This window comes from Hydrogenophaga sp. IBVHS2 (assembly GCF_002127215.1).
Classification (GTDB): Bacteria; Pseudomonadota; Gammaproteobacteria; order Burkholderiales; family Burkholderiaceae_C; genus Hydrogenophaga.
Genome location: NZ_NFUT01000003.1, coordinates 56,069 through 277,235, shown reverse-complemented (window position 1 = coordinate 277,235; position 221,167 = coordinate 56,069). Strand labels below are relative to the sequence as shown.

Sequence of the window (221,167 nt, the reverse complement as noted above, 5' to 3'; positions counted from 1 at the left end):
GCACAGGCCGCTGTCGGCGATGCAGCCGAACTGCACCCCGCCGCCATAGCTCAGGATGGACACACCCAGTCCCACGGTGCCGGTCTGCGGCACCCAGAACATGGTCTGCTCCAGCGTGCTGCCACACACCTGGAGCTTGTGCGCCGGTCCGGGCACGTTGGTCATGACGGCGGTGGTCTTGCGGCCGAACAGGCTGAGCATGGCCTCCTGAGCCGGCTTGACCAGCAGGCCGGCCACCGACAGCAGGCCGAAGGTCAGCAGCGGCTGCAGGCTGCCCTTGAGTTCGGCCATGCGCCGCTTGACCGCAAACAGCCGCTCCAGCGGATGTTCGGTGCCGATGGGCAGCAGCAGCGGCACCAGGCCGAAACGGTTGCCCAGCTTCCAGGCGTCCTCCATGGGCCGCAGGTTCACCGGCACCATGGCACGGATTTCCTGACCGGTCGGGTCATCGCCCAGGTCGCGCAGGTAGTGGCCGATGGCGCCGGCCACGCAGGCCAGCAGCACGTCGTTCACCGAGCAGTGGAAGGCCCGGCCGATGGCCTTGACCTCGTCCAGCGGCACCGGCGCGCACCAGGCCACCCGCTTGGCATGTCCGGGCTGGCCCTTCAGGCGGGTGGGCGAGTCGTCGGGCATGAGGGCCAGGGCCGCCAGGTCGCTGGCCAGCTGGCCGCCCAGGCGGGCCATGTCCATGGCCTGATCGACCGTGTGGCCGAGGCCCTTGTGCGGCTCGGACAGCAGGGCGATCGATTTGGCGGCCCCGCCGCCGGCGGCTTCCAGGGCCCGGGCGGTGATGTCGCCCAGCGGCCGGATCAGGGTGTCGGCCACCCAGTCCTCGGCGCCTTCGCGCAGCGGCTTGCTGTGGCCCCGGGCCGGCTTGTCGCGGCGTTGCGGCGGCAGCGCGCCTCCGTCCACCAGGCTCATCATCACGCTGATGAGGGCGATGCCGTCGGCGATGCAGTGGTGGATGCGCGCGATCAGCGCCGAGCCGCCGTCGTGCTGCTCGATCAGCTCGAAGTGCCACAGCGGGTGGTCCGGGTCCAGCGGCTCCATGGCCAGGGTGGCCACGCGGTCCTGCAGGGCCTGCTGCGCGGTCTGGCCCTTGCGGCGGCGCAGCGGCCGGCTCTGCAGGTGCCGTTCCAGGCGGAAGTCGGGGTCGTCGCTCCAGTGCGCACCGGCGGCGTCTTCCCGCGCCACCTGCATGAAACGCCGGTAGGGCAGCAGCCGCTCCCGCACCCGCTGCTGCAGGGCCGCGGGATCGATGGCCGGGCGCAGGATCCAGACGCCGACGATCATCATCAGGTTGGACGGAGAGTCCATGCGCAGCCAGGCCGTGTCGACCTTGCTCATGCGCTCGCCGCTCAGGCCGAGGGTGCTGGTCAGGGCCTGTCTGACGGCGGCCACGCGTTGCTCCATGGGGGCTCCCGGATCTGGATGGGGTTCTCTAGGTTGGCGCCGATTGTGCAAGCGGGCGGGACCGTAAGATAGCGGGACACACCCTTACCCGCAGGAGACTCCATGTCCGATCTGACCGCCCGCTTCAACGCCGCCGTGGCGAATTCCAAGAACCTGAGCGAGCGCCCCGACAACGCCACGCTGCTCAAGATCTACGCGCTCTACAAGCAGGCCACGGCCGGCGACAACGCCGAGAAGAAGCCCGGTTTCGGCGACATGGTGGGCCGTGCCAAGTGGGACGCCTGGAACGGCCTGAAGGGCACCTCGGCCGATGACGCCATGCAGCAGTACATCGACCTGATCGAGAGCCTGAGCTGACCGGGCCTCAGCCCTTCTTCTTGCGGCCGGCCGGCTTGCTGCCTGCGGCCAGCAGTTCGTCGAGGTTCTTGACGATCTCGCTCTCGATGCGGTCCTTGAAGGCCCCCAGCAGGAAGCCCAGCTTCGCGTCCAGCTCGAAGCGGTTGCCGGTCACCCGCAGGCAGCCGCTCACCCCGGAGCGGGTGAACTGCACCTCGTCCGCCTCGTCGCCTTCTTCGTAGGTGCAGCTCATGTCGAACTCGGCTTCGGCCTGTTCGGCCCATTTCCAGGCCAGCTTGCGCGCGGCCTTCAGGCCCAGTTCGTGGTCTCGTTCGATGCGGATGTCGGCCATGGTCTAGCGTTCGTTGGAGGGCGGGGTCAGGCCGCGCAGGGCGGCGTGGCGGTCGGCCTTGGGCTGGCGGGCCAGCTGGCGCACCGCATCATAAAACCGGCCCCAGTCGCCACCGCTGCGCTCGTGCAGCGCCAGGAAGGCCGGCACCCATTCGTCGTAGGTGCCCTGGCTGGCCAGGCTGGCGTTGTTGGCCTGGGCGATCCAGGCGTCATAGCCGGCCCAGCCGCCCCACTTCGCCCGCAGCGATGCGTGGCGTTCGCGCAGCTGGGTCATGACCTCGGTCTTGCGGGTCTGGCGCTGCGTCTCGTCCAGCGCCGGGTCGGCATAGACCGTCTGCAACTGGCGGCGGATGTCGCGGGTCAGGGCCCGGAACTCCCGACGGCGGGCATCGAAGGTGGCGTACTCGGCACGTGCGGTCTCGCTGGCGCGGGTGGCCATCCAGCGTTCACCGCCAAGGCGCTCCACGGCGGTGGCAAACGATTCGTTGAAGGTGGTGTCGTCGGCAGCGTACACCACCTGGTGGGCCAGCTCGTGGAACAGCAGCCGGGCCACCTCTCCTTCGGGGTAGTGGATGAAGGTGTTGAGCACCGGGTCGCCGCCGATCCAGTTGGTCCAGCCCAGGGTGGAGTAGGCCGGCACCGGCTGCACCTGCACTTCCAGGTCCGCCGGCAGGCTGGCGGCAAACGCCCGGGCAGCGGCCTCGTCGAAGTAGCCCCGGTAAGTCACGCAGCCTGCCACCGGGAAGCACCACTGCTCCAGCTGCAGCGAGTACTTCGGGGCGGCCACCACATTGAACACGGCAGCGCGCCGGCCCAGGTCGGCATAACGGTGGTAACTGGCGTTGTCGGGCAGGCCGAGTTCGGTGACTGCAAACGCGCGCATCTCGCGCACCCGCTCCAGTCTGGGGCGGAGGGCGGCCGGCGTGGCCGGATCGGCCAGCCAGGCGTCGATGGGGCGGGCGGCGGCCATGAGCCGCAGGTGGCCGGTGACCGACTGCCAGTAGTAGCCCGGCCCGGGTGCGTGGCTGGCGCAGCCACCCGCCAGGGCGGCCGCCAGCAGGGCCATGCCCGCAGCGGCCCGCCGGCCCGCCATCAGGCGGCCTCGCCGGCCCGGGCCACCTCGACCAGGCAGTCGTAGAAGGTGGGGCCGCGGCCCAGGTCGGTCAGGCGCTGGCTGGTGACCTCGTTGACGTTGGTGCCGTCCGGACCGAGCTTGCGCCACCAGATGCCCAGGCCGTTGACCACACCGTGGCGGGCCCTTCGGCCCACCTTCACCCGGCAGCGGTACTCGCCCCGGTCGTTGAAGACGCGCACCATGTCGCCGTCGGCAATGCCCCGGTCCTCGGCATCGGCGGGATGCATCTCCAGCACCGGCTCGCCCTCGATGTCGCGCAGGCTCTGCACGTTGACGAAGCTCGAATTGAGGAAGTTGCGCGCCGGCGGCGAGATCATGGCCAGCGGGTAGGCGGCCGACGAGCCCGCGACCTCATGGTTGGGCAGGTGGTCGGGCAGGCCGTCCAGACCCTGGGCCTGAAGTCGCGCGCTGAAGAATTCGCAACGGCCGGACGGGGTGGGGAAGCCACCGTCCGCATAGGGCGCATCCGGGATATTCACCGTGGCAAAGCCCTGTTCGAGCAGTTCCTGGAAGTCCACCACCTCGGGGCGGAAGGCCTGGCGGCACAAGGTTTCGTCGTCGTCGTCGAAGCAGGGCTCGGTGAAGCCCATGCGCCGCGCCAGCGCGCGGAACACCTCGGTGTTGGTGCGGGACTGCCCGACCGGCGCGATGGCAGGCCGGTTGAGCAGCACGTCGGTGTGGCCGTAGCTGGTGTGGATGTCCCAGTGCTCCAGCTGGGTGGTGGCCGGCAGCAGGATGTCGGCGTGGTCGGCGGTGTCGGTGCGGAAGTGCTCCAGCACCACGGTGAACAGGTCGTCCCGCGCAAAGCCGCGCACCACCTTGCCGGATTCGGGGGCCACGGCCACCGGGTTGCTGTTGTAGACCACCACCGCTTCGACCTTCGGGCCGAAGGCGGGCGAGGCCTCGCGCAGCAGGTCGTCACCGATGGTGCTCATGTTGATGGTGCGGGGCTGCCGGCCGGCCAGCAGGTCCGGGCGCTGCAGCGCCGCGCGCTCCACCGGGAACTGCCCGGAGCTCGACAGCAGCACGCCGCCGGCCGGGTCGCGCCAGGCGCCCACCAGCGCCGGCAGGCAGGCCACGGCACGCACCGCGTTGCCGCCACCGCGCACCCGCTGCATGCCGTAGTTCAGGCGGATGGCAGCCGGCCGGGTGGTGCCGTAGGCGCGGGCCAGATCGATGATCTGCTGCACCGGCACATCGCACACCTGGGCAGCCCGCTCGGGGGGCCACTGCAGGGCACGCTCGCGCAGGGCCTCGAAGCCCAGGGTGTGGTCGCGGATGTAGTCGTGGTCGAGCCAGTCGTGGGTGATGAGCTGGTGCATGACCGCCAGCGCCAGGGCGGCGTCGGTGCCGGGCCGCAGGGCGATGTGCTCGTGGCACTTCTCGGCCGTCTCGGTGCGGCGCGGGTCGATGCACACCAGCCGCGCGCCGTCGCGCTTGGCCTGCTGGGCCAGCTTCCAGAAGTGCAGGTTGCTGCCGATGGAGTTGCTGCCCCAGATGACGATGAGCTTCGCCTGGGCGAAGTGCTCCACCTTCATGCCCACCTTGGCACCCAGGGTCTGGACCAGCCCCTCGCCGCCGGCGGCCGCGCAGATGGTGCGGTCCAGCAGCGAGGCACCCAGGCGGTGGAAGAAGCGCGCCGCCATCGATTCGCCCTGCACCAGGCCCATGGTGCCGGCGTAGCTGTACGGCAGGATGGCCTGGGGATCCCGGGCGGCGATGTCGCCCAGGCGCGCCGCGATGGTGTCCAGCGCCTCGTCCCACGAAATGGGTTCAAACCGGCCGCTGCCCTTGGGGCCGGTGCGGCGCATCGGCTGCAGCAGGCGTTCGGCATGGTGGGTGCGCTCGGCATAGCGCGAGACCTTGGTGCACAGCACGCCGTCGGTGTGGCGGTGGGCCGGGTTGCCGTGCACTTTGACCGCCACGCCGTTCTCCACGGTGGTGATCAGGGCACAGGTGTCGGGGCAGTCGTGCGGGCAGGCGCCGCGCACGGTGAGGGTTTCGGCGGTCATGGAAGCGGTGGCGGTGTGGCAGGCGTGCTGCGTTCCGGGTCAGGATATCAGGACAAACCGGGTGGGGTATCACGTTCAGCCTGTACAGTCGTGTCACCGGGCGCAGATCCGGTCACGTGACCCCCGCAGCAGGAACAACGGCTGAAGGGGCCTCAGGGATGTGAGGCCCGGCAGCCTTCCATGGAGACCCTACATGCATTTGCCGTCGCTCTCTTCACTTGTCCTGGCACTGGCGACTGCGCTGTCGGTCGTGGTGCCGTCGGCCATGGCACAGGCGCCCGCTGCGCCGGCGGCCCAGCCCATCCGGCTGGGTCTGATCCTGCCCCTGACCGGCGGCTCGGCCGACATGGGCAACAGCGCCCGCGTGGGTGCCCAGGTGGCGGTGGAGGAAATCAACGCAGTGGGCGGCTATCTGGGCCGCAAGCTGGAGCTGGTGATCCGCGATGACCAGGCCAACCCCGATGCCGGCCTGGCCCATGCCGAAGAGCTGGTGCTCAAGGAAAAGGTGACGGCCACCCTCGGCTTCTGCAACACCGGTGTGGCCATGAAGGCGCTGGACGTGTTCCAGAACAACCAGCACCTGCTGATCGTGACGTGTGCCACCGGCACCGCCATCACCGCCAAGTACCCGGCGGCCGAAAGCTTCATCTTCCGCACCTCGGCCCGCGACCAGCTGCAGTCGAAGTTCCTGGTCGACGACATCGTCAAGCGTGGCCTCAAGAAGGTGGCCCTGCTGGTGGACACCACCGGCTATGGCGATGGCGGTCTGCGCGATCTGGAGGCCGCGCTCAAGGCCGAAGGGCTCACGCCGCACATCGTGGTGCGTTTCAAGGTGGGCGTGAAGTCGCTGACCGAGGAGATGAAGCAGCTCAAGGATTCCGGCGCCGATGTCCTGATCGGCTGGACCGTGGGGCCGGAGCAGGGCGTGATTTCCGCGGCCCGCGCCGCCGCCGGCTGGAACGTGCCGCAGTACGGCCCCTGGGGTCTGGCGCACGGCTCGGCATTCGAGGTGTCCAAGGGCGCGGTCGAAGGGGCCCTGATGGTGCAGACCGTGCTGCCCAACCCGTTCATGGAGCGCAACAGCGCCTTCCTGCGTGGGTATGCCCGCTTTTCCAAGGAACGCCCCATCGGCTCCATGATGTCGGCCGCCCAGACCTACGACTCGGTGCACCTGCTGCTGCGCGCCATGTTCGTCGCGCGCGGCGACCTCAGCGGCAAGGGCCTGAAGAACGGCCTTGAGAACCTGCGCGAGCCCTACCGGGGTGTCGTCACCACCTACGACAAGCCGTTCAGCAACACCGACCACGACGCCATCTCGGCCAACATGCTGTGGCTGGGAACCTGGCGGGGCGGGGAGCGCACCTATGCGTACAAGGAAGACGCGTCCCGCGCCACCGTGATCCGCCGCAAGGAATGACCGCCCGCTCATGAAACTGATCGACTCCATCGTCACCCAGGCCGCCTCCATTGCGGCCGTCCGCCGCGACCTGCACGCCCATCCCGAACTGTGTTTCCAGGAGGTGCGCACCGCCGACGTGGTGGCCCGCTGTCTGACCGACTGGGGCATCGAGATCCACCGGGGCATGGGCACCACCGGCGTGGTGGGCATCGTGCACGGCCGTGACGGCGGGGCCTGTGGCCGGGCCATCGGCCTGCGGGCCGACATGGACGCCCTGCCCATGCAGGAGCACAACACCTTTGCCCATGCCAGCCGCCACCCGGGCCGCATGCACGCCTGCGGCCACGACGGCCACACCGCCATGCTGCTGGCCACGGCCCAGCACCTGGCCCGCCACCGCGACTTCGACGGCACGGTCTACCTGATCTTCCAGCCGGCCGAGGAGGGCGGCGGCGGCGCCCGCGAGATGATCAAGGACGGCCTGTTCGAACGCTTCCCCATGCAGGCGGTGTTCGGCATGCACAACTGGCCGGGCATGAAGGTCGGCAGCTTCGCCGCCAGTCCGGGGCCGGTGATGGCGTCGAGCAACGAGTTCCACATCACCATCCGGGGCAAGGGCTCGCATGCGGCACTGCCCCACAACGGCATCGACCCGGTGCCGGTGGCCTGCCAGATGGTGCAGGCCTTCCAGACCATCATCACCCGCAACAAGAAGCCGGTGGACGCGGGCGTCATCTCGGTCACCATGATCCACACCGGCGAGGCCACCAACGTGGTGCCGGACAGCTGCGTCATCCAGGGCACGGTGCGCACCTTCACCTTCGAGGTGCTCGACCTGATCGAGTCGCGCATGAAGCTGGTCGCCGAACACACGGCAGCGGCCTTCGGTGCGACGGTCGAATTCAGCTTCCGCCGCAATTACCCGCCCACCATCAACCACAAGGCCGAGACCGCCTTCATCCGCAGCGTGATGACCGAGATCGTCGGCGAGGCCGGCGTGCTCGACCAGGAGCCCACCATGGGCGCGGAGGACTTCGCCTACATGCTGCAGCACACGCCCGGGGCCTATGTGTTCATCGGCAACGGCGACGGCCTGCACCGCGAGATGGGCCATGGCGGCGGCCCTTGCACCCTGCACAACCCCAGCTACGACTTCAACGACGACCTGATCCCGCTGGGCGCCACGCTGTGGGTGCGGCTGGTCGAGCGCTGGCTCAACGCTGGTAGGCCTCCATCAGCGTGATCAGGTGCCGGCGTTGCGCCGGCTCCAGGTACGGCGCGAGCAGGTGCAGCACATGCCCGGCCCCGCGCAGGAGCGACTGCTGGGCGTTGTCCGGCTCCAGCGCATGCCGCGGGTCCCGCACATATTCGAAGCTCAGCCAGTAGGTCAGCACCACCACCATGCTGGTGGCGGTGGGCTCCACCTCGCGGGCATCGATCTGCACCGCGCCATGGCGGCTCAGGCTGGCCAGCATCTGGCGGATGGCGCGGGACTTGTCCTGCAGCACGGCCTGAAAGCGGGTCTCCAGCACCCGGTTCTTGGACAGCAGGTCGTTGAGGTCGCGGTACAGGAAGCGGTACTGCCAGATGATCTCGAACAGCGAGTGCAGGAAGAACCAGGCGTCTTCCACATGCCGCACCCCGTCGGCCGCACCCAGCAGCTCGGCCAGCGCACGTTCGTGCTGCTGACACAGTGAATTGATCAGCTCGTCCTTGGCCGGGTAGTGGTAGTACAGGTTGCCCGGGCTGATGCCCAGCTCGGCCGAGATCAGCGTGGTCGAGACATTGGGCTCGCCGAACCGGTTGAACAGGCTCAGCGTGGTTTCGAGGATGCGTTCGGCGGTGCGGCGCCGCGGCTTGCGTTCGGTCATGGGGCCGGTCGGGCCGGCGTTGCCGGCAAGGCGGCCTGCAGACGGTCGAGCACCTGCTGCAGGCGGGCCACCGGATCGGGGGCCGCCGGCCGGCGCGGACCCAGGGGTGGCAGCAGGCGAAGGTCAGGGTCGCTGATGGCATCGCGGTTCAGGGCGATGCCGTGGCGGGCCAGGCGGGGCGTCAGTGCGCCGGCGCGCTGGCGCAGCAGCTGCCGGGTCTGCTGGAACGCGTGTTCGGCCATCTCGCGGCGCTGGCTGTAGCTGAAGGTGTTCGCAAAGAAGAGTTCGGCGTCGCGCTGGTCGGGCTCGATCAGCACGATGTCGGTGTCGGGCCAGGTCCGCTCGTAGTGCTTGAAGCCCAGGGCCAGCCGCGAATGGATCATGGAGCGGAAGGTCTGGCTCATCACCGCCGGCAGACCGCCTTCGACCAGTGCCGGGATGCCGCGCTGGCGCGGGGCGTCGGGCGCGGCCCGGAACGGCACCAGCGGGTTCAGGCAGATCAGCAGGTCGATGCCGTCTTCCAGCGCCACCGAGGCATGCACCGTCTTCTTCAGCGCCCCGTCCACATAGTGCTGGCCGTCGATGCAGACCGGCGGGAACAGGCCGGGCAGGGCGGCGCTGGCCTGGATGGCGCGCGAGATGGGCACATGGTCCCAGCCGGGTCGTCCGAACGGCGCGGCCTCGCCGCTGTCGAGCTGCGTGGCCACCAGGGTCAGCTTCGTGGCGAGCTGCCGGAAGTCGTTGGTGCGGCCGGGCAGGCTGAACAGGCGCTCGATCTGGCGGTGGATGGCCTCGTTGTCGAGCACGCCGGTGGGCAGGGCGGCCCCCAGGCGCTCGAAGGCGCTGGTGAACGACTTGCCCTGCCACAGCCAGGCCTGCAGCGCGCTGACGGTCAGCCCGGGCACCCGCGCGGCACGGCCGGCCAGTTCGCCCCAGGCCGGCATCAGCAGCCAGGACGGATCGAAGCTGTCGGGGCCGGGTCGGTCGTCGATGAAGGCGTCGCGCAGCTCGGCGGGGGTCAGGCCGTTGGCCAGCCCGGCCGCGATGAAACCGCCGGCCGACACCCCGATGTAGTGGTCGAACCGGTTGAAATCCAGGCCATCCAGGCAGGCATCGAGGGCGCACAGGGCGCCGATCTCGTAGATGGCCCCCAGCGGACCACCGCCGGCCAGCGCCAGGGCCAGGCGGGTCGGTGCCTTGCGGGTGGCACTGCGGCGGGGGGTGTTCATGCGGCCGAGTGTAGGCCGGTGGGCGTCAGGGACATGCTGCGCTGCAGCAGCCCCCCGGGGTCACCCCGGCCGCCGCGCCGGTCAGGCTGCCGGGGTGGACTTGGCCGACTTCGCAGCGGCGCGCTTGCGGGCCGGGGCCTTGGCGGCGGGCTTGGCCGCCACCTTGACGGCGGCCTTGGCGGCGGGGCGTGCAGCGGGCTTGGCAGCGGCGCGCTTGCGGGCCGGAGCCTGGCCGGTGAGCTGGGCCACATGGGCGTTGAGTTCGTCGATGCGGGCCATCAGGGCCTCGATGTCGCGGGCGGTCGGCACACCCAGGGTGCCCAGGGCCTTGGCCACGCGCTCCTCGAACAGCGACTCCAGCTTGTCCCATTTGCCGGCGGCCTTGGACGAAATGTCGTTGGCCATGCTGCTCACCCGGCTGGTGGCTTCCGAGATGCGCTCCTCGGCCACGGCCTGGGTCTTGCGCTGGATCGACAGGCCTTCCTTGACCAGGGTCTCGAAGGCCTTGCCGCCTTCGGCCTGGGCCTTGGAGAACGCACCCAGTCCGGCGAGCCAGATCTGCTGGGCCGAATCCTTGATGGCACCCGACAGGGCCGACTGGCCCGATGCCTTGGTGGCGGACGATGCGTTGCTGCTCTTGCTGACCTTCTTGACCATGGTGCTCTCCTGATGCGGGGGAAGGGACGTGGCCGGGCCACGGCGGAAGCCGCATGGTGTCGGCCACCGCAGGGACTGTGTAGGGACGCCTGACTAAAAACGGGCGGCCGGCCCCGCTGCCACGGGTTTGTTCGGAATCGCAAGCCGATGGCGGCACGACAGAATCGGCGGCGTCCCGACACACGAACCCGATACAGGAGATTCCCCATGCATTACTTCGTCACCGGTGCCACCGGCTTCATCGGCAAACGGCTGGTCGCCCGGTTGCTGCAACGCAAGGGTGCGGTGGTGCATTTCCTGATCCGGCGCGAGAGCGAGGGCAAGGTGGCCCAGCTGCGCGAGTTCTGGGGCGTGGGGCCCAGCCGTGCGGTACCGGTGTTCGGCGACCTGACCGAGAAGAAGCTGGGCGTGGCCGCCGACGACGTCCGCGCCCTCAAGGGCCAGATCGACCACTTCTTCCACCTGGCCGCGGTCTACGACCTGGAGGCGGACGAAGAGAGCCAGGTCAAGGTCAACATCGACGGCACCCGCAACACGGTGGAGTTCGCCCGCGCCATCGCGGTCGGCCATTTCCACCATGTGTCGTCCATCGCAGCGGCCGGCCTGTACGAAGGTGTGTTCCGCGAGGACATGTTCGAGGAGGCCGAGAACATCGACCACCCCTACTTCATGACCAAGCACGAGAGCGAGAAGATCGTGCGCAAGGAATGCAGGCTGCCCTGGACGGTGTACCGCCCGGCCGCCGTGGTGGGGGACAGCCGCACCGGCGAGATGGACAAGATCGACGGGCCCTACTACTTCTTCAAGCTGATCCAGCGCATCCGCCAGATCCTGCCGCCCTGGATGCCCAGCGTGGGCCTGGAGGGCGGGCGCATCAACATCGTGCCGGTGGACTTCGTCGTGGCCGCGCTCGACCACATCAGCCACGGCCAGCGCGCCGGCGGTGAATGTTTCCACCTCGTCGACCCGGTGGGCTACCGCGTGGGCGACGTGCTGGACATCCTCAGCCGTGCCGCGCACGCGCCCAAGATGAACCTGTTCGTGAATGCGGCGCTGCTGGGCTTCATTCCCAAGAGCGTCAAGAAGGGCCTGATGGCGCTGGCCCCGGTGCGCCGGGTGTACCGCGCCGTCATGCAGGACCTCGGGCTGCCCGAGGACATGATGACCTTCGTCAACTACCCGACCCGCTTCGACTGCCGCCAGACCCTGGCGGCGCTCAAGGGCAGCGGCATCGAATGCCCCAACCTGCGCGACTACGCCTGGCGCCTGTGGGACTACTGGGAGCGCCACCTCGACCCCGACCTGCACATCGACCGCAGCCTCAAGGGCACGGTGGCCGGCAAGGTGGTGCTGGTGACCGGGGGCAGCTCGGGCATCGGCCTGGCGGCAGCCCACAAGTTCGCCGAGGCCGGTGCGACCACCATCATCTGCGGCCGCGACCAGGACAAGCTCGACGAAGCCTGCGCCGAGGCCAAGGCCCGGGGCTATGCCTTCGTGGCCTACCCGGCCGACATCGCCGACATGGCCGACTGCGACCGCTTCGTGCAGCTGCTCATCCAGAACCACGGCGGCGTGGACTACCTGATCAACAACGCCGGCCGCTCGATCCGCCGCGCCATCGAGAGCAGCTACGACCGCTTCCACGACTTCGAGCGCACCATGCAGCTCAACTACTTCGGCTGCCTGCGGGTGACCATGGGGCTGCTGCCGGGCATGGTGGCCAGGAAGCGCGGCCACGTGGTCAACATCAGCTCCATCGGTGTGCTGACCAACGCCCCGCGCTTCTCGGCCTACGTGGCCAGCAAGGCGGCCCTGGACGCGTGGACCCGCTGCGCCTCCAGCGAATTTGCCGACCAGGGCGTGACCTTCACCACCATCAACATGCCGCTGGTGCGCACGCCCATGATCGCGCCGACCCAGATCTACAAGAACGTGCCCACGCTGGCACCGGAGGAGGCGGCCGACATGATCGCCCAGGCCTGCATCTTCCGGCCGGTGCGCATCGCCACCCGCCTGGGCATCACCGGGCAGGTGATGCATGCGCTGGTGCCGCGGGTGGCCCAGATCGTCATGAACACCAGCTTCCGCATGTTCCCGGACTCGTCGGCCGCCAAGGGTGACAAGGGCGCCAAGCCCCAGCTCTCTCCCGAGGCGATCGCCATGCAGCAGATGATGCGCGGCATCCATTTCTGAGTCCGGTGGTGGACCTGCTGCAGGGCAGGGCGGGGAGGCATCCCTAGAATCGGGGGCTGCTTCAACCCGTCCCCTTTCACCCCCGCCTCGCCCATGTCCGACACGACCCAACCCCTGTCCCCGCTCGACCGCGCGGGCGTTCTCGCCCAGGCCCTGCCGTACATCCGCAAGTACCACGGCCGCACCATGGTCATCAAGTACGGCGGCAACGCCATGACCGACCCGGCCCTGCAGGCCGCCTTTGCCGAGGACGTGGTGCTGCTCAAGCTGGTGGGCATCAACCCGGTGGTGGTGCACGGCGGCGGTCCGCAGATCGAGACCCTGCTGCAGCGCCTGGGCAAGAAGGGCGAATTCATCCAGGGCATGCGCGTGACCGACCCCGAGACCATGGAAGTGGTGGAGTGGGTGCTGGCCGGCGAGGTGCAGCAGGACATCGTGGGCCTGATCAACCAGGCCGGCGGCAAGGCGGTCGGCCTGACCGGCCGAGACGGCGCCATGATCCACGCCCGCAAGCTGCGCCTGACCGACACCAAGGACCCCTCGCGCGAGCACGACGTGGGGCAGGTGGGCGACATCGTCGGCATCGACCCGTCGGTGGTCAAGGCACTGCAGGACGACCAGTTCATCCCGGTGGTCAGCCCCATCGGCTTCGGCGACCAGAACGAGAGCTACAACATCAACGCCGACGTGGTGGCCGCCAAGCTCGCCACCGTGCTGCAGGCCGAGAAGCTGCTGATGCTCACCAACATCCGTGGCGTGCTCGACAAGGACGGCCAGCTGCTGTCCGAGCTCACCCCGCGCCGCATCGACGAGCTGGTGGACGACGGCACCATCTCCGGCGGCATGATCCCCAAGATCGCAGGCGCCGTCGATGCCGCCCGCAGCGGCGTGAATGCGGTCCACATCATCGACGGCCGCGTGCCCCACGCCCTGTTGCTCGAAGTGCTGGGCAACGAGCCCTTCGGCACCATGATCAAGCGATGAGACTGCTGCTGGTCGAGGACGACGTGATGGTCGCCAGCGGCATGAAGCTGGGGCTGTGCGACGCCGGTTATTCGGTCGACTGGGTGGGCAGCGCCGAACGCGCCGAGCAGGCGCTGCAGGCCGAGAGCTTCGATGCCGCCATCGTCGACATCGGCCTGCCCGGCATGGACGGTCTGGAGCTCACCCGACGCCTGCGCAGCAACGGCCAGGCCATGCCGGTGCTCATCCTCACCGCCCGCGATGCGCTGCACGACCGTGTGCACGGGCTGGACATCGGTGCCGACGACTACATGGTCAAGCCCTTCGAGCTGCCCGAACTGCTGGCCCGCCTGCGGGCCCTGCTGCGCCGCTCGCAGGCCGCCACCTCGGCGGTGCTCAGCTTCGGTCCGCTGGAGATGGACACCGCGCATCGGCGCCTGCTGCTGGCCGGCCAGACGCTCGATGTGGGGCCGCGCGAATGGTCGGTGCTCGAGTACCTGCTGCTGCAGGCGCCCAAGCCCGCCGCCAAGGACAAGCTGCTGCTGGCCCTGACCGGCTGGGACAAGGAGATCACGCCCAACGCGATCGAGGTGTATGTCTCCCGCCTGCGGGCCAAGCTGGAGCCGGCCGGCATCGCGCTGCGCGCCATCCGGGGCTTCGGCTACCGGCTCGAGATCAAGGCAGCGGGCGATGGCACTGAAAGCACCCCGGCTGCTTGAGGCGGTGTTCTCCAGCGGCGTGATCGGCGGGCTGCAGCGCCGTCTGCTGGTGCTGCTGCTGGCCACCATCGCCCTGATCGCCGTCATCAGCGTGGTCATCAACTACCAGGCGGCCGGCACGGCGGCCCTGCAGCAGGACCAGCGCCTGCAGCGCCTGGTGCCGATGCTGGCCGACTCGGTGGTGAAGGCCCAGATCGTCGGCCCCAGGGCGTCGGCCGTGCCGCTCCTGGTCCCCAATGCCGAGGACCTGATCCAGCAACCCGGGCTGTCGCTGCTGCTGGCGCCGTCGCTGCTGGAATTCCTGCAGGACAGTCAGGGCGCTGCCACGCTGGGCGTGCTCGACGCGCAGGGCGTGCTGCTGCTGGGCGAACGGTGGCTGCCCACGGTGCTGCCCACCACCGACAACGCCGAATTCCTCAGCGTGGTCGAAGGCGGCGTCACCTACCGGCTGGTGGCCCAGCGGGTGCGGACCGATGCCGGCGAGCTGGTGGTCATGCTGGCCGACGGAACCGATCCGCGCCAGCACTGGCTGCGCGACGTGCTCACCCGCGTGCTGTTGCCCAACCTGCTGCTGTTCCTGGTGGCGGCTGCCGCGGTCATCTGGGGTGTGGCGCGGGCCCTGCAGCCCCTCATCGACCTGAAGCAGGCGGTCGAGAACCGGTCGCCGGGCGACCTGCGGCCCTTCGACGCCGGCGCATCGCCGGCCGAGGTGCGCCCGCTGGTGGACTCGCTCAACCGCCTGCTGGCGCTGGTGGACGCGCAGACCGATGCCCAGCGCCGCTTCGTGGCCGATGCCGCCCACCAGCTGCGCACGCCCCTGGCGGGCCTGCAGGCGCAGGTGGAAGCCTGGGCGCAGGGCGCGCGCAGCCTGGGCAGCGGCGACCTGCTCACCTTGCGGGCCGAGCAGGTGCTGCGGCTGCGGGCCGCCACGCGCCGCACCTCGCAGCTGGCCAACCAGCTGCTGGCCCTGTCGCGGGCCGACACCCTGGCCGGCGAGAGCCATGCCCGCCAGCAGGTCGATCTGGTCGAACTGTGCGAGACCGTGCTGGACGTGCACCTGGACGCTGCCACCGAGCGCGGTCTGGACATCGGGCTGGAGGTGTCTGCGGCCCGCACGATGGGCCATGCCTGGCTGCTGCGCGAACTGCTCATGAATCTGGTGGACAACGCGGTCAAGTACACCCCCTCCGGCGGCCGCGTGACCCTGCGCTGCGGTCAGACGTCCGGCCCGGCACCCTACAGCTGGGTCGAGGTCGAGGACGACGGCCCGGGCATTCCGGCGCAGGAGCACGAGCGGGTGCTGCAGCGCTTCTACCGGGTGCCCGGCACCGTGGGCGAGGGCAATGGTCTGGGCCTGGCGATTGCCGACAGCATCGCCCGCGTGCACCAGACCCGGCTGGAGTTCGGGGCGGGGGCCAACGGCCGCGGGCTGTGCATCCGCATCCCGCTGAATGCGGCCACCCACTAGCCCCGCAGGCCGCAGCCCCGCTGGTGAGCGACGGTAAGCGGATGTATCGGGCTGTGCGAGAATCCGCGCACCGGCCCAGGCCTCCACGGATCTCCTGCCATGACATCCCTGCCGTCCGAGTCTTCTGCTCCCGTCGATGCCGACGCCGATGCCCCGCCGGCCGGTCGCAAGCGGCCCCGCCCCGGTGAGCGCCGGGTGCAGATCCTGCAGGCCCTGGCGACCATGCTGGAACAACCCGGTGCCGAGCGGGTGACCACCGCCGCCCTGGCCGCGCGCCTGGAGGTCAGCGAGGCAGCCCTCTACCGCCATTTCGCCAGCAAGGCCCAGATGTTCGAAGGCCTGATCGAGTTCATCGAGCAGTCGGTCTTCGGCCTCATCGGCCAGCTGGCCGAGCGAGAGCCCGAGCCCACGGCCCGCTGCCGCAAGCTGGTGGCCCTGCTGCTGCAGTTCGGTGAAAAGAACCCCGGCATGACCCGCGTCATGGTGGGCGATGCCCTGGTGTTCGAGAACGAGCGCCTGCAGCAGCGCATGAACCTGTTCTTCGACAAGATCGAATCCGCCCTGCGCCAGGACCTGCGCGAAGCCGCTGCCGCCGGTGGTGCGGCCACCCCCACCGTGGATGCCCAGGGCGACGCCTCGGTCATCACCGCGTTCTGTGTGGGCCGCCTGCAGCGCTTTGCCCGCAGTGGTTTCCGCCGCAGTCCCGGCGAAGGCCTGGAACACGCCCTGGCCCTGCTGTTGCCGGGCGCACGGCCCTGACCGCCCGCACGCCCTGGGCGCCGGCGACGCTGGCCCCGGGATGGCATCTGCTGCTGCATCCCTCGGGGGCCGCCTGGCTGCCCGGAGTGGATGCCCTGCTGGTGGCCGACCTGCATTTCGGCAAGGCCGCCAGCTTCCGGCGTCTGGGCGTGCCGGTGCCCGAGGCGTCCACCGGCGGCACGCTGGACCAGTTGCGCCGCCTGCTGGACGACCTGCCGTCGCTGCCCGCCGCCGCCGCGCCCCGTGGCGCGGTGCAGCTGGTGGTGCTGGGGGATCTGCTGCATGCCGCACGCGGCCGCAGCACGGTCATGCTGGAGGCGGTGCAGTCGGCCCTGCAGCTCATGCAGGCCCATCCGGCGGCACCCGGCCTGCAGCTGCACCTGGTGCGCGGCAACCACGACGCCGCGGCCGGCGACCCGCCGGCGCACTGGGGGGTGCAGCTGCACGACGAACCCTGGCGCCTCGGGCCCTGGGCCCTGTGCCACGAACCGCAGCAGGCGCCCGGCGCCTACGTGCTGGCAGGGCACTGGCATCCCTGCACCGTGCTGCGCGGTCCGGCCCGTCAGCGCCTGCGGCTGCCCTGCTTCTGGTTCGGCGATGCCGCCACCCGCCCGGTCGGCGTGCTGCCGGCCTTCGGCGACTTCACCGGCATGCATCCCATCGACGCCCACCCCGGCGACCGGGTGTGGGCCATCGGCGGCGATGCGGTGCGTGAAGTGCCGGGCGGGGCTGCGGGTTAACCCTTGGTTTAGAGCCGCCCGCCTAAACAATCCCGGGCGAAAGCCTGGGCTGTCGGTGCACGGTCACCGAATTGCGGTAAAAATAGAACGACCGTTCGATTTCTGCGCCGCACCATGCCCACCACCTCCTCGCCCCGCACCCGCCGTCCGCGCGATGCCGCTGCGGAAAGGTCGCGCCCGCTGCAGAAAGGCCTGCAGACCAAGGCCGCCATCGTGGATGCCGCCCTGGGTCTGGCCACCCAGATCGGTCTGGAGGGCCTGTCCATCGGTGCCCTGGCCGAGGTGATGCAGATGAGCAAGTCGGGCGTGTTCGCCCACTTCGGCTCGCGCGAGGAACTGCAGATCTCGGTCATCCGCGAGTACCACACCCGTTTTGAGGACGAGGTGTTCTACCCCGCCATGGCGCAGCCACGCGGCCTGCCGCGTCTGCGCGCGCTGTTCGCCAACTGGATGAAGCGCACCTCGGTCGAGATCGACTCGGGCTGCATCTACATCAGCGGCGCGGTCGAATTCCACGACCGGACCGGCCCGGTGCGCGACGCCCTGGCCGGCTCGGTCAACACCTGGCTGGCCGCCATGCGGCGCGCCATCGACATTGCCGTGGCCGAGGGCCATCTGGCCCCGGGCACCGATGCCGCCCAGGTGGCCTTCGAGGTGCATGCCCTGATCCTGGCCCTGCATTACGAAGCCCGTTTCCTGCACAGCCCGGAGTCCATCGATCGCGCGGTCCGCGCCTTCGAAAGCATCCTGGCCCGACAGCAACCTGCAGCGCCTGTGGCGGCTCCCGCCCGCAAGCGCTGATTCCCTTTTCCGTTTCACAAACCCCAGCAAGGAGTCCCCCATGCCCGTCTACAACCCGCCTCTGCGCGACATGCAGTTTGTGATGCACGAAGTGCTCAAGGTCACCGACACCTTCCGCGAGATGCCGGCCCATGCCGAGATCGATGTGGACACCATCAACGCCGTGCTCGAGGAAGCCGGCAAGTTCGCCAGCCAGGTCATCTTCCCGCTCAACATCAGCGGCGACACCGAAGGCTGCAAGCTCGATCCCAAGACCCACGAAGTCACCACGCCCAAGGGCTTCAAGGAAGCCTACAAGCAGTACATCGAAGGCGGCTGGGCCGCGCTCAGCTCCGACCCCGAGTACGGCGGCCAGGGCCTGCCGCTGGCGGTCAACCAGTGCCTGTACGAGATGATGAACTCGGCCAACCAGGCCTGGACCATGTACCCCGGCCTGACCCACGGCGCCTACGCCTCGCTGCACACCCACGGCACCGACGAGCAGAAGGCCACGTACCTGGCCAAGATGGTCAGCGGCGAGTGGACCGGCACCATGTGCCTGACCGAACCCCACTGCGGTACCGACCTGGGCCTGATGCGCACCAAGGCCGAGCCGCAGCCCGATGGCACCTACAAGCTCACCGGCAACAAGATCTTCATCAGCGCCGGTGAACACGACATGGCCGAGAACATCGTGCACCTGGTGCTGGCCCGCCTGCCCGATGCGCCTCCCGGCATCAAGGGCATCAGCCTCTTCGTCGTGCCCAAGTTCCTCGTCAACCAGGACGGCAGCCTGGGTGCGCGCAACGGCATCTACTGCGGCGGTCTGGAGCACAAGATGGGCATCCACGGCAACGCCACCTGCCAGATGGTGCTCGATGGCGCCGTGGGCACCATGGTCGGCCAGCCCAACAAGGGCATGCAGGGCATGTTCGTGATGATGAACGCAGCCCGTCTGGGCGTGGGCAACCAGTCGCTGGGCCTGACCGAAGTGGCCTACCAGAACGCCCTGGCCTATGCCAAGGACCGCATCCAGATGCGCAGCCTCTCCGGCCCCAAGGCCAAGGACAAGCCGGCCGACCCGATCATCGTGCACCCCGATGTGCGCCGCATGCTGCTCACCGCCAAGGCCTATGCCGAAGGCGGCCGTGCCCTGGCCCTGTTCTGCTCGGTGCTGCTGGAGAAGGTGCACAGCCACCCGGACGAGAAGGTGCGCAAGGACAGCGACGAGATGCTGTCGTTGCTGACCCCCATCTCCAAGGCCTTCCTGACCGACAACGGCTACCTGGCCGCCACCGAGTGCCAGCAGGTGTTCGGCGGCCATGGCTACATCAAGGAATGGGGCATGGAGCAGTTCGTGCGCGATGCCCGCATCAACATGATCTACGAGGGCACCAACACCATCCAGTCGCTGGACCTGCTGGGCCGCAAGGTGCTGGGCAACAACGGCGCCACGCTGCGCAAGTTCGGCAAGCTGGTGGGCCGTCTGGTGGAGGAAGAGGGCGTCAACGAGAAGATGGCCGAGTTCATCAACCCGGTGGCCTACCTGGGCGAGCAGATGACCAAGTTCACCACCGAGATCGGCTTCAAGGCACTGCAAAACCCGGACGAGGCCGGCGCCGCCGCCGTGCCCTACCTGCGCGTGGCCGGCCACCTGGTGTTCGGCTACTTCTGGGCCCTGATGGCCCGCGAGGCGCTGCAGAAGATCGCTGCCGGCAGCACCGACCCGTTCTACACCGCCAAGCTGCAGACCGCACGCTTCTACTTCGCCAAGCTGTTCCCCGAGACCGCCACGCTGATGCGCACCGCGCGTGCCGGCGCAGCGGTCCTGATGAACACCGACGAGGCCCTGGCCTGATCGCCATGAAGACGACGCTGCTGGCTGCCCTGCTGGCCCTGGCCGGTGTGTCTGCGTCCGCGCAGATGACCCCGGTCGGGCTCTGGAAGACCATCGACGACGACTCCGGCAAGGAGAAGTCGCTGGTGCGCATCACCGAGAAGGACGGGGTCTTCGTGGGCCACATCGAGCGCCTGCTGGACCCGTCCACCGACCCCAAGGCGGTGTGCGAGAAGTGCACCGACGACCGCAAGGACCAGCCGGTGCTGGGCATGAACATCCTGCGCGGCGTGCGCCAGAGCGCCAGTGACCCGACCCTGTACGAGGGCGGCACCATCGTCGATCCCAACAACGGCAAGGTCTACCGCAACCGGCTCAAGCCGGTCAACGGCGGGCAGCAGCTGGAGATGCGCGGCTACCTCGGCCCCTTCTACCGCACGCAGGTCTGGCAGCGGGTCCAGTGACCCGCGCCCTCTCCCTTTCTGGAATTCCCATGAACCGATTCAATGTCAGGAAAGTCGCCGTGCTCGGCGCCGGCGTGATGGGCGCGCAGATCGCTGCGCACCTGGTCAACGTCAAGGTCCCGGTCGTTCTCTTTGACCTTCCGGCCAAGGAAGGCCCCAAAAACGGCATCGTCACCCGCGCGGTGGAGAACCTCAAGAAGCTCAAGCCCTCGCCGCTGGGCGTGGCCCGCGATGCCGACCTGATCGGTCAGGCCAATTACGAAGAGCACATGGATCAGCTGCGCGACTGCGACCTGATCATCGAGGCCATTGCCGAGCGCATGGACTGGAAGCTCGACCTCTACCGCAAGATCGCCCCCTTCGTGGCCGGGCACGCCATCGTCGCGTCCAACACCTCGGGTCTGTCGATCACGAAGCTGTCGGAGGCCCTGCCCGAGGCCATCAAGCCGCGCTTCTGCGGCATCCACTTCTTCAACCCGCCGCGCTACATGACGCTGGTGGAGCTGATCGCCACCCCCACCACCCAGCCGCAGATCCTGGACGACCTCGAGACCTTCGTCACCACCGGTCTGGGCAAGGGCGTGGTGCGGGCCAAGGACACGCCCAACTTTGTGGCCAACCGCATCGGCATCGCCGGCATGCTCTCCACCATGAAGGAGGTCGAGAACTTCGGCCTCACCTTCGATGTGGTGGACGACCTCACCGGCAAGCGCCTGGGCCGCGCCAGCTCGGGCACCTTCCGCACCGCCGACGTGGTGGGCCTGGACACCATGGCCCATGTGGTGAAGACGCTGCAGGACAACCTGAGCATCGACACCGATCCGTTCTACGGCAGTTTCGATACACCGCCTGTGCTGAAGAAACTGCTGGAACTCAAGAACCTGGGCCAGAAAAGCGGCGCCGGTTTCTACAAGAAGGTGGGCCGCGACATTTTGCGTTTCGACCTGGAGAGCGGTGACTATGTGCCCGGTGGCGAGAAGGCCGACGAGGTGTACGGCCGCATGCTCAAGCGCCCGGCCGCCGAGCGGCTCAAGTTGCTGCGCAGCGCCGAAGGTCCGCAGGGCCAGTTTTTGTGGGCGATTCTGCGCAACAGCTTTCACTACGCCGCCGTGCACCTGGCCACCATTGCCGAGACCGCGCGCGATGTGGATCAGGCCATGCGCTGGGGCTTCGGCATGAAGCAGGGCCCGTTCGAGCTGTGGCAGGAAGCCGGCTGGCTGGAGGTGGCGAAGATGGTCCAGGAGGACATCGATGCCGGCCGCGCGCTGTGCAAGGCACCGCTGCCGGAATGGGTCTTCAAGGGCCCGGTGGCCGAGGCGGGTGGCGTGCACACGCCGCAGGGTTCCTGGAACCCGGCCAAGGGCGTGTTCGAGCCGTACCGGGTGCTGCCGGTGCATGCCCGCCAGCACTTCCCCGAGCGCCTGCTGGGCGAAGGCGGTCTGGACTACCGCACCGCCGGCACCACGCTGGAAGAGAACGACAGCCTGCGCGTCTGGACGCTGGACAACGAGGTGCTGATCGCCAGCATCAAGACCAAGATGCACGCCATCAGCCCCGAGGTGTGCGAGGGCCTGATGGCCGCGGTGGACCTGGCCGAGCAGCGTTACCAGGGCCTGGTGATCTGGTCGGGCGACGAGCCCTTCAGCGCCGGTGCCGACCTGCAGGCCATGCTGCCCGCCTTCATGGCCGTGGGCGTCTCGGCCATCGAGGAGGCCGAAGGCTTCATGCAGCAGATGATGCTGCGCCTGCGGTACGCCAACGTGCCGGTGGTGTCCGCCATCCGCGGCCTGGCCCTGGGCGGCGGCTGCGAGCTGGCGGTGCACAGCGCCCGCCGCGTGGCCCACATGGAGAGCTACATCGGTCTGGTGGAGGTGGGCGTGGGCCTGGTGCCGGGTGCCGGCGGCCTGACCTACATTGCCCGCCGCGCCGCCGAGAACGCCGAGGCCTCCACCGGCAAAGACCTGCTGCCCTTCCTGACCGAGGGCTTCACCGCCGCCGCCATGGCCAAGGTGGGCACCAGCGCGCTGGAGTCGCGCCAGCTGGGTTACCTGCTGCCGTCGGACGTGGTGGTGCCGCACAAGGACGAGCTGCTGTTCGTGGCCATCAACGAAGCGCGTTCGATGTTCGCCAGTGGCTGGCGGGCCCCGCACAAGCGGCTGTTCCCGGTGGCCGGTCGCGATGGTCGGGCCACCATCATGGGCCAGCTGGTCAACATGCGGGATGGCGGCTTCATCAGCCAGCACGACTTCCACATCGCCAGCCTGATTGCCAAGGTGGTCACCGGTGGCGATGTCGACCCCGGCACCCTGGTCAGTGAGGAATACCTGATGACGCTGGAGCGCCAGGCCTTCTGCGCCCTGATCGTCCACCCGAAAACGCAAGAGCGCATTCTGGGCATGCTCAACACCGGCAAGCCCGTCCGCAACTGAGGAAGCGACATGAGCAAACAGATCCAAGACGCCTACATCGTCGCCGCCACCCGCACCCCCATCGGCCGTTCGCACAAGGGCTCGTTCCGCCACCTGCGCCCCGACGAGCTGCTGGCCCATGTGCTGCGCTCGGCCATGGCCCAGGTGCCCAACCTCGATCCCAAGGCGGTGGAAGACATCATCTGTGGCTGCGCCATCCCCGAAGGGCAGCAGGGCCTGAACGTGGCCCGCGTGGGCGCCGTGCTGGCGGGCCTGCCGCACAGTGTGGGCGGCATCACGGTCAACCGCTTCTGCGCCTCGGGCCTGTCGGCCGTGGCCATGGCGGCCGACCGCATCCGCGTGGGCGAGGCCGACGTGATGATCGCTGCCGGCACCGAGAGCATGAGCATGGTACCCATGATGGGCAACAGCCCCAGCCTGTCGCCCACCATCTTCCGCAGCACCGAAGACATCGAGAGCTACGGCATTGCCTACGGCATGGGCCTGACCGCCGAGAAGGTGGCGCAGCAGTGGAAGGTGAGCCGTGACGCCCAGGATGCCTTCGCCCTGCAGTCGCACCAGCGCGCCGTGATCGCCATGAAAAACGGCGAGTTCGCCAGCGAGATCACGCCGGTGGAAGTGACCGAGCGCAGCGTGAACCTGGACACCGCGGAGGTGTCCACCCGCACCCGCACCGTCAGCCTGGACGAGGGTGCCCGCCCCGACACCACGCTGGAGGGCCTGGGCAAGCTGCGCACCGTGTTCGCGGCGCGCGGTTCGGTCACGGCCGGCAACAGCTCGCAGACCAGCGACGGCGCCGGCGCCCTCATCCTGGTGAGCGAGGCCGCGCTCAAGCGCTACAACCTCACGCCGCTGGCCCGCTTCGTGAGCTACGCCAGCCGGGGCGTGCCGCCGCACATCATGGGCATCGGCCCGGTGGAAGCCATTCCGGCCGCGCTGAAGAACGCCGGCCTGAAGCAGGACGACATCGACTGGTTCGAGCTGAACGAGGCGTTTGCCGCCCAGTCGCTGGCGGTGATGGGCACCCTGGGTCTGGACCCGGCCAAGGTCAACCCCATGGGCGGCGCCATCGCGCTGGGCCATCCGCTGGGCGCCACCGGTGCCATCCGTTCGGCCACCGTGGTGCACGCCCTCCAGCGCCACAACCGCAAGTACGGCATGGTCACCATGTGCGTGGGCATGGGGCAGGGGGCAGCAGGGATCTTCGAGCGGGTATAACCGCCGGCATGAACCATCCCTTCGACGCGGCCCTGGCCCTGGAGGCCACCAGCCCCGGCGCCTGGCGGGGCGCCACTTCGCCGGCTTATGCCAACATGGTCGGGCCCTACGGCGGCATCACCGCCGCCACCCTGGTGCAGGCCGTGCTGCAGCACCCCGACCTGCTGGGCGAGCCGCTGTCGCTCACCGTCAACTTCGCCGCCGCCGTGGCCGATGGCGCCTTCGAGGTGCACGCCCATCCGGTGCGCACCAACCGCTCCACCCAGCACTGGTCGGTGAGCCTGGTGCAGCAGGACGAGGTGGTGGTCACCGCCACCGCCATCACCGCCGCGCGCCGCACCACCTGGAGCGTGGACGATGCGCCGCTGCCCCAAGTGCTGTCGGCCGCTGCGCTGCCCCGCCGCCCCGAGGCCCCGGTGCCCTGGATCGGCCGCTACGACATCCGCTTTGCCAAGGGCTCGCTGCCCCGCCATTGGGACGGCGCCGAGAGCCCTGCCGGCACCACGCTGTGGGTGCGCGACGAACCGCCGAGAGCGCTGGACTTTGCCAGCCTGACCGCCATGTCGGATGTGTTCTTTCCCCGCGTCTGGCTGCGCCGCGCCACCCGTGTGCCGGCGGGCACCGTGTCCATGACGGTGTACTTCCATGCCGGATCGGCCGATCTGGCGGCGGTCGGCGATGGCTGGCTGCTGGCCGAGTGCGGTGCCAGTGCCTTCCGCAACGGCTTCTCGGACCAGCATGCCCACCTGTGGGACGCCGAGGGCCGGCTGCTGGTCACCACCCACCAGGTGGTGTACTACAAGGAATGACCGGTGGCGGGTCGGGCCCGTTCAGGGCCGACCCAGGAACAGGTACAGGCCGGTGAAGCCCCTGGGGGCGCTCACCAGGCTCAGGTAGAGCGGCCCGATGCCGGTGTCCGCCCCGATGAACAGGCTGCCGGCGCCGCGCAGGTTGCGCAGCGAGACATCGCGCCGGTTGGCCCAGGCGTTGCCGGCCTCCAGCGAGCCGCCCACGAACAGCGCGCGCGCCGGACCCGGATCGACCGGCAGGCGCCTGTAGTAGGTCAGCCGCCCGAAGGCCAGGTAGTTGCCGGCCACCTGGCCCACCCGGTAACCCGAGAGTTGCTGGAAGCCTCCCAGCGAATACTCGTCGACCGCGCCCAGCGGCACATCGCTGGCGCGTGCAAACCGGGCGCCGACATTGATCGTGTGCGGTCCCCAGCTCCTGACCGCCGTCAGCGATCCCTCGATGCGGTCGAAGTGGCCCGAGGGCAGGTTGTCGTAGCTGCGACGGCCGACCACCGCCTCGCCCACGGCCCGGTAGCCTTCGGAGGGAAAGTTGGCATAGTCCAGCTGGTCGGCAATCACCGCCGCACGCAGCCCGGCCTCGCGCCAGCGCTGGGTCTGGGCCACGCTGACCGGGATGGCGCGGGACACCAGCTCGGGCGTGGTGCTGCGCTGTGCCCCGATCACGCCCAGCCGCATCTCGCCGATGGTGCCGCGCAGGCCGATCGGCCATCCGATGTCGGCCCCCACCTGGACCCCCTGCCGCTGCACCAGCGCCAGCGCCTCGCCCGACGGCGCGAACAGCTCCACCTTGCGCACCCGGCCGTCCACATAGGCGGCCACGAAACGCTCGCTGGCCGACCCCAGGGGCTGGTAGATCTCGGAGAACACGCCCAGGGTCTCGCCCAGCTGCACCCGGTTGCGCCACTCGGCGCCGCTGTCGTTGAGCCAGTGGCGGTTGTGGCTGATGCGCAGGTTGAAGGCGCCCTGGCCCTGGAAATCGGTGCGCAGGTCGATGCCCAGGCGCAGGTAGTTCGGTCCCCAGTTGTTCTCGCGCAGCAGGATGGACAGGTCTTCCTGGTCGGTGCCCGGGCGGCGCACCAGGCTGTAGTCGATGCGTTCGTAGTCGCCGGCGGCGGCCAGCTTCTGCAGGTCGTCCTCGATGCGGTCCACATCGACCCGCTGGCCCACCGCGGTGTCCAGACCGGCGCCCAGCCGCTCGGCCCGGCGCTCATTGACCCCCTCGAAACGGATGCTGGCAATGCGGCCCACGCGTTCGGTGTTGCCCACCGCCTGTTCCACCCGGTCACTCACCCAGCGGGCGTAACGGTCGGGCGGGGCCGAGAAGCGCTGCAGTGCGGCGGTGACGGTGTCGGCGTACTCGCGGCCGATGCGCACCAGCTCGGGGGCCCGCTCGAAGTCGGCCGAGGTGAGCTTGCCCAGCGGCGGCGTGAGCAGCAGGTCGGCCGGCGTGAGCGTGGCGATGCTGGCCTGGACGTTCTGCTCGGTCAGGATGTTGACCATCTGCGCCGTGATGCCCAGCACCGTGCCCAGGGTCTCGCGGCCGGCCAGGGGCGTGCCGATGTTGACCGCGATGATCACGTCCGCCCCCATGCGGCGCGCCACCCCCACCGGCAGGTTGTCGACCAGACCGCCGTCGCCCAGGATGCGCTCGCCCACCGTCACCGGCGAGAACACGCCGGGCACCGACATGCTGGCCCGCAGCGCGGTGGCCAGGTCGCCGCTGTCCATCACCACCGGCTGGCCGGTCTCCATGTCGGTGGCCACGGCCCGGAACGGCGTGGGCAGCTGATCGAAGCTCTGCAGATGCCGCGTGGGCAGGGTGTAGCGGCGCAGCAGCATCTCCAGCGAGCGGCTGGACACCGCGCCGGTGGGCAGTCGGAATTCGCCATCGCGGAACCCCAGCGCCAGCACCGGGGAGAGCTCGAAGTCTTCCTCCTTGCGGCGCTGCGACAGCTGCTGGCGCGGCTCGCGGCTGTTGAACAGGTCGCCCCACTGCACCGCCAGGATCTCGCGCTCCAGCTCGTCGGCGGTCATGCCGCTGGCATACAGCCCGCCCACGATGGCGCCCATGGAGGTGCCCACGATCATGTCCACCGGCACCCGGGCGGCTTCCAGTGCCTTGAGCACCCCCACATGGGCAAAGCCGCGCGCACCGCCACCGGACAGCACCAGCGCCACCTTGGGACGGGCTGCCGTGTCGGCCGGGGCGCCGGCAGCGGGCGGGGGGGTCTGGGCCAGGGCCTGCAGCACGCACGACGGCAGCGCCAGCAACAGGGTGAGGAGTATTCGCATGGCGAGAGTTTAGGAGGGCGTCCTGGGCGGTCCGCTCCAATCCAGACCGGGCTTTCGTGTTAATTTGTGCGCCCGTGTCCGGGCCCGCCGGACCGCCCCATCACCCATCGAGACAACCCCCCATGAGCGACATCCTCGTCCACACCGAAGCCGGCGTCTGCAGTATCACCTTCAACCGCCTCGACAAGAAGAACTCCATCACCGCTGCCATGTACGGCGCCATGGCCGATGCCCTGCAGGCAGCGCAGGACGACGCGGCCGTGCGGGTGGTGGTGTTCCAGGGCCACGAGACCATCTTCTCGGCCGGCAACGACATCGCCGATTTCCTGAACCAGCCGCCCGCTGGCGAAGGCGCTCCGGTGTTCCGTTTCCTGCGCGGCCTGGCGGCGTTCCCCAAGCCGGTGCTGGCGGCGGTGTGCGGCCCGGCCGTGGGCATCGGCACCACGCTGCTGTTCCATTGCGATCTGGTGTACGCCGGCGACAACGCCGCCTTCTCCATGCCCTTCGTCAACCTGGGCCTGTGCCCGGAAGCGGCCAGCAGCCTGCTGGTGCCGCAGATGATGGGTTACCACCGCGCCGCCGAGGCCCTGTTGCTGGGCGAGCCTTTCATGGCCGAAGCCGCCCTCGAGGTGGGTCTGGTCAACAAGGTGCTGCCGCCCACCGAGGCCCGCAGCTATGCCCACACCGTGGCCGCCAAGCTGGCCGCCAAGCCGCTGAGCAGCCTGATCGAGACCAAGCGCCTCATGAAGAAGGGCCAGGCGGCCCAGGTGCAGGCCGTGATGGCCGAGGAGGGCGCCAGCTTCGGCCGCATGCTGCGCGAGCCGGCTGCCCGCGAGGCCTTCGGTGCCTTCATGGAGCGCCGCAAGCCCGACTTCTCCCAGATCTGACGTCTGCGCGGCCATGACCCTGGACCCGCGCACCGGGCAGGCCCGGGCCCTGTTCGTTTCCGGCAATGCGCATGCCGAGGCCGGCCGGGTGGACCAGGCCGCTGCCGATTACGAAGCCGCCCTGGCCCTGGTGCCGGGACGTCCCTCGGTCATGGGCAACCTGGGGCTGATGCGCTTTCATCAGCAGCGCTGGGCCGAGGCGGTCGATCTGCTGGCCCAGGCGGCCACCCAGGACCCGGGTCTGGCGCTCACCCGCGCCATCGCCCTGCTGCGGCTGAACCGGCTCGACGAAGCCCTGGCTGCGCTCGATCACACGCTTACGCTGGACGACGGCATGGCCGAGGCCTGGTCGCAGCGCGGCCACCTGATGCGCGAGGCCGGCCACCTGGACGAGGCGGCCCGCTGCTACCACCAGGCCCTGGACTGCGGCGCCCACGAGGCGCTGCACCGCTACTACCTGGCCGCCGTGCAGGACGTGTCCGACCCGCCCGCACCGCCCGCGGTCTATGCCCAGGCCCTGTTCGACGACTACGCAGACGACTTCCAGCACCACCTGGTCCACACCCTGCGCTACACCGCCCACGAGACGCTGCTGCAGCCGCTGCTGGCGCAGGGCCGCCGCTTCGCCCGCGTGCTGGACCTGGGTTGCGGCACCGGCCTGTGCGGTCGGCTGATCGCCCCGCTGGCCGATGCGGTCGACGGGGTGGACATTGCACCGGCCATGGTGGCGCAGTCCCGGGCAGCGGGTGTCTACCGGCGTGTCGACCAGGCGCACCTGCTGGAGTGGCTGCGTGCCGACGCCGGGCTGGCCGATCTGATCGTGGCGGCCGATGTGTTCATCTACACCGGGCCGCTGGCGCCAGTGTTCGATGCGGCCGTGCCCCGGCTTGCGCCGGGCGGGGTGCTGGCCTTCTCGGTGGAGCAGGCGGATGCGGGCCGCGCCTTGCAGTTGCGTCCGAGCCTGCGTTATGCCCATGGCCGGGAGAGCCTGCTGTCGCTGGCCGACCGGCATGGTCTGGCGGTGCAGGCCCTGTGGGAGGCGCCCATCCGGCACGACCAGGGTCGACCGGTGATGGGCTGGTACGTGCTGCTGGCGGCTCAGCCGTTGCGGCGGGCCACCCAGTAGGTGGCGCCGGCGGCGCCGTAGCGCTCGCTGTGCGGCACGTCGCGCGCCAGCGCGAAGGTGTCGCCCGGCAGCAGGTGCCGGGTCTGGCCCGCCACGGTGAGCCACATCTCGCCGGCGGCCACCACCGCGTCTGCCGCGAACGGGTGGGTGTGTTCGTCCAGCACGGTGTGGGGTTCCCAGCGCCGCTCCAGCACTTCGTCGAATCCCCGGGCCAGGGCCTGGGCGCGGAAGGTGTCGAAGGTCATGTCCATCGGCGCATTCTGCGCCAGCCCGCCTACCGCAGCCACTGCGACTGCAGCCGCTGCAGGCGCACCGTGCTGGATTCGTCGGTCACCACCACCATCAGGCTGTCCGGGTCGGCCGGCAGCCGGAGCGCGGTGATGCCCAGCGCGATGGGTGCCCCGGCCGGCCGGCCGCCGGCGTCGGCCTTGTCGAGCAGCACCCGGTATTTATCGAGCACCACGCCGCTGTCGTCGTTGAACAGCGAGACCAGGGTCCGGATGTCCGGTGCCACCCGGTCGGTGAGATCGAACAGGTTGGGCAGCCGCCCGGGTGCTTCGCGGCCCAGACCCAGCAAGGCCAGCAGCTGCGCGGCGGTCGGGTTCATCAGGACGATGGTGCCGGCGCGGTCCACCCGCAGCAGCCCCACCGGGGCCAGGTGCAGGAACTGCATCATCAGGTCCAGTTCCCGCGCCAGACCGGGGTCGCTGTCCTCGCTGTCGACCGGCGCCATCACGCTGCGTCCTGCGGTCGCTGCACCAGCACGTAGCTCACGGCAGCGCCGGGCCGCGCCAGCAGGCGCAGCTGCACCGGCGTGGGCCGCATGCGGAAGGTCAGCACGTAAGGCACGGTCTCGTCCAGCGGCCGGCCCTCCAGCCCGGCCGTCTCGAAACGCTGGGCCACCAGGTAGTTGTTCATGCACGGCGCCACCTCGATGAACACATGCTGGCCCAGCACCCGGGTCGGGTCGAGCCGGGCGGCCCGCGATTCGTAGGCGTTGTACTGCACCACATGGGTGGAACGGTCAAAGCCGATGACGCCGAAGTCCAGCGCATCGCGCGCCTCGGGCGGCAGGGTCAGCAGCCGGTCCAGCAGATCGGCATCGGTGAAACGGGGCAGTGAATCGGTGCTCAGAACGTCCATGGCGATACCGTCCGAAGGTGCAAGGTGAAGGTGGTGCCCACGCCGGGCTGGCTGCTCACCGTGATGTGGCCCCCCATGCGTTCCATCAGTTCCCGCACGATGACCAGACCCAGGCCGGTGCCGGGGATGTCGGTGCGGGCCCGGAAGAAGCGGGTGAACAGGCGGCTCTGTTCGTCGGCCGTCATGCCCACGCCCGGGTCGCTTACCGACAGGCACACCCAGCCGTTCTCCCGGCCTGGTCGCACGCTCCACCGGATCTCGCCGCCTTCGGGGGAGTACTTCATGGCGTTGGACAGCAGATTCACCAGCACCTGCTCCAGCCGCTGCGCGTGGGCCTGCACCCACAGGTCTGGCCGGACCGGTTCGATCACGACGCGGTGCAGGCCGTCATCCGGCGGCAGCAGGTCGTGCAGACGGCCCAGCACGGCGGTCAGCTGCACCGGCTGCACGCCGGGTGAGGGCTCGGTGGTGGTCTCCAGTTCGGCCAGCACCAGCATGTCGTCCACCAGGTCGACCACGCGGTCGGCTTGACGGTGCACCGTGGCCAGCAGGTCCTGGTTGGGGTCGTCCCGGGGGCAGCGCATCTGCATCAGTTCCACAAAGCCCCGGATGGTGCCCAGGGGCGAACGCAGTTCGTGGGCTGCGTTGTTCAGGAAGCGTTCCCGCAGCGCCAGTGCTTCCTGTTCGGCGGTCACGTCGGTCTGCAGCGCAAAGTAGTGGGTGAGTTCACCACTGGCGGCATCGTGCACCGGACCGATTTCCACCCGGTTCCAGAACAGGCTGCCGTCCTTGCGGTAATTGCGGACCACGGCGGTGCAGGGCTCGCCACGCGCCACCGCTTCCCGCATCCGGACCACACCCGGTTGCTGGTTGTCGAAGCCTTGCAGAAAGCGGCAGTTGCGGCCGATCACCTCGCCCGCCCGGTAGCCGGTGATGCGCTCGAAACCCGCATTCACGTGCACGATGGGCTGCCCGTCGGCGCGCATGTCGGCAATGACCAGACCGTTGACGGTCTGCTCCAGGGCCTGCGCCACGATGGCGTGCAACTGCGTCTCGATGCCGGTCATGCCGATGCGCACTCCGTTTGGGCCGCAAGGCGGCGTCCACCGAAGTATCGACGCGTTGTGCACCATCTTGAGGCATTGCGTCACGGTTTCCGGGTGGAATAGGCCTCGCGGCGGGCCCGCGCCCGTCTTAGACCGCACCGATGGCTATCAGGCCCTCGCGTGTGGCCGCCGAGGCGCCCGCCAGGGCCTGGGCGTGGCTGGTCTGGTGCTGTGCGACCAGCCGGGTCGACGCCGTGGTGCGCGAGCGGCAGTACCAGTGGCAGGTGTGCTGGAACAGCAGCAGTTCGGCGGTCATGCAGAAGGCCTTGTCGCGCGGGCTCAGGCCCTCCGGGTTGTGGGCCACACGGGTGATGCCGTCGGCGTGGATGCGCAGCGCCTGCGACAGCTCGAAACAGGCCTTGGGCCACCAGGCCGTCACCCCGGGCAGCGCCATCGGCAGGCGCGACACCCGGCCCATGGGACCGGTGAGCGATGCCGAGTCGGACGCCAGTCGCTGCAACTGCGACACCAGCAGCGCCTCATGCCCCTCCATCACCTGCCAGATGCTGCGGCGGCGCTCCTCGTCGGCCTCGCCCAGGGCGCGCAGGTAGCCCTCCAGCAAGGTCTGCATCAGCTGTTCCAGCTGGTACGGTTGCAGCTGGGCCCGCAGCAGCAGCACGCGGCGGGCCTGGTCGTAGCGGTTGTAGAAAAAGGCGCCCACGGCGCCCACCAGAATCCAGAACGAAACATCCATGCCGGTATTGTCCATGCCGGCCCGGGGAGTCAGCCTGATTTTTGCCGAGCACATGCTTGTTGAAAATCCGCCTCGCTGCTATGGTCGCTGCCATGTCAGCCACCGTGCCCGCCATGCCCGCCGAGCGCCGCTCGCGGGGCCGCCCCCGCAAGACCGCCGACGAGCGCGACGACGGCAACCGCCGCCAGCTGCTGCTGCGCGCCGCCGCCGGCCTGTTCCGGCAACAGGGGTTTGCCGGCACCAGCACGCGCGACATCGCCTCGGCCGCCGGCATGCAGCCGGGCTCGCCCTTCTACCACTTCGAGAACAAGCAGGCCCTGCTGGCGGCCGTCATGACCGAGGGCATGGAGCGCGCCACCCGCCACCAGGCGGCCGCCATGCAGGCCGCGGCCGACGCCGCGCAGACGCAGGGACGCGTGCTGGCCGCGCGGGACTGCCTGCGGGTGCTGGTGCGCAGCCATTTCGATGTGCTGCTGGGCCCCGAGAGCGACTTCATCCCGGTCATGCTGTACGAATGGCGCTCCATCAGCGTGGCACAGCGCCAGACCGTCAACCGCCTGCGCCGCAGCTACGAGGCCGCCTGGGTGCCGGTGCTGCAGGCCCTGCATGCACAGGGCGCGCTGCAGGGCGATCCGTCGCTGGCGCGGCTGATGATCTTCGGCGCCCTCAACTGGGCGGTGCAGTGGTTCGACCCGACCCGCCGCGCCACGCTGGAGGACCTCACCCAGGCCGCACTGCAGCTCTTCCTCAAGGAGCCCGCATGAACACCACTGCCGGTTACCGCTCCATCTTCGCGCCGGGGCTGCTGGCCGGCCAGACCATCGTCGTCACCGGCGGCGGATCGGGCATCGGCCGCTGCACCGCGCACGAACTGGCCCACCTGGGCGCCCATGTGGTGCTGGTGGGCCGCAACCCCGACAAGCTGCGGTCCACCGTGGACGAGATCACCGCCGACGGCGGCAGCGCCAGCGCCCAGGCCTGCGACATCCGCCAGGAAGATGCGGTGCGCGCCCTGGTGGCCGAGGTGCTGGCCCGATGCGGCCGGGTGCACGGGCTGGTGAACAACGCGGGCGGGCAGTTCATCTCGCCGCTCTCGCGCATCAGCGCCCGGGGCTGGCAGGCGGTGATCGACACCAACCTCACCGGCGGCTTCCTGGTGGCGCGCGAATGCTTCACCCAGTGCATGGCCGGGCAAGGCGGGGCCATCGTCAACATCGTGGCCGACATGTGGGGCAGCATGCCCGGCATGGGCCACAGCGGCGCGGCGCGCGCCGGCATGGTCAGCTTCACCGAGACCGCTGCGCTGGAATGGGCGCAGGCCGGCGTGCGGGTGAACGCCGTGGCGCCGGGCTACATCGCCTCCAGCGGCATGGACCACTACCCGCCCGAGGCCGCCGACATGCTGCGCCAGATGCGCCAGACCGTGCCGCTGGGCCGCTTCGGCACCGAGGCCGAGACCAGTGCGGCCATCGTGTTCCTGCTGTCGCCGGCGGCCAGCTTCATCAGCGGCACCGTGCTGCGGGTGGACGGCGCCCGGCCCCAGGTGCGCCTGGGCTGGGGCGAGATCAGCGCACCGGCCGCCGTGCAGCAGCGCGACGCGGTGCGGCCCTTTGACGGCTTCCACCGCGCCAGCGTGCCGCGCGTGTTCCAGACCTGAGCCGAGCCTGCCCATGCCGTTCGAATCGAGCTTTCGCCCCGACGACCCCCTGGCCCTGCAGCGGCGCGACGCCATGCTCTCTCGCATCGCGCAGTGGCGCGCGCTGGAAGAGCGGGCCGCTGCCGCCTCGGCCCGCAGCCGGCCCACCTTCGAGCGGCGCGGCCAGCTGCTGCCGCGCGAACGCATCGCGTTGCTGCTGGACCCCGGCGCGCCGTGGCTGCCGCTGTGCTCGCTGGCCGGCTACCTGCAGGACACGCCCGACCCCGAGCGCTCGGTGCCCGGCGGCGGCATGGTGGCCGGCATCGGCCTGATCGCGGGCGTGCGCTGCATGGTGGTGGCCAGCGATTCCGGCATCGAGGCCGGCGCCATCCAGCCGCGCGGGCTGGAGAAGATCCTGCGGGTGCAGGCCATCGCGCTGGAGAACCGCCTGCCCTTCGTCCACCTGGTGGAGAGTGCCGGCGCCAACCTGATGCGCTACGAGGTGGAAGGTTTCGTGCTGGGCGGCGGCCTGTTCCGCAACCTGGCCCGGCATTCGGCCGCCGGCCTGCCGGTGATCACGGTGCAGCACGGCTCGGGCACGGCGGGCGGCGCCTACATGCCCGGCCTGTCGGACGTGGTGATCCTGGTGCGCGGCCGTTCGCGCGCCTTCCTGGCCGGGCCGCCGCTGCTGCTGGCCGCCACCGGCGAGGTGGCCACCGAAGAGGAACTCGGCGGCGCCGAGATGCACGCCACCGTCTCCGGCCTGGGCGAACACCTGGCCGAAGACGACCGCGAGGCCCTGGGCCTGGCCCGGCAAGTGGTGGCCCGCACCGGCTGGCAGGCGCCCACCCGACCGGTCGCGCCGCTGCCCCTGTTCGATGCCGACGAACTGCTGTCCCTCATGCCCGCCCACCACCGAGAACCGGTGGACCTGCGCGAAGTCATGCTGCGCGTGGTGGACGGCTCGGAGCTGCTCGAATTCAAGCCGCTGTACGGCGCGGCCACCGTGTGCGTGCAGGCCCGCATCGGCGGGCATGCGGTGGGCTTGATTGCCAACAACGGCCCCATCGACGTGGCCGGTGCCAACAAGGCTACCCACTTCATCCAGTGGATGTGCCAGCTCGGCCACCCCATCGTGTATCTGCAGAACACCACCGGCTACATGGTGGGCCGCGAGAGCGAGCAGGCGGGCATGATCAAGCACGGCAGCAAGATGATCCAGGCCGTGGCCAATGCCACCGTGCCGCAGATCACCGTGCAGTGCGGCGCCAGCTTCGGCGCCGGCAACTACGGCATGTGCGGCCGGGCCTACGCACCGCGTTTCCTGTTCAGCTGGCCCGGTGCCCGCACGGCGGTCATGGGCGGCGAGCAGGCCGCCCGCACCATGCAGATCGTGGCCGAGGCCGGCCTGGCCCGCAAAGGCGTGGCCACGGATTCGCCCGAGGTGCAGGCCCAGCTGAAGGCGCAGTCGGACGCCATCTTGCAGCGCTTCGACCGGCAGGCCGACGCCTTCTTCACCAGCGGTCTGGTGCTGGACGACGGCGTCATCGATCCGCGCGACACCCGCGCCGTGCTGGCCTTCTGCCTCGACACCGTGACCGAAGCCGCGCAGCGCCAGCCCAGGCCCATGCAGTTCGCGGTCGCTCGCATGTAGCGCGCACTTAAATCCGACACCGCACCAGGAGACAGCCCATGCAGTTCACCCACGAACACCGCGAGATGCAGAAGACGCTCAGGCGCTTCATCGACGACCACATCAACCCCCATGTGGACGAATGGGAAGCGGCCGAGATGTTCCCGGCCCACGAGGTGTTCCGCGAGCTCGGCAAGCTCGGCCTGCTGGGCCTGACCAAGCCCGAGGCCCATGGCGGCGCCGGGCTGGACTACAGCTACAGCCTGGCCATGGCCGAAACGCTGGGGCACATCCACTGCGGCGGCGTGCCCATGGCCATCGGTGTGCAGACCGACATGGCCACGCCCGCGCTGGCCCGCTTTGGCAGCGAGGAGCTCAAGGCGCAGTTCCTGGCCCCGGCCATTGCCGGCGAGGCGGTGGCCTGCATCGGCGTGAGCGAGCCCGGTGCCGGCAGCGACGTGTCGGCCATCCGCACCCATGCCCGCAAGGACGGCGACGACTACGTCATCTCCGGCCAGAAGATGTGGATCACCAACAGCCTGCAGGCCGACTGGATCTGCCTGCTGGTCAACACCAGCGACGGCCCGGCCCACAAGAACAAGAGCCTGGTCATGGTGCCGCTGCGTGAGGGCGGCAAGCCGGTCAAGGGCTTCGAGGTGAGCCAGAAGATCCGCAAGATCGGCATGCACAGCAGCGACACCGGCCTGCTGCACTTTGACGAAGTGCGTGTGCCGCAGCGCTACCGCATCGGCGCCGAAGGCGCGGGCTTTGTCTACCAGATGCAGCAGTTCCAGGAGGAGCGCCTGTGGTGCGCCGCCAGCACGCTGGAGGCGCTGAACAACTGCATCGAATGGACCATTGAATGGGCGCGCGAGCGCCAGCTCTTCGGCGCCCACCTGATCGACCAGCAGTGGGTGCAGTTCAAGCTGGCCGAGCTGCGCACCGAAGTGGAGTCGCTGCGTGCGCTCACGTATCTCGCCTGCGAGCGCTACGTGGCCGGCGAGGACGTGACCGAATGGGCCACCATGGCCAAGCTCAAGGCCGGCCGCCTGAACCGCCTGGTGCCCGACACCTGCCTGCAGTTCTGGGGCGGCATGGGCTTCACGCTGGAGAACCGGGTCTCGCGCATGTACCGCGACGGCCGCCTGGCGTCCATCGGCGGCGGCGCCGACGAGGTGATGCTGGGCATCCTGGCCAAAACCATGGGCATGGCCAAGAAGCCGCGCTGACCATGACCCGGCCTTCCGTGCAACGCCTGCTCATTGCCAACCGGGGAGAGATCGCCCGGCGCATCGTGCGCACCGCTCACCGCCTGGGTCTGTCCACCGTGGCGGTGTACAGCCAGACCGACGCGCAGGCCCTGCCTGTGCGCGAAGCCACCACCGCCTTTGCCCTGGGCGGGCACACCGCTGCCGAGAGCTACCTGCGCATCGACCGCCTGCTGGACGCCGCCCGCGCCACCGGGGCCGACGCGGTGCACCCCGGTTATGGCTTTCTGAGCGAGAACGCCGACTTCGCCCAGGCCGTCATCGATGCCGGCCTCACCTGGGTCGGCCCGCCGCCGGCGGCCATCCGCGCGCTGGGCAGCAAGGCCGCCGCCAAGGCACTGGCGCAGCAGCACGGCGTGCCGGTGCTGCCCGGCTACGCCGGCGTCGATCAGAGCGACGCCACCTTTCTGGCCGAGGCGCAGCGCGTGGGCTACCCGCTCATGGTCAAGGCCGTGGCCGGCGGCGGCGGGCGCGGCATGCGCCTGGTGCACAGCGCGGCCGATCTGCCGGCTGCACTGGCCAGCGCCCGCGCCGAGGCCCTGGCCGGCTTCGGCAACGCCGACCTGCTCATCGAACGCGCCCTGCTGCGCCCGCGCCATGTGGAGGTGCAGGTGCTGGCCGACGCCCACGGCCATTGCATCCACCTGGGCGAGCGCGACTGCTCAGTGCAGCGCCGGCACCAGAAGATTATCGAAGAAGCCCCCAGCCCCGCCGTGGACGAAGCCCTGCGCCAGCGCCTGGGGCAAGCCGCCGTGGCCCTGGCAAAGGCGGCGGGTTATGTGGGCGCGGGCACGGTGGAGTTCCTGCTGGAGGACGGGCAGTTCTTCCTCATGGAGATGAACACCCGGCTGCAGGTGGAGCACCCTGTCACGGAAATGCTCACTGGCCTCGACCTGGTGGAGTGGCAGCTGCGCATCGCCCGGGGCGAACCACTCACCCTGCAGCAGACCGACGTGCACTGGCAGGGCCATGCCATCGAGGTTCGCCTGTGCAGCGAAGACGAACACCTTGCGCCCCACACCGGCACCATCGCCGCCTTTGCCGAGCCGCCTGCGGCGCCCGGCCTGCGCTTCGACCATGCCATCGAACCCGGCCTGGTGGTCGGCCCGCACTTCGATTCCATGCTGGGCAAGCTCATCATCCATGCGCCCACCCGCGAGGCCGCCGCGCAGCAACTGGCCCAGGCGCTGGACGCCACCGTGCTGCTGGGCCTGCCCAGCAACCGGGAGCTGCTGGCCGCCTGCCTGCGCCACCCCAGCTTCGTGGCCGGGCAGGCGCTCATCCCGTTTCTGGCGGAAGAGGGCGAGGCCCTGCGCCAGCAACTGCAGCCGCCACCCGCTGTGCAACTCGCCGCTGTGCTGGCCGCATGGGCCCATGGCCAGCCGCTGGCCGAGCGCCTGTCGTGCCCGTGGGCCCGCCCCTTGCGCTGGCGCTGCGGCGATGTGGCGCTGGCCCTGCAGGTGCAGGAACACGGGCAGGGCACCATCACCGTGTCGCTGGCCGACCAGACCCACACCGCCCGCATCGAGGCCGGTGCGGTGCACATCGTCGGCATGCGCCACACCGTCACCGCTGTGAGGCTGCCTGCGCATAACGGCGTGCCCACCTGGCAGGTGCAGGTGGGGGCATCGGGCGGCAGCCACACACTCATCCTGCAAGACCTCAGCCACCAGCCGCAGCAGCGCGCCGATGGTGCCACCGCCAGCGGCGAGGTGCGCGCTCCCTTCAACGGCCGCGTGGCCGCCCTGCTGGTGCAGCCCGGCCAGCGCGTGGCCCGGGGCGACGCCCTGCTGGCCATCGAGAGCATGAAGATCGAACACCGCATCGGCGCCCCGCGCGACGGCGTGGTCGAGGCGCTGGCCGTGGCCGTGGGCCAGCAGGTCGCCCCCGGCCAGCGCCTGCTCACCCTGGCCGCGTCAACCTGAACCCTTATATGACCCAACACACCCGCACCCCCCCGCCGCCAGCCGAGTTCGAGCCCGCCTTCATTCTGGGCCTGAAAAGCATCTTTGAAGAAAAGATCGTCTTCAACCAGGTGCTGGGCCTCAAGGTCACCGGCCTGCACCCCGACCATGTCACGGCCCGCATCGACATGCGCCGCGAGCTGGTGGGGCACTTCAGCTACAACCGCATTCACGGCGGCGTCATCAGCGCCGGGCTGGACGCCATGGGCGGCCTGGCCGTCATGGCCGCCATCGGTGCCCGCCACATGGACGAGCCGCCCGAGCAGCGCTTGCACCGCTTTGCCAAGCTGGGCACCATCGACCTGCGCATCGACTACCTGCGCCCCGGCATCGGCGACCACTTTGAACTGCGCGCCGAAGTGCTGCGCCTGGGCTCCCGCGTGGCCAGCACCCGCATGGAGTTCAGAGGCGCCGACGGCAAGCTGCTGTCCACCGGTGCCGGCGCCTACATCGTCAGTTGAAGCCGTTTTTCCCCAACCACAATCCACAGGAGACAACGATGTTCAAGATCAGCGTGATGTACCCCAACACCCCCGGCGCCCGCTTCGACCACGCCTACTACCGCGACAAACACATGCCGCTGGTGAAAGCCCGCCTGGGCGCGGCCTGCGAGTCGTACACCGTGGACAAGGGCCTGGCCGGCGGCGCCCCCGGCCAGCCCGCCACCTACGTGGCCATGTGCCACCTGTTCTGCCCCACGCTCGAAGGCTTCCAGGCCGGCATGGCCGCCCACGGCAAGGAGATCATGGGCGACATCCCCAACTACACCGATCTGGCGCCGGTGATCCAGATCAGTGAGGTGGTGGTGGGGTGAGCCTGCAGCCGTGGGTGAGCCGCTGAGCTGAATTCATGGCGTCTTTTCGTGCCAGATCGCCAGCTGCTCCCAGCCGGTCGGGAAATCCATTGCCCCCACTGGAACTGCATGCCGGTCGATCAGGTCCTTCAGGCGGGCACGCCAGTGGTGCTGCGGCGCGATCACGTCCATGCAATGCAACAGGATGACCAGCGCGTTGTAGAGCTTGCGCGAACCGGCTTGGCATTGCGCCGCCAGGCCGGCCGGCTTGCTGTGTGGCAGCTTCGGGGTGACGGTGAAGTCTCGGTTCCACAGCCGGCTGTGGTGAGCGCAGGTGTTGCGCACCAGTGAGAGGTGGTGAAGCCAGGATTCGAGCACGCGCTGGTCCACCCCGTAGGCTGCGGCGATGGCGCTGCGGGTATGCATGGGCTTGAGGTTGCTGTACCAACGCGAAAGCAAGCCCAGCGACATCACCTCGCACACAGCCCAGGCAGGCGGCAGTGCCTCGCTGTAGGTGGCCCTGAGGTGCTTGATGAAAACCTCGTCGGACCGATCGATTTCGTCCGTCAGCTTGTTGAGGTTGGTTTGCCAGTGGTGGCTGTTGAAGGCCAACGCCACATCCAGATGGGCATGCGGCCCGTGCCGGTGCGCCATCTGGTAAGCCCATTGGCTGCGCACCGAGACTTCCACGCGCTCGATGGCATCCAGCACCAGCAGGCGCAGTTCGCGGTCGAACACGTAAAGGTTCAACACATCCGCAAAGCGGGTGCCGGGACGGAAGGTATGGGTGGCGTGGTCGGCCTCGAACGGCAGCCAGTAGGCACCGAGTCGGTAGTAGTTGAGGTGTTGCAGATGGAACTCGGCTGTAGCCGGATCATCGACCACCATACCGCGCTGCTGCAGCAGTGCCACCTGCTGAGCATGGGTGGTGGCGGGCTTGCCGAAGGGGCGCTTCATCGTTGCCACGATGGGCTCCCGGCTAGCCGCTGCGCCCCGAAAACCCGGAGCACAAAAAAGTAACCCGCCGGTTTGAGGATACGCATGCGCGCATAGCCTTGGCGGGTTTTGTTGAGCGGGAGTATACGCGCACGACCAGTCCGGTGTGGAGTACCGAGCTGCGATTTGCAGTTCTGACAGGCCTTGTGGTGTGCGATGGGCACCGGTGCTCTCCTCCGACAGCGGCATCGGATCGCCGCGAAAGGCAGCAGTAGGAATCAAGGCGGCATCTCATACCCCGGGGTGGTTGCTACTTGGCCCGTTGGACACATCAGCAGACTGCAACGTCAACCGGATTGAACTCGTATCTCAGGCCAAAGTTTGGGACTTGAGGAGTTGACGCAGCTTGCGTGCGCGTCACTCTCGAAACAGGCCGGGAATCAAGGCGTACATCCGCGCCTTACACGCTTCCGCGTCCTCCCCAAAGTGCAGCCGGCGATGGCAGTTTGGGCATAACGCAACCGCGTTGGACACTCGATCTGATCCACCATCGGCCAAGGTGCGGAGGTGGTGTACCTCCAAGAACGGCTGACCTTCCACCGTTTGAAACGGGGCGGGCTGATCGCAGCATTCGCAGTGGCCAGCCGCGCGGCGAAGTACCCATACCTTGACGTCTTTGCTGCGTGCGAAGCTCAGGCTGGTGGTGGTACTCCTCGCTGGCTGTACCGAGCCTTCTGGTGGTGGCGGCGTCTTGCCCGCTTTGGCCGGCTTTGCCGCCAGTTCAAAAACTTCGATGCGCTCTGACGCGGTGGGCGGCGCAGGGTTGCCATCGAGTTCATTGATGAGCGCCTCAATACGAGCGCTGACGTTAGCGCCCACATGCTTGGCCGGTTTGAGCCCCTCGATCCATCGGCGCCCCATCACCCTCAGCACCGCAGAGATGTTCTGCATGCGCAGCTCGAACGAACTGGGCGTGCGTTCAAACCGTCGACTCAGCTCGACGTAAACGCTTTTCATAAAGCCGCGCTCGCCTGCGTCGAGTCGTCGCTGCATCTCCCGATAAGCCTCGACCGACGCTCTTAGCTCTTCGTCGGTCCACGGCTTTCGTGATTCGTCGTTCGGCTCTGAAGGAGGCATGGCTGGCAGTCGTTGTGTACCCTATGGGGTACTGTACTGCCGCTGTTGGGCCTGTCTCTGCATAATGCCGCCCACCCGAAAGGGTCGGTGCTTCAAACACCGCATTACAGAGTTGCGATCCACAGGAATGTGGGTCCTATCGCGTCCCAATTCAAAGCCAGCGCATGGTCGCTGGACACGGTTTGGACGGGATGGGGCTACCCGTAAGGGCGCCCGCACGTCTGTATGCGTGTTTGAACATCCCGTCCACCCGGCTGTAGCTCAGCTGGGTGGTTCGTGTCCTTGGATGGAGAACGCCCCCATGAACGCGCACCTGCTGGCCGAGCTTTCGCTCGATCTTCAAGCGGTTCAACGCCTGGCCCTGGTGGCCCAGCAAGCCGACCTCAGCACCGATGACCGCATCGCCCTGGCCCGCGCCACGCAGCGGCTGGCGGGTTCGGCGGGTTGTTTGACCGATGCGGCGCAGTGGCCCGATGCCGCTTCGGTGGCGGCCTCAGCCGCTCAATGGGTGCTGCCTGATGCACCTTGGGGCGATGACTTCACTGGCCTCACCCACCACCAAGCCCCCACCACCAGCAGCGCAAACCCGCTGTAGACCCAGGCCAGCAGCCACAGCGGTGCGTCCACGTACAGCAGCTCTGCGAGCCAGTGGGAGACGAAGTTCTCGCTGTAGCTGGCTTGGCCGGCCATGCGGCGCAGGGCCTGTTCCCAGATGGTCAGGGGGCAGAGCCGGCCCAGCCAGGCCTGCAGCGCAATCAGCACCATCAGGCCCAGGTGGGTGGCGCGCAGCCACCGGTTGCGCACCCAGCCCCAGCCGCGCCATCCGCCCACCAGCACCAGGGGCAGCAGGCCCACCACGAACACCACCACGCCCACATGGAGCAGGAGGATGGCGTCGGCCAGCAGGGCGGCGGTGGCGGGGCTCATGCGGCGCAGGTTAATCCTCGGCTGGCCTGACGGCCAGTGCGCCGCGCGGTCAGGCCGCGAAACCCGGCAGCGATCAGGCGGCCACAGCCTCGGCCGACAGGTGCGCCGCCGGCTGGGCGCGCACCGACAGGTCGGCCACCAGGTAGCGGGCGTCCTGCAGTTCGGCTTCGGTGGGGGCCGTGGCGGGGCGCACCACTTCCATGGGGCGGCCGTGGGCGATGGCTTCCTGGGTGAGGGCGGCGGTGGACGGCGCTGCGCCGATCAGGCTGTGGCGCTGGCCCAGGCCTTCCACGCGCAGGGTCTGGCCGTACTTGCCCTTGAGGTTGCTGCACAGCTCCACGCTGTTGAGCGGCAGGTGGCGCACGCGGGGCTTGATGCCCGATTCCACCACCAGCAGCTCGCGGTCGGTGATGACCCACACGCCCCGGTTGGCGCCGACGATGCGGCCGCTGGCCACGGCGCGGATACGGTCCTGCCGGCCCAGGTGCGGGCGCACGGCCTCCACCACCCACTGGGGCATGGGCTGGGTGGCGTAGGGATCGCGGTTCTCCAGGAACATCTCCAGCAGATGGTCGTGGTCGCGCAGGAAGTTCAGCAGGCCGATCAAGGGGGGCTCCCGGGTGTTGTTGGATGAAGGGGCCTGCGAGCGTGCAGGGCCGGGCATGGTGCCTGTTGTGGATTGACCCTGCGACCTGCTCGGGTGCGGGGTTATTCGGCCTGGTCGGTCGGCCATGAAAAAAGCCCGCACGCGGCGGGCTTTTGGGGGGGGTGACGCTTCAGGTCACTTGTTGATGTTCATGTACTCCGACACCACTTTCCAGCGGCCGTCCTGCAGCTGCGAGAGGCGGGTAGCGTTGCTGCCCAGGCGCTTCTGCGGGCCGAAGGTCATCTCGGCGGCGCCGAAGATGTCCGGCGGAATGGTCATGGTGTCCATGGCCTTGATGAAGCTGTCGGTGGTCAGGTTGTTGCCGGCCTTGCTGGCGGCGCGCAGGAAGGCGTCCACCGCGCTGTAGCCGTACACCGAGAACACGGTCGGGTCTTCGTTGAACTTGGTCTTGTACTTGTTGGCCCAGAAGCGGATCTGCTGGTTGGCTTCGTCCAGGTAGGGGTGCTGCACCGTCATGGCGGCGTACAGGCCGTTCATGGGGGCACCGCCCAGCTTGTGGATGAGGTCGGTGTACGAGGCGCTGGAACCCACGAAGGTGGGGTTGAAGCCCAGGCGGCGTGCGGTGGCGATGCCGCCGATGGTCTCGCGGATGATGGTGCCCAGCACCACCATGTCGCACTGCGCGGCCGAGAGCTTCTGCATCTGAGAGGCAAAGTCGGTGGCGCCGCGCTTGTAGGTGGTCTCTTCGGCCAGGGTCATGCCCACGGTCTTCAGGCCGTCTTCCGCACCGCGCTTGACCTCCAGGCCGAATTCATCGTCCTGGTACATGGTGCAGACCTTCTTGGCGCCTTTCTCCTTCACCAGCTTGGGCACGGCCAGGCGCATCTGGTCGTAGTAGGTAGCGGCAAAGCTGTACTTGAGCCGGTGGAAGGGCTCGTACATTTCACGCGCGGCGGTCACCGGGAAGAAGTTGATGACGTTCTTGGGGAACTGCACCTGCATGGCCGCAATGTTCTGCGCCGTGCCGATGTGGCCCACCATGGCGAAGATCTTGTCCTGGTTGACCAGCTTCTGGGCCGCCAGCACGGCCTTCTTGGGGTCGTAGCCGGAGTCTTCCACCTTGAGCTCGATCTTGCGGCCGTTGATGCCGCCTTGCTCGTTGGCCTCGTCCACCCGCAGCATCATGCCCAGGCGCACCTGCTTGCCGAAGCCGGCCAGCGGGCCCGAGAGGTCCTGGATGGAGCCGATGGTCAGGGTGTCCTTGGTCACGCCTTGCGACTGCGCCAGCGCGGAGCCGGCGACCAGCGCCAGGGCGGCGGCGATCAGGGTGGGTTTGAGTGTCATGGTGTGGTCTCCTTCGGGGTGGCGGGTCGGTGATCGGTCAGCGCTGCTGGGGCCTTGCATCAGCGGTACATGGCGTCGATCTGCTCGGCGTACTTGGTCTGCACCAGCTTGCGCTTGAGTTTCATGGTGGGGGTGAGTTCTTCGTCCTCGGCGCTGAGCTGGGTGTCGAGCAGGAAGAACTTCTTGATCTGTTCGACCCGGGCAAATTTCTTGTTCACGCGGTCGATCTCGGCTTGTATGAGGCCTTGCACCTCGGGCGCGCGGGTGAGGCTGGCGTAGTTGGAAAACGGCACGTCGTTGTCCTGCGCATACTTCTCCACGTTCTCCTGGTCGATCATGATGATGACGGTGAGGTAGGGCCGCTTGTCACCGATCACCACGGCGTCGGTCACGTAGGGCGAGAACTTCAGTTCGTTCTCCAGCTCGCTGGGCGTGATGTTCTTGCCGCCTGCGGTGATGATGATGTCTTTCATGCGGTCGGTGATGCGGAAAAACCCTTCCTCATCGACCACGCCCACATCGCCCGTGTGCAGCCAGCCATCGGCGTCGATGGTCTCGGCGGTCTTCTCGGGCAGGTTGAGGTAGCCCATGAAGACATTGGGGCCGCGCACCAGGATCTCGCCGGTGTCGGGTGCGATGCGCACCTCGTTGTAGGCCGCGGCCGGGCCGATGCTGCCGGGCTTGATGCGCTCGGCCGGAATGCCGGTGGAGGCACCGCAGGTCTCGGTCATGCCCCACACCTCCAGCATGGGCACGCCCAGGGCCAGGTACCAGCGCACCAGGTCGGGCGAGATCGGGGCTGCACCGGTCACCAGAAAGCGGGCGCGGTGGATGCCGATGAGCTTGCGCACGTTGTTGAGCACCAGGGCCCGTGCCAGCTTGAACTGCAGCTTGAGGCTGCCCGGCACCGGCTGCCTGGCCATCACGAGGTCGGCCACTTTCTGCCCCACGCCGATGGCCCAGGCATAGGCCGCCTGCTGCAGGCCGCTGGCTTCCTTCAGGGTGATCATCACGCCGGAGTAGAACTTCTCCCACACGCGCGGCACGGCGGTGAACACGGTGGGTGCGATCTCGCGCACGTTCTCCGGCACCGTCTCGGGGTTCTCCACGAAGTTGAGCTTGGCGCCGGTGTAGAGCGAGAAGTACTCGCCGCCCATGCGCTCGGCAATGTGGCACAGCGGCAGGAAGCACATGCACTCGTCGTCCTCGCTGCGGGCAATGAGCGTGTTGTAGCCGCGCACGGTGTACACCAGCCCGGCGTGCGAATGCATGGCGCCCTTCGGCTTGCCGGTGGTGCCCGAGGTGTAGACCAGGATGGCCAGGTCGGTGGGTTTGAGCGCATTCACCCGGGCCTCCACGGCACCGGGGTGGGCCTTGTGGTGTTCGCGGCCGAGCTGGCGCAGCGCATCGAGGCTGATGACGCCCGGGTCGTCCAGGTCGCGCAGGCCGTCCATGTCGACCACCACGATCTTCTTCAGCAGCGGCAGGTGGTCGCGTACCTCCAGCGCCTTGTCGAGCTGCTCGTCGTTCTCCACGAACAGCACCGTGGTGCGGGAGTCCTCGCACAGGTACTGCACCTGCTCGGCGGCGTCGGTGGGGTAGATGCCGTTGGACACGCCCCCCGCGCTCAGCACACCGAGGTCGCACAGCACCCACTCGATGGTGGTGTTGGACAGGATGGAGGCGGTGTCGTGGGCCTCGAAGCCCAGGGCCATGAGGCCGTGGCTGATCTCGCGCACCGCCTCACCGGTCTGCTGCCAGGTCCAGCTGCGCCAGATGCCCAGGTCTTTCTGGCGCATCCAGACCTTGGGGCCGCGCGCCTTGACGGCGTTCCAGAACACGGCGGGCATGGTCTCGCCGGGCATGACCACATCGGCACGCGGCTGGATGTGGGAGGTGTCCCAGAGGTAGGTCATCTCGTCATCTCCAGGTCTTTTTCTTTTTCCAGCGCCGGTCGGCGCGCACGCCGGCTTCCTTCATGCCGAGGTAGAACTCCTTGATGTCGTCCTTCTCGCGCAGGTGGGCGCAGGTGTCTTCCATCACGATGCGGCCGTTCTCCAGCACATAGCCGTAGTCGGCGGCGTTGAGCGCCATGTTGGCGTTCTGCTCCACCAGCAGGATGGTGGTGCCGCGCTCGCGGTTGATGCGCACCACGATCTCGAAGATCTCCTTGGTGAGCTTCGGACTCAGGCCCAGGCTGGGCTCGTCCAGCAGGATCAGGTCGGGGTTGGCCATGAGCGCGCGGCTGATGGCCAGCATCTGCTGCTGGCCACCCGAGAGCAGGCCGGCGTCCTGTGCCGCCCGCTCGCGCAGGATGGGGAAGTAGCCGAACACCATCTCCATGTCGCGCGCCACGCCGTCGCGGTCCTTGCGGGTGTAGGCGCCCATGAGCAGGTTGTCGCGCACCGACAGCAGCGGGAACACCTCGCGCCCCTCGGGCACGTGCGACAGGCCCATCTGCACGATGTGCGACGGGTCCTGCGCGGTGATGTTCTCGCCCTTGAATTCCACCGAGCCCTTGCGCGGGTCGATGATGCCGCTGATGGTCTTGAGGATGGTGGTCTTGCCGGCGCCGTTGCTGCCCAGCACGGTGGCGATCTCGCCCCGGCGCACCTGCAGGCTCACGCCGCGGATGGCCTTGATGGGGCCGTAGGCGCTCTCGACGTTGGACAGCTTGAGCACCGGGGAGTCACTGGTCGGAACGCTCATGCATTCACCTTGTGGTTTTCGCGGCGCAGGCTGGAGACGTCGTCCACCGTGCCCAGGTAGGCCTCGATCACGCCGGGGTCGGCCTGCACATGGGCCGGCGTGCCCATGGCCAGCTGCTGGCCCTGCGACATGGCCAGCACCCGGTCGGACACCTTGGACACCAGGCCCATGTCGTGCTCGACCATCAGCACCGTGATGCCGAGTTCGTTCTTGATGTCGGTGATCCAGAAGGCCATGTCGTCGGTCTCTTCCACGTTCAGGCCCGACGAGGGCTCGTCCAGCAACAGCAGCTGCGGCTCGGTGCACAGGGCCCGTGCCAGCTCCACCACCTTGCGCACGCCGTAGGGCAGGCCGGCCACCATGCTCTCGCGGTGGTGCTGCAGGTCCAGCAGGTCGATCACCTGCTCCACCTTCTCGCGCGCCTCGATCTCGGCCGCGCGCGTCTTGCTGGTGAAGAACAGCTCCGACAGCAGGCCGGTGCGGCGGTGGGTGTGGCGGCCGATCAGCAGGTTCTGCAGCACGGTGGCGTGCTCGAACAGCTCGATGTTCTGGAAGGTGCGGGCAATGCCGAGCGAGGCGATGCGGTGCGGCGGCTGCTCGGTCAGGCGCAGCATGCCCTGCGGCCCGGCGTAGTCGATGGTGCCGGTGGTGGGGGTGTAGATGCGGCTGATGAGGTTGAACACCGTGGTCTTGCCGGCGCCGTTGGGGCCGATCAGGGTGAACACCTCGCCGCGCTTCACGTCGAAGCTGACGTCGTTGACGGCCAGCACGCCGCCGAAGCGCACGCTCAGGTTCTTCGCCGAGAGGAGGATGTCGCTCATTTCAGGCGGTCCGATTTCTGGAACGATTTCTGCCGCTTGAACATGCCCTTGCGGTAGAACGGGAACAGCTGGAACCAGGTGCGCACCTTGAGCCAGCGGCCGTACAGGCCCATGGGCTCGAACAGCACGAAGGCGATCAGCACCAGGCCGTACACGGTGCCCTGCAGGCCGGCGGCCTGGCCGATGGCGGCCGGCAGGAAGTCCTTGCCCATGGCAATGAGCTGGGGCATGACGATGAGGAAGATGGCGCCCAGGAAGGCCCCGTGGATCGAGCCCAGACCGCCGATCACCACCATCAGCAGCAGGTCGATCGACTGGATGATGCCGAACTGGTCGGGCGACAGGAACTGGATCTTGTGGGCATACAGCGCGCCGCCGATGCCGGCCAGGAAGGCCGAGAGCGCGAAGCTCAGCGTCTTGTAGCGGGCCAGGTGGATGCCCATGCTCTGGGCCGAGATCTCGGAGTCGCGGATGGCCACGAAGGCGCGGCCGGTGCTCGAACGCATCAGGTTGACGATGCCCAGCGTGGCGGCCACGCAGATCACCAGGCACAGCGCGTAGAACTCGCCGGTGGTGTCGAGCTCCATGCCCAGCAGCTTGGGGTACTGCACCATCAGGCCGGCGTTGCCCCCGGTCATGTGCTCCCAGCGGGCAATGCCTTCTTCCACGATGAAGCCGAAGGCCAGGGTGGCCATGCCCAGGTAGATGCCCTTGACCCGCAGGGCCGGCAGGCCCACCACCATGCCCACGGCGGCCGATAGCAGGCCGGCGCAGGCCAGCGCCAGGGGGAAGGGCAGGCCGGCGTTGACCATGATGGCCTGGGTGTAGGCGCCCACGCCCAGGAAGGCCGCATGGCCCAGCGAGAACAGCCCGGTGAAGCCGGCCAGCAGCATCAGCCCCAGGCCCACGATGGCGTAGATGAGCACGAAGGTCATCTGCGAGAGCCAGTACTCCTCCACCGTGAAGGGGGCAGTCACCAGGAACAGGCCCAGCAGGCTGTACCAGAACACGTGGCCGCCGTGCTTGGCCAGCCGGATGTCCTGGTCGTAATCGGTCTTGAACAGGAAACGCATGGGCCGGCCTCAGACTTTCTTGCGGAGTTTTTCGCCGAACAGGCCGTTGGGCTTGAGCACCAGCATGATCAGCACCACGATGTAGGGTGCGATGTCCTTGAAGCCTTCGGGTAGGTAGAAGCCCGAGAGGGCCTCCACCACACCGATGACCAGGCCGCCCACGATGGCGCCGGGCAGGCTGGTGAAGCCCCCCACCACCGCAGCCGGGAAGGCCTTCAGGCCGATGAAGCCCATGTTGGCGTGCACGAAGGTGATGGGCGCCAGCAGCAGGCCGGCAATCGCGGCCACGCCGGCCGCCAGGCCCCACACCAGGCCGTTGAGCTTCTTCACCGGAATGCCCATGTAGTAGGCCGCCAGCTGGTTCTGCGACGAAGCCTGCATGGCGATGCCCAGCTTGCTGTAGCGGAACATGGCGAACAGGCCGCCGCACAGTAGCGCGGTCACGCCGATCACCACCACCTGCTCGGCCGAGATCACCAGCGCGCCCAGGCGCAGCACCTCGCCGGCGTAGGGCACGGGCAGGGTGTGGGTGTCGGTGCCGATGTTGGGGATCATGGTGATCACGCCGCGCAGCACATAGCCCACGCCGATCGTGAGCATCACGATGGAGAACGCGGGCTGGCCCAGGATGGGGCGGATGACGATGCGCTCGAGCAGCACGCCGAACAGCGCCATGCCGATGATGGCCGCCGGCACCGAGAGCCAGAAGGGGAAGCCCAGCAGGGTCATGGCGGCCAGACCGCCGAAGGCGCCGACCATCATCAGGTCGCCCTGGGCAAAGCTCACGGTCTCCGTGGCCTTGTAGATCAGCACGAAGCCCAGGGCAATGAGGCCATAGATGCACCCCTGGGCCACACCGCTGATGAGCAGTTGCAGCAGTTGCACGAACGTGTCTCCGTTGTTGTTGTGTCGCGCGTCCCGAAGGCCGCGTCTGCTGCAGTTATGGGTGCAGGCAAGGCAGCAGAAGTGCTGCGATTTATAGCTGTCTTGCACGGGACTGACGCTAGGGGTTGTCCCGACGCGGGCGTCGCGCAGGTGCCAGCAAGATGCCCCCATGACCTCTGTGCGTATCGGTGCCGGGCTGGGCTTTTATGGCGATCACTGGGAGCCGGTGGCGGCGAGCATCGAGCGCGGCGATGTGCAGTTCGTGGCCAGCGATCACCTGGCCGAACTGACCCTGGCCATCCTGCAGAAAGACCGGCAGCGCGACCCCGCGCTGGGCTACGCGCGGGACGTGGTGCCCCTGCTGCTGCGCCTGTGGCCGCTGATGCAGGCGCGTGGCGTGCGCTTCGTGTGCAATGCCGGCGGCCTGAACCCGCACGGGGCGGCGCTGGCGGTGCAGGCCGCGCTGAAGGGCAGGGGCCTGAAGGCCCGCATCGCGGTGGTGGCCGGCGACGACGTGCTGCCCCGCCTGCTGGACCCGACTCAGGACTTTCCCCACCTGTTTCATGGCCACGACATCGCCGGTGTGCGCGAGCGGCTGGTGTTCGCCAACGCCTACCTCGGTGCAGCCCCCATCGTGCAGGCGCTCGATGGCGGGGCCGACATCGTCATCACCGGCCGGGTGGCCGATGCCGCGCTGTTCCTGGGCCCGCTGGTGCACGGCCTGGGCTGGAAGCTGCAGGACGCCTCCACCCCGATCGACCTCGACCGCCTGGCCCAGGGCCTGACGGTGGGCCATCTGCTGGAATGTTCGGGGCAGGGCAGCGGGGGCAACTTCGGCAGCCAGGGCTGGTGGCAGCGCATCCCCGATCTGGCCCGCATCGGCTATCCCGTCGCGGAAGTCTGGGAAGACGGCACCGCCCTCGTCACCAAGCCGCCCGACACCGGCGGGCTGGTCAATTTCGACACGGTGCGCCAGCAGCTGCTGTACGAGGTGCACGACCCGCACGCCTACCACTCGCCCGACGTGGTGCTGGACATGGGGCAGATCGAACTGCGCGACGAGGGTCGGAACCGGGTGTACCTGAGCGGTGCGCGGGGCACACCCCCGGGCGACCGCCTCAAGGTGGTGGCCGGCTACCGCGACGGCTACAAGGCCGAGGTGAGCTGGGGCTTCTCGTGGCCCGACGCCTGGGACAAGGCCCAGGCCGCGCAGGCCATGATCCGCGCCGAACTGGCGCGCCGCCGGGTGCCGCACGACGAACTGTTCGTGGAGCACCCGGGCCTGAACGCGGCCCATGGCCCGCTGGCCCCGCTGCCCGACGCGTCTGCCCTGAACGACCTCGACGAGGTCTGGACCCGCTTCGTGCTGCGCACCCCCGACCGCAGTGCGGCCGAAGGCTTCGGCCGGCTGTTCCCCTGGCTGGCGCTCAGCGGCCCGGCGTACACCAGTGGCTTCAGTGGTCTGCACGGTGCCAGCGAACTGCTGGGCATCTGGCCGACGCTGGTGGACCGTACCTCGGTGGAGGCGGGTGTGGCCATCGACTGGATGGAGGCGGGCGCATGAACCCGGGCATCGAGACCTTGCACATTCCCCTGGCGCGCATTGCCCACGCCCGCAGCGGCGACAAGGCCGACTGGGTCGACTTCGGCCTGTTCGCGCGCAACGCGGCGGGGTGGCGGCTGATCGAGCGTGAAGTGACGGCCCGGCGGGTGCAGGCCCACTTTGCGCCCTGGCTGCCGGGCGAGGTGCTGTTGTGGCCTTTGCCGAAGCTGCTGGCCATGAAGCTGGTGCTCAAGGACGCGCTGCAGGGCGGCGGCGCCCGCAACCTGCGCCAGGACAACCTGGGCAAGGCCCTGGCCGGGGCGTTGCTGCGCATGGAAATCACCGCCACACAGGCCGAACTGGACGAAGCCCTGCACAGCCCCACCGTGGCCTGGTGGCCCTGAACCGGGCCGGTGGAATGGCCCCAGCGCGGGGTGTGGCGCTGCCTAGCATCGCGGCCATGCCGAACACCCCCCTTGCCCCCAAGCCCATCGATGTGCTGGTGCTGCAGCACACCCTGGAGGACGGCCCGGGTTACCTGGGCGAATGGCTCGATGCGCACGGCCACACCTGGCAGGTGCGCTGCACCGAGGCCGGCGAGGCCTACCCGGACACCATCGACGGCTACCGCGCGCTGGCGGTGCTGGGGGGCGAGTGGGGCGCCAATGACGACCGTCCCAGCCTGCGCCAGGCCGAAGACCTGATCCGCCAGGCCGATGCGCGCGGCATTCCGGTCATCGGGCACTGCCTGGGCGGGCAGCTGATGGCGCGTGCCTTCGGCGGGCGGGTGGAGCGCCTGCCGGTGCCCGAGGTGGGCTGGCTGCCGATCCACGCGGTCGCCGGTCTCGACCCCGATGCCGCCCTGCTGCAGGACTGGCTGGGCGGTCTGGGCAGCGATGGCCGGGCCGTGGTCTACCAATGGCACTACGACAGCTTCGTCGAGCTGCCGCCGGGCGCGAAGCTGCTGGCATCGTCACCGGCCTGCCCGCATCAGGCCTTTGCCATCGGCCCGCACCTGGGCATGCAGTTCCACATCGAGATCACGCCGGAGAAGATCGATGCCTGGCTGGGCAACCCCGGCACGGTGTACCCCCAAGCGGTGGTTCAGGGGCTGCCCACCGTGCAGCCGCCCGACGCCATGCGGGCCGCCACGCTGTACAGCCAGGCCGGCAGCCTGGCGCTGGCCGGTGTCATCTACGCCGCGTGGCGGCGGCGCTGGAAGCCGGCCTGATCACAGCCCGGCGGGCAGTCCGTCGCGCGGGATGGGCCGGGGCCGGCCCTCCATGTCGATGGCCACATAGGTCAGGCTGGCTTCGGTCACCTTCACATACTGGCCCTGGGCCGAGAAGCGCTCGGCAAACACCTCCACCTGCACCGTGATGGAGGTGCGGCCCACCCGGGTGAGGTGCGAATAGAAGCTCAGGATGTCGCCCACCCGCACCGGCTGCTTGAAGATGAACTGGTTGACCGCCACCGTGGCCATGCGGCCGCGCACATAACGCGCCGGCAGCACCGCACCGGCCAGGTCGACCTGGGCCATGACCCAGCCGCCGAAGATGTCGCCGTTGGCATTGCAGTCGGCCGGCATGGGAATGACCTTGAGCACCAGTTCGCGGTCGGTGGGCAAGTGGGTGGCCTGGGGGCCGGCGTCGGTGGACATGGGCACAATCTCCGTGATAACCCCGAGATTCTCCCGCATGCGACCCGACAACCCGACCCAAGGCCGTGTGGCCCTGCCGCCCACGCCCGGAATGCCCGGCGGCGAAACCGCGCGCCGCTCCGACTGGGCCACGCTGCAGCGCCTGCTGCCTTACCTGTGGCGCTACAAGTGGCGGGTCATGTTCGCGCTGGGCTTCATGGTGGCGGCCAAGGTGGCCAACGTCAGCGTGCCGCTGCTGCTCAAGGAGCTGGTCGATGCCATGACCATCCCGCCCGGCAGCACCCAGGCCCTGCTGGTGGTGCCGGTGGCCCTGCTCCTGGCCTACGGCGCGCTGCGCCTGTCCACCAGCCTGTTCACCGAGCTGCGCGAACTGGTGTTCGCCAAGGCCACCGAGGGCGCCACCCGCAGCATCGCGCTGGAGGTGTTCGGGCACCTTCATGCGCTGTCGCTGCGCTTCCATCTGGAACGCCAGACCGGGGGCATGACGCGCGACATCGAGCGCGGCACGCGCGGCGTGCAGTCCCTCATCTCGTATTCGCTCTACAGCATCGTGCCCACGCTGATCGAGGTGGCCATGGTGCTGGCCCTGCTGGGCACCCGCTTCGACATGGGCTATGTGGTCATCACGCTGGTGGCCCTGGTGGTGTACGTGGCCTTCACCGTGGTCGTGACCGAGTGGCGCACCCAGTTCCGGCGCGAGATGAACGAGCTGGAATCCAGCAGCCAGACCCGCGCCATCGACTCGCTGCTCAATTACGAGACGGTCAAGTACTTCAACAACGAAGCCTTCGAGGCCCGCCGCTACGACGAGGCGCTGGAGCGCCTGCGCCGTGCCCGCCTCAAGAGCCAGAGCACGCTCTCGCTGCTCAACACCGGGCAGCAGCTGGTGATTGCGGTGGCCCTGGTGCTGATGCTGTGGCGGGCCACGCAGGGTGTGGCCGACGGCACGCTCACGCTGGGCGATCTGGTCATGATCAATGCCTTCATGATCCAGCTCTACATCCCGCTGGGTTTCCTGGGCGTGCTCTACCGCGAGATCAAGCAGAGCCTGACCGACCTCGACAAGATGTTCGTGCTGCTCGAGAAGGAGCGCGAGGTGGCCGATGCCCCGGGCGCCTTGCCCCTGCGCCTGCAGGGGCCCCCGGCGGTGCGCTTCGAGGACGTACGCTTTGCCTACGAGCCGGCCCGGCCCATCCTGCACGGCATCAGCTTCGAGATCCCGGCCGGGCAGACGGTGGCGGTGGTGGGCCCCTCGGGCTCGGGCAAGAGCACGCTGGCCCGGCTGCTCTACCGCTTCTACGACACGCAGGAAGGGCGCATCACCATCGACGGGCAAGACATCCGCCAGGTGACCCAGGGCAGCGTGCGCGAGGCCATCGGCATCGTCCCGCAGGACACGGTGCTGTTCAACGACAGCATCGAATACAACATCCTCTACGGCCGGCCCGACGCCGGGCACGACGCGGCCGTGGCGGCCGCCCAGGCGGCCCACATCCGCGATTTCATCGAGCGGCTGCCGCAGGGCTGGCGCACCGTGGTGGGCGAGCGCGGCCTCAAGCTCTCGGGCGGCGAGAAGCAGCGCGTGGCCATCGCCCGCACCCTGCTCAAGAACCCGCCCATCCTGATCTTCGACGAGGCCACCTCGGCGCTCGACTCGGCCAACGAACGTGCCATCCAGGGCGAGATCCGCAGCGCCGCCCGCAACAAGACCACCCTGGTGATTGCCCACCGCCTCTCCACCGTGGTGGACGCCCACCAGATCATCGTGCTGGAGCACGGCCACATCGTCGAACGCGGCACCCATGCCGAGCTGGTGGCCCGGGGCGGTGTTTACGCGCAGATGTGGAAGCTGCAGCAGTCGGATAATCCGGCCGATGGAAACCAAGTGGCTTGAAGACTTCGTCAGCCTCGCCGAGACCCGCAGCTTCAGCCGATCGGCCCAGCTGAGGCACGTGACGCAACCGGCGTTCTCGCGCCGCATCCAGTCGCTCGAAGCCTGGGCCGGCACCGATCTGGTGGACCGGTCGTCCTATCCTACGCGGCTCACGCCGGCCGGCCAGACGCTGTACGAGCAGGCGCTGGAGATGCTGCAGACGCTCAACACCACCCGGGCCACGCTGCGGGCGCACACGGCAGCGGCGCAGGACGTGATCGAGTTTGCGGTGCCGCACACGCTGGCCTTCACCTTCTTCCCGGCCTGGCTCTCTGGCCTGCGCGAGACCTGCGGCCCGATCAAGAGCCGGCTGATCGCGCTCAATGTGCACGACGCGGTGCTGCGGCTGGTGGAGGGCAGCTGCGACCTGCTGATCGCCTACCACCATGTGGACCAGCCCATCCAGCTCGATGCTGCCCGCTACGAGATGCTGCCGCTGGGCAGCGATGTGCTGGCGCCTTTCGTCAAGCCCGACGGCCAGGGCCGTCCGCTCTACACCGTGCCGGGTCAGGCCGGCGCGCCGGCACCCTACCTGGCCTATGCGCCCGGCGCCTACCTGGGCCGGGTGGTGGACAGCCTCACCAAGCGCGCCGACCGGCCGGTGCACCTGGACCGTACCTACGAGACCGACATGGCCGAGGGCCTCAAGGCCATGGCACTCGAAGGCCACGGCATCGCCTTCCTGCCCACCAGCGCGGTCCGTTCGGAGGTGGCAGCCGGCCGTCTGGTACCGGCCGGCGAGGGCCTGCAGGCCGCGCTGGACATCCGGCTCTACCGCGCGCGGCCGGCCGACAGCACCCGGTCCAAGCGGGCGGTGCAGGTGTTCTGGGACCGCCTGAGCGATCTGGTCGGCCGGTGATCTGATGGTTTCGTGATGACTCTTGTCAGCCGGGGGTGACTTCGGATCACATGCCACCGCGTGTGTCCGGGTCCCCTTGCAGGAGTCGTTGCCATGGTCCTTCGCCGTCTCGCGGGTTCGTCGCTGGTCGCCCTGTGGCTGCTCGGTGTCATGGGCACCCCGCCGGTGCAGGCCCAGGTTCAGGCATCCACGCTGGAGCGCATCCAGCGAGAGGGGCGTGTCGTGCTGGCCTACCGCGATGCCTCGGTGCCGTTCTCGTACCGCGACGGCACCGATCGACCGGTCGGCTTTGCCATCGACATCTGCCTGCGGCTGGTCAGTGCCATCGAGGCGCGCACGCGCCGCAGTCCGCTGATGGTGGACTACCTGCCGGTCAACAGTGCCAACCGCATGGACGCCATCGAGCGTGGCCGGGCCCAGCTGGAATGCGGCTCCACCACCAACAACGCCCTGCGCCGCGAACGGGTGGAGTTCACCATCCCGCACTTCATCACCGGCGCCCGCCTGCTTGTCAGGGCCGACAGCCCCATCGACGGCATCGACCACCCCAAGCTCCGGCGCCTGGTGTCCACCGCCCAGACCACGCCGCTGGAAGCCGCGCGCCGCATGGCCAATGACCGCGGCCTGTCCACCGTGTTCATCGAGGTGGCCGAACACGACCAGGCCGTGGCCCTGGTGGAAAAGGGCGAGGCGGATGCCTTTGCCATGGTCGATGCCCTGCTGTACGGCCTCAAGGCCAACCGACCCGACCCGGCCGCGCTCAAGGTGGTCGGGCGTTTCATGACGATGGAGCCGCTGGCCATCATGCTGCCCCGGGGCGACCCCGAGTTCAAGAAACTGGTGGACGACGAGATGCGCCGCCTGATCCACTCCCGCGAGATGCAGGCCCTCTACGACCGCTGGTTCCGACAGCCCATACCGCCGCGCGGGGCGGTGCTCAACCTGGCCCCCAGCTACATGCTGCAGGAGGTCTGGAAGTTCCCCAGCGACCGCGTCACCTTCTGACCCGCGGGGTCGGGGCTGCGACAATCGCGGGATGAATGCCGCCCCGACCTCCGCCCCCGACACCCTCACCCTGACCCGCCCGGACGACTGGCACGTCCACCTGCGCGATGGCGATGCCCTGCGCACCGTGGTGCCCCACACGGCGGCCCAGTTCGGCCGTGCCATCGTCATGCCCAACCTCAAGCCCCCGGTGACCACCGCCGCGCAGGCCGTGGCCTACCGCGACCGCATCCGTGCCGCCGTGCCCGAGGGCCTGACGTTCGAGCCGCTCATGACGCTCTACCTCACCGACAACCTGCCGCCCGACGAGATCGCCCGGGCCCGTGAGGCCGGTGTCGTGGCCGCCAAGCTCTACCCGGCGGGCGCCACCACCAACAGCGACGCCGGCGTCACCGACATCCGCAAGACCTACCGCACCCTCGAAGCCATGCAGAAGCACGGCCTGCTGCTGCTGGTGCACGGCGAGGTCACCTCCAGCGACATCGACCTGTTCGACCGCGAGGCGGTGTTCATCGACCAGCAGATGATCCCGCTGCGCCGGGATTTCCCCGAACTCAAGGTGGTGTTCGAACACATCACCACCCGCGAGGCCGCGCAGTACGTGGCCGAGGCCGGCCCCTTCACGGCGGCCACCATCACCGCCCACCACCTGCTCTACAACCGCAACGCCATCTTCAGCGGCGGCATCCGCCCGCACTACTACTGCCTGCCGGTGCTCAAGCGCGAGGTGCACCGCCAGGCCCTGGTGGCGGCGGCCACCGGGGGGAGCGACCGCTTCTTCCTGGGCACCGACAGCGCCCCGCACCCGGCCCACCTGAAGGAGCACGCCACCGGCTGCGCCGGCTGCTACACCGCGCACGCCGCGCTGGAGCTCTATGCCGAAGCCTTTGACAGCGTGGGCGCCCTGCACCGGCTGGAGGCCTTTGCCAGCTTCAACGGCCCGGCCTTCTACGGCCTGCCGCGCAACACCGGCACCGTCACCCTCAAGCGCGAGCGCTGGACGCCACCCGAGAGCTTTGCCTTCGGCCAGGCCGAGCTCAAGCCGCTGCGCGCCGGCGAGGCGCTGCCCTGGCGCCAGGTGGCCTGAGGCCCGCCGTTCCAGCGATGGGTGCCGGCTGGTCCCTGCCCTGGGCGTCGCCCTGGTTCGCACCGCTGGACGCCTGGGGGCCCGGGTTGCCGGCGCCGGACAGCGCTGGCGTCTTCCCCCCGGAGTTGCCCGAAGCCCTGAACCGGCTGGGCCCGCTGCCGGTGCGCTTCGTGCCGCAGTCGGCGCTGCCGGACGGGCAGGCCTACGAGCAGTTCATCGCCGACACGGCCACCGTCCCCACCCGCAACAACCTGCACGATGCCTTCAACGGCCTGTGCTGGCACCGGTTTCCCCGGACCAAGCAAGGCCTGAACCGGCTGCAGGCCGCCGAGATCGCCCAGGCCGGCGTCGGTGCGGTTCGCGGCCCGCTGCGCGACGCCCTCACCCTGTTCGACGAGAACGCCGCCCTGCTGCAGGCCCCGGCCGCGTTGTGGGAGGCCCTGCTCGCGCGCGACTGGCAGCGCCTGTTCGTGCAGCAGCGCCCCCTGTGGGCGCAGGCCCGGCTGGTGGTCTTCGGCCACGCCTTGCTGGAAAAGCTGGTGAGTCCTTACAAATCCATCACCGCCCACGTGCTGCGCTGGCCGGTGCCGGTCGAGCTGGGCGCTGATCTGTCTGCCTGGGACGGCTGGCTGGCCGATGCGCTGTCCCCCGACGCCCTGCGCGCCAAGCCCTTCACCCCGTTGCCGGTGCTGGGCGTGCCGGGCTGGTGGCCGGCCAATGACGATCCGGCGTTTTACGCCGATGCGACCGTCTTCCGTCCGCCCCGTCCTTGAATCGGCGTCCGGCGGCGCCATATCGGCTTCTCGGTATCATGCGCAGCCGCTGCGCCCGGGGAACCCGCCAGCACCGGCCGGAATCCCAGGCACACTGGCCGCCCTGACCGGCCACACCCACTCCACGGAGCCCACATGAAACGCATCCTGCTGCTCGTCCTCACCAACGTCGCCGTCATGGCGGTGCTGCTGATCACCACCCGCCTGCTGGGGGTGGACCGGTTCCTGACCGCGAACGGCCTCAATCTGACCGCCCTGGCCGGTTTTTCGCTGGTCATCGGTTTCGGCGGCGCCTTCATCTCGCTGCTCATCAGCAAGCCCATGGCCAAGTTCAGCACCGGTGCGCGCGTGATCAGCCAGCCCCAGAACGCCGACGAGGCCTGGATCGTGCAGACGGTCGAGAAATTCGCCCGTCAGGCCAACATCGGCATGCCCGAGGTCGCCATCTTCGAAGGCGCGCCCAACGCCTTTGCCACCGGCGCCTTCAAGAACTCGGCCCTGGTGGCGGTGTCCACCGGCCTGCTGCAGAACATGACCCGCGAAGAGGTCGAGGCCGTCATCGGCCACGAGGTGGCCCACATCGCCAACGGCGACATGGTCACCATGACCCTGATCCAGGGCGTCATGAACACCTTCGTGGTGTTCCTCAGCCGCGTCATCGGCTATGCGGTGGATGCCTTCCTGCGCAAGGGCGACAGCCAGAGCAGCGGCCCCGGCATCGGCTACATGGTGACCACCATCGTCATGGACATCATCCTGGGCTTCCTGGCCGCCATCATCGTGGCCTGGTTCAGCCGCCAGCGCGAGTTCCGGGCCGACGCCGGCGCCGCCCAGCTCATGGGCCGCAAGCAGCCCATGATCAATGCGCTGGCCCGCCTGGGTGGCCTCACCCCCGGCGAACTGCCCAAGACCATGCAGGCCATGGGCATCACCGGCGGCCTGGGCAAGCTGTTCAGCACCCACCCGCCCATCGAAGAGCGCATCGCCGCGCTGCAGCAGAACGGCTGATCGGGTCGATGGCCCACGCAAAAGGCCGCCCTCGGGCGGCCTTTTTTGCGGGCGCGGCGGGGTGGTGCCAACGTGTCCCGGGGTGACAGGATGGCTCTGGACAGGCGGCTGCAACGGCCGGCAACCAACTCACACCAAGACCGGCCGGTCGATGCCGTGAATGTGTGGCAGCGCCGTGTCATGTCCTCCCTGTCCTTTGGCGGATGGCGATTCACCCGTACCTGTGCCTTTTCATGCGCTCTGATTCCCTTCATTCACCCCGACTCACCCGGTCACCATGCCCCACCCTGAACGACACCCCGCACGCTTCACCCCGTGATCAGGCCTCCGACCGTGATCTGAAGCACGAGTCCCGCCGGGGCATGCCACCCCCCAGGACTCCCCATCACCTGAAGCCGGTGGAGCAGGTGAACGATGTCGATCAGCATGTGACCACCCGGGAAGATCCTGACATCTGGATGAAGGAGTTCATCCAGGCTTTCTCCGACGAAACCGATCGCAAGAGCGCTGCCGATCTGCCCGGTGTGTTGTCCCGGTTTGCAGATCGCATACCGCAGCTCGATCTGAAAAGCCTTGACGGCAATGGGTTGCGCGCGCTGGAGGACGCGCTGATCAACGGGCTGCGGCCAGCGTTGTCGGCGTGGTTCGGAGCCCTGCAGCTCAGCCTCGCTGAACAGGATGTGGACGTTCCGCATGGAGCGGGTTTGTCGCAGGCCATGGGTCGCCTGCACGGTGCCTGGGCCCTTCAAGTGAGCAAGGCGGGGTTCACCGCCGCGGCGCAGAGGTTTTTCGAGTCCGACCCGATCTGGGAACTCCAGTACCTGAACACCTTTGCCAAAGCCTATGACACCAAGTTGTCGGTGGCTGGTCTGGGTGCACAGACGATTCTTTGGGCCACGGCTCCGCCGAGCATCACCCGGGGTGAAACCAGCCCCAACCCGGAGACCTCCCCCCTGCCATTCCAGCACCAGGCGCCCTCGGCCTTCAGGCAGCTCGACGCATGGGTCAAAGACTTCCAGGGTCTCACCCGTTGTTCCGACGCTACTTTCGAGAAGATCCGGTACATCGCCGACGCCTGGATTTCACACCTCGATGCTTCGGACGCTTCCCCCACGCCCCGCGCCCTGCAAGACCGTTTCAGCGGATCGGCGTTGGTCGGGACCGAGGTGCCTCTGCAGCCGTCCGGCCCGACTGGGACAGGCCTGTCAAAGGCGGACGAGGCGTTTGAAAAGCTCAGACCCCGATACCAGCGGATGCTCTGCAACAAACTGAGCGATCTGTTCCCGGGTGTCGAACTTCCGTTTGCAGCGCCGAAATCGGTCGAAAAAACCGAGTACACCCGCTGCGACGAACTCATGGCCTGGGTGAACGGCTTCCAGGAGAAGCACTCGTGTTCGAAAAAGACGATGACCGGGCTTCGGACGGTGGCCGATGCCTGGGTCCAGGAGATCGGGCGGGCCTCGAAACAAGGCCAGTTCAACTCATCGGTGTCAGGGCCGGTCCGGCTCGACATGTCGTCGCACGAGAAGGTGTTCAACAGGCTCCGATACAAGTACCGGAAACAGCTGTCTGAGGAGTTGACGCGGCTGTTCCCGAACGTCGAATCAGCCGTGAATGGGCCCTTGCCTCTCTGACGCCTGCCGCGGCGCAGGGCGTGTGGCGGTCAGTCGCGGTCCCAGCGGCGTCCGTCACGGTCCCAGTGACGATCGCCGTAGCGGTTCTCCCAGCGGCGGTCCGGGTCGTACGGTCGGTGGTAGCGCTGGCCGTTGATCACCACCACGCCCGAGGTGGCCGGGTAATACGTGGTGCCGGAATAGATCTGGGTTTGCGCCGGGTAAGGCGTCTGGTAGATCACCTGCGGGCGCTGCGGGTACACCGGCGGCGGCGAGGCCGGTAGCGCATCCACCGGTGCCACGTTCAGCCGCACGAAGCGGCCCGGGTCCTGCGCCATCTGGGTGCGGTACTGGCGCCCGGCGTACTCGTAGACCACGTCGTAGGCCACGGTGCGCGGCTCGTACAGGGTCTGGGTGCCGCAGCGGGTGATGGTCTCGCTTTGCGCCGGTCCTCGGCCCTCGATCCGGTCGCCCAGCATGGCGCCACCGATCAGGCCGATCACGGTGGCCGCCGTGCGGCCGCCGCCGTTGCCGATGGCGTTGCCCGCTGCACCGCCGGCCACGGCGCCCAGCAGGGCACCGGCGCCGGAGCTGCGGCCCTCGTAGGTGACGACTTCGTCGCTGCACACCTGACGCGGCACCGCCACCTGCTGGATGACCGGTGTGCTGCTGATGACGCGGCCCTCTTCCTGCTGGGCCTGGGCAAGGCCATGGCCCGACAGGCCGGCACAGGCCAGGGCGAGCAGGGACAGACGACGGGTGTTCATGGCGAACTCCTTGAACGGATCGGCATATGCTGCCGCAAACCGGGTGTGGACGTGTGGCTGCCTTGTAAAGAAATCAGGCATTTGCGGGACTTGCTTCACCCGGTGACGACCGCTCGCCCCACCGCTTCGGCCACCTTGATCCCGTCCACCCCCGCCGAGAGGATGCCGCCGGCGTAACCGGCGCCTTCCCCGGCCGGGTACAGGCCGATGGTGTTGAGGCTCTGGAAGTCCTCGCCCCGGGTGATGCGCAGCGGGGCTGAGGTGCGGGTCTCCACGCCGGTGAGCAAGGCATCGGGCATGTCGTAGCCGCGGATCTTTCGGCCGAACACCGGCAGGGCCTCGCGCATGGCGTCGATGGCATAGGCGGGCAGGGCGGCGGCCAGGTCGGTCAGGTGCACGCCGGGCTTGTAGGACGGCTGCACCTCGCCCAGCGCGGTGCTGGGCCGCGCCGCCAGAAAGTCTTCCACCCGTTGGGCCGGGGCGTCGTAGGTGCCGCCGCCGAGCTCGAAGGCCCGGGCTTCCAGCTGGCGCTGCAGCACCACGCCGGCCAGCGGGTGGTGCTGGCCCTGCTGGCGCAGCGCGCGGGCCTGGTCGGCGTAGCGCGGCCCGTCGGTGTCGCCGAAGGCGGCCGTCCACAGGGGCAGGTCGTCGGGGAAGTTCTGCGGAAAGTCGGTTGGGTCAATGCCCACCACCATGCCGGCGTTGGCATTGCGCTCGGCGCGCGAGTACTGGCTCATGCCGTTGGTGACCACGCGGCCCGGCTCGCTGGTGGCCGCGACCACGGTGCCGCCCGGGCACATGCAGAAGCTGTAGACCGCGCGCCCGTTGGCGGCATGGTGCACCAGCTTGTAGTCGGCCGCACCCAGCAGCGGGTGGCCGGCATGGCGGCCCCAGCGGGCGCGGTCGATCACGCTTTGCGGGTGTTCGATGCGGAATCCCACCGAGAACGGCTTGGCCTCCATGAAGACGCCGGCGTCCCACAGCCAGGCAAAGGTGTCGCGCGAGCTGTGGCCCAGGGCCAGCACCGCATGGCGCACCGGCATGTCCAGGGTCTGTCCGGTGGCCAGCTGCAGCACCTGCAGACCGGCCAGACGCTGGTGGCCGTCGTCTGCGGGCTCGAAGCGGGCGCCGGTCACCTGGTGCTCGAAACGGATCTCGCCACCCAGCGCGGTGATCTTCTCGCGCATGGTTTCCACCACCTTGACCAGCTTGAAGGTGCCGATGTGCGGGTGGGCCATGTACAGGATCTCGGGCGGCGCTCCGGCTTCCACGAACTCGTGCATGACCTTGCGGCCCAGGTAGCGCGGGTCCTTGATCTGGCTGTAGAGCTTGCCGTCCGAGAACAGCCCGGCGCCGCCCTCGCCGTACTGCACGTTGCTCTGCGGGTTGAGCACCTTCTTGCGCCACAGGCCCCAGGTGTCCTTGGTGCGCTGGCGAACCGGCCGGCCACGCTCCAGCACGATGGGCTTGAGGCCCATCTGCGCCAGGGCGAGGGCCGCGAACAGGCCGCAGGGGCCCAGGCCGATGACCACCGGCCGCTCTTCCTCGCGCGCGGGCCAAGTGGCCGGCGCCTGCACCGGCGGGGTCCAGGCCATGTCGGGGGTGGGCGTGATGTGCGGGTGGCCGGCATGGCGGGCCAGCAGAGGCGCCTCCTGCGCCGGATCGGCCAGGCTGATGTCGACGATGTAGACCGCCCGCAGGTCGGCCTTGCGGGCGTCGAAGCTGCGCTTGAAGACCTGCAGGTCGGCGATCTGTGCGGCATGCAGCCCCAGGGCTTCGGCGGCCAGCCGGCGCAGCGCGGCCTCGGGGTGCGGCGGCGGGGCGCGGTCGGCGTCGGTTTCGGTGGGGGCGTCGGCGGCGCGGCGGGTCTCGAACGGGACCTCGGCCAGGGGCAACTTGAGTTCGGCGATGCGGATCATGGGGCGGCTTGTGGCGATCAAGCAGGCGCGCGCCGGACTGGCGCGGGAGGCGCCGATAATACCGGGGTGGAGCGCGCCGGACCGCCGCTGGCACAAGGCCCGAAAGGGTGTGCTGGAGGAACGTCCGGACTGCACAGGACAGCGCAGGAGGTAACACCTCTCCACCGAAAGGCCGGCCGGGGCAACCCGGGCGGCCCCAAGGTGAGGATCAGAGCAACAGAGACGAGCCGATTCAGTTCGGGTGAAACGGGCAATCTCTGCGCGCAGCAATACCAAATAGGCCAGCGTCGAGGTGGTTCCGCTGAGCTGGCGGGTAGGTAGCACCGAGCCGGGTGGGCAACCCCCGGCCCAGATGAATGGCGGTCACGCCCCGGGCAACCGGGGTGCACAGAATCCGGCTTACAGGCGCGCTCCACAACTTATTCATGCGTCGAACCCGCCCAGGCTCCGGATGCGCTCCACATGGGCCAGCAGCGAGCGGCGGGCCACCGGCCACAGGCGCTCGGGCACGTCGTCGTAGGCCAGCGGCACCCAGTCGTCCGGGGTGCCGTCGGGGCGGGCCTGCATGGCGCGGGCGATCTTGGCTTCGCGCGCCAGCCGGTGCGCCTTGAGCTGGCGGATCGCCACCCGGGCGCCACCCTCGGCCGGGGCACTGGGGTGGTCGGCGCTGCGGCGCAGGTCGCCCAGCACGTAGCCATGGGCTGGCAGGATGAACTCGATGCCGTGCCGCTCGCAGGCCTGGTCCAGCCGGTCGAGCGAGTTCAGGTAGGCGTCCATGTTGCCGTCGGGCGGGTCGATGACCGTGGTGCTGCCGTTGAGGATGTGGTCGCCCGAGAACAGCAGGCCGTCTTCCACCAGCGCCAGGCACAGGTGGTTGGCCGCATGCCCGGGTGTGTGGATGACCTCCAGCGTGTGGCTGACGGTGGTGTCACCGTCCACGCCCACCAGCTCGATCAGCTCTCCGTCGGCCAGCGTGCGGTCGGGCACGAAGTGGCTGTTGGCCCGGGCCGTGGGTCCGCTGGGCAGGCCCAGCACCGGCGGCGTCTGCAGCCCGGCCTGGGTGCACAGGGCCTGCAGGCGGGGTGCGCCGGGCGAGTGGTCGGGGTGGGAATGGGTGCAGACGATGGCGCGCAGCGCGCCGCCGGTGGCCCGCCAGAGCCGGTCGATGTGTTCGGGCTCGTCCGGCCCCGGGTCGATCACCACATAGCCCGTGGCCGGGTCGCCCACGATGTAGCTGTTGGTGCCCGGGCCGGTCATGAAGCCGGGGTTGGGCGCGGTCAGCCGCATCACGTTGCGCAGCAGCGCCACGGGTTGCTCGGACTGCCAGTCCAGGTGGTGGGCAATGCGCCCGTCCGGTGTCACCAGTGCCAGTTCGCCGAACGGGGCTTCGTGTTCCATGTGGCGCGACTCGCGCCCGTTGACGAAGCCGGCGCGCGGGCAGCTGGTCCACAGCGGCCGGTCGTCGACCACGCAGGCGTCCAGCACCGACTGCACGCTGGCATGGTGCTGCAGCCGCTCCAGGGTGCGGATGGTGGGGAAGATGATGAAGAACTGCCCGGCCGCGTGCCGTTCCAGCGCGTCCTGCGGCCGCACCCAGACCGGCTCGAACTGCTCCGATTCGTCGGCCACCGGTTGCTGGCCTTCGGGCATGCGCGCCACCAGGAAGGGCACGTCGAAACGCCGCGGCAGGTCGCGGTCGGTGATCCAGTGCGCCAGCACGAAGACGCTGGCAGCGTCCAGGGTCAGGCCGCGGTCACGGCATTGCTCGGGCAGCGGCCGCTGGCGGTCCAGCAGGGCGATGTCGCTGTCGTCGGTCGGGGATCCGTCGGCCCGGCGGGCCAGCAGCACACCGAGTTCCTCGAAGCTCTCGCGGATGGCGGCGATGGCCTGGGTGAGCGCGGTGTCGTCCTGGGTGGGACGGCGGCTGGCCACGTCGAAGCTCTGGCGGTCGGCGGCATCGATGCCGCCGCCCGGAAACACATAGGCCCCGGGCGCGAAGCTGGCGGTCATGGAGCGGCGCGTCATGAGCACCTCGATGCCGGGGCGTGCCGGATCGGCGCTGTCGCGCAGCAGCAGCACGGTGGCGGCAGGGCGCAGCGGGGCGGGACTGCGGGCGGGGTGCAGGAGCTGGGTGGGGCGGACCATGCGGGCATTGTGCGGGAACGCGCCGTCCGTGCCCTGTCGCCGGGGCGAGCGCCGATAATGGCGCGATGCAGATCCGCTTCACCAAGATGCAGGGCGCGGGCAACGACTTCGTGGTGCTCGACGAAACCCGGGGCCGCCTGGGCCTGACGGCGGCCCAGTACCGCTGGCTCGCCGACCGCCACTTCGGCGTGGGCGCCGACCAGATCCTGACCGTGCGGCCCTCGCCGGGGCCGGGTCTGGATTTCGAATACGTCATCCACAACAGCGACGGCGGCGAGGTGGAGCACTGCGGCAACGGCGCCCGCTGCTTCGTGCGGTATGTGCACGACCACGGTCTGAGCGAGCGCAACCCGCTGCGGGTCAAGGTGAAGCAGGGCGAGATCAGCCTGCTGCGCCTGCCGGATGGCCGGGTGACGGTCGACATGGGCGCGCCGGTGTTCGCGCCGGAGCGCATTCCCTTCGATGCCTCGGGCCTCGCCCCGCAGGCCCCCGACATCTACCAGCCTTGGCCGATCGACGTGGCCGGCGGACAGGCCGGCGTGGCCGTGGTCTCCATGGGCAACCCGCACGCGGTGTTGCGGGTGGATGATGTGGACACCGCTCCGGTGCTCGAATGGGGCCCGCAGATCGAGCGCCATCCCCGCTTTCCGGCCCGGGTGAACGTGGGCTTCCTGCAGGTGCTGGACCGCTCCACCGTGCGCCTTCGGGTGTTCGAGCGCGGCGCCGGCGAGACCCTGGCCTGCGGCACCGGCGCCTGCGCGGCGGTGGTGGCGGGCATCCGTCTGGGCTGGCTCGATGCCCGGGTGGACGTGCACACCCGGGGCGGGGTGCTCACCATCGAATGGCCCGGTCGGCAACGGCTGGATGCGCCGGTCATGATGACCGGCCCGGCCACCTCCGTTTTCGAGGGCACGGTGGACGTGCCCGATCTGTCCTGAACACCATGAAACCCGACGCCATCCCCCCCATCACCGAAGACGACATCGCCAACTACCTGGCCAACACGCCCGACTTCTTCGAGCGCCATGCCAGCCTGCTGGCGGCGGTGCAGCTCACCAGCCCGCATGGCCAGCGGGCGGTCAGCCTGCAGGAGCGGCAGGCCGAGATGCTGCGCGAGAAGATCCGGGGCCTGGAACTGCGGGCGGCCGAGATGATCCGCCACGGCCAGGAAAACACCGTGATCGCCGACCGCCTGCAGCGCTGGACCCGCGAGCTGCTGCTCACCCGTGAGGCGCGCGATCTGCCGGTGGTGGCCACGCGGGAGCTGGCCCGGCTGTTCCTGGTGCCCCAGGTGGCCGTCAAGGTCTGGGGGGTGGACGCACCGTTCGCCGCCGAGACCTGGGCCAGCGGTGCCAGCGACGATGTGAAGGCCTTTGCGTCATCGCTCTCGCTGCCCTACTGCGGCGGCAACCCCGGCCTGGAGGCCGCCCGCTGGCTGGACGATCCGGCCACGGTGCAGTCGCTGGCCCTGATTCCGCTGCGCGCCGGCGCCGCGCCGGAGGCTTTCGGTCTGCTGGTGCTGGCCTCGTCCGACCCGCAGCGCTTTGCGGCCGACATGGGCACCGATTTCCTGGAGCGCATCGGCGAGCTCACCAGCGCGGCCTTCGCCCGCCTGCGTCCGGTGGTGCCGGCGGTGGTCCACTGAGCATGCAGCCCGCCGCGCCGGCCGACGACGCTGCCCTGGTCCAGGCCTACCTGGACCATGTGCGGGTGGAAAAGCGGCTGGCCGAGCGCACCGTGGCGCTCTACACGCTCGATCTGCAGCGCCTGCAGCGGTTCGCTCAAGAAGCCGGCGTGGGTCTGAAGTCGGTGCAGCCGCCCCACATCCGGCGCTGGATCGCGTCCATGCACAGCAGCGGCCGCAGCGCCCGGGGCATTGCGCTCATCCTCTCGGGCTGGCGCGGCCTCTACACCTGGATGGGCCGCCAGGGCCTGGTCGATCACCACCCGGTGCAGGGTGTGCGCGCCCCCAAGGCCGGCAAGCCCCTGCCCAAGGCGCTGGCGGTGGACGACGCGGTGCGGCTGGCCGAGCATGTGCAGTCCGACGACGATCCGGGTCTGGAAGCGCGCGACGCCTGCATCACCGAGCTGCTGTATGGCTGCGGTCTGCGCATCGGCGAGCTGGTGGGGCTGGACGTGAACGCCGGGCCGGCCGCCCGGGGCTGGATCGACATCCAGGCCGCCGAAGCCCACGTGCTGGGCAAGGGCTCGCGCCGGCGCAGCGTGCCGGTGGGCCGCGCCGCGCTGGAGGCCCTGGCGCGCTGGCTGGAGCAGCGCCCGCTCTGGGCCAGGGACGATCCGGCGCTGTTCATCGGCCAGCGCGGCACGCGGCTCACGCCCCAGCACATCCGGCAGCGCTTGCGCCGCCGCTCGATGCAGGCCGGTCTGTCGGTGCCGGTGCATCCGCACATGCTGCGCCATTCGTTCGCCAGCCACCTGCTGCAGTCCAGCGGCGACCTGCGCGCGGTGCAGGAGCTGCTCGGCCATGCCAACATCGGCACCACCCAGGTCTACACCCGCCTCGATTTCCAGCACCTGGCCCGCGTGTACGACGCGGCCCATCCCCGTGCCCAGGCGCGGACCCCGATCCCCTCCGTTCCCGACGACAAGGAATCCCCATGAACCGCTCCCGCCGCCAGCTGGCCGTCTCCGCCCTGAGTCTGGCCCTGCTGCCCCTGGCCGCCCTGGCCCAGACGCCCCCTGCCGCCGATGCCCCCATCAAGGTGGTCTACCACCTCAGCGAAGGCATTCCCCAGGCCTCGCGAGCCATCGGCAACATCCGCAACCACCTCGCCGCCGACCCCAAGGCCCGCATCGTGGTGGTGACCCACGGCCTGGGCATCGACTTCCTGCTGCAGGGCGCCACCAACCAGATGGACCAGCCCTTTGCCGGCTCCATTGCCGATCTGGCCAACAAGGGTGTGGAGTTCCGGGTGTGCAACAACACGCTGGTCTCGCGCAAGATCGATGCAGCGAAGCTGGCCATGGAGGCCACCGTGGTGCCCTCCGGCGTGGCCGAGGTGGCCCGGCTGCAGGCGCGCGAGGGTTTCGTGTACCTGCGCCCATGAAGGTCATCCGCCTCAAGCCTGGCAAGGAACGTTCGCTGCTGCGCCGCCACCCCTGGGTGTTCGACGGCGCCATCGCCAGGGGCAATGCCGACGCTGGCGAAACCGTGCGGGTGGACAGCCACGACGGCCAGTTCCTGGCCTGGGGCGCGTGTTCACCCGAGAGCCGCATCCGGGTGCGGGCCTGGAGCTTCGACCAGGCCACCCGCATCGATGCCGGCTTCTTCCGCGCCACCCTGCAGCGGTCCCTGGCCCTGCGCGACCGGCTGGGCATCGCCAGCAACGGCGTGCGGCTGGTGCACGGCGAGTCCGACGGCCTGCCGGGGCTGATCGTCGACCGTTATGGCGACACCCTGGTGGCCCAGTTCACCGCCTGCGGCGTGGAGCGCTGGAAGGACGTCATCGCCGATGCGCTCATCGAACTCACCGGCTGCCCGCGCCTGTACGAGCGGTCGGACACCAGCAGCCGCGAGCTCGACGGCCTGCAGCCCGCCACTGGCTGGCTGCGCGGGGACGGTCCCACCGCCTTCGAGCTGCAGGAACATGGCTGGCGCCTGGGCCTGGACATTGCCCAGGGCCACAAGACCGGCTATTACCTGGACCAGCGCGACAGCCGCGGCGTCTTCCGGGAGCATGTGCAGCGCCTGGGCTGCCGGGAGGTGCTCAACTGCTTCAGCTACACCGGTGGCTTCACCGTGGCGGCACTGGCCGGCGGGGCAGGGCAGGTCATGTCCATCGATTCTTCCGGGCCGGCGCTGGCACAGGCAGCGGCCAACGTGGCCCTCAATGGCTTCGACGCCGGGCGCGCCACCTTTCTGGATGCGGACGTCAACGCCTCGCTGCGCCGCTTTCTGGACGAAGGCCGCCGCTTCGACGCCATCGTGCTCGACCCGCCCAAGCTGGCGCCCACGGCGGCCCATGCCGAGCGGGCGGCGCGCGCCTACAAGGACCTCAACCGCCTGGGCCTCAAGCTGCTCAACCCGGGCGGGGTGCTGTTCACCTTCTCGTGTTCGGGCGGCATCGGGGTGGAGCTGTTCCACAAGATCGTGGCTTCGGCGGGCATCGATGCCGGCGTGGACGGCGCCATCCTGCAGCGCCTGGGCGGCGCGCCCGACCACCCCATGACCCTGGCCTTTCCAGAAGGTGAATACCTCAAGGGCCTGGTGGTGATGCGCCAGGCCTGAACCGCCCGTCATGGCGCTGCACTACACTGCGGCGCCTTCCTGATCCCCACCCCCAACCGGACCCGCTCCCATGGCCCTGATCCCCGCCACCATCCTCACCGGCTTCCTCGGCTCCGGCAAGACCACCCTGCTCAAGCGCGTGCTGTCCGAAGCCCACGGCCAGAAGATCGCCGTGGTCGAGAACGAGTTCGGTGAAGAGAACATCGACAACGAGATCCTGGTGGCCGACACCACCGAGAACATCATCCAGATGAGCAACGGCTGCATCTGCTGCACCATCCGCGACGACCTGCGCGCCACCCTGCAGGACCTCGCGCAGAAGAAGCGCAAGGGGGAACTGGACTTCGACCGCGTGGTGATCGAGACCACCGGCCTGGCCGATCCGGGCCCGGTGGCTCAGACCTTCTTCATGGACGACGAGGTGGCCGAGCAGTACCTGCTGGACTCCATCCTGACCCTGGTGGACGCCAAGCACGCGGCCCAGCAGCTCAACGACCGCCAGGAAGCGCGCCGCCAGGTGGGCTTTGCCGACCAGATCTTCATCAGCAAGGCCGACCTGGTCGAGCCGGCCGAGGTGGACGCGCTGATCCACCGTCTCAAGCACATGAACCCGCGCGCCCCGATCCGCCCGGTGCATTTCGGCGAGGTGTCCCTGAGCGAGGTGTTCGACCTGCGCGGCTTCAACCTCAATGCCAAGCTGGAGATCGACCCGGACTTCCTGAAGGCCGACGGCCACGACCATCACGACCATGATCACCACGATCACGGCCATGAGCACCATGACCACGAGCACGGCGAGCACTGCAACCACCCCTCGCACCAGCACGGGCACAGCCACGGCCATCACCACCACCACGACGACGACGTGAAGAGCTTCGTCTACCGCGCCACCCGGCCCTTCAGCCCCGAGAAGCTGGAAGACTTCCTGGGCGCCATCGTGCAGGTCTATGGCCCGCGCATGCTGCGCTACAAGGGCGTGCTGCACATGGAAGGCACCGAACGCAAGGTGATCTTCCAGGGCGTGCACCAGCTCATGGGCAGCGATCTGGGACCGGTCTGGGCCGAGGGCGAACCGCGCATGAGCAAGCTGGTGTTCATCGGGATCGACCTGCCGCGCGACATCCTGGAGCAGGGGCTGGAACAGAGCCTGGTCTGAGCGGGTGTCGTTCTTCCCCAACGCCGGGCCAGCGGGGGCCGGGCCGGGCAGCCGTCTCTGTGGGGGCGTGGCTACAATCGCGCGGCCCCGGAGCCCGGCCTGGTGATGGGGGTATAACAGCGCACTGATCCGCTGACCCGGTCCCTGCAGGACCGAGCCGCGATCCGACCGATCCGTCAGAGCCCATCAGGAGACCCTCAGTGAAAGCCCCGGCATCGAAGGCAGCAAAGACTGGCAAGCCCACCACCAAGGGGGCTGCGGTGCGGACCTCGTCCGCCGCGCCGAAACCCAGGTCTGCTGCCAAGGCGCCGGTCAAGGCTGCCGCCAAGGCGGTCAAACCAGCTGCCAAGGTGCCGGCCAAGGCGGTCAAACCGGCCGCCAAGGCGCCGGCCAAGGCGGTCAAGCCGGCCGCCAAAGCGCCGGCCAAGGCCGCAGCCAAGCCGGCTGCGAAGGCACCTGCGGCCAAGGCGCCGGCCAAGCCCGCCGCCAAAGCCGCACCGAAGGTCACCCCGAAGAGCCCGCCCAAGCCCGCCCCGAAGGTGCCGGCCAAGACCCTGACCAAGGCCCCGGCCAAGACCGCTGTCAAGGCGCCGGTGAAGTCGGCGGCGCCGGCTCCGGCAACCCGCGCGGCCGGGAAGCCTGTCGCGGCCAGGCCGCCGGTCAGCCCTGCGGTCAAGGCACCTGCACCATCTGTCGATAAGGTGCATGCAGCGCCGAAGCCGGCCTCGGTCATCGAGCCGACCCCGCGTCCCCTGGGCAAGCGGGCGGCCAAGAAGGTCATGATGGAACAGATGACCCAGGCCGAGGTGGTGCCCACCCATGCTCCCGATGCGGCGAAAGCCACCTTTTCTCCAACGATTGCACGAGTCATGACGCCTCCCGTTACCTCATCCATCCAGAAAGACCCCAAAAGGGCCAACAACTGGAAGACCCTGCCTGTCGATCAACTCACCGACCAGGACATCCAGGCCATGCCCGAGAGCGAGTACATGGGTGAAGTGCAGCTGGCCTACTTCCGCCGCAAGCTGCAGCAGCTCAAGGCCGACATGCTGGCCAACGCCGGCGAGACCACCGAACACCTGCGCGAAGACACCGTGGTCGTTCCCGATCCCGCCGACCGGGCCACCATCGAGGAAGAGCACGCCCTGGAACTGCGCACCCGCGACCGCGAGCGCAAGCTGCTCAAGAAGATCGAACAGGCCATCGCCCGCATCGACGCCGGCGACTACGGCTATTGCGAGGAGACCGGCGAGCCCATCGGCGTGGCCCGCCTGATGGCGCGTCCCACGGCCAGCCTTTCGCTCGAAGCGCAGCAGCGCCGCGAGCTCAAGCAGAAGATGTTTGGGGACTGACGCGCAGGCGTCTTCCTCCCACCCCATCCGGCACACCGATTCATGGCCAAGGACGACTCCGGCGGATTCCTGTCGAAAGTGGTGAAGTTCGTGCGTCATCCGACCACGAGCTGGGCCGACCTCGACACCCGCGAGGTCGACCGCGAGAGCGAATACAGCAAGGCCGCGCTCAAGGAAATGATCGAGCGCAAGCGCCGCAACGACTTCGTGCGCAAGCGCGAGTTCGACATGCTGCGCAAGATCCGCAGCCGCGAGGGCACACCGGGCGAAGCCCAGGGCGTGCGCCCGTCCTTCTTCCAGAGCAGCCTGCCGTCCCGTCCGGACGACCGGGCCATGACCCTGAAGAAGATCGACGAGATCGAAGCCCAGATGTCGATGCAATGGTGGAAGACCAAGGGCCCCGATTCGGCGGTCAGCACCGGGGGGTCGCCCGGCGCTTCCATGCAGGACCGGCTCACCTCCCAGCAGCGGGCCGACCTGCCCACCGAGCCGGCGGGCCTGCAGTCGCCCCGGATCACTTCACGTCCGTTGCCGCGCACCGAGACCCAGCCGGCCTCGACCGTTCCGATGGCGCTCAGTGGCTCGGCCCCGCTCGACCGCCCCTCCGGTGCGTCGATGAAGACCGGGCTGGTCATGCCGGTGGGCGATGCCGCAGCCCCTCCGCCGCATGGCGCGGCCTTCTCGGCGTCGCGCTTCTATGCGCTCGAGGTGCAGGAAGTGGCGCAGGACCCCGAGGTCGAGGAGGCCGCCATCCGCTTTGCCAACGGGGATGACCCCGGTGCCGAGCAGGGCCTGCTCGACATGGTGCTGGAGGCCAGTCCCAAGGCCAACGACATGGCCAGCTGGCTGACCCTCTTCGACTTCTACCGGGCCACCGGCCAGGTGGCACCCTACGAGAGCCGGGCCGTCGATTTCACGACCCGTTTCCATCGCTCGCCGCCGCAGTGGTACGACATGCCGGGCGCCGTGGCGGCCATGACCGGCAAGGAGCCCTCCGATGTGGTCGCCCACAATGCCCGGGCCCACTGGGTGTGCGAGGTCGAGCTCGACGCGTATTCGGTCGGCACGCTGCAGAACGTGCTTCAGCGTGCCGCGGCCCCGTGGGTGATCGACTGGTCGCCCTTGCGCACCCTGGACCAGAAGGCCGCCCGGGCGCTGCTGGGCATCTTCACCCTGTGGGGCGATCAGCCGGTGGAGCTGCGCTTCATCGGCGCCCATGCCCTGCGCGACTGTCTGCGCGACATGACGCCGGCCGGTCGCCGCGACGTGGAACAGCTCTGGTGGGAACTGCGCATGGCGGCGTTGCGGGTCATGAACCGTGCCGACGAGTTCGAGCTCACCGCGCTGGACTTCTGCGTCACCTACGAGGTGTCCCCCCCGGGCTGGGAACGTCCCCGGTGCCGGTTCCAGCAGCAGCAGGGCGATCCCGGATCGCCGGATGTCGACCAGTCGGTGCTGGGCGAATCGGTGCTCGAACCGCTGTCGTCCACCCTCGGCGGCGAGCATTCCACCCTGGGCAACACCACCGCCGGTGGCGGGCAGCTCGGCATGGTGGAGCTCTCGGGCGAGGTGCGCGGAGATCCCCAGGCCACGCTGGATGCGCTGGAAGAACGCCTGGCCGGCGCCGATGTGCTGATCATTTCCTGCCGCAACCTGATCCGGGTGGATTTTTCGGCCGCCGGCACGCTGCTCAACTGGGTGTCGCGCCACCACGCCGAAGGTCGCATGGTGCAGTTCGTGGATGTGCACCGCCTGGTGTCGGCGTTCTTCCACGTCATAGGCATCACCGAGTACGCCAAGGTCGTGCTGCGCACCGACTGATGCCGGTCCTGCCCTGCAGGGCGGATTCACCGTCTGTTGCACCTGCACCGCTGCCCGGGGCTTGATACCCCTGCCGGTGGCACCATCTGCCCCTCATTCCCCACTTCCGGACCGCCATGGAATCGTTTCACGGAACCACCATCGTCAGCGTGCGGCGCCAGACCCCTCAAGGGGTCCAGGTGGCCATCGGTGGCGACGGGCAGGTGACCCTGGGTCACATCGTCGTCAAGGGCACGGCCCGCAAGGTGCGCAAGCTCTACCACGGCAAGGTGCTGGCGGGCTTTGCCGGCGCCACGGCCGATGCCTTCACCCTGTTCGAGCGCTTCGAGGCCAAGCTGGAGAAGCACCAGGGTCATCTGGCCCGCGCCGCCATCGAGCTCACCCGCGACTGGCGCACCGACCGCGTGCTGCGCCGCCTGGAGGCCATGCTGGCCGTGGCCGATCTGAGCGCCAGCCTGATCATCACCGGCAACGGCGACGTGCTGGAGCCCGAGCACGGCATCGTCGCCATCGGTTCGGGGGGTGCCTATGCCCAGGCCGCTGCCAAGGCGCTGATCGACCACACCGAACTCAGCGCCGAGCAGGTGGTCCGACAGTCGCTGGCCATTGCCGGCGAGCTGTGCATCTACACCAACATGAACCACACCATCGAGACACTGGAGTGAAGCAATGAGCGCTGCGCCGGGCCGCCCCAAGCCAGCTCGCGCCCCCTCGGGGGGCAGCGACGTACACGAAGTGACAAGCGTGGGGGCCACATGTCCTCCATGACGCCACAAGAGATCGTCTCCGAGCTCGACCGCTTCATCATCGGCCAGAAGGGCGCCAAGCGCGCGGTGGCCATCGCGCTGCGCAACCGCTGGCGCCGCCAGCAGGTCGACGAGAAGCTGCGGCCGGAGATCACGCCCAAGAACATCCTCATGATCGGCCCCACCGGCGTGGGCAAGACCGAGATCGCGCGCCGCCTGGCCCGTCTGGCCGATGCGCCCTTCATCAAGGTCGAGGCCACCAAGTTCACCGAGGTGGGCTATGTGGGCAAGGACGTGGACAGCATCATCCGCGACCTGGCCGAGGTGGCGGTCAAGCAGGCGCGCGAGGTGGCCATGCGCCAGCACCGCGCCCGCGCCGAAGACGCGGCCGAGGAGCGCATCCTCGACATCCTGATCCCGCCGCCGCGCTCGATCGGCTTCGAGCCGGCCGCGCCGGCCTCCGACAGCACCGCGCGCCAGGCCTTCCGCAAGAAGCTGCGCGAAGGCCAGCTCGACGACCGCGAGATCGAACTGGAAGTGGCCGATGCCCTGCCCGCCATGGACGTCATGGGGCCGGCCGGCATGGAGGCCATGGCCGACCAGCTCAAGGGCCTGTTCAGCCAGCTCGGCGCCGGGCGCAAGAAGGCCCGCCGCATGAAGATCGCCGAGGCCATGAAGCTGCTGATCGACGAGGAGGCAGCCAAGCTGGTCAACGAGGACGAGATCCGCAGCAGCGCGCTGCACAACGCCGAGCAGAACGGCATCGTCTTCATCGACGAGATCGACAAGGTCACCAGCCGCAGCGACGGCGGCAGCACCGCCGAGGTCTCGCGCCAGGGCGTGCAGCGCGATCTTCTGCCGCTGGTGGAGGGCACGGCCGTGTCCACCAAGTACGGCGTGATCCGCACCGACCACATCCTGTTCATTGCCAGCGGCGCCTTCCACCTGGCCCGCCCGAGCGATCTGATCCCCGAGCTGCAGGGGCGTTTTCCGATCCGGGTGGAGCTGCAGTCGCTGTCGGTGGCCGATTTCGAGGCCATCCTGACTCAGACGCATGCCTCGCTGGTGCGCCAGTACCAGGCGCTGCTGGCCACTGAAGGCGTGACCCTGTCCTTCACACCCGACGGCATCCACCGGCTGGCGCAGATCGCATTCGAGGTGAACGAGCGCACCGAGAACATCGGCGCGCGGCGCCTGTCCACCGTGATGGAGCATCTGCTGGACGAGGTCAGCTTCGACGCGGTGCGCCTGGAGGGCCAGACCCTGGAAATCGACGCCGCCTATGTCGACGGCCGCCTGGGCGAACTCAGCCGCAACGAGGACCTGTCCCGCTACATCCTCTGAGCGGGCCGGGCTCCCGCCGGTCGCCGACCGGCCGTCAGAACGCCTCCGATACCCGGGGGCGTTTTGTTTTGAAGCATCACTTTCAGTGGCTTTTGTAAGTGCTTGCTTTTGATGTGTTTTTTGGCTTCAGGAGTCTTGCAAAACCGCGCTAAGTGGTTGATTTCATTGAAAAAAAGTGTAGAGGCCCCGTTGCGCACCCGGCTTTTCCTGCTACAGTGGAAAAAAGTGCAATTAAGTGGTGAAAAGTGTCTTTCAAGGGCTGAACAACGTGTTCCAGGGTGCTTCCTCGCTGAGTCTCGATGCCAAGGGGCGGCTGTCCGTGCCGACCCGGCACCGTGACGCCCTGGGCGCGGCTGGCGGACAGCTCACCATCACCAAGCACCCGCACGGCTGCCTCATGGTCTTTCCGCGCAGCGCCTGGGAAGACTTCCGCACCCGCATCGCCGCCCTGCCCATGCAGGCCCAGTGGTGGAAGCGCATCTTCCTGGGCAACGCCATGGACGTGGACATGGACGCCTCCGGCCGCGTGCTGGTCTCGCCCGAGCTGCGTGCTGCGGCCGGCATCGAGAAGGACGCCGTGCTGCTGGGCATGGGGGCCTACTTCGAGCTCTGGGATGCCCAGGCCTATGCAGCCCAGGAAGCCGAGGCCATGAAGGGCGAGATGCCCGACGTGTTCAAGGACTTCTCGTTCTGAGGACGGCGGTGCAAGGCACTTGGACCCACCAGACCGTCCTGCTGCAGGAAGCGGTGCAGGCCCTCTCCATCCAGCCGGACGGCCACTATGTGGACGCCACCTTCGGCCGGGGCGGGCACAGCCGCCTCATCCTGGAGCAGCTGTCGCCGGCCGGTCGGCTCACCGTGTTCGACAAGGACCCCCAGGCCATCGAGGTGGCCCAGGCGATGGCCCGCACCGATGCACGGCTGTCCGTGCGCCACGAGGGTTTCCGTCACCTGGGTCAGCTCGGGGATGCCACGGCCGACGGCGTGCTGATGGACCTGGGTGTCAGCTCCCCTCAGATCGACGACCCCGAACGGGGTTTTTCTTTTCGCAACGACGGCCCGCTGGACATGCGCATGGACACCACGCGCGGACAGAGCGTGGCCCAGTGGCTGGAAACGGCCGATGTTTCAACCCTGTCGGAGGTCATCCGTGAATACGGCGAAGAACGGTTTGCTCAACCGATTGCAAAGGCGATTGATCGTCGCCGACAGGAACGGGGCCCTTTTCGAACCACCGCCGAGCTGGCCGAAGTCGTGGCTGGCGCGGTCAAAACCCGCGAGCCGGGCAAGGACCCTGCAACGCGCACATTTCAGGCTTTTCGGATTTTCATCAACGCCGAGCTTGAAGAGCTGCAACAAGCGCTGACGGCCAGCCTGTCGGTGCTCAGGGCCGGGGGGCGTCTGGTGGTCATCAGCTTCCATTCGCTGGAAGACCGCATCGTCAAGCAGTTCATGGCATCGCACTCGCGCGCCGTGTACGACCGCCGTGCCCCGTTCGCCGCACCGCAGCCCATGCGGCTGGCCGATGCGCAACGCGTCATGCCGTCGGCGGCCGAGGTGGCGGGCAATCCGCGCTCGCGCAGTGCCGTCATGCGGGTGGCCACGCGCACCGCCGTGCCGGCGGAGGGGGTCGCATGATCCGCCTCAACCTCGTCCTGCTGCTGGCCGTGCTGGCCAGCGCCTTCTACCTGGTGCACACCCAGTACGAGTCGCGCCGGCTCTACACCGCCATCGACCGCGCCCAGGCCCAGGCGCGCAAGCTCGAATCCGAGCACGAGCAGCTGCAGGTGCAGAAACGCGCCCAGGCCACGCCATCGCGCGTGCAGCAGCTCGCCACGCGCCAGCTCGACATGCGCCCGGTCACGCCGGGCATCACCGAGTACGTGGTGATGCCGGCCTCCGCGCCCGCTCCTGCGACGGAGGCCGCGCGATGAGCCGCAGCATCAACTACACCTCCAGCCCGCTGCTGGCCAGCAAGACGCCCGTGTGGCGCAGCAAGTTCATCGTGGCCTGTCTGGCGCTGGCCTTTGCCGGGCTGGCTGGGCGCGCGGCCTATGTGCAGGTGTTCGGCAACGAGTTCTTCCAGCGCCAGGGCGAGGTGCGGTTCGCCCGCACGCTGGAGCTGCCGGCCAACCGGGGCAAGGTGCTCGACCGCAACGGCCTGATCCTGGCCTCCAGCGTGGTGGCGCAGAGCATCTGGGCCATTCCGGAAGACGTCGACAAGAACGACCCCAAGCTGGCCAAGCTGGCGCGTCTGCTGGACATGCCGCTGCCCGAGCTGCGCCGCAAGCTGGCCAACGAGGACAAGACCTTCGTGTGGGTGCAGCGCCAGGTGGACGAGCCGGTAGCCCGGCAGATCGCTGCCCTCGAGATCAAGGGCATCTACCAGCGCCGCGAGTACAAGCGCGAATACCCCGAAGGCGAGGCCGCAGCCCATGTGGTGGGCTTCACCAACGTGGAAGACCGCGGCCAGGAAGGCGTGGAGCTGACCTTCAACGAGCAGCTCTCCGGCCGCAACGGTTCGCGCCGGGTCATCAAGGACCGGCTGGGCCGGGTGGTGGAGGACGTGCGCGACGTGGTGCCGCCGGTGGACGGCCGCGACCTGCAGCTGTCCATCGACAGCAAGGTGCAGTTCTTCGCGTACCAGAAGCTCAAGGACGCGGTGCAGGCGCACAAGGCCAAGGCCGGCAGCGTGGTGGTCATCGACACCATCACCGGCGAGGTGCTGGCCCTGGCCAACTACCCCAGCTACAACCCCAACCGCCGCCGCAACCTCACCGGCGAGCAGCTGCGCAACCGGGTGCTGACCGACAGCTTCGAGCCCGGCTCCATCATGAAGCCCTTCATTGCCGCGCTGGCGCTGGAGAAGGGTCTGGTCCGTCCCGACACCCCCATCAACACGGCACCGGGCCGCATCACCATTGGCGGCTCCACCATCAGCGACAGCCACCCGAACAATGTGCTCACCGTCAACGAGGTGATCCAGAAGTCGAGCAACGTCGGCACGGTCAAGATGGCCATGCAGATGAGCCCGCGCGAGATGTGGGAGACCTACGCCCAGGCCGGCTTCGGTCAGAAGCCGCAGGTGCCGTTCCCCGGTGCCGTCTCTGGCCGGCTGCGGCCCTACAAGACCTGGCGCCCGATCGAGCAGGCCACCATGAGCTACGGCTACGGTCTCTCGGCCTCGCTGTTCCAGCTGGCCCAGTCCTACACCGTGTTCGCCCGCGACGGCGAACTGGTGCCGGTGACCCTGCTCAAGACCGACGAACCCGCCACCGGCGTGCGCGTCTTCAGCGAGAAGAACGCCCAGGCGGTGCGCCACATGCTGGCCATGGCCACCAGCGCCGGCGGCACGGCGGTCAAGGCCCAGACCATCGGCTACTCGGTCGGCGGCAAGACCGGCACCGCCCGCAAGCAGGAGGGCAAGGGCTATGCCGACAAGAAGTACCGCGCCTGGTTCGTCGGACTGGCCCCGGTGGAGAAGCCCCGCATCGTGGTGGCCGTGATGGTCGACGAGCCGAACAACGGTCAGTTCTACGGCGGCCTCGTGGCCGCCCCGGTGTTTTCCGAGACGGTCCAGCAGACGCTGCGCATCCTGGGTGTTCAGCCCGACATGAGCGTGAAGCCGCAGATCGTCACCGAGGTGGTGGAGGAGTCGTTCTGATGGTCCAGACGCTGCCCCAGCCCGATGCCGTGGCCCGCTGGCTGCATGCCACCGTGACCGGTGCGCTGCGTTGCGACAGCCGCCAGCTGCAGCCCGGTGACGGCTTCGTGGCCTGGCCCGGCGCCGCCACCGATGGCCGCCGCTTCGTGGCCGGCGCCCTGGCGGCCGGTGCGGCTGCTGCAGTGGTCGAGCGCGAGGGTCTGGAGGCCTTCGGTCTCAACGACGGCCGCGTGCTGGCCGTGCCCGGGCTCAAGGCCCAGGCCGGTGCCATTGCCGCCGCCTTCTACGGCCACCCCTCGCAGCAGCTCGACATGGTGGCCTTCACCGGCACCAACGGCAAGACCTCGAGCGCCTGGTGGATGGCGCAGCTGCTCGATGCCTGCGACCGCCCCTGCGGACTGGTCGGCACCCTGGGCATCGGACGCCCGGGTCGCAGCGTGGTGCCCACCGGCCTGACCACCCCCGACCCGGTGCAGCTGCAGCGCAGCCTGCGGGCCTTCGTGGACGAGGGACTGCAGGCCTGCGCCATCGAGGCCTCGTCCATCGGCCTGGCCGAGGCCCGGCTGGACGCAGCCCGCATCAGCGTGGCGGTATTCACCAACTTCACCCGCGACCACCTCGACTTCCACGGATCCATGGACGCCTACTGGGCGGCCAAGGCGCGCCTGTTCGACTGGCCGGGCCTGCAGGCCGCCGTGGTCAACCTCGATGATCCGCGCGGCGCCGCACTGGCCACGCAACTGGCGCAGCGGGCCCAGGCCGACCCGGCCGCGCCCGAGCTGTGGACCGTGGCCGTCGACGCACCCGCCCGCCTGCGCGCCGAGCAGGTGCAGCTCACCCGCAGCGGGCTGGCCTTCGACGTGATCGAGCAACAACCGCAGGGCAGCGACAGCCCGGCCCTGCGGGTGGCGCTGCCGGTGGTGGGCCACTACAACGTGCACAACCTGCTGGGCGTGCTGGCCGCTGCCCGTGCGCTCGACGTTCCGCTGACCCAGGCGGTGGCGGCCTGCAGCCGCCTGAGCGCCGTGCCGGGGCGCATGGAGCAGGCCCCGGGCCGGGCCGGCGACCCCCTGGTGCTGGTGGACTACGCCCACACGCCCGATGCGCTCGAGAAAGCCCTGCAGGCAGTGCAGCCGCTGGCCGCACACCGGGGCGGCGAGCTGTGGGTGCTGGTGGGTTGCGGCGGCGACCGCGACGCCACCAAGCGGCCGCTCATGGCCGCTGCTGCCTGCCAGCAGGCGCGCCACGTGGTGCTGACCAGCGACAACCCGCGCAGCGAGGAACCCGCCGCCATCCTGCGCCAGATGCAGGCCGGCGTGCCGGACGGCCGTACCGTGGCCGTGATCGAGAACCGGGCCGAGGCCATTGCCCATGCGATGCAGACCGCCGCCCCTGCGGACGTGGTGCTGATCGCCGGCAAGGGCCACGAGGACTACCAGGACATCCGGGGCGTCAAGCACCCGTTCTCCGATCTGCAGCAGGCCGCACAGGCCCTGGCGGCCCGAGGGGTGAGCGCATGAAGTCGCTGGCCGAACTCCTGCCCCTGCTCAGCGGCGCCCGTGCCGTGGGCCGCATGGACCAGCCCGTGCTGCGCGTGCACACCGACACCCGCAGCCTGCAGCCCGGCGACCTGTTCGTGGCCCTGCGCGGCGAACGCTTCGACGCCCACGACTTCCTGGCCCAGGCGCGTTCCGTCGGTGCCGTGGCGGCCCTGGCCGAGCGCGGGCTGGCCGGGGCCGGTCTGCCCGGTGTCGAGGTGCCGGACAGCCGCGCCGCCCTGATGGAGCTGGCCGCCCGCTGGCGCAGCCAGTTCGCCATGCCGCTGGTGGCCGTGACCGGCAGCAACGGCAAGACCACGGTCACCCAGATGGTGGCCAGCATCCTGCGTGCCGCCGTGGGCGGCGACGGCAGCCAGGCGCACGCCACCCAGGGCAACTTCAACAACGACATCGGCGTGCCCCTGACCCTGCTGCGCCTGCGCGCCCACCACCGCCTCTCGGTGGTGGAGCTCGGCATGAACCACCCGGGCGAGATCGAGCGTCTGGCCTGCATGGCGGCACCCACCGTGGCCCTGGTCAACAACGCCCAGCGCGAACACCAGGAGTTCATGGCCACGGTGGAAGCCGTGGCGCGCGAGAACGGCCAGGTCATCCGGGCCCTGGGACTGGACGGCACCGCGGTCTTCCCCAGCGACGACGAGTACACCCCGCTGTGGCAGAACATGGCCGGCAGCCTGCCCACCCTGACCTTCAGCGACACCGACACCCGGGCCGATGTGCATGCACTCGCTGCCCGCTGGGAGGGGCAGGGCTGGTTCGTGCACCTGCACACCCCGGCCGGCGATGCCGGCGTGCGGCTGGCGATTGCCGGGCGCCACAACGTGCGCAACGCCCTGGCTGCCGCGGCCTGTGCCCTGGCGGCCGGGGTCGGGCTGCCGGCGGTGGTGCAGGGTCTGCAGACCTTCGAGCCGGTGGGTGGCCGTTCGCGCACCCTGGGCCTGACCGTCGGCGGCCGTGCCGTCACCCTGGTCGACGACACCTACAACGCCAACCCCGACTCGGTGCGCGCCGCCATCGAGGTGCTGGCCGAACTGCCCGGACCGCACCTGCTGGTGCTGGGCGACATGGGCGAGGTGGGTGACCAGGGTCTGGCCTTCCACCTCGAGGTGCTGCGCCATGCCAGCGCCCGCGGCCTGCGTTCGGTGCACGTGGCCGGCAGCCACATGGCCAACGCCGCCCTGGCGCTGGGGGCAGGCGGCGAGCCCGCTCCCCGCCACTGGACCGATGTGGCCGAGCTGGCCACCGCCATGGCCGGCATGGTCACCAGCACCGAGCATCCGGTGCGCAGCATCCTGGTCAAGGGCTCGCGCTTCATGCGCATGGAGCGCGTGGTGCAGGCCATCGCCGCGCTGGACCCTGCCTCATCCCCATCGAAGGACTCCTCTCATGCTGCCTAGCCTGGCCCAGTGGCTGCAAGGCCTCCATCCCGACCTGAGCTTCCTGCGGGTGTTCCAGTACCTCACCTTCCGGGCGGTCATGGCTTCCATGACGGCACTGCTGGTGGGACTGGCGGCCGGGCCGTATTTCATCCGGCGCCTGGCGGCCCTCAAGATCGGTCAGCCGATCCGCGAGTACGCCATGCAGACCCACCTGAGCAAGGGCGGCACGCCCACCATGGGGGGCGTGCTCATCCTGTTCGCCATTGCCCTGTCCACGCTGCTGTGGTTCAACTGGAGCAACCGCTTCGTGTGGATCGTGCTGATCGTGACCCTGGGCTTCGGTGCCATCGGCTGGGTGGACGACTGGCGCAAGGTGGTCCACAAGGACCCGGAGGGCATGCGCTCGCGCGAGAAGTACTTCTGGCAGTCGGTCATCGGCCTGGTGGCCGCCTTCTACCTGGTGTTCGCCGTGTCCGAGACCAGCAACACCCGGGTGCTGGAACTGTTCGTGGCCTGGGTGAGTTCGGGCTTCACCGTCGACCTGCCGCCGCAGTCCGGCCTGCTGGTGCCGTTCTTCAAGGAGATCAGCTACCCGCTGGGTGTGACCGGCTTCGTCATCATGACCTACCTGGTCATCGTGGGGTCGAGCAACGCGGTCAACCTCACCGACGGCCTGGACGGGCTGGCCATCATGCCGGTGGTGATGGTGGGCTCGGCGCTGGGCGTGTTCGCCTATGTCACCGGCAACGCCGTGTTTGCCCCCTACCTGCTGCTGCCGCACATTCCCGGCGCGGGCGAGCTGCTGATCTTCTGCGGCGCGATGGCCGGTGCCGGTCTGGCCTTCCTGTGGTTCAACACCCATCCGGCCCAGGTGTTCATGGGCGACGTGGGCGCCCTCGCTCTGGGCGGCGCCCTGGGCACCATCGCCGTCATCGTGCGGCAGGAAATCGTGCTGGCCATCATGGGCGGCATCTTCGTGGTCGAAGCCCTGTCGGTCATGCTGCAGGTGACCTGGTTCAAGTACACCCGCAAGCGCTATGGCACCGGGCGCCGCCTGTTCCAGATGGCGCCGCTGCACCACCACTTCGAGAAGACCGGCTGGAAGGAGACCCAGGTCGTGGTCCGCTTCTGGATCATCACCATGCTGCTGTGCCTGGTCGGTCTGTCCACCCTCAAGCTGCGCTGAGCACGATGCACGACCAGAACGTCCTCATCCTCGGACTCGGCATCTCGGGCCTGGCCATGGCCCGCTGGTGCACGCGCCAGGGTGCCCGCGTGACGGTGGCCGACACCCGCCCGGCACCGCCACAGCTGCAGGCCCTGCGCGAGCGGTGCCCGCAGGCCGGCTTCGTGGCCGGCCCGCTGGACGGCACGCTGATGCAGCGCGAGGCCTGGACCCTGGTGGCCCGCAGCCCGGGCCTGTCGCCCGACAGCCTGGCCGTCGCCCGCGAGTGGACCGCCACCCACGGCGTGCCGCTGCTCGGCGAACTCGACCTCTTTGCCCAGGCCCTGCAGGCGCTGGGTCGGCGCGAGGAACAGCCCTACCGCCCGCAGGTGCTGGCCATCACCGGCACCAACGGCAAGACCACCGTCACCTCGCTCACCGGCCTGCTGCTGCAGCGCGCCGGCCAGCGCGTGGCCGTGGCCGGGAACATCGGCCCGGCACTGCTCGACGTGCTGGCCGATGCGCTGGACGCCGAATCGGTGGCCTGCGCCGCCGACGCGCAGCGGCAGGCCGAGGAGGCCGCGCAGGCCGAACCGGCGCCGGCCGCGCAGGACGTCACCGAACCACCGGCCGAGGCAGCCGCTGCGGTCATTGATCCCGAAGCCGGCATCGACGCCGACGCCGACCCGATCGACGACGAGCCCCTGCCGCCGCCCGCCGACACCGATGAACCGGCGCCCCCGGCGGCCCCCCTGTACCTGCCGCCACCGCACCTGCCCACCGTGTGGGTGCTGGAGCTCTCCAGCTTCCAGCTCGACGGCACCGCCGGCGGTGCCTGGGACAGCGTGCCCACGGCGGCCACGGTGCTCAACATCACCGAAGACCACCTCGACTGGCACGGCAGCATGGCCGCCTACGCCCAGGCCAAGCGGGCGATCCACGGCAGTGCCGCCCTGATGGTGCTCAACCGCGACGACCCGACCGTCATGGGCTTCCAGCCCCCGCTGGTCACGGTCAAGGTGTCCAACCGCAACCGCCAGGTGCCGGCCCGGCCCTGGAGCAGCTTCGGTCTGGATGCGCCCACCCGCCCCGGCGACTGGGGCGTGGAAACCGTCAACGGCATGGCCTGGCTGGTGCGTGCGGTGGCGCTGGACGAAACCCGCGCCCGGGGCCGACAGGCCCCCGGCGAGGACGAGGTCTACCTGCAGCGCCTGATGCCGGTGGATGCGCTGCGCATCCGGGGCCGGCACAACGCCGCCAATGCCCTGGCCGCACTCGCCCTGGCCACCTCCACCGGTGCCGCGCTGGCCCCCATGCTGCATGGCCTGCGCGAGTACCGGGGCGAGCCGCACCGGGTCGAGCCGGTGGGCATCGTCGGCGAGGTGGAGTACTTCGACGACAGCAAGGGCACCAATGTGGGCGCCACGCTGGCGGCCGTCACCGGCCTGGGCGCCGATCGGCGCCTGGTCGTCATCCTGGGCGGCGACGGCAAGGGGCAGGACTTCGTCCCGCTGGCCGCCCCGCTGGTCCGCCACGCCCGTGCCGTGGTGCTGATCGGGCGCGACGCCCCCGCCATCCGGGCCGCCATCGGCCCCGAGCTCGCCGACCGCGGCGTGCCGCTGCACGACGCCACCGGCCTGCCCGAGGCGGTGCGCGCCTGTGCCGGTCTGGCCCAGGCCGGCGATGCGGTGCTCATGTCGCCCGCCTGCGCCAGCCTGGACATGTTCGACAACTATGTCCACCGTGCCCGCGTGTTCGTGGATGCGGTGGCAGCGCTGGCCGCCGAGAGCGGTCAGAGCCTGGAGGGAGCGCTGTGAGCCGCCGTTCCACCGCAGCTGCCACCACGGCACCGGTGCCACTGTGGCAACGCCTGCGCGCCCTGCTGGGTGGCGCCGGTGGCGACGGCCTGCCGGTGCGGCTGTCCAGCCGCAGCTATGCCGGCACCCGTGACGGCGCGGTGCGCGAGCTCGGTTTCGACCAGCCGCTGATGTGGGTGGCCGTGGCCTTGCTGGCCTGGGGCCTGGTGATGGTCTATTCGGCCTCGATCGCCCTGCCCGACAACCCGCGCTTCGGCAACTACGCGCAGACCCATTTCGTGATCCGCCACGCCTTCTCCATGGCCGTGGGCCTGATGGCGGCCCTGGTGGCGTTCCAGTTCCCGCTGCGGGCCTGGGAGCGCATGGCGCCCTGGCTCTTTGCACTCGCCCTGGTGCTGCTGGTGCTGGTGCTCATTCCCTTCATCGGCAAGGGCGTCAACGGCGCGCGGCGCTGGATCTCGCTGGGCGTGATGAACTTCCAGCCGTCCGAACTCGCCAAGCTGGCGGTGCTGCTGTATGCGGCCGACTACATGGTGCGCAAGATGGACGTGAAGGAGCGCTTCTTCAAGGCGGTGGCCCCCATGGGCGTGGCGGTGCTGGTGGTGGGCATGCTGCTGCTGGCCGAGCCCGACATGGGCGCCTTCATGGTGATCGTGGTGATCGCCATGGGCATCCTGTTCCTGGGCGGCGTGAACGCCCGCATGTTCTTCCTGATCGCGCTGCTGGCGGTGGCGGCCTTCGCCATCATGATCATGCTCAGCGACTGGCGCCGCGAGCGCATCTTTGCCTACCTCGACCCCTGGAGCGAGGAGCATGCGCTGGGCAAGGGCTACCAGCTCTCGCATGCGCTGATCGCCATCGGGCGCGGCGAGCTGTTCGGCGTGGGGCTGGGCGGCAGCGTGGAAAAACTGCACTGGCTGCCCGAGGCCCACACCGATTTCCTGCTGGCCGTCATCGGCGAGGAATTCGGCCTGGCGGGCCTGCTCGTGGTCATCGGCCTGTTCCTGTGGCTGACCCGCCGCATCATGCACATCGGCCGTCAGGCCATTGCGCTGGACCAGGTGTTTGCCGGTCTGGTGGCGCAGGGCGTGGGCCTGTGGTTCGGCTTCCAGGCGTTCATCAACATCGGCGTGAACCTGGGCGCCCTGCCGACCAAGGGCCTGACGCTGCCGTTCATGAGCTACGGCGGCTCGGCCATCCTGCTCAACATGGTGGCCCTGGCCATCGTGCTGCGGGTCGACTACGAAAACCGCCAGCTGATGCGGGGGGCACGGGCATGAGCCGGCAACAACCCTGTGCACTGATCATGGCCGGTGGTACCGGCGGCCACATCTTCCCGGGTCTGGCCGTGGCCGAAGCCCTGCGGGAGCGCGGCTGGCGCGTGCACTGGCTGGGCGCCCCCGGCAGCATGGAAAGCCGGCTGGTGCCGCCGCGCGGCTTTGCGCTGGAGACCATCGACTTCGGTGGCGTGCGCGGCAAGGGTGCGCTCACGCTGGCCCTGCTGCCGCTGCGCCTGCTGCGCGCCTTCTGGCAGAGCATCCAGGTGGTGCGTCGGGTGCAGCCGGACGTGCTGGTGGGCCTGGGCGGCTACATCACCTTTCCCGGCGGCATGATGGGCGTGCTGCTGGGCCGCCCCCTGGTGCTGCACGAGCAGAACTCGGTGGCCGGCATGGCCAACAAGGTGCTGGCCGGCGTGGCCGACCGGGTGTTCACCGCCTTCCCGAACGCAATGGCCAGAGCCACCTGGGTCGGCAACCCGCTGCGCGCGGCCTTCCTGCAGCAGCCACCGCCGGCCGAACGCTTTCAGGGCCGCAGCGGTCCGCTGCGCCTGCTGGTGGTCGGAGGCAGCCTGGGGGCCCAGGCGCTCAACCGCATCGTGCCCCAGGCCCTGGCCCTGCTGCCGCAGCAGGAGCGCCCGCAGGTGCTGCACCAGAGTGGCGAGAAACAGATCGAGGCCCTGCGCGCCGCCTATGCCGAGGCCGGCGTGCAGGCCGACCTCACCCCTTTCATCGACGACACCGCCAGCGCCTACGCCCAGGCCGATCTGGTGGTTGCGCGGGCCGGTGCCAGCACCGTCACCGAACTGGCGGCGGTGGGCGCTGCGGCGGTGTTCGTGCCCTTCCCGGCGGCGGTGGACGACCACCAGACCACCAACGCCCGCTTCCTGGTCGATGCCGGCGCTGCCTGGCTCGAACCCCAGGCCGGCCTGACCCCGCACAAGCTCGCGCACCTGCTGCAGAGCGTCAACCGCCAGCAGCTGCAGGCCATGGCAGAACGCGCCCGTGCCCAGTGCAAGCCCGGTGCGGTGGATGCGGTGGTGGCCGCCTGCTCCGACCTCGCGAAAGTCCCCAGCGCATGAAACACGCCATCCGTCACATCCATTTCGTGGGCATCGGGGGCGCCGGCATGAGCGGCATCGCCGAGGTGCTGCTCAACCAGGGCTTCCGCATCTCCGGCAGCGACCTGGGCGAGAGCGCCACCACGCGCCGCCTGCAGTCGCTCGGTGCCGTGGTGCAGATCGGCCACGATGCCGCCAACATCGAGGGGGCCGATGCCATCGTCACCTCCACCGCGGTCAAGGCCGACAACCCCGAGGTGGTGGCTGCCCACGCCAGGCTCATCCCGGTGGTGCCACGCGCGGTCATGCTGGCCGAACTCATGCGCATGAAGAAGGGCGTGGCCATTGCCGGCACCCACGGCAAGACCACCACCACCAGCCTGGTGGCCAGCGTGCTGGCCGAAGCCGGCATGGACCCCACCTTCGTGATCGGTGGCCGGCTGAACAGCGCCGGCGCCAACGCCGCACTCGGTTCGGGCGAGTACATCGTGGTCGAGGCCGACGAGTCGGATGCCTCGTTCCTCAACCTGTTGCCGGTGATCTCGGTGGTGACCAACATCGACGCCGACCACATGGACACCTATGGCCACGACTTCGGGCGCCTCAAGGGCGCCTTCGTGGACTTCCTGCACCGCATGCCCTTCTACGGCGCGGCCGTGGTGTGCGTGGACGACGCCGCCATCCGCGAGATCCTGCCCCAGATCGCCCGGCCCATCACCAGCTACGGCTTCAGCGAAGACGCCCAGGTGCGCGCGCTCGATGTGCGGGCCGACGGCCCCTGCATGCGATTTGTCGTGCAGCGCCGCAATGGCGTGCAGCTGCCCGACCTGGACGTGACGCTCAACCTGCCGGGCCGCCACAACGTGCTCAACGCGCTGGCCGCCATCGGCATCGCGGTGGAGCTGGGTGTGCCGGACGACGCGGTGCTGCGGGCCCTGGCCGGCTTCAAGGGCGTGGGCCGTCGCTTCCAGCGCTATGGCGAGGCGGCTCTGCCCACCGGAGGCCACTGCACCGTGGTGGACGACTACGGCCACCACCCGGTGGAGATGGCGGCCACCCTGGCCGCGGCGCGCGGGGCCTTCCCGGGTCGCCGCCTGGTGCTGGCCTTCCAGCCGCACCGCTACAGCCGCACCCGCGACTGTTTTGAAGATTTCGTGAAAGTCATCGGCCAGGCCGACGCCGTGCTGCTGGCCGAGGTGTATGCCGCCGGCGAGGCGCCCATCGTGGCGGCCGACGGTCGCTCGCTGACCCGCGCGCTGCGCGTGGCGGGCAAGCTGGAGCCGGTGTTCGTGGACGACATCGGCGACATGCCGCAGGCGGTGCTGGACAACGCGCGCGATGGCGACGTGGTGCTGTGCATGGGCGCAGGATCCATCGGGGCCGTGGCCGGAAAAATCATGGAGCTGGCGAAATGAACGTGAAGGAATTCGGCAAGGTCGCCGTGCTCATGGGCGGACGCTCCGCCGAGCGCGAGGTCTCGCTCATGTCGGGCACCGGGGTGCTCAAGGCTCTGCAATCGAAGGGGGTGGACGCCCATGCCTTCGATCCGTCCGAGCGCGACCTGGGCGAGCTCAAGCGGGAAGGCTTTGCGCGCTGCTTCATCGCGCTGCACGGCCGCTTCGGCGAGGACGGCACGGTGCAGGGCGCGCTGGAGCTGCTGGGCATCCCGTACACCGGCCCCGGCGTGATGGCCTCGGCCGTGGCCATGGACAAGCTCATGACCAAGCGCATCTGGCTGGCCGAGGGTCTGCCCACGCCGGCCTGGCGCCAGGTGCGCAGCGCCGAGGAGACCCGTGCCGCCTTCGCCGCACTGGGCTCGCCCATGATCGTCAAGCCGGTGCGCGAAGGCTCCACCATCGGGCTGACCAAGGTCACCACGCTGGAGCAGTGCGACGCCGCCTACGCCCTGGCCGCCGGCCAGGACCCGATGGTCATGTGCGAACAGTTCATCGCCGGCGACGAAGTCACCTGCCCGGTGCTGGGCACCGGCGATCAGGCCCGCGCCCTGCCGGTGATCCGCATCGTGGCGCCCGACGGCAACTACGACTACCAGAACAAGTACTTCACCGACGACACGAAATACCTGGTGCCATGCGGCCTGCCCGAGGGTGAAGAGGCCGCCATCCAGGCGCTGGTGCTCAAGGCCTACCGCACCCTGGACTGCCGGGGCTGGGCCCGCGCCGACGTGATGATCGACGCAGCCACCCGAAAGCCGTACCTGCTGGAGATCAACACCTCGCCCGGCATGACCGGCCATTCGCTGGTGCCCATGTCGGCCCGTGCCACCGGTCTGGACTACGAAGACCTGTGCCTCACGCTGCTGGCCAGCGCCGCGCGCGACAACGCCTGACACCCGAGCCGCCCACCTCATGAGCACCACCGACATGCCCCTGGACGTGAAGCTGATGGCCCTGGCCACCCAGCTCATGCTGGGCCTGCTCGCGCTCATGTGCCTGGGTGCGCTGGGCACCTGGCTGCTGCGTCACCCGGTGTGGACGGTCAAGGCCATCGAGGTGCAGGGCGACGTGCAGCACCAGAACGCGGTCGGTTTCCGGGCGCACCTGGCCACCCAGATGAAGTCGCGCGTGTCCTCCAACTTCCTCACGGTGGACCTGCAGCAGGTGCGCGAGCTGTTCGAGCAGGTGCCCTGGGTGCGCAGCGCCGTGGTGCAGCGCGAGTTTCCCAACCGCCTGCGGGTCACGCTGGAGGAGCACCAGGCCGTGGCCTGGTGGGACCAGTCGGGCTCCGGCCGTCTGGTCAACCGCCAGGGCGAAGTGTTCGAGGCCTCGCCGGACGACGGCGACGGCCTGCCCGAGCTCGCCGGACCCACCGAACAGTCGGCCCAGGTGCTGGCCGTGTTCCGCCTGCTGCAGCCCGAACTGCAGCGGCTCGATCTGGACCTGGACCGGCTGGAGCTCAACGACCGGGGCAGCTGGCGTGCGCGGCTGGACAGCGGCGCTGTGGTGGAGCTGGGCCGGGGCACGCCGGACGAGCTGCTGCAGCGGCTGCACCGTTTCACCGCCACCCTGCACCAGCTCACACAGCGGTACGCCGGCGCCCTGCAGTCGGTCGACCTGCGCTACCCCAACGGCTACGCGCTGCGCGTGCGCGGCGTGACCACCACCGACACCCCGGTCCCGCCGCGGCCGGGCACTGCACCTGCACCTGCACGCCGTCCCGCTGCCCGACCCACCACCCGCTAGACCCGAAGACCCACAGAACATCATGGCCAAGGAATACAAGGACCTCGTCGTCGGACTCGACATCGGCACCGCCAAGATCATGGTGGTGGTCGCCGAGGTGCAGCCCGGCGGCACGCTCAAGCTCGCCGGACTCGGGGTGTCGGCCAGCCACGGCCTCAAGCGCGGCGTGGTGGTCAACATCGACGCCACGGTGCAGAGCATCCAGCAGGCCCTCAAGGAGGCCGAGCTGATGGCCGACTGCCGCATCGCCCGCGTCTACACCGGCATCACCGGCAGCCACATCCGCGGCATCAACAGCAGCGGCATGGTGGCCATCAAGGACCGCGAAGTCACCGCCACCGACGTGGCGCGCGTGATCGAAACCGCCAAGGCCATCAACATCTCGACCGACCAGCGTCTGCTGCTGGTGGAGCCGCAGGAATTCGTGATCGACGGCCAGGAAGTGAAGGAGCCGATCGGCATGAGCGGCATCCGCCTGGAAGCCAAGGTGCACATCGTCACCGGCGCCCAGAGCGCGGCGGAAAACATCATCAAGTGTGTGCGCCGCTGCGGGCTCGAAGTGGACCAGCTCATGCTCAACCCGCTGGCCAGCAGCCAGGCGGTGCTGACCGACGACGAGAAGGAACTCGGCGTGGCGCTGGTGGACATCGGCGCCGGCACCACCGATGTGGCCATCTTCAGCGGCGGCGCCATCCGGCACACCGCCGTCATACCGATCGCCGGTGACCTCATCACCAGCGACATCGCCATGGCCCTGCGCACCCCCACGAAGGACGCCGAGGACATCAAGGTCGAGAGCGGCTGCGCCAAGCAGCTGCTGGCCGACCCCGACCAGCAGGTCGAGGTGCCGGGCCTGGGCGACCGCGGCCCGCGCATGCTCAGCCGCCAGGCCCTGGCCGGCGTGATCGAGCCGCGGGTGGAAGAGATCTTCTCGCTGGTGCAGCAGGTGGTGCGCGACAGCGGCCACGAGGAAATGCTCTCCAGCGGCATCGTGCTCACCGGCGGCAGCGCCGTCATGCCCGGCATGGTCGAGCTGGGGGAAGACATCTTCCTCAAGCCGGTGCGCCGGGGCGTGCCCAACTACACCAGCGCCCTGTCCGACATGGTGGCCCAGACCCGGGCATCGACCGTCATGGGCCTGCTGGAGGAAGCCCGGCTGGCCCGGGTGCGCGGCCACAAGGTGGCGCAGAAGGCCGGCTCGGTGTCGAGCGCCTTCGAGCGCGTGAAGAACTGGTTTGTAGGCACGTTCTGATGAAGACCATGCCCCACACCCCACGCCTGTTCGGCTCCGGCCGAAGGCGACGATGTTGCACCGGACCGCCCGATGGCTGACCACCCATAACGACACACGGATTTGATTCACAGAAACCCGCAGACAGGCAACTGCACAAGGAGAACCCCATGAGCATCGAAATGATCGAAGTCGAAGAATTCAACCAGGGCACCCAGATCAAGGTGATCGGCGTCGGCGGCGGCGGCGGCAATGCGGTGGAGCACATGATCGCCCGCAACGTGCAGGGCGTGGAATTCATCTGCGCCAACACCGATGCCCAGGCCCTGACCCGCAGCGCCGCGCACAAGACCATCCAGCTCGGCCTGACCGGCCTGGGTGCCGGCAGCAAGCCCGAAAAAGGTCGCGATGCCGCCGAGCAGGCCGTCGACCAGATCCGCGAAGCCATTGCCGGCGCGCACATGCTGTTCATCACCGCCGGCATGGGCGGCGGCACCGGCACCGGCGCCGCACCGGTGATTGCCCGGGTGGCCAAGGAAATGGGCATCCTCACCGTGGGCGTGGTCACCAAGCCCTTCGACTGGGAAGGCGGCCGCCGCATGACCAACGCCGACGGTGGCCTGGCCGAGCTGGAGGCCAATGTGGACTCCCTGATCGTGGTGCTCAACGAGAAGCTGCAGGAAGTGCTGGGCGACGACATCACCCAGGACGAAGCCTTCGCCCATGCCAACGACGTGCTCAAGAACGCCGTGGGCGGCATTGCCGAGATCATCAACGAGTACGGCAACGTCAACGTCGACTTCGAGGACGTGCGCACCGTCATGGGCGAGCCCGGAAAGGCCATGATGGGCACGGCCACCGCCGCCGGCCCCGACCGCGCCCGCATCGCCGCCGAACAGGCCGTGGCCTGCCCGCTGCTCGAGGGCATCGACCTCTCGGGCGCCAAGGGCGTGCTGGTGCTGGTGACCGCCGCCAAGGGTTCGCTCAAGCTGTCCGAGTCCAAGCTGGCCATGAACACCATCCGTGCCTACGCCTCGCCGGAAGCGCACGTCATCTACGGCGCCGCCTACGACGACAGCCTGGGCGACGAGATGCGCGTCACCGTGGTGGCCACCGGCCTGTCGCGCCAGGGCTCCCGCCGCACCGCCCCGCCGCTGCAGGTGCTGCGCACCGGCACCGACAACGTGCCGTTCAACGTGCCCACCATGAACGCCGCCGTGGCCGGCCCCGGTGCCGCCGCCCCGGCTGCTGCTCAGCCGGACTACCAGAGCATGGCCGTGCCCAGCGTGTGGCGCACCAACCGCACCCAGGCGGCCGCCCGGGTGGATGCCCTGGCCTCCGGCGGCATGGACGACTTCGAGATCCCGGCCTTCCTGCGCAAGCAGGCCGACTGAAGCGGCCCCCGACCGGGCGGACATCGAAGGGATAGCTTTCCTTCATGCCGCCCGGCGGCACTGAAACTTAAAATCGCCGGATGCTCGCGCAACGAACCCTTAAATCCCTGACCAAGGCGGTCGGCGTCGGCCTGCACAGCGGTCAGCGGGTGGAGCTCACCCTGCGCCCGGCCGCGCCCGACACCGGCATCGTCTTCCGCCGCGTCGATCTGCCCGAGCCGGTGGACATTCCGGTCAACGCCACGGCGGTCACCGACACCCGGCTGGCTTCCACCATTTCCAGCGGCGGCGCCAAGGTGCACACCATCGAGCACCTGATGAGCGCCTGCGCCGGCCTGGGGCTGGACAACCTCATGGTCGACATCACCGCCGAAGAGGTGCCCATCCTCGACGGTTCTTCGGCCTCGTTCGTATACCTGCTGCAGAGCGCCGGCATCGTCACCCAGAACGCGCCCCGGCGCTTCATCCGCGTGGTGCGTCCGGTGGAGGTGCGCGAAGGCGAGGGCCGCAGCCTCAAATGGGCCCGCCTGGAGCCCTATCACGGCTACAAGCTCAGCTTCGAGATCGAGTTCGACCATCCCGCCGTCAATTCCACCGGCCAGCGCGTGGAGTTCGACCTGGGCAGCGGCAACTACGCGCGCGAGATCGCCCGCGCCCGCACCTTCGGCTTCACGCGCGACGTAGAGATGATGCGCTCCCACGGCCTGGCGCTGGGGGGTGGCCTGGACAACGCCATCGTCATGGACGATGTGAAGGTGCTCAACGCCGATGGCCTGCGCTACGGCGACGAATTTGCCAAGCACAAGATCCTGGACGCCATGGGCGACCTCTACATCGTGGGCAAGCCGCTGCTGGCCGCCTACACCGCCTTCCGCAGCGGCCACGCGCTCAACAACCAGCTGCTGCGCGCCCTGCTGGGCCAGCCCGACGCGTACGAGGTGGTCAGCTTCGAGCGCGACCGCGAAGCCCCCGCCGGCTTCGCCCAGCTGGCCCCGGCCTGGTAAGCCACCCGGCCTGTTTCCCCCCCCACACGCCACACCCGGCCATGCTCCTGTTCCGCTGGACCGTCATGCTGCTGCTGCTGGCCGCCGGCGTGTGCTTTGCCTTCTACATCGGCACCGGCCAGGCCCGCTACCGCCAGTGGGGCCTGATCATCCTCAAGTGGACCGTGCTGGCCGCCCTCGGCTTCTTCGGCGTGCTCATCCTCGAACGCCTGGTCTGACGGCCGACCGGCGGCTGCAACCCCCGCGCCGGCCCTGCCACCCACCCCCATGCCCGCCAACGGGGTGTGTTCAGTGGCCAGTCCGGCTGCTGCCCGGCGGGGCTTGAACGGGAGTCAGGCGTGAGCAGTATCAGCGTTGGAAACAACAAACCCGGCAGCCCGGGTGTCCCCAGTGCATCGCGCTTGGTGGCGATGGGCAATGGCTGCAAGAAGGTATTCAAGGCGGTCCGCAACCAATTTCGAGACCTCGCTGAGGAAGCGGTTCAGGAGCCCGTCAATCACACCCTCAATGAGAGCGATTCCGTCCGTTCTGATGGGTCGTCCCATTCCGAATTCGACGGCAATCGGCGGATCAGTGCTGCCGAAGCCGATGGCAACGTCAAGCCTCCCGCAGAGCAGCTGTTGACGCCTGACCATGATGTGGTGCCGCCAATTGATCCCGATCGCATCGTCCGATACGCCGGTCAATTGATGTCGGATGTGGTCGGCAGCGCTTCGGAAAGCCGTGGGCTGGCCTGGCTTCTTCCCAACGTCCCTGAGTCCGGGTCCGTCGATCCCGCACTGTCCACGGCCATTCATGAGGTGGCGAGATCACACGCCAAGGTTGTGACGGAGGGCCTGCCCCACGATCTGGGTCTCGACCCGGACGTGGTGCACAACTGGTTCTTGAACGAGTGCAACCCGGCCAGCGCCGCCGTCGATCTCAAGCGTTTCCTGACCACGCAACTGCAGGCCAAGGGCCACGGCCCGCAGGTGGCCGACTGGCTGTACCAGCAGATGCTGGCAGCGGGCTCCACCTGCATGACCGCACTGGCGCTGGACGAGGGCAAGCCAGGGCTCTGCAGGCAATACGGGCATGCCGCCATACGCGAAATCACTGACCTCGCACAGCATTTCAATACCCAATCGAAGGCCACTGCCTTGATCGGCGGCTGGAAACAGTCGGCGGGTGGCAGCAGGACGGCCGAAGAGGCCAACCGATGTATTTCGGCCGTAAAGACCATGCTGGAGCGGCAATGGTCAGATACGGGCAACGCCGTCCCAACCAAGACAAAAAAGAAAGAGACCATCTTCAGCTGTCAGTACACCGAATCCGATTCAAGTTCCAACTCCGTGGACATTCGCGCTGCAAATGCCAAACCAAAACAGGTGCTTTACAGCGCAGCAGAAGCAGGGCAAAAAGAGTCTGTGGTACGGAAGGAGCGGAGCTCGACAAGTGAAGGTTCTGGTCGATCCACAGCCTTGGGTTCAGCCGAGAGAAACCTCAAACGGGAGTTTTCACGATCCGACTCCCAAGGGGCGACGAGTGGATCGGAGAGTGATGAGACAGAGCAAAGTTTGAACGATACCAATACCGCTTCTGTGATCGAGCGAGAACCGCCGAAAACTACAGAGCCGCGTGATGAAGGGGTCAAAACCAAAAAATCACTGACTTCCGAACAGATAAAGAGCGACCGAATCGATGAGGCAAGCGACCGGGCGATCAATAGCATCAATGCAATCCAAAACCAGCTCACCGGCGATGATTCTTCCCGTCAATAACTCCGCCCGTCCTTGTAGGCCGCATGCGTGCGCGCCTTGAGCGGCGCCACACGTTCGATGGCCTGGGTGGTGCGGCTCACCTGGGCGTGGGTGATGGCCAGGCCCAGGGCATCGGCGGCGTCCTTGCCGGGCTGGCCGGGCAGGGCCAGCAGGCGCTGCACCATGGCCTGCATCTGTTCCTTGCTGGCGCGCCCGTAGCCCACCACCGCCTTTTTCAGCTGCAGGGCGGTGTACTCCGCCACCGGCAGGTGGTTGACCACCAGGGCCGTCAGGCAGGCGCCCCGGGCCTGGCCCAGCAGCAGGGTGGCCTGCGGGTTGACGTTGACGAACACGATCTCGCAGGCCGCCACCTGCGGCTGGTAGCGGCCCACCACCTCGGTGATGCCGTCGAACAGCACCTTCAGCCGCCCGGGCAGCAGGGCGCCGTCGCGCGGGCTGGTGGTGATGGTGCCGCTGGCCACGTAGTGCATGCGGGGGCCGTCGACGTCGATCACGCCGAAGCCGGTGCACTGCAGGCCGGGGTCGATGCCGAGGATGCGCATGGGGTGCCTCGCGGAATGGGGCGGGTCGAAGGGAAACGGCTCAGAGCTGGAAGGTCCAGCGCACCGAATGGAAGAACACCGGCGCGGCCAGGCACAGCGCGTCCACCCGGTCGAGCAGGCCGGCCGCGCCGGTGACCGACTTGCTGGCGCCGCCCCAGTGGGTCACACCCCGGTCGCGCTTGATGGCCTTCATGACCACATGGCCCAGGGTGCCGGCCACGCAGGCCACCAGGGCCATGGCCAGGGCGGGCAGGGGCTTGAAGGGCGTCAGTCCCGACAGCAGGGCGCCCAGCAGGCCGCCCGCCAGCAGGCCCATGCCCCAGCTGCGCCAGTGAAAGCTGTCGCTGATGGCCGGCGCCACCGGCCGGCGCAGGCCTCGGGCGGCCAGGTGCTGCACCAGCATGCAGGTCTGCACCACCAGCACCAGGAAGAACACCAGGAACGCGGTATTGCCCTGCCAGCGCGGAAACTCCAGCAGCAGCAGGGCCGGCACATGGCTCAGGCCATACACGCAGACCATGATGCCCCACTGCAGCTTGGCATTGCGTTCCAGGAAGCGGTGCGGGTCGTTGCGCAGGGCGCTCACCACCGGAATGGCCAGGAACACATAGACCGGAATGAACACCGTGAACAGGGCCACCTGACCGGTCCAGACCAGGGCGTACTGCACCGGCAGCACCACGAAGAAGGCCAGCACCAGGCTGCGGTGGTCGCCGCGGCGGGTGGGCGACAGGCTGATGAATTCGCGCAGCACGAAGAAGGACACCAGCCCGAACAGCACGATGGCCACCCTGGGTCCGGCCGCCCACCCCACCCAGAACACGATGGCCATGATCCACGAGGTGCGCAGAAGGGCCTGGTTGTCCAGCGTGCGCTGGGCGCGAACGCGGGCGGCGTCGGCGTCGATGTCGGGGTGCTTCTCGCGCAGCGACAGCAGCACCTGCACCACGGTGGCCAGGGTCAGCAGGCCGAACACCGCCACGAACAGCAGGCTGACCTGCTGGCCGGGCGTGAGGCTGCGCACGAAGCTGCCCATGTCAGATGTCCCTCAAGGCCATCACGGCCTGTCGTGCCCGGGCCAGAAAGTCGGCCCGCGGTTCATCGGCACCCAGGCGGATGGGTTCACCGAAGGTCACCGAGCACAGCACCGGCACCGGCACCACCTCGCCCTTGGGCATGACGCGTTGCACGTTGTGGATCCAGGTGGGCACCAGCACCACGTCCGGAAAGCGCAGCGCCAGGTTGTACAGACCGCTCTTGAAGGGCTGCGGGTCTTCCTCGAAGCCCCGCGTGCCCTCGGGAAAGAGGATGAGCGAGTCGCCGCTTTCCAGCGCCTGGATCAGGGGCTGCAGCGGGTCTTCGTCGCCCTTGCGTTCACGCTCCACATAGACCGCGTTGAACACTTCGGTGGTGATCCACTGCTTGATGCGCGAGGCGGTCCAGTAATCGCGGGCAGCGATTGGCCGGGTGATGCTGCGCAGCTCCTGCGGCAGGGCCGCCCAGATCAGCACCAGGTCGGCATGGCTCTGGTGGTTGGCAAAGTAGATGCGCTGCTCGGCCTTGGGCGGGCAACCGTACCAGCGGGCCTGTGCGCCGGTGAGCAGGCGCACGAAGCCCAGCAGGCCATATCCCATAGCGGTGGCGGCCAGCCTCATGGCAGGGCCACCGCGCCCATGCGCGCCACGATGGTGCCGGTGCGGCGGGCCAGGTACGCCGAGCCCTGGCGGGTTTCAAAGAAGCGCGGGCTGGGCAGCATCACGGCCAGCCGGGCGGCTTCAAAAGGCGTGAGGCGGCTGGCCGGTTTGCGGAAATAGTGCTGGGCGGCGGCCTCGGCCCCGAAGATGCCTTCGCCCCATTCCACGCTGTTGAGGTAGATCTCCAGGATGCGCTGCTTGCTCAGCACAGCCTCCAGCATCAGGGTGAGCACCAGTTCCTGGCCCTTGCGCAGCAGCTGGCGTTCGCCGGAGAGCAGCAGGTTCTTGGCCAGCTGCTGGGTGATGGTGGAGCCACCCACGATCTTGGGCTCGCGCGCCGGGCGGGCCGGGTTGCGGGCAGCCCGCTGTTCGGCCTGGGCCAGTCGGCGCTCGTTCTTCTGCCAGGCGGTCTGTATGGCGTCCCAGTCCACCCCGCCGTGGTCGACAAAGCCGGCATCTTCCGAGGCGATCACCGCGCGTTGCAGGTGCGGGCTGATCTGTTCCATGGGCACCCACTGCTGTTTCCAGCGCCAGGTGTTCTCGCCCTGCACACTCTCGCGCGCCACCCGGAAGGCTTCGGACCGCTGGAAGGCCGTGCTGTGTGGATCGGCCCAGGCCATGAAGGCAATCCGCCCCAGGAAGGCCAGCTGGAGCGCCACGCCGGCCAGCAGGAGCCACAGCAGCCAGCGCCCGAACGCCCGCACCCGGGGCCTCCCTTACTGGGAGGAGAGCTGCGTCTGCAGCCCGTCCTCGCGGGTGAAGCGGAAGCGCGAGACCACCACGATCTGGTCGGCCTGCTGGCGCATGGCGGGCGAGAAGCTGCCGAAGGACAGGGCCCGCACGATGGCCTGGGCGCGGCGGTCGAGCAGCGGAATGCCCGAGCCCTGCACCACCTCGGTGGCCAGCACCTGCCCGGTGTGATTGACCGTGATGATCATGGTGAGCTCGCCGTAGAGCTTGCGGCCATCGACCTCCGGGAACTGGGTGGTGCCGCGCTCCTCGATGCGCCGGCGCAGTTCGTCGTAGTACACCGCGTAGACCACCTCGCGGGTGGAGGGGCTGATGTAGCGCTTCTTGGGCCGGGCGTTCTCTTCGTTGATGCGTTTCTCGATCTCGGCCAGCGCCTTCACCAGGGCCTTGCGGCGCTCCTCGCGCTCCTGGGCCTCGCTGGTGCTGGCATTGGCCCGCGGGTCGGGCGGCGGCAGGTTGGCCAGGGCCTTGCGCACCTGGGCCAGCATGCGGTTCTGCTGTTCCTTCAGGGCCTCGATGCGGCGGGCGTCGTCCTCGGCCGAGTCGCCCAGCCGGGCGGTGGCGGACGAGGGCAGGGGCGAGGTGGCGCGGCCGCGCTCGGCCTCGCCGCCGCCGGCCAGCGAGGCCTGGGCCAGCGCAGCGGCCTTCTCGGGCTGCTGGTCGCTGCGGGCATTGACCAGGATGACCTCGAGCGGCGTGTCCTTGAAGGTGCGCTCGATGGCTTCGGGTTTGACGAACCGGATGGTCAGCAGCGCGGCATGCACCAGCAGCGAAAACGCCAGCGCCCACTGCAAGGTGGACAGGTTGCGCAGCCGTGACATGCCGGAGGGTTTCACGCGGCGGATTATCCGTTCTCGGCCGCCCCGTTGGCAGCGCTCGGGTTGTCGCCTTCGTTCACGTCGATGGCCAGGGCGATGGGCGTGGCCAGGGCTTCGTCGTCCTCGGCGTCGGCGGCGTCGGCGGCGTCATCGGCAGGGCCGTCGGCCGGGGTGTCCAGCCGCTCGATCACGGTGCCGTTGACCTCCAGGGTGATGTCGTCGCTCTGGCCCAGTCGCACCCGCACATGGGCACCGCGCGGCAGGCCCTCGGCCCCCAGCACCTGCATCACCAGCGGCAGGTCGTCGGCCCGCACCAGGTTGTCGCGGATCAGGCTGGCGGTGAGTTCGGTGATGCCGTTCTGCTTCAGGTACTGCAGGGTCCAGAAGCGCTCCATGCCGCCCTGGAAGCCGTTGTAGGCGGTGTAGGCGGCATCAAACGCGCTGATGACCGAGAACAGGTTGGCGTCCTTGGGCTTGAAGGGGGCGGCCAGCGCGGCGGTCTTGCCGTGGCGGGCGCAGGCGATGATCTGCCACTGGTTGACCAGGTCCACATACCGGCGCAGCGGCGAGGTGCTCCAGGCGTAGCACGGCACCCCGATGCCGGCGTGCGGCTGGGCCTTGGTGCCCATGCGCACCTTCACGCCCGGCGCCAGGCTGGCCTGGCTGCGGTAGATGCCGGGCACGCCGCAGTCGGCCAGCCACTGTCCCCAGGTGCTGTTGGCCAGGATCATGGCCTCGGCCACCATCAGGTCCAGCGGGGCCCCGCGCGAGCGGGTGCCGATGACCACGCGCTCGCTGCCGTCGGGCTCGCTGCCCTGCACGCCCTCCAGCCGGAAGGTGTAGTCCGGCCGGGTGAAGCTCTCGGGCTTGCCGCGCACCAGCTCGCGCTGGGCCTTGAGGTGCCGGGCCAGCCGCCACAGGAAGGCGAGCCGGGGCTGCAGGCCGGCCACCTCGGCCGGTGTGGCGGAAGAGGGCTCGCCATCCAGCCAGGCCGGGGTGATGAAGCTGTCGAGCTTGTCGTGGCGCAGGTTGTGGGCAATGGGCACGCGCTCGAGTGCGGTGCGGCTGGCCTGCACGGCCAGGGTCGCCTCATCGAATGTCACGTACAGCGACACGGCAGGGCAGTCGCGCCCGGCTTCGAGCGTGTAGGAGCCCACCACCTCGTCGGGCAGCATGGTGATCTTGTGGCCCGGCATGTAGACGGTGGACAGCCGCGCGCGGGCCACCTGATCCAGCGGGCTGTCGGGCTGAACCGCCAGGCCCGGCGCGGCGATGTGGATGCCCAGCACCACCGTGCCGCTGCCCAGGCCCTGCAGCGACAGGGCGTCGTCGATCTCGGTGGTGGCGGAGTCGTCGATGGAGAAGGCCTGCACCGGGGCCAGCGGGAGCTCGTCGGCCACGGCCGGGGCCTGCAGGGCGGGGAAACCGGTGCCTTTGGGAAACTGCTCGAACAGGAAGCGCTGCCAGTGGAACTGGTAGGCGCTGGTGATGGCGCCGGCGTTCTGCAGCAGGGCCAGCGGCGCGGCGTGGGCGCTGCGCGCCGCCTCCACCACGGCCTTGTATTCGGGCGCGTTCTTGTCCGGCTTGAACAGGATGCGGTAGAGCTGGTCCCGGATGGGCTCGGGGCAGCGCCCGGCCACCAGTTCGGCCGACCAGGCCTCGATCTGGGCCTGGACCTGCTTTTTCTTCTCGATGGCGGCCAGCGCCTGCGCCAGGATCTCCGGTGGGGCCTTGCGGTAGCGGCCCTTGCCGGCGCGGCGGAAGTAATGCGGGGCGCCCTGCAGGGTGATCAGGGCAGCCACCTGTTCGGTGGCACCGGCCGACGCGCTGAAGTACTCGGCCGCCAGATCGGCAAAGCCGAATTCCTCTTCCGGGGCGAACTCGTAGGCCAGGTCCAGTTCCATGCTGTCGGCCAGGGCCTGGGCGGCCTGCATCAGCTGGGCCGGTGCGGGCTTGTCGAAGCGCAGCAGGGTGTTGGCGGTCTTGACCTTGACGCGCTTGCCGCTGTCCAGCTCCACCTGCAGGGAGCTGTCGGCTTCGGACATGAGGCGGCCGGTCAGCAGTTTGCCGGCCTCGTCGAACAGGATGTGCATGGGCGGGATTGTCCCATGCGACCTGCACCGCTCAGGCGGCAGGCAGGCCCAGAAAGGCCAGCACCGCCCCGATGTGGTCGTCGAAATCGCTGATGGCATGGTCGCTGCCGTCCAGCAGGCGGATGTCGCCGCCGGCGCAGAAGGTCTGCATCTCGCGCCAGTCCAGCACCTCGTCGCCCCGGGCCAGGACCGCGAACAGGTCCTGTGGCCTGGTGGGGTGTTGCGGAGCGAGCCGGGCGATGTCGGCTTCCAGCGCCCGCAGCTCGTCCACGAAGGCCGGGTCGAAGAAAAACCGCTCGGCCGGGTCGTGCCAGGCCGTCTGCTCGCCCACGTGGCGGGCCAGATCGCGGGCGGGATGGGCCGCCGGGTTGAGCAGCACCGCGCGGCAGCCGGTCTGCAGGGCGAACCAGCGCGCATAGAAGCCGCCCAGCGAGGAGCCGACCACCGCCATCCGGTCGCGTGGCCAGTGGCGGGTGGCGTCCAGCAGCCCGGCCGCGGCCTGCGCCGGCGAGGGCGGCAGCTGCGGGCACAGCCATTCAACCCGGCCCTGCACGGCAGCGGCCATGCGCCGCGCCTTGAAAGACCGTGGCGAGGAGCGGAAGCCGTGCAGGTAGAGCAGATGGGTCGTCATGGCGCCGATAATGCCGCTCCATGGCCGTCGTGATCGAAAAACCCTCCCTGCTGCAACGCCTGATGCCGGTGGTGCAGGGCTTCGACTGGGTGTTGCTGCTGGCCTTTGCAGTCATGGCGGTCATCGGCATGGTGACCATGTATTCGGTGGGTTTCGACCACGGCAGCCGGTTCTCGGCCCATGGCCGCAACATGGCGCTGGCGCTGGTCATCCTGTTCGTCGTGGCCCAGGTGCCGCCGCAGCGGCTGATGTCGCTGGCCCTGCCCACCTACGCGATGGGCGTGCTGCTGCTGATCGCGGTGGAGCTGATCGGCATCGAACGCAAGGGCTCGCAGCGCTGGCTGGATGTGGGCATCGTCATCCAGCCCAGCGAGATCATGAAGGTGGCCATGCCGCTGATGCTGGCCTGGTGGTTCCACCGCCGCGAGGGCCGGCTGCACACCATCGACTTCGTGGTGGCCGGGGCACTGCTGGCGGTGCCGGTGGGCCTGATCATCAAGCAGCCCGACCTGGGCACCTCGCTGCTGGTGCTGTCGTCCGGCCTGTTCGTGATCTTCTTTGCCGGCCTGAGCTGGAAGCTGATCATCCCGCCGGTGGTGCTGGGCATCATCGGGGTGACGGTGCTCATCTTCAACCAGGACGCCTGGTGCGCCCCCGGGGTCGACTGGAAGGTGCTGCACGAGTATCAGCGCCAGCGGGTCTGCACCCTGCTCGACCCGACCAAGGACCCGCTGGGCAAGGGCTTCCACATCATCCAGGGCATGATCGCCATCGGCTCCGGCGGGGTCTGGGGCAAGGGTTTCATGCAGGGCACCCAGACCCACCTGGAATTCATCCCCGAGCGCACCACCGACTTCATCTTTGCCGCCTTCTCCGAAGAATTCGGTCTGGCCGGGGTGCTCACGCTGCTGGCCGGGTTCCTGTTCCTGATCGGCCGCGGCCTGGTGATCGCGCTGGACGCGCCCACCCTGTTCTCGCGCCTGCTGGCCGGGGCCATCACCATGAACATCTTCGTGTACGCCTTCGTGAACATGGGCATGGTCAGCGGCATCCTGCCGGTGGTGGGCGTGCCCCTGCCCTTCGTGAGCTATGGCGGCACCGCCATGGTCACCATGGGCCTGGGCCTGGGCATGCTGATGTCGATCGCCCGCTCCCGCCAGCTCGTGCCCCGCTGATCTGCTCCCCTTTCCCGGGCGCAAAACCCCGGTGCGGGCATGTCCGGGGCCGGTTCTTACAATGGCCGGATGATTTCACGCGAACCCACCCTGGCCCGCCTGGCCACCGCCCAGGCTTCCCTGCTGGACCCCTTCGGTCTGACGCCCACGCACCTGCAGAAGGCCTTGGCCGAGATCATGTCCCACGGGGTCGACGACGCCGATCTCTATTTCCAGACCACCCGCAGCGAGGGCTGGAGCCTGGAGGAGGGCATCGTCAAGACCGGCAGCTTCAGCATCGACCAGGGGGTGGGCGTGCGCGCGGTGAGCGGCGAGAAGACGGCGTTTGCCTATTCCGACGACCTGTCCTGGGATTCGCTGCTGGACGCAGCCCGCACGGTGCGCACCATCTCGGGTGCCGGCCAGTCGCGCAAGGTCCGCACGCCCGCGTCCAGGGTGGCCAAGTCCCGCTCCCTTTACGACGGCATCGACCCCATCGCCACGCTGGACAGCACCGCCAAGGTGGCCCTGCTGGAGAAGGTGGAGCGGCTGGCCAAAGCCCGTGACCCGCGCGTGGTGCAGGTCATGGCCGGTCTGGCGGCCGAGCACGATGTGGTGCTGGTGGCCCGTGCCGACGGCACCCTGGCCGCCGACGTGCGCCCCCTGATTCGCCTGTCGGTGACCGTGATCGCCGAGCAGAACGGCCGGCGCGAGATGGGCAGCTCCGGCGGCGGCGGCCGCTTCGGTCTGGCCTACTTCGACGACGCCATGGCGGCTGCCTATGTGGAAGAAGCCGTGTCCCAGGCGCTGACCAACCTCGAGTCGCGTCCGGCCCCGGCCGGCGAGATGGTGGTGGTGCTGGGTTCGGGCTGGCCAGGCATCCTGCTGCACGAGGCCGTGGGTCACGGTCTGGAGGGCGACTTCAACCGCAAGGGCAGCAGCGCGTTTGCCGGCCGCATCGGCCAGCGGGTGGCCGCCAAGGGCGTGACGGTGCTGGACGACGGCACCATCGCCGACCGGCGCGGCTCGCTCAACATCGACGACGAAGGCCATGTGTCGCAGCGCAACGTGCTGATCGAGGACGGCATCCTGCGCGGCTACATCCAGGATTCGATGAACGCCCGCCTCATGGGTGTGAAGCCCACCGGCAACGGCCGGCGCGAGAGCTACGCCCATGTGCCCATGCCGCGCATGACCAACACCTACATGCTGGGCGGCGACAAGTCGCCCGAGGAAATCGTGGCCAGCATCAAGAAGGGCCTGTATGCCACCAATTTCGGCGGCGGTCAGGTCGACATCACCAGCGGCAAGTACGTGTTCTCGGCCAGCCAGGCCTACTGGGTCGAGAACGGCCGCATCCAGTACCCGGTGAAAGGGGCCACCCTGGTCGGCAATGGCCCGGAGTCGCTGACCCGGGTCACGATGATCGGCAACGACATGAAGCTCGACAGCGGTGTGGGCACCTGCGGCAAGGAAGGCCAGAGCGTGCCGGTGGGTGTGGGCCAGCCCACCCTGCGCATCGACGGGCTGACCGTGGGCGGCACCGCCTGAAAATTCCTGTGCTACATTCCGGCCTCATGTCGCGCTTTGCTTTCTTCGCCTTTTACTTTTGGTTCTCTGTCCCCGGCGGACGAGAGGCGAGCCTGTAAGCGCACACCGAATCTCGAAACAACCGCCGGAGCCCCAAGCCCGGCGGTTTTTTTTCGCCCTTCCCCTTTTTCTGCCAACCCCTGATCCCCGAGGAGCCTGTGATGACCGCCAAGAACGCACCCGCCGCCAGCGACGCCTGGCATGCCCGTCCTGTCGACAAGACCAGCCAGACCGACGACGAACGCATCCAGGACATCACCGTGCTGCCGCCCCCCGAACACCTCATCCGCTTCTTCCCCATCGGCGGCACGCCGGTGGAGGCACTGATCAGCCAGACCCGCCGCCGCATCCACGACATCCTGCATGGCAAGGACGACCGCCTGCTGGTGGTGATCGGCCCGTGCTCCATCCACGACCCCGCTGCGGCTCTGGATTACGCCCGCCGCCTGAAAGACCTGCGCACCCGCTACGCCGACACGCTGGAGATCGTGATGCGGGTGTACTTCGAGAAGCCGCGCACCACCGTGGGCTGGAAGGGCCTGATCAACGACCCCTACCTGGACGAGAGCTTCCGCATCGACGAGGGCCTGCGCATCGCACGCCAGCTGCTGATCGAGATCAACCGCCTGGGGCTGCCGGCCGGCAGCGAGTTCCTGGACGTGATCTCGCCCCAGTACATCGGCGACCTCATCAGCTGGGGCGCCATCGGTGCCCGCACCACCGAGAGCCAGGTGCACCGTGAGCTGGCCTCTGGCCTGTCGGCCCCGATCGGTTTCAAGAACGGCACCGACGGCAACATCAAGATCGCTACCGACGCCATCCAGGCGGCGGCGCGCGGCCACCATTTCCTGTCGGTGCACAAGAACGGCCAGGTCGCCATCGTGCAGACCAAGGGCAACAAGGACTGCCACGTCATCCTGCGCGGCGGCAAGGCGCCCAACTACGACGCGGCCAGCGTGGGCGCAGCGGTGAAGGAGCTCGAAGCCGCCAAGCTCACGCCCCGCCTCATGGTCGACTTCAGCCATGCCAACAGCAGCAAGCAGCACGAGAAGCAGCTGGAGGTGGCCAAGGACATCGCCGCCCAGATCGCCGGCGGCTCGCGCAGCGTGTTCGGCGTGATGATCGAGAGCCACATCGAGGCCGGCGCCCAGAAGTTCACCCCGGGCAAGGACAGCGTGGAGGCCCTGCGCTACGGCCAGAGCATCACCGACGCCTGCCTGGGCTGGGACGATTCGGTCAAGTCGCTCGACATCCTGTCGGCAGCCGTCAAGGCCGCTCGCGGCTGATCGCAGGCGCCGGCGCGCCACCGGGGTTATTCCGGTGGACGCCAGGGCGGGGCTGAGCACAATGGCTGTGGTCCCACCAACGAAGAGGTTCATTGCCATGCGCAGCCACGTCACCGTGTCCTGGGGCGAAGCCGCCAGCTACGTGCTCGATCTGGAGGAAGTGCAGCCCATGCCGCACGACGCGGCCCGCCACTGGCTGGACGATCAGTTTGTGGAGCTGGGCTGTGAGCCGCTGCGCGCCACCGGCAAGGTGCTGACCGCCGACAAGGTGTTGTGCGTGGCCGAGGCCGCCGGCCAGGCCCGCTTCAGTGACCACCGCCACCGGGAATGGGCCATGGCGTTTGCCCGTGCCGCCAGCGCGGCGTTGGCCAAACCGGCGGTGACGGTCGACGTGCCCTCGCACGTGCTGTCGTACTGAGTCCCGCCCCGGGGCGGTTCAGCCCGCCAGGGCCTGCAGCAGTCGGGCGTGGATGCCGCCGAATCCGCCGTTGCTCATGCACACGATGTGATCGCCCGGTCGGGCAGCGGCTGCCACCGCCGCCACCAGCGAGGGCACATCGCCGCACACCTGTGCCCGCTGGCCCATGGGGGCGAGCGCCTCGGTCGCATCCCAGTCCAGCCCGCCCGAATGGCAGAAGGCCAGATCCGCCCGCTCCAGGCTCCAGGGCAGCTGCGACTTCATGGTGCCCAGCTTCATGGTGTTGCTGCGGGGTTCGAACACCGCCAGGATGCGCCCGCGCGGCTGGCCCAGCTTGCGCGCCAGGCCATCCAGCGTGGTGCGGATGGCGGTGGGGTGGTGGGCAAAGTCGTCGTACACGGTGATGTCGCCGCCGGCCCGCGCCACCGTGCCGCGCACCTCCATGCGCCGGCGCACGTTCTGGAACGTGGCCAGCGCGGCCGCCGCGTCGGCCGGCGCCACGCCCAGGTGGTCGGCCGCTGCAATGGCGGCCAGCGCATTGAGCTGGTTGTGCACACCGGTCAGACCCCATTGCACCCGGCCTGCGGGTCTGCCCTGGTGCAGCACCTCGAAATCGTGCGGTTCGCCCTGTGCGGTGAAGTCGCTCACGGCGGCGCCGAAGGTCCGCACCTCGCTCCAGCAGCCCTTGTGCAGCACGCGCTCCAGGCTGTCTTCGAGTCCGTTGGCCACCACACGGCCCTGACCGGGCACGGTGCGCACCAGGTGGTGGAACTGGCGCTCGATGGCCGCCAGGTCGTCGAAGATGTCGGCGTGGTCGAACTCCAGGTTGTTCAGCACGGCGGTGCGGGGCCGGTAGTGCACGAACTTGCTGCGCTTGTCGAAGAACGCGGTGTCGTATTCGTCGGCCTCGATCACGAAGGCCGGTCCCTGGCCCAACCGGGCCGACATGCCGAAGTTCATCGGCACGCCGCCCACCAGAAAGCCCGGCTGCCGTCCGCAGGCCTCCAGCACCCAGGCGAGCATGGAGGTGGTGGTGGTCTTGCCATGGGTGCCGGCCACGGCCAGCACATGGCGGTCCTGCAGCACGTTTTCCGACAGCCACTGGGGGCCGCTGGTGTAGCGCTGCCCGGCGTTCAGGATGGCTTCCATCAGCGGGAACTTCGGTGTGCCGTCGGGCAGCCGGGCGCGGCTGACCACGTTGCCCACGACCCAGACGTCGGGCTTGAGGGCCATCTGATCGGCGCCGAAACCCTCGATCAGTTCGATGCCCAGGTCCCGCAGCTGGTCGCTCATGGGGGGGTAGACGCCGGCGTCGCAGCCGGTGACCCGGTGGCCCGCCTCTCGGGCCAGGGAGGCCAGCCCGCCCATGAACGTGCCGCAAATGCCCAGGATATGAATGTGCATCCCCGGATTCTAGGGGGCGGTCCCGGGAGGGCCGGGCACAATGCGGACCATGCACGCCAGCCCCGAATCGATCGCTGCCGAAATCGCCGCCGTGGCCGCCCGCCTGGTGGTGGAGGAGGGGCAGGAGTACGGCGCGGCCAAGCGGCACGCCGTCAAGCAGCTGGGGCTGGGCAGCCGCACCGCACTGCCGGACAACCAGCAGGTGGAGGCCGCCGTGCGCGAGCACATCGCCGTGTTCTGCGCCGACACCCAGCCCGCCGAACTGCGGGCATTGCGGGAGCTGGCGCTGGTCTGGATGGAGCGCTTGCAGGCCTTCCGGCCGCATCTGGCCGGTGCGGTCTGGCACGGTACCGCCACCCGGCACAGCGACATCCACCTGCAGCTGTATTGCGACGACCCCAAGGAACCCGAGTGGGCCCTGCTGGATCATCGGGTGGACTACCACCCCGGCACGGTCACCGGCTGGCGCGGCGAGCCGGTGGACGTGCTCACGCTGCGCAGCCGCTGTCCCGATCTGGGCCAGTGGGTGCTGGTCCACCTGATGGTGCACGACCAGGACGACCTGCGCGGCGCCCTCAAACCCGACGCACAGGGCCGCAAGCCCCGGGGCGACATGGCCTCGGTGCGCGCCCTGCTGGAAGAAGACACATGAAACTGCAACGACGACACTGGATCGGCGCCTCGGTGGCCCTGGCAGCGGCCGGCACCGGCGCCTGGTGGTCCAACCGCCGCCACCAGCCGCAGCCGGTGGCCAGCGAGGCCGAACTGGCATTCTGGGAAGCGGCCTTTGATGGGCCGAACGGCGAACCGGTCCGGGTGGCCGACTTCCGGGGCAAGCCCTTGCTGGTCAATTTCTGGGCCACCTGGTGCCCGCCGTGCGTGGAGGAACTGCCCCTGCTCAACCAGTTCCAGCGCAGCCACGGCCCCAAGGGCTGGGGACTGCTGGCGCTGGCCGTGGACCAGCCGAGTGCGGTGCGCGGCTTCCTGCAGAAGCTGCCGATCGAGTTTCCGGTGGGCATGGCCGGGCTGGACGGCACCCAGCTCAGCCGCAGCCTGGGCAACGGCAATGGTGGCCTGCCGTTCACCGTGGTGTTCGGGCGCGATGGCCGCATCCTGGACCGCAAGATCGGCAAGGTCTCCGAGGCCGATCTGGCCGATTGGGCCAAGCGGGTCTGAGCAGCCCCGAATTTCGGCCAACTTCCTTCAAATCGTCCCCAAACCGGTCGTCCGTCGCCGCCGGCCGGCAGTGGCGTGTTTCACGGTCGGTTCGTGTACACTGCGGCACCTTTTGCGGCGACCCCTGGCAGGTTCACGCGAAGTTGACCGAAATTGCGTCAACTTGACCGAAATTCGTTGGAGAAATCATGGATTTGAGAAAACTGAAGACGCTGATCGACCTGGTGTCCGAGTCGAACGTGTCCGAGCTGGAGATCACCGAGGCGGAAGGCAAGGTCCGCATCGTCAAGAGCGCTCCGGCCGCCATGGCGGCTCCGGTGACCTACACCATGGCCCCGCCGGCCGCGGCCCCGGCCCCGGTGGTGGAAGTGGCGGCAGCGCCGGCCGCAGCCGCCCCGGCCGCGTCGGCCGAGCCCGTGGGCCACATCGTCAAGTCGCCCATGGTGGGCACCTTCTACCGCGCGTCGAGCCCGGGCGCCAAGGCGTTCGTGGAAGTGGGCAGCGTGGTCAAGGAAGGCGAGACCATCTGCATCGTCGAGGCCATGAAGATCCTCAATGAAATCGAGGCCGACAAGTCCGGTACCGTGACCCAGATCCTGGCCCAGAACGGCCAGGCGGTCGAATACGGTCAGCCCCTGTTCGTCATCGAGTGAGGGCCGGCCTCCCATGTTCAAGAAGATCCTGATCGCCAACCGCGGCGAGATCGCGTTGCGCATCCAGCGCGCCTGCCGCGAGATGGGCATCAAGGCGGTGATGGTCTATTCCGAGGCCGACCGTGACGCCAAGTACGTGCGCCTGGCCGACGAGGCGGTCTGCATCGGTCCGGCCCCGTCCGGCCAGAGCTACCTCAGCATGCCGGCCATCATCTCGGCGGCCGAGGTCACCGATGCCGAGGCCATCCACCCTGGCTACGGCTTCCTGTCCGAGAACGCCGACTTCGCCGAACGGGTCGAAAAGAGCGGCTTCACCTTCATTGGCCCCACCCCCGAGTCGATCCGCCTGATGGGCGACAAGGTGTCGGCCAAGCAGGCCATGATCCGCGCCGGCGTGCCCTGCGTGCCCGGCTCGGACGGCGCGCTGCCGGACGATCCGGTGGCCATCAAGCGCATTGCCAAGTCGGTGGGCTACCCGGTCATCATCAAGGCGGCCGGTGGCGGCGGCGGTCGCGGCATGCGGGTGGTCCACACCGAGGCGGCCCTCATCCATGCGGTGCAGACCACCAAGGCCGAAGCCGGCGCAGCCTTCGGCAATGCCGAGGTCTACATGGAGAAGTTCCTCCAGAACCCGCGCCACATCGAGATCCAGATCCTGGCCGACACCCACCGCAATGCGGTGTACCTGGGCGAGCGCGACTGCTCCATGCAGCGCCGTCACCAGAAGGTGATCGAGGAAGCGCCGGCCCCGGGCATCCCGCGCCGTCTGATCGAGAAGATCGGCGAGCGTTGCGCGGCCGCCTGCAAGAAGATCGGCTACCGCGGTGCCGGCACCTTCGAGTTCCTGTTCGAGAACGGCGAGTTCTACTTCATCGAGATGAACACCCGCGTGCAGGTGGAGCATCCGGTGACCGAACTCATCACCGGCATCGACATCGTGCGCACCCAGATCGCGGTGGCGGCCGGCGAGAAGTTGCCCTTCACCCAGCGCCAGATCCAGCTGCGCGGTCATGCCATCGAATGCCGGGTGAACGCCGAGGACCCGTACAAGTTCACCCCGTCGCCGGGCCGCATCACCACCTGGCATGCGCCGGGCGGGCCGGGCGTGCGGGTCGATTCGCACGTCTACACCAACTACTTCGTGCCGCCCAACTACGACTCCATGATCGGCAAGATCATCGTGCACGGCGACACCCGCGAGCAGGCCCTGGCCCGCATGCGCACCGCGCTGGCCGAGACCGTGATCGAGGGCATCAAGACCAACGTGCCCCTGCACCGCGAGCTGATGGTCGACGCCAGTTTCGTGACCGGCGGCACCAACATCCACTACCTCGAAGAATGGCTGTCGCAGCGTGAGCGCTGATCCGTCCATCCTGCACGAGCTGGTCCTCATGGTGCCGGAGGCGGCCGTGGAGGACGTGAGCGATGCGCTGGAGGCGCTCGAGGCCCTCAGTGCCTCGGTGGAAGACGCCGACGCCATGACCGACGCCGAGCAGGCCCTGTTCGGCGAGCCCGGCATGCCCCCGCCCAAGGAGGGCTGGCAGCGCTCGCGGGTGGTGGCCCTATTCCCCACCGAGCCACTGGCCCGCGAGGCCGCTGCCCTGCTGCTGGCGCAGGACTTCTTCGCCGGTTGCACCGTGCTGGAGGTGCGTCCGGTGGCCGATCAGGACTGGGTGCGCCTGACGCAGTCGCAGTTCGATCCGGTCGAGATCACGCCCACCTTCTGGATCGTGCCCACCTGGCACGAACCGCCGGCGGCCGCACGGCAGATCATCCGGCTCGATCCCGGGCTGGCATTCGGCACCGGCACCCATCCCACCACCCGCATGTGCCTGCGCTGGACCGCACGGCATGCGCCGATGGGCCCGCGCGTGCTGGACTACGGCTGCGGATCGGGCATCCTGGCCATCGGTGCGGCCAAGATGGGGGCCGCCGACATCATCGCGGTCGACATCGATCCGGCAGCCGTCGAATCCACCATCCTCAACGCCGAGGCGAATGGCGTCCGGCTCAAGGCAGGTCTGCCCGATGCCGCGCAGGGTGAGCACGATCTGGTGCTGGCCAACATCCTGGCCACGCCGCTCAAGGTGCTGGCGCCGCTGCTGTGCTCGCATGTGAGGCCCGGTGGGCATCTGGTGCTGGCCGGCATCCTGGCGCGGCAGGCCGAGGAGCTGACCGAGGCCTATGCGCCCTGGGTCCAGCTGTCGGTGGCCGACGAGGAAGACGGCTGGATCCTGATGACGGCACGGCGCGCCTGAGCCGTCCGGTGGGGCAGGGTGCCGCTGCAATAATCGGTGCATGAGCCTCACCACCCGCTGCCCCGCCTGCAGCACCCGCTTCCGGGTGGTGCCTGACCAGCTCAAGATCTCGGACGGATGGGTCCGTTGCGGGCATTGCTCGAATGTGTTCGATGCCACGCTGCACTTGAGCGCCTCGCTCATGCTCAGCCCGGCACCGGCCGAAGCGGTCGCCGGGCCGGTCCTCCCGCCGAACCCCGGTCCTGCGATTGCACCGGTTCCCGCACCTTCGCCAGCTCCCGTGCCGGAGCCCGACCCGACGCCCGAGCCATCTCCGGCCGACAACCCCATCTCCGACTTCCACGCCGCCCTGCAGGCGTTTGCCAGCCAGTCAGGACCGCCGGCGCTGGACGTCGACCTCTCCAGCCAGCTGCCGGGACAGCCGGCCGCCGGCGATGTGACGGAACCGTCGGTGGACGCCCCCCCGGCCGATCCGCTGCCCCCGCCGGCCGAAGACGATGCCCCCGCCGAAATTCCCGGTTTCGTGCGCCAGGCCCGTCGACAGGCCTTCTGGCGGTCCACCCCGATGCGGGCGGTCCTCCTGCTGACGGTGCTGCTGCTGGGTGGATTGCTGGCGGCCCAGTGGGCATTTCATCAGCGCAGCTGGCTCGCCGCCCGCCACCCGGCCCTCAAGCCCTTGCTGGTGCAGGCCTGCGAGCCCCTGGGCTGCAGTGTGGAGCCGCTGCGGCGCATCGACGCCATCGTCATCGAAAGCGCCACCCTGGTGCGCCGGCTGGGCCAGTTCCATTCCTTCGACATCGTGCTGCAGAACACCGGCGACCTGCCCCTGGCCGCACCGGCCCTTGAACTCAGCCTCACCGATGTCGGTGACCGCGTGATCGCGCGCCGTGTCTTCCTGCCGTCCGAATGGCCGGAAGCGGTCACCGAACTGCCGCCGCGCGCCACGGTGCCGGTGAGCTTCCGCCTCTCCATCGCCAGCAGCGACGACCTGCCCATGGCCGGTTACCGCGCCCTGGTTTTCTACCCCTGACCGAGCAACACCATGTCCATTCTTGTTTGCGGATCGATGGCCTTCGACACCATCATGACCTTCGAAGGCCGCTTCGCCGAGCAGATCCTGCCCAGCCAGCTGCACATCCTCAACGTCTCGTTCCTGGTGCCGGGCCTGCGGCGGGAGTTTGGTGGCTGTGCCGGCAACATCGCCTACGGCCTGCGTCTGCTGGGCTCCGAGGTGACGCCGCTGGCCACCGTGGGCAGCGACGGTGCCGGGTACATCGAACGCCTGCGCGGGCTGGGGGTGAACGTGGACCATGTGGCGGTGCATGCCGACAGCTACACCGCACAGGCCATGATCATGACCGACCGCGACAACAACCAGATCACTGCCTTCCACCCCGGTGCCATGTCGCAGGCCCACCTCAATCCGGTACCGGCCGGCCGCGCCATCACGCTCGGCATCGTTGCGCCCGACGGGCGCGACGCCATGACCTCCCACGCGCACCAGCTGCACCAGGCGGGCATTCCCTTCGTGTTCGATCCGGGGCAGGGCCTGCCCATGTTCGGCGGACCGGAGCTGCTGGCCTTCATCGAGCAGGCCACCTGGGTGGCGGTGAACGATTACGAGGCCCGCATGCTGTGCGAGCGCACCGGGCTCACGCTCAAGGCGATCGCCGCCAAGGTCAAGGGCCTGGTGGTCACCCTGGGTGGCGAAGGTTGCGAGGTGTGGGAAGACGGTGTGGCGACCCGGGTGCCGGGTGTGCAGGCCACCGCGGTGCTGGACCCCACGGGCTGCGGCGACGCTTTCCGTGCCGCCCTGCTGCATGGTCTGTCCCAGGGGTGGGATCTGCGGCGTTGCGCCGAGCTGGGCAACCGCATGGGTGCCGCCAAGATTGCAACGCACGGGCCGCAGAACTACCAGGCGCCGGCACTGGCCTGAGGCGCATCGGCCCATGAAAAAACCCGGCGCTTTCGCGCCGGGTTCGAGCCTTCATCTCAATCGGACTCAGGGCTTGCTGGAGGTCGGGAACGGCCAGGCAGCCTGAGGATTGAGCTTGGTTTGCGCTGCGGGGGCAGCGGCCGCAGGGGCTGCCGGCTTCTTGGCCGGCTCAGCTTTTTTTGCGGGGGCTGCCTTCTTCACGGCGGCCTTCTTGGGCGCAGCGGCTTTCTTGGCCGGGGCGGCCTTCTTGGGCGCAGCGGCTTTCTTGGCCGGAGCAGCCTTCTTGGGCGCAGCGGCTTTCTTGGCCGGGGCGGCCTTCTTGGGCGCAGCGGCTTTCTTGGCCGGAGCGGCCTTCTTCGCCGGAGCGGCCTTCTTCGCCGGAGCGGCTTTCTTGGCCGGGGCGGCTTTCTTGGCCGGAGCGGCCTTCTTCGCCGGAGCGGCTTTCTTGGCCGGAGCGGCCTTCTTCGCCGGAGCGGCTTTCTTGGCCGGAGCGGCCTTCTTCGCCGGAGCGGCTTTCTTGGCCGGGGCGGCCTTCTTCGCCGGGGCGGCTTTCTTGGCCGGGGCGGCCTTCTTCACGGCCGCTTTCTTAGCCGGCGCTTTTTTCGCAGTTGCCATTGTTTTCTCCTTGATCAAGTTGCAAAGAGCACTTCAACGCGGCAGATGCCGGTGAAGCGACTCAACCCCCTGGGGTCCTGTGGATGCATCCACGGCCGACCCCAGGGGGCTGAATCCGGTGACGGAAATCCCATCAACGGCGCCATCGCGACGTGTGCGGGTTTCCGGTTGTTCGATAAGCATGTCGATGGGTGCAGGCAATGCAGCGCCGGTGTGTCCGGGTCAGTCCCAGGAGAGCGCGCCACCGGTCTGGTACTCGATGACGCGGGTCTCGAAGAAATTGCGTTCCTTCTTGAGATCGATCATCTCGCTCATCCAGGGGAACGGGTTCTCCTCGTTGGGGAACAGCGGCTCCAGACCGATCTGGGTCGCACGGCGGTTGGCGATGTAACGCAGGTAGCCTTTGAACATGGACGCGTTGAGGCCCAGCACGCCGCGCGGCATGGTGTCCTCGGCGTAGCGGTATTCCAGTTCGACCGCCTTGAGGAAGAGACCCTTGATCTCGGCCTTGAACTCGGCGGTCCAGAGCAGGGGGTTCTCCATCTTGATGGCGTTGATCAGGTCGATGCCGAAATTGCAGTGCATCGACTCGTCGCGCAGGATGTACTGGTACTGCTCGGCCGCACCGGTCATCTTGTTCTGGCGGCCCAGCGCCAGGATCTGCGTGAAGCCCACGTAGAAGAACAGGCCTTCCATGAGGCAGGCGAAGACGATCAGCGACTTGAGCAGCTTCTGGTCGTTCTCGGGCGTGCCGGTCTGGAAGTTGGGGTCCATGATCGCGTCGATGAACGGGATCAGGAACTCGTCCTTGTCGCGGATCGAAGCGACCTCGTGGTAGGCATTGAAGATCTCGCCTTCGTCCAGCCCCAGGCTCTCCACGATGTACTGGTAGGCGTGGGTGTGGATCGCCTCTTCAAAGGCCTGGCGCAGCAGGAACTGGCGGCACTCGGGCGCGGTGATGTGGCGGTAGGTGCCCAGCGTGATGTTGTTGGCCGCCAGCGAGTCGGCAGTCACGAAGAAGCCGAGGTTGCGCTTGACCAGGCGGCGCTCGTCTTCGGTCAGGCCGTTGGGATCCTTCCAGAGCGCGATGTCGCGGCTCATGTTGATCTCTTGCGGCATCCAGTGGTTGGCGCAGGTGGCGAGGTACTTTTCCCAGGCCCACTTGTACTTGAAGGGCACCAGCTGGTTGACGTCGGTCTGGCCGTTGATGATGCGCTTGTCGGCCACGTTCACGCGGCGCTCGGCCGGTGCCTCAGCCGCTGCAACCGGACGCGAAGGAATCGAAGGGGAGACGGATGCAGCCGCGCCGGAGGGCGAGGTCGGCAAACCGGTGGCGGCAGGCCGCGGGGTTTGCGAGGGCGTCGAGACGGGAGTCGAGTTGTCTTCCCAGGTCAGCATGGTGGTGTCCAATTCGATGGATTATCAAAGTGTCGGCATGAATTGCAAAGTGATCGCTCATGGACCTGATGCTTTGTGTTGCAGTGGTGCATCGAAAAGAGGCATCACGCACCACGCTGCATCAGGTCGTACAGGCTGGCATCACTGGCAGGCTTCACACCCCGGGTCGTCGATGGCGCAGAACTTGATGTCGGTGGCCGGCTCGCTGGCGGGTTCGGCGCTCACGGCGGCGGCAGCGACCGGTGCGCTCGGCGTCACCGACACGGCGTTGAGCTGGCCGGTACGGCCGGTGGACTTCTCGATCTGCGTGGCCGAGGTGGTGCGCAGGTAGTAGGTGGTCTTGAGACCGCGCAGCCAGGCCAGCTTGTAGGTCTCGTCCAGCTTCTTGCCCGATGCGCCGGCCATGTAGATGTTCAGGCTCTGCGCCTGGTCGATCCACTTCTGGCGACGTGCGGCGGCTTCCACCAGCCAGACCGGCTCCACCTCGAAGGCGGTGGCGTACAGGGCCTTCACTTCCTGCGGCACGCGGTCGATGGGGCGCAGCGAACCGTCGAAGTGCTTGAGGTCCATGACCATCACGTCGTCCCACAGGCCCAGGCGCTTGAGGTCCTTGACCAGGTAGCTGTTGATGACGGTGAACTCGCCGGAGAGGTTGGACTTGACCGATAGGTTGCCGAAGCAGGGCTCGATGGATGCGTCCACGCCGATGATGTTGGAGATGGTTGCAGTGGGGGCGATGGCCACGCAGTTGGAGTTGCGCATGCCGTCGGCGGCGATCTTCTTGCGCAGGGCGTCCCAGTCGAGGCTGCTGGAGCGGTCGACGTCCACATAGCCGCCGCGCTCGCGGCTGAGCAGGTCCAGCGTGTCGGGCGGCAGGATGCCCTGGTCCCACAGCGAGCCCTTGTAGCTGCTGTAGCGGCCGCGCTCGCGGGCCAGTTCGGTGGAGGCCCAGTAGGCGTAGTAGCACACCGCTTCCATCGAGCGGTCGGCAAAGTCGACCGCTTCATTGGAGGCGTAGGGCACACGCAGTTCGTACAGCGCATCCTGGAAGCCCATGATGCCCAGGCCCACCGGACGGTGGCGCAGGTTGGAGTCGCGCGCCTTCTTCACCGCGTAGTAGTTGATGTCGATCACGTTGTCGAGCATCCGCATGGCGGTGTTGATGGTCTTCTGCAGCTTGGCATGGTCGAGTTCCTTGCCGTTGGGGCCGTCCTTGAGGTGGCGGTGCAGGTTGACCGAGCCCAGGTTGCACACGGCGGTCTCGGTGTCGCTGGTGTTGAGCGTGATCTCGGTGCACAGGTTGGAGCTGTGGACCACGCCGGCGTGCTGCTGCGGCGAGCGCACGTTGCAGGCGTCCTTGAAGGTGATCCAGGGATGGCCGGTCTCGAACAGCATGGTCAGCATCTTGCGCCACAGATCGGACGCCGGCACCTTGCGGTAGGGCTTGATCTCGCCGCGCGCAGCCTTTTCTTCGTAGGCAACATAGGCGCGCTCGAAGTCGGCGCCGAACTTGTCGTGCAGGTCGGGCACGCTGTTGGGGGAGAACAGGCTCCACTCGCCCTTCTCCATCACGCGGCGCATGAACAGGTCCGGAATCCAGTTCGCGGTGTTCATGTCGTGGGTGCGGCGGCGGTCGTCACCGGTGTTCTTGCGCAGCTCCAGGAACTCCTCGATGTCCAGGTGCCACGACTCCAGGTAGGTGCAGACCGCGCCCTTGCGCTTGCCGCCCTGGTTGACCGCCACGGCGGTGTCGTTGACCACCTTGAGGAACGGCACCACGCCCTGCGATTCGCCGTTGGTGCCCTTGATGTGCGAGCCTAGGGCGCGCACACGGGTCCAGTCGTTGCCCAGGCCGCCGGCAAACTTGGACAGCAGGGCGTTTTCCTTGATGGACTCGTAGATGCCGTCCAGGTCGTCGGGCACGGTGGTCAGGTAGCAGCTCGAGAGCTGCGAGCGCAGCGTGCCGCTGTTGAACAGCGTGGGGGTGGACGACATGAAGTCGAACGATGAGAGGATCTCGTAGAACTCGATGGCGCGCGCCTCGCGGTCGATCTCGCCGAGCGACAGGCCCATGGCCACGCGCATGAAGAAGGCCTGCGGCATCTCGATGCGGGTCTTGCGCACGTGCAGGAAGTAGCGGTCGTACAGGGTCTGCAGGCCGAGGTAGTCGAACTGCAGGTCGCGCTCGGGCTTGAGGGCGGCACCCAGGCGGGCCAGGTCGAACTGCAGCAGCTTCTCGTCGAGCAGGTCGTTCTCCACGCCCTTCTTGATGAACTGCGGGAAGTACTCGGCGTAGCGCTCGCCCATCTGCTCGGCCGGCACGGCCTCACCCATGATTTCCTTGGTGATGGTGTGCAGCAGCAGGCGCGCGGTGGCGTAGGTGTAGTCGGGGTCCTTTTCGATCAGGGTGCGGGCGGCCAGGATGGCGGCCTTGTAGACCTCGTCGATCGGCACGCCGTCGTACAGGTTGCGCTTGGTCTCGGCCACGATGGGCTCGGGCTTGACGTCGGCTCCCAGGCCGGCACAGGCCTGGGCGATCAGGCTCTGCAGACCCTGCAGGTCCAGCGGCACGCGCTGGCCACGGTCGAGCACATGCAGCTGCGGCTCGGCCGGCTGGGCCACGGCCTGGCTGGCGCGTTCGCGGGTGCGGCGCTCGCGGTAGAGCACGTAGGCACGGGCCACCTCATGGTGACCGCCGCGCATCAGGCCGAGTTCGACCTGGTCCTGCACGTCTTCGATGTGGAAGGTGCCGCCGCCCGGGCGCGAGCGCATCAGTGCGCGCACCACGGCCTGGGTGAGTTCGTCCACGGTCTCGCGCACGCTGGCCGACGCGGCACCCTGGGTGCCGTGCACCGCCAGGAAGGCCTTCATCATGGCCACGGCGATCTTGCTGGGCTCGAAGGACACCACCGCGCCGTTGCGGCGGATGATCTGGTAATGGGCCAGGACGGAAGCGCTCACGGGCGCTGCGGCGGGGCTCATGCTGCCGGTCGGCATGGCCGACGGGCTGGGGGTGGTCTGGGGGGTGGTGGCGGTCAGCATGGTTCCTCTTGGGTGTTGTTGTGGGATGTCCGGAGCATTTCGGCCTGTTGGGCTCTTCTCGGAGGCACACTATATCTGGTGTCCATGACCCCTTCAAGCCACTACCTATGGTGTGTGGCCCGTGGAAGGGCCATCAGCCGATGCGCCGGATTTCGCTGGGTAAAAAGAGGCCGCCGACCGGACGGGACGGCCCTGCCGGCATCGCTGCAGCCGTGCGATGCGGGGGGCGCGACCCGAGTCTCCGCGCGGTCTGCGGACCGATTTCGTGCGCCAGCCCGCATCGGGCCGGGCTCAGGCCGATGCACCGTCCTGGGGAGGGTGATCCGGTCCGTTGGCCCGCGGGTGGGTGACCTCGGGAAAGTACCCACGGTCCCAGCCCAGATCGGCCGCCGCCAGCTGTTGCAGATGTGCCCAATCAAACCCCGTGCCGGGGTCAAGTTTGCGACCCGGCGCGATGTGTTCGTGTCCGGCCACATGCCGCAGCGGGTGGCGCTGCGCCAGCTGCCGCATCAGGCGGATCAGGCGCTGGTACTGCGGGGCCTCGAAGCTGTCGCCTTCCAGGCCTTCGAGCTCGATGCCGATCGAGTCGTCGTTGCAGTTCTCGCGGCCTCGCCAGCAGGACCGCCCCGCATGCCAGGCGCGTTCGAAGGTGTCGACGAACTGCACCAGCTCCCCGTCGCGGCGGATGAAGAAGTGCGACGAGACCTCCATGCCCCGGATCTGGTCGAAGTAGGGGTGGGCGTCCCAGTCCAGGCGGTTGCCGAAGAACTGTTCGACCTCGGGGCCCCCGTAGCGACCCGGCGGCAGGCTGATCGAGTGCAGCACCACCAGATCGATGACGGCGCCGGCCGGCCGGGGGCCGAAGTTGGGCGACGGGCAGTGGCGCGCCTCGCGCAGCCAGCCGCCCTGCCAGCCCGGCGGATCGGCTGTGTGGCCGGACAGGCCGTCAGCGGGTGTCATCGTCGTCGAGCTCCGGTTCGGCGGGACCGGACGGCATGACGATGCCCAGGCGCTGGATGCGATAGCGCATCTGGCGCAGGTTCAGGCCCAGCCGTGCGGCGGCGGCAGTGCGGTTGTAGCCGCACTCGCGCAGCGCCTTGAGCAGCACCTGGCGTTCCTTCTCGTCGAGGTAACGCTGCAGGTCGTCCGGAATGCCCTCGGGTCCCTGCGTCTCCGGTGCGCTTTCGCGCATGGCGCGGTTCAGGGGCATGGGATCGGTCGGCGCCTCGTCGAACGACTCGCCGAAGTCGGGCACGTCCAGCTGATGCCCGTCGCTCAGCGCGAGGGCGCGCTGCAGCAGGTTTTCCAGTTCGCGCACATTGCCCGGCAGCTCGCGGCTGGCCAGCCAGTCGCGGGCACGGGCGGTGAGCTGCGGCACGGTCTGTCCGATGTCCTGGCACAGCCGCTCCAGCAGGGCCTGCACCAGGTCGTCGAGGTCTTCGCGGCGTTCCCGCAGGGCCGGCGTGCGCAGCCCGATCACGTTGAGCCGGTAGAACAGGTCCTGGCGGAACTGACCGGCCTGCACCAGGGCCGGCAGGTCGCGGTGGGTGGCACTCACCAGCCGCACATCGACCGCTTCCTCCTGCACGCCACCCAGCGCACGCACCCGCCGTTCCTGGATGACGCGCAGCAGCTTGGCCTGCATGGCCAGGGGCAGGTCGCCGATCTCGTCCAGGAAGAGCGTGCCGCCGCGCGCCGCCTGGAAGTACCCCTCGCGGTCGGCGGTGGCGCCGGTGTAGGCGCCTTTGCGGGCACCGAAGAATTCGGCCTCGATCAGGTTCTCGGGAATCGCGCCGCAGTTGACGGCCACGAACGGGCCGCTGGCCCGGTGGCTGCAGTCGTGCACCGCCCGCGCCACCAGCTCCTTGCCGGTGCCCGATTCGCCCAGGATCAGCACCGGCGCCATGCTGGTGGCCACCTTCTCGATGCGCGACTTGATCTGCACGATGCTGGGCGAGCGGCCCACGATGCGCGAGAGGGACTGCACCCCGGCCGGCGGGGGCGGTGCTGCACGCAGGGGTTCCCCCGCCGCACCGGAGGTCAGCGGTGCCCGCTGGCTGCGCAGGGCGGAGGCCACGGCGCTGCGCAGCTGCTTGAGGTCCACCGGCTTGGTCAGGTAATCGAAGGCGCCGGCCTTGAGCACCTCCACGGCGTTTTCTGCCGAGCCATAGGCCGTGATGACGATGCACTTCTCGGTGCGCTGTGCGGCCGAGAGTTCGCGCAGCAGTTCAAGGCCCAGCCCGTCGGGCAGCCGCATGTCCGAGATGACGATGTCGAAGCGGTCGCGCCCCACGGCCTCGCGTGCCTGGGTCAGGTCGCCCACGGCCACCACGGCGTGACCCTCGCGCAGCAGCGTGAGTTCATAGAGGGTTCGCAGATCGGGTTCGTCGTCGACGACCAGGATGGAAGCGCTGGACGGGGAGCTGGGAGACGGCATGGCAGGGCGATGGTGCGTCAGGCGGCCTGTTGCGGCGGTCGGCTGTGGCGTGCCGGCGGCGCAGCCAGCGGCAGCAGCACATAGAACTCGTTGCCTTCACGCTGGTCGAGCTGGGTGCGCTGGTAGGCGATGTGGGCGCCGTAACGCTGGCACAGCTCGCGGCAGATGAACAGGCCCAGTCCGCTGGACCGGCTCTCGGACGAGAAGAACGGCTCGAACAGGTGGCGCAGCACGGTGGCCTCAAGGGGCGGGCCGTCGCTCCAGATCGACAGCCGCACATGTTCCGCCCCGCTGGGCTGCGTGATGACCCGGATCGACGCCGGCTGCGCACTGGCATGGCGTTCGGCGTTGTCCAGCAGGTTCACCATCAGCCGGCGCAGGTGTTCGGGCTCGAAGGCCACCTGCACCTTGGGGGCATGGGTGTGCACGCCCAGGCGGTGCCCGGGCTGGACCTGGGCATTCCACTCGCCGGTGATCACCCGAACCGATGCATCGAGCGGCACCACCGGTGCCCCGCCCGCCGATTGCGAGGGCTGCACCCGGGCCACATTGAGGATGTCGTCGACGATGCGCGAGAGCCGGGTCGCGTTCTGCTCGATCATGCCGGTCAGCCGCTTCTGCGCCGGCTCCTTCACCTCTTCGTCCAGCAGCGCATTGGCCTGGGTGATGGCGGTCAGCGGGTTGCGGATCTCGTGGGCCACGGCCGCCGACATGCGGCCCATGGACGCGAGCTTTTCGGTGCGCACCCGGGCCTCGACCTCCCGCAGGTCTTCCAGGAACAGCACGCACAGGCCGGCCCGGCGGCCCTCCGATGCGGTCAGCCGGGTGCGGGCCAGCAGGCGCTGGCTGGGACGGTCGTCGTGCTCGATGGTGGTTTCGGTCTCCAGTGGCTGGCCGGCGGCGAAGGTGTCGCTCACCAGGGCCGCCAGATGCTCCCAGCCGTTGCGGGCCGACAGCAGCAGCCGGGCGCCTTCCGGGTAGCGGTCGCCCATGAGCATGTGCTGCGCGGCCGGATTGGCATTGCGCACCACGCCATGCAGGTCCACCACCAGCACGCCGATGCTCAGGTTGTCGATGATCACTTCGTTCACCCGCGCCTGGGCACGGGCGGCGGCCTGGCTGCTGGCCGCCAGCGCCTCCTCGCGGGCCAGCCGGATGGCCAGCTGGTGCGCCAGCAGGGCCACCAGGAACAGCCCGGTGCCAGCCAGCCCGGTCTGCACGAAGCGGGTGGTGTCCTGGCTGCTGAGACCGTTGCTGGCCATCCAGGCGTCCAGCAGCAGCACCAGTGTGACCGAGGCCGCCGTGCCCAGCGCCAGCGTGAGGGGTCCCAGGATGGCGCCCAGCAGCACCGGCAGCGCGAACAGCGGCGTGTAATTGACCGCACCGGTCTGCATGGACTGCATGATGGCGAAGGTGGCCACATCCACACCGATGGTCATGAGCCAGTGCAGGGGCGGCACCCGACCCTGATGCCGGGGACGCAGGAACACCAGCACCAGCACCGTGAACACCAGGTAGAGCCCGCTCAGGCCGGTGAGCGGCAGCGACCCGCTGATGCCGGAGACCAGCAGGAACACCTGCAGCAAGGCCAGCACCACCGCCACCAGCACCCGTGCGCCCATGAAGGCGCGCCACAGACGGTCAAAGGCGCGTTGCTGCTGCTCGCGTCCCTCGGTGCCGGCCGATTCGAAGGCCGAGTACCACGACGGCTGGAAGTGGGAATTCGGCTCGTGGGCCATGGTCAGCGCGGGGCGGGTTCGTTGAGCCGGTGGTGCTCGGCGCTGCAGTACAGGCCCAGCGTGCCCTCCACTGCGTCGGCCCGGGGCAGGTGGGTGCCGCAGTGGCGGCAGGCCACCATGGCCACCGGTGCCGGCACCGGCCGCGGCGCCGGCGGGCGCTGGCGGGCCTCTTCTTCCAGGGCTTCCCGGCGGTTCTTGCGCCAGATGTGCACGGCCACCAGGACCACCACCAGAACGAGCAGGTATTTCATGCGGGGGGATGGATCGGGGTCAGCGTTGCAGGAACACTTCGATCACGAAGCGCGAGCCCACGTAGCCCAGCAGCAGCAGGCCTGCGCCCAGGTACACCATGCGGGCGGCCATGCCGCCGCGCCAGCCCAGCCGCCAGCGGCCCAGCAGCAGCACGCCCATGGTGGCCCAGGCCAGCACCGAGAACACGGTCTTGTGGTTCCAGGTCCAGCGGTGGTTGAGCGATTCGGCAAACCAGCCACCGGCCAGCAGGGTGGCGGTCAGCAGCACGAAGCCGGCGCCCACCAGCCGGAAGGTCAGCCGCTCCAGGGTGAGCAGGGGCATGTCGGTGTCGTTGGTGCGTCCCAGCCGCATGGCCTTCTCGGCCCGCTGCATGAGCCAGGCATGGGTCACCGCCGCGGCGATCATGCCGTAGGACGCGATGCCCAGCGCCCAGTGCAGAGGCATCCAGGGCGAGGACAGCGCGGGATACGTGGCGCCGGGAAACACCAGCGCCAGCAGCACCACGCCCATGCCCAGCCAGCCCAGTGCACGACGGGCCTTGAGCTGCGGATAGAGCCGGCTCTCCAGCAGGTACACCGTGAGCACCAGCCACAGGGTGATGGAGAGTGCCGGTGCAAAACCGAACGAGGCCGGCTGGTTGAGCAGACCGCGCAGCAGCACCACCGCGTGCAGCAGCCAGGCCAGGACCAGCAGGCTTCGCAGTTGCGCCGCCGACATGCGGGCATGGGCCCACAGCATGAGGGCATAGGCCAGGGCGGTCAGGCCGGAAGCGATGATGGTGGGGGCCGGACTGGACAGCATGGGCATCAGGCCTCGGGATGGCCGCGCGCCGGCAGGGCTGAGGAGGGGCGCGCGGCTAAAATCATCCGCACAGTTTAACGGCCCCTTCCTGCCGGCCGTTCCCCACTTTCCCCGAGCCCCGCATGGCATCAGCCCTCTCCGAACGCCTGTCACGCATCGTCAAGGAGATGCGCGGGCAGGCCCGCATCACCGAGTCCAACGTCACCGACATGCTGCGCGAGGTGCGCATGGCCCTGCTCGAGGCCGACGTGGCCCTGCCGGTGGTGCGCGACTTCATCGCCCGGGTCAAGGAGCGCGCCCTGGGTGCCGAGGTGGTGGGTTCGCTCACGCCGGGTCAGGCCCTGGTGGGCATCGTCAACCGCGAACTGGCGGCCACCATGGGCGAGGGGGTGGCCGACATCAACCTGGCGGCCCAGCCGCCGGCGGTGATCCTGATGGCCGGCCTGCAGGGTGCCGGCAAGACCACCACCACCGCCAAGCTGGCGCGCCACCTGATCGAGAAGCGCAAGAAGAAGGTGCTCACCGTCTCGGGCGACGTCTACCGCCCGGCCGCCATCGAGCAGCTGCGCACCGTCACCGCCCAGGCCGGGGCCGAGTGGTTCCCCAGCACGCCGGACCAGAAGCCGGCCGACATCGCCCGCGCCGCCATCGACCATGCCCGCCGCCATTACTTTGATGTGCTGCTGGTCGACACCGCCGGCCGCCTGGCCATCGACGAAGCGCTGATGCGCGAGATCCAGGAACTCCACGGCATCCTGAATCCGGTGGAGACGCTGTTCGTGGTGGACGCCATGCAGGGCCAGGACGCCATCAACACCGCCCGCGCCTTCAAGGAGGCGCTGCCGCTGACCGGTATCGTGCTGACCAAGCTCGACGGCGACTCGCGCGGCGGTGCCGCGCTGTCGGTGCGCGCGATCACCGGCGCCCCCATCAAGTTCGCCGGCACCTCCGAAAAGCTCGACGGCCTGGAGGTGTTCGATGCCGAACGCCACGCCGGCCGGGTGCTGGGCATGGGCGACATCGTGGCGCTGGTGGAGCAGGTCACGGCCGGTGTGGACATGGCGTCGGCCCAGAAGCTCGCAGCCAAGGTCAAGAGCGGTGAGGGCTTCGACCTCAACGACTTCCTCGACCAGATCCGGCAGATGAAGCAGATGGGCGGGCTGTCCAGCCTGATGGACAAGCTGCCCAGTGCCATGGCCGCCAAGGCCAGCGAAGCCGACCTGAGCCGCGCCGAGAAGGACATCAAGCGCAAGGAAGGCATCATCTGCAGCATGACGCTGCAGGAGCGCCGCAAGCCCGAGATCATCAAGGCCACCCGCAAGCGCCGCATCGCCGCCGGTGCCGGCGTTCAGGTGCAGGAGGTCAACCGCCTGCTCAAGGAGTTCGAGCAGATGCAGGGCATGATGAAGAAGATGAAGGGCGGCGGCCTGATGAAGATGATGAAGCGCATGGGCGGCATGGGAGGCATGAAGGGCCTCCCGCCCGGCATCAGGTAGGTTTGAGCGCCATCTGGCTGGCGTGGCGCCAGGCGCGCCGCAGCACCGCCGGCGACCACGACTCTTCCGGAATCAGCAGCACGCCGCGCGAACGCATCCACTGACCCAGTTCCACATGGCTGGTGAGCACCGCCAGCGGAACGGCCAGCAGCAGCGGCAGGGCCACCGGGGCCAGCCACAGCAGGGCGCCCGGGTTGATGGCGGCCACGGCGGCAGCCATGAGGGCAATGACCAGGCTCATGGGTGCCAGTCGGGCGGCGGCATCGGCCCAGCTCACACCGGTGGCCTCCCGCGGTGGCGATTTCCATTCCAGCTTCATGCCGGTGACCGCCACCAGCACGAACAGCGAATGCGCCAGCATGCGGATGGGCGCCAGCACCAGGGCCAGCAGGGTTTCGGCCAGCGCGCTGAGCAGCAGCACACCGCCACCGCCGAACGACTTCTGCTCCCCCTTCATGAACACCGCCAGCACGCCCAGCACCCGCGGCAGGAACAACAGGCACAGGGTGAAGGCCCACAGGCCGCGCAGCTCGGATGGCACCGCCTGCCACACCGGTGCATCGGTGCCGCCGGTGAGCCACAGGGCGATCCCGATGGACAGGAAGGCCAGCCACAGCGGGGCCGACAGGTACGACATCGCGCCGATGACGAACATGCTGCGGTGCACCCGGTGGATGCCGGGCTCGGCGGCCAGGCGCGCGTTCTGCAGGTTGCCCTGGCACCAGCGCCGGTCGCGCTGCAGTTCGCTCAGCAGGTCCGGCGGCTGCTGTTCGTAGCTGCCCTGCAGGTCGGACACCAGCCACACGTGGTAGCCGGCGCGGCGCATGAGGGCGGCTTCGACGAAGTCGTGCGACAGGATGCCGCCGGCCATGCCGCCCTTCCCCGGGATGGGCGCCAGCGCGCAGTGCTTCATGAAGGCCTCGACGCGGATGATGGCGTTGTGGCCCCAGTAATGCGATTCGCCGAGCTGCCAGAACTGCATGCCCAGGGTGAACAGCCGACCGGTCACGCGCGAGGCGAACTGCTGGGCGCGGGCATGCAGCGTGGCATGACCGATGGACTGCGTGGCGGTCTGGATGATGCCGGCGCGCGGATGGGCTTCCATCAACTTCACCATGTCGGTCAGGCAGCGGCCGCTCATGACGCTGTCGGCGTCCAGCACCACCATGTTGCGGTAGTCGCGGCCCCAGCGCCGGCAGAAGTCGGCCACGTTGCCGGCCTTGCGGTGGGTGCGTCGCTGGCGCAGCCGGTAATACACCTCCAGCGGCGGCTGGCCGCCGTGCTGCGCCGCCAGATCGGCGCGCAGCTGTTCCCAGGCCTCGCGTTCGGCCTGCGGCACCCCGGCCTGGAAGCTGTCGGACAGCACGAACACATCGAACTGGCCGGCATGCCCGGTGGCGATCAGCGACTCGCAGGTGGCGCGCAGACCGGCGAAGACGGTGGACACGTCCTCGTTGCAGATCGGCATGATGATCGCCGTGCGGGCCTCGGGATTCATGGCGTGGTCGCGCACATCGGCCGCGCGCAAGGTGTGGCGGTCACCGCGCAGCAGCACCCAGAAGCCCATCAGCGCGGTGACGAAGCCGGTCACCACCCAGGCCGAGAGCACCGAGAACAGCACCAGCTGCGCGGTCTGCAGCCAGCCGCTGTCGGTCGCGGGCTGGGCATCGGCGAACAGCCAGCCGGCCAGACCGGTGCTCAGCAGGGTCAGTGCCACGAAGGCTGCGCGGCGGCGCCGGGCCGCACCGTCCCAGCGGGTGGGTGCTTCGGGGGCGCGTGGCGGCTGGCTGGGTGGCGGGATCAGGCGATCGGCCAGGCCCAGCAGGCCGGTGCCCACGCTGTTCCAGAAGCCGCGCCAGGGGCGGGGCACCATCGATCCGCGCCGCAGCGGCGGGGCGGTCACCGCGTTGGGGTGGCGTTCCTCGCGCAGCGGGCTGCGCGGGTGGACGGACCGGTTCACGGACAGGCTCTTGGCGGGGCTCATTCGGGCAGCAGCAGGTGTGTCCATGTTTCGCTCACGGCGTGTTGTTGGTGTTGAAGGAAGGCGCGCAGCTCGACCGGCTGGTTCGGGTCGATGCGCACCACGCGCAGGCTCACCCGCCAGGAGCTGGTGGCCGGATTGGGATAGGCGACGGCCTCGATGACGCGGCCATTGGCGTTGGCGCTCACCACGGCCTGCACCGCTGCGCCGGGCGGCAGCGCGTCCAGCGCGGGGCCGGCGAAATCGAGCACGAACTTGGGCTGCGCCGACTGCTCGGCCGGGCTGAGGCGGGTGTAGCCGTAGCCCCGGCGGGTCTGGGTCACCCAGCTGGAGGGCGGGCGCTGCTGCTCGTCGCCCTGCCAGGACAGCTCGTAGGCGAACTCCAGCGGCTGCCCCTGCGCCGGCAGGCGCGCGGGCACCCAGTAGGCGACCACGTTGTCGTGGGTCTCGTCCGGGGTGGGCAGCTGCACCAGCTCCACCCGGCCGGCGCCCCAGTCACCCAGCGGCCGTACCCAGGCGCTGGGCCGGCGTTCGTAGCGGGCTTCCACGTCCTCGTAGCTGGCGAAGCGGCGGTCGCGCTGCATCAGGCCGAAGCCGCGCGGGTTGACGGTGGCGAACGAGCTCACCTGCACGCTGCGCGGGCGCTGCAGCGGGCGCCACAGCCATTCGCCTTCGCCGGTGGCCAGCATCAGGCCGTCGGAGTCGTGCACCTCGGGGCGGAAGTCGCCGGGCAGCGGCTGGTTCTCGCCCGAGAGGAACATGCTGGTCAGCGGCGCCAGGCCCAGCGTGGCCACCGGTGCGGCGCCGACCCGCAGGTAGACCCGGGCATGGACCGTCATGGTGGTCTGGAAGCCGGGGCGGATGACGAAGCGGTAAGCCCCGGTGGCGCGCGCCGACTCCAGCAGGGCCAGCACCGTCACCTCGCGGTCGGTGGCCGAGGGGCGGCGCACCCAGAACTCGGTGAAGCGCGGGAATTCCTCACCCTGGCCGCCCACGGTGTCGATGGCCAGCCCCCGGGCCGACAGGCCGTACTGCTGACCGGCGCCCAGGGCGCGGAAATAGCTGGCGCCCAGGAACACCGCCAGCTCGTCCTTGTAGGCCACGCTGTTGAGCGGGTAGTGCAGCCGGAAGCCGGCATGGCCCAGGTCACCCCAGGCGGCGGTGTCGAAGCGGTTGAAGCCGTAGTCGTAATCGCCGGTGCGGAACGGCAGCTCGGTCACCTGACCGTCCGGGCCGATCTCGCGGATGCGCACCGGCTCGGTCTGGTAGAGGCCGAGGTGGAAATACTGCAGCTCGAACGGCAGCGACCGGTCGCGCCAGGTGCTGCGCTCGGGCTTGAAACGGATGGCGCGCAGGCCGTCGTAGCTGATGTTCGCCAGCTCCGGCGGCAGGGCAGCGGCCTTGTCGCCGGATGGCGTCCACGGCTGGGCGGCGCGGGTCTGGGCGATGTGGGAGACGCTGTCCCAGTCCAGGCCCTGGGCGGCCGCGCAGACCGCAGCCAGGCTGGTGATCAGGCCGGTCAGCAGCGAGCGGCCCAGGTGGCGGGCGGCGGGGATGACGGGGGAAATGACCAGGGGCATGCCCTGTATAGGGCAAACCCTGTGCCAGGTCGAAAAAACCCTTTCAGATCAAAGACTTGGCGTCACCTCATCGGCATGGGCCGGTGCAGGGCGACGGAAATCAGGGTAAACCCGTGTTTTTTGTCGCCGGATGGCGACAGCACCGGGGTCCCTGGCGGCGGATTCCTTGCAGATCAAGGACTTGCGCTTGTCACTCTGGAGCGACAGGCTCGGCTCCTGTGCCGCCGCCGTCGTTCTTGAACAGGCCCGGCGTGAGCGCATGCTTCTGCAGCAGCCGGTAGAACTCGGTCCGGTTGCGCTCGGCCAGCCGGGCGGCGTCGGCCACGTTGCCGTCGGTCATCTTGAGCAGGCCCACCAGGTAGTCGCGCTCGAAACGCTGCTTGGCCTCGGCATAGCTCAGCACCTCCACCGCCGGGGTGCGCAGGGCGCGCTGCACCAGGGCCAGCGACACCAGCGGCGTGGTGGCCAGGGCGCAGACCTGCTCCACCACGTTGTAGAGCTGGCGCACGTTGCCGGGCCAGCTGGCCAGGGTGAGGGCCTTGAGGGCCTCGGGCGCAAAGCCCGAGCTGCGCTTGCCGTACTTGGCCGACAGCCGGGCCAGAAAGTGGTTGGCCAGCAGGGCGATGTCCTCGCGCCGCTCGGCCAGGGTGGGCAGGGTCAGCGTGACCACGTTGAGCCGGTAATAGAGGTCTTCCCGGAACTGGCCCTGGGCCATGGCGGCCTCCAGGTCGCGGTGGGTGGCCGAGACGATGCGCACGTCCACCGGGATCGACTGGCTCGATCCCAGCGGCCGCACCGCGCGCTCCTGCAGCACCCGCAGCAGCTTGACCTGCAGGGCCGGCGGCATGTCGCCGATCTCGTCGAGCAGCAGCGTGCCGCCATCGGCCGCCTGGAACAGGCCCTTGTGGTTGGCCACCGCGTCGGTGAAGGCCCCCTTCATGTGGCCGAACAGTTCGGATTCCAGCAGGGCTTCCGGAATGGCGCCGCAGTTGACCGCAATGAAGGGCTTGCCGGCCCGCCGGCTGGCCTTGTGGATGGCACGGGCCAGCATTTCCTTGCCGGTGCCGGAATCGCCGCGCAGCAGCACGCTGGCGTCGCTGCGCGCCACCATGCGGGCCTCGGCCAGCAGGTCGGCCATGCGGCTGGAGCGGCTGACGATCTCCGAGCGCCAGGCCTCGTCCACCGGCTCGCTCGGGCCGGCCGGCGAACCCAGGGCCAGTGCCTGGCTGATCTTGTCCAGCAGCTCGCGGGCATCGAAGGGTTTGGTGAGGTAGCTGAACACGCCGCGCGAGGTGGCCTCCACCGCGTCGGGAATGGTGCCGTGCGCGGTGAGCAGGATCACCGGCAGGGAAGGGTGTCGGTTGCGGATGTCGTCGAACAGGGCCAGGCCGTCGCGGCCGGGCAGGCGCACGTCGGAGATGACCAGCTGCGGCCGTTCGATGTCGAGCTGGGCCAGGGCGGCCTCGGCCGACCCCACGGCACTCACCTGGTAGCCGGCGGCGCCCAGCCGCATGGACAGCAGGCGCAGCATGTCGGCGTCGTCGTCGACCACCAGCAGACGCGGGCGGCGGGTGGCGGGCGGGCTGTCCTGGGAGCGGGAAACGGTCTCGGCCATGGTGGGTCAGACAGGACGTCGGCGCGAAGGTTCAGGGGGCGGCGGGGCGGGGGCTGCGCGGCGTGAGGCTGCGCTCGATGGCGCGCATGGCCTCCAGCCGTTCGTTGAGCTGGTCGATGCGGCGCTGCGCGTCGCGGATCTGCTGGCTCTGCCGGTCGTACTGGTCCTCCAGCCGGCGCTGCTCCATCAGCCGGGCCGCCAGCAGCCGGGCCAGGGGCTGCAGGGCGGCGGCCTGGGGCTGGGTGCTGGCGACCACCCGCTGCACCAGACCCAGCGCGCGGGCGGTGTCCACCGGCTGGTGGGTCTGCACCAGCGCCAGCGCCAGCTGCAGCTGCAGGTGCGGAATGTCGCCGCCGTCGCCCAGGCTGGTGATCTCGGTGGCCAGTTCGGCCGGACCCAGCAGGCGCACCCGGTCGGCATAGGCCAGCACCTGCTCGACCGCCACCCGGTCCTGGGCCGTGGCCGGGGTGGCGCTGCAGGCACTGCCCAGCAGGGACAGCGCGATCAGCAGGGCGGCAGCGAAGCGCGGACGCGCGATGGCAGGGTGGATGTCAGCTGGCATGGGGAAGTTCGATGCGGAAATGGGCGCCGCCGGGTTGCGGCACCAGGGACACGCGGCCGCCATGGGCCACCACGTATTCATGGACGATGGACAGGCCGATGCCGGTGCCCTTGACCGCTTGCGGCGGCTGGCGCTGGCCCCGGTAGAAGGGCTCGAAGATGCGGTCGCGGTCGGCCTCGGCCACCCCCGGCCCCTGGTCGACGATGTCCACGCTGGCCCGGCCGGGCAGGTCGTTCACCAGCACGCGGATCAGGCCCCCCTCGGGCGAGAAGCGGATCGCGTTGAGCAGCAGGTTGCCCAGGGCCGAGGCCATCTTGTCGCGGTCCAGCGGCAGCACCACCGGCGAGCCTTCCACCCGCACCAGCAGGCCACGCGCCTGCCAGTGCAGCCGCTGGGCCTGGACCTGCTCCTGGGTCAGCGTGAGCAGGTCGGTGCGCTCGCGCCGGAGCTGCCGGGCCTCGAAGGCGGCGGCATTGAAGCGCAGCAGGGCCTCGATCTGGTCCTGCAGCTGGCCGGTGTTGTGCTGCAGGATGCGCACCACCTCGGCCTGGTCGGGCCCCAGCGGGCCGGCCACGCCGTCGCCCAGCACCGCCACGCCCTCGCGCAGCGAGGCCAGCGGTGTCTTGAGCTCGTGCGAGATGTGGCGCAGGAAGCGGGCCTTGTCGGCGTCGAGCTCGGTCAGGCGCAGGCGCAGCCAGTCGAGCTGCTGGCTGACCCGGCGCACATCGGTCGGACCGGGAATGTCGATGGGCGATTCCAGTCGGTTCTCGCCCAGGGCCACGATGGCCTTCTCCAGCCGCTGGAACGGTCGGGCCAGCCAGACACCGAAGCCGATCGCCATGGCCGCAGCCAGCCCGATGGAGCCCAGCACCTGCTGGGCCAGCTGCTGGCGGCTGGTCTCGAAGCGGGCCTGCAGCGCCTGGTTGCGTGCGGCGATCAGGCTCTGCACCTGCTGCGCGATCAGGGCGGTGAAGCCGTCGAGCTCGCGGAAGGCCCGGGCCACTTCGCGTTCGCGGTCCAGGGCGGTCTCGGGCGGGCCATCCAGCAGCAGGCCGATCGTCCGTATCTGCTCGCGCCAGGGCCGGGCGAATTCGTCGGGCAGGTCGTTGGTGGTCAGCTGGTCCAGGGTGCTGGCCGCCTGCCGGGCCGCCTCGTCGAAGCGCTGGCGCAGCTGCCGGTCGCGCAGCACCAGCGACTGCCGGGCCGCACGCTCCATGGCCACGCTGCGTTCGCCCAGCGACTGGGCGGCGGTGGACAGCGCAATGGCCTGGTCGGCCCCTTCGCGGCCCTGGGCCATGAGGGACTCCAGCGAGAACAGCGCGCGCACGGCGGCGGCACCCAGCAGCGCCCCGATCAGCAGGAACGCCACCAGCAGCATCTGCTGGAACGACAGCGACGACGGTTTCACGCCTCGGCGAGTGCGACGTCGCCCCGCAGCGAATGGGGCAGGGCCTGGGTGATGCGCACGTCCAGCATCTGGCCGATCAGCCGCGACCCGTTCGGGCCGCCGTCGAAATTGACGATGCGGTTGCATTCGGTGCGGCCCATGAGTTCGGCGGCACCGCCCGGGCCGGGCCGGCGCGACGGGCCTTCGACCAGGATGCGCTGCACCGTGCCTTCGCGGCTGGCGCTGATGCGCCGCACATTGGCCTCGATGGTGGCCTGCAGGTGCTGCAGGCGCTTGAGCTTGACCTCGTGCGGCGTGTCGTCGGCCAGGTTGGCCGCCGGCGTGCCGGGGCGCGGGCTGAAGATGAAGGAGAAGCTGCTGTCGAAGCCCACGTCCTCGATGAGCTTCATCATCTTGTTGAAGTCGTCCTCGGTCTCGCCGGGGAAGCCGACGATGAAGTCGCTGCTCATGGAGATGTCGGGCCGGATGGCGCGCAGCTTGCGGATGGTGCTCTTGTATTCCATGGCGGTGTAGCCGCGCTTCATGGCCATGAGGATGCGGTCCGATCCGTGCTGCACCGGCAGGTGCAGGTGGTTCACCAGCTGCGGGATGCGGGCATAGGCCTCGATCAGGCGCGGCGTGAACTCGTTGGGGTGGCTGGTGGTGTAGCGGATGCGCTCGATGCCCGGGATGGCGGCCACGTACTCCAGCAGCAGGGCGAAGTCGGCGATCTCGGCGGTGTCGCCCATGGCGCCCCGGTAGGCGTTCACGTTCTGGCCCAGCAGCGTCACCTCGCGCACGCCCTGGTCGGCCAGACCGGCCACCTCCACCAGCACGTCGTCGAAGGGGCGGCTCACCTCCTCGCCGCGGGTGTAGGGCACCACGCAGTAGCTGCAGTACTTGGAGCAGCCCTCCATGATGGAGACGAAGGCCGAGGCGCCCTCCACCTTGGCCGGCGGCAGGTGGTCGAACTTCTCGATCTCGGGGAAGCTGATGTCCACCTGCGGCCGCTCCTGCTGCTGGCGCTGGTTCAGCAGCTCGGGCAGGCGGTGCAGGGTCTGCGGGCCGAACACCACGTCCACGAAGGGCGCGCGCTTGATGATCTCGGCGCCCTCCTGGCTGGCCACGCAGCCCCCCACGCCGATGAGCACGCCCTTCTTCTTGAGGTGCTTGACCCGGCCGAGGTCGGAGAACACCTTCTCCTGCGCCTTCTCGCGCACCGAGCAGGTGTTGAACAGGATCAGGTCGGCCTCTTCCACGTCCTGCGTGGGTTCGTAGCCCTGGGCGGCACCCAGCACGTCGGCCATCTTGTCCGAGTCGTACTCGTTCATCTGGCAGCCGAAGGTCTTGATGAAAACTTTGCGCGTCATGGAATGGCTCCTGGAACACCGGCGCATGGGCAGGCCCGGCGGGGGCGTCGGCGCTCAGGGCCGACGGGGGTACGGGGGATGGCCGGCAGCCCCCGGGGGCTGCTGCGGCGGCACGGGCAGGGTCAGTCGGCGGCCGGCTTGACCGGCGGCTTGTAGGCGCGCGGGTCGGGCTGGGGCAGCATGGACTCGAAGACGTAGTTGCGCTCCACGCCCAGGGTGCGCCGCTTTTCCTTGGCTTCCTCGGGGGTGAGGATCCACACCATCTGGATCTGGCCCCGACCGTCCACCTTGTAGTTCACCAGCACCTCCTTGCCCACCAGCGAGGCCGGTCGGACCACGGTGTTGTTGTCGCTCATGATGCGGGCGCCGGGCGAGAGGCGGACCTCGCGGTCATCCATCCGGGCATGCGGCGGCTGGGTCATGGTCAGCGTGCCGCGCAGGGCGTCGGGGGGGAAGGGCCGCTTGAGCGACTGGGCCTGTGCCGGCAGCGTGGCCAGCAGCACGCCGGTGGCGAGCAGGAGGGAGGGGATGCAGCGGTTCATGGTGTAGATCCAGAGGCTGTGGGAGGCCGCGATTCTCGCACGGGACCGTCGGCCGGCCGGTCGGCATCCACCAGCGGGTAGGCGTCGGCCACATAGGCCGGTCCCTTCATGACCATCACGATGAAGGCGCCGATGCCCACGGTGAACAGCCCGGTCCACCACAGGATGACCACCGCGATGGCCAGGATGTCGATGAGCCCGATGCGGGCCGCCAGCTCGGCCGTCGGCAGGTCCCAGGGCCACAGCCGGGCCATGCCGGCGCTGAGTGCCGGCACCAAGGTGCCACCCAGCAGCCACACCGGCAGGCGACGCAGCACCACGCGTTCGCGTCCGTAGGGGGTGCGGGTGTGGCCGGGCAGTCGTTGCATGGCGGGTCCAGTCCGGTGGGGCAGCAAGGCGGGACCCAAGTCCCTGCACCGGCAGGAACGGGCCCCAGGCGCCAGAATCGGCGGCACCTTCATTCTGCGTCCAGGTCCTGCCCGGGCCCGCTGATCCATGTCAAACCCGACCTCTTTGCCCCGACGCCGCTGGGTCTCTGCCGGCCTCCTGGGCGCAGCCATTTTGTCTTCCACGATGCTCGCCGGCTGCTTCACCGGCGTGCCGCAGGGCGCGGTGCCGGTGAGCCCGTTCGACCTGCAGCGCTACCTGGGCACCTGGTACGAGATCGCCCGGCTCGACCACGTCTTCGAGCGCGGCCTGACCGACGTGAACGCCACCTACGCCCTCAGGCCCGACGGCAGCGTCTCGGTGCTCAACCGGGGCTTCGACCCGGTCAAGGGCGCCTGGAAGGAGGCCGAAGGCCGGGCGCTGTTCATCGGCGATCCGAAGACCGCCTCGCTCAAGGTGAGCTTTTTCGGACCGTTCTTCGGCGGCTACCACGTCATCGCGCTGGACCCCGACTACCGCTGGGCCATGGTGATCGGACCCGACACCGGCTACCTGTGGATCCTGGCGCGCGAACGCACGCTGGACGCTGCCGTGCGCGACAAGCTGGTGGCCCAGGCCGCATCGCTCGGTGTGGACACCAAAGGACTGATCTGGGTGGAGCACGGCCGTGCCCCGCGTTGAGAGCAACCTGGCCGGCATCGACGCGGGTGTGTCGCCGGTGCAGGTGGCGCGCCAGTGCACCGGCCGGCGGGTGATGTACTGGTTCCGCCGCGACCTGCGCCTGGCCGATCTGCCCGGCCTGCGCGCCACCACGGACGCCGCCGCGCTGCTGCCGGTGTGGGTGGACGAGGCGCGCTGGCACCAGACCGACCGCTGGGGCATCGAGCCGCTGGGCCCGCACCGCGCGCGCTTCCAGGCCGACGCGGTGGCCGACCTGGACCGCAGCCTGCGCGCCCTGGGCAGCCGCCTGTGGGCGCAGGCCGGAGACCCGGTGGCGTTGATCGCCGCCCTCGTCAAGGCCGCGTCCATCGATGTGGTGGTGACCCAGGCCGAGGTGGCGCCGTACGAGCAGGACGATGTGGCGGCCTTGCGCCGTGCCGGTGTGAATGTGCTCACCGTGGCGCCCACCAGCCTGTTCGACCTGAGCGACCTGCCGTTCAAGCCCGCTGCGGTGCCCACCGTGTTCACCCCATTCCGCCACGCGGTGGAAGGTGAACGCACGCCGGTGCACCCGCCCATGGCCGCCCCGCGCAGCCTGCCGCCCCTGCCCGATGCCGCCGGCCTGCCGGAGCCGGTGCTGCCTGCGGCGGCTTCAGAGGGTGGCGACGACCCGCGCAGTTCCTTCCCCTATGCCCGTGCCGGCTGGACCGGCGCAGCCCGCGACGCGCTGGCCCATGTGCAGCGCTACTTTGCCGGCCCGCTGCCGCGCCAGTACAAGGCCACCCGCAATGGCCTCTCAGGCACCGGCTTCTCCACCAAGTTCTCGCCCTGGCTGGCCACGGGGGCGATCTCCCCGCGCCAGATCCATGCCGAGCTGCTGGCCCACGAGGCGCGCGAAGGAGCCAGTGACGGCAGCCGCTGGATCGTCTTCGAGCTGCTGTGGCGCGAGCATTTCCGGCTGCTGCACCACCGCTTCGGTCGCAAGCTCTACCGGGGCCGGGGCCTGACCGATCAGCCCTCACCCGGCCACAACCCGCAGGGCTTTGCGCGCTGGCAGACCGGGCGCACCGGCGTGCCGCTGGTGGACGCCGCCATGCGCGAACTCGCCGCCACCGGCTTCATGAGCAACCGCCTGCGCCAGCTGGTGGCCAGCTACCTGATCCACGATCTGGGCGGCGACTGGCGCGCCGGTGCTGCCTGGTTCGAGCACCTGCTGGTGGACCACGATGTGCACAGCAACCACGGCAACTGGCTCTACATCAGCGGGCGCGGCACCGACCCGCGCGGCGGGCGCCGCTTCAACCCCGAGAAGCAGGCGCGTGAACACGACCCCGACGGGGCCTTCGTGAGGATGTGGTCGGGGCGCTGAGCCCCGGGATCATTTCCAGCGGATGGCGTCGACCTGCACGCTGCCCAGCGTGCTGCTGAGGGTGAGGCCGCCCTCCTGCACCGTGGCCTGCAGCTGCATGCTGCGTTCGGCCATCGCGGCCAGGGCCGGTGCCACCTCGGTGGGCAGGCGCCAGACCTGCAGGCGCTCCAGCCGGCTCACCTTGTTCTCGATGCCGCGCCACCACACATCGGCCGCGCTGCCGAAGGCGTAGACGATCACCGCATCGGCCTTGCTGCAGGCCTTGGCCAGCGGCTTGTCTTCGGGCTGGCCCACCTCGATCCACAGGCGCTTGCGGCCGGTGAAGTCGGTCAGCGACACATCGGGGTCTTCCGGGTCGGACAGGCCGGCACCGAACGCCAGCGTGCCGTCGCCGCGGCAGGTGTCCTGCAGCTCGTGGGCCTGCAGGGCCAGCGCCACCAGGCGCACCATCATGCGCTCGTCGGTCTCGCTGGGGTGGCGGGCCAGGGTCAGCGCATGGTCGGCGTAGTAGCCGTGATCGATGTCGGCGATCTGCAGGTTCGCCTTGAAGATGGTGGACTTGAGGGCCATGCGCGGTGCCGGAACCATGTCCGGAAATGAAGAAGGGCGGGTGCCGTTACCGGAACCCGCCCTTGCCAGATCTGGTGGCGATAGGTGGACTTGAACCACCGACATCAGCATTATGAATGCTGCGCTCTAACCAACTGAGCTATATCGCCGAAAGCCGGCATTATAGACCGAAATTCAGACCGCTTTCAACGGTGCTTCCAGGCCGGAGCGCGCTTGTTGACGAAGGCGTCCATGCCTTCCTTCTGGTCCTCGGTGGCGAACAGCGCGTGGAACAGCCGGCGCTCGAACATCACGCCGTCCGACAGCGAACCTTCGAAGGCGCGATTCACCGCTTCCTTGGCCGCCATCACGCTGGGCAGCGAATAACCGCAGATGGTGAGGGCGGCGCCCAGGGCCTCGTCCATCAGCTTGTCCAGCGGCACCACGCGGCTGACCAGCCCGGCGCGCTCGGCCTCGGTCGCGTCCATCATGCGGCCGGTCAGGCACATGTCCATGGCCTTCGATTTGCCCACCGCGCGCGGCAGGCGCTGGCTGCCGCCGGCACCGGGGATGACACCCAGCTTGATCTCGGGCTGGCCGAACCTGGCGTTGTCGGCCGCGATGATGAAGTCGCACATCATGGCCAGCTCGCAGCCGCCGCCCAGGGCAAAGCCCGACACCGCCGCGATCACCGGCTTGCGCACGCTGCGGATGGTTTCCCAGTTGCGGGTGATGTAGTCGCCCACGTACACGTCGGCAAAGCTGTACTTGGCCATGGCACCGATGTCGGCGCCGGCGGCAAAGGCCTTCTCGCTGCCGGTGACGATCATGCAGCCGATCTCGGGGTCGGCGTCGAAGGCGGCCAGCGCGGCGCCCAGCTCGTTCATGAGCTGGTCGTTCAGGGCGTTGAGCTGCTTGGGCCGGTTCAGGGTGACGATGCCGACGCGGCCTTCGGTGCGAACCAGGATGGTCTCGGGGGTGGTGCTCATGCAGGGGTCCTTGCAGGGGAAGAATCGGGACAGCCGGACACTATACCGGGGTACAACCCCGGGAAAACATTAACCGACCGACTGGTTGGCGAATGCTACATTGCACCGCAGCAGGCCCGTGACGGCCGGCGAGGAGACAACATGACCGAACCCACCGTGCGGTACGAAGAGCGCGGGGCCGTGGCCCTGCTCACGCTCAACCGCCCCGACGCGCTCAACAGCTTCACCCGCGCCATGCACCGCGACCTCTGGGCGGCGCTGGACCGGGCCGAAGCCGATCCGGCCATCCGGGCCATGGTCATCACCGGTGCCGGGCGCGGCTTCTGTGCCGGTGCCGACCTGTCCGAATTCGACTTCGAGCCCGGCCCCGATCTGGTGCAGCGGGCCGATCCGGGTCCGGTCATCGAACAGGCCTTCAATCCCACCGCGCGGCGCCTGCATGCGCTGCGCATGCCGGTGATCGCCGCCGTCAATGGCGTGGCCGCCGGTGCCGGCGCCTCGCTGGTCATGTGCTGCGACATCGCCATTGCCGCGCCCGGGGCGAGCTTCATCCAGGCCTTCAGCAAGATCGGGCTGATACCGGACGCCGGCGGCAGCTGGCTGCTGGTGGAGCGCCTGGGCCTGGCCCGCGCCATGGCCCTGGCCATGACCGGCGACAAGCTGCCGGCCGCCCAGGCCCGCGACTGGGGCCTGATCTGGGACGTGTCCGACGACTGCCTGGGTGCGTCGCTGGCCATGGCCGAGCGCCTGGCCGTCATGCCCACGAAAGCCCTGGTGGCCACCCGCGAACTCCTGCGCGCCGCCGGGACCCGCAGTTTCAGCGAGCAGCTCGATGCCGAGCGCGACGCGCAGTCGGCCCTGGGCCGCACGCACGACTACATCGAAGGCGTGATGGCGTTCCGCCAGAAGCGCGCCCCCCAGTTCAAGGGGGCCTGATGACACCCGAGCAACGCGCCCGCCAGGTGGGCGAGACCATGTTCGCCAACGATGTGGCCAGCCGCGACACCATGGGCATGGAGCTGCTGGCCTGCGAGCCCGGCCGTGCGGTGATGCGCATGGAGGTGACACCCCGGCACCTCAATGGCCACCGCATCTGCCATGGCGGTTTCGTGTTCACCCTGGCCGACTCCACCTTCGCCTTTGCCTGCAACAGCCACAACAGGAATGCGGTCGCGGCGGGCTGCAGCATCGAGTTCCTGCGGCCCTCGCACAAGGGCGACGTGCTCACCTGTGAAGGCCTGGAGCAGACCCTGAGCGGCCGCCACGGCATCTACGACATGAAGGTCACCAACCAGCGCGGCGAGGTGGTGGCCCTGTTCCGGGGCAAGAGTGCCCAGATCGCCGGCCACGTGTTCCCCGAGGACCAGCCATGACCCGACTATCTGCCGGCGGCCTGCCGCTCGAACCCATCGAAACTGCCAGCATCGATGAACTGCGCTCGCTGCAGCTCAAGCGCCTGAAGGCCACGCTGGGCCATGCGTACGCCAACTCGCCGGTCTACCGCGCCAAGTTCGACGCGGCTGGCGTGCACCCGGACGACCTGCACAGCTTGGCCGATCTGGCGAAGTTCCCCTTCACCACCAAGCAGGACCTGCGCGACAGCTACCCCTGGGGCATGTTCGCGGTGCCGCGTGAGCAGTGCGCCCGCATCCATGCCAGCAGCGGCACCACCGGCAAGCCCACCGTGGTGGGCTACACGGCGGGTGACATCGACATGTGGGCCGGCGTGGTGGCCCGCAGCATCCGTGCGGCCGGCGCCCGGCGCGGAGACCTGGTGCACATCAGCTACGGCTATGGCCTGTTCACCGGCGGCCTGGGCGCGCACTACGGTGCTGAAAAGCTGGGCCTGACCGTGGTGCCCTTCGGCGGCGGCCAGACCGAGCGCCAGGTGCAGCTGATCCAGGACTTCCGCCCCGACATCATCATGGTCACGCCCAGCTACATGCTGGCGATTGCCGACGAGTTCCAGCGCCTGGGCCTGGACCCGCGTGAATCCAGCCTGCGCACCGGCATCTTCGGGGCCGAGCCCTGGACCAACGACATGCGGCTGGCCATCGAGGCCCGCATGGGCATGGACGCGGTCGATATCTATGGCTTGTCGGAGGTGATCGGCCCCGGCGTGGCCAACGAGTGCGTGGAAACCAAGGACGGCCCGACCATCTGGGAAGACCATTTCTACCCCGAGATCATCGACCCCGAAACCGGCGAGGTGCTGCCCGACGGCCAGCCCGGCGAGCTGGTGTTCACCAGCCTGACCAAGCAAGCGCTGCCCATCATCCGCTACCGCACCCGGGACCTCACGCGCCTGCTGCCGGGCAGCGCCCGGACCATGCGGCGCATGGAGAAGATCACCGGTCGCAGCGACGACATGATGATCGTGCGCGGCGTCAACGTCTTTCCGACCCAGATCGAGGAGCTGATCCTGCAGCGCCCCGAGCTCAGCGCGCACTACCAGTGCGTGCTCACCCGCAGCGGCCCCATGGACGAGCTCACCGTGGTGGTGGAGACCGCACCGGGCGTCTCGCCCACCAGCGAGGTCGCGTCGGCGGCGGCGGCGCGCCTGCAGCACGACATCAAGACCTTCATCGGCACCAGCGCCCACATCACGCTGCGCCCCGAAGGCGGTGTGGAGCGCAGCCAGGGCAAGGCAAAGCGGGTGGTGGACCAGCGCCCGAAATGACCCGGTCACACAGCCGGTCTAAAACCAAAGTTCACTGCGGTCAATCCGGATAGGCTGCCGGGTACGGCTTGTCCTACAGTGCCGGCAACCAAGGGAGTCCATGGACAAGAACACGGTGTTTTCCAAGACCGATGCAGGCCGTGAGGCGCTGGCCAGCCGCCCGCCCTCGCTCGGTCCTCGCCTGCGGTCGCTGCTCATCATGGTCGACGGCAAGCGCCGGGTCGAGGAGTTCGGCCAGCTGCTGGGCGGCGACGGTGCGGTCGCGCTGCTGGAGCAGCTGGAACAGCAGGGCTGGATCGAGGCCCCTCGGGCCGCCGCACCGGCTCCGGCCGCCGCATCGGTGGCTGCATCCGCACCCGCAGCGGCACCCCAGGCGGCCAACGGCGCTTCGTCGGTGGTCATCGAGGTGCTGCCCCTGGCCGAGGCCCGCAAGGGCGTGGTGCGGTTCATCAACGACCAGCTCGGCCCCATGGGCGAGTCGCTGGCCATGAAGGTCGAGGCCTGCAAGACCGCTGCCGATCTGCAGGCCCAGTTGCCCCGTATCCGCGAAGGCCTGCGCAACATGAAGGGCGCGGGCGTGGTGCAGCAGTTCGATCAGGCCTGGGCCACCCGTCTGCCGCCGGCCTGACGCCGGACTTCAGCCCCCCAGCCAGCGGCCCACCGCTGCGGCGTCCTGCACCGACAGGCGCACCGCCTGTGCCGCAGCCGGCCACTGCAACGGGCAGCGCAACAGCCGACGGTCGCGCGAGACCAGCGCCGTGACGCGTGGGCGCGATCCGCGCAGCCAGGCCACCTCGTCGAGCTTGCCGATGCGCCAGGCCTCGGCCGCCTGACCGCGCTTGAGCGGTGCCAGTTCGATCCCCAGCCACTCGTCCCCGGCGGCCAGTCCGGCCGCTTCGGCCGCCGAGCCGCGCAGCACGGTCTTGATCTGCACCGCGCCGCCGGCCTCGTGGATCCGCAGGCCGAGCAGCTGGGCCAGCGGCACCGGTTCGTCCTGCACCTTCACGCCGGCGGCCTGCAGCAGCGCCTCCACCGGCAGCTCGGCCGTGCTGTGCACCCAGGCATCGAGCTCGGCGTCCAGGCTGCGGCCGGCCAGCTGCCTGAGCACCCGCCGCAGGTCGGACTCGCGCAGGGGGCCGCCTCCGGTGCGGGCCCACAGGGTCCGCATGGCGTCGTCCAGCGAACTGCCGCACTGCCGCAGGGTGAGGTCCAGGCACAGCGCCACCAGAGCGCCCTTGCCGTAGTAGCTCACCGTGGCGTTGGGCGTGTTCTCGCCCACCCGGTAGTACTTCACCCAGGCATCGAAGCTGGCCTGCGCCACGGTCTGCACCAGCCGCCCCGGCGTCTGGCGCAGCGGGTTGATGTTCTTGGCCTGCAGCTGCAGCCAGGTGGCGTCGTCGATCAGGCCGGCGCGGCGCAGGAACAGGTCGTCGTAGTAGCTGGTGAAGCCCTCGAAGAACCACAGCAGCTCGGTGTAGTTCTCGCGGTCGTAGTCGTAGCGCGCGAACTCTGCCGGCCGCAGGCGCTTGACGTTCCAGGTGTGGAAGTATTCGTGGCTGATCAGGCCCAGCAGCGTGGTGTAGCCGTCGGTGGCCTTGAGCGCCCGGGGCGGGTCGGCGGCGCGCGGCAGGTCGGCGCGCTGGCAGATCAGGGCGGTGCTGTTGCGGTGCTCCAGCCCGCCGTAACCGTCGGCGCTGGCGTGCAGCATGAACACATAGCGCTGGAACGGCGGTGCCTGGTCGCCATGCCAGAAGCGGATCTGTGCCTCGCAGATGCGGCGGGTGTCATCCAGCAGACGCTGGCCGTCGAACCACGCACCGGCTCCGCTGACCACGAACCGGTGCGGCACGCCGCAGGCGGTGAATTCACCGCTCCAGAAGCTGCCCAGCTCCACCGGGCAGTCGACCAGTTCGTCGTAGTCGGCGGCGGTGTGGCGGCCCCAGCCGTCGGCATCCACCTCGATCGGCGTCAGCCCGGTGGCCACCCGCCAGCCCGCCGGGGCGGCGCCTGGGGCGATGGTGAGTGTGTGCGGCCGGTCTTCCTGGCCCACCACCCGCAGGCAGGTGCTGGTGCCGTTGAAGAAGCCGCGTGTGCTGTCCAGAAAGGCGGTGCGCACCGAGGCGTCGAACGCATAGACCTGGTAGGTGAGGGTGAGGGTCTCGCCGGCGGCGTTGTCGGCCCGCCAGCGGTGCTTGTCGAGCTGCTGCAGGGCCACCGGGCGGTCGGCGCACATGGCGTTCAAACCCTGCAGGTGCTGCGAGAACTCGCGCACCAGGTAGCTGCCGGGGATCCACACCGGCAGGGCAAACACCTGGCGGCGTTCGGCCGCCGACACGGTCAGCGTGACGTCGAACAGGTGGGCATGGGCATCGCGCACGGCCACCGTGTACGACACGGCGGCTGCGGCTGCTGGCCGGCCGTTGCGCCGGCTCATGTGGCCCCCGCGCCGATGAGGCAGCTCAAGGCGGCCACCGCCGAGAGCCGGAAGCGCAGCGCCAGCCAGGGCGACAGGCCGGCGGCCGGATAGAGCCGGCGGTCCACCAGGTAGCACAGCACCAGCACCACGGCCAGCCACACCAGACCCGCATAGGCCGGCATGAGCACGCCCGGCCAGGCCAGCAGCGACGGCGTCACGCCCCAGGCCAGGTGGGTGCGTGCACCGGGCTGCCCGCGTTCCATGCGCAGCCAGGCCACGCCCCAGTGGATGCCGCCCAGGAACGACGCGATCAGCGCCGCGTAGGCGGACAGCGCCATGGCCACCCAGGGCGCCAGGTCGGGCGTCACCAGCCACAGCAGCAGGGCCAGCCCCACGAACGGCAGCAGGCCGCCGTAGCCCAGCAGGTCGATCAGGCGCCGGGCGGGGTCGGGGGTGGGGCTGAGCGTGTGGGGCGAGGCGGCGTTCATTTGGTGGCGACCTGCTTCAGGCGGGCTTCCAGCTGTTCGGGGCTGAGCGCGCCCGGCACACGGCTGCCGTCGGCAAAGATGATGGTGGGCGTGCCGGTGATCCGGGCCTTGCGGCCGAAGGCCACATTGCGTTCCAGGGCCGCGGCGTCGCAGCTGGCGGCCGGCGGGGTGACGTTGTTGATCATCCAGTCGAGGTAGGCCTTGCCCTTGTCCTTGGCGCACCAGATGTTGCGCGACTTCTCGGTCGAGTCAGCGCTCAGGATGGGGTAGAGGAACACATGCACCGTGATGTCGTCGACCTTGGTCAGGTCGCGTTCGAAGCGCTTGCAGAAGCCGCAGTTCGGATCCTCGAAGACCGCGATGGTGCGGGTGCCCTTGCCGCGCACCAGCGTGAAGGCGTCCTTGAGCGGCAGGTCCTTGAAGCTCAGCGCAGTGAGCTTGTTGACCCGCTCTTCGGTCAGGTCGATGCGCTGGCGGGTGTCGAACATCGAACCCTGGATCAGGTAGTTGCCTTCGGCATCGGTGTAGAAGATGTCGGTCTGGTTGATCCGCACCTCGAAGATGCCCGGCATCGGCGTCTTGCTGACCTCGTCGATGCGCGGCAGCGTGGGCAGGCGCTCGGCGAGGTTCTTGCGGATGGTGGCTTCCTGGGCCGAGGCCGCGAAGGACAGGCCGAGCAGGGCGGCCAGCAGCAGGTGGGCGAATCGTTTCATGGCGGGGCGGGTCGGGTTCGTTGGAGGAAGTCGGATCGATCGGGTCAGCTGCGTTGGCCCATGGCCTGGCGCACCAGCCAGTGCTTGAGCGGCCCGCTGCGGTCGAAGGCGGACAGCCCCCAGTTGCGCAGGCCCTGGATGCGGGTGTCGTCGTGCGAGAACAGACCGAACAGGCCGTCGGTGACCAGGCCCATGGCCTGCACGTCGGCAGCGCGGGCGCGCTCGAAGCGGCGCAGCAGGCGGGCATCCCCCACCTCGCGCCAGTATTCGCGGCCGGCCAGCACGCGCGCGAGTTCGGCGGCGTCGGCCAGGCCCAGGTTCAGGCCCTGTCCGGCCAGCGGGTGCACCGCGTGCGCCGCATCGCCGGCCAGCGCCACCATGCCCTGTTCGGTGCGGGCGGTCCATTGCCGGGCCACCGAGCGTTCCAGCGGCCAGGTCTGTGCCGCCCCCCTCAGGCTCATGTCGCCCAGGGCCGCCTGGCAGCGCTGCTGCACCGCGGCGGCCAGCTCGGCGCCAGGCGCCTGCTGCAGGGCATCCGCCCGGTCCGGCGGCAGCGACCACACCAGGGCCACCGCATGGCCCTCGGCGCCGTCCAGCGGCAGCAGGGCCAGCACCTCGCCGTTCACGAACCATTGCCGTGCCACGCCACCGTGGGGCAGGGTGGTGGACAGGCGGGCGGCCAGCGCCTTGTGGGGATAGGGTCGCACGTCGAAGTCGATGCCCAGTGCAGCCCGGGTGCTGCTGCGGCGACCTTCGCAGACCACGGTGAGCGCGGCCGGCGGGGCTTCGTCCAGGCGCTCGATGCCGGGCTGGAACTGCACCGCCTCCGTCAGACGCCGCTCCAGCGAGGGGACGTCCACGATCCAGGTCAGGGCTTCGGCGCCCACGGGTGCGGCGTCGAAGCGCAGTTCGCCGCCGTCGTCGCCATGCACCTGCATGGCCCGCACCGGGGTGACCGCCGGCGCCTCGTCCGACCGGTCCTCCGGCCAGGCCCGCACCGAAGCCAGCACCGCCTTGGAGGCGGCGTTGAGGGCGTAGGCGCGCACATCGTCAGCCCCGGTCGGCGCGGCGGGGCCCACCAGGGCCACCCGCAGCCGTTCGCGGGCCAGCAGCAGCGCCAGGGACAGGCCGACCACGCCTGTGCCCCGGATGGCGACGTCATGGCGCCGGACGCCGCCGGCTCGGGAGGGGTTGGAAGGCATGGGACGGATTCTAGGAGCAGGGCACAATCCGGCGCTTTCCACCGGATACGGCGTTTCCGACCGGCCTTTCTGCGAACCGTTCCCGAGCACGCCCATGAACCAGACAGCCTCCAGCGACCTCAATGCCACCATCGAAGAACTCTGGGTCTACCCGGTCAAGTCGTGTGCCGGCGTGCGCCTGCCCGAAGCCGAGCTGTCGGACACCGGCCTGACCTACGACCGCGCCTGGATGGTGGTGGACGAGCAGGGCGAATTCGTGACCCAGCGCGAGCTGCCCCGCATGGCACTGATCCAGCCGGCCTTCCGCATGGGCCAGCTGCAGCTCAAGGCGCCGGGCATGCTGGCGCTGCACCTGGCCCTGGACGCCGCCGAGAAGCCGGCCCGTGTCCGGGTATGGGACGACGAGGTGGAAGCCTACGACATGGGCGACGTGGCCGCCCAGTGGTTCACCGACTTCCTGGCGCCCGATGCACCGGCCGGTCTGCAGCGCCTGCGCCTGGCCCGCTTCGATCCCGCGGTGATGCGCCGCTGCGATCCCGCCTGGACCGGCGAGCGCGAATCGCATACCCAGTTTGCCGATGGCTTCGGCCTGCTGGTGGCCAGCCAGGCCTCGCTGGACGAGCTGAACCAGCGGCTGCGCGCGGCAGGCCATGCACCGGTGGACATGCGCCGCTTCCGGCCCAACATCGTGCTGGGCGGGCTGGCGGCGCACGACGAGGACCGCTGCGGCCCCCTGCGCATCGCCACCGACCAGGGCGAGGTGGTGATCGAGCCGGTCAAGCCCTGCGCCCGCTGCCCCATCCCGGACATCGACCCCGACACCGCCCAGCGCAGCTACCTGGTCGGCGACACGCTGCAGACCTACCGCCAGGACGCCCGCGTGGGCGGCGCGGTGACCTTCGGCATGAACGCCATCGTCACCGCCGGCGACGGCTTCACGCTGCGCCCGGGCCAGACCGTGCGGGCCGATCTGCGCTTCGACTGACCCCGACCTTTAAAATTCGCGGTTTTCCCGACCGACCCGAAAGCCCTCCATGAGCCTCAAATGCGGCATCGTGGGCCTGCCCAACGTGGGCAAGTCCACCCTGTTCAACGCCCTGACCAAAGCCGGCATCGCGGCCGAGAACTACCCCTTCTGCACCATCGAGCCCAACGTGGGCGTGGTGGAAGTGCCCGACCCGCGCCTGCAGCAGCTCTCCGACATCGTCAAGCCCGAGCGCATCGTCCCGGCCATCGTGGAGTTCGTCGACATCGCCGGCCTGGTGGCCGGCGCTTCCAAGGGCGAAGGTCTGGGCAACCAGTTCCTGGCCCACATCCGCGAGACCGATGCCATCGTCAACGTGGTGCGCTGCTTCGAGGACCCCAACGTCATCCACGTGGCCAACAAGGTCGACCCGATCGCCGACATCGAGGTCATCCAGACCGAGCTGTGCCTGGCCGACCTGGGCACCGTCGAGAAGGCGCTGCAGCGCTACACCAAGGCCGCCAAGAGCGGCAACGACAAGGAGGCCGCCGCCCTGGTGGCCCTGCTGACCAAGGTGCAGGCGGTGCTGGATGAAGGCAAGCCGGTGCGCACCCTGACGCTGGGCGACCAGGAGAAGGCCCTGCTCAAGCCGCTGTGCCTGATCACCGCCAAGCCCGCCATGTTCGTGGGCAACGTGGCCGAGGACGGCTTCGAGAACAACCCCTTCCTGGACCGTCTGCGCGAATACGCCAGCGCCCAGAATGCCCCGGTGGTGGCCATCTGCGCCAAGATCGAGGCCGAACTCTCCGAAATGGACGATGCCGACCGGCTCGAATTCCTGAAGGAACTCGGCCAGGACGAACCGGGCCTCAACCGCCTGATCCGCGCCGGCTTCAAGCTGCTGGGCCTGCAGACCTACTTCACCGCCGGCGTGAAGGAAGTGCGCGCCTGGACCATCCGCATCGGTGACACCGCTCCGCAGGCCGCCGGCGTCATCCACGGTGACTTCGAACGCGGCTTCATCCGCGCCCAGACCATCGCCTTCGACGACTACATCGCCTTCAAGGGCGAGCAGGGCGCCAAGGACGCCGGCAAGATGCGCGCCGAAGGCAAGGAATACGTCGTCAAGGACGGGGACGTGCTCAACTTCCTGTTCAACGTCTGAAACCGGTCACAGCACGGTGACCGAAGACCCTCAGCGCCTGGCCAAGCAGCTGGCCGCCCGCCTGGGCTGCTCGCGGCGCGATGCCGAGCTCTTCATTGCCGGTGGCTGGGTCAGTGTGGACGGCGCGCTGGTGGAAGAACCGCAGGCCCGCGTGCGGTCCGACCAGACCATCACCCTCGATCCGCACGCGCGTGCCGAGCCGCTGCCGCCGGCCACCCTGGTGTGGCACAAGCCGGCCGGCGTGGCCGTCCCCCAGACCGATGTCCTGCCCGATGCCCTGGCCCGGGCCTGGTTCACGGCCGAGCGCCGTCATCCGGCCGACGCCTCCGGGCGGCGCCTGCTGCGGGCCCTGCTCAACCGGCTGCTGCCGGTGTCCCGCCTGCACGACGAGGCCAGCGGCCTGATGGTCTTCACCCAGAGCCCGGGCGTGGCCCGCCGCATCACCGATCGGCAGTCACCGCTGGAGCAGGAATGGCTGGCCGACGTGAGCAATGCGCCGACCCTTCCCGACGAGCGCGAGGCCGTGCTGCGTTCCATCGGCAAGCCGCTGTACTTCGATGGCCGGGAACTGCCGTCGCTCAAGGCCAGCTGGCAGAGCGACCGCCGGCTGCGCATGGCCTTCAAGCACGACATGCCGGCCGAACCGGGCCACCGCACCGCCCGTGCCGGGCTGTCCGCGGTGCTGCACCGTCAGCGCATCGGCCGCATCGGCCTGGACGGCATGGCAGCGGGGCAGTGGCGCTGCCTGGGAGCGGCGGAGCGGTTCTGATGCGACGCCGCTGGGCGGTTGGCAGACAACCTGCTGTTCGTAATGGATTGCTGACGATCAGTCCGTCACTCAGGGTGAGGTATCCATCACCGTTGCGTCCACCCCATGCGCCCAGCTTCCCCCAAGATCCCGCAGCTTTCCCTTTCCTCCTCGTCCCCACTGCCGCCTGACAGCCCGTCCGATCGGCCGCTGTCACCCCGATCGCCGGATCTGTCCTCCAGCGGATACCCATCGTCTCCGTCCCTGTCCCCCTCGTCCAGAGGCTGGTCCAAGCAGCTCACAGCCAGCCACAAGACACCGACGTCCCCGAGGGCATCCCATTCCAGCTTCCGGCCGAAGTCGGTGCAGCCCCAACCCGACAGGGCGGATGGTCAGGTGCTGGTGGACAGTCCTTCGTCCTTCAAGTTGCCCAAGCCCAGTACGGCCAACCTCGCATCGTCCGAGCGAGGACCGGTTTCCCCCCGGTTCATCCCGAACGATGCGCGCCGATCGCCGGTACCCAAGTTCAATCTGTCCAACGACCTCGAGTCCATGCCCGAGCTGCCTCCGCTACCGAGCTCGTCGCCCTTGCATTCGGAGCCCACCAACGAGACACCAGAAGATGCCGATGTGGAAGGGGAGATCTACATCGAGATACTGGTACGCGAGCAATACGAGATCGTGGAACTGCCGGATGGTGACGCTGGCTCAAGCAACGCGTTGCCTGATGACGATGTGCCCAAACACATCGCTCAATGGCCATCCAGCCCCCGGACGCCTGGCAGCGGACCTGTACAGCGCAGCCCGTTTTTGAGGTCAAAGCCCCAAGACCCTCTAAAGTAAACGGCGGGCTGGCTGTGCAGTCAGGTCGCCACCATCGGCCGCATCTGCCGCGAGGCGGCCCACACGCTCAGGGCCATGGCGCTGCCCAGCACCACCAGCCCCACCCAGTGCAGCTGCAGCATCTGGCCGCCGGCGATCATCACCCCGCCCAGGGCGGCGCCCATGGCCTGACCGCCGTACATGGCCGAGGTGTTCAGGGCCACCGTGGCCGAGGCCAGTGACGGTGACAGCTGCACCAGCCGGGCCTGCTGGGCCGAGTTGGCCGAGAAGCAGCCCAGAGCCCAGGGCACCAGCACCAGGGCCTGCTGCCAGATGCCCAGTCGGCCCAGCGGCCACAGCAGCAGACACACCGCCATCGAACCCAGGGTGAGCAGCACCGCGCGCGGCGCGCCGATGCGGTCGATCCAGCGCGAGAGCATCACGTTGCCCAGCAGGCCGAAGGCGCCGAACCACAGGAACATCAGCGACAGGCTGCCTCCGCTCAGGCCCAGGGTCTGCAGCAGGTAGGGCGCAAAGTACGAGAACAGGGTGAACTGGCCGAAGGCCGAGAGCAGGGTGACGCCCACGGCCATCATGAGGGCCGACGAGCCCAGCGTGGCGCCCCAGGCCTGGCGCGACAGGGCGGCCGGCTTCACGCCATCCGGCATGGCCCGCCACACCCAGGCCGCGCTCAGCAGGGCCAGCACCCCCACCAGGCCGAAGGCCCAGCGCCAGCCCAGCGTCCCGCCGATGAAGGCCGAGAGCGGCATGCCCATGACGGACGCCACCGACCAGCCCAGAAAGATGAAGGTGATGGCCCGCCCGCGCTGGTGCGGCTCCACCAGCAGGCCCACACTGGCGGCCGCCTGCGGTGTGAAGATGGCCGGCGACACCACCGCCAGCACCCGCAGCACCAGCAGCACCGGGTAGCTGGGCGCCAGCGCGCAGGCCAGCGTGAGCAGACCGTACCAGACCAGCGAGAGCGCCAGCAGCCGCCGCCGGTCCCAGCCGGCCACCAGGCTGGCGAACAAGGGTGCACCCACCCCCATGAGGATGGCCGCTGCAGTGATCAGCTGACCCGCCTTGGGGATGGACACGCCCAGCGAGTGGCTGATGTCGGTGAGCGTGCCCGGCACCACCATCACGCCGGTGCCGATCACGAAATTGCCCACCATCAGCGCCCAGAGGACGGGGGGCAGCGGGGTGCGTTCGGCGGTGGTCGTGGCGGACATGGGCCCGAGTGTCGGGCATCAGGGTTGACCCGGGGGTGCTGCGGGTGACACGGCGTCAGCCGATCCCGCCCGGAAACGCCCACAACAGACCCGACGTCATCACCACATACCGCCCCAGCTTGCCCACCGCCATGTAGGCCACGCACGGCCAGAACGGCAGGCGCAGCCAGCCGGCCACGGCGCACAGCGGGTCGCCCACCACCGGCAGCCAGCTCAGCAGGCAGGCCTTGGGCCCGAATCGGCGCAGCCAGGCCAGGGCGCGCAGTTCGCCGGCGCTGCGCTCGCTTCCCCGGGCGCGGTCCACGGCCTTGTGGGCGCCCAGCCCCATGGCCCAGCTCACCGCGCCCCCCAGCGTGTTGCCGGCGGTGGCCACCAGGATGGCCGGCCAGAAGAGCTCGGGGTTGAGCTTGATCAGGCCGAACACCGCCGGCTCCGATCCCATGGGCAGCAGGGTGGCCGATACGAAGGCCACCACAAAGACGGTGCTCAGGCCGACCTCGGGCAGGGCCAGCCATTGCATGAACGGAGTGAACCAGGTGGGCATGGGTCGCGCATTGTAGGAAGCCGGTGCAGATCTGCGCAGCTCCGGGGTGCTCAAAAAGTGGGCAGTACAATGCGCCCTTCGCCGGCCGGCATTGCGGGCCGCCCCCGCCCGACCACCGCCCCTCGCCCTCCCCCGACCCGCCATGCAGATCGGCCCCTACGCCTTGCCGAACGCGCTGTTCGTCGCCCCCATGGCGGGCGTGACCGACCGGCCGTTCCGCAAGCTGTGCAAGCGGCTGGGTGCCGGGTATGCGGTCAGCGAGATGGTGACCAGCCGCCCGGACCTGCAGGACAGCCTCAAGACCTCGCGCCGCGCCAACCACGACGGCGAGGCCGCGCCGATCGCGGTGCAGATCGCCGGCACCGACGCCGAGATGATGGCCGACGCCGCCCGCTACAACATCGACCGCGGGGCGCAGATCATCGACATCAACATGGGCTGCCCCGCCAAGAAGGTGTGCAACAAGTGGGCCGGCTCGGCCCTGATGCAGGACGAGGCCCTGGCCGTGCAGATCGTGGAGTCGGTGGTGGCCGCCTGCGCGCCGCACGGCGTGCCGGTCACGCTCAAGATGCGCACCGGCTGGTGCCAGTCGGTGCGCAATGCGCCCACGCTGGCCCTGGCGGCCGAATCCGCCGGGGTGCAGATGCTCACCGTGCACGGCCGCACGCGCGAGCAGGGCTACAAGGGCCAGGCCGAGCACGACACCGTGGCCCACATCAAGAGCGTGTTGCGCATCCCGGTGGTGGCCAACGGCGACATCGACTCGCCCGAGCGGGCGCGCGAGGTGCTGCGGCACACCGGCGCCGATGCGCTCATGATCGGTCGCGCAGCCCAGGGCCGGCCCTGGATCTTTCGCGAGATCGCCCATTTCCTGGCGACCGGTCAGCACCTGCCGCCGCCGGAGCTGACCGAGGTGCGTCCGTGGCTGCTGGACCACCTGCACGACCACTACGACCTGTACGGCGAGTTCACCGGCGTGCGCAGCGCCCGCAAGCATCTGGGCTGGTATGTGCGCTCGCTGCCGGTGGCGCCGGCCGAAGCCGACGCCTTCCGGCACCTCATCAACCGCACCACCACCATCGACGAGCAGCTGCAGGCGGTGTGCCACAGCTTCGACGCCTGGCAGGCGGGTGCGTCCATCCTCCCCTGGAAACTGGCTGCATGAAAAAGAACAACCTGCACGATTGCGTGCGCTCCAGCCTGGAGGGCTACTTCCAGGACCTCGACGGCACCGAGCCGGCCCACCTCTACGACATGCTGGTCAAGGCGGTGGAGCGGCCGCTGCTCGAGGTGGTGATGGAGCAGGCCCAGCACAACCAGTCGCGTGCCGCGCAATGGCTGGGCCTGAACCGCAACACCCTGCGCAAGAAACTGGTCGAACACGGCCTCATCGACTGAATTTCCATCACATCCACCCTTCCCATGCGCGCACTCATCTCCGTCTCCGACAAGACCGGCATCGTCGAACTCGCCCAGGCCCTGCACCGCCTCGGCGTGTCCCTGATCTCCACCGGCGGCACCGCCCGGTTGCTGGCCGACCAGGGCCTGCCGGTCACCGAAGTGGCCGAGGTCACCGGCTTCCCTGAAATGCTGGACGGCCGTGTCAAGACGCTGCACCCCAAGGTGCACGGCGGCCTGCTGGCCCGGCGCGATCTGCCCGAGCACATGGCCGCGCTGCAGGCCCACGGCATCGCCACCATCGACCTGCTGGTGGTCAACCTCTACCCGTTCGAGGCCACCGTGGCCAAGGCCGGCTGCACGCTGGACGACGCGATCGAGAACATCGACATCGGCGGTCCGGCCATGGTGCGCAGCGCGGCCAAGAACTGGAAGGACGTGGCGGTGCTGACCGATGCCTCGCAGTACGCCGGTGTCGTGGAAGAGCTGCAGGCGCACGGCAAGCTCTCGCTCAAGACCCGTTTCGCCCTGTCGGTGGCAGCGTTCAATCGCATCAGCAACTACGACGCCGCCATCAGCGACTACCTGTCGGCCATCGAATTCGACGAAACGGCAGCGGTGCCCCAGCGCAGCGAATACCCCGCTCAGGCCAACGGCCGCTTCGTCAAGCTGCAGGACCTGCGCTACGGCGAGAACCCGCACCAGACGGCGGCGTTCTACCGCGACCTGCACCCGGCGCCCGGCTCGCTGGTCACTGCCCGCCAGCTGCAGGGCAAGGAACTGTCCTACAACAACATCGCCGACGCCGATGCCGCGTGGGAGTGCGTCAAGAGCTTCGAAGCGCCCGCCTGCGTCATCGTCAAGCACGCCAACCCCTGCGGCGTGGCCGTGGGCGCAGACCCGCTGCAGGCCTACAGCAAGGCCTTCCAGACCGATCCGACCAGCGCCTTCGGCGGCATCATTGCCTTCAACCGCCCGCTGGACAAGGCGGCGGCCGAGGCCGTGAGCAAGCAGTTCGTGGAAGTGCTGATGGCCCCCGGCTACTCGGCCGAGGCGCTGGAGGTGTTCAAGTCCAAGGTGAATGTGCGCGTGCTCGAGATCGCGCTGCCCCCGGGTGGCGCCACCGCCTGGGAGCGGGGCCTGAACCTCAGCGACATCAAGCGCATCGGCTCGGGCCTGCTGATCCAGAGCGCCGACAACCATGTGCTGCAGCGCGCCGACCTGAAGGTGGTGACCAAGCTGCAGCCCACCGAACAGCAGCTCGATGACCTGATGTTCGCCTGGAAGGTGGCCAAGTTCGTCAAGAGCAACGCCATCGTCTTCTGCAAGGACGGCATGACGATGGGCGTGGGCGCCGGCCAGATGAGTCGCCTGGATTCGGCCCGCATCGCCAGCATCAAGGCCGGCCACGCGAAGCTCACGCTGCAGGGCACGGCCGTGGCCAGCGACGCCTTCTTCCCGTTCCGCGACGGCCTGGACGTGGTGGTGGATGCCGGCGCCAGCTGCGTCATCCAGCCGGGCGGCTCGATGCGCGATCAGGAAGTGATAGCCGCCGCGGACGAGCGCGGCGTGGTGATGGTCTTCTCAGGCGTGCGCCACTTCAGGCATTGAACTGCTTGAAGATCTCGCGGGCGGCCGAGACGGTGTCCGCGATGTCCTGCTCGGTATGGGCCGCGCTCACGAAGCCGGCCTCGTACAGCGCCGGGGCGATGTAGATGCCGCGGTCCAGCAGACCGTGGAACAGGGCATTGAACTTCGCACCGTCGGTGGTCATGACGGTGGGGTAGTTCTGCGGCAGCTCGGGCAGCAGGAAGAAGCCGAACATGCCGCCTTCGCTGTCGCCGCAGAACGGCACGCCTTCGGCATCGGCCGCGGCCTTCAGCCCCTCGACCAGCGAGCGCGTGCGCTGGCCCAGCGCCTCGTAGAAACCGGGTTTGCGGATCTCGGCCAGGGTGGCCAGGCCGCAGGCGGTGGCCACCGGGTTGCCCGAGAGGGTGCCGGCCTGGTACACCCCGCCCAAGGGGGCGAGCTGCTCCATCACGGCGCGCTTGGCGCCGAACGCTGCCAGCGGCATGCCGCCTCCGATCACCTTGCCCATCACCGTCATGTCGGGCTCGAAGCCGGGGATCAGCTTCGCGTAGACGCTCTGGGCGCCGCCCAGGGCCACACGGAAGCCGGTCATGACTTCATCGAAGGCCAGCAGGGCGCCGTGCTGCGTGCACAGCTCGCGGCAACGTTTCACGAAGGGCACGCTGGCCCGCACGAAATTCATGTTGCCGGCGATCGGCTCGATCATCAGGCAGGCGATGTCGCTGCCGTGTTCGGCAAAGGCTTCTTCCAGCTGGGCGATGTCGTTGTACTCGAGCACCAGCGTGTGCTGCACCACCTCGGGCGGCACGCCGGAGCTGGTGGGGTGGCCGAAGGTCGCCAGGCCGGAGCCGGCCTTGACCAGCAGCGCGTCGGCATGGCCGTGGTAACAGCCGTTGAACTTGATGATCTTCTTGCGGCCGGTGGCGCCGCGCGCCAGGCGGATGGCGCTCATGCCGGCTTCGGTGCCGGATGACACCAGGCGCACCATCTCGATGCTCGGCACGATGTCCACGATGGCCTGGGCCAGCTCCACTTCGCGCTCGGTCGGGGCGCCGTAGGAGAAGCCTTCCAGCACGGCCTTCTGCACCGCTTCCACCACGGCCGGATGGCCATGGCCCAGGATCATCGGCCCCCAGGAGCCGATGTAGTCGATGTAGCGCTGACCGTTGGCGTCCCAGAAGTAGGCGCCCTGGGCTTTCTGCACGAAGCGGGGGGTGCCGCCCACCGCACGGAAGGCGCGCACCGGCGAATTGACGCCGCCGGGGATCAGGGTCTTGGCACGGTCGAACAGGATCTGGTTGCGGTCGGTCATGGCGGGTAGGGAGGTGGCGTTCTGCTCAATGGCGGGTGGTGTCGAGCGGGAAATCGTCGGCATCCAGGGTGCTGTCGGTGCCGGCGTCCTGCTGCGGATCGGCGGCATCGTCGTCGGGTTCGTCTTCGTGGGCCCAGAACAGGCGGTCCGGCACGGCGTGCCCCATGCCGGGCTGGAAACCGGCGTCCAGGCACTGGTCGAGGTAGGTCAGGGCTTCGGCGCAGGCCGACTGCAGGTCGGCACCGCCACCGATCAAGGCGCACAGCGCGGCCGACAAGGTGTCGCCGGCTCCGCTGAAGGTGGCCTCGAAGCGTTCGTACCGGGCGCTGGCCAGCACCGACTCGGGCGATGCCAGGTGGCTTTCCAGGTGCTGGTCGGCCGCGTTGAAGCCGGTCACCAGCGTGTAGGGCACGCCGTGGACGGCGGCGGCGCGGGCGATCTCGCGGGCGTTCGGCGGGCGGTCACCTTCCCATTCGGGCAGCAGCCACCGGCACAGGGTGCTGTGGTTGCCCACCAGGACCGTGGTCTGGGGCAGCAGCAGTTCGGTGAAGGCGTCCAGGTAGGTGTCGATCGCCATCTCGTCCCACCAGGACAGGTCGGGCATGTAGGCCACCACCGGCACGTCGGTGTAGTCGCTGGTGATGCCGGCAATGGCGCTGAGGTTCTCGGGCGTGCCCACGAACCCCACCTTGAAGGCCTGCACCGGCATGTCCTCCAGCGCGCAGCGGGCCTGGTCGACCACCGCTTCCTCGTCGAAGGCGATGTGATCGTGCACCTCGCTGGTGTCCCGCACATAGGCACCGGTGACCACCGACAGCACATGCACCGAAGCGCTGCTCATGGCGGTGAGGTCGGCGCTCAGGCCGCCGGCACCGCTGGGGTCGTTGGCATTGAAGACCAGCACGCAGGGAAGGGAGGCGGGCGGGTGGCTGTCGTCGCGGGGGGAATCGGGAGGGGTTTCGGGCATGGCTCGCAACGTGCATCCGGCAAGGGGGTTCGCGTTCACCAGGAGGCTGTCCATTCACCCGGAATCAGCGGCCGTGCATCGGATTTCCCCGGGGCGTGGACCGTCGTGGTGCGCCGATACAATCGCGCCATTCTACGATAGGGCTTCTGACCAAATGACCGACAACAAGACCTGGATGTGCCTGATCTGCGGCTGGATCTACGACGAAGCCGCCGGCGCACCCGAGCACGGCATCGCCCCCGGCACCGCCTGGGCCGATGTCCCCATGAACTGGACCTGCCCCGAGTGTGGCGCCCGCAAGGAAGACTTCGAGATGGTGCAGATCTGACCTGTCGTCGGCGCACCACGGCCCTGGTAAGTCAGGGTGGCTATCTCGTTAACATGACCGCTACATTTGCGCGATCCGGCCGATCCCAGTCCTGACGGTCCAACATCCGGGAGTCCTCGCACCGTGAGCAACGCAGCGCCCTTGAAGGTCCTTGTCGTCGACGACAGCAACACCATCCGCCGCAGTGCCGAGATCTTCCTCAAGCAGGGAGGTCACGAGGTCCTTCTGGCCGAAGACGGGTTCGACGCCCTGGCCAAGATCAACGACTACCAGCCCGACCTGATCTTCTGCGACATCCTCATGCCGCGGCTGGACGGCTACCAGACCTGCGCCATCATCAAGCGCAATGCGCGCTTTGCCGGCATTCCGGTGGTCATGCTGTCGTCCAAGGACGGCGTGTTCGACAAGGCGCGCGGCCGCATGGTCGGATCCCAGGACTACCTCACCAAACCCTTCACCAAAGACCAGCTGCTGCAAGCGGTGCAGCAGTTCGGGTCCAACCTCACCGGAGTCGCTTGATGGCCACTGCACCGACCCCCATTCGCAAGATCCTCGTCGTGGACGACTCCAAGACCGAGCTGATGTTCCTCTCGGACCTGCTGGGAAAAAATGGCTACACCGTCTGTACCGCCGAGAACGCGGAGGCTGCCTTTGGTCAGCTTGACGCCGAAAAGCCCGACCTCATCCTGATGGACGTCGTCATGCCCAACCAGAATGGCTACCAGGCGACCCGGGCGATCAGCAAGGACCCGAAGTACGCGCACATCCCCATCATCATGTGCACCAGCAAGAGCCTGGAGACCGACCGGGTGTGGGGCATGCGCCAGGGAGCGCGTGACTACGTCACCAAACCCGTGAACGCCGAAGAGCTCCTCTCCAAGATCGCCGCGATTGCCAAAGGCGACAACCCCAAGACCTGACACCCCAAGTACCCCCGCCCAGCATGGCCAAACGACAGTCGCTCAAGGAGTTGCAGGAAAGGCTGGCAGAGCGTCTGACGGTCGCCCGGTCCGAGGCCGTGGCAGCCACCTGGCTGGCCATCGAGGCCGGCGGCCGCCGGTTCCTGTTGCCGCTGGTGCAGTCCGGGGAGATCTTTCCGCTGGCGCCGATCCAGCGGGTGCCCTACACCAAGGACTGGTTCGTGGGCGTGGCCAACCTGCGGGGCGGACTCAACGGCGTCATCGACCTGGCGCACCTGATGGGCCTGGGCTCCTCGGCCGGCACGTCGGACCGGACCACGTCCGAGTCGCGCCTGGTGAGCCTGCATGCCGCCCTGGGCCTGAATGCCGTGCTGTGGATCGATCGCCTGCTGGGTCTGCGCAGCCCGGGCCAGTTCGCGGCCATCGAGGATCGCAGCCCGGACGATCCGCCGTTCATCACGCGTGCCCTGGTGGATGGCCAGGGTCAACGCTGGCACGAAATCGATCTGCAGCAGCTGGTCAGCGAACCCGGGTTCCTCCTGATCGCTGCCTGAGGGCTTGGCCCGTCTGCACTACGTCATCCGTTATTTCTCAGGGAAGGTGATTACATGGCCGCGCTTGACCGATTCCAGGGTCTTTTCAAGAAGAAACCGGCTGACGAGCCCGACTTGTCCACCGTGACCGACCAGGACGTGGCCGAGCTGGCAGCCGCCCGTCTGGCTCCCACGGACGATGCGCCCTTCGGTGCCGTGGACCTCAGTCCGGACGACGAGCAGCTGCTCGCCGGGGGCGGACTGGTGTCGGTGCCGCTGCTGGGCCGCAAGCCGGCCGAACAGCACCAGCGAACCCTGGCCGTGCTGCTGGCCTTCGGTCTGGTGGTGCTGGGTGCCATCACCTTCTTCGTGCTGAGCCAGACCGAAAAGATCGGTCAGCAGGTGGCCACCAGCGGTCAGGCCCTGATGCAGTCGCAGCGACTGGCCAAGAGCGTGTCCCAGGCGCTGGTGGGCAGCCCGTCGGCCTTTGCCGAGGTGCAGGACAGCATCAGCGTGCTCACCCGCAGCGTGCGGGGCCTGAAGCAGGGCGACGGCGACATGGCGCTCGACGCCCTGAGTGCCGAATACAGTGCCCAGCTCGATACCCTGCTGCCCAAGGTGGACCAGGCCGAAGCCAACGCCCGCACCGTGCTGGCCCAGCAGGCCATCCTGACCCAGGTGGGCAACGCACTGCGCACCGTCAACCGCGAGTCGTCCGACCTGCTGGAGATCGCCGAGACCATCTCCTCGCTCAAGCTGCAGCAGAACGCGCCGGCCGCCGAGATCTCGGCGGCGGGCCAGCTGGTGATGCTGACCCAGCGCATCGGCAAGTCGGCCAACGAGTTCCTGACCGCCGAAGGCGTGAGCCCGGAGGCCGTGTTCCTGCTGGGCAAGGACCTCAACACCTTCAAGGAGATTTCCGAGGGTCTGCTCAAGGGCAGCGAGGAGCTGCGCCTGCGTCCCGCCACCGACGAGCAGGTCAAGGAGCGCCTGAACGCGCTGTTGCAGCGCTACGAACAGACCCGCACCGAAGCCGGCGCCATCCTGGGCAACCTGCAGGGCCTGGTGTCGGCCCGCGAGGCCCAGGTGGGCATCGTCAACGAGAGCGAGCCGCTGCGGCTGGGCCTGCAGCAGCTGCAGGAGAGCCTGTCGTCGCGCTCGGGTCTGGGCGGTACCGAATTCGCCGCACTGCTGATCTCGGCCACCTTTGCCCTGTTGTGCGCGGCCGGTCTGGCCTATGTGCAGCTGCAGGACAGCCGGCAGCGCCAGCTCGTGGCCGAAGCCCAGCGGCTCGCCGCCGAGGCGCAGGAGCAGGACGCCAAACGCATCAACGACGCCAACCAGGCGGCCATTCTGCGGCTCATGAACGAACTCCAGACGGTGGCCGAAGGCGACCTGACCCAGGAAGCCACCGTGACCGAGGACATCACCGGCGCCATCGCCGACTCGGTGAACTACACGGTGGAAGAACTGCGATCGCTGGTGGGCAACGTGCAGGCCACGGCCACCCGGGTGGCGCAGACCACCTCGGCGGTGGAAGCCACCTCCACCGAGCTGCTGGCGGCCTCCACCGAACAGCTGCGCGAGATCCGCGAAACCGGTCAGTCGGTGCTGGACATGGCGCAGCGCATCAACCAGGTGTCCGGTCAGGCGCAGGAGTCGGCCCAGGTGGCGCGGGCCTCGCTGCAGGCCGCCGAATCCGGTCTGCAGGCCGTGCAGGACGCCATCGGCGGCATGAACGCCATCCGCGACCAGATCCAGGAAACCTCCAAGCGGATCAAGCGGCTGGGCGAATCGTCCCAGGAGATCGGCGAGATCACCGAACTGATCTCCGACATCACCGAACAGACCAACGTGCTGGCCCTGAACGCCGCCATCCAGGCAGCGTCTGCCGGTGAAGCCGGTCGCGGCTTCTCGGTGGTGGCGGAAGAAGTGCAGCGTCTGGCAGAGCGTTCCGCCGATGCCACGCGCCAGATTGCCGCGCTGGTGAAGGCCATCCAGACCGACACCCAGGACGCCGTGGCCGCCATGGAGCGCTCCACCCAGGGTGTGGTGGAAGGGGCCAAGCTGTCGGACAACGCCGGTACCGCACTGTCCGAGATCGACCGCGTGTCGCGCCGACTGGCCGAGCTGATCGAGCAGATTTCCGATGCCGCGTCCCGCGAGGCCGATTCGGCCAACGAGGTGGCCGGCAACATCCAGCACATCTTTGCCGTGACCGAGCAGACCGGTGAAGGCACCCGTTCCACGGCCCAGCAGGTGCGTGAACTGTCCGCCATGGCGGAAGAACTTCGCCAGTCCGTGGCGCGTTTCAAGATCGCCTGAGACCCGCCGCTCGACCCCCTCCCGCCAGCCCACCACGGACGCCCATGCTTGACCCCGTCACCGACAGCGCACCGAAGGACAGCCCCGATGCAGACCTGGGGCCGCTGGCCTGGGTGTTCGAGGAGCTCCGCAAATCGCTCGATGCCGCCAACAAGGCCATCCGCCGGTTCCTGAGGGACCACGAACAGGCGCGCCAGGGCGATCTGGAGCTGGCCGATCCCGCTTCGCTGCGGCTGGCCCGGCAGCAGATCCACCAGGCGGTGGGTGCCCTGGAGCTGGTCGGGCTCAGTGCCCCGGCCCAGGTGTTGCGCGGCATGGAGGCTGCCGTGCAGCGCTTCGTGCAGCGCCCCGACGCCTGCACGACCGATGCGGCAGCCCGGGTGGAGCGAGCCGGCTTTGCCTTGATCGAATACCTCGAGCGGGTCCTGCGTGGCCGGCAGCTGCCGGCCGTGGCCCTGTTTCCCCAGTACCGCGAGGTGCAGGAAGTTGCCGGCGCCGAGCGCATCCACCCGGCCGACCTCTGGCCGGCCGAGCATCGCGGCATCGAGCTGCCCGCGCCCGAGGGCGTGACCGGGCAACAGCCCAGCCCGACCTTGCGGTCCATGCTGGACCGGCTGGTGCTGCTGGTGGTCAAGACCCACAGCCCTGCATCGCTGCAGTCGCTGGCCCGTCTGTGTGCCGGTCTCTCGGCGGGTGCCACCGCGCCCCGGCAGCGCACCTTCTGGCGCGTCGCCGCGGGCTTCTTCGAAGCCCAGGCAGCGGGCCTGATCCCGGCCGACGTGCATGTGAAGCGGGCCACCTCCCGCGTGCTGCTGCAGTTCACCAGCCTCCAGCAGGGCAAGACCCAGGTGTCCGAAACCCTGCTGCACGACCTGCTCTTCTTCTGTGCCCAGGCCCAGGGTGCCGATGCAGCCCGCACACCCCAGCTGCACACGGTGCGTCAGGCCTATGGTCTGCAGGGGCTGGCGTCGGTCGACTACCAGCAGGCTTCGCTCGGCCGCTACGATCCGGCCATCCTGGCCCAGGCCCGCAAACGCATCCATGCCGCCAAGGAGACCTGGTCCCTGTTTGCCGGTGGAGACGCTGCCCGTGCCCGGCCTGCGCACGAGCAGATCGGCCTGATCGCCGATTCCCTGCTCAAGCTGCATCCTGCCAGCACCGCGCTGGCAGCATCCCTGGTGCGGGCCGCCGAGCACGCCGTCGCTTCGCCCACCGGCGTGAGCGCCGAACTGGCGATGGAGGTGGCCACGGTCACCCTGTACCTGGAAGCGGTGTTCGACGACTTCGACCCCGACGCCACCGAGCTGACCGAGCGCAGCCAGGCGTTGGCATCCCGCCTGGACGGTGCCATGTCCGGTGCGCCGGCCCAGCCGCTCGATGTCTGGATGGAGCAGCTCTACAGCCGGGTCAGCGACCGCCAGACCATGGGCAGTGTGGTGGGCGAACTCAAGGTCTCGCTGGGCGAGGCCGAGAAGGCGCTGGACCAGTTCTTCCGCGATCCCCAGGACAAGGCTGGCCTGCACGTGGCCGCCAGCCAGTTCGCGCAGATGCGTGGCGTGCTGTCGGTCCTGGGCCTTGATCAGGCGGTCCAGGCGGTGGCCCGAATGCGCACCTCGGTCGAGCAGATGATCGACACCGAGGTCGACGGGGTTCAGGCGCGCGCCGCCGGCACCTTCCAGCTGCTCGGCGACAACCTCAGTGCCCTGAGCTTCCTGGTGGACATGCTGAACTACCAGCCCACCCTGGCCCGCAAGCTCTTCGTGTTCGATGACCAGTCTGGCGAGCTCATGCCGGTGATGGGCCGGGTCGGTTCCGCCGACGTGGCCGGACCGTCGCCCGCCCAGGACGCGCTGGAGCTCAGCCAGGGGGTGCAGGAGGTGGTGGAGAGCGTGCAGGAAGGCACGCCGCTGGTCGACATCACCCAGGCGCTGGATCAGCTGGCCGAGCAGGCCTCGCTGGCCGATCAGCCGGCGGTGGCCCGGGCAGCGCGGGAGGCCGCGGACGCCGTGGTGGCCAACGATCCGTTGGCCGGAGCCCAGGCACTGGTGGATCTCAGCACGTCCACCGTCGTCAGCGCGCCGGTGCCGGCAGACACCGGCACCACCGCCGACGAGGTGGATGACGATGACCTGCTGGGCATCTTCCTGGAAGAGGCCCGTGAAGTGGTGGGCAACGGCCAGGAGGCCGTGGTCCAGCTGCGTGCTCAGGGCCGCGATCTGGAGCAGCTCACGACCCTGCGGCGCGCCTTTCACACCCTCAAGGGCAGTTCACGCATGGTGGGGCTGGGCGAGTTCGGAGATGCAGCCTGGGCCATGGAGCAGCTGCTCAATGCCACGCTGGCCGAGCAACGCGCAGCCGGCAGCGATCTGCTCGACCTGTCGTCGCAGGCGCTGCAGGCCTTCGGCCAGTGGGCCGACGACATCGCAGCCGGCCGCACCTCGGTATGGACCGCAGACGCGTTCCGCCGCAGCGCAGAAGCCCTGCGCGACCAGTCGGCGCCGGTTCCGCTGGAGCCGATGCGCCAGACCCCCGCCGTCGAGACGGAGCAGCCCGACGACCCGTTGGTCGAGGTGATCGATCTCGACACCCAGCCCCTGCCCGACCTGCCGGCCGATCCGGTGCCCTTGCCCGAACTGGCGGACATCGATCTGGGCAGTCTCGAGGCCTTCGCCGATCCCGCACCCGCCGCGCCCGCTGCAACCGAACCCGAACCGCAGGCAAGGTCCGAGACGGCCGCGCCCGAGTCCATCTTTGCCTCGTACGACGACGCCGAATTCCTCGAGCCCGATCCGGTGGACGAGCCGGTGGCGGTGCCGGCAGTGACAGAGACGGTCGAGTTCGTCGAGTCCGTGGAGGCCATCGAGCTGAGCGGGGCGCCGATCGACACGCCCGAGCCGCAAGTCCTGCCGGACGAGCCGTCCGACGAGCAGGTTCGGGTCATCGGCCCGCTGCGCATCGGGCTCAAGCTGTTCAACGTGTATCTCAACGAGGCGGACGAGTGGTCCCGCCGCCTGAGCACCCTGCTGTCCGAATGGGCGCTGGAGAGCCATGAGCCGGTGCCGGACGCCGCCGAGGCCCTGGCCCATTCGCTGGCGGGCAGTTCGGCCACGGTCGGGTTCGACGGCCTGTCGCAGATGGCCCGCGCGCTGGAGCATGCCCTGGGCATGGTGGCCGCGCACCAGCAGGACGGCTTTGTCGCATCGACCTCGCTGGCGCGCCTGTTCGTCGATGCCGCCGAAGACATCCGGCGCCTTCTGCACCAGTTCGCGGCCGGATTCCTCAAGGAACCGGACGCCGGTCTGCTGGCCGCGGTGCGCGAGGCGGCCAGCCAGGCGCATCTGGGGGTGTCGTCCGATGGCATCACCGACACCGCCATCGAGGAAGCCGACGAACCCGCCACGGCACAGGAACCGGCGCAGCCGGTGCAGGCACCCGAATCCCCCCTGCCCACCGCCGTGCAGCCGGCCAGGCCGGTCCAGCGGCGGGCCGCTGCGGTGCAGGACATCGATGACGACATCGATGCCGTCGACACCATCGACGTCGATCTGTTCCCCATCTTCAGCGAGGAAGCCGACGAGTTGCTGCCCCAGCTCGCGGGCGCACTGCGGCAGTGGAGCGCCCGCCCGGACAACGCCAGTGCGCGGGCCGAGGTGCTGCGCAACCTGCACACGCTCAAGGGCAGTGCCCGGCTGGCGGGCGCGCTGCGCCTGGGCGAAATGGCCCACCGCATGGAAACCGTGGCCGAGCGGCTGGGCTCCGACGTGCAGCGCTCGACCGACATCGAGCCGCTGCAGGCAGCATTCGATGCCATCGTCGCCCGCTTCGATCAGCTGCGCCATCCCGAGGCCGCGCAGGACGTGCTGCAGACCGCGCCCGAGGGCGACACCTCGGCCCTGCCCGTGGCCGACGGGCTGGAGACCGAGCCTGAGGCGGCCACCGCCCCGCCGGCGCCGATCGCCACCGTCAGCACCAGCACCGGACTGACCGGCCTGACCACGCCGCAGGCGCCCGTGGCGCTGGCGGCCCGCAACCAGAGTGCGGTGCGCGTGCGCCCGGAGCTGCTGGACCGGCTGGTCAACCAGGCCGGCGAAGTGCTGATCACCCGGTCGCGCATGGAGTCCGAACTCGTGACCCTGCGGGCATCGCTCAAGGACCTCACCGGCAACCTCGATCGCCTGCGCCAGCAGCTGCGCGACATCGAACTGCAGGCCGAATCCCAGATGCAGTCCCGGCTGGCCCAGGCGCGCGACGCCGACCAGTCGTTCGATCCGCTGGAGTTCGACCGCTTCACCCGCGTGCAGGAACTCACCCGCATGATGGCCGAGTCGGTCAACGACGTGGCCACGGTGCAGCGCAACCTGCAGCGGGCGGTGGAATCGACCGAAGACAGCCTGGTCGCCCAGGCCCGTCAGACACGCGAACTCCAGCGCGACCTGCTGCGCACCCGCATGGTGGAGTTCGAGGGCATCTCCGAACGCCTTTACCGCGTGGTGCGGCAGGCCTCCAAGGAAACCGGCAAGCAGGTGCGGCTCGACATCACCGGCGGCAACATCGAGATGGACCGGGGCGTGCTCGACCGCATGACCGCATCGTTCGAACATCTGTTGCGCAACTGTGTTGTGCACGGCATCGAGGCGCCCGAGGTGCGTGCGGCACGGGGCAAGCCTGCCGAGGGCCGGATCGAGATCACGCTCACCCAGGAACTCAACGATGTGTCGGTGGTGTTTGCCGATGACGGCAACGGCCTCGACCTGGACCGCCTGCGCGAAAAGGGAATGGCCGCCGGCCTGATCGACGACAGCGTGCCGGCGGCCGATCCGCGCGTGGCCCAGCTGGTGTTCGAGCCTGGCATCAGCACGGCGCAGAGCGTGTCGGAACTGGCGGGCCGGGGCATCGGCATGGATGTGGTGCGCAGCGATGTCGTGGGCCTGGGTGGTCGGGTGGAGACCGCCAGCCGTGCCGGCGAAGGGACGCGTTTCACGCTGGTGCTGCCCCTGACCACGGCGGTCACGCAGGTGGTCATGCTGCGCGCGGGTGACCAGACGGTGGGTGTGCCCTCCAACCTGGTCGAACTGGTGCGGCGGGTGTCGGCGGCCGAACTGGAAGCTGCCTATGCCAGCGGCCAGATGGACTACGCCGGCGAGTCGGTGCCGTTCTACTGGTCCGGTGCCCTGTTGCAGGCCTCTGCGGCCTCCACGGAGACCCAGGGCCGCACCTTGCCGGTGGTCATCTTCCGCAGTGCGGCCCAGCGGGTGGCGGTCCATGTGGACGAGGTGCTCGGCAGCCAGGAAGTCGTGGTGAAGAACCTGGGTGCTCAGCTCTCGCGCCTGCCCGGCCTGGCCGGCATGTCGGTGCTGGCGTCCGGCGCGGTGGTGCTGATCTACAACCCGGTGGCCCTGTCCACCGTGTACGGCGAGCAGGTGCGTGGCTGGGTGGCTGCAAGGCTGGCCGCCCCGGCAGCGGGCGGACCCGCAGGCAGCGCGTCCGACGCGGTGGTGGCCGGCGTGCCGCTGGTGCTGGTGGTGGACGATTCCATCACCGTGCGCCGGGTCACGCAGCGCATGCTGCAGCGCGAGGGCTACCGCGTGGCGCTGGCCGCCGATGGCCTGCAGGCACTGGAGCGGCTGCAGGCCGAGCGGCCCGCGGTGGTGCTGTCGGACATCGAGATGCCGCGCATGGACGGTTTCGACCTGGTGCGCAACATCCGCAACGACCCGTCCCTCAAGGGCCTGCCGGTGATCATGATCACCTCGCGCATTGCCGAGAAGCACCGCGACCACGCACGGGAACTCGGCGTGGACCACTACCTGGGCAAGCCCTACGCCGAAGACGATCTGCTGGCCCTGGTGGCCCGCTACGCCCACGCGCCGGCCGAGGCCGGCTGACCGGAGCCGGGTGGAGAAGGCCCTCAGGCGGCCTTCTTGACCACGGCGTAGCGCTCCAGCGTCTTCTCCCGTGCGAGCGCGTGGTCGACCACCGGGTGCGGGTAGTTCACCCCCAGTTCCACGCCGGCTGAGAGCCGCTCCATCGCCGGTGCAGCCCACGGTGCATGGATGGACTTGTCCGACAGGCCCTCGAGCTGCGGCAGGTAGCGGCGGATGAACCTGCCCTGGGCATCGAACTTCTCGCTCTGGCTCACCGGGTTGAAGATGCGGAAGTAGGGCTGGGCATCGCAGCCGCTGGAACTGGCCCACTGCCAGCCGCCGTTGTTGGCGGCCAGGTCGAAGTCGATCAGCTTTTCTGCAAAGTAGCGCTCGCCCCATTGCCAGTGCAGCCCCAGGTCCTTGACCAGGAAGCTCGCCACCACCATGCGCAAGCGGTTGTGCATGTAGCCGGTCTGGTTGATCTGGGCCATGGCGGCATCCACCAGCGGGTAGCCGGTGCGGCCCTCGCACCAGGCCTGGAACAGCGCCTCGGCCCTGGCCCCGTGCTCGAAGGCGATGCGGTCGTATTCCGGCTTGAAGGCCCGCTCCGTCACGTGCGGGAAGTTGGCCATGATCTGGTGGTAGAAGTCGCGCCAGATCAGCTCGGAGAGCCAGTTGCTCGCGCCGGCCATGCCCTGCAGGTGCATGGGCCAGGCCAGCGAGGCCAGCTGCCGCACCGACACCGTGCCGAAGCGCAGGTGCACGCTGAGGTAGCTGGGACCCTTGATGGCCGGGAAGTCACGGGCTTCCTGGTACCGGTCGATGCGCTGCACGAAATCGTCAAGCAGGCGTTGTGCGCCGCGGGCGCCGGTGGGCATGGGCAGCTGCGCCAGGTTGGTCGGCTCGAAGCCGATGTCCTGCAGCGTGGGCACCGGCCTGGCATGTTCGGCCGGTCGCGGCGCCAGCGCGCCGGCCAGCGGCTCGACCGGCCAGGCCTTGAGGTGCTCGTCGCGCAGGGCCTTGAGCCAGGCGTTCTTGTAGGGCGTGAACACGCCGAAGCACCCGCCGGCCTGGGTCAGCACCTCGCGGCGTTCGAAGATCACATGGTCCTTGAAGCTGCGCAGGATGATGCCGGCATGGGCCAGGTCGCCCAGCACCCGGGCATCGCGGGCCAGGGCGGCCGGCTCGTCGTCGTGGTTGGTGAACACCGCCTGCACGCCCAGACGCTGGGCCAGCGCCGGGATGGCGCTGCGGGCGGTGTCGTGCAGCACGATCAGGCCGGCGCTCTCCACGCCATGGGCCTGACCCATCTCGCGCAACCGGGCGTCGAGCTCCACCAGCGATTCGCGGATGAACTCGACCCGGCGATCGGCACGCGGCAGGGGATCGAGGATGTCGCGGTCGAACACGAAGACGCACCACACGCGCCGGCAGCTGGCCAGGGCGTGGTGCAGGGCAGTGTTGTCGGAGGCGCGCAGGTCGCGCCGGAACCACATGAGTCCACTGTCGAAGCGTTGCATGTCGGGAGGCCCGCGGGGCAGGAAGGGTGGGGGTGGCGGCTTAAAATCCGCCGATGCCCGCTGATTCTGCCCCCATCAACCTGACCAATCATTTCCTGATTGCGATGCCCGGCCTCAGCGACGAGCTTTTCGGCCGCAGCGTGGTGTTCATGTGCGAGCACAGCGAGCGGGGTGCATTGGGGCTGATCATCAACAAGCCCGGCGAGATCCTGCTGCCGCGCCTGTTCGAGAAGGTCGATCTCGCCCTGGGGCGCGACGATCTGGCCCTGCAGCCGGTGTTCCAGGGCGGCCCGGTGCAGACCGAGCGCGGCTTCGTGCTGCACGACGCGGTGGGCGACGACGGCGAGGGGGTGTATGCCTCCACCCTGACCATTCCCGGCGGCCTGGAGATGACCACCTCCCGTGATGTGCTGGAGGCCATGGCCCTGGGGGCCGGGCCGAGGCGGGTGTTCGTGTCGCTGGGTTACGCCTCGTGGGCCAAGGGCCAGCTCGAATCCGAGATCACCGAGAACTCCTGGCTCACGGTGCAGGCCGATCCCGCCATCATCTTCGAGGCCCCGGTGGACCAGCGCTACGAACGCGCCATGGCCCTGCTGGGCCTGCAACCCTGGATGCTGTCCCGCGATGCCGGCCACGCCTGACGCCATCGCGGTGCCCGCACACTGCCAGACCTTCGTCGCCTTCGACGTGGGCCGCAAGCGCACCGGGGTGGCCACCGGCAACCGCCTCACCCGCACCGCCACCCCGCGCCCCACGCTGCGGGCCGAAGGCGATGCCCGCTGGCCCCAGGTGGCCGCCATCCTGCGCGACTGGCAGCCCGATGCCCTGGTGGTGGGCGTGCCTTTTCATCCCGACGGTGCCGAGCACGAGAACACGGCCCTGGCGCGCCGGTTTGCCCGCCAGCTGCGCGGCCGCCACGGCCTGCCGGTGTTCGAGGTGGACGAACGCTACAGCACCACCGAAGCCCATGCCCTGGGTGCCGCCGACGCCGATGCGGCGTCGGCCTGCATCATCCTGGAACAGTTCCTGAGGAGCCTGCCTTGAATCCCATGCCGGATTACCCCCTGCCCGACGCGGAGGCGCTGTATGGCGCGCTGCGCAGCGGCGTCACCGCCCTGCTGGCCGGCGGCCCGCAACCCACCCAGCTGGTGGGCATCACCTCGGGTGGCGCCTGGCTGGCCGAACGGCTGCAGCGCGATCTGGGCCGCAGCGGCGAGCCGGGCATCGTGTCCTCGGCCCTGCACCGCGACGACTTTGCGCAGCGCGGGTTGGCCCATGCCCGCCAGACCTCGCTGCCCTTCGATGTGAACGGCGCCCACCTGCTGCTGATCGACGATGTGCTGTTCACCGGCCGCACCCTGCGCGCGGTGCTCAACGAGCTGTTCGACCACGGCCGCCCGGCCAGCGTGCGGCTGGCGGTGCTGGTGGACCGGGGCGGCCGCGAGCTGCCGATCCAGGCCGACCTGGCCGCCGCGCGGCTGCCGGTGCCGGCCGACCGCACCCTGTCGCTGGCCCGCACCGACGACGGCCAGCTGAGGTTCAACCTGGAGGCCCGTCAGCCATGAGTGCCCGCCGCAACCCGCAGCTCAACCGCAACGGCGAGCTGATCCATCTGCTCTCCACCGAGGGCCTGTCGCGAGACCTGCTCACCCACATCCTGGACACCGCCGCGAGCTTCACCAGCGTGAGCAACCGCGAGGTCAAGAAGGTGCCGCTGCTGCGCGGCAAGAGCGTGTTCAACCTGTTCTTCGAGAACAGCACCCGCACCCGCACCACCTTCGAGATCGCGGCCACGCGCCTGAGTGCCGACGTCATCAACCTCGACATCGCGCGCAGTTCCACCGCCAAGGGCGAGTCGCTGCTGGACACCATCGCCAACCTCAGCGCCATGGCCGCCGACATCTTCGTGGTGCGGCACAGCGAGTCGGGTGCGCCCTACCTGATCGCCCAGCATGTGGCGCCGCATGTGCATGTGGTGAACGCCGGAGACGGCCGCCATGCCCACCCCACCCAGGGGCTGCTGGACATGTTCACCATCCGCCACTACAAGCGCGACTTCACCAACCTGTCGGTGGCTATCGTGGGCGACGTGCTGCATTCGCGCGTGGCCCGCTCCGACATCCACGCGCTCACCACCCTGGGCTGCCCCGACCTGCGTGTGGTCGGCCCGCGCACCCTGGTGCCGTCCGATCTCTCGCACATGGGTGTGCGGGTGTGCCACACGCTCGAAGAAGGCATCAAGGGCTGCGACGTGGTCATTGCGCTGCGTCTGCAGAACGAGCGCATGAGCGGCGCGCTGCTGCCGTCCAGCCAGGAGTACTTCAAGAGCTTCGGGCTCACGCCCGAGCGCCTGCGCTGGGCCAAGCCCGACGCCATCGTCATGCACCCGGGTCCCATCAACCGCGGCGTGGAGATCGACTCGGCCGTGGTCGACGGACCCCAGAGCGTGATCCTGCCCCAGGTCACTTTCGGCATTGCGGTCCGCATGGCCGTGATGTCCATCGTCGCCAGCAACGAAGCCTGACCATGAAGATCCTCATCCAGAACGGTCGTGTCCTGGACCCGGCCTCCGGCCGCGACGAAGTGGCCGACGTGGCGGTGGCCGCCGGCCGCATCATCGCCATCGGCCATGTGGCGTCCGACTTCCACCCCAACCGCACCATCGACGCCGGCGGCTGCGTGGTGGCCCCTGGCCTGGTCGACCTGTCGGTGCGGCTGCGTGAACCCGGCCAGGAGCACGCCGGCATGCTCGAGAGCGAGATGGCCGCCGCCGTGGCCGGTGGCGTGACCTCGCTGATCTGCCCGCCCGACACCGACCCGGTGCTCGACGAGCCCGGTCTGGTCGACATGCTGCGCTTCCGGGCCGAGAAGCTGCATCTGGCGCGCGTGTTCCCGGTGGGAGCGCTCACCCGGGGCCTGCAGGGCGAAGTGCTGACCGAGATGGCCGAACTCACCGAATCGGGCTGCATCGGCTTCGGTCAGGCCGAGGTGCCCATCCTCAACACGCAGGTGCTGCAGCGGGCCCTGCAGTACGCCGCCACCTTCGGCTACACCGTCTGGCTGCGGCCCAACGATGCCTGGCTGGGCAAGGGCGTGGCCGCCAGCGGTCCGCTGGCCACCCGCCTGGGTCTGTCGGGCGTGCCGGCAGCGGCCGAGACGATTGCGCTGCACACCCTGTTCGAGCTGATGCGCGGCATCCGCAGTGGCGGGCAGGGCGCGCGCGTGCACCTGTGCCGCATCAGCAGCGCCGCCGGTCTGGCCCTGGTGCGCCAGGCCAAGGCCGACGGCCTGGCCGTGACCTGCGACGTGAGCGTGCACAACCTGCACCTGACCGATGTGGACATCGGCTACTACGACAGCCGCCTGCGCCTGCAGCCGCCGGTGCGGCAGCAGCGCGACCGCGATGCCCTGCGCGCCGGTCTGGCCGATGGCACCATCGACGCCCTGGTGTCGGACCACAACCCGGTCGACGCCGATGCCAAGGTGCTGCCCTTTGCCGAGGCCGAACCCGGTGCGACGGCGGTCGAGCTGCTGCTGGGCCTGGCCTGCCGCTGGGCCGAGCAGGACGGCCATGACCTGATGAAGGCCTTGGCGGTGCTCACCCAGGGGCCGCAACAGGTGCTGGGCGCCCGCCTGGGCACGCTGCAGGCCAGCGTGGGCCGGCTGGCCGTCGGTGGCGTGGCCGATCTGTGCGTGTTCGATCCCGAGGCGCTGGTGCGGGTGGACCCGGCGGCGCTGCGCAGCCAGGGCAAACACACCCCGTTCGAGGGGCATGAGCTGCCGGGCCGTGTGAAGACCACGCTGGTGGGTGGTCAGGTGGCCTACGCGGACGCCGGCGCGTGAAGACACTGCGTGCGCTGGGCCGGGCCCTGCATGCCCTGTGGCATGTGGTGCGCGGGCTGTGGATCATCCGCACCGAATTCGGACGGCTCACACCGGCGCAGACCGATCTGGTGGTCCGTGAATGGTCCAGGGGCCTGCTGCGCATCCTGGGGGTGGCGCTGTCGGTGCGGGGCGAGGTGCCCACCGGTGGCCCGCTGCTGCAGGTGGCCAACCACACCAGCTGGCTGGACATCATCGTCATGAATGCGGCGCGGCCGAGCCGCTTCGTGTCCAAGGCCGATGCGCGCCACTGGCCGCTGCTGGGCTCCCTCATCACGGGTGCCGGCACGCTCTACATCGAGCGCGAGAAACGGCGTGATGCGATGCGTGTGGTGCACCACGTGGCCGAGCGTCTGCAGGCCGGCGACGTGATCTCGGTGTTCCCGGAGGGCACCACCGGCGACGGATCGGAGCTGCTGCCTTTCCATGCCAACCTGTTCCAGGCGGCCATTTCGGCCGGTGCCCCGGTGCTGCCGGTCGGTCTGGCCTTCATCGATGCCGCCACCGGTCGGCCGCATCCGGCACCGGTTTTCGTGGGCGACACCACGCTGGTGGCCTCGATCTGGAACGTGCTGAGCGCCGACGGCCTGCAGGCCGTGGTGCATTACGGTCTGCCCGAGGAGTGCCTGGGCCGCGACCGCCGCACCTGGGCCCAGCAGGCCCGCGACGAGGTCGAGCGGCTGCGTCGCAGCGAACCGCTCTGACCCGCCGGGTCAGCCGCCCTTGGCGCGCTGCATCATCAGCGCCGTGTTGGCCTTGCGGTCGGCATTGACCCGGGCCACGGCGGGGCGCTCGTTGATCTGCTGCAGGTAGTCCCGCACCGGCAGGCCTGCCAGCAGATCGCGGCCATAGATGACCTTGGTGGCGCTGCCCACCAGCGGCAGATGCACCGCGGCGGCACAGTCGGCCAGGGTGAAGCTGTCGCCGGCCACGAAGGGCGCGAAGCGCGCCAGCGTGGCGAAGGCCGCGATGTTCTTCTCCAGCTGGGCCAGCGTCTTCTCCTTGGCCGCGTCGCTCACCTTGCCGCCGAAGAAGGCCTCGGGGTAGAGGTTGCGGGCCACCAGCTCCAGGTGCAGTTCGAGGTAGCGCACCAGTTCACGCACCTTGGCGGCGGCGAACGGGTCGGCCGGCAGCAGCGGGTGCTGCGGATGGGCCTGCTCGATGTACTCGAGGATCACGGTCGATTCCGAGATCGGACCCTGCGGGGTCACGATGTAGGGCACCTTGCCCAGCGGGCTGGCGGCGGCATCGGTCTGTCCGACCCAGACCAGCTGCTCTTCGAAAGGCACGTTCTTCTCGAGCAAGGCCAGCTTGACCTTGTTGTAATAGTTGCTGGCCGCAAAGCCGCAGAGCTGGATCATGGGGTGTCTCCTGTGGAAGAACCACATGCTAGGGCGCAGCCGCACCGGACCGAGTCGCGTGCATGACCGGGGCGGCGATACACTGCCCCGGTCCCGTTTCCGACCCCCTGGAGTCCATGCCATGAAATCCCTGTTCCTGACCGTCCTGCTGGCCGCTGCGCCCGCGTTTGCCCAGAGTGTCACTGTCGATGTGAAGGACGCCTGGGCCCGGCCCACCGTGTCCCAGCAGTCGGCCACCGGCGCCTACATGAAGCTCACGGCCGCCAGCCCGCTCAAGGTCGTGGAGGTGAGTTCACCGGCGGCCGGCATCGTCGAGATCCACGAGATGTTCATGGACAAGGACGTGATGAAGATGCGTGCGGTCCAGGCCCTGTCGCTGCCGGCCGGTCAGGCGGTGGAACTCAAGCCGGGTGGCCTGCATGTGATGCTGATGGACCTCAAGGCCCCGGTGAAGGCGGGTGACGTGCTGCCGATCAACCTGACCCTGGAGTCGCCCGACGGGAAGCGCCAGAACCTGGAGGTCAAGGCCAGGGCGATGGCCATGCCGGCCGGCCATGGCAGTGCCCACGGTGGCCAGGCCGGCCACAAGCACTGAAGGATTCAGGCCGGCGAGACCGGCTGGCGCGCCACGCCCGAGGCCGGCGGACTGGCGGCCCCGCCCCCGCGCTCGAACGTCACCACGTGCTCGACCTCGGCGCGGATGCCGATCCATTCGCCCAGCGCGTGGTTGTGGTGGGACGGCACGTGCGTCATCAGCACCTCGCCCGACGACAGCCGCAGCGTGTAGAGGAACTCCGAGCCCCGGAATGCCTTGCGGATGATCTGGGCCTTCACCGGCGCATCGTCGTCGTGGACGATGTCGTCGGCCCGCAGCAGTACATCGCACAGGCCGGCCTCGTAGGCGGTGGGCAGGGGGCACTCCTCCACATCCTGCAGCCGGCCCAGCGGCGTCTGGACCGACACCTCCTGGCCATCGAGGCGGATCTGGGCCGGAGCGAACACCCCGTGGCCGATGAACTCGGCCACGAAACGGGTGGCCGGCCGGTGGTAGAGCGCATAGGCGTCGTCCCACTGGTGCAGGTGGCCTTCGTGCATGACACCGATGCGGTCGCCGATGGCGAACGCCTCGAGCTGGTCGTGGGTCACGAACAGCGCGGTGGCGTTGGCCGCCTTCAGGATGCCTCGCACCTCGTGCGCCAGGCGTTCGCGCAGGTCGACATCGAGGTTGGAGAAAGGCTCGTCCAGCAACAGCAGGCGCGGATTGGGCGCCAGCGCGCGGGCCAGGGCCACGCGCTGCTGCTGGCCGCCCGAGAGTTCGTGCGGATAACGGGACTGCAGGCCGTCCAGGCCGACCAGCTTGAGCACCTCGGTCACCCGGGCCTCGCGCTCGCGGCGGGGCAGGCGGTCGATGCCGAAGGCCACGTTGCGGCCCACGTCCAGGTGCGGGAACAGGGCGTAATCCTGGAACACCATGCCGATGCGGCGCTGTTCGGCCGGCACGTGGCGTGAGGGCTCGCTCACCGTCTCGCCCCCGAGCACGATGCGTCCGCCGCTGGCCCGTTCCAGACCGGCCACCGCGCGCAGCAGGGTGGTCTTGCCGCAGCCGGAGGGGCCGATGAGCACGCCGATCTCGCCGGCGCGCAGACCCAGGCTCACGCCGTCCACCGCTGCAGTGGGCTGCTGGCCGTAGCGGACCTGGAGCTGGGAGACGTCGAGGAACATGAGGACGATTGTAGATAACTACAATTCTCATTTGTGTTGACCGAGGTCAAAGTCCATGCCGCGCTGGTTGTTCGTGCCGCCCCTGATCGTGCTCGCCCTGCTGCTGGTGCTGCCGGTGCTGTCGCTCTCGGGGGCCTGGCTCAGCTTTGACGCCCAAGCACTGGATGTGCTGCGCCAGATGGCCGGCACGGTGCTGCCGGAATACACCGCCACCTCGCTGCTCCTGTGTGTGGCCGTCGCCCTGGGCGTGGCGGTGGTGGGCATGCTCACCGCCAGTGCCGTGACCTTGTTCGACTTTCCGGGGCGCCGTGTCTTTGAATGGGCGCTGCTGCTGCCGCTGGCCATGCCGGCCTATGTGGTGGCCTATGCCTACACCGATTTCCTGCAGTTCTCCGGGCCGTTGCAGGTCTGGCTGCGCGAGAGCTTCGGCCTGCGGGGCCGGGTGTTCCCCGAGGTGCGCAACACCGCCGGTGCGGTCTGGGTGTTCACCTTCTCGCTCTACCCGTATGTGTACCTGCTGGCCCGCACCGCCCTGGCCGAACGGGCCGCCCAGCTGATGGAGGCCGCGCGGCTGCTGGGTGCACCGCTGGGCCGGCGCATCCGCGAGGTGGCCCTGCCGCTGGCCCGACCGGCCGTGGCCGCCGGGGTGGCCCTGGCGCTCATGGAAACCCTGGCCGATTTCGGCGTGGCCAGCTATTTCGGCATCCAGACCTTCACCGCCGGCATCTACAAGGCCTGGCTGGCGATGGACAACCGGCTGGCCGCCGCCCAGCTCGCGACCCTGCTGCTGTTCACCGTGGCGGTGTTGCTCTGGCTGGAGCACCGTGCCCAGCGCCGCATGCGGTTCGCATCGCTGCGCGGCCAGCGCGCCGGCAGCCAGGAAGCGCAGCCGGTGCGCCTGCGCGGGACGCCGGCCCTGCTGGCGGTGCTGGTCTGCCTGCTGCCCATCCTGGCCGGTTTCGTGCTGCCGGTGCTCTTCATGCTGCGTCCGCTGGTGGGCGGCTGGGACGATCTGCCCTGGCACATGTTCGTGCAGTGGTCCCTCAACAGCGTGTGGCTGGCCGGCCTGTCGGCGGCCCTGGCCACGGTGCTGGCCTTGCTGCTGGCCCTGGCCGCGCGCACCCGCCCCGGTGCCCTGACCCGCAGCACGGTGCAGCTTGCCAGCCTGGGCTATGCCGTGCCGGGCGCGGTCATCGTCGTCGGCCTGCTGCTGCCGGTGGGCTGGGTGCAATCCGTCTGGCCGCAGACCTCGGTGGGCTACTGGATCACCGCCACGGCGCTGGGGATCGTCTGGGCCTACCTGGTGCGCTTCACCGCGGTGGCGCTGCAGTCGGTGCAGAGCGGCTATGCGCGCATTCCCGCCAGCCTGGACGACTCGGCCCGCATGCTGGGCACCACCGGCCTGGCGCTGGCGCTGCGGGTGCATGCACCGCTGCTGCGCCGTGCGACCCTGGCCGCGTTGCTGCTGGTGTTCGTGGACGTCATGAAGGAACTGCCCGCCACCCTGGTGCTGCGGCCCTTCAACAGCGACACCCTGGCCGTGGTCACCTACCAGCTCGCCCGGGACGAGCGACTCGGTGAAGCCGCCCTGCCGGCCCTGACCCTGGTGCTGGTCGGGCTGATTCCGGTGATCCTGCTCAGCCGCACGCTGCGTGCCCGCTGAAGCCCATCGTCCGATGGCCGGTGAGTCCGGCCCCGCCAGTGGCCAGGTCCGGATGTCAAAAATGAATTCCAAAAAACTAGTATCCGTCGACCGTCACCCGTCAATTTAGTGTTTAAGTAGTCTTATGGTGGCGGCTCCATCGAAGGATCCTTCATGAACCACCCTATGAACCACCTGAACGAATACCTCCACCTGGCCAGTTATGCACTGGATGTCGTGCTCATCGCTGCCGGTTTCTGGATGGCCGCCACGGCACGCCAGATGCAGATGCGGGGTGCGGTCGGGTCCACCTTGCGGCAGGTGTCCATCGGCGCCGTGGTCCTGGGTTTTGCCCACCTGATCGAGACCGTGCTGTTCGAGGTGTTCGAGGTCGGCACCGAAGCCAACGAACTGGTTCACCGCGTCATCATCCTCATCGGCTTCCTGTTCATCGCCAACGGCCTGCGCCAGTTCGCCCGCTCCCTGAAGTCGCTGCTCAAGGTCAAGGCGCCGCAGTGATCGAGCCGCTGTACAGCCTGCTGCAGCAGCTCGCCCGGGATCGCCGATCCGGCATGCTGCTGCTGGTGATGACCGCTTCCGGTTCGGCCGCCCACATCGTCACGGTGTGGCTGAGCGAAGGCGAACTCGTGCATGTGAGCGGTCGCCTGCGGAAGGGCGCCGAAGCCCTGATGCTGCTCAGGCATGCGCGTCTTCTGCGCCGCTGGCAGTGGTTCGATCTGGCCGCCCCCGACGACCTGAAGGTCCAGGAACTGCCCCGCCTGCAGGACTTCCTGTCCTTCGAAAGCCGGTACGTCGTGCCGGCACCGCCCGAAGGGGCTCCCGCCACGCTGGAGCAGGTGCGGCTGGAGCGCCTGTTCGCCATCCAGACCTTCCTCCAGACCATGGGCGGTCTCAAGGGCGCAGACGTCTTCATGGAGCTGATCTTCGAGCATCCGCCCTCCCTGGCCTGGGACGAGCTCATGGAGGCCTTCCGGGATCACCTCGCCCAGTACTTCGGAGACCCGGTGGCCCGTCAGGTGGTGGACGCCTGAGGCCCGTGCTTTGCAGGAGAAACGCCATGAACCCCGACATCCGATCCCTGCTGCTGCGCCTGCACCAGGAGCGCCAGACCGGGCTGCTGTCCCTGGTGATCGAGGCCCAGCCGGCATCGCAGGGCGCAGAGCCGGTCAAGGAAGCGCTCAGCCTGTCTTTCGTGGGCGGCGAACTGGCCGCCGCAGAGGCCCGCGAGTGCCAGGGCATGCAGGCCATGGACCACCTGGCCCGGGCGCACCTGCTGTTGCGCCAGCGCTGGTATCCGGTGAGCTCCAACGTGCTCAAGCGCATGGACGGCATGCCGGTGCTGTCGGTGTGGATCGAGCAACTCGATGCCCAGGCCAACCCGGGCGCCGGGCGTTCGAACCTGCGTGCGCAACAGCTCGACGACATCCTGCGGGCATTCCACACCATGGGGGGTGTGGACGGCATCGAGCGCTTCGTGGGGCTCACCGCGCAACACCCGCCCGAAACCGCCTGGGACCCGCTGATGCAGGCACTGCGGGATGAGCTGACCTTGTACTTCGGCCCCGAGCGCGCCCAGGCCATGACCCAGGGCTGAGGCTGGTACCACCAACAGGAATCGAACCTGTATCTAGCGCTTAGGAGGCGCTCGTTCTATCCATTGAACTATGGCGGCCAGGGCAGGCGCGGATTGTATCGACGGCCTGTGGCGGTCACCCCGTGGGGGGTCGGATCGGTGGTCGCGCGGTCGGCTCAGTCGAACTGCAGGGTGAAGATCAGGTCGAGGGCGTTTTCTTCGCCCGCACGCGCTCGCACCGTGAAGCGCCGCGAGACATCGTAGAAGATGGACATGGTGCCCACGGCCCCCGCCACGCTGCGTTCGTAGCTCAGGTACAGGTCCTGGGTGAGGCGTTTGCCCAGGGTGACCGCGGTGGCCGGTGTGCCGTCCGGATTGAGGCCGCTGCTGCCCACCGAGATCTCGTCCAGTCCGAAGGCCTGGGCCAGTCCGCCCCGACGGTCGCCACCACCGGCGATCAAGGCGGCGGCGGCCTGCTGCAGCACCGCGGCCTCGGCGCCCGCCCCGCTGGCGGGTCGGCCCAGCACCAGCCACGCCAGTTTCTCGCTGTCGGGCAGGTCGGGCTCCGAGAACAGCCGTACCCGGGGCGCATTCGCCGAGCCGGTGATGATCACGCCCACCCGCTGGGCCGAGTTGGGTCGCACGGCCGTGATGTCCAGCGTCGGGTTGTCGAAAGGTCCGTTGAAGCGCAGCACGCCGGTCTCGATGCTGAGCTGCTGGCCGTAGCTGCGGTAGCTGCCGCTGACGGTGCGAACTTCGCCCAGCAGGCGTGGCGCGGGCAGCGCCACGGTGCTGCGCAGGGTCAGGCGTCCTTCGAGCCGGGTGTCCAGGCCCTGTCCACGCACCGCGAAGTCGCGTCCCAGGTCCAGGTCGACCTGCACATCGGGTCGTATCCGCTGGCCGGCAGCCGGTTCGATGGCGCGTTCGGTGCCGCGCACCACCACATCGCTGCCCAGGCTGGGCGCCAGCTCGTCGGGCAGGACGATCAGGGCCGTGTCGGTCCGCAGGTTGCCCCGCAGCTGCAGATCCGGTCCGTTGAGGGCGGCCTGCACATCGCCCGAGAGGGTGAGTCGCCGATCGGGTCGGGAGCTCACGCGCAGCTGGCGGGCCCGGGCTTCCAGCTGCAGGGCCGGCACCCGGCGGGCCCGGCCGTCGATGGTGGCGAGTGGAAACTCGGCCCGGCCGCTGGCTTCCAGCACACCGCCGCGCTCGGCCCCGCCCCGGCCTTCGATGCGGAAGCGGTCGATGCTCAAGCGGTCGCCGGCCAGCGTGGCCCGCAACTGGCCATTGACGAACGCAATGCCGTCCACCAGCGAACGCACGGCCACCTGATCGGCCTCCAGGCTGCCGTTCAAGCGCGGTTCGCTGCGGGTGCCGCCCACGGTGGCCTGCGCGGCCAGCGTGCCGCGCACCCGCCAGCCTGGCGGTGCCAGGGCGGACCACAGACCGGCTTGCGGCAGGCTGGCCTGCAGCCGGCCCTGCACCGGCGCTGCGGCGGGCCAGTGCCAGGCCCCGTGCTCGCGGTCCGGCGGCGCCAGCTGGGTGGAGAGGTCGGCGCTGGCTTCACCCAGGCGCTCGGCCTGCCAGCGCAGGCGGGCCTGCAGGTCGCGGCCCTGGCTCGTCAGTCGAAGCTCGGCCTGCCGGATGCCGGCCGGCAGGCGCTGCACCGACGCGTTGTTTTCGTCGAAGGCGCCGTCGGTCTGCACCAGCAGATCGCCGCTGCGCCGGGCGAGCTGCACATCGATCCGGGGTGGCTGGCTGGCTTGTGCCGGCAGGTCGATGTCCCAGCGGCCGTCGAAGACCAGATCGCCACCCAGGCCGGCGCGTGCCAGGGGCCCGTTGCGGGCACCGTCCACGACCGTGAGCAGGTCGACCCAGGCCAGCGGCAGTCCGGCGAGCTGGCCCCGGCTCTGCAGCGCACCGTTCTGCCACACCAGCGTGTCCCAGCCCAGTTCGACCGATCCGGCGCTCATGCCGGACATGCCGGGCAGGCGGGGCAGCAGGCGCCAGCGCGCAGGCTCGGTCTCGAGCCGCAGGCCGGATGCGGTCTGCCAGCGTAACCGCAGCGGTTGCAGGCTCTGCAGGGTGCCTCCCACCGGGGGGGCATCGGTCCGTTGCTGCGTTCCGTCCAGCACCGCCCGGTCCAGCTGCAGCCGCCCCGACTGCAGCAGCGGCAGGCCTGCCGATTCGATGCGCCCCTGCAGGTCCACACCCAGGCTACGCGCGGTCGGTGCCGGCTGTGCCAATCGGGCGCGCAGGGCCAGCGCAAGCCGGTCGGCCGGGCCTTGCAGGCTCAGTTCGGTGGCGCTCAGCGCCAGCCGGGTGCGCGCCCCGCTGTCGTCGGGCACCAGCCCGAGCTGCAGGCGGTCGGCGGAGAGCGCCAGGTCCACAGTGGGTACGCGGGTCTGTGCAGCCGGCGTGCCCCCGGGCCACCCCAGGGCCGCCAGGCCGCCCTGCCAGCGCAGGCGGACCCGGGCTGCGCCGGCGGCATCGATGTCGGGCCAGGCACGGGCGATGGCCGGCCCCGCCAGCGGCAGTTCGCGCAGGCGCTGCAACCAGGCCCGCGTCGCGGCGGCGTCGGCCAGATCCAGCTGCACGTCACCGTCGCCGCGGTCGGGTGCGAGGTCCACGTCGCCTTCCAGCCGTGTGCCGGGCAGCGAAAGGCTCCACTGCGCCTCGGCCCGGGCGGCGGGGTGCCCATAACGGCCCCGGCCCTGCAGCCGGGCATCCAGGGCATCGAGCCGCAGCTCGGCCAGGTCGAGCGTGCCCCCGGCATCGGCCGGCTGCCAGCGGCCTCGGGCCTGCAGGTTGCGCAGGCGCAGGGCATCGGCGGCGCTGCGGGGCGGCTGGCGACCGGCCGGCTGCACGGTCACCTGCCAGTCGATGGCCGCTCGATCCGATGCGCCGGTGCGGGCACTGGCCTGTCCGTCCAGCGCGGCCGGCGCCAGGGTGCTCCAGAGCTGCGCCGGATTCACGGCTTTGAGCCGGGCCTCACCGCTCCAGGTCATGGGTCGCTGCCCGCTTTCGCTGGCCGGTGTCCAGGTGCCGCTGGCCTGCAGCCGGCCGCCGCCCAGGCGGGCGTCCAGCCGGTCCAGGGTCCAGCCGGTGTCCTGCCACAGTGCCTGCGCCGCGATCTGTTCCAGCGGCACCCGCCGACGATCGGCCGGGCCCGGACTCAGGTTCTGCAGATCGGCCTGCACCGTCCACCCGCCGGGCCGGGGCTGGACCGTGACGGTACCGCCCAGCGCCGTGACCGGCGCACCGGGCCACAGGCTGGCCAGATCGAGCCGGTGCAGCCGCAGGTCGGCTTCGTCCAGCGGCTGCGATGCCCAGGGCCGGATGCGGGCCTTGGCCGCCAGCGTGGGGCTGGCCGGCTGGTTCTGTGCGGGCTGCAGGTGGGCCGTGAGCTGCAGCGCCGCGTCGGCTCCAGCCAGTGTGCCGGCCACCTGCGCCTTGCCCCGCAAGGTCAGCGGCTCGCCCCCGGGCACCTGGGTCTCGACCTCGGCCTGCACGTCCAGCCGCAGCGGCAGGGGCGCCTGGGCACCCATGGCGGCCTGGGCGCGGTAGCGGCCGCCGGCGATGTGCAGCGTCTCGATCCTCAGCCCGTGCACATGCTGCACGCCGGTCAGCTCGTGCGGCCCCAGCCGCCCGTGGTCGGCCGCCGAGGCGTAGGCATAGCGGGCCTTCACCGGCCCCAGGCGCAGCGACTGTGCGCCGGTGAGCTCGATCTCGTCGACGGCCACCATGGCCGACACCGGCAAGGGCAGTTCCAGCGAAGTCCACGGCTCCCGGGGCGCCGGATCGGCTGGGGCAGGCCGTCGATCGTCCATCTGCAGCCGCCGCGCACCCAGGTGTTCGAGCGCCACGCCCTGGCCGGTGAGCAGGTAGAGCCAGAAGCCGCTGCCGGTGCGGATCTCCAGGTCATGCACCTCCACCCGCAGCTGCTCCCGTTGCCATTGCAGACGGCCGATGCGGCCGCCCTCGCGCACGCTGCCCTGGACCTGCTCGGCATCGAGCCGGCCCCAGCTGGCGGGCGACGTGGCCCCCGGGCTCTGTCCCTGGCTGTAGCGGGAGGCCCATTGCAGCGCCTGGGCCAACGATCCCTCCTGGCCGGCCCAGAACCAGCCGCCCGCCAGCACCGCGGTGGCCAGCACACCGGCACCCGCCAGTGCTGCGGTCAGCCCCCGCAGGGCACGGGCCGGGGCAGCGGCTGGCGGGGCAGCAGCGGTGGGAGCGGGGCGGGGCGTCGGTTCGCTCATGGCAGCGTCAGAAGCTGAAGCCCACATTGAGGTGCAGGCGCAGCTCGCGGGTTTCCAGGCCATAGGCCAGATCGACCTGCAGCGGACCGACCGGGCTGTTGTAGCGCAGGCCGGTGCCCACACCCCATTTCGGCCGCAGGTCGCCGGCCCGGTCGGCCACGGCGCCGCCATCGACGAAGAGCACGTTCTCCCAGGGCGAACGCTGGCCGTTGTCGGCCCAGATGGGGCGTTGCCACTCCACGCTCATGACCGCCTTGTACCGGCCGGCGCGCACGCCGCCGGTGGGGGAGGGCACGCCGATGTCGCGCAGCCCGTAGCCGCGCACGGTGTTGTCGCCGCCGGTGAGGAACAGCTGGGTCTCCGGCACCGGGGCGTTGTCGCGCGCCACCACCGCGCCGCCTTCGAGCCGCAGGGCCAGTCGGCCCAGGTTCCGTGCCGATCCGGCGCCGTCGCGGTCCAGCGGCCACAGCCCGAGCCAGCGCGCCTGGGTGCGGGCGAAGGGCTGCCGGTCGGTGCCCAGGGTGGTGCCTGCCCCTAGCTCCACCGCCAGTCCGTGCCCCTGTTGCGGCGACACCGGGTCGTCGAAGCGCCGGCGCGACCAGGCGTAGTTGGCGGTGATGGACGACTCGGCGGCTTCCGGCAACGGGAATGGCAGGTACTGCACCACCCGTGCCCGGTCGTACTGGAGGTAGACGCTGCGGTCCAGCGTTTCGCCGTCCTGGCCCTGGCCCCAGCGCAGGCGCTGGCTGGAGGTGCGGGTCAGGCCGTCGTCCAGGCGGGAGAGCTGGGCCTCGGTCAACCATTGCCAGCCCTTGTCGTCCACCGGCGAGCGCCAGTCGGTGCGGGCGATCTGGTCTTTCTGGTCGAGGCGCAGCTCGCTGCGGGCGCGCCAGCCGAGCCCGGGCACCCGGTTGTGCAGGTGCTCGATCGACACGCGCGCCCCGCTGTCGGTGCTGGCGCCCACGCCCAGCACCAGCTTCTGGCGTCGGGCCTCGCGCAGCTGCACCTTAACCGGCAGCATTGAGGCCTGCTCGGTGGGCTCCACATACACGAAGACCGCATCGAAGTACCCGCTGGCGGCCATGCGCTGCTGTGCGGCCTGCAGGCGTTCGAGGTCGTACTCGGTACCGGGCGTCAGGCCCGAGAGACGCGCCAGCCGCTCGCTGATGGCCGGGTCGTAACGCTCGGTGCCCACCACCTCGATGGCGCCGATGCGCTGCAGCGGACCGGAGTCGAGTTCGATGTAGAGGTTGGCCCGCTGGTTGGCCGCGTCGATGTCGGCCAGGCTGTTGCTGATGCGGCCGCCCGGAAAGCGCAGCGCGGTGAGCTGGCGCAGCGCCTGGTTCTTCGCACCGTCCCACTCCGACTGGGAAAAGGGCCGGTCGGCCCGGCCGGCGGCCGCCGCCTGGATGGCCTCGCGCTGGGCCTGGGCCTGCGGCAGGGTGGCGATGTCGCCCTGGAAGATGACCTGCACCGAAGCGATGCGGGTCTGCGGCCCGGGGTCCACCACGATGCGCACCGTGCCCAGCGGCGCGGGTGCGGCGTCGTCGTCATCGTCGTCGTCCGGGAGACCCGCCTGGGCATCGGGTGCTGCGGGCGGTTGCCGGACCGGATCGACCCGGATGGCCGGGCTGAAATGGCCCAGGGTGCCCAGCAGGTTGCGCAGGTTGTCGGGGGCCTGCAGCAGCAGGCGGTTGAGCTCGTTGATGTCCAGGCTGCGCAACCGGCGGAAGCGCTGGAGCTCCATGTGGCGCAGCAGGGTGTCGCGCACCTCCTCGGGGGCCTCGAGCTCGATGTCGAAACGCGGTGGCGCAGGAGGGCGCTGGGCCCGCGCCCGCGCGGGAGCCCGCGCCTCGCCCGGGGCCGTGGCCGACGGGGTGGCGTTCTGGGCGGAGGCCGTCAAGGGCCACAGGAGCGGCGGTAGGAGCCACAGGCCGGTCAGCAGCAGGCCGGCCCGGAGAAACAGGGTCATGCGGGGTTCATTTCGACAGCATGCGCATGGCGTCTTCCAGCCCCTTGAGGGTCAGCGGGTACATGCGCTGGCCCATGAGCTGCTGGATCACGCTGATGCTCTGTCGATACTGCCACACGCCCTGGGGTTCCGGATTGATCCACGCAAACCGCGGGAAGGCGTGCGTGAGCCGCTGCAGCCACTCGGCCCCGGCTTCCTCGTTGTTGTATTCCACGCTGCCGCCAGGCTGCAGGATCTCGTAGGGGCTCATGGTGGCGTCGCCCACGAAGATCAGCTTGTAGTCCTTGTTGTACTTGCGGATGATGTCCCAGGTGGGGAACTTCTCGGCGTAGCGGCGGCGGTTGTTCTTCCACATGAAGTCGTAGACGCAGTTGTGGAAGTAATAGAACTCCAGGTGCTTGAACTCGCCCTTGACCGCCGAGAACAGCTCCTCGACCCGCTGGATGTGCTCGTCCATGGTGCCGCCCACGTCCATGAGCAGCAGCACCTTCACGTTGTTGTGCCGCTCCGGAATCATCTTGATGTCCAGCCAGCCGGCGTTGGCGGCGGTGCTGCGGATGGTGTCGGGCAGATCCAGCTCCAGCTCGTTGCCCTCGCGCGCGAACTTGCGCAGCCGCCGCAGCGCCACCTTGATGTTGCGGGTGCCGAGTTCCTGGGTGTCGTCGTAGTCGCGGTAGGCGCGCTGCTCCCACACCTTCACCGCCGTCTTGCCTCCGCCCTTGCCGCCGATCCGCACGCCCTGGGGGTTCTGCCCCCCGTTGCCGAACGGCGATGTGCCGCCGGTTCCGATCCACTTGCTGCCGCCTTCGTGGCGTTCCTTCTGCTCCTCCAGCCGTTTCTTCAGCGTGTCCATGAGCTCGTCCCAGTCGAGCTTGGGTGCGTTGGCCTTCTGCTCCTCCGACAGGATGCGTTCCATCTCCTGGCGCAGCCAGTCGGCCGGGATCGGCTTGGTGAAGTCCGCGATCATCTCCACGCCCTTGAAGTAGGCGGCAAAGGCGCGGTCGAACTTGTCGAAGTGCTTCTCGTCCTTGACCAGCGCGGTGCGGGCCAGGAAGTAGAAGTCGTCCATGCTGCAGGCATCCGGGTTGGTCGGCCCCACCACCTCGGCCTGCAGGGCCTCGAGCAGCGTGAGGTACTCGCGCACCGACACCGGCACCTTGGCGGCGCGCAGGGTGTAGAAGAAGTCGATCAGCATGGCAAGCCTCCGTCTTCAGCGCGGGCGGTCCCGCAGGTAGAGCAGCTGCGCACGGGCTTCCGGCCATTCGCCGGCACGCATGCTGTACATGACCGTGTCGCGGATGGTGCCGTCGCGGCGCAGGGCATTTCCGCGGACCACGCCGTCCTTTTTCGCGCCCAGCCGCTCGATGGCCGCCTGCGAGGCGAAGTTGAAGTTGTCGGTGCGCCAGCCCACCACGTGGCAGCCCAGGGTGTCGAAGGCGTGGCCCATCATCAGCAGCTTGCAGGTGGTGTTGACATGGCTGCGCTGCACACGCCGGGCGTACCAGGTGTAGCCGATCTCGACCCGCTTCACCTCCGGCAGGATGTCGTGGAAGCTGGTGCTGCCGAGCACGGTGTCGCTGGCCTCATCGACCACCACAAAGGCGAATCGGTGGCCCTGCTCGCGCATCTTCAGCGCGGTCTCGATGTAGGCCCGGGTGTTCTCGGGTTCCGGCACCGAGGTCACGCGCAGGCGCCACAGTTCGCCATCGGCAGCGGCCGCCTTCAGCCCGGCTTCGTGTTGCAGGGCCAGCGGCTCCAGCCGGATGCCCCGCTCGCTCAGGACCACCGGCTGGACGAAGCCCGCGGCATGGCTGCTCATCGGTTGCGCTGGTTCATGAAGACCAGCTTCTCGAACAGGGTGGTGTCCTGCTCGTTCTTGAGCAGCGCACCCACCAGCGGCGGAATCGACACCTTGTCGTCCGCGCTCTGCAGGGCCTCCAGCGGGATGTCCTCGGCCATCAGCAGCTTGAGCCAGTCCAGCAGCTCGCTGGTGCTGGGCTTCTTCTTCAGGCCCGGCAGGTTGCGCACGTCGTAGAAGGTCTTCATCGCGATCTTCAGCAGGTCCTTGCGCAGCGTGGGGAAGTGCACCGCGACGATCTTCTCCATGGTCTCGGCATCGGGGAACCGGATGTAGTGGAAGAAGCAGCGACGCAGGAAGGCGTCGGGCAGCTCCTTCTCGTTGTTGGAGGTGATGAACACCAGCGGCCGGTGCTTCGCCCGGATGAGTTCGCGCGTCTCGTAGCAATAGAACTCCATGCGGTCGAGCTCGCGCAGCAGGTCGTTGGGGAATTCGATGTCGGCCTTGTCGATCTCGTCGATCAGCAGCGCCACCGGCTGGTCCGCCGTGAAGGCCTGCCACAGCACGCCCTGCACGATGTAGTTGCGGATGTCGCCCACGCGCTGGGCGCTGTCGGCGGTGTTGAGCTGGCTGTCGCGCAGGCGGCTGACCGCGTCGTACTCGTACAGGCCCTGCTGGGCCTTGGTGGTGCTCTTGATGTGCCACTGCAGCAGCGGCATGCCCAGCGACTGGGCGACTTCCTCTGCCAGCAAGGTCTTGCCGGTGCCCGGCTCGCCCTTGACCAGCAGCGGCCGCTTGAGGGTGATGGCCGCATTGACCGCCAGCATCAGGTCCTGGGTGGCGACGTAATTCGGGGTACCTTGGAATTTCATGGAAGACCTGCAGCGGTGGTTGGCGGGGGTTCGGGGCCTGTCGGGACGACTCTATAATCGCGGGTTGATCTATAGAACGCCCGGATCGGCGACCATTTCATTGTGCTAGCAAAATGAATCACCTGTTGACCACGATCGCCCGTACCTTTGTCGCCGCTGCGACGCTCCTCGCAGCCGCAGCCGCCCACGCCCAGGGCGCCACGGGTGACGTGGAAGCCGGTCGCAAGAAAGCCGAAATGTGCGTGGGCTGCCACGGCATCCCCGGCTACCAGAACAGCTTCCCCGAGATCCACAAGGTCCCGATGATCTCCGGCCAGTCGGCCCAGTACATCGTGTCTTCCCTCAAGCAGTACCAGAAGGGCGAGCGCAAGCACCCCTCCATGCGCGGCATCGCCGGCTCGCTGTCCGAGCAGGACATGGCCGACCTGGGTGCCTTCTACGCATCGCACGCCACCACCACCGCCCCCGAAACCCCCAAGGCCGCCAGCCCCAAGGTCGCGGCCCTGATCGAGAAGGGCGCCTGCATCTCCTGCCACGGCGCCAACTTCAGCAAGCCCATCGACCCCAGCTACCCCAAGATCGGTGGCCAGCACGCCGACTACCTGTTCGTGGCGCTCAAGTCCTACACCGTCGAAGGCAACAACCTGGTCGGCCGCAGCAACGGCATCATGGCCGGCATTGCCAAGCAGTACTCGCCGGCCGAGATGCGCGAGATCGCCAAGTACCTGGCCACGGTCGAAGGCGAACTCAAGGTGGTGCCGCAGTCGCGCTTCAAGTAAACCACCTGCCACCACGATCAAGCCGCCCTCGGGCGGCTTTTTTCATGCCCGCAGGGGAAATGCCTCAGTCGGTCGTGGCGCGGCGCCGCACCGCCTCGATGTAGGCCTGGCCGTCGGGCGGCCGGCCGGCGCGCTGGCTCTCCCACAGCATGCGGCCCAGGCATTCCATGACCTCGTGGTGGGCCGCGTGCAGATCGTCCCGGCGGGCGGCCAGCAGCTCCACCGCCTGCCGGATGCCCGGGGGCTGGTCGATGCTGCACTGCTCGCTGATGGACAGGTGCATGGACAGGTGCAGGAACGGGTTCTCGCGCGCGGCATCGGGCTGGCTCAGGGCGGCCACGGCGGCGTCCGCATCGGCCAGTTCGGCGTGGTATTCGGGGTGTTCGGCGATCCACTGGCCTGCCAGCACCTCGATGGCTTCCATGGGTTGCTGCGTGCCGAGCTTGGCATATACACCGCAGAAGAAGCGGCGCACATCGGCCTGGGAAGGGTTGAACATGGTTGTCTCCGGAGTCGGGGTCAGACGCGCCAGGCCGGCAGCTGCCAGTTGCGCCACAGGGCCAGGCCGCGCAGGCCGGCAGTGACCAGCACACAGCCCAGCAGCGACAGCCAGCCCGGCGACTGCACGCTCCACAGGCCCACATAGGTCCAGCCGCCCGCGAAGGCGCACACGGCGTAGGGCCGGTGGTCGTGGAAGGCGGCCGGGATCTGGTTGCACACCACGTCGCGCAGCACGCCCCCGGCCACGCCGGTGATCAGACCCATGATGACGGCCACCACCGCCGGCAGCTGCTGCACGAGCGCCATGTGCACGCCGGTGGCCGCAAACAGGCCCAGGCCCAGCGCATCGGGCCACTGCATGGCGCGCTCGGTGAGCTCGAAATGCCGGTTGCGCAGGAACAGCATGCAGGCCACGCACAGGCCCAGCACGCCCCACAGCAGGTTCACGTGCTGCACCCAGAAGAAGGGGCGCTGGTCGAGCAGCAGGTCGCGCAGGGTGCCGCCGCCAAATGCCGCCAGGAAGCCCACCACGCACACGCCCACCGCGTCCATGCGGTGGCGCGCGGCGGCCAGCACACCCGATAGCGCAAAGGCGGCGGTGGCCGCCAGCTCCACCAGCAGCCTGAGCGTTTCACCCCACAATGGAACGTTCTGCATCCGCCGATTGTCGCCGCCCGCCATGCCCCTCATCACCGACCCGTTCTTCTATGCCGTGGCCATTCCGGCGGTGCTGTTGCTGGGCATCAGCAAGAGCGGTTTCGGGGCCGGTTTCGGGTCGCTGGCGGTGCCCATGATGGCGCTGGCTGTCACGGTGCCGCAGGCCGCCGCCATCCTGATGCCGGTGCTGCTGGTCATGGACCTGCTGGGCATGGCGGCCTTCCGCAAGGACCTGGACCGGAGACTGCTGGCCTTCCTGCTGCCCTCGGGCCTGCTGGGCATCGTCATCGGCACGGCGCTGTTCAAGCTGCTGGATGCGCGGGTGGTGGCCGGCATCGTCGGTGGCTTCACCCTGCTGTTTCTGGCCCAGCGCCTGCTGTTCCCGCCCCGTCCGGACAGCCCGCCGCCGCCGCGCTGGGCCGGCTGGCTGCTCTCCGCCACCTCGGGTTTCACCAGCTTCATTGCCCATGCCGGCGGCCCGCCGATCAATGCCTATGTGATCCCGCTGCGGCTGTCGCCGGTGGTGTTCACCGGCACGCTGGCGTTCTTCTTTTTCTTCATCAACCTGGCCAAGTGGATTCCTTACGCCTGGCTCGGGCTGCTGGACATGCGCAACATGACCACCTCGCTGGTGTTGCTGCCGCTGGCGCCGGTGGGGGTGTGGATCGGTGTGCGGATCGCCCACCGCATACAGCCGGTGCTGTTCTACCGGTTCGTCTATGCCGGCATGCTGCTGACCGGCCTGAAGCTGGTCTGGGACGCTCTGGCGATACCATAGGCCCGTTCCCTGTCCGGGACAGAACAGGAGTCGCGATGCCGATCGTGGTGGTGGCCAATCCCAAGGGCGGTGTGGGCAAGTCCACGCTGTCGACCCATGTGGCGGGTTATTACGCCCGCCAGGGCCATGCGGTGATGCTGGGCGACATCGACCGCCAGCAGTCGTCCGCGCTGTGGCTGCGCCTGCGCCCGCCGCAGGCCCGGCCGATCCGCACCTGGGACATCTCGCACGACCTGATCGCCCGCCCGCCGCGCGACACCACCCACGTGGTGCTGGACACCCCGGCCGGCCTGCACGGCTGGCGTTTCAAGGACGTGCTCAAGATGGCCGACAAGGTGCTGGTGCCGCTGCAGCCCAGCATCTTCGACATCTACGCCACCCGCGCCTTTCTGGACGAACTGCTCGAATCGCGTCGCGCCGAACACCTGCAGATCGGGCTGGTGGGCATGCGGGTCGATCCGCGCACCATCGCCGCCGAGCAGCTGCAGACCTTCGTCTCCGGGCTGGGGCTGCCGGTGCTCACCCACCTGCGCGACACGCAGAACTACATCCATCTGGCCGCACGCGGGCTCACGCTGTTCGACGTGGCGCCCGGCCGCGTGGCCAAGGACCTGGAGCAATGGCAGCCGGTCTGCCAGTGGCTCGACCGCTGAACCCCCTCAACACGCCCATGCGACATTTCAAGACCCTGGCCGATGTGGCCGCCTGTGTCGGCCAGGAGGTGGCCGTCAGCGACTGGACCACCATCACCCAGGAGCAGGTGAACCGTTTTGCCGAGGCCACCGGCGACCACCAGTGGATCCATGTGGACGTGGAGCGGGCCAAGGCCGGCCCGTTCGGCGCGCCGATCGCCCACGGGTTTCTGACGCTGTCGCTGCTGCCGGTGTTCTTCGAATCGGCCATGTCCATCGAGCAGTCGGCCATGGGCGTGAACTACGGCCTGAACCGGGTGCGCTTCACCGGGCCGGTGCCGGTGGGCAGCCGCCTGCGGGGCCGCCTGACCCTGCTCGCGGCCGAGCCGGTGGCCGGCGACGGCCTGCAGATGACCTGGAGCGTGGCCATCGAGCGCGAGGGCGTCGACAAGCCGGTGTGCGTGGCCGAGTCGCTGGTGCGCCGTTACCCCTGAGCGCCTCCGAAGCCCTGCTGTCGCCAGGCTTCGAACACCGCCACCGCCACCGCATTCGACAGGTTCAGGCTGCGCTGGCCCGCCCGCATGGGCAGGCGCAGGCGTTGCGGCGTGGCAAAGGTGTCGCGGATCTCGGGCGGCAGGCCGGCCGTCTCGCAGCCGAACACCAGCCAGTCACCCGGCGCGAAGGCCGCGTCGAAGGCCGGATGGCTGCCGCGCGACGTGAAGGCGAACATGCGCCCGGCGTCGGGCTGTTCGCGGGCCAGGAAGGCCGCCCAGTCGGCATGGCGCCGCACCTCGGCGTACTCGTGGTAGTCCAGCCCGGCGCGGCGCATCTGCTTGTCGTCCATCGAGAAGCCCAGCGGCTCGATCAGGTGCAGCCGGCAGCCGGTGTTGGCGCACAGCCGGATCACGTTCCCGGTGTTGGGGGGAATCTCGGGGTGGACGAGCACGACGTTGAACATGGGCGGCGGATCATAGCGGCGCTGGCGTGGCCGCCAGCACCAGCGCCCGCACCGAGGCGGCACCCGCCAGGTGCAGGGCCGTGGCGGCGGCCTGCAGGGTGGCACCGGTGGTGACCACATCGTCGATCAGCAGCAGATGCCGGCCGCGGACCGATCCGTGCCGGTCGGGATGCACCATGAAGGCGCCGCGCATGTGGTCCAGCCGGGCGGCCCGCTCCAGGGTGCGCTGAGGCGGTCCGTCCGTGCAGCGCAGCAATGCCTGGGGCAGGGCCGGGCGGCCCAGGCGGCGTGCCAGCTCCCAGGCCTGGTTGTAGCCCCGATCGGTCAGCCGGCGCGGGCTCAGCGGCACCGGCACCAGAGCGTCGCAGGCGTCCAGCAGCCCGCTGTCGTGACCAGCCTGTGCCATTTGCTGCGCCAGCGGCCCGGCCCAGCCCGGCTCGTCGTGGAACTTCAGGCGCGCCAGCAGGGTGTCCCAGGGGTAGGCGTAGGTGACCGCCGCCACGCAGCACGCCAGCGGCCCCGGTGCCAGCGGGTCCGGCGCCGGGGCCCTGCCGAAGCATCGCAGGCAGTCCGTGCACACGGGTTCGGCCGGCCATCGGCCACACACGGCACAGGCCGACGGCAACCCGTGCCGCAAGAGTGCTCGCCACCAGGCAGACCGGTCTGCAGACATCGGGCCAATATACTGATCGGCTCCTTTCTGCGCACGCCCCGTATCGGACGGGCGCCGTGCCCCACGCCTGCCTTCCATGTCTTCCGTCCCTGCGGACACCGCCACCCCTGCTGAAGAACCCGTCCCCGGCATGGACCCTCAGGCCTGCCGGCACTGGTGGCAGCTGCCACGCGCCGAGTCGCCCTGGCTCCATGAAGAGGTGGGAAGCCGCATGGCCGATCGCCTGCAGTGGTTCCGCAGTCCGCCCGCCAGCTGGCTGCACTGGGAGCCTGTGTCCGGCGGCCTGGGAGTCCATCGCACACTGCGGCAGCGCCTGCCCGAGGCGGCGTGCTGGCTGCATTCGGCCCGGCCCGCCGAGGCCCTGAAGGCCACCCGGGAGAGGCCGGCCACCACCGGCGGGACCTCATGGTGGCGCCGGCGCGAAGCGGACGGGCCTGCGCTGGCCGGGGCCGACACCGCGGTCCGCATGCTCTGGGCCAACATGGTGCTGCATGCGGAGGCCCGCCCGATCTCGCTCATCCGCCGCTGGCATCGCCATGTGGAGGTCGACGGCTTCCTGATGTTTTCCTGCCTGGGCCCGGACTCGCTGCGCGAGCTGCGCCAGCTCTACGCCGATAGGGGCTGGCCGGCGCCGGCCCACGATTTCACCGACATGCACGACTGGGGCGACATGCTGGTGCGCCAGGGTTTTGCCGAGCCGGTGATGGACATGGAGCGCATCACGCTGTCTTACAGCTCGGCGCCGGCGTTGCTGGCCGAACTGCGCACCCTGGGTCGCAACCTGTCGTCCCGGCGACAGCCCGGTCTGAGGGGGCGGGACTGGCGCCGCCAGCTGGAGCGGGCGATCGAGAGCGGCCTGCCGCGCGGACCGGATGGCCGCCTGCTGCTGACCTTCGAGATCATCTACGGCCATGCCTTCAAGGCGCCACCGCGCATTCCGGTTGCCGCCAGCAGTGCCGTGGGGGTGGACGAGATGAGGGCGATGTTGAAGGGCCCGCGCCGCTGAAGGGCCCGATGCGGGGCCGCGGTGGTGTCGATTGTCCGACCGCGATGTGACGGCATGTCAGCCGATGGGGGGGTGGACGCCGCTACAATCGCTCCCGGTTGAAATTCCCGGGGTATGTTCCCCTGCGCGAAGGGCGGCACGCGTCGTCCTCACGTGATCCGGTGGTGGGTGTGTCTCAAGCCAGCAGTGTTTTCCGTTTTGCGACCCGCTCCGATGCCGGCATCGAGTGGTCGCTGCGCAGGAACTGCTCGGTGACGCCGGCCCAGCTGGGTGCCCTGTACGCGTCGCTGTGTGTGGTGTCGCTGGGCGTGGCCGGTTTCTTCTGGAGCCAGGGCGCCACGCTGGTGCTGCCCTTTGCGGCGCTGGAGCTGCTGGCGGTGGCTGCCGCCTTCCTGATCTGGGCCCGGCATGCCACCGACAGCGAGCGCATCTGCCTGACCGATGGCCGCCTGGTGGTGGAGCTGGAGTCCGGCGGCCGGCTGGAGCGCCGTGAATTTCCGAGGGACTGGGTGCGGGTGGATCCCCCGCCGGGTTCCGGACAGTTGATCGAGGTGCGCGGTGCGGGTCAGTCGGTCCAGGTGGGCCGGTACCTGCGGGCGGACCTCCGGCCGGCGCTGGCACGGGAAATCCGGCTGGCGCTGCGGGGTGCCTAGGCACCGAGGGATGAGGGGTGTGTGGTCATGCGAGGCCACGCGCCGGAAGTTTGTTGTAATCGGTATTGATATCAATCATTACTTATATTTGAGGCGCAAAAAGTGAGTACGACGAAGAAAACCGTGCAGTCCCTGCGGACCCGATGGCATTCGCTGCGCGATGCCGCCACCCTGCTGGCCCTGGGTGCGGGTGCCTGGACGTCGGCGATGGCCCAGAAGGTCAACGACCTGCCCGGCGGTCCTGCCGTCAACCAGCTCAACTTTGCGCCCCCGGTCACCAAGATCGCTGAGGAGCAGCACTGGCTGCACTGGTTCATGATGGCCATCTGCGCCGTGATCTTCGTGATCGTGTTCGGCGTGATGTTCTATTCCATCCTCAAGCACCGCAAATCGGTCGGCCACAAGTCGCAGGAACTGGCCGAGCCGATCTGGGTGGAACTGGGCTGGACCATCGTCCCTCTGCTGATCGTCATCGGCATGGCCCTGCCGGCCACCAAGGTGCTGGTGGCCCAGAAGGACACTACCAACGCCGACCTGACCATCAAGGCCACCGGCATGCAGTGGAAGTGGGGCTATGACTACATCAAGGGCGAGGGCGAGGGCATCGGCTTCCTGTCCACCCTGGACAACAGCCACCGCGTCATGTCCGACAGCGGCAAGCTGACCCCCACCGACGACTACCTGCTCAAGGTGGACAACCCGATGGTGGTGCCGGTGGGCAAGAAGGTCCGCATCATCACGACCGCCAACGACGTGATCCACGCCTGGATGGTGCCGGCCTTCGGCGTCAAGCAGGACGCCATCCCCGGCTTCGTGCGCGACACCTGGTTCCGCGCCGAGAAGACCGGCGACTTCTACGGCCAGTGCGCCGAGCTGTGCGGCAAGGAACACGCCTACATGCCGATCCACGTGAAGGTGGTGACCGCCGAGGAATACACCGCCTGGGTGGCCGAGCAGAAGAAGGCCATGGCCGCCAAGGCCGACGACCCGTCCAAGGTCTGGGCCCTGACCGATCTGGTCAAGCGCGGCGAGTCGGTGTATGCCGCCAACTGCGCGGCCTGCCACCAGGCCAACGGCAAGGGTGCCGGCCCGATCAAGGCGCTGGACGGTTCCGCCCTGGTGGTCGATGCCGACAAGGGCAAGATCATCAACGTGCTGCTCAACGGTCAGAACAACGGTGCCATGCCGGCCTGGAAACAGCTGTCCGACACCGAGCTGGCCGCCGTCATGACCTACACCAAGAACAGCTGGTCCAACAAGACCGACCAGATCATCCAGCCGGCCGAAGTGCAGGCTGCCCGGAAGTGATCCGGCACCGTTTTCACGATTGAGACCCCCCTGAGGAAACGACCATGAGTGCAGTTCTCGACCACCACGACGCGCACGGACACGACCACGACCACCACGCCCCCACGGGCTGGCGCCGCTGGGTGTTCGCCACCAACCACAAGGACATCGGTACCCTGTACCTGCTGTTCTCCTTCGTCATGCTGATGATCGGCGGCGTGCTGGCCCTGGGCATCCGTGCCGAGCTGTTCCAGCCCGGCCTGCAGCTGGTGAACCCGCAGCTGTTCAACCAGCTCACCACCATGCACGGCCTGATCATGGTGTTCGGCGCCATCATGCCGGCCTTCGTGGGCTTCGCGAACTGGATGATCCCGCTGCAGATCGGCGCATCCGACATGGCCTTCGCCCGGATGAACAACTTCAGCTTCTGGCTGATGATCCCGGCGGCCCTGATCCTGGCGGGCTCCTTCTTCATGCCTGGCGGCGCACCCGCTGCCGGCTGGACGCTGTACGCCCCGCTGACGCTGCAGATGGGTCCGTCCATGGACGCCGCCATCTTCGCCATGCACATCCTGGGCGCATCGTCCATCATGGGCTCGATCAACATCATCGTGACCATCCTGAACATGCGCGCGCCCGGCATGACGCTGATGAAGATGCCGATGTTCTGCTGGACCTGGCTGATCACCGCCTACCTGCTGATCGCCGTGATGCCCGTGCTGGCCGGCGCCATCACCATGACGCTGACGGATCGCCACTTCGGCACCACCTTCTTCAACCCCGCCGGCGGCGGCGACCCGGTGATGTACCAGCACATCTTCTGGTTCTTCGGCCACCCCGAGGTCTACATCATGATCCTGCCTGCCTTCGGCATCGTGAGCCAGGTCGTGCCGGCGTTCTCGCGCAAGAAGCTGTTTGGCTACGCTTCCATGGTGTACGCCACCGGCTCCATTGCCATCCTGTCCTTTGTCGTGTGGGCGCACCACATGTTCACCACCGGCATGCCGGTCACGGGTCAGCTGTTCTTCATGTACTCCACGATGTTGATCGCCGTGCCCACGGGCGTGAAGATCTTCAACTGGATCGCGACCATGTGGAAGGGCTCGATGACCTTCGAGACCCCGATGCTGTGGGCCGTGGGCTTCATCTTCGTGTTCACCATCGGTGGTTTCACCGGTCTGATCCTGTCGGTCGCGCCGATCGACATCCAGATGCAGGACACCTACTACGTGGTGGCCCACTTCCACTACGTGCTGGTGGCCGGCTCGCTGTTCGCCATGTTCTCGGGCATCTACTACTGGCTGCCCAAGTGGACCGGCGTGATGTACAGCGAGACCCGCGGCAAGATCCACTTCTGGTGGTCGATGATCTCCTTCAACGTCACCTTCTTCCCGATGCACTTCCTGGGTCTGGCCGGCATGCCGCGTCGCTACGCCGACTACCCCATGCAGTTCGCCGACTTCAACATGATCGCGTCGGTGGGTGCCTTCTTCTTCGGCTTCGCCCAGGTCTACTTCTTCCTGGCCGTGGTGTTGCCCGCCATGATGGGCAAGGGCGAGCCCGCCCCCCAGAAGCCCTGGGAAGGCGCCGAAGGCCTGGAGTGGGAAGTGCCGTCGCCGGCCCCGTTCCACACCTTCGAGAACCCGCCCAAGCTGGACGCCACCGCCACCAAGGTGATCGGCTGACCCCCATCCGGCCCGCACGAACATGACACCTGACCAGAAACAGCAGAACCGCCGCCTGGGCCTGATCCTGGCGTCGGTGGCGGCCGTCTTCTTCCTGGGCTTCGTGGCCAAGTTCGTGCTGTTCGGGCGCTGAATCCAACCGACAGAAAGCTCCCCGTGGGACTCCGACGCGAAAACCTCAAGATCGTGGGCAAGCTCAGCGTGATCGCGCTGGGCATGTTCGCCTTCGGCTATGCGCTGGTGCCGATCTACCGCCACATCTGCGAGGCCCTGGGCATCAACGTGCTGGCCATCAGCGAGCGTCGGGTGCCTGGAGCCGCCCCCAGCCTGCCGGCCAACACCCAGGTGGACCGCACCCGCACCATCACGGTGGAGTTCGACACCAATGTCCGCGGGCCCTGGGACTTCAAGCCGGCCGTGCGCTCCCTGCAGGTCCACCCGGGTGAACTCACCACGGTGGTCTACGAGTTCCAGAACATCCAGAACCGGACCATGGCCGCCCAGGCCATCCCGAGCTATGCCCCGCGTCAGGCGGGCAACCATTTCAACAAGCTGGAGTGCTTCTGCTTCACGCAGTACACCCTGGCGCCGGGCGAGAAGAAGGAGTGGCCGGTGGCGTTCGTCATCGACCCGCGCCTGCCCAAGGATGTGACCACCATCACCTTGTCCTACACCTTCTTCGAGGTGGGCGGCAAGGTGCCGGCGGCGCCGCAGAGCGGGCTGTCCCAGGTGAACACGTCCGTGCCCAAGGCCGCCGCACCCGCAGCCGTCAAGGGGGCTGTGTGAGCACGCCGGTGCAACGCCCGGGCAGCCTCGTGGCAACGGTCAAGGCCGTGCTGTGGGGCTTTCTGGGCGTGCGCCGCCGAACCGATTTCCAGGAAGACGTCGCCCGCCTCAATCCGCTGCACCTGATGGCGGTCGGGGTGGTGATGGCCTTCCTGTTCGTGGCGGGTCTGATCCTGCTGGTGAACTGGATCGCCGGCTGAGACCCCCGCCCCCGCATTCATAACAAACCGATCCGCAAGACTTACAGGAGTGAGCATGTCAGCAGCAACCCACGGTTCGACGCCGTACTACTTTGTCCCCGGACCCTCGCGGCATCCGGTGATGTCGTCCATCGGCCTCTTCTTCGTGATCCTGGGTGCCGGCCAGTGGGTCAACGGCGTCCAGTGGGGTGCCTATTCGCTGGCCTTCGGTCTGGCCTTCTGGCTGATCGTGCTGTTCCAGTGGTTCCGTGATTCGGTGCACGAGAGCGAAGCCGGCCTCTACGGCCGCAAGATCGACCTCTCGTACCGCTGGAGCATGAGCTGGTTCATCTTCTCGGAAGTGATGTTCTTCGGCGCCTTCTTCACCGCGCTGTGGTGGGCCCGCACCCACTCGGTGCCGGCACTGGGCGGCATCGAGAACTCCCTGATCTGGCCCGACTTCTCGGCCGTGTGGCCGAGCGTGCAGGCGGGTGCCACCGCCTCGCCGGCCGGCATCGTGGAGCCGTTCCAGACCATGGGCCCGTTCTGGCTGCCCACCATCAACACCGCACTGCTGCTGACCTCCGGCGTCACCCTGACCATCGCCCATCATGCCCTGCAGGTCGGCAACCGGGGCAAGACCATCGCCTTCATGTGGATGACGGTGCTGCTGGGTGTGATCTTCCTGATCGTGCAGGGCTACGAGTACTACCACGCCTACACCGACCTGAACCTCAAGCTGAACTCCGGCATCTTCGGTTCGACCTTCTTCATGCTCACCGGCTTCCACGGCTTCCACGTGTTCGTCGGCATGCTGATGCTGCTGTTCATCACCCTGCGTCTGCAGAAGGGCCACTTCACCAAGGAGCGCCACTTCGGTTTCGAAGGCGCCGCCTGGTACTGGCACTTCGTGGACGTGGTGTGGCTGGGCCTGTACATCCTGGTCTACTGGATGTGATGCGGCAGGGGCGCGCTGCGCGCCCCGTCCAGCCCCGCGTGTTCCCCACAAAAAAAGCGCCGCGAGGCGCTTTTTTTCTGTTCAGGTCCGCGTTGCTCAACGGCCCATGGGAACCCCGGTGGGCTGAATCCATCCCATCCGCCAGCTCACCAGCACCACGATGAACAGCACGATCGAGAACCCGACACGGAATGCCAGCGCCCGCGCCATGTGGTTGGTGGGCGGCGGGGCCGCTTGCGGGTCCTCGTCGGGGCCGGCCACACGGCCGCCGCGCATCATGAAGTACAGCGCTGCCGCCAGCGAACCGATGATGGCCACGAAAGCCACGATGACCAGATATTTCATGGGACCGATTATCGATCTGCCCCAGCCGCCCACCACCGGGGTCGGACATGGCTGAGACCCTGGGCCGCCGTCGCCTGCGCTTCTGGATCGTCACCGTGGCCACTTTGCTGGCCGTGTTGGCCACCGCCTCGCTGGGGCGCTGGCAACTGAACCGGGCCGAGCAGAAGATTGCTCTGCAGGCCCGCATGGCCGAGCGCGCTTCCCTGCCATCGTGGGACAACGCCGCGCTGCTGGCGGGGGTTGGCGGACAGGAGGCGAGGGCGGTGACCGAGGCCCATCACCGCAACGTGGTACTGACCGGTCGTTGGGTGCCCCAGGCCCAGGTCTTTCTGGACAACCGCCAGATGGGGGGGCGCACGGGCTTCTTCCATGTCATGCCGCTGCGCATCGAGGGCAGCGAGCGGGTGATCCTGGTGCAGCGGGGCTGGGTGCTGCGCGACTTTCAGGATCGCACCCGGGTGCCCGATGTGCCCACCCCCGACGGCACGGTCCGCATCGAGGGCCGGCTGGCCCCGCCGCCGGCCCAGCTTTACCAGCTGGGCGAGGCGGCGCCCGGGGTGATCCGGCAAAATATCGACCTTCCCGGGTTCGCCCTGGAGACCGGCCTGAACCTGCTGCCGCTGTCGGTGCAGCAGACCAACGCCTCCGACGACGGCCTGCTGCGCGACTGGCCGGCGCCGGCGGTCGATGTCTCGCGTCACCACGGATACGCCTTCCAGTGGTTTTCGCTCAGCACGCTGCTTGTCCTGCTCTACCTCTGGTTCCAGATCCTTCTTCCCCGCCGAAAGCGCAACTCCCATGGCCCAGACGCCCGATGAACCCCTGACCATGACCGTGCACAGCCTGCCCACGCCGGACCAGGCCAGCACCGTCTCGGCGGCCGCCACCCGACGCGGCCGCTGGAAGATGATCGCGCTGCTGCTGGTGTGCGCGTCGCCGGTGATCGCGTCGTATCTCACCTACTACGTCATCCGGCCGGAAGGACGTCGCAACTACGGCGAACTCATCCAGCCGCAGCGGGCCTTGCCGTCGTGGCAGGGCATCGACGTGCAGGGCCGACCCGTGGCCCTGAGCTCGCTCAAGGACCAGTGGCTGCTGATCAGCGTGGCCGACACCGCCTGCAACGAGGCCTGCCAGAAGCACCTGTACCTGCAGCGCCAGCTGCGCGAGACCCTGGGCCGCGAGAAGGATCGCCTGGACTGGGTCTGGCTGCGCACCGGTGACGCCCCGCTCGAGCCCGCGCTCGCCCAGGCCACCGCCGCGGCCACCGTGCTGCAGGTGCCGGCCGACGAGCTGGCCCGGTGGCTGGAGCCGGCGCCGGGTCAACGCCTCGAGGACCACCTGTACGTGGTCGACCCCATCGGCAACTGGATGATGCGCTTCCCGGCCGACATCGACCCCAAGCGCGCCAAGCGGGACCTGGACCGCCTGCTGCGGGCCTCGTCGTTCTGGGATCGGCCGGGACGGGGAGGATCCTGACATGGAAACCCAGCCGCTGTACGACCTGGCCCCCATCGCCCGCCTGATGCTGCTGGGCGTGCTGCTCGCCATCGGCCCGCTGGCCTGGGTGTGGCTGCGCAACCGCCGTGCCGAACCGGCCACACGGCTGCGCACGCTCACGCTGGTCACGCTGTTCATCACCTTCGATCTGGTGCTGTTCGGCGCCTTCACCCGCCTGACCGACTCCGGTCTGGGCTGCCCCGACTGGCCGGGTTGTTATGGCGCGGCCAGTCCCATCGGGGCGCATGCCGACATCTCGGCGGCCCAGCAGGCCATGCCCACTGGTCCGGTGACCTTCTCCAAGGCCTGGATCGAGATGATCCACCGCTACCTGGCCACCACGGTGGGCGTGCTGATCATCGTGCTGGCGGTGGGCAGCTGGATGCAGCGGCGCCGGCTGGCGGTGCACTGGGTGTGGCCGGCCTTCACCCTGTTCTGGGTCTGCCTGCAAGGGGCCTTCGGCGCCCTGACCGTGACCATGAAACTGTTCCCGGCCATCGTGACCCTGCACCTGCTGGGCGGGCTGGTGCTGCTGGCACTGCTGCGGGCGCAGTCGGTGGCCTATGCGCTGGCCGATCCTGCTTCGCGCGGTCCCGTGGAACTGCCCTCTCGACTGCGCCTGGGCATGATGGCCGCCTTCGCGCTGCTGTGGCTGCAGATCGCCCTGGGCGGCTGGGTCAGCACCAACTACGCCGTTCTGGCCTGCAACGAGTTCCCGACCTGCCAGGGCAGCTGGTGGCCACCCATGGACTTCCGCGAAGGCTTCACGCTGTGGCGCGAGCTGGGCACCGAGCGCGACGGCGACACCATCACCTTCGCGGCACTCACCGCCATCCACTATGTGCACCGCCTGAGCGCCTGGGTGGTGTTCGCCGCCCTGCTGGCCGTGGCCTGGAAGCTGTGGCGCGTGCCCGGCCTGCAGGGCTTTGCCCGGGGCGTGGTGGCGCTGTGTGCCCTGCAGTTCCTCACCGGTCTGACCAACGTGGTGCTGGACTGGCCGCTGCTGGCCGCCGTCAGCCACACCGGCGGCGCTGCGGCGCTGGTGGTGCTGTTCACCGGCGCGCTGGCCCAGAGCCGTTCGCTGCCCGAGGCCGTCAACGCCCCCCTGCACCTGTCCCGATCTGTCCGATGAGTTCTGCCTCTTCCCCTTCCGCTGCCGTGGCGCTGCCATCCACCTGGCGGCAGTTCTACGCCCTGACCAAGCCGCGCGTGGTGCAGCTCATCGTGTTCTGTGCCCTCATCGGCATGGTGCTGGCCGTTCCCGGCGTGCCCACCTGGGCCCAGGTGCAGCTGGCCGCCGTGGCCTGCCTGGGCATCTGGCTGGTGGCCGGGGCCGCGGCGGCCTTCAACTGCGTGGTGGAGCAGCACATCGACGCCCGCATGAAGCGCACCGCGTGGCGCCCCACCGCCAAGGGCGAGCTCACCAATGTGCAGACCCTGAGCTTCTCGGCCGTGCTGTGCGGCGCCGGTTCGGCCCTGCTGTACTGGGCGGTCAATCCGCTGACCATGTGGCTGACCTTCGCCACCTTCGTGGGTTACGCCGTCATCTACACCGTGGTGCTCAAGCCGCTGACGCCGCAGAACATCGTGATCGGCGGCGCCTCGGGTGCCATGCCGCCGGTGCTGGGCTGGACCGCCATGACCAACGTGGTGGCGCCCGAGTCGCTGATCCTGTTCCTCATCATCTTCCTGTGGACGCCGCCGCACTTCTGGGCCCTGGCGCTTTACCGGGTGGAGGACTACCGCCGCTCCGGCCTGCCCATGCTGCCGGTCACCCACGGCTCCGACTTCACCCGGCTGCAGATCCTGCTCTACACCTTCGTGCTGTTCGCGGCCTGCCTCATGCCCTTCATGATGCGCATGAGCGGCTGGTTCTATCTGGTGGCCGCCGTGCTGCTCAATGCCGGCTTCTGCGCCTACGCCTGGAAGCTATGGCGCGACTATTCCGATGCGCTGGCCCGCAAGACCTTCCGCTTCTCGTTGATCCACCTGTCGCTGCTGTTTGCCGCGCTGCTGATCGACCACTACCTGCCCCGAGGATTCTGATGAAAGACTTGGCACCTCAAGCCCATCCCCGACGCCGCAGCCTGCTGGCCGCCGCGCTGGCCACCGCCCTGCTGGCGGCCTGTTCGGAAGGCAAGGACAGCGCGCCCGCCTTTGCCGGCATCGACATCACCGGTGCCGACTACGCCACCGGTTTCGACCTGGCCGACCAGTTCGGCCAGCGGCGCACCCTGGCCGACTTCAAGGGCAAGGTGGTGCTGGTGTTCTTCGGCTTCACCCAGTGCCCGGATGTGTGCCCGACCACGCTGACCGAGATCGCCCAGGTCAAGCAGGCCCTGGGTGCCGATGGCGACCGCGTGCAGGGCATCTTCATCAGCGTCGATCCCGAGCGCGACACGCCCGAGATCATGAAGGAGTACATGGCCAGCTTCGATCCGAGCTTTCTGGCCCTGCAGGCGCCGCTGGACCGGCTGCCCGAGGTGGCCAAGAGCTTCAAGATCTACTACAAGAAGGTCGAGGGCAAGACGCCCACCAGCTACACCATGGACCACTCCGCCGGCACCTACGTGTACGACCCGCAGGGCCGCATCCGCCTCTACCACCGCTACGGCAGCGGTGTGCAGGGGCTGATCGCCGACGTGAAGCAGCTGCTGGTGTCTGCCTGATCGGGCCTGATCAGGCCTTGTCGGCCGCGCTCGTGAACGAGTCGGCGTAGAAGAGTTCCTCGGCCAGGCCAGCCGCCACATAGTCGCGCCGGGCCGATTCCACCACGATGGGCGCGCCGCAGGCGTAGACCTCGAAGCCGGACAGGTCCGGCTGGTCTTCCAGCACCGCGCGGTGGACGAAACCGGTGCGGCCGGTCCAGCCGTCCTCGGGCAGGGCGTCCGACACCACCGGCACATAGCGCAGGTTCGGCAGGGCGGCCAGCTGGGCCTCGATCCAGGCCTGCTGGTACAGGTCGGCCGGACGGCGACCGCCCCAGTAGAGCGTGGCCGGCCGCTGGATGCCCTTGAACCGCATGTGTTCGATGATGGCCTTGATGGGCGCGAAGCCGGTGCCCGAGGCCAGCAGCACCATGGGCCGTTCGCTTTCCTCGCGCAGGAAGAAGCTGCCGAAGGGGCCCTCGATGCGCAGGATCTCCTTCTCCTTCATGTTCGTGAACACATGGTCGGTGAACTTGCCGCCGGGCATGTGGCGCAGGTGCAGCTCCAGCACCGGGGCTTCGGCCTGGGTGTGGGGCGCATTGGCCATGGAATAGCTGCGGCGGTCGCCGTCGCGCAGGATGAACTCCACGTACTGGCCGGCACGGTACTGGAAGGTGTCGCTGGCCGGCAGCTGCAGCTTCATGACGATCACGTCGTGCGATGCCCGCTCCAGGCTGCTCACGCGCGCCGGCATCTTCTTGATCGGGAACGCCCCCACCTCGGTCACCTGGCGCGACTCGATCACCACATCGCCCTGCGGCACGCCGCAGCAGGTCAGGATGAAGCCGGCGGCCTCCTCGTCGGCCGACAGCGCCTTGCTCTGGTGCGGGCCGTGCACCACCGTGCCCTCGATCAGCCGGCACTTGCAGGACCCGCAGGCGCCGTCCTTGCAGCCATAGGGCAGCCCGATGCCCTGGCGGATGCCGGCGGCCAGCAGCGTCTCCTGGTCCATGGCGTTGAACTGGCGCCCGCTGGGCTGCACGGTGACGGTGAATGTCATACTGACGGTCCTCGAAAAAACAACCGCGCATTGTCGCAAATCCCGAATCCGCATGAGTCTGTACGGCGCATTGCCCGCCCGCTTCCGGCGCGAACGCATCCTCATCATCGGCTGTGGCGACGTGGGCCAGCGGGTGGCCCGCGACCTGCAGGGTCGGCCGGTCCGGTTGATGGCCCTGACCTCCAGCCCCGGGCGCGTGCCCGCGCTGCGCCGCCTGGGCATCACGCCGCTGGTGGGCAACCTCGACGAGCGCCGCAGCGTGGCACGGCTGGCGGGTCTGGCGACCCGGGTGCTGCACCTGGCGCCGCCGCCGGGCGAGGCGAACGACTGGCGACGTGATCCCCGCAGCCGCGAGCTGGTGCGGGCCCTGATGCAACGCAGCGCGCCGGCTGCGCTGGTCTATGGCTCCACCACCGGCGTCTATGGCGACCGGCAAGGCCGCTGGACCGACGAGTCCACCCCCTGCGCACCGCTCACGCCACGCGCCTGGCGCCGGGTCGACGCCGAAGCCTCGGTGCACGGCTTCGGCCGCATGACCGGTGCCCGCACCACCGTGCTGCGCATCCCCGGCATCTACGCGCCGGACCGCCCGGGCGGCACGCCCCGCGAGCGCCTGTTGCGCGGCACCCCGGTGCTGCAGCGCGCTGATGACGTCTTTACCAACCACATCCACGCCGACGATCTGGCCCGGGCCTGCCGGCTGGCCCTGTGGCGCGGGCGGCCGCAGCGCAACATCAATGTGGTGGACGATTCCGATCTGATGATGGGCGACTACTACGACCTGGCGGCCGACCTGTACGGCCTGCCGCGCCCACCCCGTGTGCCCCGGGACACGGCCCGCGAACAGCTGCCGCTGATGCTGCTGAGCTTCATGAGCGAGTCGCGCCGGCTGCGCAACGACCGCCTGCGCACCGAACTGCGGCTGCGCCTGCGCTACCCCACGGTGCGCGAGGGGCTCGCCTCCGCCTGATTCAGATGTGGTCGGTGAGCTTGTGCACCACCCGCCCGATCAGCAAAGCGCGTTCGTCGAAGGTCTTGCGCGGAAAGCGGGCCTGGTCGGGGTTGTCGGCGTACATCCACCACAGGCCGCCGTCCCGCACCAGCCGGCGGAACACCAGTTCGCCCTCGTAATTGACGGCATAGACGCTGCCGTCCTGCGGATCCGTGTGCACCAGGCTGATGATGATGGTGTCGCCCTCGATCAGGCTGGGTTCCATGCCGGCCAGGGCCACGCGCATGGCGAGCAGGCGCCGGGCATCGAGCTGGCGGGCTTCCAGCCAGACCTTGGACAGCGCGATCGGCGAGGTGTCGGCATCGTCGGTGTCGATGGACACCTGCGGTGAACCTCCGTGCAGACGCAGCCTGACCCGGCTGATGGCCTGCACGTTGGAGCCCGGCGTGCCGACCAGATAGGCCACCGGCAGTTCCCGTGTCTTCCAGGGATTGCCCATGCCCAGCGAGAGCCACTTGTGTTCGACGCCCAGCGCCTCGGCGATCTGGGGCAGGCTGCCCCGCGCCTGCCGTGCACCCGACTCGATGTTGCCTATGGTTCCCTGGCTGAGGCCGGCCGCAACGGCCAGCTGGCTCTGCGTCCAGCCTCGTTGCTCGCGGGCGTATTTGACACGTTGGGCTAAGGTTTTCACAGGCAGGATGATGACAATGCGCCCGTGTTCCAGAGGGTCACGGCCGTGATTGGCTGGTCATCCGTTAGTGAGAAGGGGGCGGGGAGCGTTCCAGGCGACGACGGGGCTGTGTCGGGCTGGTGCCGGAGACCGGAATCGAACCGGTACGGTGTCGCCACCGGCAGATTTTGAGTCTGCTGCGTCTACCAATTTCGCCACTCCGGCAGAAGGGGCAACCGGAAATTATGGCACAGTGACGCCATGCAATACCCCACCATCGAAGACGCCGTCGGCCGCACGCCGCTGGTTGCGCTGCAGCGCATGGGAGCCCGGGACAATGCCGCCCGGGGCAACGTCATCCTGGGCAAGCTCGAGGGCAACAACCCGGCCGGATCGGTGAAGGACCGGCCGGCGCTGTCCATGATCCGGCGGGCCGAAGAGCGGGGCGACATCCGTCCCGGCGACACCCTGATCGAGGCCACCTCGGGCAACACCGGCATCGCGCTGGCCATGGCGGCGGCCATCAAGGGTTACCGCATGGTGCTGATCATGCCGGAGGACCTGTCCATCGAGCGCGCCCAGACCATGAAGGCGTTCGGTGCCGAACTCATCCTCACGCCCAAGAGCGGCGGCATGGAGTCGGCCCGCGACCTGGCCGAGCGCATGCAGGCCGAGGGCAAGGGCCGGGTGCTCGACCAGTTCGCCAATGCCGACAACCCGCGTGTGCACTACGAGACCACCGGCCCCGAGATCTGGGAGCAGACCGGGGGCCGCGTCACCCACTTCGTGAGTGCCATGGGCACCACCGGCACCATCACGGGTGTCTCGCGGTTCCTGAAGGAAAAGAACCCGGCCATCCGCATCGTCGGTGCGCAGCCCAGCGAAGGTTCCCGCATTCCGGGCATCCGCAAATGGCCGCAGGAGTACCTGCCCAAGATCTACGACCCCAGCACGGTGGACGAGCTGGTCTACGTGACCCAGGCCGATGCCGAGGAGACCGCCCGGCGCATGGCGCGGGAAGAGGGCATCTTTGCCGGCATCTCGGCGGCGGGGGCCTGCTGGGTGGCGCAGCAGATCGCTGCCCGCGAGGAGAACGCCACCATCGTCTTCATCGTCTGCGACCGGGGCGACCGCTACCTGTCCACCGGCGTGTTCCCGGCCTGATGGCGATGACCGCCGGCGCCGCCACATACCGGTTCTGTCCGATGTGCGCCGGCCCGCTGGGGCTGCTCGCCCGGCAGGAGGACGGCGGCCTGGTGCAGCGGCTGCGCTGCGCCGCCTGCGGCTTCACCCACTGGAACAACCCCACGCCGGTGCTGGCGGCGATCGTCGAACTCGACGGCCAGGTGCTGCTGGCGCGCAATGCCGCATGGCCGGGGCGCTTTTTCGGGCTGATCACCGGCTTCATGGAGGCTGGCGAGAGCCCGGAAGACGGCATCCGCCGCGAGATTGCCGAGGAAACCTCGCTGCAGGTCAGCCGGCTCAGCCTGGTCGGGGTGCACGATTTCCAGCGCATGAACCAGGTGATCGTCACGTACCACGCGGTGGCCCATGGCACGGTGAAGCTCTCGCCCGAACTCTCCGAGCACCGCCTGCTGCCGCCCGAGAAGGTGCGCTGCTGGCGCGCCGGCACCGGGCTGGCCCTGGCAGCGTGGCTGAAGTCACGCGGGATCGAACCGGTTTTCCTGGATGAGGCGCCGCGGGCCGAGCCAACGTAAAATTTGCATACTTCCTACCTGTATCCGAACCCCCACCCGATCCTGGCCATGACCGCTGACAAAGAACTCGACGCCCGGGGCCTGAACTGCCCGCTGCCCATCCTCAAGGCCAAGAAGGCCCTGGCCGACATGCTCAGCGGCCAGACCCTCAAGGTGGTGGCCACCGACTCGGGTTCGGTGCGCGACTTCCAGGCCTTTGCCAAGCAGACCGGCAACCTGCTGGTGCTGCAGGAAACCGTCAACGGCGAACACATCAGCGTGCTCAAACGCCGCTGATCGCGGCCTGTCTTTCCGGCGCCATGGAAGTCCTGCTGGTCGATCCTCTGGTGCCCGAGGCCCTGGAGTGGTTGCGTCAGCGGCACGCGGTCACCTACATCCCCGAGCTGGCCGACGATCCGGCCGGCCTCATCAAGGCCATGGCGCAGGCGCGCGCCGTGGTGCTTCCCACCCATGTGGTGGTGACCCGCCACATGCTGGATGCTGCGCCCCGCCTGGAGGTGGTGGGCCGTCTGCAGATGTCGAGCGGCAACATCGATCTGGACGACTGCGCCCGACGCAACATCCGGGTGCTGCAGGCGCGCAGCGCCACGGTGCGCTCGAACGCCGAATACATCCTCTACGGCCTGCTGATGCTGTACCGGCGCGGCATGGTCAGCGCGTTGCTGGGTCGGCGTCTGTCGGAGGTGCGGCTGGGCCGCGAGATCGGTGGCAGCACCATCGGCCTGCTGGGTCTGTCGCCGGTGGCCCATGCGCTGGCCCCCATGCTGGGCTGCCTGGGCGTCAAGCTCGTCGGTTACGACCCGGCGGTGCACCATGCGGCCGATGTATGGGACCGCCTGGGCGTGGAGGCGGTGCCGGTGCAGGACCTGCTGGAGCGCTCGGATGCCATCACCCTGCAGATGATCCACGCGCCCCGCTTCAACGGCTGGATCAATGAGCGGCTGCTCAACCACTGCAAGCCGGGGCAGCTGTGGGTGGGCATCAGCCGGGGCTCGCTGTTCGACGCCGAAGCCCTGGCGCTGGCGCTGACCGATGGCCGCATCGACGCCATGATGCTCGACGGCGCGGGCCCGCAGTTCGCGGCGCCGGGCAGCGTGCTGCACGGCATCGCGCACCTGCACCTCACGCCCCGGCTGGGCTCGCACACCCGCGAAGCCAAGATGCGGGCGAGCTGGTACCTGGTGCACCGCATCCACGAAACCCTGGCGCCGGAAGCGGCCCGCCGCGAACCCACGGTGAGCAGCGAGTTCATGCCGCTGGACCGTGAGCGTTACCCCGGTGGCAGCGACCCGCAGAACCTGTCGCCCTCGCAATGGGGTGCGCTGGACATGCAGCTGCCCTGATCGCCCAGGGCCGCGTGCGGCCTGTCAGCCCAGGCGGGCCAGCTGCTCGCGGACCTTGGCCAGGGTGGCGGTGAAGTCGGCCAGGCGCTGACGCTCCTGATCGATGACCGCCGCCGGCGCGCGCGCCACGAAAGACTCGTTGCCCAGCTTGCCCTGGGCCTTGGTGATCTCGCCTTCCAGCCGCGTGGCTTCCTTGCCCAGGCGCAGCTTCTCGGCCGCCACGTCGATTTCCATGAACAGGCACAGGCGGGTGCTGCCCACCACCGCCACCGGCGCGGCCTGCGCGGCAGCGGCCCAGGCGGCCTCGTCGTCGAACACCTTCACCTCGGACAGCTTGGCCAGGGCCTGCAGCACCGGTGCGGCCTCGCGCATGAAGTCGGCATCGCCCACGGCGTACAGCGGCAGGCGCTGGGCCGGCGACACGCCCATCTCGCCGCGCAGGTTGCGGCAGGCATCCACCAGCGACTTCAGGCGGGCGACGTGCGCGATCGCGGCTTCGTCGATCTTGGACGGCTGGGCCTCGGGGTAACGCGCCACGCTCACCGACACGCCCGCCGGGTCGGCATCGGCCGGCAGCACGCCGGCCACCGGGGCCACCTTCTGCCAGAGCTCCTCGGTGATGAAGGGGATGACCGGGTGGGCCAGTCGCAGGATGGCTTCGAGCGTGCGGATCAGGGTGCGGCGGGTGGCGCGCTGCCGGGCCAGGTCACCGGTCTGGATCTGGACCTTGGCGATCTCCAGGTACCAGTCGCAGAACTCGTTCCACACGAAGTCGTAGATGGCGTTGGCCACATGGTCCAGGCGGTATTCGGCAAAGCCCCTGGCCACTTCGGCCTCGGTCTTCTGCAGCAGCGAGGCGATCCAGCGGTCGGCCTGGCTGAAGTGCATGTAACCGTGCGCCGGGCCACCGGGCTGGCACTGCTCCTTGGTGTGCTCCATCAGGCCGCAGTCGTGGCCTTCGCAGTTCATGAGCACGAAGCGGGTGGCGTTCCAGAGCTTGTTGCAGAAGTTGCGGTAACCCTCGCAGCGCTTGCTGTCGAAATTGATGCTGCGGCCCAGCGAGGCCAGCGCGGCGAAGGTGAAGCGCAGGGCGTCGGCGCCGTAGGCCGGGATGCCCTCGGGGAATTCCTTTTCGGTGTCCTTGCGCACGCGCGGGGCGGTCTCGGGCTTGCGCAGGCCGGTGGTGCGCTTGTCGAGCAGCGGGGCCAGGGCGATGCCGTCGATGAGGTCGACCGGGTCGAGCACATTGCCTTCGCTCTTGCTCATCTTGCGGCCCTGGGCGTCGCGCACCAGGCCGTGGATGTAGACGTGGCGGAAGGGCACGCGGCCGGTGAAGTGGGTGGTCATCATGATCATCCGGGCGACCCAGAAGAAGATGATGTCGTAGCCGGTGACCAGCACCGTGCTGGGCAGGTACAGGTCGTAGTCGGTGGTGCTGGCTGGCCCGAAGCGGCGGACGGCATCGTCGCCGGACGGGCTCATGTTCGCTGCGCTCACCAAATCGCCCTTTCCGGCGCCCATGCCGCCCGCCGCTTCGGGCCAGCCCATGGTGCTGAACGGGACCAGGGCGCTGGAGTACCAGGTGTCGAGCACGTCAGGGTCGCGCGTGAGCGTCTTGCCCGGGGCCTGGGCCTGGGCTTCGGCTTCGTTGCGGGCGACGATGACCTGACCATCTTCGGTGTACCAGGCCGGGATCTGGTGGCCCCACCAGAGCTGGCGGCTGATGCACCAGTCCTGGATGTTGTTCATCCACTGGTTGTAGGTGTTGACCCAGTTCTCGGGCACGAACTTCACCTCGCCGGACTGCACCGCGTCGATGGCTTTCTGCGCGATGCTCTTGCCGGTGGGGTCCTGCTCGCTGACCTTCGTCATGGCCACGAACCACTGATCGGTGAGCATGGGCTCGACCACCTGGCCGGTGCGGGCGCAGCGCGGCACCATGAGCTTGTGCTTCTTGGTCTCCACCAGCAGGCCGGCGGCTTCCAGGTCGGCCACCACGGCCTTGCGGGCTTTGAAGCGGTCCATGCCCCGGTACTTCTCGGGGGCGTGGTCGTTGATGCTGGCGTCCAGCGCCAGCACGCCGATGACGGGCAGCCGGTGGCGCAGGCCCACGGCGTAGTCGTTGTGGTCGTGCGCCGGGGTGACCTTGACCACGCCGGTGCCGAAGGCGCGGTCGACATAGTCGTCGGCAATCACCGGGATGGTGCGGTTGCACAGCGGCAGCACCACCTGCTGGCCGATCAGGTGGGTGTAGCGCTCGTCCTCGGGGTGGACCATGACAGCCACATCGCCCAGCAGGGTCTCGGGCCGGGTGGTGGCCACGGTGAGGGCGCCCGAGCCGTCGGCCAGCGGGTAGCTGATGTGCCACAGGAAGCCGTCTTCTTCCTCGCTCTCCACCTCGAGGTCGCTCACCGCGGTCTTGAGCACCGGATCCCAGTTCACCAGCCGCTTGCCGCGGTAGATCAGCCCCTGCTGGTACAGGCGCACGAAGGTGTCGGTCACCACCGACGAGAGCTTCTCGTCCATGGTGAAGTACTCGCGGCTCCAGTCCACGCTGTCGCCCATGCGGCGCATCTGGGTGGTGATGGTGTTGCCGCTCTTTTCCTTCCACTCCCACACCTTGGCGGTGAAGGCTTCACGGCCGAGGTCGTGGCGGGTGATGCCCTGTTCCTGCAGCTGGCGCTCCACCACGATCTGGGTGGCGATGCCGGCGTGGTCGGTGCCCGGCACCCAGACCGTGTTGGCGCCCAGCATGCGGTGGTAGCGGGTGAGGCTGTCCATGATGGTCTGGTTGAACGCATGACCCATGTGCAGCGTGCCGGTGACGTTGGGCGGCGGCAGCTGGATGGCGAATCCCGGCTGCCCGGCCTTCGGCTCGCCCGTGCCCCGGTGGCCGGCGCGGCCGTAGCCGCGGCGTTCCCATTCAGGGCCCCAGCGGGCCTCCAGCGGGGCGGGCTCGAACGATTTGGCCAGGGATGCCAGGCCGGGCTGGTTCACGGTGTCGGTCATGGGGGCGCCAGAGTGGCGACGGCATCCCGCAGGATGCCGTCGGTGGTGTTCGGGGAAGCGCCCGATTTTACGGTGCCCCCCGGTGTTCGCCGGGGCGGCCGGGGCTCAGCCCGGCAGGCGCGCGGCCTCGATGCAGGCGGTCAGCACGTCGCGCCGGCCGATCTGGTGCGCCAGCACCAGGATCAGCCGGGCGTTGAGCAGGGCCGAGTCTTCGGCACTGAGGCCGGCGTGGGCGTCCAGCAGCTGCTCGTAGAAGGCGTCGGCGTCTTCCCACTGCGGGGTGGCTTGCAGGGCAGGGTGGTTCATGCGGAGACCTGGGTGGCGATGGCAGAAGTGGACAGGGGTTCGCGCAGGCCCAGCGCCCGTTCGAGCGCCTGCACCAGCGAGCCGTCGATGCGGCTGCCGGTGGCGGCCAGGTAGCCATCGGGCCGCACCAGGGCCCAGCCGGGCGGGGGGGCGCCATCCAGCGTGCAGGTGGCGCGCAGGTGGGCTTTGGGGTCGCGCACCTGCTCCACGGCGCCGCCCCGCTCGCGCGGCCCGAGCACCTGCACCGACCGCAGCGGCGCATGGCTGCCGAGCTGGCGCACGCGCTGCAGGGAGGCCGGGGGCTGCGGACCGAACACCAGCAGCAGCAGATCGCTGCCGGCCCAGGCCAGCAGGTCGTGCAGCTCGCCAGGCTGCCCGTCGGCCCACTGCAGCACCACGTTCTGGGTCGAGCGGCCGGCGGCACTGCCGGGGCGGCCCGTCACGCAGCGCGAGCGGGTGTAGGGGTTGGCCACGGCCATGCGGCCGGTGTTGATGAGCGGCCGTGCGAAGGCATGGTCGCGGGCCAGGCCGATGGCGGCGGTGCGGAAGGTGCGCTCGATGCCGTCGGCCGGTCGCAGGAAGCGGGCGGTGCGGCTGGTCACGCGCACGTTTTCCTGGGCGGCCTCCAGGCGTTCGTCGTTGAAGCTCTCCAGCAGGGCCGGGCTGGCGCGGCCCTGCAGCACCAGGGCCAGCTTCCAGGCCAGGTTGTCGGCATCGGCCACGCCGGTGTTGCCGCCGCGCGCACCGAAGGGGCTGACGATCTTGGCCGAGTCGCCCATGAAGAACACCCGGCCGTGCCGCATGGCGTGCACGCATTCGTTGCGGTAGGCATACGGCCCGACCCACACCACCTCCACCTGCGCATCGGGGCCGAACTGGCGCGCCAGGCGTTCGCGCACCACGTCCTCGCGGCTCACGTAGGCCGCGTCGCTGTCGGGGGCCATCTGGTAGTCGATGCGCCACACATCGTCGGCCATCAGGTGCTGCCACACCGCGCGGTCGTCGTTGAAGGGGGCTTCGATCCAGGTGTGCCGTTCCTGCGGCGGGCGGTTGGTAAAGCGCACGTCGGCAATGCACCAGCGGTCGTCACCGCGCTTGCCGGTGAAGGGCACGTCGAGCCAGCGGCGCAGCGGGCTGTGCGAGCCGGTGGCGTCCACCACATGGCTGGCCTGCAGGGTGTAGCTGCCGGCCGGGGTCTCCACCGTCAGCACCGCGTGGTCGGCCTGTTGCTCGAAGGCGGTCAGCCGGTTGCGCCAGCGCAGGTCGACATGGCCCAGCTCCTGGATGCGCTCGACCAGAAAGCCCTCGATGTAGAACTGCTGGATGTTGATGAAGGGCGGCTGCGCGCTCAAGCCGAAGCCGCCCTGCTGGCGCAGGTCGAAGCGGTAGACCTCGTGCTCGCCGGCGAAGGTGCGGCCCACGCTCCACTGCACGCCCTTGGCAGCGATGCGTTCGTAGATGCCGAGGCGATCGAAGATCTCCAGCGACTTCTGGGTGTAGCAGATGCCGCGCGACGACGCGCCCTTCACCCCCACGGTGTTGTCCTCGTCGAGCACCACGGCGGCCACGCCCAGGCGGGCCAGCGAGCAGGCCAGGGTGAGGCCGGTGATGCCGGCGCCGACGATGACGACCGGGTAGCGCCCGGGGGCCTCGCCCCGCAGTTCGGGCGGGGGCACGAAGGGGTATTCGGGCAGGGTGTAGCCACTGCCCTGGGTGAACTCGTAGCCGTTGGTGTGGGCCGGGTCGCGGTAGCTCATGGCGGTGCCTTCAGCCCTGCGCGCGGGCGGCCACTTCGGGACGGTCGTTCTGCTGCGGCTTGAGCGGCGCGGTGGCCTGGCCGGCGGCGCGCTCCCGGCGCCACTGCTCCTTGCGGGCATTCCACTCGGCCAGGCGGGCGTGCGCCGTCCTGCTCTCGGTGAGCATCTGGAACTCGTCGGCCAGTTGCGCGGTGAGTTCGAGCCGGATGCCGTTGGGGTCGAAGAAGTAGATGCTCTTGAAGATGTGGTGGTCGGTCACGCCCAGCACCTCCACGCCGTGCGCCTGCAGCCGGGCCTTGGTGGCTTCCAGCTCCTCGACCGTGTTCACCCGGAAGCTGATGTGGTTGACCCACTTCGGCGTGTTGGGGCTGGGTTCGGCGGCCTGGTCGTCGCCGAGGTCGAAGAAGGCGATGAAGGAGCCGTCCTGCAGGCGGAAGAAGAAGTGGGTGTAGGGGCAGTATTCGCCGGTGCTGGGCACGAAGTCGCTCTGGATGATGTGGTAGAGCGGCAGGCCCAGGATGTCCTCGTAGAACTGGCGCGTTTCCTCGGCGTCGCGGGCCCGGTAGGCGTAGTGGTGCAGCTGCTGGATGGGGGCCGGGGGCGGCAGGCTGGCGGTGGGCATGGAGGTCTCCTGACAGGCGATGCCGGAATTTACCATTGCGTAATGCATTCACCAAATCGAAATTCCGAATGCCATGGTCGGGATGCCGGCCGGCGCCCTTCGCGATAATCCGGGAACACCCGCACACCCCCATTCCTTCCATGCTGTTCCTGATCTCGCCGGCCAAGGCCCTCGACTACGACACCCCGCTCGGCGTCACCACCCACACCCAGCCGCTGTTCGTGAAGGAAGCGCAGGGCCTGATCAGCGTGCTGCGCGAGAAATCGCCGCAGGAAATCGCCAGCCTCATGGACCTGTCCGACCCGCTGGCCGGCCTGAACGTGGCGCGCTACCAGGCCTGGCAGCCGCGCTTTTCGGCCAGCAACTCGCGCCAGGCGGTGCTGGCTTTCGACGGCGACGTGTACGGCGGGCTGGACGCCCGCAACCTCCCCGAGGCCGATCTGGCCTGGCTGCAGGAGCACCTGTGCATCCTCAGCGGCCTCTATGGCGTGCTGCGCCCGCTGGACTGGATGCAGCCCTACCGGCTGGAGATGGGCACCCGGCTCAAGACCGAGCGCGGCAGCAACCTCTACCAGTACTGGGGCGACCGCATTGCCCGCTACCTGAACGAACGCGCGGCGGCCGACCGCACGCCGGTGATCGTCAACCTGGCGAGCGAGGAGTACTTCAAGGCGGTCGACCGCAAGGCCCTGGTGCCGCGCGTGGTCACCTGCGTGTTCGAGGAGCGCAAGGGCGATGGCTACAAGGTCATCAGCTTCATGGCCAAGCGGGCGCGCGGCCTGATGGTGCGCTGGGCCGTGACCCACCGCGCCAGCCAGCCCGAGCAGCTGCAGGGATTCGACCTGGAGGGCTACCGCTTCGTGCCGGCGGCTTCCGAGCCGGACCGCCTGGTGTTCCGCCGCGAGGCCAAGGCCTGAGGATCGTGCCCGTGCTGACGCAACCGGTCACCCCCGAACTGCGCGAATGGCTGGTGGCCCAGCTGCGCGCCGGCTTCGACGAACCCCAGGTGGTGGCGGCCATGCTGGCGTCCGGCTGGGACGAGGCCGTGGCCCGGCAGGCCCTGGCCGGCGTGCTGGCCACCATGCCCCCCGAGCCGGCGGCAGCCACCGCCACCCTGCCGGCCGGCCGCCTGCCCGCCATCGATCTCACCGCCTCGCCGCTGCGGGTGGACGCTGGCGATCGCTGGGTCGACATCGTGGTGAGCCTGAACCACCCGCAGGTGGTGGTGCTGGGCAACCTGCTGTCGGGCCGCGAGTGCGACGCGCTCATCGAATCGGCCCGACCGGCCCTGGCCCGATCGCGCACCGTCGAGACCCGCACCGGCGGCGAAGAGGTCAATGCCGACCGCACCAGCAGCGGCATGTTCTTCCAGCGCGGCCAGACGCCCGAGGTGACGGCCCTGGAAGAACGCATTGCGCGCCTGTGCCAGTGGCCGGTGTCGCACGGCGAGGGCATCCAGGTGCTGCACTACCGGCCCGGTGCCGAGTACAAGCCGCACTACGACTATTTCGACCCCGACGAGCCCGGCACGCCCACCATCCTGCGCCGCGGGGGCCAGCGTCTGGCCACGCTGGTGATGTACCTCAACGAGCCGGCGCGCGGCGGTGCTACCACCTTCCCCGACGTGGGGCTGCAGGTGGCGCCGGTGCGCGGCAATGCGGTGTTTTTCAGCTACGACCGGCCGCACCCGTCCACCCGCACGCTGCACGGCGGCGCTCCGGTGATCGAGGGCGAGAAATGGGTGGCCACCAAGTGGCTGCGCGAACGCGAATTCACATGAACCTCGATCCTTCCCGGCTCACGCCCGAGCAATCCCAGCTGGGCAAGACCAGCACCTACACCGACCGCTACGATGCCTCGCTGCTGTTCCCGCTGCCGCGGGCGCCCAAGCGGCACGAGATCGGCATCACCGGTGCCATCCCCTTCATGGGCTGCGACCTCTGGACCGCCTTCGAGCTGAGCTGGCTCAACCCGCGCGGCAAGCCGCAGGTGGCCATCGCCCATGTCACCGTGCCGTGCGAGAGCACCCACATCGTCGAGAGCAAGTCGTTCAAGCTCTACCTCAACAGCTTCAACAACACCCCGTTCGCGACTGCGGACGAGGTGCGCGACACCATCCGCCGCGACATCAGTGCAGCCCTGTGGCAGGGCGGTCCGGTGCAGGCCTCGGCCGGCGTGCGGCTGGTGCTGCCCGAGCAGTTCGGCCGCGAGCCGGTGCAGGAGCTCGAGGGCGTCAACCTCGATCGGCTTGATGTGGAATGCACCCACGGTCAGCCCGCGCCCGAGCTGCTCAAGGCCGCCCTCGACGAGAAGCCGGTGGAGGAGACCCTGGTCAGCCACCTGCTCAAGAGCAACTGCCTGGTCACCGGCCAGCCCGACTGGGGCAGCGTGCAGATCCGCTACAGCGGTCCGCAGATCGACCAGGAAGGCCTGCTGCGCTACATCGTGAGCTTTCGCAACCACAACGAATTCCACGAGCAGTGCGTGGAGCGCATCTACATGGACGTGCTGCAGCGCTGCAAGCCGGCCCGCCTGAGCGTGTACGCCCGTTACACCCGCCGGGGCGGGCTGGACATCAACCCCTGGCGCAGCAGCCATCCGCAGCAGCCGCCGGCCAATGTGCGCACCGCCCGCCAGTGAGCCGGAGCGGATCGGATAAGTCAATAACAATATATTGACAGATATTTTGTTCGTCGGTAGAGTGACGACGGCCTGGACATCCCGTCCGGCTCCGTTGCTCCACCCTCATGAACACCGTCGCCTTCTCCATTGACGACATGCAGGCCGCCGCCGGCGAGGCCTGCCGCCTGCTCAAGGTGCTGTCCAACCCCGACCGCCTGCTCATCCTGTGCCGTCTCGCCGAAGGCGAGATGAGCGTGGGCCAGCTCGAGGAAAGCCTGGGCATCCGCCAGCCCACGCTGTCGCAGCAGCTCACCGTCCTGCGCGAGGAAGCCCTGGTGGCCACCCGGCGCGAGGGCAAGCACATCCACTACCGCATCGACAGCCCGCAGGCACTGGCCGTGATGCAGGTGCTTCATCAGCAGTTCTGCCCCAAGGAGGCCTGATCCATGACCATAGCCTGGACCCATTTCACCCCCTGGACCTCGCTGGCCGGCGGCCTGCTGCTGGGCCTGGCCGCCGCCCTGTTCATCCTGCTCAATGGCCGGGTGTTGGGTATCAGCGGCATCCTGGGCGGGCTGCTGGCCCCGAAGCGGGGTGATGCCGGCTGGCGCCTGAGCTTCGTGCTCGGGCTGCTGGCCGCTCCGCTGGTGGCCAGCCTGCTGGCGCCCGAAGGTTTTCTGAAAGCGCCGCGCATCGACGCGGGCTATGGCCTGGTGGTGCTGGCCGGCCTGCTGGTGGGGGTGGGCACCCGCTACGGCTCGGGCTGCACCAGCGGCCACGGGGTGTGCGGGCTCTCGCGCCTGTCGCCGCGCTCGCTGGTGGCCACGCTGGCCTTCATGGCCGCGGGCTTCCTCACCGTCTTCCTGATCCGTCACGTGCTCTGAAAGGACGCGCCATGAGCCGCATTGTCGAATTCCTGATCGGCCTGCTCTTCGGTCTGGGCCTGATCCTCTCCGGCATGACCGACCCGGGCAAGGTGCAGGGCTTCCTGGACCTCGCGGGTGCCTGGGACCCGTCGCTGGCCTTCGTCATGGGCGGCGCCATTGCCGTGGGCTTCTTTGCCTACGCGCTGGCCCGCCGCCGCACCACCGCTGTGCTGGGGGGTGCCATGCACCTGCCCAAGGCCACGCAGATCGACCGCCGTCTGGTGCTGGGCAGCCTGACCTTCGGCGTCGGCTGGGGCCTGGCCGGGTTCTGCCCGGGCCCTGGCGTGGTGTCCATGGCCGCCGGCGAGCCCAAGGCGCTGGTGTTCGTGCTGGCCATGCTGGCCGGCATGGTGGTATTCGAGATCGTCGAGCGCCGGGGCCGGCCGCTGGCCCCGGCCTGAGGCCTCAGATCTGGCGCTGGATCAGCGCGCCCTTGAACAGCACCGGTCCGGTCGGGCCGCCCGCCTCCGGCACGCCGCCGCGAGGCTCCAGGCTGATGGCCAGGGTGGGCACGTCCTTCACCGCCGTCGGGTCCGCGGCGAGCTGCAGCAGCCGTTCGCGCGTGAGCACCCCCAGCGATTTCGGCCCGCTGCCCGGCGGCAGGGCCCAGAGCTGCAGCGAGCGGTCTTCGGCTTCCTGGAAGCTGCCCACGCGCTGCAGGTTCAGCTGCCGTCGCACCGGATCGAAGGTGACGAGCACCGCCGCTCCCGCCTGGCTGTCGTTGAGCACCGCCACATAGTCGGCACGCGGCATGGCAGCGAGCTCCTGCTGCAGGCCGGCCAGCTGGCCCTGCAGCTGCGCATTCAGGCTGGCCTGGGTGTTCAGTGCCTCGCTGCGGGCCATGAGTTCGGCGCGGGTCTGGCCCAGCTGGGTGTTGAGCTGGAAGGCCACAC

The 221,167-nt window shown here is 69.0% G+C and carries 212 protein-coding genes, 3 tRNA genes and 1 other RNA gene (2 of these 216 cut by a window edge); 132 read left to right on the top strand and 84 right to left on the bottom strand.

Going from position 1 to position 221,167, the window contains the following annotated elements; genetic code table 11:
- On the bottom strand, nucleotides 1-1,401 hold the 5' portion of the coding sequence (locus CAP38_RS10550) for a wax ester/triacylglycerol synthase family O-acyltransferase (RefSeq protein ID WP_373271409.1). Its footprint begins 93 nt before the window's first position; the window shows 1,401 of its 1,494 coding nt (coding positions 1-1,401); its start codon is at nucleotides 1,399-1,401; the stop codon falls past the left edge of the window.
- Nucleotides 1,402-1,515: 114 nt separating this feature from the next.
- On the opposite strand from CAP38_RS10550, the gene CAP38_RS10545 reads away from it, so the two are divergent.
- Nucleotides 1,516-1,770 carry an acyl-CoA-binding protein gene (locus CAP38_RS10545; RefSeq protein WP_086121362.1) on the top strand — a complete coding sequence of 85 codons (255 nt, stop codon included), beginning with the start codon at nucleotides 1,516-1,518 and terminating at the stop codon, nucleotides 1,768-1,770.
- A gap of 7 nt (nucleotides 1,771-1,777) precedes the next feature.
- Here CAP38_RS10545 and CAP38_RS10540 read toward each other — a convergent pair whose 3' ends face one another.
- The 3 genes from CAP38_RS10540 to CAP38_RS10530 are packed head-to-tail and all read right to left on the bottom strand — an operon-like array spanning nucleotide 1,778 to nucleotide 5,247.
- Nucleotides 1,778-2,101 carry a polyhydroxyalkanoic acid system family protein gene (locus tag CAP38_RS10540; RefSeq protein WP_086121361.1) on the bottom strand — a complete coding sequence of 108 codons (324 nt, stop codon included), beginning with the start codon at nucleotides 2,099-2,101 and terminating at the stop codon, nucleotides 1,778-1,780.
- Nucleotides 2,102-2,104: 3 nt separating this feature from the next.
- Complete coding sequence (locus tag CAP38_RS10535; protein ID WP_256924413.1) at nucleotides 2,105-3,166, bottom strand: aminopeptidase; 1,062 nt, start codon at nucleotides 3,164-3,166, stop codon at nucleotides 2,105-2,107.
- Nucleotides 3,167-3,192: 26 nt separating this feature from the next.
- Entirely contained in the window at nucleotides 3,193-5,247 is a 2,055-nt protein-coding gene (locus CAP38_RS10530) for a molybdopterin-dependent oxidoreductase (protein ID WP_086121359.1), read from the bottom strand.
- A gap of 193 nt (nucleotides 5,248-5,440) precedes the next feature.
- Between CAP38_RS10530 and CAP38_RS10525 the strand changes: the two genes are divergently transcribed.
- Complete coding sequence (locus CAP38_RS10525; protein ID WP_086121358.1) at nucleotides 5,441-6,664, top strand: ABC transporter substrate-binding protein; 1,224 nt, start codon at nucleotides 5,441-5,443, stop codon at nucleotides 6,662-6,664.
- A 10-nt stretch (nucleotides 6,665-6,674) separates the two neighbouring features.
- Nucleotides 6,675-7,889 carry a M20 aminoacylase family protein gene (locus CAP38_RS10520; protein ID WP_086121357.1) on the top strand — a complete coding sequence of 405 codons (1,215 nt, stop codon included), beginning with the start codon at nucleotides 6,675-6,677 and terminating at the stop codon, nucleotides 7,887-7,889.
- On the opposite strand, the gene CAP38_RS10515 is transcribed toward CAP38_RS10520, so the two are convergent.
- From CAP38_RS10515 to CAP38_RS10505, 3 genes are all read right to left on the bottom strand, one after another.
- Nucleotides 7,861-8,517 (bottom strand): TetR/AcrR family transcriptional regulator, encoded by a 657-nt coding sequence (locus tag CAP38_RS10515; RefSeq protein WP_086121356.1) that lies wholly within the window; start codon nucleotides 8,515-8,517, stop codon nucleotides 7,861-7,863. The genes CAP38_RS10520 and CAP38_RS10515 overlap by 29 nt on opposite strands.
- Nucleotides 8,514-9,746: a patatin-like phospholipase family protein gene (locus CAP38_RS10510; protein WP_086121355.1), complete on the bottom strand. Its 1,233-nt coding sequence runs from the start codon at nucleotides 9,744-9,746 to the stop codon at nucleotides 8,514-8,516. Before CAP38_RS10510 ends, CAP38_RS10515 begins: the two co-directional genes overlap by 4 nt.
- An 81-nt stretch (nucleotides 9,747-9,827) precedes the next feature.
- Nucleotides 9,828-10,403: a phasin family protein gene (locus CAP38_RS10505; protein ID WP_086121354.1), complete on the bottom strand. Its 576-nt coding sequence runs from the start codon at nucleotides 10,401-10,403 to the stop codon at nucleotides 9,828-9,830.
- A gap of 207 nt (nucleotides 10,404-10,610) precedes the next feature.
- Between CAP38_RS10505 and CAP38_RS10500 the strand changes: the two genes are divergently transcribed.
- The 12 genes from CAP38_RS10500 to CAP38_RS10445 all read left to right on the top strand — a co-directional run bounded on the left by CAP38_RS10500 (nucleotide 10,611) and on the right by CAP38_RS10445 (nucleotide 24,782).
- Nucleotides 10,611-12,596, top strand: coding sequence for an SDR family oxidoreductase (locus tag CAP38_RS10500; RefSeq protein WP_086121353.1), 1,986 nt, complete (start codon nucleotides 10,611-10,613; stop codon nucleotides 12,594-12,596).
- Nucleotides 12,597-12,689: 93 nt separating this feature from the next.
- Nucleotides 12,690-13,580: an acetylglutamate kinase gene (gene argB, locus CAP38_RS10495; RefSeq protein WP_086121352.1), complete on the top strand. Its 891-nt coding sequence runs from the start codon at nucleotides 12,690-12,692 to the stop codon at nucleotides 13,578-13,580.
- The gene (locus CAP38_RS10490) at nucleotides 13,577-14,278 is read left to right on the top strand and encodes a response regulator transcription factor (RefSeq protein WP_086121351.1); all 702 of its coding nucleotides are present in this window, start codon (nucleotides 13,577-13,579) and stop codon (nucleotides 14,276-14,278) included. Before argB ends, CAP38_RS10490 begins: the two co-directional genes overlap by 4 nt.
- Nucleotides 14,250-15,746 (top strand): ATP-binding protein, encoded by a 1,497-nt coding sequence (locus CAP38_RS10485; protein ID WP_256924412.1) that lies wholly within the window; start codon nucleotides 14,250-14,252, stop codon nucleotides 15,744-15,746. Before CAP38_RS10490 ends, CAP38_RS10485 begins: the two co-directional genes overlap by 29 nt.
- Nucleotides 15,747-15,845: 99 nt before the next feature.
- Nucleotides 15,846-16,505, top strand: coding sequence for a nucleoid occlusion factor SlmA (gene slmA, locus CAP38_RS10480; RefSeq protein ID WP_086121350.1), 660 nt, complete (start codon nucleotides 15,846-15,848; stop codon nucleotides 16,503-16,505).
- On the top strand, nucleotides 16,502-17,245 hold the full coding sequence (gene pdeM / locus CAP38_RS10475; protein WP_306297703.1) for a ligase-associated DNA damage response endonuclease PdeM: 744 nt from the start codon (nucleotides 16,502-16,504) through the stop codon (nucleotides 17,243-17,245). Before slmA ends, pdeM begins: the two co-directional genes overlap by 4 nt.
- 114 nt (nucleotides 17,246-17,359) lie before the next feature.
- Nucleotides 17,360-18,046 (top strand): TetR/AcrR family transcriptional regulator, encoded by a 687-nt coding sequence (locus CAP38_RS10470; protein ID WP_086121348.1) that lies wholly within the window; start codon nucleotides 17,360-17,362, stop codon nucleotides 18,044-18,046.
- Between the two features lie 40 nt (nucleotides 18,047-18,086).
- Complete coding sequence (locus CAP38_RS10465) at nucleotides 18,087-19,883, top strand: acyl-CoA dehydrogenase C-terminal domain-containing protein (protein WP_086121347.1); 1,797 nt, start codon at nucleotides 18,087-18,089, stop codon at nucleotides 19,881-19,883.
- A 5-nt stretch (nucleotides 19,884-19,888) separates the two neighbouring features.
- A complete protein-coding gene (locus CAP38_RS10460) occupies nucleotides 19,889-20,326 on the top strand; it encodes a DUF2147 domain-containing protein (RefSeq protein ID WP_086121346.1) in 438 nt (145 codons plus the stop codon).
- Between the two features lie 29 nt (nucleotides 20,327-20,355).
- Nucleotides 20,356-22,755, top strand: a complete 2,400-nt coding sequence (locus CAP38_RS10455) for a 3-hydroxyacyl-CoA dehydrogenase/enoyl-CoA hydratase family protein (RefSeq protein WP_086121345.1) — start codon at nucleotides 20,356-20,358, stop codon at nucleotides 22,753-22,755.
- Nucleotides 22,756-22,764: 9 nt separating this feature from the next.
- Nucleotides 22,765-23,973, top strand: coding sequence for an acetyl-CoA C-acyltransferase (locus tag CAP38_RS10450; protein WP_086121344.1), 1,209 nt, complete (start codon nucleotides 22,765-22,767; stop codon nucleotides 23,971-23,973).
- Between the two features lie 8 nt (nucleotides 23,974-23,981).
- The gene (locus CAP38_RS10445) at nucleotides 23,982-24,782 is read left to right on the top strand and encodes an acyl-CoA thioesterase II (protein WP_086121343.1); all 801 of its coding nucleotides are present in this window, start codon (nucleotides 23,982-23,984) and stop codon (nucleotides 24,780-24,782) included.
- A gap of 21 nt (nucleotides 24,783-24,803) precedes the next feature.
- Here the strand turns inward: CAP38_RS10445 and CAP38_RS10440 are convergent, their stop codons facing one another.
- Nucleotides 24,804-27,074: a patatin-like phospholipase family protein gene (locus tag CAP38_RS10440; RefSeq protein ID WP_086121342.1), complete on the bottom strand. Its 2,271-nt coding sequence runs from the start codon at nucleotides 27,072-27,074 to the stop codon at nucleotides 24,804-24,806.
- Between the two features lie 122 nt (nucleotides 27,075-27,196).
- Between CAP38_RS10440 and CAP38_RS10435 the strand changes: the two genes are divergently transcribed.
- Both CAP38_RS10435 and CAP38_RS10430 read left to right on the top strand, forming a co-directional pair.
- Nucleotides 27,197-27,961, top strand: a complete 765-nt coding sequence (locus tag CAP38_RS10435; RefSeq protein WP_086121341.1) for an enoyl-CoA hydratase — start codon at nucleotides 27,197-27,199, stop codon at nucleotides 27,959-27,961.
- A 13-nt stretch (nucleotides 27,962-27,974) separates the two neighbouring features.
- On the top strand, nucleotides 27,975-29,087 hold the full coding sequence (locus CAP38_RS10430; RefSeq protein ID WP_086121340.1) for a tetratricopeptide repeat protein: 1,113 nt from the start codon (nucleotides 27,975-27,977) through the stop codon (nucleotides 29,085-29,087).
- On the opposite strand, the gene CAP38_RS10425 is transcribed toward CAP38_RS10430, so the two are convergent.
- From CAP38_RS10425 to CAP38_RS10405, 5 genes are all read right to left on the bottom strand, one after another.
- Nucleotides 29,060-29,332, bottom strand: coding sequence for a cupin domain-containing protein (locus tag CAP38_RS10425; protein WP_306297701.1), 273 nt, complete (start codon nucleotides 29,330-29,332; stop codon nucleotides 29,060-29,062). The genes CAP38_RS10430 and CAP38_RS10425 overlap by 28 nt on opposite strands.
- A 29-nt stretch (nucleotides 29,333-29,361) precedes the next feature.
- Nucleotides 29,362-29,820 (bottom strand): PAS domain-containing protein, encoded by a 459-nt coding sequence (locus tag CAP38_RS10420; protein WP_086121338.1) that lies wholly within the window; start codon nucleotides 29,818-29,820, stop codon nucleotides 29,362-29,364.
- A complete protein-coding gene (locus tag CAP38_RS10415) occupies nucleotides 29,820-30,230 on the bottom strand; it encodes a phosphonate transporter (RefSeq protein WP_218776577.1) in 411 nt (136 codons plus the stop codon). Before CAP38_RS10415 ends, CAP38_RS10420 begins: the two co-directional genes overlap by 1 nt.
- Nucleotides 30,218-31,297 (bottom strand): HAMP domain-containing sensor histidine kinase, encoded by a 1,080-nt coding sequence (locus CAP38_RS10410; RefSeq protein WP_179188521.1) that lies wholly within the window; start codon nucleotides 31,295-31,297, stop codon nucleotides 30,218-30,220. The genes CAP38_RS10415 and CAP38_RS10410 overlap by 13 nt, the downstream gene beginning before the upstream one ends.
- Nucleotides 31,298-31,424: 127 nt before the next feature.
- On the bottom strand, nucleotides 31,425-32,030 hold the full coding sequence (locus tag CAP38_RS10405; RefSeq protein ID WP_086121412.1) for a hypothetical protein: 606 nt from the start codon (nucleotides 32,028-32,030) through the stop codon (nucleotides 31,425-31,427).
- 92 nt (nucleotides 32,031-32,122) lie between these two features.
- Between CAP38_RS10405 and CAP38_RS10400 the strand changes: the two genes are divergently transcribed.
- From CAP38_RS10400 to CAP38_RS10370, 7 genes are read left to right on the top strand one after another with little or no spacing between them, the layout of a single operon-like run.
- A complete protein-coding gene (locus tag CAP38_RS10400; RefSeq protein ID WP_086121411.1) occupies nucleotides 32,123-32,794 on the top strand; it encodes a TetR/AcrR family transcriptional regulator in 672 nt (223 codons plus the stop codon).
- Entirely contained in the window at nucleotides 32,791-33,687 is an 897-nt protein-coding gene (locus tag CAP38_RS10395; protein ID WP_086121336.1) for an SDR family oxidoreductase, read from the top strand. The genes CAP38_RS10400 and CAP38_RS10395 overlap by 4 nt, the downstream gene beginning before the upstream one ends.
- A gap of 13 nt (nucleotides 33,688-33,700) precedes the next feature.
- A complete protein-coding gene (locus CAP38_RS10390; RefSeq protein WP_086121335.1) occupies nucleotides 33,701-35,320 on the top strand; it encodes an acyl-CoA carboxylase subunit beta in 1,620 nt (539 codons plus the stop codon).
- Nucleotides 35,321-35,358: 38 nt separating this feature from the next.
- Nucleotides 35,359-36,528 (top strand): acyl-CoA dehydrogenase family protein, encoded by a 1,170-nt coding sequence (locus CAP38_RS10385; RefSeq protein WP_086121334.1) that lies wholly within the window; start codon nucleotides 35,359-35,361, stop codon nucleotides 36,526-36,528.
- 17 nt (nucleotides 36,529-36,545) lie between these two features.
- Nucleotides 36,546-38,492: a biotin carboxylase N-terminal domain-containing protein gene (locus CAP38_RS10380; RefSeq protein WP_086121410.1), complete on the top strand. Its 1,947-nt coding sequence runs from the start codon at nucleotides 36,546-36,548 to the stop codon at nucleotides 38,490-38,492.
- An 8-nt stretch (nucleotides 38,493-38,500) separates the two neighbouring features.
- On the top strand, nucleotides 38,501-38,992 hold the full coding sequence (locus CAP38_RS10375; protein ID WP_086121333.1) for a thioesterase family protein: 492 nt from the start codon (nucleotides 38,501-38,503) through the stop codon (nucleotides 38,990-38,992).
- 38 nt (nucleotides 38,993-39,030) lie between these two features.
- Complete coding sequence (locus CAP38_RS10370) at nucleotides 39,031-39,345, top strand: EthD family reductase (RefSeq protein ID WP_086121332.1); 315 nt, start codon at nucleotides 39,031-39,033, stop codon at nucleotides 39,343-39,345.
- Between the two features lie 33 nt (nucleotides 39,346-39,378).
- On the opposite strand, the gene CAP38_RS10365 is transcribed toward CAP38_RS10370, so the two are convergent.
- The 10 genes from CAP38_RS10365 to CAP38_RS10320 all read right to left on the bottom strand — a co-directional run bounded on the left by CAP38_RS10365 (nucleotide 39,379) and on the right by CAP38_RS10320 (nucleotide 49,763).
- Complete coding sequence (locus CAP38_RS10365) at nucleotides 39,379-40,281, bottom strand: Abi family protein (RefSeq protein WP_086121331.1); 903 nt, start codon at nucleotides 40,279-40,281, stop codon at nucleotides 39,379-39,381.
- A gap of 396 nt (nucleotides 40,282-40,677) precedes the next feature.
- Entirely contained in the window at nucleotides 40,678-41,397 is a 720-nt protein-coding gene (locus CAP38_RS10360) for an HNH endonuclease signature motif containing protein (RefSeq protein ID WP_086121330.1), read from the bottom strand.
- Between the two features lie 501 nt (nucleotides 41,398-41,898).
- Nucleotides 41,899-42,324, bottom strand: coding sequence for a DUF2784 domain-containing protein (locus tag CAP38_RS10355; RefSeq protein WP_086121329.1), 426 nt, complete (start codon nucleotides 42,322-42,324; stop codon nucleotides 41,899-41,901).
- Nucleotides 42,325-42,397: 73 nt separating this feature from the next.
- Nucleotides 42,398-42,988 carry a hypothetical protein gene (locus CAP38_RS10350; RefSeq protein WP_179188520.1) on the bottom strand — a complete coding sequence of 197 codons (591 nt, stop codon included), beginning with the start codon at nucleotides 42,986-42,988 and terminating at the stop codon, nucleotides 42,398-42,400.
- A 117-nt stretch (nucleotides 42,989-43,105) separates the two neighbouring features.
- On the bottom strand, nucleotides 43,106-44,275 hold the full coding sequence (locus CAP38_RS10345) for an ABC transporter substrate-binding protein (RefSeq protein ID WP_086121327.1): 1,170 nt from the start codon (nucleotides 44,273-44,275) through the stop codon (nucleotides 43,106-43,108).
- Nucleotides 44,276-44,334: 59 nt separating this feature from the next.
- Entirely contained in the window at nucleotides 44,335-46,191 is a 1,857-nt protein-coding gene (locus CAP38_RS10340) for a long-chain fatty acid--CoA ligase (protein ID WP_086121326.1), read from the bottom strand.
- Between the two features lie 4 nt (nucleotides 46,192-46,195).
- On the bottom strand, nucleotides 46,196-46,984 hold the full coding sequence (locus tag CAP38_RS10335; RefSeq protein ID WP_086121325.1) for an ABC transporter ATP-binding protein: 789 nt from the start codon (nucleotides 46,982-46,984) through the stop codon (nucleotides 46,196-46,198).
- On the bottom strand, nucleotides 46,981-47,805 hold the full coding sequence (locus CAP38_RS10330; protein ID WP_086121324.1) for an ABC transporter ATP-binding protein: 825 nt from the start codon (nucleotides 47,803-47,805) through the stop codon (nucleotides 46,981-46,983). Before CAP38_RS10330 ends, CAP38_RS10335 begins: the two co-directional genes overlap by 4 nt.
- Entirely contained in the window at nucleotides 47,802-48,878 is a 1,077-nt protein-coding gene (locus CAP38_RS10325) for a branched-chain amino acid ABC transporter permease (protein ID WP_086121323.1), read from the bottom strand. The genes CAP38_RS10330 and CAP38_RS10325 overlap by 4 nt, the downstream gene beginning before the upstream one ends.
- A gap of 9 nt (nucleotides 48,879-48,887) precedes the next feature.
- Nucleotides 48,888-49,763, bottom strand: a complete 876-nt coding sequence (locus CAP38_RS10320) for a branched-chain amino acid ABC transporter permease (RefSeq protein WP_086121322.1) — start codon at nucleotides 49,761-49,763, stop codon at nucleotides 48,888-48,890.
- Nucleotides 49,764-49,932: 169 nt separating this feature from the next.
- Between CAP38_RS10320 and CAP38_RS10315 the strand changes: the two genes are divergently transcribed.
- The 3 genes from CAP38_RS10315 to CAP38_RS10305 are packed head-to-tail and all read left to right on the top strand — an operon-like array spanning nucleotide 49,933 to nucleotide 52,537.
- Nucleotides 49,933-51,327, top strand: coding sequence for an acyclic terpene utilization AtuA family protein (locus CAP38_RS10315; protein ID WP_086121321.1), 1,395 nt, complete (start codon nucleotides 49,933-49,935; stop codon nucleotides 51,325-51,327).
- Nucleotides 51,324-51,710, top strand: a complete 387-nt coding sequence (locus CAP38_RS10310; RefSeq protein WP_086121320.1) for a hypothetical protein — start codon at nucleotides 51,324-51,326, stop codon at nucleotides 51,708-51,710. Before CAP38_RS10315 ends, CAP38_RS10310 begins: the two co-directional genes overlap by 4 nt.
- 56 nt (nucleotides 51,711-51,766) lie before the next feature.
- Nucleotides 51,767-52,537 (top strand): type 1 glutamine amidotransferase, encoded by a 771-nt coding sequence (locus CAP38_RS10305; protein ID WP_086121319.1) that lies wholly within the window; start codon nucleotides 51,767-51,769, stop codon nucleotides 52,535-52,537.
- On the opposite strand, the gene CAP38_RS10300 is transcribed toward CAP38_RS10305, so the two are convergent.
- Complete coding sequence (locus CAP38_RS10300; RefSeq protein ID WP_086121318.1) at nucleotides 52,538-52,966, bottom strand: acyl-CoA thioesterase; 429 nt, start codon at nucleotides 52,964-52,966, stop codon at nucleotides 52,538-52,540. It abuts the gene before it with no gap.
- Nucleotides 52,967-53,003: 37 nt separating this feature from the next.
- Here CAP38_RS10300 and CAP38_RS10295 point away from each other — a divergent pair, with 37 nt between their 5' ends.
- The 7 genes from CAP38_RS10295 (at nucleotide 53,004) to CAP38_RS10265 (ending at nucleotide 61,265) form a co-directional block, all read left to right on the top strand.
- The gene (locus tag CAP38_RS10295) at nucleotides 53,004-54,860 is read left to right on the top strand and encodes an ABC transporter ATP-binding protein/permease (RefSeq protein WP_086121317.1); all 1,857 of its coding nucleotides are present in this window, start codon (nucleotides 53,004-53,006) and stop codon (nucleotides 54,858-54,860) included.
- On the top strand, nucleotides 54,841-55,758 hold the full coding sequence (locus tag CAP38_RS10290; protein WP_086121316.1) for a LysR substrate-binding domain-containing protein: 918 nt from the start codon (nucleotides 54,841-54,843) through the stop codon (nucleotides 55,756-55,758). Before CAP38_RS10295 ends, CAP38_RS10290 begins: the two co-directional genes overlap by 20 nt.
- A 93-nt stretch (nucleotides 55,759-55,851) precedes the next feature.
- The gene (locus tag CAP38_RS10285; protein WP_256924407.1) at nucleotides 55,852-56,763 is read left to right on the top strand and encodes an amino acid ABC transporter substrate-binding protein; all 912 of its coding nucleotides are present in this window, start codon (nucleotides 55,852-55,854) and stop codon (nucleotides 56,761-56,763) included.
- 31 nt (nucleotides 56,764-56,794) lie between these two features.
- Complete coding sequence (gene pyrC / locus CAP38_RS10280) at nucleotides 56,795-57,850, top strand: dihydroorotase (RefSeq protein WP_086121315.1); 1,056 nt, start codon at nucleotides 56,795-56,797, stop codon at nucleotides 57,848-57,850.
- A gap of 17 nt (nucleotides 57,851-57,867) precedes the next feature.
- A complete protein-coding gene (locus CAP38_RS10275; protein WP_086121314.1) occupies nucleotides 57,868-58,623 on the top strand; it encodes a DUF3025 domain-containing protein in 756 nt (251 codons plus the stop codon).
- 135 nt (nucleotides 58,624-58,758) lie between these two features.
- Entirely contained in the window at nucleotides 58,759-59,631 is an 873-nt protein-coding gene (gene htpX / locus CAP38_RS10270; protein ID WP_086121313.1) for a protease HtpX, read from the top strand.
- A 407-nt stretch (nucleotides 59,632-60,038) separates the two neighbouring features.
- Complete coding sequence (locus CAP38_RS10265; RefSeq protein WP_143435811.1) at nucleotides 60,039-61,265, top strand: hypothetical protein; 1,227 nt, start codon at nucleotides 60,039-60,041, stop codon at nucleotides 61,263-61,265.
- 29 nt (nucleotides 61,266-61,294) lie between these two features.
- Here the strand turns inward: CAP38_RS10265 and CAP38_RS10260 are convergent, their stop codons facing one another.
- Together CAP38_RS10260 and CAP38_RS15615 are read right to left on the bottom strand one after the other, a co-directional pair.
- Nucleotides 61,295-62,011: a glycine zipper 2TM domain-containing protein gene (locus CAP38_RS10260; RefSeq protein WP_143435810.1), complete on the bottom strand. Its 717-nt coding sequence runs from the start codon at nucleotides 62,009-62,011 to the stop codon at nucleotides 61,295-61,297.
- Nucleotides 62,012-62,106: 95 nt separating this feature from the next.
- Nucleotides 62,107-62,973, bottom strand: coding sequence for an NAD(P)/FAD-dependent oxidoreductase (locus CAP38_RS15615; protein ID WP_373271412.1), 867 nt, complete (start codon nucleotides 62,971-62,973; stop codon nucleotides 62,107-62,109).
- Between the two features lie 1,025 nt (nucleotides 62,974-63,998).
- Between CAP38_RS15615 and rnpB the strand changes: the two genes are divergently transcribed.
- An RNA gene (gene rnpB, locus CAP38_RS10250) (RNase P RNA component class A) lies at nucleotides 63,999-64,348 on the top strand.
- Between the two features lie 5 nt (nucleotides 64,349-64,353).
- Here the strand turns inward: rnpB and CAP38_RS10245 are convergent.
- On the bottom strand, nucleotides 64,354-66,075 hold the full coding sequence (locus tag CAP38_RS10245; protein WP_086121310.1) for an MBL fold metallo-hydrolase: 1,722 nt from the start codon (nucleotides 66,073-66,075) through the stop codon (nucleotides 64,354-64,356).
- A gap of 65 nt (nucleotides 66,076-66,140) precedes the next feature.
- On the opposite strand from CAP38_RS10245, the gene dapF reads away from it, so the two are divergent.
- From dapF to CAP38_RS15240, 28 genes are all read left to right on the top strand, one after another.
- Nucleotides 66,141-67,013 carry a diaminopimelate epimerase gene (gene dapF / locus CAP38_RS10240; RefSeq protein WP_086121309.1) on the top strand — a complete coding sequence of 291 codons (873 nt, stop codon included), beginning with the start codon at nucleotides 66,141-66,143 and terminating at the stop codon, nucleotides 67,011-67,013.
- 5 nt (nucleotides 67,014-67,018) lie between these two features.
- On the top strand, nucleotides 67,019-67,720 hold the full coding sequence (locus CAP38_RS10235; protein ID WP_086121308.1) for a DUF484 family protein: 702 nt from the start codon (nucleotides 67,019-67,021) through the stop codon (nucleotides 67,718-67,720).
- A gap of 2 nt (nucleotides 67,721-67,722) precedes the next feature.
- Entirely contained in the window at nucleotides 67,723-68,697 is a 975-nt protein-coding gene (locus tag CAP38_RS10230; protein WP_086121307.1) for a tyrosine recombinase XerC, read from the top strand.
- Entirely contained in the window at nucleotides 68,694-69,143 is a 450-nt protein-coding gene (locus tag CAP38_RS10225) for a DsrE family protein (RefSeq protein ID WP_086121306.1), read from the top strand. Before CAP38_RS10230 ends, CAP38_RS10225 begins: the two co-directional genes overlap by 4 nt.
- A complete protein-coding gene (locus CAP38_RS10220; protein WP_086121305.1) occupies nucleotides 69,140-70,324 on the top strand; it encodes a class I SAM-dependent rRNA methyltransferase in 1,185 nt (394 codons plus the stop codon). The genes CAP38_RS10225 and CAP38_RS10220 overlap by 4 nt, the downstream gene beginning before the upstream one ends.
- A 70-nt stretch (nucleotides 70,325-70,394) precedes the next feature.
- The gene (locus tag CAP38_RS10215) at nucleotides 70,395-71,480 is read left to right on the top strand and encodes a GTP-binding protein (protein WP_086121304.1); all 1,086 of its coding nucleotides are present in this window, start codon (nucleotides 70,395-70,397) and stop codon (nucleotides 71,478-71,480) included.
- A gap of 200 nt (nucleotides 71,481-71,680) precedes the next feature.
- Entirely contained in the window at nucleotides 71,681-72,832 is a 1,152-nt protein-coding gene (dksA, locus tag CAP38_RS10210) for an RNA polymerase-binding protein DksA (protein ID WP_086121303.1), read from the top strand.
- A 42-nt stretch (nucleotides 72,833-72,874) separates the two neighbouring features.
- Nucleotides 72,875-74,653 carry an STAS domain-containing protein gene (locus tag CAP38_RS10205; protein ID WP_086121302.1) on the top strand — a complete coding sequence of 593 codons (1,779 nt, stop codon included), beginning with the start codon at nucleotides 72,875-72,877 and terminating at the stop codon, nucleotides 74,651-74,653.
- A 116-nt stretch (nucleotides 74,654-74,769) separates the two neighbouring features.
- Nucleotides 74,770-75,318: an ATP-dependent protease subunit HslV gene (gene hslV, locus CAP38_RS10200; protein WP_086121301.1), complete on the top strand. Its 549-nt coding sequence runs from the start codon at nucleotides 74,770-74,772 to the stop codon at nucleotides 75,316-75,318.
- A 90-nt stretch (nucleotides 75,319-75,408) separates the two neighbouring features.
- On the top strand, nucleotides 75,409-76,743 hold the full coding sequence (gene hslU, locus CAP38_RS10195; RefSeq protein ID WP_086121300.1) for an ATP-dependent protease ATPase subunit HslU: 1,335 nt from the start codon (nucleotides 75,409-75,411) through the stop codon (nucleotides 76,741-76,743).
- Nucleotides 76,744-77,011: 268 nt separating this feature from the next.
- Nucleotides 77,012-77,437, top strand: coding sequence for a division/cell wall cluster transcriptional repressor MraZ (mraZ, locus tag CAP38_RS10190; RefSeq protein WP_086121299.1), 426 nt, complete (start codon nucleotides 77,012-77,014; stop codon nucleotides 77,435-77,437).
- 8 nt (nucleotides 77,438-77,445) lie between these two features.
- Nucleotides 77,446-78,381, top strand: coding sequence for a 16S rRNA (cytosine(1402)-N(4))-methyltransferase RsmH (rsmH, locus tag CAP38_RS10185; RefSeq protein WP_086121298.1), 936 nt, complete (start codon nucleotides 77,446-77,448; stop codon nucleotides 78,379-78,381).
- The gene (gene ftsL / locus CAP38_RS10180; protein ID WP_086121297.1) at nucleotides 78,378-78,677 is read left to right on the top strand and encodes a cell division protein FtsL; all 300 of its coding nucleotides are present in this window, start codon (nucleotides 78,378-78,380) and stop codon (nucleotides 78,675-78,677) included. The genes rsmH and ftsL overlap by 4 nt, the downstream gene beginning before the upstream one ends.
- Nucleotides 78,674-80,407 (top strand): penicillin-binding protein 2, encoded by a 1,734-nt coding sequence (locus CAP38_RS10175; RefSeq protein ID WP_086121296.1) that lies wholly within the window; start codon nucleotides 78,674-78,676, stop codon nucleotides 80,405-80,407. The genes ftsL and CAP38_RS10175 overlap by 4 nt, the downstream gene beginning before the upstream one ends.
- Complete coding sequence (locus tag CAP38_RS10170) at nucleotides 80,407-81,927, top strand: UDP-N-acetylmuramoyl-L-alanyl-D-glutamate--2,6-diaminopimelate ligase (protein WP_086121295.1); 1,521 nt, start codon at nucleotides 80,407-80,409, stop codon at nucleotides 81,925-81,927. Before CAP38_RS10175 ends, CAP38_RS10170 begins: the two co-directional genes overlap by 1 nt.
- Nucleotides 81,924-83,363, top strand: coding sequence for a UDP-N-acetylmuramoyl-tripeptide--D-alanyl-D-alanine ligase (murF, locus tag CAP38_RS10165; RefSeq protein WP_086121294.1), 1,440 nt, complete (start codon nucleotides 81,924-81,926; stop codon nucleotides 83,361-83,363). The genes CAP38_RS10170 and murF overlap by 4 nt, the downstream gene beginning before the upstream one ends.
- A complete protein-coding gene (gene mraY, locus CAP38_RS10160) occupies nucleotides 83,353-84,531 on the top strand; it encodes a phospho-N-acetylmuramoyl-pentapeptide-transferase (RefSeq protein ID WP_086121293.1) in 1,179 nt (392 codons plus the stop codon). Before murF ends, mraY begins: the two co-directional genes overlap by 11 nt.
- 5 nt (nucleotides 84,532-84,536) lie before the next feature.
- Nucleotides 84,537-86,327, top strand: coding sequence for a UDP-N-acetylmuramoyl-L-alanine--D-glutamate ligase (gene murD, locus CAP38_RS10155; RefSeq protein WP_086121292.1), 1,791 nt, complete (start codon nucleotides 84,537-84,539; stop codon nucleotides 86,325-86,327).
- A gap of 35 nt (nucleotides 86,328-86,362) precedes the next feature.
- Nucleotides 86,363-87,607, top strand: coding sequence for a putative lipid II flippase FtsW (gene ftsW / locus CAP38_RS10150; RefSeq protein ID WP_256924422.1), 1,245 nt, complete (start codon nucleotides 86,363-86,365; stop codon nucleotides 87,605-87,607).
- The gene (gene murG, locus CAP38_RS10145; protein ID WP_086121291.1) at nucleotides 87,604-88,686 is read left to right on the top strand and encodes an undecaprenyldiphospho-muramoylpentapeptide beta-N-acetylglucosaminyltransferase; all 1,083 of its coding nucleotides are present in this window, start codon (nucleotides 87,604-87,606) and stop codon (nucleotides 88,684-88,686) included. Before ftsW ends, murG begins: the two co-directional genes overlap by 4 nt.
- Nucleotides 88,683-90,080: a UDP-N-acetylmuramate--L-alanine ligase gene (gene murC, locus CAP38_RS10140; protein WP_086121290.1), complete on the top strand. Its 1,398-nt coding sequence runs from the start codon at nucleotides 88,683-88,685 to the stop codon at nucleotides 90,078-90,080. The genes murG and murC overlap by 4 nt, the downstream gene beginning before the upstream one ends.
- Nucleotides 90,077-91,015 (top strand): D-alanine--D-alanine ligase, encoded by a 939-nt coding sequence (locus tag CAP38_RS10135; protein WP_086121289.1) that lies wholly within the window; start codon nucleotides 90,077-90,079, stop codon nucleotides 91,013-91,015. The genes murC and CAP38_RS10135 overlap by 4 nt, the downstream gene beginning before the upstream one ends.
- 19 nt (nucleotides 91,016-91,034) lie before the next feature.
- Nucleotides 91,035-91,868 (top strand): cell division protein FtsQ/DivIB, encoded by an 834-nt coding sequence (locus CAP38_RS10130; RefSeq protein WP_086121288.1) that lies wholly within the window; start codon nucleotides 91,035-91,037, stop codon nucleotides 91,866-91,868.
- A gap of 22 nt (nucleotides 91,869-91,890) precedes the next feature.
- Nucleotides 91,891-93,120 carry a cell division protein FtsA gene (gene ftsA, locus CAP38_RS10125; protein ID WP_086121287.1) on the top strand — a complete coding sequence of 410 codons (1,230 nt, stop codon included), beginning with the start codon at nucleotides 91,891-91,893 and terminating at the stop codon, nucleotides 93,118-93,120.
- 149 nt (nucleotides 93,121-93,269) lie between these two features.
- The gene (gene ftsZ, locus CAP38_RS10120; RefSeq protein WP_086121286.1) at nucleotides 93,270-94,493 is read left to right on the top strand and encodes a cell division protein FtsZ; all 1,224 of its coding nucleotides are present in this window, start codon (nucleotides 93,270-93,272) and stop codon (nucleotides 94,491-94,493) included.
- 80 nt (nucleotides 94,494-94,573) lie between these two features.
- Nucleotides 94,574-95,497, top strand: a complete 924-nt coding sequence (lpxC, locus tag CAP38_RS10115) for a UDP-3-O-acyl-N-acetylglucosamine deacetylase (RefSeq protein WP_086121285.1) — start codon at nucleotides 94,574-94,576, stop codon at nucleotides 95,495-95,497.
- A 41-nt stretch (nucleotides 95,498-95,538) separates the two neighbouring features.
- Nucleotides 95,539-95,715: a hypothetical protein gene (locus tag CAP38_RS15385; RefSeq protein WP_179188519.1), complete on the top strand. Its 177-nt coding sequence runs from the start codon at nucleotides 95,539-95,541 to the stop codon at nucleotides 95,713-95,715.
- 120 nt (nucleotides 95,716-95,835) lie between these two features.
- Nucleotides 95,836-97,257 carry a hypothetical protein gene (locus CAP38_RS15240; RefSeq protein WP_143435809.1) on the top strand — a complete coding sequence of 474 codons (1,422 nt, stop codon included), beginning with the start codon at nucleotides 95,836-95,838 and terminating at the stop codon, nucleotides 97,255-97,257.
- Here the strand turns inward: CAP38_RS15240 and ruvC are convergent.
- From ruvC to CAP38_RS10070, 7 genes are read right to left on the bottom strand one after another with little or no spacing between them, the layout of a single operon-like run.
- Nucleotides 97,251-97,799 (bottom strand): crossover junction endodeoxyribonuclease RuvC, encoded by a 549-nt coding sequence (gene ruvC, locus CAP38_RS10100; RefSeq protein ID WP_086121282.1) that lies wholly within the window; start codon nucleotides 97,797-97,799, stop codon nucleotides 97,251-97,253. The two genes, CAP38_RS15240 and ruvC, sit on opposite strands and share 7 nt — an antisense overlap.
- 40 nt (nucleotides 97,800-97,839) lie before the next feature.
- Nucleotides 97,840-98,835: a phosphatidate cytidylyltransferase gene (locus CAP38_RS10095; protein WP_086121281.1), complete on the bottom strand. Its 996-nt coding sequence runs from the start codon at nucleotides 98,833-98,835 to the stop codon at nucleotides 97,840-97,842.
- Between the two features lies 1 nt (nucleotide 98,836).
- Nucleotides 98,837-99,454, bottom strand: a complete 618-nt coding sequence (locus CAP38_RS10090) for a lysophospholipid acyltransferase family protein (protein ID WP_086121280.1) — start codon at nucleotides 99,452-99,454, stop codon at nucleotides 98,837-98,839.
- Entirely contained in the window at nucleotides 99,451-100,197 is a 747-nt protein-coding gene (gene mtgA / locus CAP38_RS10085) for a monofunctional biosynthetic peptidoglycan transglycosylase (RefSeq protein ID WP_086121279.1), read from the bottom strand. Before mtgA ends, CAP38_RS10090 begins: the two co-directional genes overlap by 4 nt.
- Nucleotides 100,198-100,209: 12 nt before the next feature.
- Entirely contained in the window at nucleotides 100,210-101,064 is an 855-nt protein-coding gene (locus CAP38_RS10080) for an energy transducer TonB (RefSeq protein ID WP_086121278.1), read from the bottom strand.
- A gap of 23 nt (nucleotides 101,065-101,087) precedes the next feature.
- Nucleotides 101,088-103,154 (bottom strand): ribonuclease catalytic domain-containing protein, encoded by a 2,067-nt coding sequence (locus CAP38_RS10075; RefSeq protein ID WP_086121277.1) that lies wholly within the window; start codon nucleotides 103,152-103,154, stop codon nucleotides 101,088-101,090.
- 31 nt (nucleotides 103,155-103,185) lie between these two features.
- Nucleotides 103,186-103,785 carry a YqiA/YcfP family alpha/beta fold hydrolase gene (locus CAP38_RS10070; RefSeq protein ID WP_086121276.1) on the bottom strand — a complete coding sequence of 200 codons (600 nt, stop codon included), beginning with the start codon at nucleotides 103,783-103,785 and terminating at the stop codon, nucleotides 103,186-103,188.
- Nucleotides 103,786-103,805: 20 nt separating this feature from the next.
- Here CAP38_RS10070 and rodA point away from each other — a divergent pair, with 20 nt between their 5' ends.
- The 4 genes from rodA (at nucleotide 103,806) to CAP38_RS10050 (ending at nucleotide 108,233) form a co-directional block, all read left to right on the top strand.
- Nucleotides 103,806-104,960: a rod shape-determining protein RodA gene (rodA, locus tag CAP38_RS10065; protein ID WP_086121275.1), complete on the top strand. Its 1,155-nt coding sequence runs from the start codon at nucleotides 103,806-103,808 to the stop codon at nucleotides 104,958-104,960.
- A 69-nt stretch (nucleotides 104,961-105,029) separates the two neighbouring features.
- Nucleotides 105,030-106,490 (top strand): metalloprotease TldD, encoded by a 1,461-nt coding sequence (tldD, locus tag CAP38_RS10060; RefSeq protein WP_086121274.1) that lies wholly within the window; start codon nucleotides 105,030-105,032, stop codon nucleotides 106,488-106,490.
- A 200-nt stretch (nucleotides 106,491-106,690) separates the two neighbouring features.
- Nucleotides 106,691-107,815 carry a 3-deoxy-7-phosphoheptulonate synthase gene (locus CAP38_RS10055; RefSeq protein ID WP_086121273.1) on the top strand — a complete coding sequence of 375 codons (1,125 nt, stop codon included), beginning with the start codon at nucleotides 106,691-106,693 and terminating at the stop codon, nucleotides 107,813-107,815.
- A gap of 97 nt (nucleotides 107,816-107,912) precedes the next feature.
- Nucleotides 107,913-108,233 (top strand): hypothetical protein, encoded by a 321-nt coding sequence (locus CAP38_RS10050; protein ID WP_086121272.1) that lies wholly within the window; start codon nucleotides 107,913-107,915, stop codon nucleotides 108,231-108,233.
- A gap of 18 nt (nucleotides 108,234-108,251) precedes the next feature.
- Here the strand turns inward: CAP38_RS10050 and mpl are convergent, their stop codons facing one another.
- The gene (gene mpl / locus CAP38_RS10045; RefSeq protein ID WP_086121271.1) at nucleotides 108,252-109,637 is read right to left on the bottom strand and encodes a UDP-N-acetylmuramate:L-alanyl-gamma-D-glutamyl-meso-diaminopimelate ligase; all 1,386 of its coding nucleotides are present in this window, start codon (nucleotides 109,635-109,637) and stop codon (nucleotides 108,252-108,254) included.
- A gap of 49 nt (nucleotides 109,638-109,686) precedes the next feature.
- On the opposite strand from mpl, the gene CAP38_RS10040 reads away from it, so the two are divergent.
- The 7 genes from CAP38_RS10040 (at nucleotide 109,687) to CAP38_RS10010 (ending at nucleotide 115,660) form a co-directional block, all read left to right on the top strand.
- Nucleotides 109,687-110,289 (top strand): hypothetical protein, encoded by a 603-nt coding sequence (locus tag CAP38_RS10040; RefSeq protein ID WP_086121407.1) that lies wholly within the window; start codon nucleotides 109,687-109,689, stop codon nucleotides 110,287-110,289.
- Nucleotides 110,286-110,813 (top strand): TlpA disulfide reductase family protein, encoded by a 528-nt coding sequence (locus CAP38_RS10035; RefSeq protein WP_086121270.1) that lies wholly within the window; start codon nucleotides 110,286-110,288, stop codon nucleotides 110,811-110,813. Before CAP38_RS10040 ends, CAP38_RS10035 begins: the two co-directional genes overlap by 4 nt.
- A gap of 188 nt (nucleotides 110,814-111,001) precedes the next feature.
- Nucleotides 111,002-111,466: an acetyl-CoA carboxylase biotin carboxyl carrier protein gene (gene accB / locus CAP38_RS10030; protein ID WP_086121269.1), complete on the top strand. Its 465-nt coding sequence runs from the start codon at nucleotides 111,002-111,004 to the stop codon at nucleotides 111,464-111,466.
- 13 nt (nucleotides 111,467-111,479) lie between these two features.
- Nucleotides 111,480-112,829 carry an acetyl-CoA carboxylase biotin carboxylase subunit gene (gene accC, locus CAP38_RS10025; RefSeq protein WP_086121268.1) on the top strand — a complete coding sequence of 450 codons (1,350 nt, stop codon included), beginning with the start codon at nucleotides 111,480-111,482 and terminating at the stop codon, nucleotides 112,827-112,829.
- A gap of 10 nt (nucleotides 112,830-112,839) precedes the next feature.
- Nucleotides 112,840-113,724: a 50S ribosomal protein L11 methyltransferase gene (gene prmA, locus CAP38_RS10020; protein WP_086121406.1), complete on the top strand. Its 885-nt coding sequence runs from the start codon at nucleotides 112,840-112,842 to the stop codon at nucleotides 113,722-113,724.
- Between the two features lie 40 nt (nucleotides 113,725-113,764).
- Nucleotides 113,765-114,754, top strand: a complete 990-nt coding sequence (locus tag CAP38_RS10015) for a zinc-ribbon and DUF3426 domain-containing protein (protein ID WP_086121267.1) — start codon at nucleotides 113,765-113,767, stop codon at nucleotides 114,752-114,754.
- Between the two features lie 12 nt (nucleotides 114,755-114,766).
- Nucleotides 114,767-115,660, top strand: a complete 894-nt coding sequence (locus CAP38_RS10010; RefSeq protein WP_086121266.1) for a carbohydrate kinase family protein — start codon at nucleotides 114,767-114,769, stop codon at nucleotides 115,658-115,660.
- A gap of 66 nt (nucleotides 115,661-115,726) precedes the next feature.
- Here CAP38_RS10010 and CAP38_RS10005 read toward each other — a convergent pair whose 3' ends face one another.
- From CAP38_RS10005 to CAP38_RS09970, 8 genes are all read right to left on the bottom strand, one after another.
- Nucleotides 115,727-116,275, bottom strand: coding sequence for a histone (locus tag CAP38_RS10005; protein ID WP_086121265.1), 549 nt, complete (start codon nucleotides 116,273-116,275; stop codon nucleotides 115,727-115,729).
- Between the two features lie 222 nt (nucleotides 116,276-116,497).
- Nucleotides 116,498-117,673 (bottom strand): ribonucleotide-diphosphate reductase subunit beta, encoded by a 1,176-nt coding sequence (locus tag CAP38_RS10000; protein ID WP_086121405.1) that lies wholly within the window; start codon nucleotides 117,671-117,673, stop codon nucleotides 116,498-116,500.
- A gap of 141 nt (nucleotides 117,674-117,814) precedes the next feature.
- The gene (locus CAP38_RS09995) at nucleotides 117,815-120,715 is read right to left on the bottom strand and encodes a ribonucleoside-diphosphate reductase subunit alpha (RefSeq protein WP_086121264.1); all 2,901 of its coding nucleotides are present in this window, start codon (nucleotides 120,713-120,715) and stop codon (nucleotides 117,815-117,817) included.
- A gap of 291 nt (nucleotides 120,716-121,006) precedes the next feature.
- Nucleotides 121,007-121,675 (bottom strand): 1,6-anhydro-N-acetylmuramyl-L-alanine amidase AmpD, encoded by a 669-nt coding sequence (gene ampD, locus CAP38_RS09990; protein ID WP_086121263.1) that lies wholly within the window; start codon nucleotides 121,673-121,675, stop codon nucleotides 121,007-121,009.
- Nucleotides 121,662-123,152 (bottom strand): sigma-54 dependent transcriptional regulator, encoded by a 1,491-nt coding sequence (locus CAP38_RS09985; RefSeq protein WP_086121262.1) that lies wholly within the window; start codon nucleotides 123,150-123,152, stop codon nucleotides 121,662-121,664. The genes ampD and CAP38_RS09985 overlap by 14 nt, the downstream gene beginning before the upstream one ends.
- A 17-nt stretch (nucleotides 123,153-123,169) precedes the next feature.
- A complete protein-coding gene (locus CAP38_RS09980; protein WP_086121261.1) occupies nucleotides 123,170-124,891 on the bottom strand; it encodes a PAS domain-containing sensor histidine kinase in 1,722 nt (573 codons plus the stop codon).
- 2 nt (nucleotides 124,892-124,893) lie between these two features.
- Nucleotides 124,894-125,142 carry a PP0621 family protein gene (locus tag CAP38_RS09975; RefSeq protein ID WP_086121260.1) on the bottom strand — a complete coding sequence of 83 codons (249 nt, stop codon included), beginning with the start codon at nucleotides 125,140-125,142 and terminating at the stop codon, nucleotides 124,894-124,896.
- A 19-nt stretch (nucleotides 125,143-125,161) separates the two neighbouring features.
- On the bottom strand, nucleotides 125,162-125,944 hold the full coding sequence (locus CAP38_RS09970; protein ID WP_373271411.1) for an inner membrane protein YpjD: 783 nt from the start codon (nucleotides 125,942-125,944) through the stop codon (nucleotides 125,162-125,164).
- A 122-nt stretch (nucleotides 125,945-126,066) separates the two neighbouring features.
- On the opposite strand from CAP38_RS09970, the gene ffh reads away from it, so the two are divergent.
- Complete coding sequence (gene ffh, locus CAP38_RS09965; RefSeq protein ID WP_086121258.1) at nucleotides 126,067-127,440, top strand: signal recognition particle protein; 1,374 nt, start codon at nucleotides 126,067-126,069, stop codon at nucleotides 127,438-127,440.
- Here the strand turns inward: ffh and mdoH are convergent.
- From mdoH to CAP38_RS09925, 8 genes are all read right to left on the bottom strand, one after another.
- On the bottom strand, nucleotides 127,433-129,424 hold the full coding sequence (mdoH, locus tag CAP38_RS09960) for a glucans biosynthesis glucosyltransferase MdoH (protein ID WP_256924401.1): 1,992 nt from the start codon (nucleotides 129,422-129,424) through the stop codon (nucleotides 127,433-127,435). The genes ffh and mdoH overlap by 8 nt on opposite strands.
- The gene (locus CAP38_RS09955; protein ID WP_086121256.1) at nucleotides 129,421-131,001 is read right to left on the bottom strand and encodes a glucan biosynthesis protein G; all 1,581 of its coding nucleotides are present in this window, start codon (nucleotides 130,999-131,001) and stop codon (nucleotides 129,421-129,423) included. The genes mdoH and CAP38_RS09955 overlap by 4 nt, the downstream gene beginning before the upstream one ends.
- Nucleotides 131,002-131,191: 190 nt before the next feature.
- Entirely contained in the window at nucleotides 131,192-132,616 is a 1,425-nt protein-coding gene (locus tag CAP38_RS09950; protein ID WP_086121255.1) for a sigma 54-interacting transcriptional regulator, read from the bottom strand.
- A gap of 31 nt (nucleotides 132,617-132,647) precedes the next feature.
- Nucleotides 132,648-133,178, bottom strand: coding sequence for a hypothetical protein (locus tag CAP38_RS15380; protein WP_086121254.1), 531 nt, complete (start codon nucleotides 133,176-133,178; stop codon nucleotides 132,648-132,650).
- A complete protein-coding gene (locus tag CAP38_RS09940; protein WP_086121404.1) occupies nucleotides 133,168-134,556 on the bottom strand; it encodes a sensor histidine kinase KdpD in 1,389 nt (462 codons plus the stop codon). Before CAP38_RS09940 ends, CAP38_RS15380 begins: the two co-directional genes overlap by 11 nt.
- Before the next feature lie 26 nt (nucleotides 134,557-134,582).
- The gene (miaB, locus tag CAP38_RS09935; protein WP_086121253.1) at nucleotides 134,583-135,935 is read right to left on the bottom strand and encodes a tRNA (N6-isopentenyl adenosine(37)-C2)-methylthiotransferase MiaB; all 1,353 of its coding nucleotides are present in this window, start codon (nucleotides 135,933-135,935) and stop codon (nucleotides 134,583-134,585) included.
- Nucleotides 135,936-136,057: 122 nt separating this feature from the next.
- Nucleotides 136,058-136,477 carry a hypothetical protein gene (locus tag CAP38_RS09930; RefSeq protein WP_179188518.1) on the bottom strand — a complete coding sequence of 140 codons (420 nt, stop codon included), beginning with the start codon at nucleotides 136,475-136,477 and terminating at the stop codon, nucleotides 136,058-136,060.
- Nucleotides 136,474-136,845 carry a hypothetical protein gene (locus CAP38_RS09925; protein WP_086121252.1) on the bottom strand — a complete coding sequence of 124 codons (372 nt, stop codon included), beginning with the start codon at nucleotides 136,843-136,845 and terminating at the stop codon, nucleotides 136,474-136,476. Before CAP38_RS09925 ends, CAP38_RS09930 begins: the two co-directional genes overlap by 4 nt.
- A gap of 127 nt (nucleotides 136,846-136,972) precedes the next feature.
- Between CAP38_RS09925 and CAP38_RS09920 the strand changes: the two genes are divergently transcribed.
- Both CAP38_RS09920 and CAP38_RS09915 read left to right on the top strand, forming a co-directional pair.
- Nucleotides 136,973-137,545 (top strand): lipocalin family protein, encoded by a 573-nt coding sequence (locus CAP38_RS09920; protein ID WP_086121251.1) that lies wholly within the window; start codon nucleotides 136,973-136,975, stop codon nucleotides 137,543-137,545.
- Nucleotides 137,532-138,893 carry a DASH family cryptochrome gene (locus tag CAP38_RS09915; RefSeq protein WP_256924400.1) on the top strand — a complete coding sequence of 454 codons (1,362 nt, stop codon included), beginning with the start codon at nucleotides 137,532-137,534 and terminating at the stop codon, nucleotides 138,891-138,893. Before CAP38_RS09920 ends, CAP38_RS09915 begins: the two co-directional genes overlap by 14 nt.
- A gap of 9 nt (nucleotides 138,894-138,902) precedes the next feature.
- Here the strand turns inward: CAP38_RS09915 and CAP38_RS09910 are convergent, their stop codons facing one another.
- The 3 genes from CAP38_RS09910 to CAP38_RS09900 form a co-directional block, all read right to left on the bottom strand.
- The gene (locus tag CAP38_RS09910; protein WP_086121250.1) at nucleotides 138,903-139,463 is read right to left on the bottom strand and encodes a YaeQ family protein; all 561 of its coding nucleotides are present in this window, start codon (nucleotides 139,461-139,463) and stop codon (nucleotides 138,903-138,905) included.
- Between the two features lie 72 nt (nucleotides 139,464-139,535).
- Nucleotides 139,536-139,612, bottom strand: a tRNA-Met gene (locus CAP38_RS09905).
- A 36-nt stretch (nucleotides 139,613-139,648) separates the two neighbouring features.
- Entirely contained in the window at nucleotides 139,649-140,431 is a 783-nt protein-coding gene (locus CAP38_RS09900; RefSeq protein ID WP_086121249.1) for an enoyl-CoA hydratase, read from the bottom strand.
- Nucleotides 140,432-140,572: 141 nt separating this feature from the next.
- Between CAP38_RS09900 and CAP38_RS09895 the strand changes: the two genes are divergently transcribed.
- The 4 genes from CAP38_RS09895 (at nucleotide 140,573) to CAP38_RS09880 (ending at nucleotide 143,739) form a co-directional block, all read left to right on the top strand.
- Nucleotides 140,573-141,367, top strand: a complete 795-nt coding sequence (locus CAP38_RS09895; protein ID WP_086121248.1) for an enoyl-CoA hydratase-related protein — start codon at nucleotides 140,573-140,575, stop codon at nucleotides 141,365-141,367.
- Nucleotides 141,367-141,804 carry a hydroxyphenylacetyl-CoA thioesterase PaaI gene (gene paaI, locus CAP38_RS09890; RefSeq protein ID WP_086121247.1) on the top strand — a complete coding sequence of 146 codons (438 nt, stop codon included), beginning with the start codon at nucleotides 141,367-141,369 and terminating at the stop codon, nucleotides 141,802-141,804. The genes CAP38_RS09895 and paaI overlap by 1 nt, the downstream gene beginning before the upstream one ends.
- Complete coding sequence (paaK, locus tag CAP38_RS09885) at nucleotides 141,801-143,111, top strand: phenylacetate--CoA ligase PaaK (RefSeq protein WP_086121246.1); 1,311 nt, start codon at nucleotides 141,801-141,803, stop codon at nucleotides 143,109-143,111. Before paaI ends, paaK begins: the two co-directional genes overlap by 4 nt.
- Before the next feature lie 100 nt (nucleotides 143,112-143,211).
- Nucleotides 143,212-143,739, top strand: a complete 528-nt coding sequence (locus CAP38_RS09880) for a hypothetical protein (RefSeq protein ID WP_086121245.1) — start codon at nucleotides 143,212-143,214, stop codon at nucleotides 143,737-143,739.
- Nucleotides 143,740-143,748: 9 nt separating this feature from the next.
- On the opposite strand, the gene CAP38_RS09875 is transcribed toward CAP38_RS09880, so the two are convergent.
- From CAP38_RS09875 to CAP38_RS09860, 4 genes are read right to left on the bottom strand one after another with little or no spacing between them, the layout of a single operon-like run.
- Nucleotides 143,749-145,545: a M61 family metallopeptidase gene (locus tag CAP38_RS09875; protein WP_086121244.1), complete on the bottom strand. Its 1,797-nt coding sequence runs from the start codon at nucleotides 145,543-145,545 to the stop codon at nucleotides 143,749-143,751.
- On the bottom strand, nucleotides 145,542-146,015 hold the full coding sequence (locus CAP38_RS09870; protein WP_086121243.1) for a DUF3429 domain-containing protein: 474 nt from the start codon (nucleotides 146,013-146,015) through the stop codon (nucleotides 145,542-145,544). Before CAP38_RS09870 ends, CAP38_RS09875 begins: the two co-directional genes overlap by 4 nt.
- The gene (locus CAP38_RS09865) at nucleotides 146,012-146,728 is read right to left on the bottom strand and encodes a DsbC family protein (RefSeq protein ID WP_086121242.1); all 717 of its coding nucleotides are present in this window, start codon (nucleotides 146,726-146,728) and stop codon (nucleotides 146,012-146,014) included. Before CAP38_RS09865 ends, CAP38_RS09870 begins: the two co-directional genes overlap by 4 nt.
- A 44-nt stretch (nucleotides 146,729-146,772) precedes the next feature.
- Nucleotides 146,773-147,930 carry an FAD-dependent monooxygenase gene (locus CAP38_RS09860; protein WP_086121241.1) on the bottom strand — a complete coding sequence of 386 codons (1,158 nt, stop codon included), beginning with the start codon at nucleotides 147,928-147,930 and terminating at the stop codon, nucleotides 146,773-146,775.
- Between the two features lie 94 nt (nucleotides 147,931-148,024).
- Between CAP38_RS09860 and CAP38_RS09855 the strand changes: the two genes are divergently transcribed.
- From CAP38_RS09855 to CAP38_RS09845, 3 genes are read left to right on the top strand one after another with little or no spacing between them, the layout of a single operon-like run.
- Nucleotides 148,025-148,915: an MOSC domain-containing protein gene (locus tag CAP38_RS09855; RefSeq protein WP_086121240.1), complete on the top strand. Its 891-nt coding sequence runs from the start codon at nucleotides 148,025-148,027 to the stop codon at nucleotides 148,913-148,915.
- A 49-nt stretch (nucleotides 148,916-148,964) separates the two neighbouring features.
- On the top strand, nucleotides 148,965-150,059 hold the full coding sequence (gene ychF / locus CAP38_RS09850) for a redox-regulated ATPase YchF (RefSeq protein WP_086121239.1): 1,095 nt from the start codon (nucleotides 148,965-148,967) through the stop codon (nucleotides 150,057-150,059).
- 16 nt (nucleotides 150,060-150,075) lie between these two features.
- Nucleotides 150,076-150,828, top strand: a complete 753-nt coding sequence (locus CAP38_RS09845; protein ID WP_086121238.1) for an RNA pseudouridine synthase — start codon at nucleotides 150,076-150,078, stop codon at nucleotides 150,826-150,828.
- 842 nt (nucleotides 150,829-151,670) lie between these two features.
- Here CAP38_RS09845 and CAP38_RS09840 read toward each other — a convergent pair.
- Complete coding sequence (locus CAP38_RS09840) at nucleotides 151,671-152,861, bottom strand: MFS transporter (protein ID WP_086121237.1); 1,191 nt, start codon at nucleotides 152,859-152,861, stop codon at nucleotides 151,671-151,673.
- A gap of 55 nt (nucleotides 152,862-152,916) precedes the next feature.
- The gene (locus tag CAP38_RS09835) at nucleotides 152,917-153,405 is read right to left on the bottom strand and encodes a YqaA family protein (RefSeq protein WP_086121236.1); all 489 of its coding nucleotides are present in this window, start codon (nucleotides 153,403-153,405) and stop codon (nucleotides 152,917-152,919) included.
- A gap of 142 nt (nucleotides 153,406-153,547) precedes the next feature.
- Between CAP38_RS09835 and dusB the strand changes: the two genes are divergently transcribed.
- The 3 genes from dusB to purH are packed head-to-tail and all read left to right on the top strand — an operon-like array spanning nucleotide 153,548 to nucleotide 156,414.
- Entirely contained in the window at nucleotides 153,548-154,570 is a 1,023-nt protein-coding gene (dusB, locus tag CAP38_RS09830) for a tRNA dihydrouridine synthase DusB (RefSeq protein WP_086121235.1), read from the top strand.
- A complete protein-coding gene (locus CAP38_RS09825; RefSeq protein WP_086121234.1) occupies nucleotides 154,567-154,803 on the top strand; it encodes a Fis family transcriptional regulator in 237 nt (78 codons plus the stop codon). Before dusB ends, CAP38_RS09825 begins: the two co-directional genes overlap by 4 nt.
- A gap of 24 nt (nucleotides 154,804-154,827) precedes the next feature.
- Nucleotides 154,828-156,414 (top strand): bifunctional phosphoribosylaminoimidazolecarboxamide formyltransferase/IMP cyclohydrolase, encoded by a 1,587-nt coding sequence (gene purH / locus CAP38_RS09820; RefSeq protein ID WP_086121233.1) that lies wholly within the window; start codon nucleotides 154,828-154,830, stop codon nucleotides 156,412-156,414.
- Here the strand turns inward: purH and hemL are convergent.
- Together hemL and CAP38_RS09810 are read right to left on the bottom strand one after the other, a co-directional pair.
- Entirely contained in the window at nucleotides 156,404-157,705 is a 1,302-nt protein-coding gene (gene hemL, locus CAP38_RS09815) for a glutamate-1-semialdehyde 2,1-aminomutase (RefSeq protein ID WP_086121232.1), read from the bottom strand. The genes purH and hemL overlap by 11 nt on opposite strands.
- 25 nt (nucleotides 157,706-157,730) lie before the next feature.
- Entirely contained in the window at nucleotides 157,731-158,672 is a 942-nt protein-coding gene (locus CAP38_RS09810; protein WP_086121231.1) for a bifunctional hydroxymethylpyrimidine kinase/phosphomethylpyrimidine kinase, read from the bottom strand.
- A 154-nt stretch (nucleotides 158,673-158,826) separates the two neighbouring features.
- On the opposite strand from CAP38_RS09810, the gene CAP38_RS09805 reads away from it, so the two are divergent.
- The 6 genes from CAP38_RS09805 (at nucleotide 158,827) to CAP38_RS09780 (ending at nucleotide 168,663) form a co-directional block, all read left to right on the top strand.
- On the top strand, nucleotides 158,827-159,000 hold the full coding sequence (locus CAP38_RS09805) for a rubredoxin (protein WP_086121230.1): 174 nt from the start codon (nucleotides 158,827-158,829) through the stop codon (nucleotides 158,998-159,000).
- Nucleotides 159,001-159,123: 123 nt separating this feature from the next.
- A complete protein-coding gene (locus CAP38_RS09800) occupies nucleotides 159,124-159,519 on the top strand; it encodes a PleD family two-component system response regulator (RefSeq protein WP_086121229.1) in 396 nt (131 codons plus the stop codon).
- Nucleotides 159,519-159,920: a PleD family two-component system response regulator gene (locus CAP38_RS09795; RefSeq protein WP_086121228.1), complete on the top strand. Its 402-nt coding sequence runs from the start codon at nucleotides 159,519-159,521 to the stop codon at nucleotides 159,918-159,920. The genes CAP38_RS09800 and CAP38_RS09795 overlap by 1 nt, the downstream gene beginning before the upstream one ends.
- 23 nt (nucleotides 159,921-159,943) lie before the next feature.
- Nucleotides 159,944-160,474, top strand: a complete 531-nt coding sequence (locus tag CAP38_RS09790; RefSeq protein WP_086121227.1) for a chemotaxis protein CheW — start codon at nucleotides 159,944-159,946, stop codon at nucleotides 160,472-160,474.
- A 54-nt stretch (nucleotides 160,475-160,528) separates the two neighbouring features.
- On the top strand, nucleotides 160,529-162,778 hold the full coding sequence (locus tag CAP38_RS09785; RefSeq protein ID WP_086121226.1) for a methyl-accepting chemotaxis protein: 2,250 nt from the start codon (nucleotides 160,529-160,531) through the stop codon (nucleotides 162,776-162,778).
- Nucleotides 162,779-162,822: 44 nt separating this feature from the next.
- On the top strand, nucleotides 162,823-168,663 hold the full coding sequence (locus tag CAP38_RS09780; protein ID WP_086121225.1) for an Hpt domain-containing protein: 5,841 nt from the start codon (nucleotides 162,823-162,825) through the stop codon (nucleotides 168,661-168,663).
- Between the two features lie 23 nt (nucleotides 168,664-168,686).
- On the opposite strand, the gene CAP38_RS09775 is transcribed toward CAP38_RS09780, so the two are convergent.
- Entirely contained in the window at nucleotides 168,687-170,162 is a 1,476-nt protein-coding gene (locus CAP38_RS09775) for a deoxyribodipyrimidine photo-lyase (protein WP_086121224.1), read from the bottom strand.
- Nucleotides 170,163-170,215: 53 nt separating this feature from the next.
- On the opposite strand from CAP38_RS09775, the gene CAP38_RS09770 reads away from it, so the two are divergent.
- Genes CAP38_RS09770 through CAP38_RS09745 form a run of 6 tightly spaced genes read left to right on the top strand, consistent with a single transcriptional unit; the run spans nucleotide 170,216 to nucleotide 174,748 of the window.
- Nucleotides 170,216-170,803, top strand: coding sequence for a YqgE/AlgH family protein (locus CAP38_RS09770; protein ID WP_086121223.1), 588 nt, complete (start codon nucleotides 170,216-170,218; stop codon nucleotides 170,801-170,803).
- Entirely contained in the window at nucleotides 170,787-171,206 is a 420-nt protein-coding gene (ruvX, locus tag CAP38_RS09765; protein ID WP_086121222.1) for a Holliday junction resolvase RuvX, read from the top strand. The genes CAP38_RS09770 and ruvX overlap by 17 nt, the downstream gene beginning before the upstream one ends.
- 5 nt (nucleotides 171,207-171,211) lie before the next feature.
- A complete protein-coding gene (pyrR, locus tag CAP38_RS09760) occupies nucleotides 171,212-171,727 on the top strand; it encodes a bifunctional pyr operon transcriptional regulator/uracil phosphoribosyltransferase PyrR (RefSeq protein ID WP_086121221.1) in 516 nt (171 codons plus the stop codon).
- Nucleotides 171,724-172,686, top strand: a complete 963-nt coding sequence (locus CAP38_RS09755; protein ID WP_086121220.1) for an aspartate carbamoyltransferase catalytic subunit — start codon at nucleotides 171,724-171,726, stop codon at nucleotides 172,684-172,686. Before pyrR ends, CAP38_RS09755 begins: the two co-directional genes overlap by 4 nt.
- A gap of 2 nt (nucleotides 172,687-172,688) precedes the next feature.
- Nucleotides 172,689-174,005: a dihydroorotase gene (locus tag CAP38_RS09750; RefSeq protein WP_086121219.1), complete on the top strand. Its 1,317-nt coding sequence runs from the start codon at nucleotides 172,689-172,691 to the stop codon at nucleotides 174,003-174,005.
- Nucleotides 174,002-174,748 (top strand): 1-acyl-sn-glycerol-3-phosphate acyltransferase, encoded by a 747-nt coding sequence (locus CAP38_RS09745; RefSeq protein WP_086121218.1) that lies wholly within the window; start codon nucleotides 174,002-174,004, stop codon nucleotides 174,746-174,748. The genes CAP38_RS09750 and CAP38_RS09745 overlap by 4 nt, the downstream gene beginning before the upstream one ends.
- A 9-nt stretch (nucleotides 174,749-174,757) precedes the next feature.
- On the opposite strand, the gene CAP38_RS09740 is transcribed toward CAP38_RS09745, so the two are convergent.
- Nucleotides 174,758-175,405: a glutathione S-transferase gene (locus CAP38_RS09740; RefSeq protein WP_086121217.1), complete on the bottom strand. Its 648-nt coding sequence runs from the start codon at nucleotides 175,403-175,405 to the stop codon at nucleotides 174,758-174,760.
- Nucleotides 175,406-175,526: 121 nt separating this feature from the next.
- On the opposite strand from CAP38_RS09740, the gene CAP38_RS09735 reads away from it, so the two are divergent.
- Nucleotides 175,527-176,000, top strand: a complete 474-nt coding sequence (locus CAP38_RS09735) for a copper chaperone PCu(A)C (RefSeq protein WP_086121216.1) — start codon at nucleotides 175,527-175,529, stop codon at nucleotides 175,998-176,000.
- Between the two features lie 5 nt (nucleotides 176,001-176,005).
- Here CAP38_RS09735 and CAP38_RS09730 read toward each other — a convergent pair whose 3' ends face one another.
- Entirely contained in the window at nucleotides 176,006-177,127 is a 1,122-nt protein-coding gene (locus tag CAP38_RS09730) for an ABC transporter ATP-binding protein (RefSeq protein WP_086121215.1), read from the bottom strand.
- A 55-nt stretch (nucleotides 177,128-177,182) separates the two neighbouring features.
- Here CAP38_RS09730 and CAP38_RS09725 point away from each other — a divergent pair, with 55 nt between their 5' ends.
- The 4 genes from CAP38_RS09725 to CAP38_RS09710 all read left to right on the top strand — a co-directional run bounded on the left by CAP38_RS09725 (nucleotide 177,183) and on the right by CAP38_RS09710 (nucleotide 180,384).
- Nucleotides 177,183-178,790: an iron ABC transporter permease gene (locus CAP38_RS09725; RefSeq protein ID WP_086121214.1), complete on the top strand. Its 1,608-nt coding sequence runs from the start codon at nucleotides 177,183-177,185 to the stop codon at nucleotides 178,788-178,790.
- Nucleotides 178,791-178,943: 153 nt separating this feature from the next.
- Nucleotides 178,944-179,288: a hypothetical protein gene (locus tag CAP38_RS09720; protein ID WP_143435808.1), complete on the top strand. Its 345-nt coding sequence runs from the start codon at nucleotides 178,944-178,946 to the stop codon at nucleotides 179,286-179,288.
- Nucleotides 179,285-179,821, top strand: coding sequence for a hypothetical protein (locus CAP38_RS09715; RefSeq protein WP_086121212.1), 537 nt, complete (start codon nucleotides 179,285-179,287; stop codon nucleotides 179,819-179,821). The genes CAP38_RS09720 and CAP38_RS09715 overlap by 4 nt, the downstream gene beginning before the upstream one ends.
- 26 nt (nucleotides 179,822-179,847) lie before the next feature.
- Complete coding sequence (locus tag CAP38_RS09710; protein WP_086121211.1) at nucleotides 179,848-180,384, top strand: hypothetical protein; 537 nt, start codon at nucleotides 179,848-179,850, stop codon at nucleotides 180,382-180,384.
- A 3-nt stretch (nucleotides 180,385-180,387) separates the two neighbouring features.
- Here CAP38_RS09710 and CAP38_RS09705 read toward each other — a convergent pair.
- From CAP38_RS09705 to CAP38_RS09680, 6 genes are all read right to left on the bottom strand, one after another.
- Nucleotides 180,388-180,462: transfer RNA gene (locus CAP38_RS09705), tRNA-Arg, on the bottom strand.
- Nucleotides 180,463-180,539: 77 nt separating this feature from the next.
- The gene (locus tag CAP38_RS09700) at nucleotides 180,540-184,622 is read right to left on the bottom strand and encodes a translocation/assembly module TamB domain-containing protein (RefSeq protein WP_086121210.1); all 4,083 of its coding nucleotides are present in this window, start codon (nucleotides 184,620-184,622) and stop codon (nucleotides 180,540-180,542) included.
- 7 nt (nucleotides 184,623-184,629) lie between these two features.
- Nucleotides 184,630-186,594 carry an autotransporter assembly complex family protein gene (locus CAP38_RS09695; RefSeq protein WP_086121209.1) on the bottom strand — a complete coding sequence of 655 codons (1,965 nt, stop codon included), beginning with the start codon at nucleotides 186,592-186,594 and terminating at the stop codon, nucleotides 184,630-184,632.
- A gap of 7 nt (nucleotides 186,595-186,601) precedes the next feature.
- The gene (locus tag CAP38_RS09690) at nucleotides 186,602-187,789 is read right to left on the bottom strand and encodes a VWA domain-containing protein (RefSeq protein ID WP_086121208.1); all 1,188 of its coding nucleotides are present in this window, start codon (nucleotides 187,787-187,789) and stop codon (nucleotides 186,602-186,604) included.
- Nucleotides 187,790-187,804: 15 nt separating this feature from the next.
- Entirely contained in the window at nucleotides 187,805-188,413 is a 609-nt protein-coding gene (locus CAP38_RS09685; RefSeq protein WP_086121207.1) for a GNAT family N-acetyltransferase, read from the bottom strand.
- Nucleotides 188,410-189,264 (bottom strand): MoxR family ATPase, encoded by an 855-nt coding sequence (locus CAP38_RS09680; protein ID WP_086121206.1) that lies wholly within the window; start codon nucleotides 189,262-189,264, stop codon nucleotides 188,410-188,412. The genes CAP38_RS09685 and CAP38_RS09680 overlap by 4 nt, the downstream gene beginning before the upstream one ends.
- A 113-nt stretch (nucleotides 189,265-189,377) precedes the next feature.
- On the opposite strand from CAP38_RS09680, the gene CAP38_RS09675 reads away from it, so the two are divergent.
- Nucleotides 189,378-190,043: a cytochrome c gene (locus CAP38_RS09675; protein ID WP_086121205.1), complete on the top strand. Its 666-nt coding sequence runs from the start codon at nucleotides 189,378-189,380 to the stop codon at nucleotides 190,041-190,043.
- Between the two features lie 64 nt (nucleotides 190,044-190,107).
- Here CAP38_RS09675 and CAP38_RS09670 read toward each other — a convergent pair whose 3' ends face one another.
- The gene (locus CAP38_RS09670) at nucleotides 190,108-190,542 is read right to left on the bottom strand and encodes a DUF1841 family protein (RefSeq protein WP_086121204.1); all 435 of its coding nucleotides are present in this window, start codon (nucleotides 190,540-190,542) and stop codon (nucleotides 190,108-190,110) included.
- A 20-nt stretch (nucleotides 190,543-190,562) separates the two neighbouring features.
- Nucleotides 190,563-191,201 (bottom strand): trimeric intracellular cation channel family protein, encoded by a 639-nt coding sequence (locus tag CAP38_RS09665; RefSeq protein ID WP_086121203.1) that lies wholly within the window; start codon nucleotides 191,199-191,201, stop codon nucleotides 190,563-190,565.
- Between the two features lie 22 nt (nucleotides 191,202-191,223).
- Here CAP38_RS09665 and CAP38_RS09660 point away from each other — a divergent pair, with 22 nt between their 5' ends.
- The 3 genes from CAP38_RS09660 to CAP38_RS09650 are packed head-to-tail and all read left to right on the top strand — an operon-like array spanning nucleotide 191,224 to nucleotide 193,105.
- Nucleotides 191,224-191,979, top strand: a complete 756-nt coding sequence (locus CAP38_RS09660) for a sulfite exporter TauE/SafE family protein (RefSeq protein ID WP_086121202.1) — start codon at nucleotides 191,224-191,226, stop codon at nucleotides 191,977-191,979.
- 35 nt (nucleotides 191,980-192,014) lie between these two features.
- On the top strand, nucleotides 192,015-192,632 hold the full coding sequence (locus CAP38_RS09655; RefSeq protein WP_086121201.1) for a ParA family protein: 618 nt from the start codon (nucleotides 192,015-192,017) through the stop codon (nucleotides 192,630-192,632).
- 17 nt (nucleotides 192,633-192,649) lie between these two features.
- The gene (locus CAP38_RS09650) at nucleotides 192,650-193,105 is read left to right on the top strand and encodes a MaoC family dehydratase (RefSeq protein ID WP_086121200.1); all 456 of its coding nucleotides are present in this window, start codon (nucleotides 192,650-192,652) and stop codon (nucleotides 193,103-193,105) included.
- Here CAP38_RS09650 and trmL read toward each other — a convergent pair.
- Both trmL and CAP38_RS09640 read right to left on the bottom strand, forming a co-directional pair.
- A complete protein-coding gene (gene trmL, locus CAP38_RS09645) occupies nucleotides 193,096-193,569 on the bottom strand; it encodes a tRNA (uridine(34)/cytosine(34)/5-carboxymethylaminomethyluridine(34)-2'-O)-methyltransferase TrmL (protein ID WP_086121199.1) in 474 nt (157 codons plus the stop codon). The genes CAP38_RS09650 and trmL overlap by 10 nt on opposite strands.
- 10 nt (nucleotides 193,570-193,579) lie before the next feature.
- On the bottom strand, nucleotides 193,580-194,071 hold the full coding sequence (locus CAP38_RS09640; protein WP_256924396.1) for a ComF family protein: 492 nt from the start codon (nucleotides 194,069-194,071) through the stop codon (nucleotides 193,580-193,582).
- 301 nt (nucleotides 194,072-194,372) lie between these two features.
- Here CAP38_RS09640 and CAP38_RS09635 point away from each other — a divergent pair, with 301 nt between their 5' ends.
- The 8 genes from CAP38_RS09635 to CAP38_RS09605 all read left to right on the top strand — a co-directional run bounded on the left by CAP38_RS09635 (nucleotide 194,373) and on the right by CAP38_RS09605 (nucleotide 200,796).
- Nucleotides 194,373-195,248: a hypothetical protein gene (locus CAP38_RS09635; RefSeq protein WP_086121197.1), complete on the top strand. Its 876-nt coding sequence runs from the start codon at nucleotides 194,373-194,375 to the stop codon at nucleotides 195,246-195,248.
- 170 nt (nucleotides 195,249-195,418) lie between these two features.
- On the top strand, nucleotides 195,419-195,901 hold the full coding sequence (locus tag CAP38_RS09630) for a DUF2244 domain-containing protein (protein WP_086121402.1): 483 nt from the start codon (nucleotides 195,419-195,421) through the stop codon (nucleotides 195,899-195,901).
- Between the two features lie 132 nt (nucleotides 195,902-196,033).
- Nucleotides 196,034-197,209: a cytochrome c oxidase subunit II gene (coxB, locus tag CAP38_RS09625; protein WP_373271410.1), complete on the top strand. Its 1,176-nt coding sequence runs from the start codon at nucleotides 196,034-196,036 to the stop codon at nucleotides 197,207-197,209.
- Nucleotides 197,210-197,253: 44 nt separating this feature from the next.
- Nucleotides 197,254-198,873: a cytochrome c oxidase subunit I gene (gene ctaD / locus CAP38_RS09620; protein WP_086121196.1), complete on the top strand. Its 1,620-nt coding sequence runs from the start codon at nucleotides 197,254-197,256 to the stop codon at nucleotides 198,871-198,873.
- A gap of 22 nt (nucleotides 198,874-198,895) precedes the next feature.
- Nucleotides 198,896-199,006, top strand: a complete 111-nt coding sequence (locus tag CAP38_RS15435; RefSeq protein WP_218776576.1) for a cytochrome oxidase small assembly protein — start codon at nucleotides 198,896-198,898, stop codon at nucleotides 199,004-199,006.
- A 23-nt stretch (nucleotides 199,007-199,029) separates the two neighbouring features.
- Nucleotides 199,030-199,659, top strand: a complete 630-nt coding sequence (locus tag CAP38_RS09615; RefSeq protein ID WP_086121195.1) for a cytochrome c oxidase assembly protein — start codon at nucleotides 199,030-199,032, stop codon at nucleotides 199,657-199,659.
- A 29-nt stretch (nucleotides 199,660-199,688) separates the two neighbouring features.
- Nucleotides 199,689-199,859 carry a DUF2970 domain-containing protein gene (locus CAP38_RS09610; protein WP_306297699.1) on the top strand — a complete coding sequence of 57 codons (171 nt, stop codon included), beginning with the start codon at nucleotides 199,689-199,691 and terminating at the stop codon, nucleotides 199,857-199,859.
- A 55-nt stretch (nucleotides 199,860-199,914) separates the two neighbouring features.
- Nucleotides 199,915-200,796, top strand: coding sequence for a cytochrome c oxidase subunit 3 (locus tag CAP38_RS09605; protein ID WP_086121193.1), 882 nt, complete (start codon nucleotides 199,915-199,917; stop codon nucleotides 200,794-200,796).
- 96 nt (nucleotides 200,797-200,892) lie between these two features.
- On the opposite strand, the gene CAP38_RS09600 is transcribed toward CAP38_RS09605, so the two are convergent.
- Nucleotides 200,893-201,141, bottom strand: a complete 249-nt coding sequence (locus tag CAP38_RS09600) for a twin transmembrane helix small protein (protein WP_086121192.1) — start codon at nucleotides 201,139-201,141, stop codon at nucleotides 200,893-200,895.
- 47 nt (nucleotides 201,142-201,188) lie between these two features.
- Between CAP38_RS09600 and CAP38_RS09595 the strand changes: the two genes are divergently transcribed.
- Genes CAP38_RS09595 through CAP38_RS09575 form a run of 5 tightly spaced genes read left to right on the top strand, consistent with a single transcriptional unit; the run spans nucleotide 201,189 to nucleotide 205,310 of the window.
- The gene (locus CAP38_RS09595; RefSeq protein ID WP_086121191.1) at nucleotides 201,189-201,959 is read left to right on the top strand and encodes an SURF1 family protein; all 771 of its coding nucleotides are present in this window, start codon (nucleotides 201,189-201,191) and stop codon (nucleotides 201,957-201,959) included.
- Nucleotides 201,940-202,620: a hypothetical protein gene (locus tag CAP38_RS09590; RefSeq protein ID WP_086121190.1), complete on the top strand. Its 681-nt coding sequence runs from the start codon at nucleotides 201,940-201,942 to the stop codon at nucleotides 202,618-202,620. Before CAP38_RS09595 ends, CAP38_RS09590 begins: the two co-directional genes overlap by 20 nt.
- Before the next feature lies 1 nt (nucleotide 202,621).
- Nucleotides 202,622-203,773 carry a heme A synthase gene (locus CAP38_RS09585; RefSeq protein ID WP_086121189.1) on the top strand — a complete coding sequence of 384 codons (1,152 nt, stop codon included), beginning with the start codon at nucleotides 202,622-202,624 and terminating at the stop codon, nucleotides 203,771-203,773.
- Nucleotides 203,770-204,687, top strand: a complete 918-nt coding sequence (gene cyoE / locus CAP38_RS09580) for a heme o synthase (RefSeq protein ID WP_086121188.1) — start codon at nucleotides 203,770-203,772, stop codon at nucleotides 204,685-204,687. Before CAP38_RS09585 ends, cyoE begins: the two co-directional genes overlap by 4 nt.
- Entirely contained in the window at nucleotides 204,687-205,310 is a 624-nt protein-coding gene (locus CAP38_RS09575; RefSeq protein WP_086121187.1) for an SCO family protein, read from the top strand. The genes cyoE and CAP38_RS09575 overlap by 1 nt, the downstream gene beginning before the upstream one ends.
- A gap of 10 nt (nucleotides 205,311-205,320) precedes the next feature.
- Here the strand turns inward: CAP38_RS09575 and CAP38_RS09570 are convergent, their stop codons facing one another.
- Complete coding sequence (locus CAP38_RS09570) at nucleotides 205,321-206,349, bottom strand: CDP-6-deoxy-delta-3,4-glucoseen reductase (protein WP_086121186.1); 1,029 nt, start codon at nucleotides 206,347-206,349, stop codon at nucleotides 205,321-205,323.
- A 52-nt stretch (nucleotides 206,350-206,401) separates the two neighbouring features.
- On the opposite strand from CAP38_RS09570, the gene CAP38_RS09565 reads away from it, so the two are divergent.
- The gene (locus CAP38_RS09565) at nucleotides 206,402-207,319 is read left to right on the top strand and encodes an SDR family oxidoreductase (protein ID WP_086121185.1); all 918 of its coding nucleotides are present in this window, start codon (nucleotides 206,402-206,404) and stop codon (nucleotides 207,317-207,319) included.
- 1 nt (nucleotide 207,320) lies between these two features.
- On the opposite strand, the gene CAP38_RS09560 is transcribed toward CAP38_RS09565, so the two are convergent.
- Both CAP38_RS09560 and CAP38_RS09555 read right to left on the bottom strand, forming a co-directional pair.
- Entirely contained in the window at nucleotides 207,321-207,992 is a 672-nt protein-coding gene (locus CAP38_RS09560) for a helix-turn-helix domain-containing protein (protein ID WP_086121184.1), read from the bottom strand.
- Nucleotides 207,993-208,109: 117 nt separating this feature from the next.
- A tRNA-Leu gene (locus CAP38_RS09555) sits at nucleotides 208,110-208,196 on the bottom strand.
- A gap of 36 nt (nucleotides 208,197-208,232) precedes the next feature.
- Here CAP38_RS09555 and cysM point away from each other — a divergent pair.
- Genes cysM through CAP38_RS09535 form a run of 4 tightly spaced genes read left to right on the top strand, consistent with a single transcriptional unit; the run spans nucleotide 208,233 to nucleotide 211,032 of the window.
- Nucleotides 208,233-209,135 (top strand): cysteine synthase CysM, encoded by a 903-nt coding sequence (gene cysM / locus CAP38_RS09550; RefSeq protein ID WP_086121183.1) that lies wholly within the window; start codon nucleotides 208,233-208,235, stop codon nucleotides 209,133-209,135.
- Nucleotides 209,135-209,689 (top strand): NUDIX domain-containing protein, encoded by a 555-nt coding sequence (locus CAP38_RS09545; RefSeq protein ID WP_373271408.1) that lies wholly within the window; start codon nucleotides 209,135-209,137, stop codon nucleotides 209,687-209,689. The genes cysM and CAP38_RS09545 overlap by 1 nt, the downstream gene beginning before the upstream one ends.
- Nucleotides 209,690-209,737: 48 nt before the next feature.
- A complete protein-coding gene (locus CAP38_RS09540; RefSeq protein ID WP_086121181.1) occupies nucleotides 209,738-209,965 on the top strand; it encodes a sulfurtransferase TusA family protein in 228 nt (75 codons plus the stop codon).
- 23 nt (nucleotides 209,966-209,988) lie between these two features.
- A complete protein-coding gene (locus CAP38_RS09535; protein ID WP_086121180.1) occupies nucleotides 209,989-211,032 on the top strand; it encodes a D-isomer specific 2-hydroxyacid dehydrogenase family protein in 1,044 nt (347 codons plus the stop codon).
- Between the two features lie 24 nt (nucleotides 211,033-211,056).
- Here CAP38_RS09535 and CAP38_RS09530 read toward each other — a convergent pair whose 3' ends face one another.
- The 4 genes from CAP38_RS09530 to CAP38_RS09515 form a co-directional block, all read right to left on the bottom strand.
- Nucleotides 211,057-214,041, bottom strand: coding sequence for a valine--tRNA ligase (locus CAP38_RS09530; protein WP_086121179.1), 2,985 nt, complete (start codon nucleotides 214,039-214,041; stop codon nucleotides 211,057-211,059).
- Between the two features lie 105 nt (nucleotides 214,042-214,146).
- Nucleotides 214,147-214,347 (bottom strand): DUF2783 domain-containing protein, encoded by a 201-nt coding sequence (locus CAP38_RS09525; protein WP_086121178.1) that lies wholly within the window; start codon nucleotides 214,345-214,347, stop codon nucleotides 214,147-214,149.
- Nucleotides 214,344-216,104: an FAD-dependent oxidoreductase gene (locus CAP38_RS09520; RefSeq protein WP_086121177.1), complete on the bottom strand. Its 1,761-nt coding sequence runs from the start codon at nucleotides 216,102-216,104 to the stop codon at nucleotides 214,344-214,346. The genes CAP38_RS09525 and CAP38_RS09520 overlap by 4 nt, the downstream gene beginning before the upstream one ends.
- A gap of 10 nt (nucleotides 216,105-216,114) precedes the next feature.
- A complete protein-coding gene (locus tag CAP38_RS09515) occupies nucleotides 216,115-216,726 on the bottom strand; it encodes a VOC family protein (RefSeq protein WP_086121176.1) in 612 nt (203 codons plus the stop codon).
- 140 nt (nucleotides 216,727-216,866) lie between these two features.
- Between CAP38_RS09515 and yaaA the strand changes: the two genes are divergently transcribed.
- From yaaA to CAP38_RS09485, 6 genes are all read left to right on the top strand, one after another.
- On the top strand, nucleotides 216,867-217,643 hold the full coding sequence (yaaA, locus tag CAP38_RS09510; RefSeq protein WP_086121175.1) for a peroxide stress protein YaaA: 777 nt from the start codon (nucleotides 216,867-216,869) through the stop codon (nucleotides 217,641-217,643).
- A gap of 14 nt (nucleotides 217,644-217,657) precedes the next feature.
- Nucleotides 217,658-218,506 carry a 2OG-Fe(II) oxygenase gene (locus tag CAP38_RS09505; protein ID WP_256924420.1) on the top strand — a complete coding sequence of 283 codons (849 nt, stop codon included), beginning with the start codon at nucleotides 217,658-217,660 and terminating at the stop codon, nucleotides 218,504-218,506.
- The gene (gene queF, locus CAP38_RS09500; RefSeq protein ID WP_086121174.1) at nucleotides 218,503-219,366 is read left to right on the top strand and encodes an NADPH-dependent 7-cyano-7-deazaguanine reductase QueF; all 864 of its coding nucleotides are present in this window, start codon (nucleotides 218,503-218,505) and stop codon (nucleotides 219,364-219,366) included. Before CAP38_RS09505 ends, queF begins: the two co-directional genes overlap by 4 nt.
- A 107-nt stretch (nucleotides 219,367-219,473) precedes the next feature.
- A complete protein-coding gene (locus tag CAP38_RS09495; RefSeq protein ID WP_143435807.1) occupies nucleotides 219,474-219,791 on the top strand; it encodes a helix-turn-helix transcriptional regulator in 318 nt (105 codons plus the stop codon).
- Between the two features lie 3 nt (nucleotides 219,792-219,794).
- Nucleotides 219,795-220,232: a YeeE/YedE family protein gene (locus tag CAP38_RS09490; RefSeq protein ID WP_086121173.1), complete on the top strand. Its 438-nt coding sequence runs from the start codon at nucleotides 219,795-219,797 to the stop codon at nucleotides 220,230-220,232.
- 11 nt (nucleotides 220,233-220,243) lie between these two features.
- Entirely contained in the window at nucleotides 220,244-220,675 is a 432-nt protein-coding gene (locus CAP38_RS09485; RefSeq protein ID WP_086121172.1) for a YeeE/YedE family protein, read from the top strand.
- Between the two features lie 4 nt (nucleotides 220,676-220,679).
- On the opposite strand, the gene CAP38_RS09480 is transcribed toward CAP38_RS09485, so the two are convergent.
- On the bottom strand, nucleotides 220,680-221,167 hold the 3' portion of the coding sequence (locus tag CAP38_RS09480) for an anti-sigma factor domain-containing protein (protein ID WP_086121398.1). 355 nt of this gene lie beyond the right edge of the window; only the last 488 of its 843 coding nucleotides appear in the window; its start codon lies off the right edge, out of view; the stop codon is at nucleotides 220,680-220,682.

Excerpts from the sequence above, each read along its gene's own strand:
- CAP38_RS10545 (WP_086121362.1), top strand. The coding sequence starts at position 1,516 with ATGTCCGATCTGACCGCCCGCTTCAACGCCGCCGTGGCGAATTCCAAG.
- CAP38_RS10540 (WP_086121361.1), bottom strand. The coding sequence starts at position 2,101 with ATGGCCGACATCCGCATCGAACGAGACCACGAACTGGGCCTGAAGGCC.
- CAP38_RS10535 (WP_256924413.1), bottom strand. The coding sequence starts at position 3,166 with ATGGCCCTGCTGGCGGCCGCCCTGGCGGGTGGCTGCGCCAGCCACGCA.
- CAP38_RS10530 (WP_086121359.1), bottom strand. The coding sequence starts at position 5,247 with ATGACCGCCGAAACCCTCACCGTGCGCGGCGCCTGCCCGCACGACTGC.
- CAP38_RS10525 (WP_086121358.1), top strand. The coding sequence starts at position 5,441 with ATGCATTTGCCGTCGCTCTCTTCACTTGTCCTGGCACTGGCGACTGCG.
- CAP38_RS10520 (WP_086121357.1), top strand. The coding sequence starts at position 6,675 with ATGAAACTGATCGACTCCATCGTCACCCAGGCCGCCTCCATTGCGGCC.
- CAP38_RS10515 (WP_086121356.1), bottom strand. The coding sequence starts at position 8,517 with ATGACCGAACGCAAGCCGCGGCGCCGCACCGCCGAACGCATCCTCGAA.
- CAP38_RS10510 (WP_086121355.1), bottom strand. The coding sequence starts at position 9,746 with ATGAACACCCCCCGCCGCAGTGCCACCCGCAAGGCACCGACCCGCCTG.
- CAP38_RS10505 (WP_086121354.1), bottom strand. The coding sequence starts at position 10,403 with ATGGTCAAGAAGGTCAGCAAGAGCAGCAACGCATCGTCCGCCACCAAG.
- CAP38_RS10500 (WP_086121353.1), top strand. The coding sequence starts at position 10,611 with ATGCATTACTTCGTCACCGGTGCCACCGGCTTCATCGGCAAACGGCTG.
- argB (WP_086121352.1), top strand. The coding sequence starts at position 12,690 with ATGTCCGACACGACCCAACCCCTGTCCCCGCTCGACCGCGCGGGCGTT.
- CAP38_RS10490 (WP_086121351.1), top strand. The coding sequence starts at position 13,577 with ATGAGACTGCTGCTGGTCGAGGACGACGTGATGGTCGCCAGCGGCATG.
- CAP38_RS10485 (WP_256924412.1), top strand. The coding sequence starts at position 14,250 with ATGGCACTGAAAGCACCCCGGCTGCTTGAGGCGGTGTTCTCCAGCGGC.
- slmA (WP_086121350.1), top strand. The coding sequence starts at position 15,846 with ATGACATCCCTGCCGTCCGAGTCTTCTGCTCCCGTCGATGCCGACGCC.
- CAP38_RS10470 (WP_086121348.1), top strand. The coding sequence starts at position 17,360 with ATGCCCACCACCTCCTCGCCCCGCACCCGCCGTCCGCGCGATGCCGCT.
- CAP38_RS10465 (WP_086121347.1), top strand. The coding sequence starts at position 18,087 with ATGCCCGTCTACAACCCGCCTCTGCGCGACATGCAGTTTGTGATGCAC.
- CAP38_RS10460 (WP_086121346.1), top strand. The coding sequence starts at position 19,889 with ATGAAGACGACGCTGCTGGCTGCCCTGCTGGCCCTGGCCGGTGTGTCT.
- CAP38_RS10455 (WP_086121345.1), top strand. The coding sequence starts at position 20,356 with ATGAACCGATTCAATGTCAGGAAAGTCGCCGTGCTCGGCGCCGGCGTG.
- CAP38_RS10450 (WP_086121344.1), top strand. The coding sequence starts at position 22,765 with ATGAGCAAACAGATCCAAGACGCCTACATCGTCGCCGCCACCCGCACC.
- CAP38_RS10445 (WP_086121343.1), top strand. The coding sequence starts at position 23,982 with ATGAACCATCCCTTCGACGCGGCCCTGGCCCTGGAGGCCACCAGCCCC.
- CAP38_RS10440 (WP_086121342.1), bottom strand. The coding sequence starts at position 27,074 with ATGCGAATACTCCTCACCCTGTTGCTGGCGCTGCCGTCGTGCGTGCTG.
- CAP38_RS10435 (WP_086121341.1), top strand. The coding sequence starts at position 27,197 with ATGAGCGACATCCTCGTCCACACCGAAGCCGGCGTCTGCAGTATCACC.
- CAP38_RS10430 (WP_086121340.1), top strand. The coding sequence starts at position 27,975 with ATGACCCTGGACCCGCGCACCGGGCAGGCCCGGGCCCTGTTCGTTTCC.
- CAP38_RS10425 (WP_306297701.1), bottom strand. The coding sequence starts at position 29,332 with ATGACCTTCGACACCTTCCGCGCCCAGGCCCTGGCCCGGGGATTCGAC.
- CAP38_RS10420 (WP_086121338.1), bottom strand. The coding sequence starts at position 29,820 with ATGGCGCCGGTCGACAGCGAGGACAGCGACCCCGGTCTGGCGCGGGAA.
- CAP38_RS10415 (WP_218776577.1), bottom strand. The coding sequence starts at position 30,230 with ATGGACGTTCTGAGCACCGATTCACTGCCCCGTTTCACCGATGCCGAT.
- CAP38_RS10410 (WP_179188521.1), bottom strand. The coding sequence starts at position 31,297 with ATGACCGGCATCGAGACGCAGTTGCACGCCATCGTGGCGCAGGCCCTG.
- CAP38_RS10405 (WP_086121412.1), bottom strand. The coding sequence starts at position 32,030 with ATGGATGTTTCGTTCTGGATTCTGGTGGGCGCCGTGGGCGCCTTTTTC.
- CAP38_RS10400 (WP_086121411.1), top strand. The coding sequence starts at position 32,123 with ATGTCAGCCACCGTGCCCGCCATGCCCGCCGAGCGCCGCTCGCGGGGC.
- CAP38_RS10395 (WP_086121336.1), top strand. The coding sequence starts at position 32,791 with ATGAACACCACTGCCGGTTACCGCTCCATCTTCGCGCCGGGGCTGCTG.
- CAP38_RS10390 (WP_086121335.1), top strand. The coding sequence starts at position 33,701 with ATGCCGTTCGAATCGAGCTTTCGCCCCGACGACCCCCTGGCCCTGCAG.
- CAP38_RS10385 (WP_086121334.1), top strand. The coding sequence starts at position 35,359 with ATGCAGTTCACCCACGAACACCGCGAGATGCAGAAGACGCTCAGGCGC.
- CAP38_RS10375 (WP_086121333.1), top strand. The coding sequence starts at position 38,501 with ATGACCCAACACACCCGCACCCCCCCGCCGCCAGCCGAGTTCGAGCCC.
- CAP38_RS10370 (WP_086121332.1), top strand. The coding sequence starts at position 39,031 with ATGTTCAAGATCAGCGTGATGTACCCCAACACCCCCGGCGCCCGCTTC.
- CAP38_RS10365 (WP_086121331.1), bottom strand. The coding sequence starts at position 40,281 with ATGAAGCGCCCCTTCGGCAAGCCCGCCACCACCCATGCTCAGCAGGTG.
- CAP38_RS10360 (WP_086121330.1), bottom strand. The coding sequence starts at position 41,397 with ATGCCTCCTTCAGAGCCGAACGACGAATCACGAAAGCCGTGGACCGAC.
- CAP38_RS10355 (WP_086121329.1), bottom strand. The coding sequence starts at position 42,324 with ATGAGCCCCGCCACCGCCGCCCTGCTGGCCGACGCCATCCTCCTGCTC.
- CAP38_RS10350 (WP_179188520.1), bottom strand. The coding sequence starts at position 42,988 with ATGCCCGGCCCTGCACGCTCGCAGGCCCCTTCATCCAACAACACCCGG.
- CAP38_RS10345 (WP_086121327.1), bottom strand. The coding sequence starts at position 44,275 with ATGACACTCAAACCCACCCTGATCGCCGCCGCCCTGGCGCTGGTCGCC.
- CAP38_RS10340 (WP_086121326.1), bottom strand. The coding sequence starts at position 46,191 with ATGACCTACCTCTGGGACACCTCCCACATCCAGCCGCGTGCCGATGTG.
- CAP38_RS10335 (WP_086121325.1), bottom strand. The coding sequence starts at position 46,984 with ATGAGCGTTCCGACCAGTGACTCCCCGGTGCTCAAGCTGTCCAACGTC.
- CAP38_RS10330 (WP_086121324.1), bottom strand. The coding sequence starts at position 47,805 with ATGAGCGACATCCTCCTCTCGGCGAAGAACCTGAGCGTGCGCTTCGGC.
- CAP38_RS10325 (WP_086121323.1), bottom strand. The coding sequence starts at position 48,878 with ATGCGTTTCCTGTTCAAGACCGATTACGACCAGGACATCCGGCTGGCC.
- CAP38_RS10315 (WP_086121321.1), top strand. The coding sequence starts at position 49,933 with ATGACCTCTGTGCGTATCGGTGCCGGGCTGGGCTTTTATGGCGATCAC.
- CAP38_RS10310 (WP_086121320.1), top strand. The coding sequence starts at position 51,324 with ATGAACCCGGGCATCGAGACCTTGCACATTCCCCTGGCGCGCATTGCC.
- CAP38_RS10305 (WP_086121319.1), top strand. The coding sequence starts at position 51,767 with ATGCCGAACACCCCCCTTGCCCCCAAGCCCATCGATGTGCTGGTGCTG.
- CAP38_RS10300 (WP_086121318.1), bottom strand. The coding sequence starts at position 52,966 with ATGTCCACCGACGCCGGCCCCCAGGCCACCCACTTGCCCACCGACCGC.
- CAP38_RS10295 (WP_086121317.1), top strand. The coding sequence starts at position 53,004 with ATGCGACCCGACAACCCGACCCAAGGCCGTGTGGCCCTGCCGCCCACG.
- CAP38_RS10290 (WP_086121316.1), top strand. The coding sequence starts at position 54,841 with ATGGAAACCAAGTGGCTTGAAGACTTCGTCAGCCTCGCCGAGACCCGC.
- CAP38_RS10285 (WP_256924407.1), top strand. The coding sequence starts at position 55,852 with ATGGTCCTTCGCCGTCTCGCGGGTTCGTCGCTGGTCGCCCTGTGGCTG.
- pyrC (WP_086121315.1), top strand. The coding sequence starts at position 56,795 with ATGAATGCCGCCCCGACCTCCGCCCCCGACACCCTCACCCTGACCCGC.
- CAP38_RS10275 (WP_086121314.1), top strand. The coding sequence starts at position 57,868 with ATGGGTGCCGGCTGGTCCCTGCCCTGGGCGTCGCCCTGGTTCGCACCG.
- htpX (WP_086121313.1), top strand. The coding sequence starts at position 58,759 with ATGAAACGCATCCTGCTGCTCGTCCTCACCAACGTCGCCGTCATGGCG.
- CAP38_RS10260 (WP_143435810.1), bottom strand. The coding sequence starts at position 62,011 with ATGAACACCCGTCGTCTGTCCCTGCTCGCCCTGGCCTGTGCCGGCCTG.
- CAP38_RS15615 (WP_373271412.1), bottom strand. The coding sequence starts at position 62,973 with ATGGAGGCCAAGCCGTTCTCGGTGGGATTCCGCATCGAACACCCGCAA.
- CAP38_RS10245 (WP_086121310.1), bottom strand. The coding sequence starts at position 66,075 with ATGGTCCGCCCCACCCAGCTCCTGCACCCCGCCCGCAGTCCCGCCCCG.
- dapF (WP_086121309.1), top strand. The coding sequence starts at position 66,141 with ATGCAGATCCGCTTCACCAAGATGCAGGGCGCGGGCAACGACTTCGTG.
- CAP38_RS10235 (WP_086121308.1), top strand. The coding sequence starts at position 67,019 with ATGAAACCCGACGCCATCCCCCCCATCACCGAAGACGACATCGCCAAC.
- CAP38_RS10230 (WP_086121307.1), top strand. The coding sequence starts at position 67,723 with ATGCAGCCCGCCGCGCCGGCCGACGACGCTGCCCTGGTCCAGGCCTAC.
- CAP38_RS10225 (WP_086121306.1), top strand. The coding sequence starts at position 68,694 with ATGAACCGCTCCCGCCGCCAGCTGGCCGTCTCCGCCCTGAGTCTGGCC.
- CAP38_RS10220 (WP_086121305.1), top strand. The coding sequence starts at position 69,140 with ATGAAGGTCATCCGCCTCAAGCCTGGCAAGGAACGTTCGCTGCTGCGC.
- CAP38_RS10215 (WP_086121304.1), top strand. The coding sequence starts at position 70,395 with ATGGCCCTGATCCCCGCCACCATCCTCACCGGCTTCCTCGGCTCCGGC.
- CAP38_RS10205 (WP_086121302.1), top strand. The coding sequence starts at position 72,875 with ATGGCCAAGGACGACTCCGGCGGATTCCTGTCGAAAGTGGTGAAGTTC.
- hslV (WP_086121301.1), top strand. The coding sequence starts at position 74,770 with ATGGAATCGTTTCACGGAACCACCATCGTCAGCGTGCGGCGCCAGACC.
- hslU (WP_086121300.1), top strand. The coding sequence starts at position 75,409 with ATGTCCTCCATGACGCCACAAGAGATCGTCTCCGAGCTCGACCGCTTC.
- ftsL (WP_086121297.1), top strand. The coding sequence starts at position 78,378 with ATGATCCGCCTCAACCTCGTCCTGCTGCTGGCCGTGCTGGCCAGCGCC.
- CAP38_RS10175 (WP_086121296.1), top strand. The coding sequence starts at position 78,674 with ATGAGCCGCAGCATCAACTACACCTCCAGCCCGCTGCTGGCCAGCAAG.
- CAP38_RS10170 (WP_086121295.1), top strand. The coding sequence starts at position 80,407 with ATGGTCCAGACGCTGCCCCAGCCCGATGCCGTGGCCCGCTGGCTGCAT.
- murF (WP_086121294.1), top strand. The coding sequence starts at position 81,924 with ATGAAGTCGCTGGCCGAACTCCTGCCCCTGCTCAGCGGCGCCCGTGCC.
- mraY (WP_086121293.1), top strand. The coding sequence starts at position 83,353 with ATGCTGCCTAGCCTGGCCCAGTGGCTGCAAGGCCTCCATCCCGACCTG.
- murD (WP_086121292.1), top strand. The coding sequence starts at position 84,537 with ATGCACGACCAGAACGTCCTCATCCTCGGACTCGGCATCTCGGGCCTG.
- murG (WP_086121291.1), top strand. The coding sequence starts at position 87,604 with ATGAGCCGGCAACAACCCTGTGCACTGATCATGGCCGGTGGTACCGGC.
- murC (WP_086121290.1), top strand. The coding sequence starts at position 88,683 with ATGAAACACGCCATCCGTCACATCCATTTCGTGGGCATCGGGGGCGCC.
- CAP38_RS10135 (WP_086121289.1), top strand. The coding sequence starts at position 90,077 with ATGAACGTGAAGGAATTCGGCAAGGTCGCCGTGCTCATGGGCGGACGC.
- CAP38_RS10130 (WP_086121288.1), top strand. The coding sequence starts at position 91,035 with ATGAGCACCACCGACATGCCCCTGGACGTGAAGCTGATGGCCCTGGCC.
- ftsA (WP_086121287.1), top strand. The coding sequence starts at position 91,891 with ATGGCCAAGGAATACAAGGACCTCGTCGTCGGACTCGACATCGGCACC.
- ftsZ (WP_086121286.1), top strand. The coding sequence starts at position 93,270 with ATGAGCATCGAAATGATCGAAGTCGAAGAATTCAACCAGGGCACCCAG.
- lpxC (WP_086121285.1), top strand. The coding sequence starts at position 94,574 with ATGCTCGCGCAACGAACCCTTAAATCCCTGACCAAGGCGGTCGGCGTC.
- CAP38_RS15385 (WP_179188519.1), top strand. The coding sequence starts at position 95,539 with ATGCTCCTGTTCCGCTGGACCGTCATGCTGCTGCTGCTGGCCGCCGGC.
- ruvC (WP_086121282.1), bottom strand. The coding sequence starts at position 97,799 with ATGCGCATCCTCGGCATCGACCCCGGCCTGCAGTGCACCGGCTTCGGC.
- CAP38_RS10095 (WP_086121281.1), bottom strand. The coding sequence starts at position 98,835 with ATGGGCAGCTTCGTGCGCAGCCTCACGCCCGGCCAGCAGGTCAGCCTG.
- CAP38_RS10090 (WP_086121280.1), bottom strand. The coding sequence starts at position 99,454 with ATGAGGCTGGCCGCCACCGCTATGGGATATGGCCTGCTGGGCTTCGTG.
- CAP38_RS10080 (WP_086121278.1), bottom strand. The coding sequence starts at position 101,064 with ATGTCACGGCTGCGCAACCTGTCCACCTTGCAGTGGGCGCTGGCGTTT.
- CAP38_RS10075 (WP_086121277.1), bottom strand. The coding sequence starts at position 103,154 with ATGCACATCCTGTTCGACGAGGCCGGCAAACTGCTGACCGGCCGCCTC.
- CAP38_RS10070 (WP_086121276.1), bottom strand. The coding sequence starts at position 103,785 with ATGACGACCCATCTGCTCTACCTGCACGGCTTCCGCTCCTCGCCACGG.
- rodA (WP_086121275.1), top strand. The coding sequence starts at position 103,806 with ATGGCCGTCGTGATCGAAAAACCCTCCCTGCTGCAACGCCTGATGCCG.
- tldD (WP_086121274.1), top strand. The coding sequence starts at position 105,030 with ATGATTTCACGCGAACCCACCCTGGCCCGCCTGGCCACCGCCCAGGCT.
- CAP38_RS10055 (WP_086121273.1), top strand. The coding sequence starts at position 106,691 with ATGACCGCCAAGAACGCACCCGCCGCCAGCGACGCCTGGCATGCCCGT.
- CAP38_RS10050 (WP_086121272.1), top strand. The coding sequence starts at position 107,913 with ATGCGCAGCCACGTCACCGTGTCCTGGGGCGAAGCCGCCAGCTACGTG.
- mpl (WP_086121271.1), bottom strand. The coding sequence starts at position 109,637 with ATGCACATTCATATCCTGGGCATTTGCGGCACGTTCATGGGCGGGCTG.
- CAP38_RS10040 (WP_086121407.1), top strand. The coding sequence starts at position 109,687 with ATGCACGCCAGCCCCGAATCGATCGCTGCCGAAATCGCCGCCGTGGCC.
- CAP38_RS10035 (WP_086121270.1), top strand. The coding sequence starts at position 110,286 with ATGAAACTGCAACGACGACACTGGATCGGCGCCTCGGTGGCCCTGGCA.
- accB (WP_086121269.1), top strand. The coding sequence starts at position 111,002 with ATGGATTTGAGAAAACTGAAGACGCTGATCGACCTGGTGTCCGAGTCG.
- accC (WP_086121268.1), top strand. The coding sequence starts at position 111,480 with ATGTTCAAGAAGATCCTGATCGCCAACCGCGGCGAGATCGCGTTGCGC.
- CAP38_RS10015 (WP_086121267.1), top strand. The coding sequence starts at position 113,765 with ATGAGCCTCACCACCCGCTGCCCCGCCTGCAGCACCCGCTTCCGGGTG.
- CAP38_RS10010 (WP_086121266.1), top strand. The coding sequence starts at position 114,767 with ATGTCCATTCTTGTTTGCGGATCGATGGCCTTCGACACCATCATGACC.
- CAP38_RS10005 (WP_086121265.1), bottom strand. The coding sequence starts at position 116,275 with ATGGCAACTGCGAAAAAAGCGCCGGCTAAGAAAGCGGCCGTGAAGAAG.
- CAP38_RS10000 (WP_086121405.1), bottom strand. The coding sequence starts at position 117,673 with ATGCTGACCTGGGAAGACAACTCGACTCCCGTCTCGACGCCCTCGCAA.
- CAP38_RS09995 (WP_086121264.1), bottom strand. The coding sequence starts at position 120,715 with ATGCTGACCGCCACCACCCCCCAGACCACCCCCAGCCCGTCGGCCATG.
- ampD (WP_086121263.1), bottom strand. The coding sequence starts at position 121,675 with ATGACACCCGCTGACGGCCTGTCCGGCCACACAGCCGATCCGCCGGGC.
- CAP38_RS09985 (WP_086121262.1), bottom strand. The coding sequence starts at position 123,152 with ATGCCGTCTCCCAGCTCCCCGTCCAGCGCTTCCATCCTGGTCGTCGAC.
- CAP38_RS09980 (WP_086121261.1), bottom strand. The coding sequence starts at position 124,891 with ATGGCCCACGAGCCGAATTCCCACTTCCAGCCGTCGTGGTACTCGGCC.
- CAP38_RS09975 (WP_086121260.1), bottom strand. The coding sequence starts at position 125,142 with ATGAAATACCTGCTCGTTCTGGTGGTGGTCCTGGTGGCCGTGCACATC.
- CAP38_RS09970 (WP_373271411.1), bottom strand. The coding sequence starts at position 125,944 with ATGCTGTCCAGTCCGGCCCCCACCATCATCGCTTCCGGCCTGACCGCC.
- ffh (WP_086121258.1), top strand. The coding sequence starts at position 126,067 with ATGGCATCAGCCCTCTCCGAACGCCTGTCACGCATCGTCAAGGAGATG.
- mdoH (WP_256924401.1), bottom strand. The coding sequence starts at position 129,424 with ATGAGCCCCGCCAAGAGCCTGTCCGTGAACCGGTCCGTCCACCCGCGC.
- CAP38_RS09955 (WP_086121256.1), bottom strand. The coding sequence starts at position 131,001 with ATGCCCCTGGTCATTTCCCCCGTCATCCCCGCCGCCCGCCACCTGGGC.
- CAP38_RS09950 (WP_086121255.1), bottom strand. The coding sequence starts at position 132,616 with ATGGCCGAGACCGTTTCCCGCTCCCAGGACAGCCCGCCCGCCACCCGC.
- CAP38_RS15380 (WP_086121254.1), bottom strand. The coding sequence starts at position 133,178 with ATGCCAGCTGACATCCACCCTGCCATCGCGCGTCCGCGCTTCGCTGCC.
- CAP38_RS09940 (WP_086121404.1), bottom strand. The coding sequence starts at position 134,556 with ATGCTGCTGGTGGCGTTCCTGCTGATCGGGGCGCTGCTGGGTGCCGCC.
- miaB (WP_086121253.1), bottom strand. The coding sequence starts at position 135,935 with ATGACGCGCAAAGTTTTCATCAAGACCTTCGGCTGCCAGATGAACGAG.
- CAP38_RS09930 (WP_179188518.1), bottom strand. The coding sequence starts at position 136,477 with ATGAACCGCTGCATCCCCTCCCTCCTGCTCGCCACCGGCGTGCTGCTG.
- CAP38_RS09925 (WP_086121252.1), bottom strand. The coding sequence starts at position 136,845 with ATGCAACGACTGCCCGGCCACACCCGCACCCCCTACGGACGCGAACGC.
- CAP38_RS09920 (WP_086121251.1), top strand. The coding sequence starts at position 136,973 with ATGTCAAACCCGACCTCTTTGCCCCGACGCCGCTGGGTCTCTGCCGGC.
- CAP38_RS09910 (WP_086121250.1), bottom strand. The coding sequence starts at position 139,463 with ATGGCCCTCAAGTCCACCATCTTCAAGGCGAACCTGCAGATCGCCGAC.
- CAP38_RS09900 (WP_086121249.1), bottom strand. The coding sequence starts at position 140,431 with ATGAGCACCACCCCCGAGACCATCCTGGTTCGCACCGAAGGCCGCGTC.
- CAP38_RS09895 (WP_086121248.1), top strand. The coding sequence starts at position 140,573 with ATGACCGAACCCACCGTGCGGTACGAAGAGCGCGGGGCCGTGGCCCTG.
- paaI (WP_086121247.1), top strand. The coding sequence starts at position 141,367 with ATGACACCCGAGCAACGCGCCCGCCAGGTGGGCGAGACCATGTTCGCC.
- paaK (WP_086121246.1), top strand. The coding sequence starts at position 141,801 with ATGACCCGACTATCTGCCGGCGGCCTGCCGCTCGAACCCATCGAAACT.
- CAP38_RS09880 (WP_086121245.1), top strand. The coding sequence starts at position 143,212 with ATGGACAAGAACACGGTGTTTTCCAAGACCGATGCAGGCCGTGAGGCG.
- CAP38_RS09875 (WP_086121244.1), bottom strand. The coding sequence starts at position 145,545 with ATGAGCCGGCGCAACGGCCGGCCAGCAGCCGCAGCCGCCGTGTCGTAC.
- CAP38_RS09870 (WP_086121243.1), bottom strand. The coding sequence starts at position 146,015 with ATGAACGCCGCCTCGCCCCACACGCTCAGCCCCACCCCCGACCCCGCC.
- CAP38_RS09865 (WP_086121242.1), bottom strand. The coding sequence starts at position 146,728 with ATGAAACGATTCGCCCACCTGCTGCTGGCCGCCCTGCTCGGCCTGTCC.
- CAP38_RS09860 (WP_086121241.1), bottom strand. The coding sequence starts at position 147,930 with ATGCCTTCCAACCCCTCCCGAGCCGGCGGCGTCCGGCGCCATGACGTC.
- CAP38_RS09855 (WP_086121240.1), top strand. The coding sequence starts at position 148,025 with ATGAACCAGACAGCCTCCAGCGACCTCAATGCCACCATCGAAGAACTC.
- ychF (WP_086121239.1), top strand. The coding sequence starts at position 148,965 with ATGAGCCTCAAATGCGGCATCGTGGGCCTGCCCAACGTGGGCAAGTCC.
- CAP38_RS09840 (WP_086121237.1), bottom strand. The coding sequence starts at position 152,861 with ATGTCCGCCACGACCACCGCCGAACGCACCCCGCTGCCCCCCGTCCTC.
- CAP38_RS09835 (WP_086121236.1), bottom strand. The coding sequence starts at position 153,405 with ATGCCCACCTGGTTCACTCCGTTCATGCAATGGCTGGCCCTGCCCGAG.
- dusB (WP_086121235.1), top strand. The coding sequence starts at position 153,548 with ATGCAGATCGGCCCCTACGCCTTGCCGAACGCGCTGTTCGTCGCCCCC.
- CAP38_RS09825 (WP_086121234.1), top strand. The coding sequence starts at position 154,567 with ATGAAAAAGAACAACCTGCACGATTGCGTGCGCTCCAGCCTGGAGGGC.
- purH (WP_086121233.1), top strand. The coding sequence starts at position 154,828 with ATGCGCGCACTCATCTCCGTCTCCGACAAGACCGGCATCGTCGAACTC.
- hemL (WP_086121232.1), bottom strand. The coding sequence starts at position 157,705 with ATGACCGACCGCAACCAGATCCTGTTCGACCGTGCCAAGACCCTGATC.
- CAP38_RS09810 (WP_086121231.1), bottom strand. The coding sequence starts at position 158,672 with ATGCCCGAAACCCCTCCCGATTCCCCCCGCGACGACAGCCACCCGCCC.
- CAP38_RS09805 (WP_086121230.1), top strand. The coding sequence starts at position 158,827 with ATGACCGACAACAAGACCTGGATGTGCCTGATCTGCGGCTGGATCTAC.
- CAP38_RS09795 (WP_086121228.1), top strand. The coding sequence starts at position 159,519 with ATGGCCACTGCACCGACCCCCATTCGCAAGATCCTCGTCGTGGACGAC.
- CAP38_RS09790 (WP_086121227.1), top strand. The coding sequence starts at position 159,944 with ATGGCCAAACGACAGTCGCTCAAGGAGTTGCAGGAAAGGCTGGCAGAG.
- CAP38_RS09785 (WP_086121226.1), top strand. The coding sequence starts at position 160,529 with ATGGCCGCGCTTGACCGATTCCAGGGTCTTTTCAAGAAGAAACCGGCT.
- CAP38_RS09780 (WP_086121225.1), top strand. The coding sequence starts at position 162,823 with ATGCTTGACCCCGTCACCGACAGCGCACCGAAGGACAGCCCCGATGCA.
- CAP38_RS09775 (WP_086121224.1), bottom strand. The coding sequence starts at position 170,162 with ATGCAACGCTTCGACAGTGGACTCATGTGGTTCCGGCGCGACCTGCGC.
- CAP38_RS09770 (WP_086121223.1), top strand. The coding sequence starts at position 170,216 with ATGCCCGCTGATTCTGCCCCCATCAACCTGACCAATCATTTCCTGATT.
- ruvX (WP_086121222.1), top strand. The coding sequence starts at position 170,787 with ATGCCGGCCACGCCTGACGCCATCGCGGTGCCCGCACACTGCCAGACC.
- pyrR (WP_086121221.1), top strand. The coding sequence starts at position 171,212 with ATGCCGGATTACCCCCTGCCCGACGCGGAGGCGCTGTATGGCGCGCTG.
- CAP38_RS09755 (WP_086121220.1), top strand. The coding sequence starts at position 171,724 with ATGAGTGCCCGCCGCAACCCGCAGCTCAACCGCAACGGCGAGCTGATC.
- CAP38_RS09750 (WP_086121219.1), top strand. The coding sequence starts at position 172,689 with ATGAAGATCCTCATCCAGAACGGTCGTGTCCTGGACCCGGCCTCCGGC.
- CAP38_RS09740 (WP_086121217.1), bottom strand. The coding sequence starts at position 175,405 with ATGATCCAGCTCTGCGGCTTTGCGGCCAGCAACTATTACAACAAGGTC.
- CAP38_RS09735 (WP_086121216.1), top strand. The coding sequence starts at position 175,527 with ATGAAATCCCTGTTCCTGACCGTCCTGCTGGCCGCTGCGCCCGCGTTT.
- CAP38_RS09730 (WP_086121215.1), bottom strand. The coding sequence starts at position 177,127 with ATGTTCCTCGACGTCTCCCAGCTCCAGGTCCGCTACGGCCAGCAGCCC.
- CAP38_RS09725 (WP_086121214.1), top strand. The coding sequence starts at position 177,183 with ATGCCGCGCTGGTTGTTCGTGCCGCCCCTGATCGTGCTCGCCCTGCTG.
- CAP38_RS09720 (WP_143435808.1), top strand. The coding sequence starts at position 178,944 with ATGAACCACCCTATGAACCACCTGAACGAATACCTCCACCTGGCCAGT.
- CAP38_RS09710 (WP_086121211.1), top strand. The coding sequence starts at position 179,848 with ATGAACCCCGACATCCGATCCCTGCTGCTGCGCCTGCACCAGGAGCGC.
- CAP38_RS09700 (WP_086121210.1), bottom strand. The coding sequence starts at position 184,622 with ATGAGCGAACCGACGCCCCGCCCCGCTCCCACCGCTGCTGCCCCGCCA.
- CAP38_RS09695 (WP_086121209.1), bottom strand. The coding sequence starts at position 186,594 with ATGACCCTGTTTCTCCGGGCCGGCCTGCTGCTGACCGGCCTGTGGCTC.
- CAP38_RS09690 (WP_086121208.1), bottom strand. The coding sequence starts at position 187,789 with ATGCTGATCGACTTCTTCTACACCCTGCGCGCCGCCAAGGTGCCGGTG.
- CAP38_RS09685 (WP_086121207.1), bottom strand. The coding sequence starts at position 188,413 with ATGAGCAGCCATGCCGCGGGCTTCGTCCAGCCGGTGGTCCTGAGCGAG.
- CAP38_RS09680 (WP_086121206.1), bottom strand. The coding sequence starts at position 189,264 with ATGAAATTCCAAGGTACCCCGAATTACGTCGCCACCCAGGACCTGATG.
- CAP38_RS09675 (WP_086121205.1), top strand. The coding sequence starts at position 189,378 with ATGAATCACCTGTTGACCACGATCGCCCGTACCTTTGTCGCCGCTGCG.
- CAP38_RS09670 (WP_086121204.1), bottom strand. The coding sequence starts at position 190,542 with ATGTTCAACCCTTCCCAGGCCGATGTGCGCCGCTTCTTCTGCGGTGTA.
- CAP38_RS09665 (WP_086121203.1), bottom strand. The coding sequence starts at position 191,201 with ATGCAGAACGTTCCATTGTGGGGTGAAACGCTCAGGCTGCTGGTGGAG.
- CAP38_RS09660 (WP_086121202.1), top strand. The coding sequence starts at position 191,224 with ATGCCCCTCATCACCGACCCGTTCTTCTATGCCGTGGCCATTCCGGCG.
- CAP38_RS09655 (WP_086121201.1), top strand. The coding sequence starts at position 192,015 with ATGCCGATCGTGGTGGTGGCCAATCCCAAGGGCGGTGTGGGCAAGTCC.
- CAP38_RS09650 (WP_086121200.1), top strand. The coding sequence starts at position 192,650 with ATGCGACATTTCAAGACCCTGGCCGATGTGGCCGCCTGTGTCGGCCAG.
- trmL (WP_086121199.1), bottom strand. The coding sequence starts at position 193,569 with ATGTTCAACGTCGTGCTCGTCCACCCCGAGATTCCCCCCAACACCGGG.
- CAP38_RS09635 (WP_086121197.1), top strand. The coding sequence starts at position 194,373 with ATGGACCCTCAGGCCTGCCGGCACTGGTGGCAGCTGCCACGCGCCGAG.
- ctaD (WP_086121196.1), top strand. The coding sequence starts at position 197,254 with ATGAGTGCAGTTCTCGACCACCACGACGCGCACGGACACGACCACGAC.
- CAP38_RS15435 (WP_218776576.1), top strand. The coding sequence starts at position 198,896 with ATGACACCTGACCAGAAACAGCAGAACCGCCGCCTGGGCCTGATCCTG.
- CAP38_RS09605 (WP_086121193.1), top strand. The coding sequence starts at position 199,915 with ATGTCAGCAGCAACCCACGGTTCGACGCCGTACTACTTTGTCCCCGGA.
- CAP38_RS09600 (WP_086121192.1), bottom strand. The coding sequence starts at position 201,141 with ATGAAATATCTGGTCATCGTGGCTTTCGTGGCCATCATCGGTTCGCTG.
- CAP38_RS09595 (WP_086121191.1), top strand. The coding sequence starts at position 201,189 with ATGGCTGAGACCCTGGGCCGCCGTCGCCTGCGCTTCTGGATCGTCACC.
- CAP38_RS09590 (WP_086121190.1), top strand. The coding sequence starts at position 201,940 with ATGGCCCAGACGCCCGATGAACCCCTGACCATGACCGTGCACAGCCTG.
- CAP38_RS09585 (WP_086121189.1), top strand. The coding sequence starts at position 202,622 with ATGGAAACCCAGCCGCTGTACGACCTGGCCCCCATCGCCCGCCTGATG.
- cyoE (WP_086121188.1), top strand. The coding sequence starts at position 203,770 with ATGAGTTCTGCCTCTTCCCCTTCCGCTGCCGTGGCGCTGCCATCCACC.
- CAP38_RS09575 (WP_086121187.1), top strand. The coding sequence starts at position 204,687 with ATGAAAGACTTGGCACCTCAAGCCCATCCCCGACGCCGCAGCCTGCTG.
- CAP38_RS09570 (WP_086121186.1), bottom strand. The coding sequence starts at position 206,349 with ATGACATTCACCGTCACCGTGCAGCCCAGCGGGCGCCAGTTCAACGCC.
- CAP38_RS09565 (WP_086121185.1), top strand. The coding sequence starts at position 206,402 with ATGAGTCTGTACGGCGCATTGCCCGCCCGCTTCCGGCGCGAACGCATC.
- cysM (WP_086121183.1), top strand. The coding sequence starts at position 208,233 with ATGCAATACCCCACCATCGAAGACGCCGTCGGCCGCACGCCGCTGGTT.
- CAP38_RS09545 (WP_373271408.1), top strand. The coding sequence starts at position 209,135 with ATGGCGATGACCGCCGGCGCCGCCACATACCGGTTCTGTCCGATGTGC.
- CAP38_RS09540 (WP_086121181.1), top strand. The coding sequence starts at position 209,738 with ATGACCGCTGACAAAGAACTCGACGCCCGGGGCCTGAACTGCCCGCTG.
- CAP38_RS09535 (WP_086121180.1), top strand. The coding sequence starts at position 209,989 with ATGGAAGTCCTGCTGGTCGATCCTCTGGTGCCCGAGGCCCTGGAGTGG.
- CAP38_RS09530 (WP_086121179.1), bottom strand. The coding sequence starts at position 214,041 with ATGACCGACACCGTGAACCAGCCCGGCCTGGCATCCCTGGCCAAATCG.
- CAP38_RS09525 (WP_086121178.1), bottom strand. The coding sequence starts at position 214,347 with ATGAACCACCCTGCCCTGCAAGCCACCCCGCAGTGGGAAGACGCCGAC.
- CAP38_RS09520 (WP_086121177.1), bottom strand. The coding sequence starts at position 216,104 with ATGAGCTACCGCGACCCGGCCCACACCAACGGCTACGAGTTCACCCAG.
- CAP38_RS09515 (WP_086121176.1), bottom strand. The coding sequence starts at position 216,726 with ATGCCCACCGCCAGCCTGCCGCCCCCGGCCCCCATCCAGCAGCTGCAC.
- yaaA (WP_086121175.1), top strand. The coding sequence starts at position 216,867 with ATGCTGTTCCTGATCTCGCCGGCCAAGGCCCTCGACTACGACACCCCG.
- queF (WP_086121174.1), top strand. The coding sequence starts at position 218,503 with ATGAACCTCGATCCTTCCCGGCTCACGCCCGAGCAATCCCAGCTGGGC.
- CAP38_RS09495 (WP_143435807.1), top strand. The coding sequence starts at position 219,474 with ATGAACACCGTCGCCTTCTCCATTGACGACATGCAGGCCGCCGCCGGC.
- CAP38_RS09490 (WP_086121173.1), top strand. The coding sequence starts at position 219,795 with ATGACCATAGCCTGGACCCATTTCACCCCCTGGACCTCGCTGGCCGGC.
- CAP38_RS09485 (WP_086121172.1), top strand. The coding sequence starts at position 220,244 with ATGAGCCGCATTGTCGAATTCCTGATCGGCCTGCTCTTCGGTCTGGGC.